The organism is Sphingobacterium sp. Lzh-3 (assembly GCF_046764375.1).
GTDB lineage: Bacteria > Bacteroidota > Bacteroidia > Sphingobacteriales > Sphingobacteriaceae > Sphingobacterium.
In genome coordinates, this window is the sequence record NZ_CP177226.1 from 2,938,444 (window position 1) to 3,169,129 (window position 230,686).

Below are 230,686 nucleotides of genomic sequence, written 5' to 3' on the forward strand. Positions count from 1 at the left end.
GGACAATGCCCTCGATCGTCTTTCTATGCTCCGTGGCAGTAATGATGAAAGTGGAATGCCTTGGTATGCCGTATTGTTTGGCTATCCGATTTTGGGTATCTGGTATTGGTGTGCCGATCAGACGATTGTTCAGCGTGTTTTAGGAGCCAAGGACGAAAACCATGGACGTGTGGGCGCCCTTTTTTGTGGTTTTCTGAAAATTTTGCCTGTTTTCATTTTTGTGCTTCCGGGGCTATTTGCGTATACCCTGTTTAAAACAGGTCAATTGGATTTAAGCAGTCTTGGCGTAGACGAGCAAGGGCAGGTCAATTCAAAAGGTATTTATACACTCATGATTACGCAACTTTTGCCTTCGGGATTGATCGGTGTGTTGGTAGCGGCGCTCTTATCGGGTTTAATGAGTCAGATTTCGGGGGCGCTAAATTCGATATCAACCATGGTGAGTTACGATATTTTTAAACAGCGGCGTCCTGCTGCTTCCGATGGGCAGCTGATTCGTATCGGGAAAATTGCCGCAGTTATTGCCATGGGATTTTCCCTGGCGCTTTTACCGCTGTTGGATCGCTATGAGAGTATTTTTTATGGCATAAATGATGTGATAGCCCATATTGCACCACCAATAACCTGCGTGTTTCTTTTAGGTGTGTTTTGGAAAGGAGCATCAGCAACAGCTGCAAAACTTACCCTGTGGATAGGTTCTGTTTTTGGGGTTGCCGTATTTTTGCTGAATAAACTGCTACCTGACTCGTGGGTAGGGCAGACACCATTTATGATGATGGCTTTCTATTTGTTTTTGATCTGTATGTTACTTCAGGTTTTGTTATCGTATAAGTATCCCGTGCAGCATACTGCACAAAGTCGGGATTTGTACTGGAAGAACCCCATGGATCCACTTCGGGGAAAAACCTGGTCGGGTATCGGCAATTACCGTATTTTGTCGGCTTTGCTGCTAGCTATTGTCGTGATTTTATATGTAATTTTCAACTAATTTTTAATTTGTTCCAGTTTTTTGGAACTTGATGCTGAATTCAAGAATAATAAAACGTGAAAACTTTAGAAGATAAAATAATATTGATTACCGGAGGAACTGCTGGTATCGGTTTGGAATGTGTAAAAGCCTATGTCAAAGCAGGGGCAAAGGTGGCCTTTATTGGTCTTGATCAGGCATCGGTGGATGCAATAGTTGAATTGATCGGTGCACCGCATATCGGCATCTGTGCGGACGTTACGCGAGCGCGCGAAGTTAATTTGGCCATCCAAAAAACTGTTGCTGTTTTTGGGGGGCTGGATGCAATCCACAACAATGCTGGTCTGGCAAGCCCAGCAAAGCCTTTGCATGAAACTACGGACGATGAATGGGCAAGGTTGCTGGAAACCAACATGAAAAGTGTCCTTCTGACTACACGGTATGGCTATCCTCATTTAAAGGAATCTGCTGGTTGTATTCTAAATACAAGCAGTTTAGTAGGGGATATTGGCCAGGAGAACCATGCGGCATATGCTGCCACAAAGGGAGCTATCAACGCGTTGACAAAATCTATGGCGATAGATTATGCACCTGTCGGTATACGTGTCAATTCGGTTATGCCTGCAGCTGTTATGACACCCATGCTCAATAAATGGACACTGGAGCAACCGCATCCGACACAGGTTTTTGACTTTTTGAAGGATATTCATTTGCTGGGCTACTGTCCCGAAGGTGACGTCATTGCTGATGCCTGTGTGTTTCTACTATCAAACCAAGCGCGTTTTATCACAGGGGTAAATCTACCTGTAAGTGGTGGTGCTGAATTGGGGTATCGCAGAAATGTATGACAGATTTTTTTATATTAACTACAATTAGCTTGCATTTGAAATGCAATTTTTCTAAGTTTGGCGCGCAGTCATAGGCTGTTTATAAATAATACATCAATCATGAGCCAGAAATTTATATATAATACCCGTTATCCTTCTGTTGAAGATCTAAAGATTAAAGCGAAGAAAAGGATTCCCCGATTTGCATTTGATTATCTGACCGGAGGTGCAAATGAAGAATTGAACCTTGCCAGAAATGAGAATGATTTTGATAATATTCTGTTGAAGCCGCAATATCTGCTTGCGAGTGAAGAAATAGACTTATCTGTAGAATTATTCGGTCGTCGTTACAGTGCACCTTTTGGTGTTTCGCCTATTGGACTTCAGGGATTGATGTGGCCGAATGCGCCGGAAATTCTTGCGAAAGCGGCAGCAAAAAATGATATTCCCTATATTTTGAGTACAGTATCAACAAGTAGTATTGAACGTATTGCCGAGGTATCTGATGGGAAAGCCTGGTTTCAGCTCTATCATCCTACGGAAAACAGGTTGCGTGATGATATTATTAAACGTCTGGAGGCTGTTGAATGTCCCGTATTGGTGGTTCTGGTGGATGTACCTGCTTTTGGACTTCGTTATCGTGAAATAAAAAGCGGATTGTCTATGCCGCCTAAAATGAGTATCGCCAATATCTTGCAGACTTTTGCCTGTCCGACTTGGGGAATAGAAACATTAAGGCATGGAATTCCTTCTTTTGCAACATTGAAGCCTTACATGGAAAAGGGACTTGATTTAGCGCAGCTGGGACAGTTTATGAACAGAACATTTACGGGTAAAGTTGATGTTGAGAAAATTAAAGCTATTCGGGATCTTTGGAAAGGGCCCTTGGTGCTTAAAGGGATTGCTACCGATGAAGATATGCAGGCTGCTATCGCATTGGGTGTTGATGGAGTCATTGTGTCAAATCATGGTGGACGACAGCTCGATGCAAGTGAATCTTCGATCAATTCATTGATCCACTTGGCGAGCAACCCAGAATATAAAAAGAAGATAAAAATCATGTTAGATGGTGGTATTCGATCGGGGGTTGACCTTGCGCGGGCACATGCAGTTGGATCAGATTTCAATTTTATGGGAAGACCATTTATGTATGGCGTTGGCGCATTGGGCAATGAAGGTGGGGAACATACAATCAATATGTTTAAGACGCATTTGTATCAGGTTATGAAGCAATTGAGTCTTTCAAAGATTGAAGATTTTCCAGAACGTCTGCAGGCTATCCTGTAACGATTGTGGTAGGTCGAGTTGTCGACCCAGCATTGGGCAGGCCTGCTATAAAAAGAAGAAAGTGTCTCTTATGTTTGTATTAAGCAAATGTAGGAGACATTTTTTTGCTTTATAGGTTCGCTTGAAAGGTGGTCGGCTCTGATGTGGTCAGTTAATTTTTAGACGCAGCAAAAGAAGTTCAGCTGGTAACCAAATTCGTTCTTTTAACAGTGATTGTACAGTGCTCGTTCAGTGATTGTTCAGTGCTCGTTCAGTGATTGCTCAGTGTAGACTGAATAAACAATGACTAATTACTGTCTAAATGTTGATTGAAAACTGTTTTTTGTTATAATTTGGTATACGTATTTTTCCGAATTAATATTTATCTTTATTATCTATAACATAATCAAGTAATTATGGCGATAATCAAAAACGGTATCAATGGAACTGTTTCCGGGAAAGCAGGTCCTGTTGTATTTGTGTCGACGAAGACAGGAAATTATGTACGGTCTCTCCCTCGCGTTAAAAAACGGGAGCCTACTCCTGAGCAACTGCTGAGTAGGAAACGCTTCAAAATTGTGAGGTCACATATTAGCCAGTTAAAGCCGATCATCAATGTGGGGTATAAAGCGCACAGCTATCCTAAGCGGGCATACGATGTTGCAATGTCATATAATTTGAATGAAGCACTTATTCGGGAAGAAGATGGTTTTGTGGTCGATTGGCCGAAATTTATGATTGCTAAAGGAAGCCCCAATCCCATTACTTCCCACACAATGGATTTCGATCAAGAAAACCAGGTGCTTCAGGTCACCTGGGAATTTGATGCCTATCTGGAGGAAAAGTTTGACACGGGATCTTACGATTCGTTCTTAATCCTATATAATACAGCAGATAACGGAGGTGAATATCCACTTGTGACAAACGGGTTGAAAAGCAGCTTAATGTCTGGCAAACAAAATGTTGAAATTCCAAAACATAGAAAGGAAGCGACCTATGAGGTGTATATCTTTTTTATCGAGAGTTATGGTGGAGGGAATACAGACAGTCTGCACCTGGGTACGCTAAAGGTTTGAGTATAAATATGGATGACACGATCTTCTATTATAAAATTGCATAAAAAGGGCAATCCACTTTGGATTGCCCCTTCCTTTTGTCTACTGTTGGAAATAGTCTACCAGTCGATATTTCTATTATCTGTTGATCCTACTTCCCATTGTTCGCTGACTTTACCGCTGTTGGCATCTTCTGGTCTAGCGTAGGCCGAACCAGCTGCAATACCTTGTTCAAGTTCGATTGTCGTTGTATTAATTTTGGGGGCGATGTATGCTAATTTCTTTTCCATAATATCTATTTTTATCTTGCTGTTTCTTTATGTTACACGCAGCAAGTTTTAGTTTTTCTGATTACTGATCTATTTATTGATTATTGGCAAGGGATTTTTTTCTTTCCAGCACCTACACCCTTGATAATAGTACGTCCATCAACAAGTTGGGTTACTTTCACGACATTACTTTGAGTTGCACTCCAAGGGAATGTGTTGAAGCTGTTGCCATTCACGAGTTTAAGTTCGTATAAAGGACCGCCGGATGTTTTGCTACCAAACATGGTAACTTGGCCAGTTCTGCTAATCACGACCTTAACCAGCGGGTTTGTACTGGTACCTTTCATGTTGTACACTTCGTCAATTCTTTTGCCCGTTTCGATATTGTTACCTGCATATTTGCTCCCGTCGAAAAATTGGATATTTTGCGTAGAGGCAACCGCATTTGATTGAAATTGAATTTCCTGTTTTGCTAATTTGACACCATTTACTTCCAGATTGAATGCATTGTCCAGTTCGGTGATGTCGAAAACAAAACCATAGTCTGCTGCTGGAGCGGTAAAGCTTCTGTCAATGGCAGTTCCATTGGCATAGAACTTACCGTCTTTCATAATACCGGTTTTGCCACCCGATGTTGTTGCTGGATAGCTCCAGTCCAAACCATTGCTGGTTACATCTTGTGTACAGGTTCTGAAGTTAAGTTTCAGATCGTATTTTTGTCCGGGATTGATCTTAACATTTGGAATGGTGATGTTTGTTTTGGTCTCACCATCAAGGGTTAGACTGCCGAGCATCAATGTTCCGTTGCTGGTTGTGGGGTGGATCAATAGCGCTGGGTTACTAATTACAGTACGTAAGCCATTTCCTAAAGCCGGGAATTGCGTAGTCACACCGGCGTTGTTCAAGCCATTGTATATTAGTGTTTGGTCTGAAAATTTCAAATTTGCACTACTGTGACTAGGTTTTAATACTGCAGTCCCGATTTGAGTGATGGCTCCGGTCATACTTGGATCCATGGTCAATGTTGTGGTGATTTGGCTAAATCTGTGTTTTAATACAACATTTAAATTGTTTACACCATTTTTTAACGTTAATGTGCCTGTGTAATACATTAAGTCGTCACTTATGTTGTTTAAGCTGGCTTCGGACAGTGTATTTCGATTGTTAATACCCGGTAATACTGTTGTGCTATTGATCGAATAAGCAATGAACGTATATGATTTTCCAGCGTCAAGAGCGATGCCTGCGGCAGTAGCTTCCTCACCGTAGCTATAATCCTTTTCTGTTACATAAGCTCCTTGGTTGTCATAGACAACAACTTTATACTTGACGTTTTTGTCCAATGGCTTCTCTTGTGTTTGGACAGCCGCTAGTTTGGGGGTGGATGAAGCAACGAGGCTTTTTGTAACCGCTGAATTGTTTGTTAGGACAACGTCAACCGAGCCTCCGTTTTCTAACGGTACAGTCATTTCCTGTACATCAGGTGCATTGCTTGATGAATGCGAAGCGTTTGCAGATGCTTGCTTTTGAACAGCATTGTTGTCTGTTTCATTGTAAGCTTCTACGCCCGATAGATTGATTTTAACGACAGTTTCTCCTGTTAATGTGGTGTTTTCTCCACTTTTGTTACATGAGTAGAGGCTAAGTGCAAAAGCACTGCAGCCTAGCATGAACAGGTTTGTCAGTCGGCGATGGGGGATTAGATTCATGTTAATTGACATTTTGTTTTGTTATTGATTTTTGATTATTTGATTTCGTTGTTGATTTGTACCGCAAAAACTCTTGCAGTTGTATGCCGATTTGTATTTAAAATATGGTATACCATTGCTTTTTTTGTTGCTTTTGTTTTTTATCGATGCAATTATATAAATAGCATTTTACTTAATATCCTGTATTTATGTTATCTTATATTTCTTGTAGAGAAATATCTACAATAGTGTTGTTTTGTGGGTAAAATGCTGTTTGAACATGTTTTTGTCGTTTTTCTGTTAATTATAATTCGTTTTATTTGAATAATAATTTACTTATAATTAATGCGTATGTCAGGTAGTAGTGCTGTGTAGGATTGTGCGGTTTTGTGAGACCTAGGGAACAAAAAAAACGCTCGGTTGAGAGCGCCTGTCTCTTTATTCTATAGTAGGCACTGGAGCTGATGCGAACCCATAGATTTCCGGGGCTAGGAAATTTTAATTTATTTTTTTTTACATTTGTGTATTCATGAGGTTAATTGTTTTCATATTGATAGCCTATATTATGGGACTTTCTTTTGTTCCCTGCAGTGATTCTAGCAATCGCTGTGAGCAGACTGCTATGGAAACACTATTAAACCAAACGCATAACCATAGTGATGATGCATCTGATGCCTGTTCTATTTTCTGCTATTGCAATTGTTGCAGTGGAAATATAACGGCTTATGCCTATCAATTTCCGCAAATAGATGGTGTCCCGGTATCAATTTATTTTGATAATCGTAATCCTATCCGCAATACAGCGATTGTTTCCAGTTATTTTGGAAGCATCTGGCAGCCGCCAAAAGTTAATGCTTAATTTTTCGTAAAAATTCTAAAAACAAATCTGATGGAGCGTGCTATGCTGTTCTTTATTCAGCTTTGTGCTCGGAATCCGCTTGTTGTATTTTATTACGAGAAGCGATGAAGCTATTCTAACGAGCTATTATTTAAGCATTAATCACGTATATTGTGTTAGATCATATTATAAAATTTAGCATTAAGAACAAGATCGTTATCGGTTTAATGACCTTGTTGCTTATCATTTGGGGGGCATGGAGTGCGACGAAACTACCCATAGATGCCGTTCCCGATATTACCAATAATCAAGTCCAGATCTTTACCTCTTGTCCAACTCTTGCCGGACAGGAAGTCGAGCAATTGGTGACTTTTCCAATTGAGCAAAGTATTGCAACTGTACCCAAAATTGAGGAGATCAGGAGTATTTCACGCTTCGGGCTTTCTGTCATTACCGTTGTTTTTGACGATGACGTAGATATCTATTTTGCCCGTCAGCTGATCGGTGAGCGTTTAAAAGAAGCGGTGGATCAGATTCCACAGGGTATTGGTAAACCTGAGCTGGCTCCAGTAAGTACCGGATTGGGAGAAGTGTATCAATATATTATCCATCCCAAAAAGGGAAGCGAAAAGAAATACAACGCAAAAGATTTGCGAACCATGCAAGATTGGATTGTTGCTCGTCAACTTTACGGAACTCCTGGAATTGCCGAGGTCAATAGTTTCGGTGGTGAGCTTAAACAATATGAAGTAGCTGTTGATCCGAATAGACTTAAGGCTATGAATATCACGATCCCAGAGCTATTTACCGCCTTAGAGAAAAACAATCAAAATACAGGTGGTGCCTATATTGATAAAAAACCGAATGCATACTTTATCCGGGGGATTGGACTGGCGACCTCTTTGGAAGATGTCAGAAATATCGCTATCCGAAAATCAGGGTCTATACCGATTTATGTAAAAGATGTTGCAGATGTACGGTTTGGTCATGCTGTGCGTTATGGAGCCTTGACATACAATGGTGAGGTAGATGCTGTGGGTGGTGTCGTCATGATGCTAAAGGGTGAAAACAGCAATGAGGTGGTCAATCGTGTGAAAGAAAAACTACCGACTATCCAAAAGTCTTTGCCTGATGATGTGGTTATAGAGCCCTATTTGGACCGGACAGACCTTGTTGGACGTGCGATCAGTACCGTTGAAAAAAATCTGATTGAAGGTGCCCTGATTGTAATTTTTGTCCTGGTATTATTTCTTGGGAACTTGCGGGCAGGTCTTATCGTTGCTTCGGCAATTCCACTGGCGCTGCTGTTTGCACTTGGATTGATGAACGTCTTCGGCGTAAGCGCCAATTTAATGAGTTTGGGTGCGATAGATTTCGGTTTGATTGTGGACGGGGCCGTCATTGTGGTGGAAGCTACGCTACACCATTTAGGCTTACGAAAGTCAACCGGGAAATTGACCCAGGCCGAAATGGACCATGAGGTATTTGAATCCGCTTCAAAGATCCGTACCAGTGCTGCCTTTGGTGAGATTATTATTCTTATTGTCTATATTCCAATTTTAACATTAGTGGGTGTTGAAGGGAAAATGTTTCGTCCAATGGCACAAACAGTTGGGTTTGCCATTTTCGGCGCATTGATTCTCTCGTTAACCTATATCCCCATGATGTGTGCTCTGTTCCTGCCGAAAAAACACAGCGACAAGAAAACGTTGAGTGACCGGATGATTGCGGGACTGCAACGTATTTATGCGCCTTTATTACAGAAAGCCATTCGGTTTAAATACCTAATCGTGAGTTTAACTGTTGCCATTTTTGCTTTGTCGGCCTTCTTTTTCAAGAACATGGGTGGCGAGTTTATTCCACAATTGCAGGAAGGCGATTATGCATTCCATTGTATACTTCCTCAGGGAAGCTCGCTTTCGCAAAGTATTGAAACCTCTATGCAGGCTTCCCGGATTATCAAAGAGTTTGATGAAGTGAAGATGGTTGTCGGTAAAACAGGAGCTGCGGAGGTGCCAACGGACCCTATGCCACCGGAAGCCACAGATATTATGGTGGTATTGAAGCCTCAAAAAGAGTGGAAGTCGGGCCGTTCTTATGAAGAACTGGGGAGCGCTATTCTGGAGAAGCTAGCAGTAATTCCGGGTGTCTTCTTCGAAAAAAATCAACCTATTCAAATGCGTTTCAATGAGTTAATGACGGGTATCCGTCAGGATGTTGCTGTAAAGATCTTCGGTGAAAACATTGATTCACTAGCCGCTTACGCCAATGTGGTTGCTGCTCAGATTCAATCTGTTCAAGGGGTAACTTCTCCACAGGTGGAGCGTGTATCCGGTCTCCCGCAAATCAATATCGTTTATGACCGCACCCGTATCGCAAATTATGGATTGACAATTCAGGACGTCAATGATGTGGTGAGTACGGCCTTTGCCGGTCGGAGTACGGGACAGATCTATGAAAATGAACGTCGCTTTGATCTGGTCGTCAGGTTAGATACAACGCACCGAAACAGTATTGATGACGTTCGTAATCTGATGATTCCTACAGATACGGGTACGCAGATCCCGCTTTCTCAGGTTGCTGCCATTGATTATAAATTGGGGCCGGCCCAAATCAGTCGCGAAGCTGGTAAACGAAGAATTGTGATTGGATTTAATGTGGCAGGACGTGATGTTCAAACCGTAGTAAAGGATATCCAGCAGCAATTGGCTACAAATGTAAAACTTCCCGCGGGTTATTATTTCACCTACGGAGGTCAGTTCGAGAATTTGCAAAAAGCGAGTTCGCGCCTGCTGATTGCTGTGCCAGTTTCCTTATTGCTTATTTTTATGCTGTTGTATTTCACGTTCCATTCCTTTAAGCAAGCCACGCTAATTTTTACTGCCATTCCTATGAGTGCTATTGGCGGCGTATTTGCATTGATGTTGCGCGGCATGCCTTTCAGTATTAGTGCCGGTATCGGTTTTATCGCCTTGTTTGGTGTGGCCGTACTCAACGGTATCGTTTTAATTGGGACATTCAATCAGTTGAAAAAAGAGGGTGTCGATGATATTTTTCGACGTGTTAAAGAGGGTACTTTGACCCGTTTACGTCCTGTACTAATGACAGCGACAGTGGCCTCCCTGGGCTTTTTACCGATGGCAATAAGTACAAGTGCTGGTGCTGAGGTTCAGAAACCTTTGGCAACGGTTGTTATTGGCGGATTGATAACGGCAACTTTCCTGACGTTGTTTGTGCTGCCCTTATTGTATATAATCTTTAATTCTAAATTGAATATGAAACGAAGTAGGGGTGTTAAGACCTTTGTTACAGTACTTGCTTTCTTATTTATGGCCTTGGCATCTCAGGTGTTTGGCCAAGAGCGCATTTCTGTTACAGAAGCTGTGGAAACTGCGCTGAAGAGCAATCGTCAGTTTCAGATCAACCAGGCTGAAATCGTAGGCGCTGGTTTCAATGTTAAAACGGCGACCGAAATTCCCAAGACCGGTATTTTTTCAGAAAATGAAGATTACCGTCCTACGGATAAGGCCGGCTTATTGAAAATTGGTATAACACAAAGTATTGCCTGGCCCGGGCTCTATGCCGCGCGTAAAGAGTATTTTAAACAGCAACTAAAATATGCGAATTTAAATACGGATGTATTAAAAACTGCAATTACCAAAGACGTAAGGACAGCCTATTTTCAACTTTGGTATCTCCAGGATCGCCAAAAGCTGTATATAGAGCTGGATAGCATCTATACAGCCATGTTCAAAGCAACTGAACTTCGCTTTAGAACGGGTGACGTGGCTGCGCTGGACAAGATCGCAGCGGAGGCAAAACTGAAGGAACTGCAGGCGCAGCTTTTTCAAAACAAAAAGGACATTGTTATTCAGCAACAACAACTTATGCTCTTGTTGGACCGTAACGAGTGGATGCTCCCTTTGGATCAGCCCTTGGAGAAGATCGTCGTGAACGCCAGTCCAGCTACGGAAACAGCCCATCCTTTACTTGTTTTGCAGCAGCAAAATGTAAATATCGCTTCATCAAATATCAGTGTTCAGAAAAATACAAATAAGCCTGAGTTCTCGGGTCGTTTTTTCTCCCAACGTGTTTGGGGAGCCAAGGATCCCTTATCGGGATTTTCGGTCTCCGCAACTTTTCCGGTCTTTAGCCTAGGCGCGTATAAAAGTAAAGTGAAGGCTGCCAACGCTGAAATGGAAGTTCAACAGCGTAAGTTGGAATATGAGACGCAGGTATTCCAGACAAATAAAGGGAATGCACTTGCTGAAATTGACAAGAATAGTGCGTTACTACAATTTTACGAGTCTTCGGGTTTAAAACAAGCTGATGCCATCATTAAGGCGGCTAGTTTGGGTTATAGGACAGGGGAGATCAATTTTGCTGAATTAAGTCAATTTTTAAGTCAGGCCATTGGGATTCGCCAGAATTATTTGGAAGTCCTCAATCAGTATAATCAATCAGCAATTCAATATAATTACTTCAATAACAAATAAGTCAGCAATGAAAGTTTTCATAAAGATATTTATCGTATGTATAGCCGTTACTGTTTTTTACGGTTGCGGTTCTAATGAGTCGGAGCCTAAAGGTCAACCGGAGGGAAAGGAAGCGCCTAAATCCGAAGCGGGGCATGAGGAAGGTCCGGTTACTGTAGCGGCACTGAGTGCTGCGCAAATAAAAGCTGTGGGCATCGTTTTTGGAGGTATTGAAGAGAAGGAACTAACGGCTACAATCAAGGCCAATGGACTTTTAAGTGTCCCCAATAACAATAAAGCGAATGCAACGGCGCTTTACGGTGGTGTTGTAAAGACATTAAACGTGCAGCTGGGTGACCAGGTGCGCAAGGGGCAGGTGATCGCTACGATCACCAACCCCCAGTTTGTACAGTTGCAGGAGGAATATGTATCCCTTGCAAGTAAGATTACCTTAGCTGAACAAGAAATGGCAAGGCAACAGGAACTCAATGAAGGTAATGCGGGTGCACGGAAAAATCTGCAGGCAGCAACAGCAGACTTCAACAGTTTACGGGCTCGAAAGGCCTCCTTGCAACAACAGATCCAATTGATGGGCATTAATCCCAATAGCGTGAATCTTTCTAATATGCGGACCTCATTAGCCGTAACAAGCCCAATCAATGGAACAGTAAGTAATGTTTTTGCGAAAATTGGGAGTTATGTAGATGTCTCTTCGCCAGTGATCGAGATTGTCGACAATAGTCTGTTGCATTTAGATCTGCAGGTGTTTGAAAAGGATCTACCTTTGGTTAAAGTCGGACAGCTCATCAACTTTCAACTGACCAACAACCCGGATAAGACCTATACCGCAAAAGTTTTTACAATTGGATCTTCCTTTGAAAATGATAGCAAGACCATTGCTGTGCACAGTACGGTTGTAGGCAGCAAAGTGGGCTTGATTGATGGGATGAACATCACGGGTATTATCGGTGTCAATAATGTACGGACTCCGGCTGTTCCGAATGACGCAATCGTGGAGGCTGACGGCAAGTATTATATTTTTGTGGAGACAGACAAGAAACCTGAGGAGCATGAAGAAGGGCACGACGATCACGGGCATGCGCACGATGAAGGTGAAGCAAAACATGCGCATAAAAATGAGCAAGAAGCTGGGCTGCATGGCGAAGAACAGGCTAAAAACATCAATTTTGAAAAAATAGAGATTCAAAAAGGCGTGTCTGCTTTGGGATATACGGCGATTACCCCGGTTACCGAAGTTCCTGCCGGAACGAAAATTGTTATAAAGGGTGCCTTTTTTATCAATGCTAAAATGAGCAATACAGGTGGGCACGAACATTAATTGACAGTATTTGTTAAGATAATCAAAGCAAGTTATGGAACATCAACATAGTTATGATGCACAAGGCAGACAGCTTTGTTGTACACAGACAGAAAAAATATATAGTCAGGCGGGAGCTGAAGACCTTATTGGGAAAGCTCCGGCTTCCAGTCATAGTCATGATCATAGCCATGATGAGGACGGTCACGATCACTCAACGGCAGGGGCTAGTCAGATGCAGTTATTTCTACCCGCGCTAATTTCTTTTATTTTGCTCATTGCGGCAATAGCGATGGATAATTGGATTGCACAAACATGGTTTAAGGATTGGGTTCGTTCGGGCTGGTATATCGTATCTTATCTACCTGTTGGGTATCCTGTAATCAGAGATGCCCTAAAGAGTATTGCTAAAGGGGAAGTCTTTTCGGAGTTTCTTTTAATGAGTATCGCTACGATAGGAGCTTTTGCGATCAAAGAATACCCAGAAGCTGTAGCGGTGATGTTATTTTACGCCGTAGGCGAGGTATTTCAGACCTTGGCGGTGAGTAGAGCTAAAAGTAATATTAAGGCACTACTGGATCAGCGTCCGGATGAAGTGACCATTTTGGAGAATGGAAAGAGCAAAGTAATCAAAGCCGCAGACGCAGGTATCGGAGCGATTGTTCAGCTGAAACCTGGCGAAAAGCTCGGGCTCGATGGTGAATTGCTTTCTGAACAAGGCGCATTTAATACTGCTGCGCTGACTGGCGAGAGCAAGCCAGACACAAAAATGAAAGGTGATGTTGTGCTGGCAGGAATGATTAATATGAACACGGTGAGCCTAATTCGGGTGACAACAGCTTATCAAGATAGCAAACTGAGTAAAATCCTTGAGCTTGTACAGAACGCAACAGCTCAAAAAGCACCTACGGAACTGTTTATCCGCAAATTTGCTAAGATATATACCCCAATTGTTGTGTTTTTGGCTATTGGAATTTGCTTCCTGCCTTACTTGTTTGTCGATCAATATGTATTTAGCGACTGGTTGTATAGAGCACTCGTATTTTTAGTGATTTCCTGTCCCTGTGCACTCGTGATCTCAATCCCTTTGGGGTATTTTGGTGGAATCGGTGCCGCGAGTAGAAATGGTATACTTTTTAAAGGCAGTAATTTTTTGGATGCGATGGCAGATATCCGGCATGTGGTGATGGATAAAACCGGAACAATGACTGCCGGCGTTTTTAAGGTGCAGGAAATTAAGCTACAGGCTGGTTACGACGAGGTAAGAATTTTAAAGCTCGTCAATAAAATAGAGAGCCACAGTAGCCATCCAGTTGCAACAGCGATTAGGGAATATGCAGGTGCGATCGACGAGTCTATTAATCTCCATAATATAGAAGAAATCGCCGGACATGGATTAAAAGGAATTACTGAAAGCAAAGAGTTGCTGGTGGGTAACTTTAAATTGCTGGACAAATTTAATGTAGCCTATGATATCGATCCGAATAGTATCGTATATACGACCATTGCCATCGCGTTGGACGGTAAATTTATAGGATTCATGACCATCGCTGATAGCATTAAAGCAGATGCCGCGCTTACAATTCAGCTACTGCATAAACTCGGTGTAAAAGCAACGATGTTGAGCGGGGATAAGACGACGGTAGTCGCCTATGTTGCCAAGGAACTTGGAATAGATCGGGCCTATGGCGACCTGCTTCCGGAAGATAAAGTGAATAAGGTCAAGGGAATAAAGGGGGTAAACGAATCTGTTGCTTTTGTTGGTGACGGTGTTAACGATGCTCCGGTTGTTGCACTGAGTGATGTTGGAATAGCGATGGGTGGACTGGGCAGTGATGCGACGATCGAGACAGCAGATGTCGTGATACAGGATGACAAACCTTCGAAGATTCCAATGGCCATTCGCATTGGGAAACAAACGAAAAAAGTTGTTTATCAGAATATTGGCCTTGCTTTTATAGTCAAAGGAATCGTGTTGATTCTTGGAGCTGGAGGTTTGGCAACAATGTGGGAGGCTGTATTTGCCGATGTTGGCGTATCGTTAATTGCGATATTGAATGCCATTAGAATTCAAAAAATGAAATTTTAACAACTGGCGCTAACTTACACCCGCCCTTTTCATTGGACGAAATGAAGGGCGGGTGTATTCCTATTTTTATTCGCTATTATTTAAAATACTAAAAATATTAGTATATTTGAGCGTGTAGGTCCACGAAGTGAATAGCCTATTTTTTAAATTACCTTTGTAAGGTATTACCTGGAGTTAAAGTGATGACGAAAGAGCAAATTGCCGAATTGCTTGAAGGAGTACCCTCTGCAGTCGGCGTATATTATATTTATGATAAGCATGACGCGCTAATTTATGTCGGCAAGAGTATCGATATTAGAAATAGGTTATTGCAGCATTTTAGAAGCACAGATTTTAAGGAACGCAAAATCCAAGGAGCAGCCTGCAGAGTTGGATTTGAACTGACAGGTCATGAATTACTAGCGCTATTGCATGAATCTGACCTGATCAAAAAATATCAACCCTATTATAATCGGGCGCAGCGTCGAACCTACTACGGATTTGGCCTTTATCTAGCAGTGAACCCATCGGGCTATCAAGTTCTTCAAGTTGAGGCGCTTGATCCCGAGCGAGAAGAGCTGATGACCTTTTCGAGTTACCAGGAGGGGCGCGAGCAATTATTCAATATTGTGGAAGCTTATCAGCTCTGCCAAAAAATAAACAAATTACAGACGTATACGAAACATTGTTTTCAATATATGTTGAAGACCTGCAGAGGGGCATGTATTGCGCAGGAGCTTCCAGAAGACTATAATCGAAGAGTGCAGGAATTTGTAGCCTCTTCGGAGCTTCCGATGGGCGAGATATTTTTGGAGCTCTTAGGACGTAATCCCAAAGAAAAGGGACTTGTTTACTTGTTGGATGGTCGGTATAAAGGATTTGGCTACTGCAATAAGCGTGTATATAGCGAAAAGAAAAAGCGAGAAGCCATCATCTTCAAAGCGGAAAACAGAGACGTTAGACGTATCTTGAGACGTTACTTCAAACTCAACCCTGTTTCGGTTTTTAACAACAATAATTTAGTGGTGTACTAAGCCAGTAAATTATTATTTTACCGTCGGTAAGAACTTTTTGTCGTTCTCATCGGAATCTTTATAGTAGGCTCGGGCTTCGTCCAGTTTATGATGCATTTCTTCACGTATCTTTTGGTATGCTTGTACATTGTATACATTCTGCATTTCCTGTGGATCGTTCTCTAGATCGTATAATTCCCACTCATCTTTGTCATAATAGAAATGGATCAGTTTGTACCTTTCGGTACGAATTCCATAGTGTCGTTTTACCATATGAATGGATGGGTACTCATAATAGGTGTAATATACGGCATCGCGCCATTGTGTTTCTTTTCCATTGAGTAGACCACGAAAAGATTTTCCCTGCATATCTTTCGGGATTGCAAGTCCTGCATAATCTAGGATTGTGGGGGCAAAATCAAGATTCTGAACAAGTGCTTTTGAGGATTGGCCAGCTTTAATTTCTGCTGGATAGCGGATCAATAAGGGGGTTCGGAGTGATTCTTCATACATAAAACGCTTGTCAAACCAACCATGTTCACCCAGATAGAACCCTTGGTCTGAGGTGTAAATGACAATTGTATTTTCGTCGAGTCCATTGTCTTTCAAAAATTCCAATAGACGTCCGACACCTTCGTCCACCGCAGCAACGGTACCCAGATAATCCTGCATATAGCGTTGATATCGCCAGCGCATCAGGTCTTCTTTGGACATGTTGCGATATTTCATCTTAAATTCTGCCATGATTGGGTTGTAGATGGAATCCCATGTTGCGCGCTGCGCTGCAGTCATTCTTCCTAGGTTTCCATTGAAGGCAGCTTTATCCCAGGATAGATATTCTTTTAGTCCCAATTCATCCATCAGTGCAGGAGGTATCTTGTTGTCACCAGCCCAGTTCATGTGTTTAAGGATATTCATTTCAGCGGTTTTAGCAGCAGTTCCTCTTCCTTCGTAGGTGTCGAATAGATTATTCGGTTCTTTGTAGGTTTTTGACGTATATTGTTGAAGATGTCGCAAAGCCGGTAGCCACTCTCGGTGTGGCGCTTTTTGATGATAGAGCACACAGAAAGGTTTGCTGGTATCTCTTTTAGCGATCCAATCTAGGGTCATATCGGTGGTAAGATCCGATACATAGCCTTGTATTTGTTGTTTTACACCATTGATAATAAAGTTTGGATTATAATATTCGCCTTGGTCAATAAGTACCGCTGAGTGGTTAAATCCCTGGGGTAGGCCATCCATATGGATTTTACCGATTAATGCCGTTTGATACCCGTTTTTTTGGAGAATCTTGGCAAAGTTGTCCTGATTCCAATTGAATTTTGCCTCGTTATCAATTTTCCCATTCATATAACTGTGCTTCCCGGTTAGGAGTACAGCCCGACTGGGTGCACATAATGAATTTGTCACGGTCGCACGTGTGAAAATGGCACCTTCTTTTGCTAATCTGTCAATATTGGGCGTTTCGTTCAGTCCGTAACCATAAGCGCTTATCGCTTGATAACCATGATCATCACTCATGATATATACAATATTTGGATGCTTTTTTGCATGGCCTTTTTGTGCCAATGCCCAAAAAGGTACAAGTGTGTACAGGGTGAAAGTAAGTATATAATGATGCAGTTTCATGGTTAAGGTTTGAATGTGTTATGCTGAACGACTTTACCTCAGGCTAATATAGGTGTTTTCATTGAGACAAAGACGGTGCTATTAGTTTAATGATAGGTTGTACGATTTAAATGATTTGTTTATTAAATTATTCTGATAGAAATTTGAATTATTAATAATTTCACTTATATATGAAGAAGAGTTTATTAGCACTTGCACTGGGGGGATTAGGGATAGGAATTACCGAATTTAGTATGATGGGGATGCTACCGGACGTTGCCGAAAGTTTGCAAGTTTCAATTCCGGAAGCTGGTTATCTCATTACAGCTTATGCCTTAGGTGTAGTTATCGGTGCCCCACTGTTGGTGGTTGTTATGAATCGATTCTCACCACTTAAGACTTTGATTATCCTCATGGGATTGTTTACCCTATTTAATGGACTGTCTGTGGTTGCTCCAAACTATGGTCTTTTATTAGTCTCGCGTTTTATTTCGGGATTGCCACATGGCGCTTTCTTCGGAGTAGGGTCTGTTATTGCCAGTCGATTGGCCGATCCTGGTAAAGAAGCGCAGGCTGTAGCGACGATGTTTTCCGGATTGACAGTTGCCAATTTATTTGGGGTTCCATTGGGGACCTATATTGGACATCATTTTTCATGGCGTTATACTTTTCTATTGATTGTTATCGTCGGTATTTTGACCATGTTAGCCTTAAAGTTGTGGATGCCTAAGATGAAAGCAGCACCTAAAAATAATCCTTGGAAGGACTTTGGCATTTTTCGGAATGTGAATGTCTGGTTTATGGTTTTGTTATTTTCAGTAGCTCCAGGAGCGTTGTTTGCCTGGATAAGTTATATAGCTCCGCTGATGACTGAAGTGTCTGGTATTGCTGATAAATACCTGCCTTATATTATGGTCCTGGCTGGATTAGGTATGTTTGTTGGGAATTTGATCGGAGGGAAGTTGACGGACGCTTTTTCTTCAACAAAGGTGGTTGTAGCCGTACTGGTGGTTCAGATTTTATGTATGTTGGTTATTTACGGGCTGTCTGACAACGTTTGGGTATCCTTGGTGATGACTTTTTTAACCGGAGTCACAACTTTTGCACTCGTACCTTCGTTAACCTTATTATTGCTTAACTCGGTAAAAAGTGATGCTGAAATGTTGGTTGCTTCTTTAGGACCTGCTTGTTTTAATATTGCAAATGCATTGGGTGCCTTTTTAGGTGGTGTACCCATTCATCAAGGCTATGGTTATACCTCTCCGGCCTTGGTTGGTGCAGTTATGGCGGCTTTAGGAATCGTAATTTCCCTATGTTATATCCAACGAAGCAAAAAGCAGCTGGTTGTGGCTGCCAAAGAGGTTCATGAGGATACCGTTGGTCAGCTTTCGTAATCCTTCATTTTTTCTTGAATTTACTATCGGACTTTGAAAAAAAGCAAATAGAATTGGTGTTAACCTAGATTTCCACCAATTCTATTGAAGATAAACTGAAATTGAACATCAATATTTTCACCCAGGTACATGCGCTTGGCCTGGCGTTTTATTGGATATCCTTGGTTCAATAGAAAGGAAACGGCAGTTGTATTTTCTTTTGGTAGCACAACTTTGGAATTTTGCATTAAATACATTTTTAACAATGCCATTCCCGCAGCTTGTTCATTGGCAACAATAAGGCCTTCTCCCAAAGAAGGAAGATAATAACCGCGGAGCGTTTGGTTCTATTTTATTGCTGCTTTATTGTATTTGTTTTTATATTCAAGGGGAAAGAGTCCTGTAAACCGACGGAATATCTCGCGGAAAGCCTTTATGTCCGTATATCCAATAGCGTACATCACTTCATTTACCGTTTTCCTCGAGCTTTCCAACTCTTTTTTTGCCGATTCTACTTTTATCCGTTGAAGATATTCCACGGGCGTATTGCCTGTCGCTTTAATAAATCTACGGTCGAAATTCCGACGTCCGACAGTGAATTTTTCAGATAACTTCTCCATGGAAATTTTTTCTGAAAAGTTATTCTCGAGATAGTCCTGGGCACGCATGACCATTTCGTCTCCATGTGACTTTTGACCATTAAAGATCATAAAATCGGACTGTGTTTGTCTGGCAATATCAATTTGAAATATTTTGGAGCAATAAATAGCCGTGTCTGTCTGTCGTAGAACTTTTCGACCAGATAAAGGAGGAGATTAAGGAAGGAATAACCGCCACCATTGGTATAGATTCCTTGCTCATCAGTAATAATTTGTTCTGTTTTTAAGTTGACCTTTGGAAAGAGCTTATGAAAATTGGCCGCTGATTTCCAGTGGATAGAGCAGTTTTTGTTATCCAAAAGCCCCGTAGACGCGAGCAGATATGCGCCGGTACACATGCTTGCAACATTTGCTCCCTTGGTATAATGGTCTAATATCCATGCTGAGAGCATGCTATTCCCAGCTTCTATTGCACTAAAATTGGAAATGACAGCGGGTACAATAATGAGGTCGGTTTTTTGAATTGTAGCGATATCTTTCTGCGTCATGACTGTTAATAATCCATTGACAAAGTTACTCTCCCTAGAAACTCCTGCCAATTCTATATTAAATATAGGTTCCCTGTTCAGTTGATCGTAATAGCGGTTCGCTTCTGTGAATACGTGGTATGTTCCAACAATGCACGATATGGTGTTAGGGCCTGTCTGACTGTCTGGAACTAAGATCGTTAGGTGTTTCATGTCGAAAGTTTATAAGATTGGATAAACGATGGTACGCTTATTTGATACTATTCAAATATACCGAAACGACTTGTCTAAATCAACCGCTGAGAATGTCTATTTTACACCCCTTTTTGTGTTTTGAAGTCCGCTATATTTGATCTATAAATTTAAATTAATACGACAAGATGGTACGAATGATCGCAATATATAAGACTCCTACGGATAGGGAGGTTTTTGACAAACACTATTTTGAGATACATATTCCCTTGGCAAAAACGCTTCCCGGACTTATTCGTTATGAGGTGGCCAACGGTGGAATCATGTCGACGACTGGACACGACGATGTGTATTGTATTGGAACCTTATATTTTGAAAGTTTAGCAGCGATTAAAATAGCATTTGCGTCTGAACAAGGAAAGGCTTGTGCAGTTGACCGGAGAATCTTAGCACCTTATGATCATGATGTTCAGATTTACATATTTGATTCGATTGAGGTATAGGAAGATAAGAAGTATGAGTTAACGGTTAAAAATACGATGAATGATGAAAAAAGACGATTTTAAAATTAGCATTACCGTTGAAGCAGGTGCTCAACGCGTATTTGAAGCAATCAATAATGTCCGCGGATGGTGGTCTCAAAATATAGAAGGGCCAACTGCTGCTTTGCATGGTGAGTTTATATATCATTATCAGGATGTACATCGTTGTCGAATACGGATAGAAAAGATGGAAACAGAGCGTAAAATAGTCTGGCGGGTCCTCGAAAACTATTTTAAATTCACCCAGGATGAACGGGAATGGACTAATAGTTCCATTATCTTCGATATTGTGGAAGATGCGGGTACAACTACATTACATTTCACTCATCGTGGGCTTAATTCCCAGATGGAATGTTATCAGGTATGTCATGATGCCTGGACGTATTATATAATGGACAGCCTAAGACAATTGATTTTAACGGGGCTGGGACAGCCTACTCCAAAGGCGGAAATAGCGCTGGGGGTTATGGAAGAGAATCGCTTACCACATGATCCTGGGACAAAAAGTATCTACCATAGACTGTTGATTGAAACTCCTGTAGAGACTGTTTACAAGGCGCTTACAACCGCGGAAGGACTAGCAGGCTGGTGGACACCAGATACGAAGGCAAAGTCGGAGATTGGTGCGATCCTGCGGTTTGGATTTGGTCCCAGCTATTTTAAAAATATGGAAGTTATTTCGCTAAAGCCTTATTCCAGGGTCGAGTGGCGCTGTGTTAAGGCATTTGAGGAATGGATTGGAACAACACTGACCTTTGAACTTGAACCTCAGCAAAAGGGATGTATGCTGCTGTTTCACCATGATGGCTGGGCAAATTATAGTGCGGAATTTGCTTCCTGCAGTTTTGATTGGGCGCTATTTTTCCGGAGTTTAAAATTTTTCTGTGAAAAAGGAAAGGGTTTTCCTTATCCCGTATTTAATGTATAAAATTCCTGAAGGGGCATAGTGTATTTTGTGTATAAAATGAGACTATCGCAATAGCTCGGCAATCGCATGCAGATAGTCTTTATTTTTAGAAAAATCATTATGTCCTTCCTTTGCCAAACGTATCAATTTATCCTGTTTTTTAAAAAAGTTACTCAGTTTAATGGAAGAATCAAAATAGACGGCATTATCCTGGTCTCCGTGGAAGATGACCGTTCTACATTTTACTTTTTGCAATGCCGCAGCATTGTCGAAATAAAAGGGAATCCCGCTTGTATCGAGTTCAGGAGCGACATGTTGTGTCCAATCTTGAAAACTATAGTAAGGTGCCTGAAGAATAAGCATTTTTGGAGAATTATGCGAAGCAATAGTTGAAGCAAGTGCCGTGCCCATAGATTGACCGATTATGATAATGTGATCTTCCGGATACTGTTGTGTCAGCTTATCATAGACCGTTTGCAGATCACGATAAAGTAGTTCTTCATTGGTTACTTTACCTTCACTTTTTCCGTAACCTCGGTAGTCCAACATAAAAATATCATATCCGTTATCAGTATAGATATTGGCAATTTTACCCCAGGTATCTACAGCCCCATTACTGCCATGCAAATAGAAAATTAGTCCTTTGCTCTTGTCTGCCTTAAACAAGATTCCGTGGAGTTTAACATGATCTGCTGTTGTGATAAATTGTTCTTCAAATTTGCCCTGAAAGCGGAACGTGGAATCTTGGAGCTTTTTACCTGGAAACAGTTGTTCTTCAAGTATTTCATTCCAGTTTGGTTTCACTTTAGATTTACTGTTGGATTGCGCATGTACTGCGGGGTATAAAAAGATGAATAGCAAGAGTAATAGTATTGGACGTAACCAAAGGTGACGGTAAAATTTTGTTAATGTGACGGTATTGTTTGAGTGCATAAAGATACTTGGTCTATGATTTTTATTGAAGTTACACATTTCTATGGCATCCAGAAAATGTGGGATTCCTAGTTTTAGCAGTATCTTTTCTTATAAACTTAATCTAGGTTAAGTTTATGCCTTAATCCAGGTTGTTGGAAGCAGGCTTCTTCTTGTCGTACCTTTGAGATAGCAATTTAAAATGAAGTGAATCAATTTGGGCTTCAACTTAAATTCATCAAGAACGCTAAAAAAGGAGATCATAACATGAAAAAATCAATTGAAAGAATTTTCCAACGTCCAGCTCAACCGGGTATGGTAGGAGATGGATTTCGAGTATTTAATATGATACCAGGGAATGGGATTTCCCAAAAGAGGATGAGTCCATTTCTTTTACTGGATTTCAACGCAGCATTTGATTTTGGACCTTCGGATCATATCAGAGGCGTGGATGTACATCCGCATAAGGGGTTTGAAACTGTTACTATCGCCTACAAAGGTAGTGTAGCCCATCACGACAGTTCGGGAAACAGCGGAGTCATTCGTCCAGGTGATGTACAATGGATGACTGCCGGTGCGGGTATATTACATAAAGAATACCATGAAGAGGAATTTTCAAAAAAAGGTGGATTGTTTGAAATGGTTCAGCTCTGGGTTAATTTACCAGCGAAAGATAAATCAACGGAGGCACATTACCAGGCGATTACATCCAATCAGATGGGGAAGGTACTATTGCCTGACGCAGCAGGGGTAGTTAATGTCATCGCGGGGAAATTTCAGGATACAGTAGGGCCAGCGAACACCTATACGCCTGTCAATCTATTTGATATCAAATTGGCAGAGCAACATGAAACGAATTTTTTAGTTCCACAAAATCATAATACTGCGATGCTGGTTGTGAATGGGGTGGTCGAGGTCAACGGTGAACTTGCGAAGGAACATAGTTTTGTTTTATTCGGTCATGATGGTGAAGAGATCTCGATAAAGGCCCATAAAAATGCGGTTTTACTTGTGTTAAGCGGTGAGCCCATCGATGAACCTATCGTGAGCTATGGCCCATTTGTAATGAATACACAGGCAGAGATTTACCAAGCCTTTGAAGATTTTCAAGCTGGCAAGTTTGGCGTACTTGAATAAATGAAATAAGTTTCCATCCATGGCCTACATGTATAACATGTAGGCCATTAATGGATATCATCATATAGAAGATTTTCTGTTAATTAGCTTTTCTTTAGATTATGGTGTTCAACGACTAAGAAAAGTTTTTTGGCCGTCTGTCGTAGCAGATATGGATGATGAAAACCAGTAGTGTACAACAAAAGCCTGTCAATACCACGCCATTCCATTGAAAGTATTTCCAAGCGAGCGAGGCCAGGTAACTACCCAATGATCCACCCGCAAAGTAACTAAACATATAGACTGTATTTAGTCGGTTGGTTGCCCCTAGATTTAAGGCAAAGAAAGCAGATTGATTGCTGATATGCATTGATTGTAAACCTAGGTCAATTAAGATTACACCAGCTATTAATCCGATATAGCTATTCCCCCCGATGTAGAATACAATCCAGCTCAATAGCAGGATAAATATGGAACCAAGAATAACGGTATACGTAGAAACATGCGTTGAAATCCGGCCGACCAATGCTGCTGCTAGAGCGCCAACAGCCCCTATTAATCCGAAGGATCCGGCTACAGCGGACCCCGCGTGGAAAGGAGCTTCCTGTAAATGAAATACTAATGTAATCCAAAAAGCACTGAATCCAGCAAAACCTAGGGCACCTCTGAGTGCAGATAGCCGTAATACCGGTTGAGTTTTTGTCAGATGGATCAATGAGTGCATTAATTGTAGATAACTTCCTTGAAATGTTGGATTCACATCGGGGAGTGCGAAAGCTAATAATAACATGAATAGAACCATTAACGCTATCGCTATATAATAGATCGCTTGCCATCCCCAGATATCACCAATGAATCCTGCTGCGACGCGGGAGAGCAGAATACCTAATAGTAAGCCACTCATGACCATTCCGATTGAAGAATTGCGTTTTTCGGGAGTAGCAAGTTCGGCTGTAAGGGGGACGAGCATTTGGGGAACGACCGAGCTAAATCCAACCATAAAGCTTGCGATATAGAGCAACTCGAGGCAGGGAGCGAAGACCATTGCCAATAAGGAGACTATGATGAGTAGAAAAATTGATAATATTAATTTCTTTCTTTTTATCATATCGCCCAAAGGAACGATAAAGAGTAGCCCTGTTGCAAAACCGACCTGGGTGAGCATAGCAATCATACTAATTGCAGCTTCACTAACGTGAAAGTCTTTCGCCATCAATCCCAAAAGCGGTTGATTATAATAGTTGTTGCCGACGACTACTCCGGTTGTCAAGGTAATAAGCCATAAAATAGGCTTCGTCAGTACAGGTGTATCCCGCTTTGAGTTTACGTGAAGTTCTATGTTTTGGTTTGTTATTTCTGTTGTATGTATCATTTTGAATTTTATCTCCTTGCCTGCAAATTTACAGCGATCAGTAATGTAGGAATTGAAGAATTCGATCCATGAATTGAAGAATTGAAGTTTGATTAACCTCAATTGATCCAGAAGTGAGATAATTGTGTACTGGACTAGTTATCTACTTGGAAATTGCCTATGTAACAAATACAAAGCGTCTGATGTCATTTTTAATGCAAGATGCCCTTGAAAAATATCGTTTATTGTTGGATGAAAATCCAATGGTTGTCAGAAGGCTATCCAATAGAATAGTTGCTTCCTATCTGAATATTTCACAGGAGACCTTGAGCCGTTTAAAGTCAAAGCTCTAAACCTCAACTGGCCTATGCAGTTCTTCGATGCATAGGCCAGTTGAGGTTTAAAGATTTATTTGTTGATTTCGCTTTTTCCTAGACGCAGTATATACAATGATCACACTAATCGTCATCAGGATAAATGCTAGGAAAAACGGAGCACCCGAAAATTTAAATGGCGCCTTGTCATGGGTGAAATAATAAAATAGGTTTGTCATCATCGGTGGGCCAATAATCGATGTTGCACTCATTAAGCTCGTTAGTGCACCTTGAAGTTCACCCTGTTCATTTGAAGGGACATTTTTGGTAATAACAGACTGAAGAGCTGGTCCACAAATACCCCCCAAGCAATAGGGAATAAGGAAGACGAACATCATCCATCCTTCGCTCGCAAATGAGAATAACAGGAGTCCAATAGCATATAGGGTCAATCCATAAAAAATGCTTTTTTGTTCGCCAAGCTTGGGTGTTGTCCATCGAATTAAAACACCTTGAACCAATCCAATCAATAATCCAATAACACCTAACGAGATACCCACCATTCTTTCTGTCCAGTCGAATTTATACATGGTGAAGAAGTTCCAGTTACTTTGAACCGCATGACCTGCGATATAGATTAAAATTAAGGCAACGATGAGGCCGGATATTTCCGGATGTTTTCCAAGAAACTTAAAAGACCCAATTGGATTTGCACGTTTCCAGTTAAAGGCTCTGCGTTTTTCTTTGTCTAAGCTCTCAGGTAAGATAAAATAGCCATATAAGAAGTTCAGCATACACAATCCTGCGGCCGCATAAAAGGGAACCCTGGCACCATAGTGACCGAGTAGACCTCCGATAACAGGACCTATGATGAAGCCCAGACCAAATGCAGCACCTATCAAGCCAAAGTTCTTTGCCCGGTCTTCATCCGTAGATATATCGGCGATATAAGCACTTGCCGTTGTAAAACTGGCTCCTGTCAATCCCGCTATGACACGACCCAAAAATAGCCACCCTATACTTGGTGCGAGGGCAAGAAAGATATAGTCCACAGCGAATCCAAAAAGTGAGATCAATATAATTGGCCTTCTACCATATTTATCACTCAGGTTACCGACTACGGGAGAAAATATAAATTGTGTGAAAGCATAGGCAAAGCCAAGCCAGCCGCCATATTTTGCAGCTTCACTGATATCGCTATGAATCAATTCCTCGATAAGTTTTGGGACGACGGGAATAATGATTCCCCAACCTGTAATATCGATAAGTAATGTGATAAATATGAATCCGATTGCTGCTTTTTTCTTGGAATTTTCCATCATGTTTCAAAAGTAATGAAATCCTTAAAAACTTGTCTGTTATTTAATTACTAATTTGTGGTGAGTGTTGCATTTTCGGTAGCGTTAACAAATCGAAAATAGGGGGCTTTTTTCTTTCAATAAGTGCTATGCTAATCCCATTTTTGTTGAGAAGCATTCAATACGTGTTTGTACGTTATGCTGCTATAGTAGAGGATACTGGTTTTTTTCGTGTGTTTGCATGATTGATGGGCAATCCCACATTGTAAACGTGCCGGCTTTTTTTTGATTAGATGGCTTTACATTTGGGACGGTGTTGTATATCGAAATTACATGAATTCGCAATAAAGCACAGCTTATATGCTTGGGCATGTAGGGATAAAGCAAGCTCTATCTGGAATTCATTTGTGATGAGAACCTCGGGGTGTAATGTAACTTCTGTAAAACGACCACTGCCATCTCCATACGTTTCAAGGGTAGCGACAGCATTGTCCGTATAGGATAAAACCTCGATGCTATTTTGCGAGCAGACGTATAAATAGGACATCATGTGACAAGAAACTAGGCTGCTAAGTAGCAAATCTTCCGGATTGTACAATGCGGGGTCACCCTTGAATGTTTTCGCTGCCGAAACGTGTAGATCTGTTTTCCCTTCGATCGCAATGTGATGGCTCTTCGTATAAATTTTTTTACCCAGAACGCTAGGCTGTTCAGGATGATTCCAAGTTAGGGACGCTTTAAAGGTATGTTTGTAACTCATTTTTGTTTCAAATTTAAGGTGTCTTCCATTATGATAGAACGTCTAGTCTGCCAATTGCAAGATGTGCAGGATGGATCGAATTGGCTAGATGAAAATTTTAATAGAACTGCTTGAAAATTAGGCTTTCTGAATGCAATACTGTTATGTGCGAACAAAAGTGATATAATCTGTATTGATAGGTTCAATGCCATTTTTTCGCATTTCGCTTGCTATTTGTGCCCTGTGATAGGTACCATGATTAAAGACGTGTAACAGAATGTCGTTGGCTTTATTATGAAAAGCCTGATGCTGTGTGTTGGTATAATTGACAATTTCATCGTCCGTTTCATTTCTGTCATGAATCTGCTGACCAAATCCTTCTGAAGCTAAATCGTGATACCTTTGGCAATCGACGATACTGTGCTCATCCCAAACACCAACAGGTGGTTTTTCACCCGTTAATCGACTTAGCCAAATGATCTGTGCATTAACAATATGGCTAAAGAGCCGTATGCAAGAAGGAGGTACTTTTTCGCCTTCACTTTTCAGTTTATCCAGTAGTGCTGTATTTGCCCAGTTATTATATAACCACAGCTGCATAAATGTAGTTGACATCTAATTGTTGTTTTATGTGGGTTCTGTAAAATTAAATATACGGAAGATAGAAATAAATTTTTTGTAAACCCTTTCAAATGTTCATTTGTGAACAATTTCTGTTCGTAAATGAACATTTTACTGTTGGTGTTTTGTTTTAATATATTGATTTACAGTTATGTATTTATTTTGGCCGGGTGCTTGTGACTTTTCTCTTTACAATATCCAATCAATAGTAGACAGCTAATGATCAAGAATAATATCAAAATTGCTTTTCGCAATCTAACACGGAATAAGGGGTTTATGACCATCAATATCCTTGGCCTGGCCATTGGTATGACGGCAAGTATATTGATTATATTATGGGTAAATTCTCAGCTCTATTATGATAGGATGTATCCCAAAACAGATAGAATTGGGATTGTGGGGTCAGTTGGACGAAACGACAAAGGAGTTTCCGTTTATTTCGTCACTCCCGAACCTTTGGCGGAGGTGATGAAGCTTGAAGTTCCAGAAATTAAGCAGACTTGTCGATTAAGTAAGCTTAGCGGATTTCTGTTTACGGCTGGTGATCAAAAGCTCATCGCTGGTCGCGGGGCTTTTGTCGATGCCACTTTCTTTTCAATTTTTCAACTTCCCGTTTTGGCGGGGAATCCAGCGGATGCGCTTGCAGACCCTTCGGCTATTGTGCTGACAAAAGATTTGGCTATTTCTTTATTTGGTTCAACGGATGTCGTTGGAAAAAATATCAAGATCGATAGCAACGAAATAGTACATGTGTCGGCAGTTTTGAAGGAGGTCCCCAGCAATAGCCAATTTGCGGAATTGCAGTATCTTTTTCCTTGGGCATTTGCTGCTAAAATAGGCTATACGGATAATAATTGGTATAACAGTTCGATTTCAACTTTTGTTGAACTGTATCCCAACGCAACATTCACGTCAGTACAGCAAAAGCTAAAAGATATCTCGAAAAGGCATGCTGATGTCAAGAGTGAAAATTTTTTGAAGCCGATGAAGGAGAGTTATCTTTATAATGAATATAAAAACGGAACAGTTGCAGGTGGAAGGATTGAGATGGTACGTGTTTTTATCCTTATTGCTGGTTTTATAGTATTGATTGCATGTATCAATTTCATGAATTTAAGTACGGCACAAAGTGAGCGCAGGGCAAAGGAGGTGGGGGTGCGAAAAGTGATCGGCGCACAGAAAAGTAGTCTGATCTGGCAATTTTTATCAGAATCAATGCTATTATCATTGATTTCTGGAATAGTCGCACTTATTTTAGTGGCTCTGATAATACCTTCCTTTGGCGATCTTATCGGAAGAAAACTAGCTCTTCCGGTAGGTGAGGGTTATTTTTGGGCCGGATTTTTGGGCTTCATTCTTCTGACAGGCATACTTGCTGGTAGTTACCCTGCTTTTTTTCTTTCTTCGTTTAGACCGATTAATGTGTTAAAAAATAGATTTTTCCTTTTTAAACAGAGAATAAATCCTCGAAAGGCTCTTGTTGTAACTCAATTTGCAATTGCGGTATTAATGATTGTTAGTACCCTTGTGATCCGAAAACAAATACTACACGCTCAGCATAGGGATGCCGGTTTTAACACGGATAATCTGATCTATGTCATAGAAAACGGAGATGCTACGAAAAATATTGCAATGATCCGACACGATTTGATTAATAAGGGAATCGCCACTGCTGTAACTCGTACCATGTCCCCGATGACTGAACGTTGGAGTGGGTGGGGAGGTGCATCATGGGAGGGTAAGGACCCCAATCGAGCGATTGTTTTTAACAGGCAGTCTGCCGATGACAAGCTGATTGAAACGACAGGGTTAACACTTTTAAAGGGGCGAGACTTTGACTTAGCGAACTTTCCTACCGATTCGATGTCAGCTATTATCAATGAATCTGCAGCGGAGATTATGGCGATGAAGGACCCAATCGGAAATTATATTATGGACGGTGAAGATAAGTTTACGATTATAGGTGTGGTTAAAGATTTTATTCAGGAATCACCGTTTAAAACAGTGACTCCAACAGTCATTGAGGGGGCGAGTAGAACGTTAGGGACCGTGCACATTAAGTTGAATCCTAAACTTAACATAAGCGATGCTTTAAAGAAAACCGAAGCTGTTTTTAAAACTTATAATCCAAACTATCCTTTTGATTATCATTTTTTAAATCAAGAATATAGTAGAAAGTTTCAAGATGCACAGCGGACAGGTCGCCTGGTAAGTATTTTTGCGGGCTTGACGATATTTATTTCCTGCCTTGGTTTATTTGGCTTGGCCGCATACATGACCGAAAGCAGAACAAAAGAAATAGGCGTTCGAAAAATCCTCGGGGCATCTTTATTTACCTTAACAAAGATGCTTTCCAAAGAGTTTATTGTGTTGGTAGGGATTTCATGTCTGATTGCATTCCCCATTGCCTATTGGGCTATGGATGGCTACATCAGTCAATATAGCTATCGAATATCAATTGGATGGGGGGTATTTGCAGTAACAGCGTGCTTAACTCATTTGATTGTACTATTAACTGTGAGCACACAATCTATTAAGGCGGCTTTGGCTAATCCGGTTAAGAGCTTACGCGACGAATAGCGAGCTCAGTCTAAACTGAAGTTTATTGTTTACTGCCTGTGCTATTTTGCGTAATTGCTGAAGCGTTCAAATGACTCGAAAAATATCACGCATGCAGCAGGTTTCCTGAACAAAAATTTTTTTATTGGCGATAGTTATCCCTATGAAAGTGATTTTCATTTAAGAGCTACTTTCAGCTATATTTTAGTTGTGTTTGGATTACTTTTAGCTTTTCTTTTTGTTAATATTGTAATTAATTATATATTTAGCTTGCTATATCTATCTATTGTTGTGGTTTGTCTCAAAATTGTCTTTTTGCACCATTGTTTGACAATTGAGCCGAGCACAAATTAAATGATATATTTATATTAGCCACATATTATTGAGAAGTATGCTATCTATGACGGGACTTTTCCAAAATTACAATACTGGAAAACGTGTTTTTTTTCATTTATGTTTTTGGTTTGTGGTTTTGGGTATGCAATTCATAGCATATCAGCGAATAGATATTACGAGTTCATGGTTGCTATTTTTAAAGGATGTATTTTCTTTATTAACGATTTTTTACGCAACAGCATATATTGTCATACCACAATGGTTTATTCGAGGTAAGTTTGTTCTCTGTATTTTATGGTTGCTCGTAATTTATACTTGGTGGTCTTTTTTAAGTTATTATGCTGCAATATTAACGTTAAGGTATTTGGCACCAGATGTACGATTGTCAACTTATCTCGAAATAGTCGAACGGCAAGGTATTCTGGGTGCTTTCCGGCTATCCTCAATCAGTGATTATTTATTGGATTTTATTTTTTTGGTCGCTTTACCGTTGACCGTAAAGATAGTACAGGCATTTATGTTTGTTAGAAATTCAAAAATGAAACTCGAGCTAAAAAATGCTGAACTTGAACTAAACAACGTTCAATTGGAGCTTGCTTTCCTAAAATACCAGATTAATCCACATTTCTTACTTAATACACTCTATAGTATTTATGTTTTGGTATCCGATCATGATGAAAGAGGTGGTGAAAGTATGATGCGACTGAGTGGTATTATGGTGTATTTATTGCACGAAAGTAATCAGCCAAAGGTCGAAATTAGTCGCGAATTTCAACTGCTTAAGGATTATATTGAGTTGGAAAAGTTGCGCTATAGTGAGACAGTACAAGTCAAAGTAAACTTAGCGACTGATGATGAAAGCTGTATGGTGGTACCCCTGATTTTTTTTCCGTTTGTGGAAAATGCATTTAAGCATGGACCCCGCTTAAGTTCTTCAGCTGGATGGATATCCATAGACATTTCTGTGAAGGATGACAAGGTAAACATGTATATCGCCAATGCCTATAGAGAACTTTCCAAACCCGAAAATTATGTTGGGGGATTAGGAATAGATAACGTAAGAAAAAGACTGGAGCTTCATTACCCTGACAGGCACATTTTGGAAATTAAATCAGATGGGGGTGTATTTAGTGTTAATCTTGTTGTAACTTTACAGGCTGAAGAAAAGCCGTAGCACCAACGCTGAGGATCGCTAAGTACTTATGAACAGAATTAAAACTATTCTTATTGAAGATGAGCCGATTGCAAGAGGTCGATTGGAAAAATTAGTTTCCAAATTAGGCCTGATCGAAATATTGGGTGTATTCGAAAATCCGTTACAAGCTATAGATGTTTTAAGAAAGAGTGAGGTCGATCTCATCTTGTCGGATATAGATATGCCCGAAATGGATGGGATTACTTTTCTTAAAGGACTTGCCCATCCACCATTTGTTGTCTTTATAACTGGTCATTATGAGTATGCCGTGGATGGATTTGAGCTGGATGTAATCGACTATATTTTAAAACCGCTGTTGACGGAAGAACGATTGATAAAGGCAATTGAAAAAGTTCAAAAAGCAATTTTATTTTCTAGAAGGGGGCCACAAGGTGAAAGAAAGGCGATTAAGATAAAGGATAGGAACAAGACTATCTTTATAGATCCTGCGGATATTCTCTATCTAAAAGCTTGGGGAGACTACATCCAAATTTATTCGGTAGATGGTATGCAAACTTTGCTCTCGACGATGAAAGATATGGAAGCAGAACTTCCCTGGGATATGTTTGCGCGTATGCACAGATCTTATATCGTTAATATCAAACAAGTCAAGGGTGTTGAAGCAAGTAAAGTAATTCTAAAAAATGGAGTCGAACTTGGCATTGGTTTACAATATCGCAATCAGCTTTTTGCAAAGATGGGACTTATCTAAATGTTTAACTTATTGTTGTTAGATTCTTTTTCTGTTTTCCTACTTGCATTTTGTAATAGCCGACCATAAAATGGTAGATAGCGAGTTCATGTAGTCGTTGGTCCGACATGAATAGTCTATTAATAAACATATGAATATAACTTGACAGCAAGGAGAATTGCGCTGCCCGAAATTCATCTTTACTGGTATTGGCCCTCAGAATTGAAAAGATGTTGCATTGGATTGTATCTAGTTTCGATTTGAAATCTGTTAAGTTATTTAATGGATTATCGAACCAGTCTTTTTTATCTTTGAACTTGTTGTTGAGATGAATCCAAAGATTTTTATTATTGCCGAATTCTTGTTGATAAAGCGTGTTCATCCGAATGCAGAAATCCTTTTTTTCAGGCAACGTAAATTTTGCAGCGCCTAACAGGGACTCCATATATTCGAAAGCCAATCGCCACCGATCGTTGATTGAAGTGCTTTGCTGCATTGTCGTCAATATAGCTTCGCTCTGTTGATAAAATAACTCTTCACTAAGCTCCATACAAAACGGGGTATATCGTTCAATTTCCCGCGAGTAAGTGTCAAATGATATCGTTGAAATCTGCCCACTTTCGACAAATTGTTCCAAAAAGCTGTTCATGGTGGATATCACGGAAATAGACTGACTTGAATCTGAAAGTTCTATCCGCAATCGAATATGCGGAGACGGATCATTGTAACGTACGAAAAACCACTTTCTCATACTTCCCTGCTGATTAATTACGTTCATGATTAATGGAAATGTTTCCATTAACAGAATATCCGCAAAATGTACTCCGCAATAGATTTTGGCATAGATCCATTCACTTCCCAAAGAGAAGCATCTCTTTAGGTTGCTTTCTTGAGGGGCGGAGTCGTTGGTGTAATGTTGAGTGTGTGCTTCTATTGGGATAATGATCTCATTGGCAAAAATATTCTCATCTTTATCGCCTACTACAGCGGAATAGTCACCTAGAAGATATTCAGTTAATGTCGTGTCTCTTTTGCATAGTTGATCCAATAGCATTTCGACACAAAAAGGGTTTTCTAAATTTATCAGTAATTCATTATCGCCGTTGGAGATAACGACCATTGTTGGTATTTCCAATGCTGTCTGTAAATTTTTTACAAAAGTGGTTGGATCATTTGGGTATTTTGCTAGTTTTTGAATACGCCACTGTGCTCTTGATAAAATGATATTTTTGTAGCTTATTCTTGGAAGCCTTGGCTGCTCTTTCATAATTCCCCAATTCCATGAAAGATCTAGTCTATTATTTTGGAATTGAAAGTCTGCAAGAAATTTATAGAGATTCATGCCATGTTCAAAATTATGGGCCGTCGTCAGACGTGGTATGACCATTTTATTGAACTTTTTAGACCATAAGATAAGGCGCTGGTCTTTAAGGAAAAGATATAAGTCATTGACATCAATTTGTTGCTGTTCTTGATCAATTGTTGGGGTTAGACAAATTGATGTCTTTCTGAGAGCAGGTCTATGAATGATATTTCCCGCGTTGTTATCTGGATAATAAGAAATTTCAGCCAATATTGCATTGGTATACTGTTGTTGCTCCCTTTCCGCAGAATCTTTTATCCACTTGTCCAATTTTTCGTCCAAATGTGCAAATCTTGACATGAGATTTCCCGAAGAGGAACCTCCGATGGTTCCGAGGTTGAAGAATAATCGCTCTTGTGTCGGACTCTTCAGGAGATTGCCAATAGCATAGAAAGAACAAGGCATGGAATCGATTGTTTGTTTACGCTGTTTGGAGATATTATCGAGGTCTGTGCTGGTAAGCTGAATCTCTGCATATCGATTTTTTACGCTTTCCACAAATTTTTCAATGACCAGATTTTCGTAGTGATGAATATGACCTGTTGTTTGGCTGGGGGAAGTTATATTTTTAACATCTCCTAGTATTTCATCCGTTATATTGTAAACACCTTCTCGACTACCATAACCGATACCAATATCTGGGTCCAACGCTGTTGTCAGACGAACCATTCTTTCTTCATATTTATGAGCGAACTCAGATTTAAATCGGTCAAGATCTGCTAAAACGCTTCTATTGCAAAGTGGCAATAGCTCCTGAAATTGATCCCTTATATGATTTAATGCGGTCTTCGATAGGTTATTTTCCGCCATACCAATCAGAAGGTCTCCTTGTATCACATTGGTTAGGTCGTGATCTGGCACGATCGGCTGTAACAACTTAACTACCGCTTTCTGAATCTTGATGATTGATTGAGCGCTGTTAAGTAGTGTTTTGATCGTCGATAATGGTTGTAAATAGACTTTTTGTTTGTCCACTCTTTCTAGTGTCTTTATCAGACTTTCAAGGTAACTCCGACCGATTACATTGGGGTGCAGTTCGGAGCATATAATCCCAAGGCTGATTAGTTTATCGACAAATAGAACCGAATGCGTTGCTGATGCTCCAAGATTTTGCAATAGGTCTGTCAATGACTGATAATGGACGGCTTTCACATTGCTCTCGAAATAGTGAACAATACGGTCTAAAATAGGGGTAAACCGTACTCGTTTTAATATATTTTGGCTCTTTTTTCCCTTTGTTACTTTTTGATAGTATTTGTAGTCCTTTCCATCTAGGTACAGCGTGGGGTTGATACGGTACTGAAGTTGGTTATAGATTCTTTTGTCTTTTGATATCTCTTCGATAATTCCGACTAATATGGTCGCATCTAGTTTTAACACGCCTTTATTAACATGATTCCTTACTAATGACAGGTTCTTTTCCGCGGCAATAAAGTTTCCTACCGATACTCCGGCAAATAAACCAAAAGGGGTGGCTCTAGTGCTCATTCGAATGGTGTATTTGAGTAGCGAGATGATCATTTTTGGATTGCTATCTTTTTTGTAATCAAGCCATTTCTCTACCTCCGCAAAGAAAGAAGGGCTTGCTAGAAGTAAGGCTTCTTTCAGTCGTTCATCTTGAAGTAAATAGCGAAGTCGGTCTTCAAGATCTTTCAGATTTGTTAGCCTGAAAAGGTCAGTTGCAAGCGCATTAGAAAGTATTGGCGTGCGTAGAAGAAAGTAATTGGAAAACTTGAATAGAGACATGGAATAGTCAGCTTTAATGTTGCATTACCTGTTTTATGCATGACAGGAACATTTCCGGAGAAATAGGCTTTTGCAATGCAAAGTGCTTCCTTTTTTTTATAAATTCAGGGTATTGCCATCGTGATACAGCAGATGTAACGATGAGTATTGGAATATCAGCTATCATTTCGGCAAGTGTACTGATATTCCCACCACTGACAATGAGGTCCAAAAATAGAATGTCGGCAGATTTTAGTTCGTGACTAAATAAAGCTGGGTTTTCAATGTCTTCAACCATTTTTATTAATTGAAGATCTGGTAACATATGAATGTACTCAACGATTTTTTTTGTAGCTAGAGGCTCATCCTCGATAAGAATACATTTTAGTTTGGGTGTTATCATCTGTGCTATTCTATTGTTTTGAAATATGGGGGTATAAAAGACGATTGCCGCAAAGGCGCCTACCAGAACGCCTTTACGACATAATCCTCTTTTATATCACTTTTGAAGACGTAACCGTCTTGATTGTCACAAGCTCCATATCGTCAAAATCAAAAAATGAAATCGGTTCGACTGCGCAGACAGTTTGTACATCCAGTGCAAAATCTTCTGCTAAAAAATTTTCAATGTTTTCCATAGTTTATGTTGTTGAATTGTACACAAATGTGCTTTCTAAGCAAAAGAAGGACGAATAATATCGACAGAATTGAAAATGAATCAGACGAACTAAAGATTCTATTCGATGAAAAAAATAGGATATGCTGTTGTTTCCGTTTGATTGAACAACGTTTGTGTGACCCTTCACTGTTAGGTTATCGTTGACATGGAAAGAAGCACCATGACCTGAACGGAATAAATTCGATGAAATAGCATTTGGGTACGATGAAATAAGGCGGGTGTCATTGTCGGTTTCTATTGGGTTTACTAATTTAGTTCTATCTATTTTTAGTTCTATTGATCTGTTTTTCTTCCTGATTACTAGTGTTTTTTGGGGGGGGATAGGTGAATAGGCTATTGAAAAGATTAGGTTTTGAACCTAAATAAAAAACATCTGCCAAATAAATAGGTGAGTAGTGTGGGCGCATAAAACAATAAGAATATGAATTTATCTAATGAAATGCACAGTTTTTTGAAAAGAGAAGGTTTACGGTTATTTAGAAAAAAAGTGAGCTGGCAAACTTCCGCAGAACATCAGATTTATACGGATGAAAACACAAAAATCGGTGTAGCATTTGACAGAATTCAAGATTTTATACATAAACCAATCCATGAATTTGACCAGAATGAAATAAAAACGATCAAGCTTGAAGAGCGGGGGGACTATATAATTTACGGTTTTGTTCAGGAATCTAAGCGATAATTGAGCTTTCTTTCATAACTCAAGAAGTTGACTGATGATTTTTTTGTAAATCTTACAAATCAATTCCTTAATCATGTAACGGATCACTTATGATTTGTAGCCAAATTTGTATTGTAAAATAAAACAATCAATTTATGGCGACAGATATTTATAAAGACACAATTTACATCCCTTTAGCGAATGTTGAAAGCGAACATTGTGCCTCAATTGTCGAAAAGGGACTTGCTGACGTGAAGGGGTTGGCAAGTTATCATGTGGAATTGAACAATCATAGAGCAGCTATTATACCTCAAGATAGTGATGCTGTTGTTAACAGTATAAAGGCGATCAAAGATCTTGGCTATGGTGTTTCAACATTGACCAAAACATTTCCGGTTCTTGGGATGACTTGTGCTTCATGCGCCAGTAGTGCTGAAAGTATGGTGAAATATGAACTAGGAGTTGTCCATGCATCTGTGAATTTTGCGACAGGAAACCTTACCGTTGAGTATTTACCTAACGTCACTGATCAAATAAAAATACAAAAAGCAGTTCAAGCTGGTGGATATGATTTGTTAATTGAGGATGAATCTACACAGCGGGAAACTTTAGAGACAATTCACGCCGAGAAATTTCGTAAGCTTCAGACGAAAACTCGGTGGGCGGTATTACTATCGCTCCCCGTAGTGATCATTGGCATGTTCTTCATGCATATCCCTTATGCAAATCCTATCATGTGGCTTTTTTCAACTCCAGTAGTCCTATGGTTCGGTAAGGACTTTTTTGTCAATTCATGGAAGCAAGCCAAACACCGTTCTGCCAACATGGATACTCTTGTGGCATTAAGTACAGGAATAGCCTATATTTTTAGTCTTTTCAATATGCTCTTTGCTGAATTTTGGCATACGCGTGGGCTACATGCACATGTATATTTTGAGGCGGCCTCAGTCGTCATTGCATTTATTCTGTTGGGTAAATTACTGGAAGAAAAGGCTAAAGGAAACACTTCATCGGCTATAAAAAAGCTTATGGGCCTGCAGCCTAAGACGGTAATAGTGGTAGAGCCGGATGGGCGTACATCTAAAGTACCAATAGAGGCTGTGCATACAGGAGACACAATCCTGGTGAAACCCGGCGAAAAGATTGCCGTCGATGGTGTTGTCAGCAGTGGAAACTCTTATGTTGATGAAAGTATGTTAAGTGGGGAACCGGTACCGGTTTTGAAACTGGAACATGAAAAGGTGTTTGCCGGAACTATCAACCAGAAAGGCAGCTTCCAATTCAAAGCAACAAAAATCGGAAAGGAAACAATGCTTGCACAGATTATAAAAATGGTGCAGGATGCGCAGGGCAGTAAGGCTCCTGTGCAAAAACTCGTGGATCGCATTGCAGGTATATTCGTTCCTATTGTAATTGGTGTCGCTATATTAACTTTTCTACTGTGGCTTACTTTAGGCGGAGAAAACCATCTGGTTCAAGGGGTATTGGCAGCGGTAACAGTTTTGGTTATTGCCTGTCCTTGTGCGCTGGGATTGGCTACTCCGACGGCTATTATGGTCGGCGTCGGCAAAGGGGCCGAACAGGGTATTTTAATTAAGGATGCGGAGAGTCTGGAGTTGGCTAAAAAGGTGAATGCAGTTGTTTTGGATAAAACCGGTACCATTACCGAGGGAAGACCGGTTGTTACCGACGTGCAGTGGAGCGATGACAGTGATCATTTGAAAGGCATCCTATTAAGTATGGAAAAGCAATCTGAACACCCGCTGGCCGATGCAGTTGTCGGATATCTCAATAAGGTAAATGATGCAAAAATATCTTCCATTGAAAGTATTACTGGTAAAGGTGTAAAAGCAAGGGAAGGGTCAGAAACCTATTTCGTTGGTAATTGGAGGTTATTGGACGAAAATGACATTGAGATCAAGGCCGAGTTGAGGGCATATGCCACCCAATGGGAAAAGCAATCAAAAACAGTGATCTGGTTTGCCAATCATCATACTGCATTAGCAGTAATTGCCATCGCAGATCGAATCAAAGAGAGTTCTGTGCGCGCCATCAAGGAGATGCAGGCAATGGGAATCGAATTGTACATGCTGACCGGTGATAACGAATCTACCGCCAATGCTATCGCGGCACAGACAGGTCTTAAACATTATAAAGCCGAAGTATTACCACAGCATAAAGCAGATTTTGTCAGAGAATTACAGAAAAAAGGGAAAATTGTGGCTATGGTTGGAGACGGTATTAATGACAGCACCGCTTTAGCAACCGCGGATGTTAGTATTGCTATGGGAAAAGGAAGTGATATTGCAATGGATGTAGCGAAAATGACAATTATTTCTTCGGATTTGACAAAAATTCCACAGGCTATTCGCTTGTCTAAGCAAACAGTAGCGACGATCAAACAAAACTTGTTTTGGGCCTTTATCTATAACTTAATAGGTATTCCTTTGGCCGCTGGTATACTCTATCCAATTAACGGTTTCCTGTTGAATCCAATGATTGCCGGAGCCGCAATGGCCCTAAGCAGTGTAAGTGTGGTTAGTAATAGCTTGCGCCTTAAATGGAAAAAATAACCACCGGATATCAACCTGGGAATGCATTCTGCTTCCGGTAAATAGTGCAAAACAAAATAGGAAAACTGTAAACATAACGGTTAAATAAACGTGAAATTTGTATAGGTAAAGAGATAAATAATAGATTGATAACATTAAAATAAAAATAACATGGAAAGCAAAGAACTTCAATTTAAAACAAACCTTAATTGCAGCGGATGTGTGTCAAAGGTAAGTGCTGATCTGGACAATTTGGATGGTATCTGCGAATGGAGTGTTGATACCTCAGTAGCAGATAAGATTCTGACGGTAAAATCTGAAGGAATTTCCGAAGAAGAAATTATCGGCATTATCAAAAGGAAGGGCTTTAATGCAGCATCCTACTCCGCTTAATTTTTTCAATAAATCAACAGAAGCCCCATGATATGGGGCGTTTTTGTTTTTGGTTATGAGTTAGCTATCAATCAAACCTAATATACATACGACTAAAATTAATGATCATCTTAGAAAACTGATGTATGATATCCTGCCCGATGTTTCCATAAACAGTTTCATCTTTAATTTTAGATTTTAAAACGCTTATATTTTCAAGGAAGATCGATTTATGACCAATTATGAAGGTATGATCTATTATAAAGCCTTCATGCTCGATTCTTCCACCGGCTCCGCCCATTGCAATTGTTTTTGGATTATATTTTCTTTCGATCTCTCGCTTATAGGTTTTGTAAAATGATTCATATAAGATCGTTTTCTCCGCTCCGGTATCAAATGCATAATGTTTCCCTTCAATGGAAAGTAAAGGTGATAATCCATCAATTGCAAGATTTGAGTTTTGTGAAGAAGCTGTCTCTTTTTGCGGTACAATGAAAAGATCATCCTGGGTCAGCTGTATTTCGTGAAGCGCTTCAATGACTGGGAAACCTATTATCCCGTTGATTTGATAGTTGATTTGTGGAATACGGAGTGCACTGTCGGGAAAGACAAGGAATACTGCGTCAGAAACAGTGATATGACCAAATTTCAAGGCCTTGCAAACAGCTAGATCCGCTTTGATTGATATACCAGTGATCGCATCCACATCAATGCTTGCGGGGATAATAGCCATATTGAGACGTTTGGCCGTAGATTCCGAAACTGTCGATAGATTGGCCCCTGTATCAAATATAAACTGTGCGGTATGGCCGTTCACGGTTATCTTTAGATTTTTTAGACCTGCAGCATCCTTTGTCATTTTAAGTCGGCTGTCGCCAGTGATTGATACAACCTGAGCTGGAACATGCGCGAGGGCGGACCATATTTTAAGGTTGTTTCTTAGATCTTCCTTTTCGTCAGCAGTTAGCAATCGATCAAATCGAAGGAGCACGTTTTCGGCAGTCCTTTTCGCTCCGGCGTAATCTTTCAGTTTGACAAAATTGTCCTCCTGGATACGAAGAACCTTTAACAGTAGTGTATCTGGTAGTTCGTTTTTGTTCATTTTGAGGGAAGCTATCTCTTTGTTTGAATCCCGGGGTTTATTGAAGGCGTTGGCTAGGACCGCAGCGATGATCTTTTTTTGGTATGTTTCTTTAAAAGCTGTTTTGTTGGTGGCATACCTATCACGGGCTGTAAAGAAATCCTTTTGGATTATCAACTGATAAATTGTGTTGAAGCTGGAGTCGACATTTTGAGCAGCGCTAAGTTGCACACATAGCAGCAATACTGAGGTCGTAAGGTAAAATTTAAAACAAGTGTTTAAATGATTCATAATGCGTAAAATAAAATGCGCTAACGAGAAAAACGAAGAAGTCGCTTGTACTCTCGGATAATTAAGGTTAATTTAGCTAAAATAGTTTGTAGATTTTTCCAAATATCAATACGGTCAAGAGGTTTATCTAAGTCTACATGTTTGGATGGATCTGCAAATTTTATTATTTTAATGAAACAAGAAACGATGAATTTAAAGTTTAATAGCCGTTCCATGCTGTTTGGTTTGACAGTACTATCTGCAAGCCTTTTATTCGCTTGCCAAAACAGCAGAACCAAGAGCGAAGCTAAGGTTGAAAAATTGCAGGATACAACTGAAGCCGCTGTTCCTACGACAGCAACAGATGTGTCATTTAAAGATAAATCCGGTAATGTTGTTCAATTGAATGATTTAAAAGGTAAAGTGGTGTTTATCAATTTTTGGGCGACATGGTGTCCTCCATGTATACACGAATTACCTTCTATCGATCAGCTTAGGCAGTCGCTTAAAGACAATAAGGATATTGTTTTTCTGATGGTTGATGTTGATGGAGACATCGATAAGTCTTCTGCTTTCATGGCGGAGAACAAATATGATCTACCTTTATATGTTCCGGCAGGTGATATTCCTCCAACTTTCCTTGGGCAGTCAATTCCGACAACCGTAATTTTGGATAAAAGTGGCAAGATTGTCGAACGCTTGGAAGGGAGTCGCGATTACGGGACACCGGAAATTAAAAAAGCATTGCAGGATCTTGCCAGTGGCAGCTAATGATTGTTGCATGAGCGCTAGAATTTGATAAGAAAAAGAGTAATCCCACGTTGTTAAGGAAATTATCGCTATGTCGGAACATCAAGAACAGACTGCTGTCAGAACAACTTATTTTAGTATTGTAGGCAACGCATTGTTGGCTTTGTTGAAATGGTTAGCTGGTTTTTTTGGGAATTCTTATGCATTGATTGCTGACGCAATTGAGTCAACAGCCGATATTTTTTCTTCCTTTCTCGTGTTACTTGGTCTAAAATATGCGCAACGACCTGCCGACGATAACCATCCTTATGGTCACGGCAGGGTGGAACCCCTGATTACCTTTATTGTGGTTGGTTTTTTGATAGTATCAGCGACCATAATAGCTTATGAAAGTGTTGAGAATATCGGAACGCCGCACGACTTACCAAAGCCATGGACGCTGTTTGTTTTGGGCGGCATCATTATTTGGAAAGAGATTTCTTACCGGATCGTGATGAAGAAAAGTAGAGAAACAAATAGTTCTTCATTACGGGCAGATGCCTGGCATCACCGTAGCGATGCTATCACATCTGTGGCGGCTTTTATTGGAATCTCCATTGCGCTATTGATGGGAAAGGGCTACGAAAATGCAGATGATTATGCTGCACTGTTCGCCGCAGGTTTTATACTCTACAACTGTTATCATATTTTCAGGCCGGCGCTAGGCGAAATCATGGATGAGAATGTGTATGAAGAAGTGATCGATAACATTCGTGAGCTTGCTTTACAGGTAGATGGAATCAAAGCTACTGAAAAATGTTATGTCCGCAAGTCGGGCGCAAAGTATCATGTTGACTTACATGCCATCGTCGATAGTGAAATCACCGTACGGGCGGGGCACGACTTGGCTCATAAGCTCAAAGATCATTTGATCAGGAATATACCTGATCTTGGTCATGTCATGATTCATATCGAACCCAATGAATGTCTTTGGAGTGTAACCTAAAATGGAGCACATCTTAGCAATAACAAGATGTGCTCCATTTTTTTAGACTGAAGTGTCTACAGCTTCCAGCATTTCAATTTGCCATTTAATCTGATCTGCTTTTATAGGGTAATCGCCTTGATTTCTTAGGCTTTCATAAATATCTTCAAACAGCTGATTGTAGTTTCCTTTGTGCGCTGTTATATCTGATTCCTTTCTCTGGTTAGAAGCATCGATAGTGACGAGTTTTCCTTTAGCACTAGCAGGTTCGATTCCATAAGATGGATTGTTGGGCAGCATGCCATCGATCAGTTGCTGCTCTTGCACATCGGTCATGTGCTTGATAAAACTCCCCTGTGTTCCATGCAGGACAAAGGCTGCCTGTGGGGATGCAACAAGCAGACTGCCTGTTAAGTAAACATTAAGGCCTTCGGGATAATATAAATGGTAATGAAAATAGTCTGCAACTTTTGAATCTGGTCTATTAATCGACGTTGTTTTGGCAAACTTGATAGGTTTTCCGAAGAGCGATATGGCCTGATCGATCAAGTGCGAACCAAGATCGTAGGTAATACCATTGGAAATATACTGTGCATCTTCCTTAAAATATTTTTGACCTAATTCCATTTTATATCGGTCAAATCTAAAATGCACTTCAATGAGCTTTCCTAATTCCTTACTGTCGATTACTTGTTTGATATCAAGGAAGTGACTGTCATATCTTCTATTTTGATAAAAAAATAGTTTCTTATTCTGTGCGCTACTGATGTCAAGCAGTTCGTCGAATTGTTTTGAATCATCAACTGCGGGCTTTTCAAGCAATACGTGCTTTCCGGCCTCCAAAGCCTCTTTGGCAAATTGGAAATGGGTATAATTTGGTGTGTTTACAATAACCAGCTCGATACTTTCATCCGCTAATAGTTCGCTGATGCTATCATAGCTCTTTACCGTCGGATAAAGTTTATGAGCTGTTTTGGTTGATCGTTCTACCACAGCGACAAGGTTGAAATGTGGATTTGTATGTATAAATGGTGCGTGAAAGACGCGACCTGACATGCCAAAACTGAGTATTCCGGTGTTAATTTGAGTGTTTTGCATATTGATTTGAAGTGTTTTGTAATTTTTATTAAATAATTTACACGATTTTAAGGGGAGTGCTCGAATTCATTTTTTTCTACTGCCCACTTAGTCAACTCGTTTTGAATGTAAATGTTTTATTTCATTATCAGTTGCCATGAGGCATTCAGAACACAACTGATAAAAGAGGGAATGTTCCAAAACTCCTGGGATTTGTTTAATATCCCTGTTCAAATGTTCAAGATCAGGTAGTGTATTGAAATAAATATCAGCTAGGAAATTGCCCCTGTCTGATGTAAGTGGACCAGATTTTTGTTTGGAATGGCGCAATACAATTTCGGATAGTTGCGGACCAAAGCTGGATTTTATTTTATTACATACAGAAAGCCAAGCTTCGGGTAGTATTTCTATACATAACGGATATGTTGTACTAAGCTCTTTGACCATCTTTGTCGCATCAACTAAGAGGATAAATTGATCTGCCATAGCTGCCATGATTTTTTCACTGCAATGTACCCCGCCACCACTTTTGAGCGCATTTAAATTTTGATCTACTTGGTCACAACTGTCAAAATAGTAGTCAAGCGCAGATACTGTATTACAATCAATGCAAATGAGTCCATGTGCATGAAGCAATATTTTGGTTTCCAAAGAAGGTGAAATAAATTTTAAATCGGATTTAAATTCGATTTCAGTAGCAATCAAATCGACGAAATGAGCTATTGTTGATCCAACACCCAGACCGATTACCTGATGCGGCTCCAACAAGTGAAGTGCGGCTCTAGCAACTTCTTGTTTTAGATTTCTCATAGCTTAGCATTTATAAAATCGTAATATTTGTTTTATGATAGGCCGTTAAAAGCATTTCTGAAGGATCTCTTTCCGTGATTAAATAATTGACATCCGTTGTAGGACAAATAACGAAAGGTTCTGTTGTTTCAAGTTTATTGCTTGTTGTGGCAGCTACGATGTTGCTGGCGTTTTTACATAGTGCCTTTTTGATGTATGTTTCTTCCAGCGTTCTAGCCGTAAGTCCATGTTGCAGATCCAGGCTACAGATACCAAGAAAGCAAATATCAGCATAAATTTCTTCAAATAGGGAGATAGCAGCCTTACCTTGCATGGTAAAAGAAGATTTACAGAAAATACCGCCTGCGAAGATCAGCTGAATATTTGGATGGTTAGAAAGTATATTTGCAATGGGAAGACTATGGGTAACCACAGTAAGTGCTAGTTCATCGGGTATATTTCCGGCAATAGCCTGTGTTGTTGTACCGCCATCAAAAAAAACCACCTGATTATCTCGCAACAATGTAATCGATTTTTCAGCTATCAGCTGCTTTTCCAAAATGTCGAGCTTGTTACGGTTATATATGTCGAAAGGTATGTTTGATCGAACAGTGGCTCCACCTCGGATTGCGCGTAGCAGACCAGCATCATCGAGTTCTTTCAGATCCCGTCGCACGGTGTGCTCAGAGACCTTGAGTTCTGTTGCCAAGTCGATCATTGCGAGCTTTCGTTCCTTTTTAATCTTCGATAATATAAAATCGTGACGTTCTTCCTTTGAAATCATGCTATCTTTTTTGTAAATTATGTTACAAACATAGGGTATTTTTGATATATGTTGTAATAAATAATTCATAATACCTGTATTTTATGCAAAATATTGCAACATTTTGTACGAGTGTATATTTTAAATACTAAATATTTTAAAAGTTAAATAAATTCAGTCTGACTGGTCTTTTAGTTGATCTTATATGAATTTGATGCGATGCGAGATACTTTGCTAGCCCTGTATTATTAGCTCCATTGCGACGTTGGGATACCCCATTTTTATTAATTGCGTGATATTACTAGCTTTAAATTGAATGATATCGTCTTTTTTAATAAAGGAAGATGCTGAATTCTGTGAAATATATACAAGAATCAAAATCGAACTACCAGTCTTAATAATGTACACATTGCTGATCGTAAAGTGTCGAATAGGGGTGTTTGTTACTATATCCTTTATTTCTTTCCATTCGCTGTCGGATTGTAATTGGCCGCCGGCCAATTCCACGAAATTGTTTTTAATAATATGAATGGGCTCCTTGATCATTACAGCTTCAAAAATTAATACAACCAATGCATCTCCAATAAACTGCAGGAAACGCAGTGATGGTATGATTTTTCCTAAGTAAAGCATCAATAGTAAAGATCCGCCCCCAAAGAAAAAGAGATACCCATCTATCATGGCCGCTTTCGTATCAGTAGCTAGCATAGTGCTGGTATTTTCGATTTTCTTGTTTGAGCTTTTGTAGTATATTGCTAATCCAAAGCTTAACACAACTGAAATAACGATCATAGGCAAAATTGGATCGGTGTTTACCACAAGTGTTTTTCCTTTAAGAAAGTAAGCATATATTTTCATGCTATTTTCCCAGAGTGCAGCGATTAGTATTCCAAGAATTAAAATACCTTTTACTAATGCATATAATGATTCATAAATAAATTGTCCCCATGGAAATGTCGCTGTTTTCTTACTGCGTATTTTTACAACATAGAAACCAATAAAACTGGCAAAGGAATTCACCATATTGTAATTTGCATCCAACAGCATTGCTTCTGAGTTGGACGAATAATAGGTATACCAGCCTGACAATCCCAGAACTAAATAAATAAATGCACCAACTAATAGAGCTTTACGTTCAATATTTCCCTGTCTATTCATATATGTCTTTAGCTAAATAAAGATGACTGCTGGCCTTCCTTCCGAATTTAGACCGGTTAAATCTAAATAACCTCACCTAACAGCTACTAAGGTAGATCAAAGTATCATGAATTCAGTTTTAAAGATTATTAAGAAAGTTTTTGATATTATTAAATTTTGATCAATGAGGGAACAACGTTGCTATAATCAGCTGATTGACTCTGTTTGCAGCCCTTTACTTCGATGAATTTCTGGGTTTGTCAGTAAAAAATCGGAGAGTTTTTAAGATAGTTATTAATACGAAAAGCAATTGAATAATTAAGAAAACAAAAATCTGATTTTTTAAATTTAATTTTGTTATATCATTATTACGGTAGCAATCTTAACTGTTTGATCTAACTTATCCAGTCCCGGTTTCCAAGAATCCGTCAAGTTCCTCCGGGGCTGGTAAGTTTCTTAAAAAAAGAAGCCAATTCATTCTGCCGCGACAAAGGTGCGCTATTTACTGCTCTTACAGCCCGTCATCGTATTGGGCCGTCTTTACTTTATATGTTCCAATGTCAAGGATATTGCTAATAAAAGGTTTAAAAGGAGGTGTCATTGTTATGAATCAACCCAAGCTAAACTTACTTTCTGATCTATTAATAGAAGTGCTGCGAAAAGTTATAGGAGGAAAATTAGTATCAATCTTGCTAAAATTAAAAAAGGCAGATCATTTGATCTGCCTTTTTGGGTAAGTAATCGGGCTCGAACCGACGACCCCTAGAACCACAATCTAGTGCTCTAACCAACTGAGCTATACCTACCGTGATTTTGATGATACAAAAGTACGATTAAACCCTATTCCCTCCAAATATTTCACTCAAAAAAAAGGGGCTTTAAGGTCAACTAGGTGAAGATTAGTTTATTAAATTTTAATAAAAAACCTGAACCGTGCATCAAATTCAGTATTCAAAGTCGTTTAGGTGGTACAAATGCTATTCTAGGTTGTCAATAGCAAACAAAAAAGGCGGTTTCTTTTTAAAAAAACCGCCTTTTTTCGTTAAGGAGATAATATTAGATCATCTCTACACTTCTCTTTACAAAAGATGTCAAATCTGCTCCCGATAATAATCCTCTGGATAGAAGTGCCAAGTCAAATGCTTGTTTAGCCAGTTTTGATCCTTCTTCTTCTGAAGATGATAAAATCCGTTTGATCAGTGGGTGATTTCCATTAACGGTAACTTTGTAATTGTCCGGCAATGAGCCATAAAAGTTCATACCACCGCCCGTTTTCGCCATATCTTTCATACGACGCATAAATTCGTCAATTGTTACGGATACGGGTAAATCAGCTTCCTGGAGCGCATCAACTTCAACCTTCATGTCCTGACGGGAAATTGCTTTTTCAAAAACTGCCAAAGCTTTTTTAGATTCTTCCTCAGAAAGAGAGAGCGCTACCTTTTCATCCTTTTGAATCAATTTATCAATTACGTCTGCATCTACACGCTTCAATTGTACTTTTTCGCCGCCTTTTTGTTCTAGATAAGCAGCAAAGTGAGTATCAAGAGGCCCATCAAGCATCAATACATCATAACCTTTATTTAAAGCCGTCTGTATAAAGCCATCTTGTTGGGCTGCATCATGGGTGTATAAGTAGACAACGTTTCCATCTTTATCTGCTTGAATATCTTTAACTTTCTCGTAGTATTCTTTGATGGTGAAGCTTTCGTTATTTGTGTTTTTTACCAAACAAAAATCGTTTGCTTTTTCCGCAAATTTCTCATCGCTCAGCATGCCATATTTGATAAATAAACCGATATCGTTCCATTTTTCTTCAAAGCCTTTGCGGTCAGTTTTGAAGATTTCGTTCAGTTTGTCGGCAACTTTCTTCGTGATATAGCTGTTGATTTTCTTGACGTTACTATCTGCTTGCAAGAATGAACGTGATACATTCAATGGGATATCCGGTGAATCAATGACGCCATGGAGGAGCATTAAGAATTCTGGAACAATATCTTTGACTTCGTCTGTGATAAATACTTGTCTCGAATATAACTTGATTTTATTACGTTGGATCTCAAGTTCGTTTTTAACCTTAGGGAAGTAAAGGATACCTGTCAGATTGAATGGGTAATCTACATTGAGGTGAATCCAAAACAAGGGTTCATCCATTGAATAGGGATAAAGCTCACGATAGAATGCCAGGTAATCTTCGTCTTTTAATTCAGACGGTGATTTTGTCCAGGCAGGATTCGTATTATTGATAATATTATCAACCTCTACGGACTTGTATTTTGGTTTTCCTTCTTCGTCTTCACCATCAGGTTCCGAGTTGGTTTTTGTCCCAAAACGAATGGATACAGGCAGGAATTTTGCATATTTATCTAAGATGTCCTGTAAACGAGCCTGACTCAAGAATTCAGTTGATTCTTCGTTAATATGTAGGATTACATCTGTACCACGTGTTGTTCTTGTACCCGTTGAGATTTCGTATGAGGTACTACCGTCACAGGTCCAATGCGCAGGCTCTGCACCATCCTGGTAAGATAGTGACTGAATTTCTACGGTATCTGCTACCATAAAGGCAGAATAGAAGCCTAATCCAAAACGGCCGATGATTTCATTTGCATCATTTGCCTCTTTGAATTTCTCCATGAACTCTGTTGCTCCAGAGAATGCGATTTGGTTGATGTATTTTTTTATCTCGTCGGCTGTCATACCAATACCATTATCGGAAATCGTAATGGTCTTAGCAGCTTCATCGAATTTTACGTCTACAATCAATTCGCCTATTTCTCCATTGTATTGTCCTAATGAAGCTAAGCGTTTGATTTTCTGAGAAGCATCAACTGCATTAGATACCAGTTCGCGCAAGAAAATTTCATTATCAGAGTATAAGAATTTTTTGATTACGGGAAATATGTTCTCCGTGTGGATTGAGATACTACCTTTTTCTGGATTCATAATTTTTATGTCGATATTTTTAATTTTATGATTTGTTAAAAATACACAATCGGTGTTCCAAACCGCTGTTGTAGGACAGGATGGCAGAAATACGTCTATTTTGTCATTGACTTGTAATGTGGGTTTAGTCCCCCCGGATCAAATCTGTCAGCGTAATGCAGAATAGTTTGCGTTAGTTTAATCCTGGGCTCTGTGGAAAATTGGCAACATGCGCATATTTTGGGCCAAGACCGATAATGGCATCTTTCCATAATAGTTCGCCATTTCCTTCAAAAATCAGCTGATGGTGGTATTTATTCTGAACCGCCCAGCTATTTTCTTTAATTTCGCCGTCTAGCTGACCTGGGGACCAACCGGAATAACCGATAAAAAATTTCAATTCATCCTGTTTAATGCGATCTGATTGAATGGCGTCAATCAGTTTCTCCTCATCGCCGCCAAAGTAGATGCCTGGTGCAACCTCTTCACCACTTAACAGAAGGTCAAATCGGCTATGGACAAAGAAAAGACTTTCCTGTGCTACAGGCCCTCCGAGATAGATCGGAAAGTTACAATGAGGGATAGATTCCAGCAGTTGACCGATACGTACATTAGTTTGATTGTTCAGGACAAAACCCAAAGCTCCCTCCGTATTGTAATCACATAATAATATGACGGATCTCAAAAATCTAGGATCAAGCATAAAAGGTTCGGAAATCAGCAAACTTCCTTTCTGTGGGTCTAGTTCGGTAAACATATAGCGCGAATTTTAATTATTTATTGAATTTAATCTTTTTTATTTAATCTATGCGAGATTTGTGCCAAAATTGGCATTTTATCAATTTCTACTAACTTTATAGAGAAAAAGCAATGATTTTAGTAAGTTTGTAGGATATAAAAGTAGGTTTCTATGTCCATTCAACATAAAGATATTGCAGCAATCAGACAGGATTATGTATTGGGTAGTCTATCTGAATCAGATGTGGATCACGATCCAATCGAGCAGTTTAAAAATTGGTTTGATGCGGCTGTCCACAGCGAAGTGAATGAGCCCAACGCTATGGTGCTTTCCACCGTATCTTCTCATCATTTACCTTCTTCAAGAATTGTTTTATTGAAAGATATTGCGGAAGAGGGACTTGTATTTTTTACAAACTACCTTAGTCGTAAAGGGGAAGAGATGAAAGCAAATCCACATGCGGCATTATTATTTTTCTGGCCTGAATTACAGCGGCAGGTACGGATAGAAGGTGTCGTAGAGTTTGTTAACGCAGCCGATTCCGACGAATATTTCCAGTCGCGTCCCAAAGCGAGCCGTATTGGTGCACTGGCATCCCCACAAAGTCATGAAATTCCAAACCGAAGTTTCTTGGAGAGGAGGGTTGAAGCATTAGAGCGTCAATATGAGGGAGACGAGTTTGTCCCTAGGCCGGACCATTGGGGCGGTTATATTTTGAAACCTATCTACTTTGAATTTTGGCAAGGACGTGCAAGTCGATTGCATGATCGCATGGTCTATAAAAAGGTGTCAGATTCTTGGAAAATCACGCGTATAGCTCCTTAATATGACATTTGACGAAATAAAATCCACCCTTGTTTCCATATTTGGAGACCAAGTTATCCGCAAAGAAGATCATACGGGCTTACAACCAGCCCTTTTTATCGATAAAGCGGATATTGTAGCAGTCTGTTTATTCCTAAGGGATACAGAAGGTTTGTATTTTGATTTTCTAAGTAACCTTACAGCAGTAGATTATGAGGAGCATTTTACCATTGTATATCATTTAAATTCATTGCCCTACCAACAGACGATTGTGCTAAAAGTTGAACTTTCGGGTAACCGTGCTTTAGATGAGTTGCCTGAGATTCCTTCAGTAGCCTCTGTGTGGCGGACTGCAGACTGGCATGAAAGGGAAGCTTTCGATTTGATGGGGATCTTTTTTGAGGGGCATCCCGATCTTAGACGAATTTTACTGCCTGACGATTGGGACGGTTATCCTTTGCGGAAAGATTATCAGGAGGCTGAAAAATATCATGGTATTACGATTAATTGATAGAAATGGCGAATCCAAAATATAAAGAGGCTTTGGTGCGTTACGAGAAACACCTGACGGAAATATCGAGTCAGGAAATGGTGTTGAATATGGGGCCTCAACATCCTTCAACCCATGGTGTTCTTCGGTTGCAATTAATTACTGATGGAGAGATCGTTAAAGAGGTTGTTCCTCATTTAGGGTATCTCCATCGCTGTTTTGACAAGCATGCTGAATCATTGAATTATGCCAAGACAATCCCTTTCACCGATCGGCTGGACTATTTGGCGTCGATGAACAACAGTCATGCCTTCGTTATGGGGGTTGAACGCATGCTCGGTCTTGATCGTAAAATTCCCAAAAGAGTAGAGTATATTCGTGTTTTAGTCTGTGAACTCAATCGTATTGCCTCACATCTAATCGCTATTGGGACATATGGCATTGATATTGGTGCGACAACACCTTTTCTTTGGTGTTTTCGGGACCGTGAACACATTATGAATATGCTGGAATGGGCTTCCGGCTCTAGGATGTTGTACAATTACATTTGGGTAGGAGGTTTGTTTTATGACCTTCCTGTTGGGTTTGAGGCCCGTTGTGCGGAGTTTATTAGCTATTTTAAGCCCAAATTGGTGGAACTGGATGAGATCCTGACCCAAAATCAGATATTTATTTCCCGAACAGCAAATATAGGCGTGTTGCCTGCAGATGTCGCCATCAATTATGGGGTATCGGGCCCTATGTTGCGCGCTTCGGGTATAAAATGGGATTTGCGACGAATTGATGGTTACTCTGTTTACCCCGAAATCGATTTTGAAATACCCGTTGGAAAAGGAGAGATGGGGGCACTCGGTGATTGCTGGGACAGGTTTAAAGTAAGGGTAGATGAGGTCAAAGAATCCGTACACATTGTAGAACAATGTCTTGAACGATTGCAGAAAGATTTTCAGCGCAGTCCAGAATTTGATCCCCGGGCATTAGTTCCGAAGAAAGTGAATTTGAAGGCACAGGATTATTATGTACGTGCAGAAAACCCGAAGGGCGAATTAGGGTTTTACTTTGTCACTAAAGAGAAGTCGGATATTCCATTGCGCGTGAAGTCCCGTGGACCAAGTTTTAACAATCTCTCGGTAATTTCTGAACTCGGCAAAGGTGTCTTAATTGCCGATCTCATTGCGATCCTTGGGTCTATTGATATTGTTTTGGGAGAGGTTGATCGCTAAATTGCGGTAGTCTGCGTGTTTTATAAACGATTTAGCAAAATAAAATAGATACTGTATTGAAAATGTTGCAAAAAAACGCAGATAAATTTGTAATTGCAAGCAATTTTCTCCATATTTGCAGTCTCATAATTTAAGTTTATAATTGGTTAATGAAAGCTCGTTACTCCCAAAGTAACGGGCTTTTCTTTTTTGATGTACAATCAAATAATTGTCTGTCTGTTGATGTGAGCTTGAAGGAGTTACTGTTTTTTTACTTTGGTATTGCTGTTTTACCTGTAGATTTCACGGATTTCCTGTATTAGAATTTAACGTAAATGATTACCTTTACAGGTCTTAAATATAAAAAAGTGACGGATAGTTTAGTTATCATTCCAACATATAATGAAAAGGAAAATATAGAAAAAATCATTCGCAAAGTTTTTTCCTTATCACACGCATTCGATATTTTAATCGTCGACGATGGCTCGCCGGATGGGACAGCCACCATTATCAAGAGTTTACAATCCAATGAGTTTACCGGTCGTTTGTTTATTGAAGAGCGTAGTGGAAAACTAGGCTTAGGTACGGCTTATATCCACGGGTTTGAATGGGCCCTTGCCCGGGAGCATTACCACTATATTTTCGAAATGGATGCAGACTTTAGCCACAATCCGGAAGATTTACTTCGCTTGCGACAAGCCTGTTTGGACGGTGCGGACATGAGTATTGGTTCACGTTATATCAAAGGTGTCAATGTGGTTAATTGGCCGATGAGCAGGGTTTTGATGTCCTATTTTGCTTCGGTATATGTTCGGTTTATCACAGGGATAAATATTCAGGATGCGACCGCAGGATTTGTTTGTTTCACGAGAGAAGTATTGAAGACAATTCCGTTGGATAAAATTAAGTTTGTCGGATATGCTTTCCAGATAGAGATGAAATTTACAGCCATAAAATATGGTTTTAATGTAGTTGAAGTACCGATTATATTTACAGATCGGACAGAAGGTACTTCCAAAATGAGTACAAGTATTTTTAAGGAAGCTTTTTTTGGGGTTATTCAACTGAAGTTGGGAAGTATCGGAAAAAGCTATAAAAGAAATTAAAGGTAGTGATCATGAACGAGAATTTAGATCCAAATCCAGAGCGCCTGAGCAATACAGATCGTGATATCGAACGTGCATTGCGACCTCAGGCTTTTGAAGACTTTACAGGACAATCCAAAATATTGGAGAACCTAAATATTTTTGTCAAAGCGGCGAGGCTAAGAGGTGAGGCTTTAGATCACGTTTTACTCCACGGCCCTCCTGGTCTGGGAAAGACAACCTTATCACATATTATTGCCAATGAAATGGGAGTTGGCATAAAAATTACTTCGGGCCCGGTTTTGGATAAACCAGGTGACTTAGCGGGCTTATTGACAAATCTGGAAGAAGGCGATGTGTTGTTTATTGACGAGATTCATCGTTTGAGCCCCCTAGTGGAAGAGTATCTTTATTCAGCGATGGAAGATTTCAAGATTGACATCATGCTGGAGACAGGGCCGAATGCACGCTCTGTTCAGATCTCCTTAAATCCCTTCACACTGATCGGCGCTACCACTCGTTCGGGGCTCTTAACTGCACCTTTGCGCGCGCGCTTTGGCATTAATTCGCGCTTGCAGTACTATGATGCCAAATTGTTAACGACGATTGTACTGCGTTCCGCCCATATCTTAAATACCCCCATATCTGATGAAGGTGCTTATGAAATAGCGCGAAGAAGCAGGGGAACTCCCCGTATTGCAAATGCTCTGCTACGTCGTACCCGCGATTTTGCACAGATAAAAGGTAATGGAAGTATCGATCAGGAGATTGCAAAGTATGCTTTGCATGCACTTAATGTAGATGAAAATGGTTTGGATGAGATGGATAATAAAATCTTGACCACAATTATTGACAAATTCAAAGGTGGGCCAGTTGGACTAAAAACCGTGGCAACGGCTGTTGGCGAAGATGAAGGTACTATTGAGGAAGTCTATGAGCCATTTCTGATTCAGGAGGGATATCTTATGCGTACCTCGAGAGGACGTGAGTGTACAGAAGCTGCTTACAAGCACTTGGGACGGGTAAACCAATCCAAGGGAAACACATTGTTTTAAGCGCCGTAACCGCGCTTATTGATAATTTTATTGGTCCGGCTCATCAATGCTGGGCTAGGTTTTGTTCGTTGAAAATGTGTAATTTGTGCCTGCAGCTCTTCGTTTATCCAGACGTGTTTTTTACTTAGGTTATTCAATATATCCAGGCAATTAACCAGCACTGCGACAGGGCATTGCTCATTGATCATCCATTGAAATACATGTTCAATAATATCTTCCTCAGTTTGATGTTCGATCCTGTATTCCTTATTTTTTTGGGAAGTTAAAAATAGCAGTATTTTGCTGTAACTCCTAAGACAGCTCCAGTTGTTTTGAATTTTTATATTGTCAAAAAATTGTTGGAGTACATTTTTGAGTAAACTCGTGTCTTTTAAAACGATCGTTTCGAATACCCATGCCGCACGAAAGGAAATTTTTTTATCTTTCTCTAAGGAAATATTCAATAGATCTGCAAGGGTAATATCTTGAAGATTTTCCAAAGAAAAATCCGTTACCTCGAGTGATCTCAAGGTAACGGATAAAAATGCTAATTTATCTTTATAGGTCATTTAGCCCTTATTTTTGCGGTTTTTCTCTATTCATTTCGGTCATGTCAACTTCATTCATTTTGGAGTCGCCCAATAAATATTGACTAAAATAATCGCCCATTTTCCAGAAGAAATATTCTGTCATATCACCAAAGCCATGTCTCTGACCTGGTAATAATAAGAAATCAAATCTTTTGTTGGCTTTAATCAAGGCGTCTACCATTCGAATGGAATTCGCTGGATGCACATTATTGTCGATGTCACCGGTGGCAATCAATAATCTTCCTTTCAGGTTTTTGGCAAGTTCTGTGTTTTTGTTGATCTGGTACGAGAATGTCGTGTCGCCTTTTGCAGAAACTTTTTCCGTCACGCCATGGTGACGCTCACTCCACCAGCGGTTGTAGATTTGATTTTCATGGTTTCCAGCACCAGATACGGCGACTTTAAAGAAGTCGGGATAAACCAGCATCGCGGCTGTGGACATAAAACCGCCGCCGGAGTGTCCAGTAATTCCTACCCGGTTAATGTCAATAAATTTATAGCGATCTGCAAGTTGTTCTGCTGCTACCTTTTTATCCTCCAATCCATAATCGCGCAGGTTGCCGTAGCCAAAGGTGTGATACCATTGGGACCGCGATGGATGGCCGCCACGATTTCCAACAGTAATAACGACAAAGCCGAATTGCGCCAGTCTATCAATTCTGTCCATACTTCTTCCAAAGGATTTATTAACAGCTTCGGTCTGAGGTCCAGGATACACATATTCAACAATAGGATAGGTTTTGGTACTGTCAAAGTCAAAAGGTTTGTACATAACACCATAAAGATCTGTGGTGCCATCACCAGCTTTTACTTTAAATGGTTCTGGGAATTTATATCCCGCAGCGAACAATAAGGAAAGGTCTGCTTTCTCCAATGTCATTACCTTCTGTCCTTTGCTGCTATATAATACAGATTCTGGAGTGGTATTTACCCGGGAGGAATTGTTTACAAAATAGTTGGAGGATTCGCTCATTTCTACCTGATGATCGAAGTTTCCAGCATTTAACAGTTTGATTCCCGTACCGTTTGTATTGACACTGTACTGATGTAAATAGTATGGATCTTCATTTTTCTCCCGGCCTGAGGCTGTAAAAAATAGCGTACCAGTTGCTGTATCGAAGCCGTTGATTTCCTCGCCGTGAAAACTTCCTTTTGTAATCTGATTGATCAGCTTGCCATTTGTGTCGTATAGGTAATAGTGTCCCCAGCCATCTCTCTCGGACCAGTGGACCAGCTGTTTCTTGTTTTCAATCAACAAAGGTTTTTGTGCATCCAGATACACATTGGAGCGTTCTTGAATGATGCTGTTAACTGTGCCTTTTACATTGATTTTTAAGAGGTCTATCCGTTTCAGGTCGCGGCTGGAGCGTGAAATATAGAACTCCTCGTTGTTCCCTAGCCAGTAATTGATAAAGTAATCTCCTTTATAGGAATTTTTGTCCGGAGTTTTGGTCCAAGTTGACAAGCTCTGGTTTTTAAATGCGGCGACATCAATTCGGCGCGGTGTTTTTGCATTTGCATCAAAGATATACAATTCAGTTTCTGTTGAATCAACCTCACCCGGCATCTGATATTTATAGGTTTCAAGTGTTGGACGTGATGAGCCGACGTTATTGATAACCCATAAGGGTTTTAGAGATCTATTGTCTTTTCTTGTTAGTGTAAAGTAACGTCCATCTGGAGACCAGCTTACCCATATGCGTTTACGCTTGGTTTCATTTTCTTCATCTTTTTCGTCACCGCCGGTTGTCGTACTATATTCGTCTCCACCCCAAGCATAGTATTGTACGCCGTCTTTGGTAATCTCATGTTCGACGATTGTGCTGTCCTTCTCATTTTTTACAGCTTTTAGATAATTCGCCCTGTCCATCCAATACAAATTGTAATTTTTTGCAAAATAGACGGTACTAGTGTCCGGTGAGAAGCTGGCCCAGCTTAGTGGGGCTTTTACTTTTGTAGAATCACTGATTTCAAGGACTGATTTTGTTGCGAGATCGTATTCGAGATAGAATAGTTTCTTTTTAGTTGTATCTGATTTATTCTTGAGCTTCTGTATCTCATCCTTAGACTTGACGGTGTCTCGGGTGCTTTGTACCTGGAACCTTACTTTTTTCTCATCCTTGGTGAACCGAAGTCCCTGGAGTTCCAAATGTTGTGCATCGACAGGGTTTTTGACGATTTTTGTAATCTGGGCGGCAACATCATCATTGTTGAAAAGAAGCTCCTTTTTCTTTAACGATGGGGTGACGATATACCAATTTCTTCCTTGGGGGCTCGCATAGTCATACCAAAAACGATCTGAAAAATTGATCCAGTTTGGTTTGATGCTGGTTGAAAAAATCATTTTCTTCAATTTTTCCGGGGAGAATTTGGAAGCCAATTGATAATTTGGCCTTACAGGTGTTTCTTTAGCCTGTTGTGCGGAGCCTATAATGGGTAATAAGCTGGCTGCAAAGATAAAGTAGTACTTACGCATTAAATAAATAAAGATTATTTTTGTATAATAATGGTTTTGGATGTAAAAATATCGATAATTAGGATGTCTTGTGAATGATTCGTGTAATAATCCTATGATGGATAGAAATTTTCATTAAAATTTACTAAAAAAAGTTCTTTTGTGGCACGGGTGACGCCTGTATACAGCCATCTTAGAAATTCTAGATCGAGCATATCGTCGTTTATATACCCTTGATCTACAAATACGATTGGCCATTGACCGCCCTGTGCCTTATGGCAGGTAATTGCAAAAGCAAATTTAATTTGCAGCGCATTATAATAGGGATCTTTCTTAATAGCTTCCAAACGATCTTTTTTATCAAGAATATCTGCATAATCCAATGCAATTTCTTCATAAAGTGCCTTTTGTGTCTCGTAGGGTAAATTGGGGCTGTCGGTATATAGACTATCCAGGATGACACGACAGGTGATGGGTTCTATTTCGTCAATATCAACAAATTCGAGTGTGACATCTGCAAATCGATAGCCGTGTTGGTCATGGATGTTGCTTACCTTCCGGACTTTGGCCATATCCCCATTAGCAATGAAGCCATCCCCCATATTGTTTTCCTGGAGCCAAAAATAGTTGTTCTTTACCACCATGATATAATCTCCGCCAGTTAGCTCCTCGTCCCGAAATAAAATACGATTCCTTATATTTTGATTATACAGGTTTGCAGAGCGATTTGAGCGGCATATAATCATCGTATTTTCGAGTCCATATTTGTCGTATGCATAGTTTATCCCTTCAATTAGCCGTTCACCTGTCATCCGGTAAAGATCTTTAAATCCTTTAGTTATGAATTTAGGAAAAGGAAAATTGTCTTGATCTTCCCCAGCGGACGTGATTTCTTCCCGTATCGTTGTGGCATTGTATAAGATACCCGAATCTTGGGACTGGCGTACAACAGAGGTGAGCTCAAAAGGGTATACGCAAAGATGATATTCGGTCTCTAGATAGCTTGGGTTTAATGCTGGACTGTCGAGAAGCCCTACTGGCGGTAACTGGGCAGTGTCACCGACAAATAGCAAGGTACAGTTCTTTCCAGATTGGACATAACGGATCAGGTCGTCCAATAAGCTCCCGGAGAGAGCATTCACCGACGTATTGGATATCATGGAAGCTTCATCGACAATAAACAAGGTGTCTTCATGAAGATTTTCAGCAAGCGTAAAATCAAGCTGGAAAGAAACTGCCGATTTTTTTCGATAGATCTTCTTATGAATTGTAAGGGCTTTACGTCCGGAATAATACGTAATCACTTTTGCGGCCCTGCCTGTCGGAGCTAGTAGAACCGCTCGTTTCCGTAGGGAAGGGAGCACTTTGACCAGCGTCGATATCAAGGTTGTTTTACCGGTACCTGCGTATCCCCTGAGCACGAAGCAAGATTGCTTGTCGAAAGCGAGTAAAAACTCTTCCAATAATTCGAAGGCTTGCAACTGCTCTGTGGTGGCCTGCCATGGAAATTGCTGTATTAACAGATTTTTGATGAACACCCTCAAAGTTATTTAAAAGGTTTGTCTTATCCTCTAGAAAAAGCTATTTTTGCTCTAAGAAGTTTAAATTTTACAATTCAGCGAATGAATTATATATCGAATCAATTTAATATTCATTATTTACCGGAGTACAATCTTTTGGTCAAAGCTGGCTTTCAGAAAGATGTATTGGCTGTGGTCGATAAGAAATCGGTCGCTCCGATTTTAATCGAATATCCTTCGGAGGAGCCCATTTTGGATGCCACACGAATCATGAGCCTTCCTTTTCGATTTGTGCGGGTGGTAATTCCACATCAAACCTTTACGTTTGTTCCGAAGGAGTTTTTTCAGCGTGACAAGATCGAACAATATGTACAGTTTTTAGGTACATCAGATGTCGAAAATACCTTTGTATATATTTTAGATAATCTTAACTTAGTGGCTATATATCAGTTTGATGGATTGCTTTTGAATAGATGGAAAAGATTGTTTCCAGATGCCGTCATACTTCCTGAATTTGCGGTGGTACTAGACCGTGCGCAGGAGCGGGTGTCCATTCGCGGAAATGTTTTAGGACTTCATTTTGGCTCGGAGAATACGGTGGATTTTTACTTGTTTAAAAATGGAGTTTTTCAGATTTACAATAGTTTTGAAATTCACAATCTTGATGATATCAGCTATTACCTTTTGAATATGCTGGCCCAGTTCAATTTGGGAGATACTATCCACAAGGCTCTTCTTTCTGGAGAAATCCCTAATACATCTTATTATAGCCGTATCTCAGCTTATGCTGGAGATATAGAGGTATTGGACCTGAAGACAAAAGTAGTATTGGCTGATCGGGAGATAGAATCGAATCTGGCACCATACAATGTACTATTTGATTCAATATTATGCGAATAATAGGTGGACGTTTAGGTGGTTTAAGGCTCAACCCACCGACCAATTTACCTGTGCGGCCAACCACGGATATTGCAAAGGAAGCTTTGTTTAATATTTTACAGAATCGGCTGGATTTTGATGTGCTTTATTGTCTTGATCTTTTTGCCGGCACTGGCAATATCAGCTTTGAACTAGCGTCTCGGGATGTGAAACATGTAGATGCTGTTGACCTCCATTTTAAGTGTGTACAGTATATCAATGATACTGCAGTCAAGATGAAATTGGAACAGATCAAAGCGAGGAAAGCAGATGTGTTTAAGTTCATTGGCAGTTGCAAAGACCGCTACGATTTTATTTTTGCTGATCCTCCTTATGATATCCCTAAATTGCCACAATTGCCCAAACTAATTTTCGAACAGGGTTTGTTGGCAGATAAGGGACTCCTTGTTGTGGAGCATCCATCGACAAGACAGATGGAGGAGCATCCAAATTTTATAGAGACCAGAAAATACGGTTATTCTTCTTTTTCTTTCTACGCAAATACGATCTAATATGAAAATTGCTGTTTTTCCGGGTTCTTTTGACCCTTTTACTTTAGCTCATCAAGACCTGGTTGAAAGAGCAATACCACTGTTTGATAAAGTTATTATTGCAGTTGGGTATAATGCCAATAAAAAAGGAATGCTCGATCACGACGAACGTGTAGGTACCATTACTGAGGTCTTTCAGGGGGTAAAGGAGATAGAAGTAGTGAAGTATGAGGGGCTTACGGTAGATTTCTGTCAAAAAATAGGTGCACGTTTTATTTTACGAGGGCTTCGAAATACTAATGATTTTGAATTTGAAAATGCGATTGCTCAAAATAATCTATTGCTTAATAGTGAGGTAGAAAGCTATTTTTTGATGAGCAGATCTGGAAAAGCTCATATCTCATCTTCTATCGTACGAGATGTTTGGTTTAACGGTGGGGATGTAGCTGCCATGGTGCCTGAAGCTGTCTTATTGTTGTTGGATAAAAAAATAAAGTAAATAACGACCTAAGTTCTATAGAATTTTAATCGTCGTTGACAAAGATTAAAATTTGGGTAAGGCGCAAAATAATATTTTGCGCCCTTTTTTTCAATACTGAAATACAGGTATTTATCGGTCTTATATGGATTATTTGTTTAATTATTTACACCCTAATTAAGCATGACTTATAATTTTAAGCCAAATATTATTTTGTTTTGGGGTATAAATATGGGTAATTTCCTTATTTTCATCTTGTTGGCGATATTTTTTTGTTTCTTGTATTTAGTATGAGCTCGCTTTATCCAATAGAAAACACTCTTCCGGAGTTAGTTTAATTTCCACAGCCTTGGCAAGTTCTTCCAGCTGCTGGACGTTTGTGGCGCTCACAATCGGTGCAGTAATAGAAGGTCTATGTAAAATCCAGGCTAAGGCAACGGCAGACATTGTCTTCTGCTGGCTGTGGGCTATTTCAGCCAATGTATCTAAAATATGTAGGCCACGATCATTGAACCGGTGTTTTAAAGCCTCCTTTCGTTTCGCTTCCTTAATATCCTCAATGGAACGGTATTTGCCAGAAAGGAAACCGCTGGCAAGTGAATAATAGCTTATCACACCTAAATGATTATCAAGTGCAAGTTGTTCATATTGTCTTTCGTATTTAGCCCTGTCATAGAGGTTGTATTCGGGTTGTACAGCAATGTAGGCTGGTAAGCTATGTTTTTCGGCGATATTTAGCGATTCTCTGATACGCTCAGGGCTTAAATTTGAGGCGCCTATCCATTTTATTTTCCCTGTTTGAATTAAGTGCTGGTAGGCTTCCAACGTTTCGTCTATATCTGTAGTAAGGTCATCATGATGGGATTGGTATAGATCGATCGTGTCGACTTGCAATCTTTTTAGCGAATCTTCAACTGACTTAATGATATACTTTTTCTTTAAATTGGGTTTGCTATTGTCAATTCGGCGACCGCCAACTTTCGTTGCAATTTGGATTTTATCACGGACATCTCTCTTGCATATCCAATTGCCGATGATCATTTCGGATTCTGAACCACTGTGGCCCGGCACCCAATGGGAATAGTTATTGGACGTATCGATCAGACTGAATCCCATATCTACAAAAGCATCCAATAAGGTTAAGGACTGTTTCTCATCGATTGTCCAGCCAAACACATTTCCGCCAAATACAATAGGTTTGAACTGGATTTCGCTATTGCCGAGTTTTACTTTTTCCATAATCACTTTATTATTTCTACTTAAAATTACTTAAAAAAGTACGTTTTTGAAGAATTGGTTGGCCTATGGAAATTTTTATAAAAATTTTCTCATTCATTTTCAGTGAGTTTGAATAATAGGTGTTGTGACAATTTGCAATAATAAAAACTTTGTTTACTTTTGCATCATCCCAAACGGATATGCCCGGATGGCGGAATTGGTAGACGCGCTGGTCTCAAACACCAGTGGGAAACCGTGCCGGTTCGACTCCGGCTCCGGGTACAAAAAGCTTCTCGATTGAGAGGCTTTTTTTTTACTCCATTTTCTTCGGAACTAAGTGCTGTACCATTTAATAGATCGTTATAGTTGTTTTCGAATTATTTTGCAGTTTACTTCCATCTCTATAGATCGTTGTTGAGTGCATATAGTCCGACGGGCAAAAACGAAAAACACCATAATACAGGGTACTATGGTGTTACATGAATATGTGGTTTGATTAGTTTTTCGCTAAGACCATTTCCGGTTCTTCTTTTCCTCCATGACAGGTTTTGCAGGAAATTGCTTTGGCTGGTGTATTATCCCAGCTACGATTAAAATATTTTTTGTTGATCTTCTGGGTCATTTTGATCATAGCCCGACCAATTTCCTTTTTGTGATTCTCATCGCTTGCAAAATCCATCTTTTTAGGATCTTCTTTAGATGGGGCATGACAAAAACCGCATTTTACACCCAAAGCAACATTGAACTCCTTCATTGTGGAAATCAACTCATCATGGGAAATGTTTTTCGGAAGAACTTTTAAATTGGTTGGTTTAGGTTCTTCCTTGGGTTTTTCTTGCTGAAAGCTGAATGCGCTCAATGCAAGGGTAATCGCAAACACGGATGCAATTGCAGCTAATTTATTGAATTGTTTCATTTCTCTTTTCCTTTTATGCTTAACTAAATATAAGGATAAGGAGATAATTTACAAACAAAAAATGAAGTTATTATGACAATTTAGATTGATTATTATTTACGCACTGCATCCACCACATTCCAGCTCTGACTATTGAGCTGATAGTTTATCGTTAATAGCTTTCCTTTAATTGTTACCACTTTTAAGCTTGTGGAGTCAGAAGAAGACCAGGTGCTATCATTCGTTTGACTGAGTCTGAGCGATGTAATGCTGGGAACTCCTGTGAAAAATTCGATTTTATAGGAATCTGTGCTTTCTTTCAGTACACGTATCAGCCGATTATCCCGATCTACTTCCAGAGAATTGTCCTGATATTGGACACGACCAATAAAGCTGCCACTAGCATCGGCAGCAGCACCACCCGTATCTTCATTTTTTGCACATGAGGCGATTAGGATTATGAATAAACTGAGCGCAACTAAGGGGGTAATCAACTTCATGTGTGTAATTTTTTGCACTAAAATAAGGTTTTTTGGTTAAAAACTCAATTGATTAAGCCCGAAATAATGTTAATTGTCAATGCTACGACAAATGTATTTAAGGCAAAGGAGAGGAGTCCATGAAATAGTGCGACCCGTCGTATCTTTTTGGAAGAGATACCAACATCGGATACCTGGAATGTGCATCCCATAACAAATGAAAAATAGGCAAAATCGATGTAATCGGGTTTGTCATCTCCTGGAAACTCTAAGCCATCTCCATTTGACTTATTTTCGTAATATAGGCGTGCATAATGAAAGGTGTAGATGGTATGAACCAATACCCAGGAGGCCAGCATGGCTAGCATGCAGATGATAATGATATAAGCATCGTTCAGCTCTCTGTCCTTACTGGATACAATAATCATGAGGACCGAAACAAAACATCCGAGTGTCACTAGGATGATAAATAGGGAGACGAAGAGGCGACTGCCATCTTCTTGCTGTGCCTTTTTTGCGATAGTGGCAATAGGCATTGTATAAAAAGTAAACCAAGATATAACAATGTAGGAGACACAAAAACCAAACCAGCATAACATTAGGTTCAACAGGGGAAGGGATCGAATGGGCGATATAAGATAGATCAGGAGAAACATGCAAACTGAAAGCAAAGCGCGGTCAATGGATTTCATCCGATGTAAGTAGAGGTTAATTCTCGCCATTTTACTTGTTATTTAGCAATCAAACTGTACATCAGCTTCAAAGGTAAGTGCATTACCATGATTAGACAGAAATAAAAACATCGCTTCTTCCTCATAGTTGTTTGGGTTAGAAAAAATAAAATCTAAGGCGCCATCCCGATCGATATCACCAACGAAAAGTGTAGACATAAATACATCATCATATTGATCAACCTGAAAGAGTGTTTTTTCTTTATTCTCCTTATTCAGTATATAGTTTAATTTATAATTAGTCACCTCATGAAACAACTTCTCGTGACCTTTTTCATCGGTTTGTATCTCTGTGGATTTTATTGTTCCCAATGCTTTGAGCGTGACTTTTTGATTTTTAAAAGAATATTCAACGGACTCTTTTGGCCATATTTCGGAGTGGGTCACTTTTACATTTTCTATGGAACCGGCCTGGAGTCCTTTCAATTTTAGAAAGAGCACAGAGTTTCTACGCGATTCAACATTTTTGGTTGGCACTTGGGCGCAATCGTCAAAACCATCCTTGATTTCATAGTCTACTTTTTCGAGATAATATTTGCCATTTTCCTCGTAAAGGTCAAACCAGTCTTTATCTAAGACGGTTGTAGGATCCTCTTTTTCCCATATTCGGTAGCTGCGAACGAGAAAAATCTGTCCTTTGGAGGAATCAGCAGCAACATTGCTGCCTACAGTCACTTGGGGTAACGTGTCCGATGTCTTGATCGTATCAGATAGACCTCTACTTTGTTGTGAAGAGGGATTTATACATGCTTGAATGGAAAACAAGCCCAATAGCAAAGCAAAGGCATTATAAATATTCATATACGGTGAATTTAATTTAAATATATAAAATTCACCGTATATAAAACGAGCGTTTTTTAGGCGAGCGCATCTTTTAGCAATGAAAATGAATTGCAGCATTTGTCATCGTCAAAAATGTAAGAAGTAGCCATAATCTCATCTACTTTATGATCTTTTACAAATTTCTCTATTTCTGGACGTATTTTAGCTCCGTCACCAATGAAAGCACATGAAGCCATGCTTTTTACAGCTTGCTCTATTGCTGGGATACCTTTGTAAATTACTTCTTGTGTGGGTTCTGACAGCGGTCTTCTTGTATTTGTTACAATGCCGGCAAATAGATTATAGAAACTTGTTGCTAAAAATTCCGCTTCGTCAGTACTGTCTGCCGCTATAACATTGACACAGGAGATGAAGTAAGGTTTTTCCAACACGTCAGATGGCACGAAATTCTGATGATAGATCATACTCGCCGAAGCAAATTGCGCGGGTGCAAAATGTGTCGCAAAGGCATAAGGAAGGCCTAGGCTAGCTGCCAAATAGGCGCTATCAGTGCTCGAGCCCAAAATGTAAAGTGGAATATCCAAACCTTCGCCAGGAAAGGCGCGAACTTTTGCGTCAAAGTTTTCGGCACTGAAATATCGTTGCAAGTCTTTCACTTCTTGAGGAAATTGAAATGCGGTATTCAGGTTATTTCTGCGCAATGCCATTGCCGTCAATTGGTCTGTGCCGGGAGCGCGGCCCAAACCCAGGTCAATACGTCCCGGAAATAATGTCTCCAATGTACCAAACTGTTCTGCAATAACTAGAGGAGCATGATTGGGTAGCATAATTCCTCCCGATCCTACGCGGATATGGTTGGTATTTGATGCAATATGCTGTATAAGGAGGGATGTTGCGGAGCTGGCAATATATTCCATGTTATGATGTTCAGCAACCCAAATCCTTTTAAAATCCAGTTTTTCTATATGTTGTGCGATTTTAACGGTACGTGCTAGGGCACTCGCAGTATTTTCTCCTTTTTTGATAGGAGCCAAATCCAATGCTGATAATGCTATTTTATCCATACATTAAAATTACAGAGAAGATTTTCGACAATTGTAATGAAAATGTCTATTCTAACATTCGCTGTGTATGTATGACACTAAATTGATCATTTAGGGTTGTTGTAAAAAATACAAATGAGTCTCCAGCATCCCTAATTTTAAATTTCTTTTTGATCTCTTCTGTTTTGAGCGGGAAATTTTTGGCAATGATTCCTGATTGTAAGGATTTCTTATTTTTCTTAAAATCAGTAAAGGATTCTATCTGTGTTACCAGGAATGTTTTACCGGGAAAATTTTCAATCTTTTGATCGGAAGTGTAGAGATGTGTGTTTTTATGTAATTTTTTAACATTAAAAACTTGGCCAACAGTTTTAAAGGCACCCGCTTTGGAAAGAGCAACATCTGGTTCATATAAGTAGGATAGTGGTTCACTATATTCATTAACGATAGCGCGCTCACTTTCATAGGTAAAGGAGATAACCTGTTGCTGTCCTTGAAATAATCTGACAGCATGAACGGTTGCATTACCTTCATAATTTTTTTCTTGTACGAAAATAAGCTCCTTGCAATCATTTTGGGCCGATACGACATAAACATCTTTCACATGTCGCAGATGTTGTATTGCAGAAGATATATCCAATAGTGGCGCAAGTTTGCTGATAATGGTATTGCTGTGCTGAAAAAAATTATCCTGTAATTGAACTAAATTAGGTTCACATTCATCCAATAAAAAGACCTTTTTGTTTTGCACTCTTCTGGAAGGATCTAAATAGATGTAATCAAATTGTTTAGCTGGATCGTTGAGTACGTAGTCTACGCCGTTAACTGAAATGATCTCAAGGTTGTCCGCTTGTAAAACAGTGGCATTATGTTTTGTAATCGTCGCTAATTCAGGGTTTAGCTCACAGGATGTAACCTTTGCTGCCTGTTTTGAGAAGTAAAAGCTATCTACGCCAAAACCGCCGGTGGCATCAACTAAATGTGTTCCTTTTTTGATCAGTGAACTTTTGAATATTCCTGTTGCCTCCGAAGAACATTGTTCCAAGTTGAGTTTGGCGGGAAAATATATTCCCGGTGTTTTTGCCCATAAAGGGATTTTTGTACTTGTCCGTTGCTTCCCATCGACTTGTGTTGCAAGTTCGGAAGATGAAATTCCTTCAAAAGGAGATTTTTTTAATGCAATTTTAGTAGGAGACTCCTGTGCGTTTCTAGCTAAAAACTGTTGAATCTCCTCTTGAAGAATTAATGTATTCATTTATATTTTCTTTACGAGAAGCTGACAGGTATAGGTGTCCTTTAGTTCGCTAATGACTTGCTTATCAACTAAAACGCGGTCAATCGTTTCTTGATTGTAATAGCGGATTGTAATAAGCTCGAGTCCAGATTCATATTTGACTTTAAATCGTTGTTCTAGCTCGTTGATTAAGTCTACCAAGTTTTTTCCGGTATCATCTACTGCAACGGTAAAATTGATAGCTGTATTGTGCATCATATTGATTTTGATACGATGCTCATAGAATAGATTGAAGATGTCTCTTAAATTATCTTCCACAATAAAAGAGAAGTCCCTTGGAGAGATTGAAATGAAAATTTGGTTTACCTTGAATATGAAAGAAGGTACAGGCAAAGTCTGATTCGTACTTTTTATCATAGTTCCTGGAGAATCGGGATCGACAAAAGAACGGACGTTCAATGCGATTTTCTTATTCTGTAATGGTTTAATGGTTTTAGGATGAATGACTGTGGCACCGTAATAGGTGAGTTCAATGGCGTCCGTATAGGATAACTCGGGAATCAGTTCGGTTTTCTCAAACCATTTTGGGTCGGCATTCAGGACTCCGGGGACATCTTTCCAGATTGTTACATTTTCGGCATTCAGGCAAGATGCAAAGATCGCGGCCGAATAATCAGAACCTTCGCGCCCTAAGGTTGTCGTGAAATTTTCAGACGTAGAGCCTAAAAAGCCCTGGGTGATTACGATATAATCATCAAGTATTGCAGGCAGTTCGGTACGAATTCTTTCCTCAGTTTTATTCCAGTCTACAACTGCTTCGCGATAGGTATTGTCGGTGAATATATAGTCGCGCGCATCTAGCCACTTTACCTTTTCACCAATAAAAGCAACATATGCCGCCACAATTTTGGTCGAGATAAGTTCTCCCATCGATACGATTTGATCGAAAAGATAGTCATATGAATCTTGAGGTTCTTCTTCCAGGATCCACTCGATCTCCACAAAACAGTTAGAAATCTCATCAAATATAGGGTTTTCAGCCTCCGGGAATAATTCTTGAAGGATATGAAAGTGAAATTCTTTGGCTTCCTCCAACGTCTGAAATTGATTTCCAGTATTGTTAAAATATTCTTTGGTCAATTTTTCAAGAAGGTTTGTTGTCTTTCCCATTGCGGATATAACAACCAACAGGGCTTCGCCCTTGTATTTTGAAATGATCCGCGCCGAATTTCTGACACTTTCCGCATCCTTTACTGATGCACCCCCAAATTTAAAAACCTGCATTTATTTATTAGTTTAGTTGATTGCTAATTGATACTATTGATATAACGTAATCCTTTGTCCGAAATCAAATGTTTGAATGTCGTGTAGGGGATACGTAGTTCTGTATTTCCTTCCGCATAGGATTTGATCTCATATACGTTGTAATAAAATAGGATATCGTCCTTTTCAAACGTAAAATTATCTGCGAGCGAAAATTTACCGTCTTCAAAAAAATACTTTCCGTTGAAAGAGTCATCATCACTTAATCCTTCTTGTTTGCGAAAATATTGCTCAGCGATTTTGACAAATTTATCTTTGTTCTCTTTCTGAATGACATCATCAATCGAGATTGGTTTGTTTGACTGTCTATCAAAGTTTGAATAAAGGGTAAAGTGATCTCCATGGGCACCACCGGTGTATTCTTCTTGTTTTGTTCTTAGTCCCAGAAAAACAGCGGTATTGGCGATCACATCGATCTGTAAATCCCGATTCCAGGTTGCAGTGGATTTACCACTATTATCCTCCACATATTCGTTATAAGAATTGATAAAGCGATTGGCAGCATTTTGCATACTCGTGTCGCCTTCGAGATGAACAATATTTGCGATAAGCTTATTGATCTTATCTTCTTGAAATACTGGGTATTTTGCGCGAAAATATGTTGTATCCAATCGATTGTCATCCTTTAGAAAATAATTACTATGCTCGTCTATAATTTTTCTATTATAGACGAGTGTATCTGCATTTCGACCGGCAATAGGTGGTGTATTTTGGCCATTGCAGGCATTCAACAACATGCTGATAACTAGAATTTTTAAGGAAAAATAAAACCGCATTGAATTGATTATCTCTGTTATTTAATAAGTAATTGATACATTGATCCATCCCGCATCAAAGTCCGCTTTATATTTTTCATAAAACTTAATGGCCGGTTCATTCCAGTCTAATACCTGCCATACCATGCCATGATAACCGCATTGTCTGCCATAGGCCAGAGTCTTGTCAAAAAGTAGTTTTCCAATTCCTAATCCGCGCATATTTTCTGTCACGATTAGATCTTCCAAATAGAGTCTTCGACCTTTCCAGGTTGAATATCTTGTATAATATAATGAAACTCCGACAATTTCACCCTTCAGCTCAGCGAGAAATGCACCCCAAACGGGACTTTTTCCAAATCCCGCATCTTCAAATTCCGAAAGGGAGACTGTTACCTCATGGGGTGCTTTTTCGAAGATTGCCAGCTCATTAATCAATTCGAGCATTCGTGGGCAGTCAGATTTAATTGCTTCTCTTATAATCGGTTTAGTCATTGTTTTTAAAGTGTTTAATTATTCTTTTTCCAAAGATTGTACTTCCTATACGTACCATCGTCGAACCTTCTTCGATAGCCAATTTATAGTCGGAGGACATGCCCATAGAAAGAATGCTGAAATGCTCGTCTTTTCTGTAGAAACTTGCTTTGATCCCATTAAACAACATTTTAAGTTCATAGAATTCAGCTTTTACTACTTTTTGGCTATCCGTATTGGAGGCAATCCCCATCAAACCGCATACACGGACATTTTTCAACTCAAGAAATTCATCATCTCGGAGAAGTTCGATTAACTCGGCATGATCAAAACCGAACTTTGTCTCTTCTTCGGCGATATAAACTTGTAAAAGGCAATCTATTGTTCGTTTTGATTTTTGGGCGTGTTTGTTAATTTCCTTCAGTAATTTTAATGAATCAACAGATTCAATTAGGCTAATGAATGGAGAGATATATTTCACCTTATTTGTCTGAAGATGACCAATCATATGCCATTGAATATCTTTGGGTAGAAGTTCTGCCTTTTCAACCAACTCTTGAACATGATTTTCACCAAAAATACGTTGTCCTGCCTCATAGGCTTCCATGATGTCTGAATTGGATTTTGTCTTTGAAACGGCGACAAGTTGTACACCAACTGCCTCAGTTTCCAATCTTAACGCTTCTAAATTACTAGCAATGCTCATTTCCGATATAGTTTTGATGATGTAAAAAGTGCCAAATGTCGGTGCTTTTTGTAAATTTGTACAAAACTACGAAATGCTACGATTAATACTCAATCTACTTGCAGTGATTTTTTTATTTGGTTCTTGTGTAGGTTCCGGTGGGAAAGATATTATCTCCCAAAGTAAGTTTGTGGATGTACTCACAGAAATCCAATTGACAGATTCTTACCTCAACATTTTGCCCATCGATAGTGCGCGCAAAGTGATGTTACCTTTGTATCAGGTCACATTCGATAAATATGGTCTAGATTCGGTTTCTTTTAAGAAAAATCTGGACTATTATGGGAAAGATGCTGAAGTCATGTCTGCTATCTATAAGAAAGTGGAGGAAAATCTGACGAAAGAGAATAAGTTTTATGCCGACATTGAACGGAAGAAACAAGATTCCATCCGTACCCGAGATTCGATTGTGAATGTCCGTATTCAGGATAGCACGAATCGTGTTATGCGTGCGCAGCAGGCTTATCAGGAACGGATCGCAGCGCTTATCCATCATGTTCCTAGCAAGGAAAAATTGAGTTACAAAGAAGCGGCATCGTTTTTTAATCGAGGTTTCCAGATGAAGACTGGTATCAGTACGGATAGTTACCTTATGAACCAGCTGTCTGTCGGCAATTCAACTTTACCAATTGATGCGCCTCCGCCTACAACGGGTAAGTCTTCCCAGCTGACAAAACCTGGTATGTCAAGTAGGGATACTATGGTGACACCAAAGCAGGCGCTACCTCAGCAATTACCAACAACTGAACTGGAAAGAAGACCAGTTCTCAGTCCGCCGCAGCAAATAAAACCGCCGGCGAAACTTTAATCATTAAAGAATATGATTTCTATGTTATATCCAATAAATGCAATAGATAAGCTCGGTTTTTCCGAGATAAAAGATAGAATAAAACAAAAATGCTTAAGTGAGTCGGGACGTGAGTTGGTTGATAAAATTCAACCGCAGACCCGTTTTGACCAAATTGATAGATTTTTAAGACAGACGAATGAGTTTAAAGATCTCTTGGTGAATGATGGCGCATTTCCCGTTGAAAATTTTTTCCCATTGAGATCAATCATTGAGAAAGCTCGTGTGGAAGGTGCGTTTTTACTTGAAGAGGAATTCTTTCGGGTACTATTATCTCTTAAGACAGTTTACGCCATTATTCGTTATTTCAATGAGCGCGAAGGACTTTATCCCAATCTTGAGGTACTCTTTGAACATTTGCCGATCGAGAAAGGAATTATTCGCGATATTGAAATGGTGATTGACGAGCGTGGAAAGCTTAAAAATAACGCATCACGTTTGCTATTGGAAATAACACAACAGATTCAAAAGACGGAGCAGGAGGCACTCAAACGTATCAATAGTATCTTTAAAAGTGCACAAGATAGTGGTTGGACTGCCGATGGTAACCTTACCGTACGGGATGGAAGGCTTTGTATTCCTATTTTAGCAGAAAATAAGAGAAAGCTTAAAGGTTTGATTCATGACGAATCCGCTACAGGTCAAACTGCTTATATAGAGCCGGAAGAAGTATTTCAGTTAAATAATAAGATTAGGGATTTAGAGTTTGAACGTCGTCGTGAGGTTATTCGTATTTTAGTGGAATTAACGGATAAGGTTCGTCCACATATTCCTTTGCTACTTTCGTATCATGGACTATTGACCAAAGTGGATTTTGTACGAGCAAAAGCACTTTTTGCCTTGGATATTGAGGCAGAAATGCCTGAATTATCGAAAGAAGCCGAGATTAATTTGGTCAATGGCCGACATCCACTTTTGTTGTTAAATCAACATCATACGGTTGTTCCTCTAAATATACAAATTGATAGTACCCAACGTATTATTGTTGTTTCGGGGCCGAATGCAGGTGGTAAATCTGTCTGCATGAAAACAGTAGGGCTATTGCAGATTATGGTGCAGTCGGGATTATTAATACCGGCCGAACCAACAACAAAAGTAGGTGTTTTTAAACAGGTATTTGCGGATATTGGTGATGATCAATCGATAGAAAGTGATTTGAGTACCTATAGCGCACACCTGTCTAAGATGAAGTATTTTACTGAATTTGCAAACGGACGCACGCTGGTTTTGATTGATGAGTTTGGAACCGGGACGGATCCTTTATTTGGTGGGCCTATCGCTGAGGCAGTATTAGAATCACTTAATAAGAAGCAAATTAGGGGAGTTGTAACGACACACTATTCAAATCTGAAAGTATTTGCCAGCAATTCAACCGGCTTGGAGAATGCCTCCATGCTATTTGACAATCGAGAAATGAAACCGATGTATATTCTTCAGATTGGTAAACCGGGAAGTTCCTATGCATTTGAAATTGCTCAAAAAATAGGGTTAGGCAGGGATATCCTAGAGTCTGCCAAAAGTAAAATTGGTGTGCAGCAAAAGAAGGTAGATACGCTTTTAATCGATCTTGAGAGAGAGAAAAAAGAAGTATTTGACACAAAGGTTGCCATTAATAAGCGGGAGAAAGAACTGGAGTCGATTAAATCGGAATATCTGGAATTACAAATGTATTTGGAAGAGAATAAACGAGGAATTCTGAAGAAGGCTAAAGAGGAAGCGCAGCAGATTATTAAGAATTCAAATAAGCTCATTGAGAATACTGTTGCCCAGATTAAATCGGCTAAAGCAGATAAAGAGAAGACCCGGGAGTTGCGTAACAATCTAGATCAGGCTCTTCAGGCTGTTTTACCTAAAGAACAGCAGGTTATAAAGCAAGTTACTAAAGAGAAGACCCCAGAATCTAGTGAATTAGCGATTGGAGATTGGGTGCAGATTTTAGACAATGGTGCTGAGGCACAGGTAGTAGAAATTGCAAAAAACAACCTTATTCTGGCTATGGGTGAATTACGTACTGTACAAAAACGAAAAAACGTAATTAAGTTGGAGGGGCGTGAAGGGAAAAAAAACGCAAAAAGTTTATCGAAGTCCATTTCTGCAGGTTCTGTGGCAGATTTTAAACCCGAACTTGATTTGAGAGGTATGCGTACCGAGGATGCACTCAATGAACTGGAGCGGGTTCTGGATCGGGCAGTAATGATCGGTTATCCGTCGTTAAAGATTGTTCACGGAAAAGGTGATGGTATTTTACGCAAGTTTGTACGCGATTATCTGCGTAAATATAGTCATGTAAGTCGATTTGAAGACGAGCATCAGGATCGTGGTGGTGATGGTATAACTTATGCTTATCTATAGACAAAATTAAATGGGGTTCGAATGAAAACTATCGCGGGCTCCATTCTTTAACCTTTCGGTAAAATTTATCATGGAGATTATTCTTGATTTCTTGAGTAGTGAGCCTTTATTAAATGCTATTACTTCAATTCTATGTGGTAGTTTAATTGGTTTTGAACGGGAGTACAGAAACAAATCTGCTGGATTCCGAACGGTGGTTTTGATCTGTTTTGGTTCAGCTATGTTTACTATTGTTTCGTGCCTGTTTGTTGGCAACAGTACAGACCGTGTTGCTGCAAATATTGTTACCGGGATCGGTTTTATTGGCGCCGGTGTCATCTTTAAAGGAAAGCTATCGGTCAGTGGCCTTACAACGGCAGCGGTAATTTGGGCAACAGCTGGAATTGGAATGTTTGCCGGATTAGGACAGTTGATGTACGCTATTTCCTTTGCTGTATTTATGGTTGTTATCCTTGCTTTGTTTCAGCGAATTGAAATTCTTCTGGCACGTTACTATCTGGTCCGTTCCCTTCATGTTAAATTTAGTTCTAATGAGTTTTACCATTTACATGAGTTCGAACAGCTCGCAACGGAGTTTAAAATTAAAGCCACAAGGCGAGTAATTGAAAAGATTAGCGGTAAATTGGAGGTTATGTATGATATTTCAGGTAAAATGAATGATTTAGACCGGTTCAATCAGCAATTGGCAGGATCAATTGTTATAGATGAGTTCTATTATAATAAATAAAACTCATCTTTATACTGTTCGAAATTTGAGATTAGGTAGTTTCTTTGCCGCCAAAAGTTATCAGGACCATACCAGAAATAATAACAAACATGCCGAGAACTTGCTGCCAGGTCAACGGGCTTTTAAAATATAGCGACATGGCCAATTGCACGGTTAAAAATGTACCACCCGAGCATAATGCTATTACAATAGGCTGAGACACATTTTTAAACAGTTGCACAAGAAACCAGCTCGCAGATAAGAGGATAATATTTCCCACAATTAAAGTCACCCATTTATATTTTGGATGAATTCCGCCGAGTTTAAATAGGATGGAGGAGATAATCTGACATGTCCAAAATGCTGCAAAATATATGTAATTCAACATAAGTTTGTTGTTATTCGTATCTACTATAAGCATTGTTAAAAGATTGACGCATCAATGCGAACTGATCAATCACAGTTTTTAGAAATTCCTCGTCAAGCAAATCAAAAACACCATTTACACCACCAATGATATCCATTTCTGCAATTTTATAGGATTGTTCTAAATTACCCTGCTCAAACTTAATAATGAATTTCTGGTTCATTCCAAAAATTGAAATCTTGCAATCAGGATGGGGGAGTTCAGCTATTAGTCTCATGTAAATCTCTTGTTTTTAAATTTGGTATAAAAATATAAAAAAACGCCCAAATGCAATGCATCTGAGCGCTCAGGATTATGATATGATTAGAAAAAGGCTTGTTATACGATACCTTGTGCTTTCATGGCATTAGCGACTTTTATAAAACCACCAATATTGGCGCCTTTTAGATAGTTTACAAATTCACTTTCTTTACCATATTTTAAACAGGTCTCGTGGATACTCTCCATAATTGATTTTAGGCGATTGTCAACTTCCTCAGTACACCATTGTGTGCGGATAGAATTTTGAGACATTTCCAGACCACTGACAGCAACACCACCGGCATTCGCTGCTTTACCGGGCGCAAAACTGATTTTTGCATCTAGGAAAACTTTGATAGCTTCAGCAGTTGAAGGCATATTGGCACCTTCGGCGACACATATACACCCGTTTGAAATAAGTGTCTTGGCGTCGGACTCATCTAGTTCATTTTGTGTTGCGCAAGGTAATGCAATATCGCATTTGAATTGCCAAGGTTTTTGACCTGGGAAGAACTGAGCATTTGGATATTTGGATGGATATTGATCTAAACTTCTTCCTAATGTAGCACCAAAAGCCATTTTTTCTGCGTTAAATCCATCAGGATCATAAAGTGTTCCCAAACTGTTTGATACGGTAATTACTTTAGCACCAAGCTGCAATGCTTTTTCTACAGCGTAAAAAGCTACATTCCCAGCACCAGAAACTGTCGCTACTTTACCTTGTAATGATTTTCCTTGATGTTTGAAAATACAGTCAACAAAATACAATAAACCATAACCAGTAGCTTCGGGACGAATATATGAACCGCCCCATAATTCACCTTTACCTGTAAGGACTCCTGTAAAATTATTTTGAAGACGTTTAAATTGACCAAATAAAAAGCCTATTTCACGTCCACCAACTCCGATATCACCAGCAGGTACGTCGGTATCAGCACCAATATGACGGTAAAGTTCAGTCATGAAACTTTGACAAAAACGCATGATTTCATTGTCCGACTTTCCTTTGGGATCGAAATCAGACCCACCTTTACCGCCACCAATCGGCAATCCTGTCAGACTATTTTTGAATACTTGCTCAAAAGCAAGGAATTTAAGGATGCTTTGGTTAACAGAAGGAGCAAAGCGAAGCCCACCTTTATATGGGCCAATTGAACTGTTCATTTGAACACGGTATCCGCGATTTACCTGTACTTGATGGTTGTCATCCAACCAAGTTACGCGGAAAGATATAATACGCTCTGGTTCAGTAAGTCTTTCAAGAATTTTTTGGTCGAAAAATTCAGGATGGTTTTCGGTGATATAAGGAAATAAATCCTCGGTAACTTCTTTTACAGCTTGTAAGAACTCTGGTTCATTTGGATTACGTTTCTCAACGATTGAGATGAACTCGTTAAAATTTTTTGACATGTTTTAATTAGTAAAATTTCCCTTTGGCTGGCACTAATTTATATATTTTTTAATGAAAAACCAATATTTGTTAATTATTTACAAATATTAATCTGTTTTAATGAAATTTCATATTTTATGTTTGTCGTTTAAAATCGACTATTTATTGGTGAAATGTGTGTGTGGTGATGTATTATCTGTATTTTGTTCGATTTCTATTGGAAAAAAGCGAAAATGATTCTGTTTTGATAAAAATCACCAAAATATCACTTATTATTATAAAATATCTAATGTCTTTTTCTGATTATTTGTTAAATATTTCAGCTTAGCTTCAAGGTGAAAACCTATATCTTTTTTATTTATTGTTTTGTTTATAATTTATATTATGTTAAATAGTAATTTCTAACACACTCCTTTTAGATGGAGTTATTGCTTATTCTTGAAAGATCTTGATGATTACGTAGATTTTAGACGAGCAAAAATATAAAAGGAACCCAGACATTGACTGGGTTCCTTGAAAAAATATTTAGGTTGAATATTTACAATTAATCGTTGTCGTGTTAGTCGACTGCCTGAATCATCAATGCGCCGACTGTTAGATTTGTTCTTGGATCAATAACAATGGCTTGGGAATTTTCAGAATTTTCTTCTTGCAAATCAAATACAAGATTCTCAGCGGATTTAATCGCGATTCGGCCAATGTCATTTAGCTTAATAATATCATTATACACTTTTTCTTGTGTATTGATATCAAATTTGTATAGTACATCTACTATCTTTATTTTGGTTAATTTGCTATGGCTTTGTACTAGATATATTTGATCTGTGTCCAATGGTTTGCTGTCGAACCAACATAAATTCGCCTGAATGTTGCGCTCGAACTTTGGTGGATTTTCTATACTTGCGATAGTATCGCCACGACTAATATCAACGTCATCACGAAGGTGAATGATCACCGACTGGCCACTTTCAGCCCGTTGAAGCTGTTGTCCATTCAGTTCGATCGCATCAATCGTGCTATATGTTTCTGCCGGATAAACAATAACTTGGTCACCAACAGTTAACCCCTCTCCTAATACCCGACCTGCATAACCCCTATAGTCGTGTAAATCATCAGTTTGTGGTCTTACAACCCATTGAACGGGGAATCTCCAATTTGCGGCTTCACGTTCATGTATTTCAACGTGTTCCAGATAATCCAACAAGGATTCACCTGTATACCAAAGCATCCGCTCGGATTTATACACAATATTGTCACCTTTCAATGCTGAAACGGGTATGAAATCAACATCCTTAAGTTTAAGGTTGGCTGCCAATGCCAAATAGTCATTTTTGATCTGTTCGTATACTGAAGCACTGTAATCGACCATATCCATTTTATTGACGCAGACTAGTACTTGTTTCATCGCTAACAATTTAGCGATGAAGGAATGGCGTTTTGTCTGCTCAATTACCCCCTTTCTGGCATCAACCAAGATGATGATCAGATCCGAATTGGATGCACCTGTTACCATGTTTCTCGTATATTGTATATGCCCTGGAGCATCAGCTATGATATACTTTCTGCGATCTGTCTGAAAGTATTTATAAGCAACATCGATGGTTATTCCCTGCTCACGTTCGGCTTTAAGTCCATCGGTTAATATGGCCAAGTCTACCGTTCCATCATCATTTTTACGGTTTGCACGTTGTATAGCTTCCAGCTGGTCGTCCAGGATGGAATTTGTGTCATATAGTAATCGGCCGATTAGGGTACTTTTACCATCATCTACAGAGCCGGCAGTTATAAATTTCAATATATTCATTGTTGTCAATATCAGGTGTTTAATTTGAAATGTGATTTAAAAGTATCCCTGTTTTTTGCGCTCTTCCATAGCGGCTTCAGATACCTTGTCGTCCATCCGTGCTCCTCGTTCGCTTACAGTTGATGCTTTGATTTCTGCGATGATATCATCAAGTTCTGTTGCTGTTGAGTCCACTGCTGCAGTACATGTCATGTCGCCAACCGTTCTGAAGCGTACAGATTTACGTTGAATAACATCTTCTGCGTCAATATTCAAAAATGGAGCTGCTGCCATCAATTGACCATTGCGTGTAATCACATCTCGTTCGTGACTAAAATAGATGGACGGTAGTGCGATCCCCTCACGTTTGATATAGTTCCACACATCTAATTCTGTCCAGTTAGAAATTGGAAATACGCGTACATTTTCACCTTTGTTTATCTTACCATTGAAAATACTCCATAGTTCAGGTCGTTGTCTTTTAGGATCCCATTGACCAAACTCGTCCCGGACAGAGAAAATTCGTTCCTTAGCACGCGCTTTCTCCTCATCTCTACGCGCACCTCCGATACAAGCGTCAAAACCATGCTTCGAAATTGTATCCAATAATGTTACTGTTTGCAAGGCATTGCGGCTTGCATTTTTTCCTTTTTGCTCTACCACTTTCCCTTGGTCTATGCTATCCTGAACATAACCTACAATAAGCTTCTCTCCGATTTCTTCTATCAATGAATCCCTGAAAGCAATTGTTTCTGGAAAATTGTGTCCAGTGTCGATATGGACCAATGGAAATGGAAATTTACCTGGTCTGAAAGCCTTTTTCGCTAAGTGAACAAGTGTAATAGAGTCCTTTCCCCCCGAAAATAAGAGTGCAGGTTTTTCAAATTGTCCAGCTACTTCTCTTAATATATATATAGCTTCCGCTTCTAAATGATCTAAATAGTCCATTCTTTAAAATAATAAAATATGATTTAATGAATTTAGGTCTAGCAGTTATTATCCTAAGATTTAACAGCGTGCAAACCGCATTCTTTTTTACTCTGATCTTCCCACCACCATCGACCAGCACGGAAATCTTCACCTTCTTGTATAGCTCGGGTACAGGGTTGGCAGCCAATACTTGGAAAACCTTTGTCATGTAATACATTATAAGGAATATAGTGTTCCTTGCAATATTTTTTTACTTCTTCAAAAGTCCAGTCAAATAGAGGATGTATTTTGATGATTTGATTTAGCTCGTCATACTCGATAAAGTCCATATCATGTCGATTGGTGGACTGGTCGGAGCGGATGCCTGTTACCCAAATTTTCTTTCCTTTGATTGCACGTTGTAGTGGCTCGATTTTTCTTATTCTACAACATTCTTTTCGGTTTTCCACCGATTCATAGAATGAATTGGGGCCTTTTCTGCTGACAAAATCCTCCAACAAAGCTGTATCTGGACTGTAAGTTTTAATCTGCAATTGGTAGCGTTCCAATGTACGACTCCATAACGAGTAGGTTTCTTTAAACAGTCGGCCGGTATCCAGCGTGAAGAGTTGGATATCAATCTGATTTTTACCGATCCATTCCGTGATAATCTGATCCTCAATACCGAACGAGGTAGAGAAGATGACTTCATTGGGAAACAGTGAAGCTATAGTCTGCAAGAGTTCTACTCCTTTTTTATCAGTAATAATTTCTTTAAGTTCCTTAACGCTCATGACGTAATATATTTTTTGTATGCTCGTTCAACTTCTTTACTTTAAATTCGAAATCTCCTTTGAGTCGATCCCTATAGGTACTCAACAATGACAATGTCTCATCTATTTCTTCGGGTAAGAGGTCGTTTAAGAACTCTTTAACCCGTTTAGCCATTGTTGGAGACTTACCATTCGTGGAAATGGCAATTTTAAGATTTCCTTTTTTTACAATGGATCCTAGATAGAAATCGCACAAGTCTGGTTTGTCTGCTGCATTAAACAATATATGCTCTTTGGATGTTAAACTACGCAGTTGATCATTGAGCTCGATATTGTTGGTTGCTGCGATGACGAGTTGTTTGTTTGTAAGGTCATTGGGTGCAAATGGACGGATGTGGAGCTGAATCTGTGGATAATTTTGTAATAGGTCCTCAAAACCTGGAGTGATTTCCCTAGCCACAATGGTCAGGTTTAATGTCTCGTCATTAGAAACCAAAGCCTGAAATTTCTCTAACGCAACTTTCCCGCCCCCAACAAGCAAGATGTGGATCTGATTAAGTTTGACAAATATTGGAAAGAGTTGGTTCATGGCTACAATGCTAACGCTTTTTCTTTAATTTCATGAAATGAACGGTGTTTGGCGACCACCTCCCCAATTACAATAATGGCAGGTACCCCCACTCTTTTTTCCACAGATTCGTCTAGGATATTATCAATGGTGCCAAGTACGACTTTTTCATTCGGTAATGAACCGTTTTGAATGAGTGCAATAGGTAAATTATGTAAATTTCTCTCCCGATAGATTGCTACAATCTCGGCGAGTTTTCCATAGCCCATTAACACAACTACCGTTGCCTTAGACGCTGCTGCCAAATAAAGGTCCGTCGATAATGAGCCATCTGACTTTGAGCCTGTAATGACCCAGAAACTATCGCTAATCCCACGATATGTTAGTGGTAGTTGCTGCAATCCCGTCAGTCCAATAGCTGAAGAAATACCAGGAACAACAGCTGTTTCAATACCGAATTGCTGAACATAATCAATTTCTTCTCCGCCACGACCAAAAACAAACGGATCACCACCTTTTAAACGGACAACATGTCCATAATTTAGCGCATAATCCACCAAGAGACGATTTATTTCATCCTGTGAGGTAGAAAGTTGTTCCGCACGTTTTCCAACATAGATTTTAATACATGCAGTTTGAGCATAATCAAGTAATTCTTCATTTACAAGTGCATCATACAAGATGACGTCAGCATTTTCTATGGCTTTGATTCCCTTAAGGCTTATCAGATCCGGGTCGCCCGGTCCGGCTCCGACTAAAGTTACTTTTGCTTTTATTGACATTCCATTCCCTCCTATACCAATACTGGTGTTAAATTTTTACGTTGATAAACCTCAGTGATAAATTTTGTTGCATCCTGAAGATAGTCCGTTGCAAAATGTTCGCTTGGCTCATTTTTACTGATTTGTAAAACCAATTCCGGAAATGTTTGGCCAAAACTATACTCACCTGTCTCCACAAAATGAGTTTGGAATTCGTTGATGACCGTATTTTGTGTGCTTGCACTGATTCCCTTATCCAATAATAAAGCTTTTGCAGCTTGCACAAAAGCATTATAGGCGTGGTAGATCGCATCTGAAAATTTTGATTCTTTAAAGGTTTCATTTGCCCATTGCAACTTTTCTTCCGCCTCATAAATTAAGGTAGCGACTAAATCAATGACAACTCCGGCACATTCTCCTACACCGATAGCTGTCTGGAATGTTCCTTCATGCCCCCAGTCAACAAATTCATCTGCGGCAAGATTGGTTAGATCCGATAGTGGTTTAAGGAGATTGTAGAAATAATTCTTGCCTTGTCGGTCATAATAAGCATGGAAGTTTTCATCTGCCACTGCATTTTTCTTGTAATCATTTAAGACCCATTCAACGACATGCAATACTCGTTTTGTCGGTACTTTGATAATTCGCTCGGCAACCCGGCCCTCACCATTGCCAACAGTTCCACCGCCAAGCATTACCTGTGCCGCGGGAACAACCTTGCCCTCAGCCTTGACAGAACTACCATGAAAACCGATATGCGCCAGGCCATGCTGTCCACAAGAATTCATGCAGCCTGAAATCTTTATTTTTAGATCCCGATTAAAGACAAAATCTTGGTGAAATTCAGCGATATAGGATTCGATCACACGAGCCATTTCTGTACTATTTGAGATTCCGAGATTACAGGTATCTGTACCTGGGCAGGTTGTTACATCTGCTGTGCTGTCGAAACCTACTTGTGCGAGATCCAACGACTGAAGTAATTTATAAATATGAGGCAGGGATTTTTCCGTCGCATATTTTAGCAATAGGCTTTGGTTTTGTGTGATTCGGATATCATCTGCAATCAGATCTTTTACACCTGCGACGAATGTGCGAGCTTTTTCCGTACCAATATCACCGGTGGAAACGCGGACGTATACACCATAATATCCTTTCTGTTTTTGTTCGAATGTGTTGGTGTTTTTCCAAATCTGATAATTTAAATCGCTGTCCAGATCAATGAATGAAAGTTGTTTGTCATCTGGTGGCGTTGGTTGTTCGATTTTGGTTCGGTCGATCGGATAGCTTTTTACCTTCGTTGCGACTTTTTCATTTTCAATCAAACTTAGTACTTCTTCTAAACCTAGTTTCTGAATAAGGTATTTGAATCGAGCTTTATTTCGGTTATTTCTTTCACCATAACGATCAAAGACGCGGAGTGTAGCTTCTATATAAGGAATAAGTTCGTCCTCCGGTAGAAACTCGCTCGTCACCGATGCCAAGAAAGGCTGAGATCCTAGTCCTCCACCCAATAGCACTTTGAAGCCACGCATTTCAACCCCATCAACAACTTTTAGTTTTGGAATAAAGCCAAGGTCATGAATATAGGAAAACGCGGTGTCTTCATCACTTGCAGAAAATGACATTTTAAATTTTCGGCCCATTTCTGCACATACCGGATTGCGTAAAAAATATTCAAAAGTTGCCTGAGCATATGGTGAAACATCAAAAGGCTCTTTTGGATCGATACCCGAACTTGGGGAAGCGGTGACATTGCGTACGGTATTTCCACAAGCTTCGCGTAATGTAATGTCATCTTCAGCTAATTTGGACCAAAGTTCCGGTGTGCGGTCTAGGCTCACATAATGGATTTGTATATCTTGACGTGTTGTAAGGTGCAAATTGCTGCTTGCATATTCATCTGATATCGCTGCAATTTTAAGCAATTGCTTGAACGTGACCTTTCCAAATGGAAGTTTTATACGAACCATTTGAACTCCAGGTTGTCTTTGTCCATATACCCCCCTAGCTAAGCGCAACGATCTAAATTTCTCGTCGGCGATCTTGCCTTCGTGGAATAATCGAATCTTTTTTTCGAGTTCGATAATTTCCCTTTCCACGACTGGGTTTTCTAATTCTGTGCGGAAGCTTTGCATAAAACTAATAAAATCTATTGATTTAGTATTCTTTTCTCGATGTCAAATGTAAAAATATTTTTTTAATATTCTATAATATCTACCAAATTAATATATATTTGCCCTATAAAATTTAATATACAAAACCTGTAGACTATTAGGTGTAATGATGAGAAAGTGTTTCATAGTTCTGATTTTAAGCTTTGTAATTGTATTTAAACTGACTTCCTGTGCGCCTAAAGTAAAGAATGGATATAGTAAGGAACATGGTTTTGAAGGTAATATTTCACTGTCTGGAGCTTTTGCGCTTTACCCTTTGGCGGTTGTGTGGAGCGAAGATTTTAAAAAAATTCATCCAAATGTTCGGTTTAATATTTCTGCTGGTGGTGCAGGAAAAGGAATTGCTGATGTGCTTACTGGGATGGTTGATATTGGAATGGTATCGAGAGACCTGCATGAGCAGGAAATAAAAAAAGGAGCGATTCCAATTATTGTAGCCAAGGATGCTGTCATATGTACAATCAATCCTGACAATCCTAATTATTCTGCTATTTTGAAGCGTGGTTTGAGCCGTGAAGAATTACTGGATATTTTTGTGAATCGAAAGTTTAAGACCTGGCGGGAAATTGACCCACAGTTCACGGCAGATCCCATTAATGTATATGTTCGTTCTGATGCTGCAGGGGCAGCGGAAACCTGGGCCAAGTTTTTCGGACATAAACAAGAGGACTTACAAGGAATCGGAATTTTTGGAGACCCTGGAATTGCACAGGCTATTAAAGATGATATATATGGAATCGGGTTCAATAATATTAACTATGTCTACAATCTAAAAACCAATAAGGTTTTTGACCGTATTGCTGTTGTTCCTTTGGATCTGAATAAAAATAGACATGTTGAGGACAATGAGCAATTTTATGGTACGCTGTCTGAATTGACAGATGCTGTTGCGACAGGGAGATACCCTGCGCCGCCTTCTAGGGAGTTAACCTTTGTGACGCGCAATAAGACCGAATCCCTTCTTTTGAAGGAGTTTATTTCTTTTGTTCTTCAGAAACAGGCGCAATCACAGCTTCTTGAAAATGGATATGTCCCACTAAATGAAACACTGATAAAAGAAGAACTTAATAAGTTATAGCATGCTAAATACTCGTCTCGTTAAAGATATACTGGTCAAGCGATCTACTTTGCTCCTCTTGCTGATTTCACTTTCAGTTGTCGTCATCATTGCGGTTGGTTTAACCATAAAATCGATTCCCTTATTTGAATACAGCAATATTTTGCAGCTGTTAACAGGTAAGATTTGGTCACCAATGAAAGGATCTTTCGGCTTTCTACCTTTTATTGCTGGCACGCTTGCGGTAACTCTGATTTCTCTTGTTATTGCGATTCCGCTTTGTATATTAACAGCTGTTTACTTGACCGAATATGCTTCGGATGCTTTAAAGAATATGATGCTTCCTTTGGTCAATATCTTGGCCGCAATACCACCTGTGCTTTATGGAGTCTGGGGGGTGTTGTTTATTGTACCTTTGATTCAGTTGTATATAGCGCCAGTTTTTGGTGTTGTAACCTCCGGATATTCTGTGCTGGCTGGTGGTATCGTGTTAGCTGTGATGATCTTTCCCATTATGATTTCTATCATGGTTGAGGTACTTCAGACCATTCCCTATGATTTGAAGGCGGCGTCGCTGTCTTTGGGTGCAACAAAATGGGATACGATCAAACACGTTATTCTGAAAAAAGCTAGACCAGGTATTGTCGCAGCCATTGTTTTGTCGACATCTAGGGCTTTTGGTGAAACCATTGCGGTATTGATGGTCTGTGGCAATGTTGCAAAAGTACCAACTTCTATATTTGATGCCGGATACCCTATTCCTGCATTAATTGCAAATAATTTTGGGGAAATGATGTCAATACCTTTGTATGAGTCAGCTCTGATGTTCTCTGCATTACTGCTGTTTGTAATCATATTTATTTTTAATTTAATTTCTCGTCTGATATTGAGACGCTTGGAAGGAGGTCAGCATGGATAATACCAGAAGACGGTTGTTGAGCGAAAAGGTGGCAAAAGGCTTTATGCATCTTTCGGGTATAACCGTAACAGCTTCTCTGTTTTTTATTGTAGGTACAATATTGTATAAGGGACTTCCCTATCTCAATTGGGAAATGGTAAGTCAGTTGCCTAAAGGTGGATTTTATATCGGAAAAGAAGGTGGGATTTTGAATGCGATATTGGGTTCGCTCTATTTGGCTGGGGTTTCAACAGCTCTTTCAGCTTTGATAGGCATTCCGATCTCGTTATATCTAAATGTTTATCTGGGTACAAAATCTAAAGTCACGCAGTTTTCGAAATTGTTATTCGATGTGTTGTATGGCGTTCCTTCGATCGTTTATGGTGCTGTAGGCTTTGGAATCATGGTGTATTTGGGTATTCGTGCATCGTTATTAGGTGGTATTATTACCGTAACGCTGCTGACTATTCCAATTGTCGTACGCACTGTGGACGAATTGATCAAAACCATTCCTGAAGACCTAAAGAATGTCACCCTTTCACTCGGTACCACACGCTGGGAATTGGCCAAAGTAATGCTTAGAAGTATTCGTACCGGCTTACTTACAGCTATTCTACTTGCTTTTGGCCGCGCCATTGGCGATGTGGCGGGAGTCTTATTGACTACAGGTTTTAGTGACAATCTTCCTAAATATATCGATGAGCCGGCGGCGACATTGCCTTTATCTATATTTTTCCAGTTAAGTAGTCCTATTCCCGAAGTTCAAGGTCGAGCTTATGCGTCGGCTTTAGTTTTAACAATCATTATCTTAATTATTGTAGTATGCACTCATATCCTTCAATCGAAACAAAAGAATCGTCGATAATAAATCCGTTGGCAGATCCACATATTGAAATAAAGGATCTTAATGTTCATATTGACGGGCGACATATACTCAAGAATATCAACCTTGCGCTGCCAAACAATAGTGTCACATCCATTATTGGCCCGTCAGGATGCGGGAAAACAACGCTTTTAAAGACGCTTAATAGGCTGGTCGATGATACCAAAGGGGTTGAAATAACCGGTTCGGTTCTTGTTAATGGTGAAGATATCTATGGTAGGAATGCAGAAGTGACGCATATTCGAAAGAAAATGGGGCTTCTTTCCCAGAAACCTTATCCACTACCAATGTCTATTTATGACAATGTGGCCTATGGCCCCCGCATACACGGTACGCGAAGTAAGAAAGAGCTCGATAAGATTGTTGAAACGCAATTGCGTAATGTTGCTTTATGGGACGAGGTAAAGGATCGTTTAGGTCACTCCGCTAGTGGATTGTCTATTGGTCAGCAGCAAAGGCTCTGTTTAGCGAGAGGATTAGCTGTGGAACCTGAGATTATCCTTGGGGATGAATCAACATCGGCATTGGACCCATTATCGACTGCCAAAATTGAGGAGTTGTTGATTGAACTGAAGAAAGATTATACCATCGTATTGGTGACGCATATATTGCGACAAGCGCGACGGGTATCTGATTATATCTTGTTTGTTTATGGCGGAGAAATTCTTGAATTTGGACCAACGGAACAGGTTTTATTGAATCCGCAAAATGAAATCACAAAACAGTACGTAAAAGGATTTATTTCCTGAGTGTAGCAAATGTCTTGGCATGGTCGTTCTAATTAGGATTTAAATAACTTAATTATGAAAAGTAGCTATTTTATTGCCATGCTTTTGGTCCTGTCAGGTTTTTTTAGTTCCTGTAGTAAAGATTTTGCATATTCTTCTGAATTTGATAAAAGTTATGAAGCTTATCAAAAATATAAAAAGGAGAATGCTAATTCCTACCAGTATACTGTTACCAGCTCTTCCTGGACAGGAACTCACAGCGCAACCACAATAACGGTATTTAACGGTCAGGTCGAGTATAGATCATATGAAGCTAAAACACGTTCCGCAGATGGTAAAGAGCAGACTGATACTAAATGGACAGAAAACAAGGATGAATTAAACTCGCACGACGAAGGTTATGAAGCGTCGACGCTAGATCAAGTTTATGAGAAAGCAAAGAAGGATTGGCTGATAAAAAGAAAAGATTCGAAGGTCTATTTTGAAGCCAAAAACAATGGTCTGATTTCTTCTGCAGGCTATGTTTCCGATAATTGTCAGGATGATTGCTTCAATGGTATTCACATTAGCGAAATTAAATTCCCGATCAGTTTGAATAAGAATTAAATTCGATCACTTGTCCAAAACTAAAAAGTGGAATTATTTTTTAGCGGAATAATTCCACTTTTTAGTTTTTCTATAGTGCCTGATATATTCTATTCGCTACTTCAGGTGAAATAAATCGTCTATACCGAGTATTTTTTTTGAAGTAAATCCTTCGGCATATTTCACTTGTATATATCGTCCAAATTCTCGGGCTCTAGCCGCGGTTGACTCCATGAAATCCGGATTAGAAATATAAGTTTGCGGTTCGTCAGGGTTTATATTTTCTCCGGTATAAAACTGAGTTTTGTAAGCTAGTACGGATTTTTCTTTAATATGATAATAATCCGTTATATCAATAACAACATCAGGTTTGATATAAAAGTCCTGTACAAATTGCAGTACTAATCGGGGGCGGTAGGCCTCCTGGGAAATATTGTTCTGATCAAAAGTTTCCACTCTTCTTAAGCCAGCAAGAAAGCAGGCATCGCTGACCATCTGTCCAGCTCTACCATGATCTGGGTGACGATCAGTAACGGCGTTTGTAATGACAATTTCTGGTTGATATTCACGGATAGCCCTTATTACAGCCATTTTTTCTTTTTCAGCATTTTCAAAGAAACCATCTCTTAGGCCAAGATTCTCTCTTACGGCCAGCCCTAATATTTCGGCAGCATCCTTTGCTTCCTGTGCTCTGGTTTCTGCTGTGCCACGTGTGCCGAGCTCACCTTGGGTTAAATCAACAATTCCTACCTTTTTTCCTTCAGCAACATATTTTGCCATCACTCCTCCTGCGCCGAGTTCAGCGTCATCCGGATGTACAGCAATAATAAGTAGATCTAATTTTAACATATAATATTTCTCTCTTTAAATTTGCTTCCCTTTTTATGATAAACCATTTCAGTTAACCGCTGAATAGTTTTGGCTGCAAGCCTTTACTAATCCCAGGCGATTATTGATTCTAAGTCGATATTCGACTAGACCTGTGTTGGCGGGAGTGTGGCAAATGTAAGTAGTTTATGGGTTACTCTTGTAAAAGACGCTCAATATTGCGGCAAATTTTACTTGATAATGGCGAAGTAGTCGGATAATAGAAATCAATAACCTCTCCTTTTTTGTTTACCAGATATTTGTGGAAATTCCAGGAGGGTTTACTATTGATATGTCCGTTTTGATCTTTGCTCGAGAGAAAACTGTATAAGGGTGTTCTATATTCGCCTATAACATGGCTACGTTTAAATATAGGGAAACTTACCTGTTGATTGATCCGGCAGAATGTCTCTAGGGTACTACCGGTTAACGGTTCTTGGTTCCGGAAATTATTTGCAGGAAAAGCCAGGATTTCGAAACCTTGGTCTTTATATTTTTGATAGAGTTTTTCGAGCGATTTAAATTGTCTGGTAAATAGACATTGGCTGGCAGTATTGACGATGAGTAAAACTTTACCTTTAAAATCAGCGAGGGATTTTTTTTTGCCGTTAAACTGAAGGGCGTCAAAGTCGTATACTGTTTTCATCTGGTTTTGGTTTAATTGCTCACATGACAGGTTGAGGTCTCGACTTTTCGAATTCTCTAATGATATTTTCAATGGCAAAGTCTTCTTTTGGATCGTAAGTTGACTTTAGGTTGTGACCGAATATTTTAGCAACTCCCTGATAGAAAAAAGCAGAAATTCCACCTTTCATTTCCTTTACCATTTCATAACTTGTATGTCCGGTATAGCGATCGATCAATTTTATGAGTATTTTACCTTGTGAAATAGTCATATTTTTGATTTCTCGATCAAACATCTGTTTTACGTCGCTTTCGCATTTTTCAACCAATGCCTTATGTTCCTTTTTGTCCGAAGTCAGCGCGAGTTCTCTGTCAAGTTGATCATATCTTTTTTGCGCATATATAGCATAAGGAAGAACCTTTAGGACGTTTCTTCTAAAGCGAAGGTATTCTCTTCGCGCTTCTTCACTTGACCAAGTCCTTTTGGCAACAACGATAACCTCCGGTATCGGAAACCAGGGTAACACCTCTCCGTTTGCCAAGGTTGTTGTCATATAACTGTTTACGGTCTCCTGCGCACCTTCTCCGTATAAAGGAAGAGTGAGTGATTGAGACTGTGCCCATACGGACAAAGTCCCTGTGAGGAAAAGCAAACAAAATAATATTGTCTTCATTTGGGCAATTATATAACGCTTTTTAATTTGTCAATGCTATAATATTTTGGTAGATTTATTACAAAATAAGTTAGCTTGAAAATAGTATTCAAGAATACATTAACTAAATTACACAAATTTACTCAAAAAACATCATTTACCTGCAACGTTTATGAAAGATTATGTGATTGATATTGAAGCAGAAAACAAAGAGATAAGGAAACGTTACCGTGCATTGTTGCGCGCTTGTAAGCCAACTTTACAACGCGGAGACAAGCAGGAGATCCGAAAGGCATTTGATTTAGCATTGGATAGTCATAAAGAGATGCGACGCAAATCAGGAGAGCCTTATATCTATCACCCTATTGCTGTTGCCCAAATTGCTGCTGAAGAGATTGGCTTAGGAACAACATCTATTGTATGCGCTTTGCTCCATGATGTAGTTGAAGATACCAATGTTACATTGGATGAAATTGAAGAAATGTTTGGTAAGAAAGTTCGCCGAATTATCGATGGGCTTACCAAAATTTCAGGAATTTTTGATCCAAACAGTTCCATGCAGGCGGAGAATTTTAGGAAAATGTTGCTCACACTGGCTGACGATGTTCGTGTAATTCTCATTAAATTGGCAGATCGGCTGCACAATATGCGCACCATGGAATTTATGGCCAGGGATAAGCAGCTGAAGATTGCTTCAGAGACAAGTTACCTTTATGCACCATTAGCACATCGTCTTGGGCTGTATGCGATAAAATCTGAATTGGAAGATCTCTCGATGAAATTTACCGATCCGGATACCTATAAATTTATCGCTCGAAAACTGAATGAGAAAAAAGCCGAGCGCGAAAAATTTATAGGCGATTTTATTGGTCCAATCAAAGAGATATTGGAGGAACAGGGTATTAAGGCGTCCGTATTTGGGCGGCCTAAATCCATCCATTCTATTTGGAATAAGATGCGAAAAAAATCGATTCCTTTTGAGGAGGTTTATGATTTGTTTGCCATACGTATTGTAATAGATGCTGTGGATGAAAAAGAAAAGACCGAATGTTGGAAAGTCTATTCTATTGTCACAGATTTATATCGCCCTAACCCCGACCGCCTGCGGGATTGGATTTCCTCGCCGAAAGGAAATGGTTATGAGTCCTTGCATACAACGGTAATGGGTCCTAAAGGGCAATGGGTCGAAGTGCAGATTCGAACCAAACGGATGAATGAAATCGCCGAAAAAGGATTTGCGGCGCATTGGAAATATAAGGAATCAAATTCAGATTCTGGCTTGGATCAATGGATCAAAAAGGTACGCGATGTCTTAAGTAGTCCGGATCAGAATGCGATGGATTTTGTGGATGATTTTAAGATGAATCTTTTCTCCGATGAGATTTTTATATTCACCCCAAAAGGGACACTGATTCAACTACCCAACAATGCTACGGCTTTAGATTTTGCCTTTGAGATCCACTCTGATATTGGAGCGAGTTGTATTGGCGCCAAAGTAAATCACAAACTTGTTCCTTTGAGTCATATTTTGCAAAATGGGGATCAGGTAGAGATTATTACCTCAAGCAAGCAGTCACCTAAGGAAGATTGGTTGAATTTTGTAGTGACTGCAAAAGCCAAATCCAAAATCAGATCTTCTCTAAAAGAGGAAAAGAGAAGAGTTGCGGAGGATGGGAAAGAGATTTTGGAACGTAAGTTGAAATCGTTAAAAGTTACCTATAATACGGATAATATTAACAAAATTGCCAACTTTTTAAAATATCCCAGCTCGCAGGATCTTTTTTACAATGTTGCTAAGGGAATTGTTGACATTAGACAGCTGAGAGAATATGTTGCGCATGAAAAAGCAGTTGAAATTAATGTAAGTTCTTCATCTGGAAATCAATTTAACACGCATATTGGTGGATTAGTTGAAAAGATAAATAAGAAGGAATTCGATACGATCTTGATCGGTGACGATATGCAGAAAGTTGATTATACATTAGCACCCTGTTGTAACCCGATCCCTGGTGACGATGTCTTTGGCTTTCTGACCGTAAATGATGGTATAAAAATTCATCGTACAAGTTGCCCAAATGCATCCAAGCTGATGGCAAATTATGGTTATAGAATTCTAAAAGCACGGTGGGCTTCTACAAAAGATTCTGCATTTTTGACAGGTTTACATATCGTTGGCATAGATGATGTTGGATTAGTAAATAAGCTTACAACTGTTATTTCGCAAGAATTTGCTGTTAATATTCGATCCTTGTCAATTTCAAGTAACGAAGGTATTTTTGATGGTAATATTATGGTCTATGTGAATGATACTGCTCAGCTTGAAAGTTTGATGAGAAATTTAAAGCAAGTCAGAGGGATAACAGGTGTCAATCGCTATGAATCGGAAAATTAATAACCAAGTGTTGGATTGAAAATTTCGCTAAGGAGACTACTATTAAGCGCTATTTTTAATAGAGGAAATATCAATCTAAATTGGTAAATTTGTACAAGAATATTTTTACTATGAATCAAGCTGAAAATTTTGCAACTGTAAAAAAAATCTTTGAAGCCTACTTAGAAAATAAAAATCTAAGAAAAACACCAGAGCGCTATGCGATTTTGGAAGAGATTTATTCACGTACTGACCACTTTGATGTAGAGTCTTTGTATATCCATATGAAGAACAAGAAATATCGTGTCAGTCGTGCTACAGTTTATAATACCCTAGAACTTTTAGTTTCTTGTGATTTGGTTACAAAACACCAGTTTGGAAGGAACATGGCTCAATTTGAGAAGTCTTATGGGTTCAAACAACACGATCACGTGATCTGTATTGAATGTAATAAGGTTGTTGAATTCTGTGATCCACGTATCAATCAAATTCAGAGTCTCATGGGAGATCTTTTAAAATTTGACATTAAGCACCACTCACTCAATTTGTACGGTGTATGTCAAGACTGTCAACTTAAGAACAAAAAAGAAGAAACCGTCGCTCACGAAGCTATTTCAAATTAATCTTATATTTTTCTTAAATATAATAGTACATTTGTTCAGGAATGTTCAGGGGGAAAATTCCTGAACATTTTATTTTTAAATAGAGTCTATTTTTATTAATAACATTTTAATTACTATACTTTAAAAGCTATGCAAGTTGATGTGCTTTTGGGCTTACAATGGGGTGACGAGGGTAAAGGTAAAATCGTAGACGTATTTTGTCCAAAATACGATTTAATCGCTCGTTTCCAAGGCGGCCCTAACGCCGGACACACGTTGGAATTCGATAACAAAAAATTCGTACTCAACACAATTCCATCTGGTATCTTCAATGAAGGTACACTAAATCTTATTGGTAATGGCGTCGTTATCGATCCGATTATCTTAAAAAGAGAGTTAGACAACCTGAAGACAGCTGGTTTTGATCCGGTGGGTAAAGGCAATTTGGTTTTAGCGCGTAAGGCACACCTTATTCTGCCGACACACCAATTATTGGATGCTGCCTCAGAATCAAAAATGGGTGCAGGAAAAATTGGATCCACGCTGAAAGGTATCGGTCCAACTTACATGGATAAAACCGGTAGAAATGGTTTACGTGTAGGTGATACGACACTTCCCGATTTTCAAGAGCGTTACCAAAAGTTGAAAGAAAAACATCTAAGTATTCTTTCGCACTATGGTGAAATACCTGATTTCAGTGAAAAAGAGAAAGCATTTTTAGATGCGATCGAATTCATTAAATCCATCCCACATGTGGATTCAGAGCATTTGGTGAATCAATATCTGAAAGAAGGCAAACGTGTGTTAGCTGAGGGTGCTCAAGGTACGCTTTTGGATGTTGATTTTGGTTCTTATCCATTTGTTACTTCATCTAATACGACAACAGCCGGAGCTTGTACAGGTCTGGGTATTGCACCAAATAAAATCGGTAAGGTATATGGTATCTTTAAAGCATATGCTACTCGCGTAGGTGGTGGTCCCTTCCCTACTGAACTTCACGATGAAACTGGCGAAAAATTACGTCAGTTAGGTCATGAATTTGGCGCAACTACAGGTCGTGCTCGTCGTACAGGATGGATCGATATTCCAGCTTTGAAATATGCCATTATGCTGAATGGCGTGACAGATTTGATTATGATGAAGGCTGACGTTTTGGACACCTTCGACAAAATCTACGCATGTACACATTATAAATATAATGGTGAAGTGATAGATTATATGCCTTATGAAATCATCACGCATCAAGCAGAACCTATCTTAGAAGAAATTGATGGGTGGAAACAAGATTTGACCGGTATAACGTCAGAACAAGAAATACCTGAAGCATTAAAAAATTATATTGCTTATTTAGAGAAAGCTCTTGAAGTACCTATCACGATCCTATCGGTAGGTCCTGATCGTAAACAAACATTAGCTTTATCAAAATAAACTATGCGGATCGAAAGTTTTGATCTTCTCGATTCTAAAGATAAATTTCATCAAAAAGCCCTGCACTGGTCGGGGCAATTTGATGAAATTTCTTTCTTTAATAGTAATGGGATGTCCGATCAATGGGGCAAATTTGAACAGATATTGGCTGTCAAGGCATTATTTTCTTTCCGTGCAAATGAAAATGTATTTGACCAGCTTGATGCTTTTTTGAAATTACATCAATCTCAGTTTATTCCCGGATTTCTATCTTACGACCTTAAGAATGAGATAGAAGAATTACAGACAACAGGTACGGACCAGCTCGAATTTCCAGAAGCCTACTTCTTTGTCCCCGCAATTACGCTCCGATGGACGGCGGATCAAGTGCTTATAGAAGCCGAGGATCCTGTTAAAATCTATCAGGCCATTTCGGATACTCAGATTCCTGTGATAACCCCAATTTCTGTACAGGTAAAGTCGCGTTGGACAAAGAGTGAATATGCCAAAGCTTTTGAAAATGTACAGGCACATATTCACCGTGGAGACATCTATGAAGTGAACCTTTGTCAGGAGTTTTTTGCTGAAAACGCTGATATCTCCCCTGTCGAAGTTTATCATCGATTAAATGCCATATCCCCCACTCCTTTTAGTTCATTTTTCAAGGTAGAACATCATTTTATCATGAGTGCTTCTCCAGAGCGATTTTTAGCGAAAAGGCATGGAAAGTTGATTTCTCAGCCGATTAAGGGAACGGCCAAAAGGGGGACAAATCCAACGGAGGATCAACAGATTATAGCTGATATGTTGAGGTCAAAAAAAGAGATCGCCGAAAATGTGATGATCGTTGATTTGGTTCGTAATGATTTGACACGAAGTGCACTTCCCGGAACGGTTGAGGCTACTCGCCTTTTTGAGATTCAATCCTTCGAACAAGTGCATCAAATGATTTCAACTATTACCTGCATGCAAAACCCAAAAGTCGCCAATGTGGATGTATTTAGAAATACCTTTCCTGCAGGTTCGATGACAGGTGCTCCCAAAATTGCAGCTATGCAAATTTGCGATCAGCTTGAAGCTCGAAAGAGAGGTATCTATGCAGGATCTATCGGTTACTTTGACACCATACACGATGAATTCGATTTTAACGTCGTTATCCGTTCATTGCTTTACAATAAGCAAAAAAGATACCTTTCCTTTCATACAGGTGGAGCAGTTACCAATCAGGCGTCCGCCGATCAGGAGTATCAAGAATGCCTTTTGAAGGCATCCGCGATCCTTGAAGCCTTAAATGCCACTCTAGCACAATAAAACTATACTAATTTTGTAGAGAATATTTTTTGCTTCAAGTATTTTTTCGACCTTTGTCTCGTTGAAAGCACAGATTCCCTATATCGATCTACATACGCACCGGAATTATCCGGTCGATGCGCACGCAATCCTTTCTATTAAGAATGTTGCGTTGAATCATTCGGAGACAATCACAGAAGCGGATTGTTCAGTAGGTTTGCACCCGTGGTATATCAATGAGAATACTGAACATGATTTGGGACTCATGGTGGATGCATTAGCGCTGAGTCAGGTTTTAGCTATAGGTGAATGTGGTATGGACAAAAATATAGCCACTCCCATTGCCGATCAAGAGCCTGTATTTGATCAACAGATTCGCCTGGCTCAAAGATACCAGAAACCTCTAATTATTCATTGTGTGCGTGCTTTTCAGGAGATTGTCGGTTGTTTGAAAAAAGCAAATTTTAGCGGAGCAGTTGTTTTTCATGGATATCGTAAGAACTGGACCTTGGCTCAACAGTTAATAGATCGAGGTTATTATCTTTCCATAGGAAAACATTGTTTAAACGGAAGTCAAGACGAACTTTTACAACATATATCACTCGAGTATTTATTTCTAGAGACAGATACAGATGCGACTGCAGACATCGCTACGCTATATCGCTACGTGGCCCAGCTCAGATCGATCGAACTGGAAGAGTTGAAACAGACTTTATACCAAAATTATAAGAATGTATTTCGTAAATGAGCCTGCCATAATTTGGTTATTTACGTTGAATGGCAGATATGAAGGTTTCAGGATAATATAAAAACAAAATTGAATAAATGAAAGATTTAAGTTGGCTGTCACGTACCGAAGCATTGATCGGTAGAGCGGCGGTTGAAAAATTAGCAAATTCGCATGTAATGATTTTGGGATTAGGTGGTGTCGGTTCATTTGCGGCGGAATTTATATGCCGAGCAGGTGTTGGAAAAATGACAATTATCGATGGAGACACTGTAGATCCGTCCAACCGCAATAGACAACTTCCTGCCCTGGCAACCAATCATGGTGAAGCAAAAGCTGAGATCATGCGAGAGAGATTAATGGCGATTAATCCCGAGTTGGATTTAACAGTCATACAAGATTTTATCATTCCGGAGAAAATACCAGCATTGCTAGATTTAGCGCCAGATTATTGTGTCGAAGCTATTGATAGTATTACACCGAAACTATTTTTTATTCGGAGAGCATTAGAAGCCAAAATACCATTTGTCAGCTCAATGGGCGCCGGTGGCAAAGTGGATCCTACGAAAATAAAAATTGCTGATATCGGTAAATCTTATAATTGTAAGTTGGCCCAGCATATCCGTAAGAAATTGCGTAAACATGGTATACGTGATGGAGTAAAAGTGGCATTTTCAACTGAACTTCCAAACAAGGATTCATTATTGTATACTGACGGGAGTAACTTTAAAAAGTCTGCTTATGGTACCATGTCCTATCTACCAGCAGCCTTTGGTGGGGCAATAGCTTCTGTTGCTATACGAGATCTAATAGAAAATGCTTAACTTAGGTATTAAATAAACATATGAACAAATGAAAGAAGCTACCCGTCAATCGATGGATAGCTTCTTTTCTTTGTTTAGCGACTGGTGACACCTTTCATATCAATGCCTTTGGGCTTGATATGCTCTAATCTTTTCTTTAGTGTATCGATTTTTGATTTTTCAAGATTACCTGTCGCAATTATAATTCCTTCCTTCACCTGCGCCGTAATGGTTGGAAAATCTTCCAGAACAAGATTGACATCTCTTGTTAAGGTAGAATCTATCGCGCCGCCCATAATTTCATGATATTTTTCACGGGCATCTTCTGGTTCGGGAAGATTTACAATGATATTGTTGTGAATGGATTTGATACCCTCTCCCCCCGCTAATTTTGTTCTGTTTTCTATATCCTGCTTGAGCGAATCCGAACCTATCTGTCCATCCAACGTTACATTCCCTTCCTCGACATCCACTTCGATGCCTGCAGTAGTTTGCAACGCTGCCTCGATTTTTGATCTTAGTTTTTCGTCCGATTCGGGCGATCTACAAGAGTGAATAAACAGTAAAGCACCAAGTAAGAAGATTAAAAGTAAATTATTCAATTTCATGTCATTCTTCGTTTCTGTACTTAATAAGAACAGATACATTGGCATATTGTTTATTTTTTCGGTATTTTCATCACCTAGTAGATTGCAATAACTTTCTGATTAACATTGTTAAAAATAAAACTATCACCATTTTTTCTCCCAATGAGTAATTGCCCTATTGGAGATGCGGGCGAAATGACGAAAATATTATTGGCCCCTATTTTTACAACTCCGATACTTGTCGCAACTAAATATAGACCTACATTAGTTTGAACAAGCGTTCCTAATCTAGCGACATCTGTTACATCCTGTATTACAGATTCAATATTGATCAATTGTTGTAGATCTTTATTCGCCTCCAGGAGTTGCTTCTGATAGCGATTGATATCTTGTTGAATCATTTCACGTGAAGTTTCATACTTGTCTCCAGCACTACTTTTAGTATCATCATTACTTGAATCTCTTGCTGTTTCCAAAGCAGATTCTATCATTGTGATACGTTCTTGTGTACGTTGTAGTCCTATGTTGAGTACCTCTCTTTTTATGTCGAAAAAATTATTTGTCATTCCGAAAAATAAGGAATAAGTTTTATTCATTAAAAAATAAAAACAATACGCTTAGTCTCAATAGAATATAACAAATCCGATGGTAAATAACACGAATAAGGTTGCAATAAATTAAAAAATTGCTACATTTGTGCACTGAAACACGGAAAGGTGTCAGAGTGGTCGAATGAGCAGTCCTGGAAAGACTGTATACGGGATGACTGTATCGAGGGTTCGAATCCCTCCCTTTCCGCCAAATGATACAGTTGCCACGAATAATCGCTATTCGTGGCATTTTTGTTTTTAGCACTATGCGTATTATCAGCCATAAACAAATTAGGTCCTTTGGAATACAAAAAAATAGGAACCTCAGGCGAATAATAGCTATTATGTATTACGCTAGGGGCCTTTCAGAAACACCTTTTTGACTCCTTAAGCGCCCGTTAAGTAATAAACATTTATACACAAAATGTGCTCAGGAAGTTCACTATTTTAAAGCGACTCGTAAAGCGCACCTGCAACTGCCTGAAGTAACTTAGGACTGATCCGTTCCTTAAAGTTTGGTTCAATATATTCAAATTTTATTTTGCCTGTCTTGTCGAGGATAAATACCGACGGAACGGGAAGTAACATATCCGTGTTTTTTCCACCACTGGTTTCTGGCAAAAATTTATGATAAGCTGTTGGTGCCCTGAATACAATACCTATTTTCTTTCCCAACGATAAATCGGCATCTGAAAGTAATGTATATGATAAATGTCCTTTATCAATACTTGTTTGGAGATTCTCAGGTTTGTCGGTACTTACCGCTACAACCTGATAACCCAATTCGAGCAGTTCTTTTTCGATTTCCTGCAGACCCGAGAGCTGGAGGTTGCAATACGGACACCATCCCCCCCGATAAAACACCAATATGGTGGGTTTTTGGGAAATTATCGTCCCCATGTTAACGATCTGCCCATTGACGTCTTTTAAATCCTGGAAAGGGAATAATTCGCCGATCAGCAGTGGACTGATATCTACTGCCATTTCCGGAATATCTTGTGATAGAGCTATATCTTGTTGTGCATGGCCCACATTAATCATAAAACAGAATGCAGCGAGCACTAAGCTGATTATTTTTCTCATCGCTATTGATATTTTTAATGTTTATTTCTAAAAGCAGAAATTGTATTTCGTGAATGTAACTTAAAAAAACGGCTGAAATGTGCCGGACTGGTAAACCCCAGATGATAAGCAATTTCTTTGGCTGATTTATCCGTATAATTGAGGTAACGTTTGGCTTCCAGCATAATCCTTTTTTGTATCAGACTGGAGGGTGATGGAAATTTCAATAAAGAAAAGACATTGGCAAGCGTCTTAGGTGATTTATTGAGTTCTCCTGCATAAAAACGGACTTCATGTTCAGTTTTGAAATTACACTCCAAAAGCAGGTTGAATTTGCGTATAAGATCCAATTTTTCATCGGTGAGTAATACATTGTCGGAGGTCTGTTTCCTAGCCAGACGGGTGACACTAATGATAATTCGCTTGAGCAAAGTACGCAGCATCTCGTTCTGCATCCTATCCTTTACCAGCATATCCGTTTCGCAGAATTGCACCGTTAATTGTACATCATCAATATCTTGTTGGGAGAGGTCGATAAACATGGGATTGCAGATGCCGTAAAATAGAAAGCCGACACATCCTACCTCAGCATCGTGGTCAACGATACAATAAAATTCCCGGTTGAACTGCCAGGCGATCAATTGTTCAGGATGTTCAAACCTGAAATTCTGGTTGGCCATCAACGGGAGCACCGTGTTTCTTGGAAAGGTATATTGTACTTCATCGATAAATGCGAGCTGGTCTTCCTGAAAATTAAATACAATGGAGTTTATTGTGCTGTCACGTAAAATTCCGGCATGGGTAAGTATAGATTTATCATTACCAACGACGAATGTTCCATTGGTCTTTTCGTTTTTATATTCTAATTTCATCCTTTTTCTTTTGAAAGTATCCAGTACTATAAATTTAGCAAAGAATTAAACAGGTTTAAGCAACAAATGAGCAGGTTAACCCACCAAGAAGAAACCTGCCCCTTTAGTATCTTAGTTGAGTGTAACTTTTACAATCTGTGGCAAAGTCGAAAATACGTTTGGATTAGGCACCTCCTGGATAGGCTCACTCTCCCCAAGGGGCATGCCCGAAAGATCGATCCGTATATTCGCGCCAGGATATTGGTCCTTTTTTGTTCCATTGTCATACAGCGACAATTCATCCGACACATCGCCCTTTCTTGTGGCATCGATTCCATTACCTTTCGTAGCATAGAACCAGTCATTACTCAACCCATACATGGTAGCAATCGCAATTCTATCCCCCTTTTCAATATCCAGTTGCTGCATGACCTTCCCTCCTTCAGCATTGCCAATTCTGGGAAGTAGAACAGTACTTGTTGATTGTTTCAGTACATAAACTTTTTTAACACCAGGTTTGGTCGCTAGCTTTGACGCCAGTATATCCGCATTGCCCGTCTGTGCCAGATTACTGAGGCCCTCGCTGCGGTCTTTCTCTCCTGTCTTATAGAAAGGGTTTTCATCACCCTTGTAAACAACGACAAGCACCGGCGAAAGTGGCGTAAAAATTCCGGTCATTCCATGGAGGTACCTGTCCATCACCGTATTGTCGCCCATCTCGGCAATATTCGTAAGCCCATTTGCTGCATGCTGGCCTTTGGTATAAATCGGCATTTTGTCAAGTATATCTCCCCCTGGGGCATAAGAAACGGTCCACACTCCCGGACTGAAGGGAGTTTCATTGGGAGTACCCCCACTCTTATTTTCAATTGTGAGCTTAAACCGGGAATCGCCCTGATAAGCAAGCGTTGCCTTCATCAACTGAGATGCAGGTAGGTAACTATTTCCTTGGGCATCTTTTCCGTTTATTTCCGATATATTATTGGGAGCAAGCTCAGCGGCTCCGGGATGCGTCACCTGCATGCCCGGTGATTGGTTTATCCGTGTTCCGTTATCCCATAATTTGATCTGGGTAGACACATCTCCCGTTAGCGGAGTTCCATCTGAGCTATATAGGTTTATGCCCGGATTTTCGGGAGCGAAAAAAAGGTCGTTGCTCCATCCATACATTGTCGCGAAAGAAAGCGCCTGCCCTGCTGCAGCATAAAACTCTATGCTAATGGACTGCCCTGGAAAGATTACTGGCGGTGTGCCTTTTCCCATAAAAGTACCCGATTCTACTAATGGTTTTGCATCCAATACATTTTCAATAGTAATTGTATTGGTCCTCGTTTCTGCGATCATATCATCATTGTTGCAGGAAGCAAGCAGCGCAATGCTCCCCGCACACAAAAATGCGTATGATGCTGTCTTTCGTATTTTTTTGATTGTGCTCATAATTTTTTTATTTAAGATTCAAAACAAAATTAGCTTTAACAGTAGCTTCGGGAAATATCGTCATTTCCCGAAGGCTTGTCCAGATTTCCCGAATCACTGCGAATTATTCCTGTAACGACCAAATGGATACTTGAATGAGGTAATGACGAAGGATGTCAACTTTTAACATTCATTATTGCAATTTCTGCCACGCCAAATTGAACTGGTATTTTAGTTCCGACATAGCGAAAAAGCTGATACCGGAGTTTTAGGAAGAGTAAACAAGGCGGGGTGAAACGATTTTCGATATACAGATACGATGAAAGGTCGTTTACATTCCTGTAAATCGTTATTATGATTTAGCGTCGTGGAAGATGATACTTAATCTTGCGCTCTTGAATGAGTTTATTTTTCATATTTATAGCAAGATTCGGATTGAAAAACACGAATTGTCAATGTAACTTTGATACATAAAAGAATATGGAATATGAAAAATAGAACAATCAATTCTGCTCAATCTTTCGTCCAGACGAGTATGTTTCCAGAAAGTAATAAAATGAATGTCCGGGATAAAAAACAAATGCGTCATTTACTGAAAAGTACCCAACTAACTAAAGCAGGCCATATTAAATTCGAGCCCTGGATTCTTGACGATGAGAATGAAACCATTGTCTACGAACGAGCTGATTCTCTATTTGGCGAAATAATGCTCGCAAGTACCTCAAAAGGAATTTGTTACTTGGGTTTTGATTTTAGTAGTCGCATTTCAGCACTTGATGACCTTAAGCGGAGGTTACCCCAAAATCCGCTAATAGAAGGTGGCTCTCGGTTTCATGGAGCTGCAATACAATTGATGAGTAGTCCTCATCTGGAGTTACCCCTTCAATTACATGTAAAGGGAACCAAATTTCAACTCGAAATCTGGGAAAGACTGAGCCATATTCCGCTTGGAGGGTTTACAAGCTACGGACAAATTGGCGGATCAAATAAGAATGCCCAAGCTACAGGCACAGCTGTTGGAAGCAATCCTATTAGTTATCTGTTGCCCTGCCATAGGGTAATTCATACCGATGGTGGTTTCAAAGGGTACTTTTGGGGTACAGAAGTGAAAGAAAGAATACTGAGATGGGAAATTGAAGAAAACCCTGTTGTGAAAATATAATTTATTGCTATTTATTATGTTACAAAACCGAATCTCTCCGGAGGGTTCTTTCATCAAAACCACAGCACGTGGTAGCTGGCTTGGCAATCGCGGTGTGGTACATAATGAACAAAAAGAAATAGTAAAGCCCTACAATATTAAAGCATGGATTATCTGTATGCTTGAATTTAAAGGTAGGCATAGGGAAATTATGCAGCCTGACCGTTGGACCGAGCTTTTCTTTCTTGATGAAGCAACGGCATTTTCTGCTGGACATAGACCTTGTTTTCAATGCAGATACAGAGACCATATGCGGTTTAAGGAGTATTGGATAAAAGGTAACCCGCAATTTGGGTTTGATATGAAAACGCCAATCAAGGAAATTGATGCTATTATTCACGCTGAACGCATTAGTCCCAAAGGCCTGAAAGTAACTTACCCTGAACAGATCAAAAGTCTCCCTGATGGCTTATTTATAAATAGTAATGATGGCTTTTATCTTCTTTGGAAAGGAAGACTTTATCATTGGACACCATATGGTTATGATCATTCCATTCTAGCTATCCCTGATCAAACCGTTGAAATATTGACACCTCGCTCCATTGTAGAAACAGTTCGAGCAGGATATCAATTGCATATTGACAAAAGTGTCGAGAAGTGAAAATATACAATAGCAGAAGAAGAAGTAACTACACCCAACCTATTTAGTCAGTATGTTTTTGGTATTTTAAATACTTACTTTGATAATGATAGCTGTGAAATTGGTCTAGCGTCTCCTTCTAATGATGAAGCTGAATTAATGCGGGAGTTTTCTTGGCGTACCAACTTTTGAATAGCCACTATGTGTTAATGACATGGTATCCTAAACGGTTAACTAAGGCCATCATGAAATATAATACCGAGGCTATGTCTGTTTCCACCATGAAGTGGGCTGACACCATGTTTCATGTTTACCCTATAGTAGCCTTTTACTCCTTTTACCGGACGAAAGTTTGTGGTAAAGATAATCATGTCACCACGATTCGGTTTTAATACGTTTGCTTTGGATTGTGCCCGTGGCATCTGTTCCGTTATTACAAATTCGCCACCTGTATAATCTTTATCAGCCTGACCAAGCACGAGGACCACCTGCATCGGAAAAAACACCTCGCCATATAAATCCTGATGCAGCGTATTAAAGCCACCTTCTGTATATTTTAGGATAAGTACTGTCGGTTTTTCCTGTCCATGTTCCTTGCAAAGTTTTTTCATTGCCTTATGTGTTGCAGGAAACTTCTTGTCGATGTTCAGCTCCTGCATCCACCGGTTGGCAACAGGAACTATTTCAGCGTATACCTTTTCCCGCATAGTTGTAATCAATTCGGGCAATGGATATTGGAAGTATTTATATTCACCCTGACCAAAACGATAACGCTCCATGTTGATTGTTTTACGGTAGGTGCCGTTTGCATTATATTCAGCAATAAGCGCATTACATTCCTTTTCATTCAGTACATCCCGAACAGTAACAAACCCCTTAGCGTGTAATTCCTTTGTGATAGACGGCCAATCTTTAGCCGTTAACCGTGTTTCCATATTGTCCATAATAATGATTTCTAGAATGGCAAAATTAGTGTTAGAAGCTGGGCTATAAAATCCGAAATTTGCTATTTTATCAGTAGGCCTTCAATTGATGTATTGTATTGTATTGTATTGTATTGTATTGTATTGTATTGTATTGTATTGTATTGTATTGTTGGTGCGGAGACAACAGATGATCAGGCTTATAAAAAGAACAGGTTCTGTCTCCAGGAATATTTATTCATTTTATAATGAATAAATTATCTATATTGCAGAAACAACGAAACACAAGAGTTATTTAAAATCTAGACGGATTAATTTTAGACTTCAAGATGATCTAGTAGTTTTCATAATTTTAATGAAATCCCTTTACAAAAAAACTTAAATTCCATCGCTAGAAACATATATCATTCATGTCTTGCGACAAAACACAATGTCTTCCTGAGACAGATTATAGTTTTGCTGTAGTAATTAAGAATTAGACATCAAATAAGGTTAACTTACTAGCTATCAACGATGATGCATTGAGGATTTTTTTATCAATGGTAAGTGTCCCAGTTCCGCTTTCTACCAAGAGGAAACGATGATAGCTAAGTCTTGTGAAAGAGGTATCCGGAATACATTTTTCAGAACGCTCTATCGAAAATGAATTTACTATTCAGGTTCGGTAACGATCGCTCTCATGATAATTATGCTATTAAGTTCTCTCATGATAATTATCCTATTAAGTTATTGTAAAAGTAAGACATGTATAAAGAAATCAGTCAAGGCTATTTATACATGCACATAACACACATCAATAATAGAGTAAATGTATGCTATAACGCATGTGAAAAATAACTGAATGCATGTCAAATTTTAAAGATTGTATACTATCTATTAACAACTGAATTATCCATCAGGTTTAGTACAAATTGCATACCTAGTTAAAAAAGTGGAATAGTAATATTTAAGAAATTGCAGGAGTCATATTTTGAGTATATTTACTTTTACGTCAGGTAAAACAACGACTCATGTACGATACTTTAATCAACTATATCAATTCGCGGGTATCCAGACCCTTAGCTTCAGATGAAATTGGGATCCTGAAAAATAATTTTGTTCCCCGTAAGATCAAGAAGCGTCAGGCATTTTTGCAGGAAGGTGACGTAAGTAATTACATGGGCTTTCTTGTCAAAGGTGCCATGAAGAAATACAGTATAGACGTTAAAGGCGCCGAGCACATCATGAGCCTTTATATTGAAGGTTGGTGGGTAGGTGATCGGGAGAGTTTTGCTAAACTCAAACCCTCAGCCTTCAATATTGAAGCTTGTCAAGATACTGATTTGCTTATCTTGACAAAGAAAGCTGCAGAAGAGGTATTTTCCCTTCCAATCATGAATGAACTTACACGTCAATTGGATGAAAATTATTCTTATGCAAGCCAAAAAAGAATCAATGCTGCTCTTAGTATGACCGCTGAAGAACGCTATAATATGCTTATTGATAGCTACCCTGAATTTACACAACGATTTCCACAGCACCTCATTGCGTCATACTTGGGTATTACCCAGGAAACACTGAGCAGAATCAGGTCCCGGGCAATCAAAAAATAATCAGGATTGATTGACAAGCGGAATTACTTTTGTCCCTATTAATTCAATCGCTCTGAATATATCCTCTTTGCTCAACCCTGGATTATCCATCTGAAATGTAAATCTCGATATACCACCCAATGCTTCACTATGGCGCACTATCTTTTCTGCAACTTCTTCGGGGTTGCCAATAACATATGCGCCAGTCGGCTCTGCCTGGGCTTCAAACATTTCCCGTGTCGGCGTAGACCAGCCTCTCTCCTTCCCGATTTTTCCCATCATTTCCTGATAACCCGGAAAATAAAGATTCTTAGCTTTAGCTGTTGTGTCTGCCACAAAACCGAGTGAATGTAGCCCAACTTTAAGCTTCTCCCGTGGATGTCCGGCTTTTTCTCCGGCCTCATAATATAAATCTATCAATGGACGAAAGCGATGGGTTTCACCACCGATAACAGCGACCATCAGTGGGAGCCCCAGTATTCCGGCACGTATAAAAGACTGTGGCGTTCCTCCTACACCTATCCATACAGGTAGCTGCTCTTGCACCGGACGCGGATATATCGCCTGTTGTTTCAACTCTGCCCGGAATTTCCCTTTCCAGCTTACAGTTTCATTATCTCGTATTTCAAGAAGCAATTTGATTTTTTCTTCGAAAAGTGCACCGTAGTCCTGCGTATTGAATCCAAATAAAGGAAAAGCATCAATAAATGATCCTCTTCCGGCTACAATCTCCGCCCGCCCTTTCGAAATGATATCCAATGTTGCATATTCCTGAAATACCCTTACCGGATCTGCGGCACTCAGTACAGTAACCGCACTCGTCAGACGAATCTGTTGAGTTCTGGCTGCCGCTGCTGCCAATATTACTGCCGGAGATTCATCTAGAAATTCTTTCCTATGATGTTCTCCTAGCCCGAAGACATGCAGTCCGGCCTGATCTGCAAATGCTATCTTTGACAGCAGGGCTTCCATGGCTGTCATATTCTCTTCTGAACTCAATCCGCCATTATATGCACCGGTAGCTATAAAGCTATCTATTCCTATTTCCATAATTACTGATTTAATCTGATAGACTTCCCATTATTGAAAAGCTAATCAAATTTCCATTTTTCTGAAGCGTGAAACGATGATCTAAATCAAGAAAGACGACCTTCTGCATTAGCCCATTTTTATGGTGAAGCAAGATTTAATGGTCCTTTCCAGGTCCAGATCCGCCACTTTAAGTTTTTTTTGAAATTGCTTCCATCAAACTCTCACTTTTCGGCATTTGATTCGCACCAAACTTGAAAAGATTCTTCTTGCCTTTTCCTTTGGGTAGTTTTTTAAAAATCAGATGCCTCACCTATTGAATTCGCAAACGATGATTTTGCAAGCATCGTTTTTTTTACATCACTGGGTCCAGTCTTCATAATGGATTGATAGGAAGATGTAAATGCCGAAAGGCTCTTATAACCGACCTTATAGGCAATTTCGGTCAGTGTATACTTTTTCTGTTCAATCATTTCGATACTTTTTAGTATTCGTATAAGTTGATGATATTTTTGAACAGTAATGCCCGTCTCCGCTTTAAAAATACGTTGAAGACTTCTGGCAGACATAAGTGCTTTTCGTGCCAAATTTTCAATATCTATTGCGTATTTAAAGTTATTATTGATTTCCTCACAGATGGGGATCAACTTTTCATTTGATGGGACAGGTATCTGAAGATTATGATTTTCGGAACAAAAATTTGGTAAACTGTTTAAAATAGCCTGCAAAAAATAAAACTGCTCCCTATTTTCTTCAAGGTTCTGACTCCACTTGGAGGCATACCATAGCATTTCCCTTAATACTGAAGGGACCGCAAAGACATGTATGGATTTGAAAAATTCCAATTCAGGCACATCCTTATATAGCACCACCATGAGGTCAATGTTTTCGGCTTCGGAATGCGATCTATGCCTAATATTTGAGGGAATCCAGATGACATGATTTTGGGGGACCAAGTATATCCTGTTCTCGATATAAAAATATTGATAGCCTTCAGCTACAAAACTAAGCTGACCGCGCTGGTGCACATGTTCATAATCATCATGCCTCCAATTTTTCTCATACCACACATAGGCACCCGAATGACTGGAATCTGCGTACTCTCCCCGCTTACTTTCGGTCAGGCCACATTTAATCTTGTCGTTTTGCATGTATTTATTGGCAAACTTAATAAAAAAACAATGGATAATTTTGTGAAATCATCAATAACACGGTATACAAGAAAAATACTTTGGTAAAGTAACGATGGCTTTGCGTGGTCCTTTTAGGACAAGAGCTATCAAAGGACCTGGGGTGGAAACAAACGATATCGCCCAGCTGTTAAAAGAAAAACAGATATCCTTGCCCGGAGTACCAGCACCTGCAGGAAATTATCAGCCGTTTGTAAGAAGTGGCAACTTAGTTTTTATCAATCAATATGCGCTAAAAGAGGGTAAATTGATTAATCCAGGAAAAATTGGTGTAGATGTAACGGAAGAACAGGTAAAGGAAGCAACAAGGATAACCATCAGGCAATATTTGAAGTAGAATAAACAAAAACAGATTTATTATGAATAGAGTTTTAATTGCAGGAGCCACCGGATGGGTCGGTAAAGAATTAAGCAAAGCGATACTATCTAGTGCGGATTATACCTTGGTAGGTGGGCTATCCCGATCCAATGCAGGCGCTGATTTAGCATCTATTTTAGGAATTGATCATTCGGCGATTCCATTATTTGATACTATTGGAAAGGCGCTCGAAACTGTCGAGTTCGATACCTTAATTGATTTCACATCGCCAAAAATTGCATTGCACAATATTTTAGCGGCTATTAATAAGGGAAAGAATATCGTTGTCGGTACGTCCGGACTTTCCGACAAGGAGTATGAAAAGATAGCTTCATTGGCAGACGAAAAAAATGTGTCGGTACTAGCAGCAGGCAATTTTTCCATTACTGCAGTGTTATTGCAAAGGTTCTCGGAAACCGCAGCAAAATATATCAACCATTTTGAGATTATTGATTATGCGTCAGAAAAGAAAGTTGATGCACCCAGTGGAACTGTTGCAGAGCTAGCTTATCGCCTTTCAAAAATCCAAAAGCCGATTTTGGATGTTCCCATTGAGGAAACCATTGGCGTTAAAGAGGCCAGAGGTGGGTCAATAAATGGAATACAGGTACATGCTGTTCGTCTTCCGGGCCATGTTCTCGGCGTAGAAACAATTTTTGGTATGGAAGATGAAAGACTAACAATAAAACATGAGGCGGGAAGTGGTGCCGCCCCCTATTTAAAAGGAATTTTTATCGCCCTGGAAAAAATAAACACGTTTAAAGGTCTCAAGCGAGGACTGGATACAGTGATGAATTTTTAAATTCTTCATTCTTGAGTACTAGGTGTTCTGTCGTTAACTAAGCGCACTGCATTTCGCCACAAATTGCTCAAACTTCCGATCACTATTGCGCATAACGGGACCGTGGCCGAAGCAGATAATAGCAGGATTCAGCTTTGCTAGCTTTTGGAGCGACTCGATATTGCGCTGTCGATCGGAGGTAAATATATTTGGGGGAAGTCGTAGACCTGTTGCTGTTGTGAGTAGGCTCATATTTATCGCCGCATCGCCGGCAATAAGTATTCCATCATGTTCACGGAATAGGGAAATATGGCCAGCTGAGTGTCCGGGTGTCTCAATGACACGAAAGTTTCCCACAAAGTCATTTTCAACGACGGTTTGATCGACCCGGTGCCCCTGCCCTGCCCAGTACTTTTGTTGGAGCTTGGCAATCCAATGTTGCGGTGATGGATAGTCCTTTGTCACCATGCCTGTTTCGGTCCGGCAAACTTCATCGGGATGGCAAAGCAAGGGTATCGAGAACGCTTCGCATATCTGATCGCTGCAGCCCTGGTGATCGGCATGCGCATGCGTAAGGACATGTTGATAAACAGGTATTTCTTCGAGTGCTTTTCGTACAGTGTTATATGAACTCCGTATTCCGGCGTCTACCAATACACCTTCGATGATGTAGCAATTAATACTATTTCGTGGCATCAGCGAAATCTGAACCACCTCTGGAGCAATGTGATGTAGCATATTTTTTTATACAAATCTACATTGCCAGTCAGGAACGAATAAGGACATTTGTCCTATAATGTGCTGGGCCGATAGATTTGTCCTTTAGCTCGCGTAAGCGACCGCTGGGTGATACCCAGATACGATGCCAGATCTTGTGTCGCTACTCGTCCAACCAAACTCGGTTCATTCGACAGTACCTGACGATATTTACCGATAGCCGATCTGTTGTTGTAGTTCAGCAAATAGCTCTCCTTTTGCTTATACTCCTGTTCCATCAGCACCCTTATGACTCCGTTCCAGGCAGTCACCTGATCGAGGAGATAGTGATAGTCTGGATAGTTTATCTGATAGATCACGCTGTCTTCGATCGTTCTGATATTCCTTCTGGATTTTTCCTGTGCCACAAATTCAGAGAAGGAGGTGGCAAATTCATTTTCAAATTTAAAACAAGTTATATTTTCGTTTCCTTCTTCGTCCGTCGCGTATGCTTTTACCCCACCATGTACAATAAACCCAATATGGCGGCAAGTATCACCTTCACGAAGAAAAAAATCACCTTTTTTTAAGTTGATCGGTTTAAAAAATGCCAGGGAAAAGTTTATTTCGTCTACCGCCAATAATCCCGTTGCAGCAAAATGATTTAATAATGATTCAGTCATATCGCGTTTTTAATTTCAGTTTGTTGTCTTACTTGAGCTCTTCTGCTATCCACTACCAATTTATTTAAACAGTCCTTTCCCTTTGGTCATGTTAGGGCAAGATGATTTAGAACTTAATTGATGGGATCCTAGGTATAAACCAATCCTTAACAGCCAACGGATAACGATTGGTTTATTTACATTTAAGCATGCGCCAGTTTTGACATAGCTTCTCCAATAGCATTTGCATAAATCTTCGAATCACCTACTGGGATATCGAATAGATTATTCTCCAAACCAACGAGTAGTTCATCGGCCACTTCGCTTGGAGGGATGCCAGCTGCTCCACCTATTTCAGCTGAAAATTCAGTATTTACCAATGGTGGATACACTTCATAGATCTGTAGATTTTTCTTTCCTTCATAGGTTTGTCTCAACGCTGTTGTATAGCTATGCAATGCGGCCTTCGTAGCACCATAGGTAGGTAAAAATCGATGACTTCCATATACGGCGATCGAGGAAACATTGACCACCGCTGCATTCTCTTTCGTCAATAAATGGGGAAGCATCAATTCCGTAAAATGAATAATTGCAAAATAATTAGTATTCATTTCGATCAATGCTTTTTCGTGCGCATTAGTGGTTTCGCTCAGTAAGTAACCGAAGGCGGCGCCCGCATTGTTGATAATCAGATTAACATCCGCATAGTTCGATTTCAATTCTTCTGCGATACGGATGCGATCTGCTTCTACAGACAGATCACCCTGAATCGCAACAGCATCTTTAAGCGCTATTAAAGCTTTTTGAAGGCGCTCTTCATTGCGACCATTAATTATAATTCTATTTCCAGCCGCGTTTAATTTTTTAGCAATAGCCAATCCGATTCCGGCGCTTCCTCCGCTAATAAATATTGTATTTCCTGTTGTTTTCATTTTGAATGATTTATATGCTATTTTTTTAAGGTTATTCTTTATAAAATATACTTTTTAGTCTATTTTACTTTAAAAAAAATTACAGTGTATAGTGTTCCAAGTCTTTTTTAAGATCCTGAATAAGTTGGAGCATCAGTTTAGTTGAACCTATTGTCCGACTAAGAACGAGAGCCCCTTCAACAGCAGACAATATTTTAAAAGCAAAAACATCCACATTGAGTTGATTCGAAAATTCCCCATCAGCAATACCTTTTTTCAATATAGTTGAAATCCCGCCTAAAGATGCATTTACAACTGCAGCGACCTTCTGTTTAATGGCGGGGAAATTATCATCTGCTTCTACGGCGGTATTAAAAATAGGACAGCCTCCAGCAATAGGAGTGTCAATCGGATTACTGTAAAAGTCCAGATATAAAAATACTTTCTCCTTTGCAGTTTTACCCTTCGAAACGACACCCGCTACTTTCTCGGTCATTTTGTTTATTGAATATTCAACGACCTGTTCTGATAAATCTTCCTTCCCACTAAAATGTCCATATATACAGCCCTTGGTCAATTTAGTCGCTTCCAAAACATCATCAATACTTACACCTGAAATTCCCTTTTCATTATAAAGCGGACTCGCTGTTTCTAAGATAAATTGTTTTGTTTTTTCCGCTTTTGTTAGCATCGCTTTCTAATTTATATCACAAATATACTAAATAGTATATTTTAAAAACAAATAAAATATACTATTTAGTATATTTGTATGTAAGAGGCTGATTATAAGCTTTTTTTTATTTCATGATATGTCAAAAAAAATGGGTACACATTTGTTGAAATCCATCCCGTTTCTTCTCCCCTCAGTCCAATTTGTTCGGACTTTAAATCATCGTACTTCAAAAGGACGTTAACTAATATTTTACGACTGGATGTAATACTTTGCTCGCCATAAATGTCTTCAAGAGAAATCGATCTTATAAAATCATAAAATAAATTTTCTCAAGATCAGGCATAGATACAAATGACCAATAACGAGATTACATATTTCAATAAAATTAGGATTTACTTTAATTAAAAACCTCCAATGAAACCACTATTTAGCCTTCTTCTGTTTATATTGCTGGTTGCCAGTTCATCGGCACAGACGGCTTCGACAACATGGAATAAATTTCTTTCAGACTTTAAAAAATTAGAACAGGAGTATAAGATCTATTATCCGGCGAAAGATTATCAAAAAGCAGCAGCAACACTAACTGCCATTGCGACCAAAATGGACAGCTTACAGCTAACAGAAAAGGAAAGGCAAGAGTTCCAGTCAACGATCCACGAGATTAACGCCAATGTATACTACTATCTTGCTTGCTTACAATCAATGCTTCATCAAAAAAAAGACGCTATTGCGAGTTTTGACAAGGCAATTTTATGGGGATATACCGACTATCGTACTGCTTTAAATAATACGGAACTGGATCACATCCGTAAGGATAATGAATTTATGAAAGCATTGGCTCAATTGAAACAATATGATAAATTGACCTTATTACAGCAGTCGGGAGGATACATGTCAGAAAATAGTGCTTCCTTGCCTATATTTGACTACCAGGCGGCAAGTAATCGCAATTTAGTGGCTGTGAAGGATTTTTTCAACCTGGACTCCATCGCCGGTCATGGCGACGAGATTTCTAAACTATGTAATATCATGTTGTTTGTTGCCAATACTATTAAATACGATGGCAGCAATTGGGCATTATGTGAATTTGATGCAATTGATTTCTATAATTACCATAAGGCCAGCGGAAAAGGAATCAACTGTCGGCATAAAGCCATGACCTTAAATGAAATGTATCTTGCCATGGGATTTAAATCCCGATACGTTACCTGTATGCCAAAGGATGACAAAGATACAGACTGCCATGTAATCAATAGTGTCTATTCTGAAACATTAAAGAAATGGTTGTGGATGGATCCCTCCCATGGTACATTTGTTATGGACGACAAAAACAATTTACTGAGCATAGAAGAAGTCCGAGAGCACTTAAGAAATAACCAGCCACTCAAGCTGAACTCCGCGTCTAAAGTAAGTAAAATTTGGTATTTGGATTCCTATATGGCAAAGAATTTATATTGGATTCAGTGTACAAATAGAAGCCAGTTTAACACAGAGAGTAGATATCGACCTGCCGACCCTGCTCTGCAGTATATCTCTTTAATACCAAGCGGATGGGATACAAGCAACAATAAATATTTAAAAAACAATGTTGTTACCCACGACCCTGCCTATTTCTGGAGATCCCCCGAAAGAAATGCTACACCATAAAAGCATGAATTTCTAGCTCTTGCATTGGAGCACAGGATCGGAATCAGGCAGCCCCTAGCCCTATCGCAACTCGATGGTCTCCTTCTGTTTCACCGTGGTATGGATGGTTATCAGCAGCTTGTCCATCTCTGCTTTTGCTACTGCAGCAAAGGTAGAGGTATTGCTTCTAATTAGAGAGTTCTCTATATCGTATTCGAGCATGCCTGTACCCTGATCGACCTCAGTTAGCTTAAAACTAGGGTTTGTAGAATCTATTCCCTTCAGTCGAAGGGAATGCTCTTTTTTAAAATAACCTATTCCGTTTTTAATTTCGCGCAAAGTATACTTTGTGCTTAGTTCAAAATAGGCCACTCCTAAATTCCCAAAGACAATTTCTTCCTCTTTAGTAACCGCAAAAGAATCACCAATATCAATGGGTTTCTCTGGATAAGGAGCGGTATATTGCTCGAAAACTGATTTTGTAAAATTTCTTTTGTTGTCATCGATATCCGATCCTTGAATGGAATCAACCTTAGTCCTATAACCAGTGGCTGTATTTGTAAAATAACCATAGACGATACTTTGATCTGATGGTCCGCTGCTTTCATTTCTCTCACCGTTGATCTGCTGTACCCATCCTTGGATCCGGTTTTTTGTCACAAAGGGAATTCTATGGGCAATCTGCTCCTTTGTTTGGGTCGTCAGCATTATATTCGATTGCAGTACCGTAGTGCCGACAAAGACGAGGTTGGTCATATTGCCCGATTTTCCCCTACCTTCAATTTTCTCGGAATAATGCATTGAGCTTACTGTAGTGCTGTCCATCGTTTCATAGATCTGACTGGGCCGATAATTGAGTTTTATTGACAGGCTCGACTGGGCATTCGCTTTGCAGGCTATAAGTAGCAATAGAATAATTAGGGCTTTACGCATAGATCCAAAAAATAGAAATGGTACCCAAAGATACCATTTTTGCAGCGTCTTGGTTGCAAATTTCCGTTTTTGCTACAACTTGCGGGGAAATTGATCTGTAGATTGTTCAGGTAATCAATATTTATTGTCCAAGGGGATTCGTGAAAGCAATTTATGATGCTGCATATGGTCATTGGGCACTACAATTTGTTGACCGTCCGCAATGCTTTTTTAATGATGTAGCTTGTTTCCCTGGTATCACTTTCCTTTTTCCAGCGTTCACAGAGTTGCAGCACAAACGATGCTTTTGTTTTGCTTGCATCATTCAACCAGTTCCCCACACTATCCTGCACATATTTTGTGTTGTCTGATCTTAGCCTTTCCACGATGGGCAGCCCCAGTTCGGGGTTTTGTTTCAGTGACTCAATATGTTCGCACCAGACCCCTCGAGGTCGTGTTGCTTCGCTCGCAAATCTTCTTATATTTTCGTCTCGGTTGGCTGTCCATCGCGCAAGTATTTCAATGCTCTGCAACAGGTTTGCTGCAATTTTTGGTCTTACAGCCATCCAGCAGATTTCCCTGACCCCAAAATGTGTATCTGCCGCGAAGGGCTCAATTTGGTCTAGCATTTCCGATATGTGGAGATTTTCATTCTTTCCGATGGTATAGGTGGCCCAGCAGCGTACAAGGTCGGCCGGATGATTTGCCATAATAACTAAAAATTCCCGATCGTTATTTTCCATGGCCTGTTCAAAAAGTCCAATTCCTATCGCCTGGTTTAGGTTTGTTACGGTCTGTTTTTTTAGCTGATCAATTTTTGTAAGTACAGGTGCTAGATAGATGCTTCGTTGTTGCTGTACCAGCAAGTTGCCCAATAAGACTTTCTGGTCCACAGCCAGCCATTCGACGAGATTGGCTGTTTCAATTTCCCCGCGATTTAACTGATCCAAAATCTCCCTTGGGATATCTTTTGTACTTCTTGCTCCTTTTCTTTTTATTTCTTCCATAATTGTTCAAATATGTTTTAACAGCTAATCAATTCAATAGTTGGTATCCGAAATCATCAGATAGCGCTAATCTACAGCTTTCAATTATTCATATCTTATTTTCTATTTTTGCAAAGTTTTGAAAGTAAATTCAGAACCACAATACCGCATATTATTGTCCCTATGGGATAAAAAAGTCACTTTTGTGCAAATCGTGCGTTAGTTCGTCATATTCGTGCAGCTTGACGATGTATAAATTAATAATTGATGAAAATAGAAGGAAGAGTAATCGAGGAAAAAGTCTGTCCTTTGGAATTTGCCGTTAATGCAATCAGCGGAAAATGGAAGATACCGATCGTATGGCGTATCAATGAAGGTGAAAAAAGACCCAGCGAAATGCTCCGGGGTATCGTCAAAGTCGATCGACGGGTTTTAAACCAGCAATTAAAAGAACTGGAACGGGACGGAATTTTAAGCAAAAAAAGCTTTCCCGAACTACCACCACGTGTGGAATATTCACTTACCCCACTTGGCGAAAAATTAGTGGAAGTGCTTTGGAAACTGAACGACTGGGGAAATCTTCTACTTACTCAAGGCTCTGATAGCCAGTCCGACAGCCAGTCCGCTGAGGACATGCCGGGCAGCAATCTTCAAAGCCTCAGTTAACGACATAAAACGTTTCTTTACTTACGGTGCATATACCAAAAGACAGCCAAATTTGACTGTCTTTTGCTTGACTATTTTATCGCGTGGTATATCCGCCATTTGCGAAAATTGTCTGCCCGGTGATCCACCAGCCATCTGTGACCAGAAACTCGATCAGTGGGGCAATGTCCTGAATATCGGTAAGTCCGCCCAGCGCGGACGCAGACTTGTGATAGGCAACAGCATCGTCAGATTCCTGTCCATAGAAGAAAGGTGTATCCATTGGACCGGGTGCCACTGCCGTAACGGAGATTCCACGCGGTCCGAATTCCTTCGATGCAGCTCTTGTAAAATGCTCTACAGGAGCCTTCATTCCCGCATAAGTTGAATAAAGGCCTGTGTAAGCCGCCAATAAAGAAGTTACGACAGTACAGATCTTTCCATTGTCATTGATGCGCTTGCCTGCTTCGCGTATAAAAAAGTAGGCGACCTTCGAGTTAATGTCACTCATACTGTCGTACTCGGCCTCTGAAGTCTCCACAAATGGTTTTTTCAGTACCTTACCTACAGTATTGATTGCGATATCCACCTTTCCGAACCTTTCCTCAGCGCTGTCAAACAGTGCTTTTATTGTCGAAATTTGCGTAAGGTCGCTCTGAACAATCAGTCCCTCGGCACCCATAGCCTGTACATCCGACAATGTTTTCTCCGCTTGGGCCCTTGTTCCCTCACTATTGTAGTGAATAACAAGCTTCGCCCCTTTTGCCGCAAAATCCCGGCTCAAAAGCCCGCCGAGGTTTTTCGCGCCACCTGCGATCAAAACCACTTTTCCTCTTACTTCATGATTTGCCATAAATTTGAAAATTTGATCCATCGCCCATTGAATTGTCATGGACGTGCTGGATTACAGGTTTAAACTCTTTCAGCGCTTATTCTGGCCTCTCAAAGCCATTTTACTCCGCTGGAATCTCTCAAACCAAATATCAATAATTGAGCTGCCAATCAAAAAAAACAGGGTTTCACAATGCTATCACACTTATCAAAATAGCAGGTAGTCCCGTGGTTATCAATCCATATGCTTCAACGGTTGGGCGACTGTACTTTATTTATTGATGTGGAAAGATTAATTGCGCGCGGGATACATTGGTGCGGGATAATCCCGGTCGACATGCATCTGATTGATCAAAATCTCCTTGATCAGGTGATTCATTAGCTTATCATTGACGTCCATTTTTACGATTTTGTGGCTGTAATAGGTGTCGCTTTCAAACTCATTTTCGATTTTCTCGGCAAATGCAGGTGATAGCGATTTGTAGTTAAGCACAACTTCGGTTTCCTTTTCGGCTATTTTTTTTAACATCAAAGTCCAGATTACCCCATACTCTGGAGAGAAAAAGACTTTTCTTGGCGGCGGTACTTTCAATTTTTTATTCTTTAACGAGTAGGTATACAGCATATGAATACTTGGTTTGGAAACATCTTTTGCCGCAGCCGTGACCAATTTATGGTACTCTTTTTCGTTATCCACAACCGTTTCAATGCTTATCCCCTGCTCCTCGATTTCAAATCGGGCAGTCGAGTCTGTACTTCCTAGGGCTATAATTTTAATTTTGCTGTCGACAAACTGGCCGGACATATCGGGGACGGCCTCTTTTACGCGGTCAAAACTTGCAGCTAAACGCATCGGGACCAATTTAGTCGTCAGCGTTTGCCCATGTAGGCTACCCGCTGCAACAATAAAAAAGAGCATTACACCAACATATTTTCTCATCATGACTGTTTTAATTTAGCAATTTCAAAACGATTAAACTCTGGTCTTGAGACCTAATATTAATGTAAATTACATTTCTTGTCCGTTGTTTTCTGCTACTGTTCGAAATCTGGCTAATCACATTTACAATCCGCTAGATATTAATTCATATTCGCAACAGTTGGCTAATCAGTGCAAGGCAATAGCGCTACGGCACAGCAGCTCACTACCGTTGAACCCTAGTCGCGTAAAGCCCAGTTGAACCGTAGCTGCGTAGCGCCTAGTTGAACCATCCCCGCATAGAGCCCGGTGAACCATAGTCGTCCGTGGGGAGCCCAGTTGAAACCTAGCCGTGTAGCGTACAGTACCGAAAAAGGGTGTGATCAAAGCCCGAGCTATAAAAAACTTAGCGTTTTTCCATCGCTTTCATGGCCAGTCCGGCTGCAATACCACCGATGACATACCAGGCAACAGTCATTAACTTCGTACGGCTGGTCTTTTTTATGGGTTTGGCATCGAGTCCGGCCTGTTCCGGAATAGTCAATGTTGCGAGCCCGACCACAGTACCGAGCAAGGCTCCTTTCAGCAGCTTATTTTTCTGACCCCCATAGCCGATAAGCGTATATAACATGGCATTTGAGGCCACATCGGCGCCGAACGTGGCCGCCACCAGCGCATTACCTTTGGGTGGTTTAAACCCGGCGAAGCGTACCGTTTTTTTCATCGCCTCCTCACCCACTTTATCTACTGCGGGCGCCTGGGAATCAAATCTTTTTGCAGCGCTGTGCACTACATTAAGCACGAGTGCACCGATCAATCCGCCCAGCATATTTTTATTCAATCCGTTCATAGGTGTCTTTTTACTTTTTCAATCTTGCTTGTTAAGTTCTCAATCTTGCCGAGCCCATTGATCGGCGGGTTATTTTAGAACGAAAAGACCAGAAACCTCAAAGAAGCACCGGTTTTTTCTAACTATTTATCCATCAAATGGATTAATAGAAAGACAAGAGTCAGCTAGAAATCGTTTAAAAAAGCTTCAGTTATCTTTAACAGAAAATAGTCCTTTTATCTCCACATGTCTCTTTTCGATCAGAAGAACCGTATGATCGTATTCATCCTGAACCTTCCCTCTCCAATCTAGATCTCTTTGATCCGCTATAATTGCCCCCCCCTTCCAGTTTCCAGTTTTAACACGTTTATTGCCACTATTCACATACTTTCACACGCTTTATCTCCCTACTTTTGGATAACAACTTTTTTGCGGGTTGTTATTTAAGATAATATTAATGGACACTGGAGCGAAGGGATTCGTTCCAGTTTTTTTATACGAATCCGCATAAAAAACAGGTGCTAATGCATATAAATCCCGCTGGCCTTTCGTATTCTTTCACGGTACTGCAGCGGATTGGAACCCGAATGTTTTTTGATAAAATGCCGAAAATTGGATTCATCTGAAAATCCCATTTCATAGGAAATCTGGGAAATAGAAAGATCCGTATGTTCAATATAGCGCAGCGCTTCTTTCAAAACGATGTCGATAATGGCATTCTTAGCCGTTTTATTCCAGACTTCTGTACATAGATTCGTTAGCTTTCTCGGTGTAATATGTAGTTTGTCTGCATAGAATTTGACGTTACAATTTTCTTTATAATGCTTGTGGACGAGTATGGAAAAACGGTTGGCCATTCCCTGCACCGTACTGTCCGTACCCCTGCTGAGTTCCTTATCGAAATCTGTTTCCCATATCCCTTGTAAAAGGACAGACTCGATGAAGTTGTGCACGATCAGCGAAGTCATCGCGGCGTTTCTTGATTGATAACCTTGGATATTTCCCATAATCTGCATCTCCATCTCTTCCTGTTTTATCCGGCTTTTAACGACCTTGAGTAATCTTTCACTGTCAAAAAATAGTCCCGAATTGATCAATGTCCTATCCAGAGCCGACCTTTCGTAAAACCGTGAAGTAAAGCGGATCAGATACCCGTTCGGAGTGCCCGATCCCCTGAGGGTAAAATCTTTCGTCGGACCAATAAAAATCAATGTATTGCCTTCCATGCAAAAAGAATCATTCGCCAGGCGGATCTCAATGTCGTCAAATGGCACCAGGATAGTGAAAAGATCCTGACCATGATACCAGTGGGGAAACCGCTGCTGCTGCCATTCCTTTAAAGGTATAATTTCAAATTCAGCCGCTTTACTGTCCATAAATGAGCTACGCTATGTATCTATCCTTTGCTTAATGGCGATCGGATGTCATCATCAAGCCAATATTTAATTTCGTCCAATGTCATTCTCAGATTGGTTTTACTGAAAATGAAAAGTGCACCGTTGGCCTTAAACCGTTCAAGTTCGGTGGCATTATCTGTGGTCGTATACCCAAATACTTTAATCGATGGAAACCGATCGCGGATATGAAGAGCGGCCTCATGTCCATCCATTACAGGCATATTAAGATCTGCAAGGCATACGTCTGGCAATTCAGTGGTACTTTCGAGTTTTTTCAGGAGCTCCAGTCCGTTGCTGCAATTAAAACGCAGGTCAAATGTTTCATTGTTGACAAGCACTATTTTCATGAGCGTCCGCTGAAAGAGACTATCGTCCACAAATGCTATTTTTATTTTTCTTACAGTCTCAGTTGCCATCTTCTCCCTTCTGCAAAATATCCAATGGCAAATAGTCCTGTTCAGTTGGCGCTACGAAAGTAACCTGTATAGCCCCGAAAGCATTTTCCATCTCCACGCTGATTGCATGAATTGCAGGCGGTATGTATTCTTGTTTGGCCTTTAATTGATCCTTCATTTCCGATACTGTTTAAGTTTGAAATATATGCGTTAGTTACATAGCACTGTAGTCCAATTCAGACTACAACTTTTTTTTAATTAACTGATTCATAAAGGATAAAAAAATGAAATTATCTATCTAAATAGGATTTGTCATGAAATGAATAGCGATTAAGGTGTAGTTTTTAATAATATTTATTAGATTATTTTTTGTAAGGTAAAATAGTTACATTTGATTATTGGAACTGTAGTCTGAATTGGACTTCTCTGGAAAACTCATATATTTATTTTCAGAAAATTAGATTCAAGTCCAATGATAAACTTCAAATTTACGCTGCTATATTCCTCCCCTTTTTCAACAATATCCCTTACGATCCTTGATGATTCTCAGACGGAACATGTGATCAATACTCCCCTTAAAATTTGCTCGGATTTATGGGATTTTGAAAAACAGCGCCCCCGCAATATTTACCTCAAAAAAAATAAAAATTTAAATGCCAAGCTTGATAGGCTAAAAATCGGAATCGCCGAATACCTGAGCAATGTCGCGGCAAAAAACAGCAAAATTTCGCACATCAAACTCCGCAAGATCATAACAGAAAATTGTGATGGCACAAAGAATTTTCGCCCTGCCAACAGCCTACTAGATTATGTGGAAGCCTATATCCGGAGCCGCGCCCATCTTATTTCCGAACCGACTTCCAAGCGTTACCGGGTATTCCTCCATTTGCTTGAGCGATTTGAAGGCCATCGCAAAAAACACCTTTTACTGCACGAAGTCAATGCATCCTTTGTTAAAGAGTTCCTTGAATTTGGCGAGCTGGAAGAATACAATAAAAGTACGATTGGCCGCACCATACATTTTGTCCGGACGGTGCTCAATTTTCTGGAAAAAAGAGGGGTCAGAACCTATGTATATGAACTTGAACTTCCCAAGGAAAAGAAAGTCAATCTATTTGTCACCCTTAGTGAAGATGAGCTAGTAAAACTCAAGGAAACGGATGTCCCGCCAAGCCTACAGGCAGCCCGGGACTGGCTAATCATCAGCTGCTACACCGGCCAGCGCATTTCTGATTTCATGAATTTTGATATCCAGAACCTCGAGATAATCAAGGGAAAACCCTGTATCTCATTTGTCCAGCAGAAAACGCAAAAAGAAATTCTGCTGCCTTTACATCCGGTACCATTGACCATATTGTCAGGCAATTTAAACGTATTTCCCGAGAAGCTTACTGCGCAAAAGTATAATCTGCAGATCAAGGAAGTCGCGGAACTTGCCGGTATCAATAGCCTGGTCAAAGTCCGCAAAAGAAAGGGCTTCCGGGCGGTAGAAATGTTTGTCCAAAAATGGGAAGCGATCACGAGCCACATCGGAAGAAGAAGCTTTGCCTCAAATTTTTACGGTAAAATCCCTACTCCACTACTGATGGAAGCTACAGGTCACAGTACCGAGCAGATGTTCCATCGGTACATCAGTACCATTGATATCGAGCGGACAAGAACGTTGGGACAGTACCTGGAAGATGCTTATAACGATAAATTTAGGGTAGCCTAATTAGCGATTAGATCCGTAATTCGGTTACAAGTTTCCGTAATTGGGGTAAACATGCTGCAGGCTGTGCTTCGTAATTTTGGGTAACAAAAATAAGAAGCAGATGAAAACAAGAAAATTAGGCACGCAGGGACTTGAAATTCCAATGATCGGCTTAGGTTGTATGGGGATGAGCAGTTTTGCGTCCACTGGCGATATCTACGGCAAGGCCGACGAAAAAGAATCCATAGCTACCATTCACCGGTCCTTGGAACTGGGTGGCAACTTTTTGGATACGGCCGATCTGTATGGACCCTTTGAAAACGAAAGGTTGATCTCCAGGGCCATATGCGGCAAGCGAAACGACTATATCCTCGCCAGCAAGTTCGGCTTTGAGATTGATGATAACGACCAGGTGACCTGGCGTATAAACGGTCGGCCAGAATATATCCGGAAGTCTATCGAGCGCTCGCTGAAAAACCTCGATACCGATGTGATTGACCTCTATTATATGCACCGCCCCGACCCCAATGTACCCATCGAGGAAACCATAGGTGCCATGGGCGAGCTGGTCACAGCGGGCAAGGTCAGGTACCTGGGCATTTCGGAAGTCAGTGCCGAGCAGATCAGCAAGGCACACGCGACCTTCCCGATCACGGCTGTGCAGAATGAAATCTCCTTATTCGGACGCGAAGTAGAGACCAATGGCGTATACGATCTGACCCAGGAACTGGGTATAGGCCTGGTCGCCTACTCCCCTTTGGGCCGTGGATTTATCACTGGTGGAATCAAGTCGCCGGACGATATTCCCGAAGATGATTTCCGCAGGCTTATCCCGAGGTTTCAGGGCGAGCAGTTTTATAAAAACCTCGATCTGGTGCGTGAACTCGAACAGATTGGAAAAGAAAAAGACGTTACCTCGTCGCAGCTGGCCCTTGCCTGGCTGATCCAAAAAGGAATCGTGCCGATACCGGGGACAAAAAGAGTGCGCTATGTGGAGCAGAATATCGCCGCAACAGACATCCTATTGACCGCCGAAGAGCTGCAACGCATTGAGGCTATTCTGCCGGTCGGACTGGATACCGGGTCCCGCGATGTAAGTATTCCGCTGCAATCATAAAAAATATAAATGCCATGCCAGCAGAAAGCGCATGGCATTTTACTTAAATTAGGCTATTATTTAACAGGCAAAAAGAGCATGTCAAAGAAAGACCTCCTACTGATCAGGATCAATAGTATCGCTGACTATCATGAAGCGCTGCAGCTCCCCAAACCGCAGCATCCGCTTTTTAGCATCACGGATTTTTCCAAAAACAAGCATATACATCCAACGGTCGAGACCACCTTTCAGCTCAACCTGTACTGCATTTCCATCAAAGAAGATGCGCAATGCGTATTGGGGTATGGCCCACATCAGTACGACTTCCGGGAAGGTCTGATGACCTTCTTTAAACCCGGACAGACGATCAGTGTTGATCCCGATACTGCCCACGCCGAAGTAGGCTATTCCCTTGTTTTCCATCCCGATTTTATCCGCACCTATGACCTGGCACACAAAATCGGCAGTTACAGTTTTTTCGATTACGAAGTCAACGAAGCACTTTTTCTGTCCGACCGGGAGAAAGAGCAGATCCGAAATATCGGAAAAGGGATCTTAAGCGAATATGACAGTCCGATCGACAGCTATAGCCAGGATGCCATTGTCAGTTTCATCGAACTGCTGCTGGTGTATTCGCAGCGGTTTTATAACCGGCAATTTATTACACGTAAGGTACACAATGTGCCCTTGGTGAGCCGGTTTGAACAATTGTTGGATCAATATTTTGAAGCCGAAACCGAACGCAAGGGTTTACCGCAGGTGGGTTATTTTGCTGAGCGGCTGAATATGTCGAAAAACTATTTAAGCGATTTATTACGGTTGCAGACCGGTGAAAGTGCGCAGAACCATATCCAACATAAGCTCATTGAAAAAGCGAAAGATCTGCTTTCCAGGTCGGAGCTTTCTGTTGCCGAAATTGCCTATCAGCTCGGTTTTGAACAGCCACAGTCACTCAATCGTCTATTCAAAAAGAAAACGGAGCTCTCACCGCTGGAGTTCAGACGGAAGATGGCCTAAAGCTAAAATAGCATCCTTAAAATCTGCTGTATATTGAACTGCGGGCCACCATACAGCAGACCTTTGGTCTTAGAGGCGATATCGAAGCGATAAATTACGCCAGATTTCTGTCGCAAAATGCTGATCGGAATGCCTGTTTTCAAAAAACCAGTGGTCGCCTTTTTTTACGAGTTTTTGATCAATTCCATCAAGCGAAATTGGCAATTCCGTATCGAGCTTTGATAAAGACTTTTTCAACAACACCAGCTGATAATCCTGTCCTTTGTAAGTTAAACGGAACACCTGTGAACGATGTGGTTCCCCGCTTATCCCGTCAATTGTGCCTTGCATAAATATAGATCTACTAAAATTTTTAAAATACAGCAATTACGCCAATACGAATACGATAAAAAGTATAAAATCGAGCAAAAATCAGCTTAACATTGCATTATTTTTATAACGAATATCAACAAATAATCGTGCCAAAGTCGATGAATTTTCCGCTCCATTGACGATGATTTTTTTTACATATTTTGATTTCGTCATTTTGGCTACAATCAAGCTCAATTTGGAAACAGGTACCCGATCCCTTATTTAGACATTTGTGGTATGGAATCAAACAATAACAGCATGCAAAAGACAATTTTCATTACAGGAGCTTCTTCCGGTTTGGGAAAAGCAACTGCCAAACTTTTTCAACAGGCGGGTTGGAATGTGATCGCAACCATGCGAAATCCCGAAAATGAAACCGAACTTGCCGGGATCGAAAACATCAGGCTATTAAAATTAGATGTCACCGATCCGGCCCAGATCAAAGAAACTGTAGCAAAAGCCATCGGTATAAGTAACATTGATGTCGTTTTCAATAATGCAGGTTATGGGTTAATGGGTGCCTTTGAAACGTTGAGCGACGAAAAAATACTTCGCCAAATCGACACGAATCTATTGGGCGTATTGCGGGTTACACAAGCCTTTATTCCCCATTTTAGAGCACAGAAAAGTGGTTTATTTATCTCGACCACATCGATTGGTGGTTTTATGGGATTCCCGCTAAATTCCATGTATCATGCAACAAAATTCGCCTTGGAGGGCTGGAGCGAAAGCATGTCCTTTGAACTGAAAAAATTTGGAATAGCCATCAAAACAGTTGCTCCGGGAGGAATAGCGACAGATTTTGCAGGCCGTTCTTTGGATCTAAACCGAACTTCCGACTATCAGGACATCGAAGACAAACTGTTCGAACAAATGGGTCTGATGCTGCAAAATGCATCCACGGCCGAGCAAATTGCCCAAGTGGTGTATGAAGCCGCCACGGACAATAAAGATCAGGTACGTTATCTGGCAGGTGAAGATGCACATGCACTCTATGAAAGACGATTGCAAATCGGAAAAGAAGCCTTCAGGCAAGAAATCGCAAAACAATTTGAGGCCTAATTTTTTAAATCAGCAACTGCCTTGCAAGGCAGTTGTTTTTTGTAAATTTGTATAACAAAAACAGCATGCATCGTATCAATTCCATATCCGAATTTCATCGGCAATTGTCCTTGCCGGCCCCATTACATCCGCTCGTCAGTGTAATTGATGTAGCTGGCATAAAGCCCGATGAAAGTGACATCTGGGAGCAGTTCTACGTGAATTTCTATAGTATTTCGCTGAAAAAAGACGTCACTGCAAAAATAAAATATGGCCAACAGTATTACGATTTCGACAAAGGAACAATGAATTTTATTGCGCCCAAGCAGATTCAATCGTTGACGATGGCCGAAATCAGCAAGATGAATGTCGAATGCGGAAAAGGTTACATGCTGCTATTCCACCCTGATTTTTTGTATACCCACCCCCTAGCCACCAAAATAAAAAACTACAATTTCTTTTCGTATGCGCTTAACGAAGCATTACATCTCTCCGAACGCGAAGAAAAAGACATTATAGAAATTTTTCTTAAAATCGAACAAGAATATGAGCATATCGACAAGCACACCCAAGATATTATTTTGTCGCAAATTGATATGCTCTTGCAATACAGCAACCGTTTCTATGAGCGTCAATTCGTTACTCGAAAGGCGGTTAACCATGCGCTGCTGACCCAATTGGAAAAATTGCTGGACGATTATTTCGACAGCGAAGAAACCTTAAAACAGGGGCTTCCAACCGTAGAGTATTTAGCCGAAAGCCTCCATGTATCAGCACGATATTTAAGCGATTTACTACGTTCCGTTACCGGTAAAAACACACAGCAGCACATTCACGACAAGTTAATTGAAGAAGCCAAGGAACAACTTACGGCGACAAGCCTTTCCGTTGCCGAAATTGCCTATAAGCTCGGTTTTGAACATCCGCAATCGTTCAACAAACTGTTTAAGAAAAAAACCAATGTTTCACCTTTAGCGTTCAGGCAATCGTTTAACTGACAAAATAGTGAAAATAAAGTTTAGTGTTAATCCTGCTCACCTTCGCTCCGGCAAATTGATATGGAATAGTTATTAGGAAGCAGGATACGTCGGCGCGCGATAAACACCGGAGACTTCAAAAATTCAAAAGGTTTATCTTCCCGGCCATGGGAAATCAAGACGGCAAAATAACCTTTAACAATCTTTAACTTTACTACCGGGATCTTTTAAATTTTATAATGTATATTTACATTGTTCTATCGCTCAAGATCGAACGTTATAAAAATTAAGCATATTTCTCGAGTAAAACCCCAAATGTCCCAGTCTATAAAATTCAGCAATGTAAATACATTGTTCTCTAAAACGTTAAAACAAAAAATCAACAACTATTTTCAAAATTCACTTCAGCCAAGAACCGGGAATCGTAAGATCTATCTGAAAGCGGCTATACTCCTGATGAGCTTTGCGGTATTGTACCTCCTTCTGGTATTTGCACCTTTGCATTGGAGTATTGCAATAGCATTATGTATCATTTTCGGAGCTAACCTCGCTGCGATTGGTTTTAACATTATGCACGATGCTGGGCACAATTCTTTTTCAGACAATAAAAACCTGAACACTGTGCTCTCCTACTCGCTCAATCTACTGGGCGGCAATATCTACTTTTGGAAGCTCAAACATAATATTGCACACCATACCTATACAAATATCGATGGCGAAGATCACGATATCGAAGTAAAGTTTATGCGTATACACCACGATCAGAAACTTCGGAAACACCATCGCTATCAGCGTTTTTATTTTCCGCTGCTCTATGGAATCTCCTATTTAGCGTGGATCTTTTATCAGGATTATGAGAAATATTTCCGTGGGCGCATGGGATATAAAACGAAGCAATTTCATTTTCCGGTCAAAGAGCGTATTATTTTTTGGGTCAGTAAGCTAATTCACTTCAGCTTATTTGTCATTATTCCGATCATTTTCGTCGGGTGGCTGCCCACACTTATCGGTTTGCTGATTGCTGGTACAGTGTGTGGTATGAGTCTGGCCACAGTATTCCAGCTGGCCCATGTGGTGGAAGAAACCGAATTCAAAACCATTGACCAGTCAAAGGTCGAAGAAGAATGGATGATTCATCAGATTCAGTCCACCGCAAATTTTGCTACGGGCAGCAAGGTACTTACCTGGTTGCTTGGCGGTCTCAATTTTCAGGTTGAACATCACCTTTTTCCAAAGATCAGCCATGTGCATTATCCTGCGCTCAATAGGATTGTGAAGCAGACCTGCAAGGAATATAAAATACAATACAACGAGTTTCGGAGCTTCTGGACAGCATTTAGATCGCATTTAAAAGTGTTGGAGGCTTTGTCAAAATAACCTAGTTATTAGCGCGTCGCTTCATTTCTTTGTCCCTTCCCTATGGCCATTATGTGCCATCGAAGTTGGCAGCTTCCAGCAAAAAAGAAAAGACCAGAAATCGCTAAGAAGCCCGGTCTTTTCTAACTAAGTTATCCATCAAATGGATTATTATAAGGACAAGATTGAGCTGAACATCGTTTGAAAAAATTTCAATTTTCGGCATGTTGTACAGAGCCTCTATCTTTTCTGTCAATTTATCAGGTAAAATTTGACAGTTTTGCTGCAAAAATTTCAGTTTTTTAAGCTCGGTACCTTTTTTGTGAGATTTTTAATACAGTCGGCCGACTGATAGATTTAAATTATTGTTATACTTCATTAAAAGGAGGTTACTATGAAACTTGCAAAAAGAAACTGGAACAATTTTTCACTTTTTTCGCCCATGTTTGATAATTTTAACCGTGAGCTTTTAAACTGGGACAACAAGAATTACTCATCAACAAGTACTACCGTTCCTGCGGTCAACATCAAGGAAAACGCAGACAGCTTCGAAGTGGAGGTCGCCGCACCCGGCATGGCCAAAGGCGATTTCAAGGTGACCCTCGACGGCAATCTCTTAACCATATCCTCGGCTAAGGAGGAACAAAACGAAGAGCATAAAGACAACTACACCCGTCGGGAGTTCAGCTACCAATCTTTCCAACGCAGCTTCGAACTTCAAAAGGAGGTTGTCGATCAGGACAATATTCAGGCACACTATGAAAATGGCATGCTCCGATTGACAATACCGAAGAAAGAAGAAGCCAAACAGAAAGAACCGCGGATGATCGAAATATCCTAAAGATCCAGATAGCAAATTTTAATGGTTAGCCTCCCACGGAGGCTAACCTATTTTTTTCAATCTTTAAAACGAAGATTATGAAAACGTCGAATTACTATATTGAATTACAGATGTACAGCCACGGACATTATATCACTATCGCCAGTTTTGACCAAAAAAGCTGCGAAAAGATTATTCATGAATTGTTTGATGAACTGCGCGGTGAGCCTGAAGCCTCAGACAGCAGACGTCTTCGCATCAATCTTCTTCTGAACGACGCTACAATTCAGAGGACACAATTACGATCCATCCACTGTACACTGGATGAGTTGGCCGAGAACACCAAGATTATCATCAAGAAGACATTCCGCTCAGTAAACTTTGACTGACGGAAGTGCATTGCAGCATACAACACAAGCTATCAGCCTATAGACCATTTAAACACATTTTTTTTACACTATTTTTTTTATTTCAATCTTGATTTTTATCAAATTGATTTTTAATTTGGGTGCGGTTTTTCAAAAAGGTAGCTGATACCCAAACCGACATTTTTTAAAAGCTAATATTCTATTTAAATATAAATTTTAGTTATTGGATCATGTTAACAGAATTACTAATTACAAACACAGACCGACGTTTTTCTTTCAGGCCACTTCTTATCGCACTTATTGTGCTGGCTAACAGTTTCTATCTATCTGGGCAAGTCTTGAAGCCCCTCAAATCTGGTTTCGAAGCGAGGCTTGTCAATATTGAGGCCCCCAGCAACGAACCCTTTCGTTATACGACCACCTTGACCAACGGATCCGCTCAATTGGTTAACTACAACCTGAATGCCCAGCTACCCGATGGATGGCAGATTAGCTACCGCGTAGAAGGCTCGCAAGTGACTTCCCTTCAGATGCAGCCTAATAAGGCACAGGAAATCAGCATTGAAATCAGCTGTCCGATCACGGCCAAGCCCGATAAATATAAAATTCCGCTACGGGCTATATCCTCAACCGATACCTTAAAGCTTGAGCTCGAAGCAGTCGTCAAAGGCTCCTATGCCCTTGAGTTGACCACCCCCAGTGGGCGACTAAGTGACGAAGTCGTGTCTGGTAGCAGCAAGGAAATTCTACTTAAAGTCAAAAACACGGGCACCCTGCCACTCAATGCCTTGGAACTGACGTCCCAATTACCCAGCCGATGGGAGGCAAGCTTCGATCCGTCGAACATCAAACAGCTCGAAGCAGGTAAATCTATTGACGTCAAAGTCAACCTAAAAGTTCCCGACAAAACTATTGCCGGTGACTATGCTTCCAAATTTGAGGTCAAATCATCCAATAGTAGCGCCGACATTTCATTCCGTATGATTGTGAAAACTTCTTTGCTTTCTGGCTGGATCGGTATGCTTGTCATTGTATTGGCCATTGGTTTGGTGTATTTTCTCATCCGTAAATACGGCCGCAGATAAGGGCGCTACAAAAAGATTATCATGATGAAGGATCCTATCATTCAATTGACAGGCCTGACAAAAAGCTACGGCAAAGTAACCGCTGTAGATCAGTTGGACCTGCACATTTATCCCGGAGAGATCTTTGGCCTGCTCGGCCCCAATGGTGCCGGCAAGACAACCAGCATCCTCATGATGCTGGGCCTGACCGAACCTACCTCTGGCACAGCCTATGTCTGCGGGCACAATGCTACGCGCAATCCGATCGCCGTGAAACGAAAAGTCGGCTACCTGCCCGACAACGTAGGTTTCTACCCGGATATGACAGCGCTGGAAAACCTAAGTTTTATTGCCAGATTAAATGGTCTCACAGAATCCTATGCACAAGCTTCTGCAAAAGACATGTTACATGTAGTGGGGCTCGAACGGGAAATGCATAAAAAAACCGGTGCTTTTTCCCGCGGTATGAAACAACGTCTAGGCTTGGCCGAAGTGCTGATCAAGGCTCCCGAGGTTGCCATCCTTGATGAGCCTACGCTTGGCATTGATCCCAAGGGTGTTGACGAATTCCTTGAGCTCATCAAGCAGCTCAGCAGGGAGCATAACCTAACGGTACTGCTTTCTTCACACCACCTCCACCAGGTGCAGCGTGTATGCGATCGGGTGGGTATTTTTGTTGGCGGAAAATTACTGGTTGAAGGATCACTTGAAAGCCTTGCCCATAACCTGCAGCAGCAGAAAGGTATCAGTACCGTCATTACCCTTGACCATGCCCAGGGCGATACCAAACGGTTTGCAGAAGCATTAAAGGCCCTGCCCGGACTCCGTGATCTTAAGGTGAACGGATTTACGATCGAATTAAAAACAGACAGCGATACAACAGCAATGGCCGTACGCCTCCTGGTAAACAATGGCGCCGATATCGTTTCCGTGAACCGCAACGACTACCAGCTCGACGATATTTATAATACATATTTTGAGAACAGCATAACTACAGATAATGCCTATGAAAAATCCAAGGGTTTCTTCAAAAGATACCAATAAACGGCCATCCTTTCCGATGCAGGTGCTGGTCCGCAAAGAAATTGCGGCACATATCCGCAGCTGGCGTTTTATTATGCTGATCCTGCTCATCGTACTGACTTTCTGCGCATCCCTCTACGTTTCATCCATGGGGCTCAAGGACGCTGTCAGCAATATGCGCGATCCTGATCAGTCATTTCTTTATCTCAAGCTACTGACCACAACGGATAATTCCATTCCGCCATTTCATGTTTTTTTAAACTTTCTAGCGCCACTATTGGGCATAGCCCTCGGTTTTGACGCCGTCAATGCAGAATACAACAACGGTACACTCACTCGTTTGCTGGCGCAGCCAATTTACCGAGACAACCTGCTGTTCGCCAAATTTCTGGCGCCACTGGCCGTGGTGGGTACATTATTTGTTGCGCTGGTCATGCTGATGATCGGTGGCGGTCTCCTCGGTACAGGTGTCCGGATAGAACCCCAGGAGTTACTGCGTATCTTCGGTTTTACCTTGATCAGTGTGCTCTATGTTGCCTTCTGGCTGAGCCTTTCCATCCTGTTGTCGATCCGCTTTCGCCAGCCGGCCACCTCAGCACTTACCGCGATCGGCATCTGGTTGTTTTTTACGGTATTCTTTCCTATTCTGGTCAATCTGGCAATACGCCCTTTTTTACCTAACCCCAATTATATTTCGGAGCAGGAGTACATCGGCTATAATGAGCTCATCTTAAATCTGCTCCGCTTATCACCGAGTCAGCTCTATACCGATGCCACCACTACCCTATTGATGCCCTCGGTACGCAGCTTAGGTCCCATTTCCATGGAACAGATGGTCGGTGCCATCCCCGCACCACTTTCCTTTCGGGAAAGTTTTCTGATGGTGTGGCCACAGGTCAGTGGCCTCTGTGCAGCCATGATGATCTGTTTTGCCTGGTCCTATTACATTTTTATGCGAAGGGAAATCAGAAGTTAAGCGTTTCCACCAAAGCAGCTTGTCAGAACTGCTTTCATAAACTGTAAGGCGCACGCTTCCGTGCGCCTTTATTATTTCCTTTTCGCTCGCTCTTTTCGATCATTTAGCAAGCACCCTATTCACGTAGCCTATAGGTGGGGATGGTACAAGCACTCTCTTCAAAGGCTCAAATGCACTGGAGCTGACCGAAGCCAGGGCACAGCCAAAAACGCCGTACACATGATGTTGCAATTAAAGCGCTACCTATTGAAGAAGTAAAAGATCAACTGCGTGTACCTTGCTATATTAGAATAAAAACACACTAAATCAAAACAAATTAGGCTTAATTGTGGTATATTTGTATACAACAAAATTAACAACTGAACTTAACAAATCAGGCTATGAAAATTCTATTGACCGGAGTGACGGGGTATATTGGAAAACGTCTTTTGCCTGTGTTGTTAGAACAGGGACATGAAATTATTTGTTGTGTAAGAGATAAGAATCGTTTTGATACCTCGGCAATCCCGGGACATGTTCAAGTTGTTGAAGTCGATTTCCTGAATATTGAAAGTTTGAAAGAAATACCACTTGAAATTGATATTGCTTATTTCCTGATCCATTCCATGGCGACGCAGTCCGGTGATTTCCAGCAAATGGAAGCGCAATGTGCGACCAACTTCCGCAACTTTATGGAAAAAACCTGCGCACAACAGATCATTTATCTGAGCGGAATCATTAATTCAGATCACCTATCGAAGCATCTCGACTCGAGAAGAAACGTTGAAAACATCCTGGCCAGCGGGCGGATTCCGATCACCACCTTGCGAGCCGGTATCATCGTTGGCTCGGGAAGCGCATCTTTCGAGATCATTCGGGATCTTGTGGAAAAACTTCCGGTTATGATTACGCCCAAATGGTTGCAGACGAAATGTCAGCCTATCGCCATACGCAACGTGATCGAATTTATGATCGGTGTTATCGCCAACCCGCATACCTTTAACAAAAGCTATGATATCGGCGGTCCAGACATTCTTAGCTATAAAGAGATGCTGCTGCAATATGCTGCCGAACGAAAACTGAGGCGAAAGATCTTTGTTATCCCGCTCATGACGCCGCGGCTTTCCTCCTACTGGCTCTATTTTGTTACCTCGACGTCCTATAACCTGGCCAAAAACCTGGTCGATAGCATGAAAGTAGAAGTCATCTGTAAACCCAATAATCTAGCGGACGAACTCGGTATTACGTTGATCAATTACAGGCAATCCATCCAATTAGCATTTCAAAAAATTGAAAGCGACAATGTGGTTTCCAGCTGGAAAGACGCACAGACCAGTCACATTTTATCGGGTGGGCTCAGCAGGCTGCTGGAAGTGCCCAGTTATGGTTGCTTTAAAGATGTCCGCTCGGTTCCCCTCCACAACAGTGAAGCATCATTGACCAAAATATGGTCCATTGGAGGAAATTCTGGCTGGTATTATGGCAACTGGCTCTGGAAAATCCGTGGATTCATGGATCAATTGGTCGGCGGAGTGGGTATGCGAAGGGGACGAAAAAATAAAAGCGATCTGGCTGCAGGTGATGCACTTGATTTTTGGCGCGTGCTGATCGCCGATAAAAAGACAAAACGATTGCTGCTCTATGCCGAAATGAAACTCCCGGGAGAGGCATGGCTAGAATTTAAAATCGAAAATAATATCCTGCTGCAGACCGCGACCTTCAGGCCCCTGGGCCTTGCCGGAAGACTCTACTGGTATGCCGTATGGCCTTTTCATGGCTTCATATTTAGGGGCATGATTAATAGAATTGCTAACACGTAGAAAAGTATTTTTAAACGATGATTTATAATGAACAGGCCATTGCGGCATTTGAAAGAAGATACAGAGCAAATTTTATAAACTCGCTGGGCGGCTTTAAAAGCCTGGTATTGATCGGTACAAAAAACAGAGACGGGAGTGAAAACCTTGCCACGTTCAGCAGTTTGTTCCACCTGGGCGCAGATCCGGCTCTCTGTGGTATTATACTTCGGCCGGCGACAGATTTTAGCAGCACCCTGGATAATATCCTGGAGCAGAAATGGTATACGATTAATCATGTCTCACCCGAATTTGTACATGAGGCACACCAATGTAGTGCAAAATATCCTAAAGATGTTAGCGAATTTGAACAGGTTGGACTTAGCCCTGAATACCTGGAAAATATTCCGGCCCCTTTTGTTCAAGAAAGTAAAATAAAATTCGCCTGCAGCTTTGTTCAGAAAACAGCTATTGAGCTGAACGGTACAACATTGATCATCGGCCAAATAAAAACAGCTTTCGTGCCCGATAACTGTTTAAAAGAGGATGGTTATATCGATATCGAAGAAGCCGGGACAGTTACTTCTAGCGGTCTTGACAGCTATCATACCACAAGCCGGATTGAACGATTACCTTATGCGAAGCCTTAAGCAACTTTTCGCTAGGATTTTCATAAAGAAAGCACACAGTTCGGCTTTCTTCAAGACTTCACTTCCCAGAGCGGAAGATAATGTGTTACGCTATAGAATGTATTCTTTATCTTTGGTCTAATGGACATCAAGAAAAAATTTGGTAGTGCCTCATTTGGCGCAGACCTTATCTTACAGGCACTGAGTTGTTCTCCCGAGCCTACATCAATCTATACTGGAACAGAGATGACCATCCAGTTTGCCAATGAGGGCATGCTTTCCCTTTGGGGCAAAGACGCATCCGTTATTGGCAAAGCGCTGATCAGTGCTATTCCGGAACTGGAAGATCAGCCGTTCTTAGCTATTCTGCAAGAGGTTTGGCGTACGGGCAAATCCTATTCCGTGACCGAGGCACCAGCCAGACTCATTAAAAACGGTGTTCCCGTAACTGATTATTTCGATTATGAATATAGAGCCCTATTAGACGAAAACAATAAAACCTGGTGTATTTTAAACACTGCCCGCAACGTCACTTTAAGAAGGCAGCATCAGCAACAGATTCGGGAAAAAGAAAAAAAGGAACAAGGGCTGATGGAGGAAATGGCTGCAACGCTCGAAGAATTGACCGCTACAAATGATGAGCTCAACAGTTCCTTACAACTTCTGGCAGAAAGCCGTGAACAAGTGCGAACAATTATTGAGCAGGCACCTGTTGGCATAGCGATGCTGAAGGGTCCGGAACTTATTATTGACATAGCCAATCCGACAATATTAAAAATCTGGGGCCATCAGTTAGCCGATGTACAGGGCCGGCCCCACGAAATCGCAAGGCCTGAACTGCAAGGTCAGCCCATGAACGAGTGGCTCCGGGAAGCGTTCGAAAAAGGCGAACGTAAAACAAACAATGAACTTTCCATATTGCTGCGTCACAATGACGGGCTGCGGGAGGCTATTGTAAACTCGATCTATCAACCTATTTTTTCAACTGACAACAAAGTCACGGGAATTCTGATTATCCTGGAAGATATTACCGACCAAGTCCTTGAACGGCGGAAAAGTGAAAAAGATCAACACATGCTGTCCATGGCTATTGATGCCGGAGAGCTTGCGACGTTCTATTATGAGCCCAAAAATAATCTGTTCTCCGGAAATGCGCTGTTAAAATCATGGTTTGGTTTAGCCGATAAGGATCAATTGGATTTATCCGCCGCTATCTCTTCCATCATAGAAGAGGATCGGGAACGTGTAATGGCTGCCATAACTGAAGCACTTAGCGAAGAGTCGGACGGCAATTACTTTATTGAATACCGTATTTTCCATGCACAGGCCCCGAACGTTAGACTCGTGCAGGCACGTGGCAAAGTATTTTACGATGCCAAGGGAAAAGCAGTAAGTCTGAACGGTACTTTACGGGATATTACCGAACAAAAAGCTGAGGAACAGCGGAAAAATGATTTCATAAGCATCGTTAGCCACGAACTGAAGACACCCTTAACCTCTATAAACGCCTATCTTCAATTAATGCAGCGTCAGGCATTCCTTACAGCAAACACGAGTTATCAAGACATTACGATGAAATCCCTTCGGCAAGTGCAAAATATGAAGAACTTAATCAATGGATTCTTGAACATCTCGCGATTCGACTCCGGCAGAATGATGATCGAAAGAGAAGTGTTTGATCTGAAGGAATTATTTACTGAACTTGAAGATGAATTTAAATTGAGGATCAATTCTCATCAGATTGTCGCTGACCTGACGCAAAGTCTATCCATTGCTGCTGACCTGAATAAGATTTCGCAGGTAATCCAAAATCTTGTAGAAAATGCGGCCAAATATTCGCCGATAGGAACCCAGATTACATTTGGCTATTTGCCCACTGCAAATCAGGAAGTAGAGATTTTTGTCAGTGACGAGGGTATGGGTATTGCCGAAGAAGACCGGGATCAGATATTCGAGCGATTTTACAGGGCAGGAAAAGATAGAGTCGGAACAATCTCTGGATTCGGCATAGGCCTTTATCTCTGCCGTGAAATTGTAGAACTGCATAACGGACATATCGCTGTGGAGAGCAACTCGGCCGGAGGAACCACATTTAAGGTGCGGCTTCCCGCTCAGTAATGTAAAAATTGTTAATAGTATAAGTTCTTTTCTTCGGTTCTTAGCAAACACATACGCGGACATATTGGTCATTTAATTGCCTTTTTATGACTTTTCTTTTTTTAGATAGGCTTACTTTTGTCGCAAATGTTTCCCGTTCGGGATTTAAGAAGAGCAAGATGAAGAAAGAATCGCGCATCATATCGCTCATTGTAGGTGGCACTTTACTTATGGAGATGCTTGACACCACAGCGATATCGACGGCCTTACCCAAAATGGCACATGATTTTGAGAGTGATGTTGTACACCTCAGTGCAGGTATTACCTCTTACACCGTCATGTTAGCTGTATTTATTCCAATCAGCGGCTGGATTGCCGACCGCTACGGCGCAAAAAAAGTTTTCAATTTGGCGATTATCGGATTTATACTTTCTTCAATCGCATGTGGACTGAGTACCAACCTAACATCTTTCGTCATTGCACGTATCTGCCAGGGTACTGCGGGAGCCCTCATGGTACCGGTGGGACGTCTTATTGTGCTCAAGCACACCGAAAAGAAAGATCTGGTTGAAGCGATCGGTTATATTGCCTGGGCTGGGTTATTAGGCCCTATTATCGGCCCAGTGCTGGGCGGATTTTTTACAACCTATTTTAGCTGGCACTGGATTTTCTTTATCAATGTGCCCGTCGGTGTATTTGCGCTGTGGGCAGTGCATCAATTTATTCCAGCGATGGATTCCGAAAATAACCGTCCCCTTGATATTATCGGTTTTTTTATCAGCGGTATCGGTCTTGCCGGAATTATGCTGGGAACTGAAATGATCGGCGCAGCCAAAGGCGATTATACAAAACCAGTTGCGACAATTGTGGCGAGCTTTGCGCTGATGGCCGTTTCGATCTGGCACTCCAAACGGATCAAGTATCCGTTGATTGATTATAGTATTCTGAACGTAAAAACCTTCCGGATTACGGTATTTTCAGGCTCCATTACCCGTATGGTGATCAATGTTGCTCCTTTTATATTGCCCCTTATGTTACAGCTGGGTTTTGGACTGAGCCCCTTTCACGCCGGACTCCTCTATATGGCCAACATGTTTGGTAGTATGAGCATGAAACCTGTAGCCATGTGGATAACACGCAGATTTGACTTCCGCAAGGTCCTGATCGGCAACGGTATTATTTTAACACTAGTAACCGCCGGACTCTCCCTGCTTTCCATACAAACGCCGATCTGGCTGGTGGCAATTGTATTCTTTTTCTCGGGCCTTACACGCTCGCTCCAATTTACCAGCCTAAATACCCTGGCTTACGCAGACGTGCCCAATGAACAGATGAGCAATGCAAATACGCTATACAATACGGCACAACAAATGGCACTTGGTATGGGTATCGCCCTAGGCGCAGTGACACTACACCTGGCAAGCAGTTATTTTCAGGATACGGTTTATCAGATGCGGGATTTTAGCTTGGCCTTGCAGTTAATTGCTGGCTTATCACTCCTATCCTTAATCGAGTATTTCAAAATTAAACCAAGCGACGGAGCCAATTTAAGGGGTATATCCTTAAAGAAAGAAGTTCAGAATGCCGCTTAGTTTTTTAAATATTAGGTAGGCTTTTCGGTATTAGATAGGCTTTTGGGATTGTAGCCAAACTGCTTTTTAAACGCATGGGAAAAATGTGATAGATCTTCGAATCCCAGATCAACAAAGATGTCCGAAGCAGACCGCTTTTCTTCCTTTAGGAGATAATGTGCTTCATCCAGTCTTTTTTTAAGCATCCATTGGTGCGGCGAGGTTTGGAAAACCTTTTCAAAATCGCGCTTAAACGTGGCTAGGCTCCGACCGGTGAGACGGGCAAAACGCTCTAAATTGACGTTATACCTGTAGTTCTGATTCATAAAAGCTTCAAGGTCTATTTTATGCGGTTCAGAAAAATCAAACAGGATATTTTTCAGCGCTGGTTTCGTTTGCAGGAGGATCAGCAGAAGTTCCTTGATTTTCAGGTCGGTGAGTGATTTATTATTCAAATTGCTTTGGAGAAGGGCCTTCAGCGACACGATAAAATTTTCAAGAACCGCATTGACATCAATTTTAACCAGCGCTTCTGTTACGGTTGAATGTTCTGCTTTCAACTCATACTCATGCGCAAAGTTCTTTAGTGTTTCATCATTCAGGTAGATATTCAGACTTTCACAGGCGCCGTTTGGTGGCGGAATCTTTGCAAATTTCACCAGCTGGTTTTTTCTGATGAGATGAAAATCGCCCGGATGCGCAGTATGCTGGTCTCTATTGTCGGACAACATAAAACTTCCCGACAGCTGATATGAAATCGTATGCTGAGCCACAAAATTTTCCCCTTTTCTGCTCACTTGGTGGTAACAGGAATAGACAATATCGGAATTTTCCATCATAAAATTAGCGATCAAGACAAAGCGCCGCCCACACGACAACGCTTGTCAAATGTATAAAAATTTAGCTTAATACGGCTTTGATTTCAAGGTAAGGTTGCAAACCATATACGCCATATTCCCGTCCAATACCCGACTGCTTGAATCCGCCAAACGGAACCATGGGGTCGTGACTGAATCCATTGATACAAATCCGCCCGGCATCGATTTCTGCCGCCACGCGTTTGGCCCTTTCGCTATCCGCCGATGAGATGTAGGCAGCTAGTCCATAAGGCGTATCATTGGCAATTTCGATGGCTTCCGCTTCGGTTTGATAAGGAATAATACACAGAACGGGACCAAAAATTTCTTCCCGCGCAATGGTCATCGCATTGCTGACATTTGTAAAAATGGTGGCTTTCACAAAGTTGCCCTCTTCCAGACCTTCAGGTTTTCCCAATCCGCCGGTCAATAAGGTTGCCCCTTCCTCGATACCCGTTTTAATATACTGCTGTACGCGATCAAACTGCTTCACACTTACCATCGGTCCGATGTTGGTATCGGCATTTTGTGGCAGGCCGACAACCATACTTTCGGCAGTGGCCTTGGCTAAGGCATTTACCCGATCGAGCTTATGCTGCGGCACCAAGAGTCTTGTCGGCGCAATACAGGCCTGACCGCTGTTCATATAAGCGCCGTATACGGCCATCGGAATTGCTTTATCGAGGTCTGCATCATCCAGTATAATATTGGGCGATTTTCCACCCAGTTCGAGCGTAATACGTTTCATGGTATCTACCGCTCGTTTGGCGATGAATTTCCCTACGGCTGTAGAACCTGTAAACGAAATTTTGGCAATTCCGGAATTCTCGGTCAGTTCCGTGCCCACTACATTTCCGAGACCCGTTACCACATTGATTACACCTTTTGGTAAACCGGCTTCGTGAAAAGCTTCCATCAGCACATTCGTCTGCAAAGCACTCATTTCACTGGGTTTGACCACTACGGTACATCCTGCTGCGATTGCGGTAGCGACTTTACTGGCCACCGAACTGTTGCTGGCATTCCAGGGCGTAATAATAGCGACAACACCGACAGGCTGAAATCGCACTGAGGCGGCGTTAATTGTCCGTTCAAATTCAAAACTGCTGAGCACTTCGATCATGCTGTCAAACCAGGCTCCGGTATGTGCGTTGCTCATGCTGACAAATTGATGCGTTCCGCCGTATTCTTCGATCATCGTATCGATAAAATCCTGCTTTCTCCTTTCAATCGCAGTTTTCAGTTTTGTCAAATAACCGATACGTTCCGAAACGGTGGATTTTGAAAATGTCCGGAAGGCAGCTTTTGCCGCTGCAATGGCATTTTTTGTGTCGGTTACATCGGCTAAAGTGACTTGACCGATCTTTTGATTCGTAGACGGATTGATGAGCTCATAAATTTCCGTTCCGTGCGGGCTTACAAATTCCCCGTTGACATAAATCCTATTAACTGTTTTCATTTTGTTCCTATTTATAAAGCAAATTTAGCCGTACCATTTCAACCTAACTTGGCAAAAAAGCTCAATTATACTTTGCAAAAAAGCTCAGGTCGTAAAAAGGCGTATGGCTAGCCCTATTCAGTTCTGATTTTGGTAAACTATTGGATAAAATGTAAGCAATGAAAGGCCCCAAAGGACCTTTCATACTTTATGGAGATAATAGATGTTTACTTATTTTTCCAAAGGTAGCTTGACCCCCTCTTTGATTTCGTCATTGGCATGCAGCAAGATCTGATCACTCCTGTTTAGCTTTCCAAAAACTTCGGTAGAATCATGCGTGGATACCCCTTCTTTGATATCCACAAAATGTGTCTTACCATCTATGAGCTGGATCACATACAGCCTTTCTGTCGAACGTACAATACTATTGGAAGGTACCAATAACGAATTGGCTCCGGCAGACAATGGAATATCGACCTCACAGTATAAACCGGGTTTGAGCTTATTATCCGAGTTAGCCACATCGACCTCTATTGCTTCAGACTGCATGGCGCCCAAGGAATTCGCCGAACGGGCTATCATCCCTTCAAACACCTTATTCGGGGTATTATTAAAACGATATGCAACCTTTTTCGAGAGGTCTACTTTATCGACATAGGTCTCGGGGATCTGCACTTCCAACCGTAATTTATTGAGATCCTGCAGGATCAACAGAGGTTGATCATTGCCTTTCCCTGGTCCGACCAGTGCTCCTTCGGAGACATTACGCTGTACAATCACACCATTGAATGGCGCTTTGATGTTCAGGTAAGATTGCAACATTTCAACTTCTTCCACATTTGCTTTTTCCGACATGGCGACTGCTTCGTCGGCTTTCATCTTCGAGAGGGCATTGTCTAGATCAAGTGGGGATACTGCCCCTTCCTCCTTTGCGGCATTTTTGAGTCTTTTATATTTATCTTTACTCGCAGAAGCGGTCTCCTGTGCTTGTACAAAACGTGAATGTGCGGCCTGTACTGCAGCGAGCATTTCTGGCGCCTCCAGCTGCATCAGCAGCTGCCCCTTTTTAACAACTGCACCCCTGTCCACAAAGATATGCTTAACAAAGCTATTCATCTTGGCATAGATATTTACCTCATTAAAGGGTTTGAGCTTACCGGGTAAACGCACACTGCTGGACATGACTTTCTCTTGTATGACTGTTGTCTGATAGGTACTGGCCTTAGCCGGATTTTTTGGCGTCAGGTCAATCGGCTTTTCGGTTTGACCGCAAGCGGAAAGTAAGCCTGTCAGTAGTAGTAAATAGCCTATTTTTTTCATCCGTTTTATTTTCTTATTCATTACTCAATTGTGTCTTTAAGGCATCACTGCCATGGGCGATTTTATCTTTAAATACGATTCTCTTCCTGTTGCATAGCCACTTTCATCTTTATCGCCCTAGTTTATACTGCTGGGTTTCAATTCTGAAAGAACACTACATTTTTTTTAGTTTACACTATACTTGTCTTTTTCGACCAGTAACTTTTGATGATCGGGTTCGTCCTGCGGCAATAGTGATTCGGAATCGAACGTGGATTTTTCCTTCATCCACACAAACAGGGGCGGCAGGATAAATAGGGCAGCAAATGTGGAGGCAAATAGACCGCCGATCACGGCCCGGCCCAATGGTGCCGCCTGCTCACCCGTCTCCCCCATTCCCATGGCCATAGGAATCATTCCGGCAATCATTGCCATACTGGTCATCAGGATCGGACGTAGCCGCGTTGTCGCGCTGGCCAGCGCCGCCGTCCTGGCATTACGGAAATCCAATCGTAGTGCTTCCGCATTGGACACGATCAAAATAGCGTTGGCTACGGAGACACCAGTAGACATAATCATACCCATGTAGGATTGCAGATTGAGCGTCGACCCTGTGAGCAATAGCATCGCCAAGGATCCAAGGATCACCGCAGGAATAGTCACCAATGCGGTCAGCGAAAGCTTCACACTCTGATAATTCGCTGCCAGTAGTAGAAATATAACGACAACTGCACAGGCAAGCCCCAACTGCAAACTACCCATGGTATCAAGCAATAGTGTCGACATCCCTTTCATTTCCACCACAACACCACGCGGTGGAGCCGGGAGTTCACGAATAGCCTGTTGCACATCCGTTGTTGCCGTTCCCAGGTCTTTCTTATGGATATTTGCCATCACGGTCAAATACCGCCTAGGCCCCTGCCGGTCATACTCACCTGGTAGATACTGTGTATTAAAAGTGGCTATATCACCCAAGGTCGGTGTGAGCTGCCCTTTCACCAGCGGAATTTCGCGTAGCTCGTCCATTGTATTCATCACATATTCAGGCACCTGCACCTGTACTTGATAAGTATAGGTATTGTTTTCATCGAGCCACTGGATTTTCTGCGTAAACCGGCTCGAGGAAGTGCTGGCCGTTACCGATCGAGCAATATCATCCATCTGCAGACCAAGCTGGGATGCTTTGAGCCGGTCGATTGCAATGGAAATGGTTGGCAGTCGCAGCGGTTGTGCGATCTGCACATCACGCAGATAGTCGATGTGCCGCAATGCGCTGACAACCTGATCGGCATAGACCTTCAGTTCGTCCATTTTCTTTCCGGCTATGCGCACCTCGATCGGTGTTGCAGCCCCCTGGCTCATAATCTTTTCGGTCATATCGATAGGCTCAAAATTCAGGCGCAATTTGGGTAGTTTATAATGGATATTTCGTCGTAAAACATCTTTGAGTTCATCCATATTGACATGATAGTCTGCATTGAGGTTCACCTGGATCACGGCTTCATGCGTTCCGGTATTAAATACATAGAGGTTGCTGACTCCATAGCTGCTGGGCACCAGACCAACATAGGCCGAACTGATGGCGACCTGATGGTTCACCGTACTATCGATTACCTGCAGCACCTGTTTAACGGACTCTTCGGTACGCTCCAGCCGGGTTCCATCGGGCTCTTTGATCCTTAGCTGAAACTGCCCATTGTTGACTTTGGGCATCATGTCCTTGCCGATATACACAAATGCCGCAGCCGCAAGCACCAGCGTCAGCATCAGATAACCGATGATGACTTTGCCCTTATGGCGCATGGAGCGGTATAGATTGAAGCGATAACGCTTTTTGAACTTATCGAAAAAGCCCGGCGAGTCTGACTTAAAATGACCGATATGATGCTCTTTGAGCAGCCAGTTGGATAAAATAGGCACCAAGGTCTGCGCCATAAAGTACGAAGCGATCATCGTCAATCCAATGGATAAAGAAAGGGGCAGAAACATCGCCCGGGGAATTCCCGTCATCATAAAAGAAGGTGCAAATACGGCTAAAATACAGAACAGGATCAAAAGCAGCGGCACGGCAATCTCCTGACAGGCATTGTAGATCGCCTTACGTTTGTGCGTACCCTGTTCCTGATGCTGGTGTATGCTTTCGATGGTCACCGTGGCCTGATCCACGAGGATACCGATGGCCAGGGCCAAACCACTCAAGGTCATGATATTGATGGTCTGGCCAAACAATGTCAGTAGCAGGACGCCGATCAGAATGGACACCGGTATGGTTACGATTACGATCAGGCTGCTCCGCCAGTCGCGCAGAAACAAGAGAACCATGAGACCGGTGAGCAAAGCACCGAGCCCCCCTTCGTGCAAAAGGCTCTGTACCGAATTCATAACCGCTACTGATTGGTCAAATTCATAAGACACCTTCACATCCTCGGGCAGCAGATTCTGGATTTCCGGCAGCTTAGCCTTGAGGTTGCTGACCACTGCCCAGGTGGACGCATCCGATGTCTTAACGGCAGGGATATAAACAGAGCGCCGGCCATTGATCAGTGCATAACTTACCGTCACGTCCGAGGCGTCCGATACGCGTGCGACATCTTTGATATAAATCGGAATTCCATTTTTTGTCAGAATAGGGATATCAGCAAAATCTGCGACATTCTTGATCAGTGAATTGATGGTTGTCACATACATCGTGTTGTTGAGGTGCAGGTTACCGGATGGTGACATCACGTTAAATTTCGATAATGCCATCACCACCTCGTCGGCGGTCAGGTTGTAGCTCCGCAATTTATTGGGGTCAACATTGACCGTAATCGTCCTGGAGTTGGCGCCAAAAGGTGGCGGTGCAGAGAGACCCGGTACTGCATAAAACATGGGCCGCACCAGAGTACTCGCCATATCGTAAATCTCCTTGAGGCTTCTTGTCTTCGAAGATAGCACCAGTTGGCCCACCGGTAAGGAGGAAGCGTCAAAACGGACCACCTGTGGCGGCAGCGCCCCTGGCGGAAAAAACTTCATGGCGCGGTTTACCTGCAGTGCTACCTGCGCTGAGGCTTCGGCCATATCGGTATTTTCGTAAAAACTAAGTTTCAGGAGCGTAAGTCCCTGAATATTTTTGGCGGATATATTCTTGATTCCATTGACATAGAGAAACTGATCCTGCATCCGGGAGGAGAAAAAACCTTCCATCTGCTGGGGAGACATCCCGCCGTAAGATTCAATGACGTAAATGGTCGGTGAATTGAGCTGCGGAAAGATATCAATCGGTATTTTCAGTACAGCGAGTACCGAAAAGAGCAGTAGGCTCAGGGTGATGATCACTGTGGTAATCGGCCTTCGTAAAGCAGCTGTGACTAGTGACATAAGTAATTAGTTAAAAAGTTGAAGAAAGCCATCGACATTGTTCTGTGCCACCACCTGGTGGAACAATGCCAGATAATAATTATACTTGGCGGTGATGTAATCGCGCTCTGCCTGATTGAGCATGTTCTGTGCAACGTTGACCTCCACAATATCGATGAGACCATTTTTATATAGGGAAAACTTCTGGCGGTAGGCGGCATTGGCAGCTTTGGTCTGACGCGGAATTTCCTTCAAACGTCTTTCTGCAGTTGCCACTTCAGTGGTAGATTGTGCAATATTCATGGCGATGTTGGCCTGTTGTTCCTGTACCTTTTGCCCGGCCTCGTCCACCATAAGACGCTGCGTATTGAGTTTTACCTTTTTGCGGCGCAGATCAAACAGGTTGTAGTTGATTCCTAGACCAACAAGGTAGTTAGCGCGTTGCAGCCCAAAGCCATCGGCGAGCGAACCATAACTATTGTCGCTTTGCACACTGGATGCCCTGCCCCATACAGCCCCCGAGAGAAACAGCTTGGGACGGTAACTGTTGGCAACCAGCTTTTCTTCCATCTTCGTCTTGTCGAACAACGCATTATAATAGGCGATCATAGGGTGCTGACGGCCGCCATCCAGTTCAATCGGCGCGTTCTTTACCTGTTCGAAAAGAATCTTTTCCGCTGTGGTATCCGCTACAATCTGCGCTGGGGTCATACCCGCTAGCGTAGCCAGTTGAATTTGTAATTGCTGTTGCTGGTTATCCAGTTCAATGAGACCAAGTTGGCTACGCGATATTTCAGCATCGGCCATACTGGTATCCACGCCTGCCCGGATACCACTTTTGACCAGGGCAAAGATCGATTGCCGTATTTCCTGATTACGGGCTATACTGCGCGACTGGATACCGATGAGGTCATGCAATTTCAATAGCTGCAGATAACTATAAATCGTGAAGGACTGTAAGTCATACTTCGACTGTTCAAAACGACGGTTCTCCAAGGTCACCTCCGCCTGCGCAAGTTGGTCCTGCGCATTGAATTGACCAAAATTATAGACCTCCCACTGAAAAGCAGCAATGCCAAGATTGCTGCTCACAGCCTGATAGTTATTATTGGGACGTATACCACCATTATTGGTCGGTACCAAGCCAAAACCGAAGTAAGGCCCCGGCACATTATTATTTGATCCGACGTCTGCCTGATAAGAGAGCTGTAGGCTTGGCAGACGGTTGTTTTTGACTTCTACGGCGCGCGCCTGCTGCACCTGTGTACGGACGTAGTCGGTGCGTAGGGATGGCGCATGCTGCGTTACCGAAGACAACAGCGCATTGAGTTTGATAGGCACATGATTCTCCTGGCCATAGCAAAAAAAGCTACAGCAGAGCAGCACATGCCCCATAAGGACAAGTTTCTGAAACATATAAAAAGCTTATTTTAAAATAGATGAATGTTTGCAGCTCCATTGGAGCCACTTCATACGATTAAAATGGCTTTTTTATCATAAAGTCAGCTGAAGATGACGGAGGTATAGCCGTTGGAGCGGCAATAATGCCTTAGACAGGAAGTTTCCAACTGTAAAGGTGCCGGCATCTGGAAAGAAGGTGTTAAAAAAATGAGTAATAAAAAACGCCTTTACTTTGGCGGTAAAGTGACGAAGCGGCGAGAGCGTCAGACAGGCGCTATCATTTACATCAACCCAATCCAGGTACTCCTGTTTTCGTTTACTAAAGGCCTTGATAACGGTGATAAACTCATTCTCGCCCTGTGTCTTTGCCTGATGATACAATGAAAATCCGATCAAAGGCTTCACGATCAGCAGCATCGCGCTTACCAGTAAGAGAAATTGAAATATGACTCGTCTTAACATAGGTTGTATGATATCTAAAGCACAGCATTTTGATTTGCGTACATTACAAATATAGACAATGACGAAGTAGCCTAGTGTAACATTGACATAACGAAAGCTTTTGTAAACATCATGTTGCAATCACATTGCCTCTCACAAAAATCCAATAATACTAGCAATGTGAACCAGAATCTTGCTCCAGTTTTTCTTGTAGTCTGCTCGGTAGGTTTTATTTAATGGAAGATTTCCCTTCATTTATGCGGAAGGGTAAAAGCGATATCGGTGCCCGGCCCCTCTTTATCGAGCACATGGATCTGACCACCATGCCGCAATATAATATCGGCGCAGAGAAAGAGTCCGATACCGAAACCTTCAATATGACTGTGACCATTGGAGCGATAAAATTTCTCAAATACTTTTTTCCTATCCTCAGGTTTTATTCCCATCCCAAGGTCGCTTACCAGTACCGATACTGCATGCTGATCAGCTGTCATCGTGATGTGTATGGGTGATTTTTTATCGCTATATTTAATTGCATTATTGATCAGGTTGGCAATTACCTGTCCGATACGATAACCATCAGCTTCAAGAAATACACTATCATCGGGCAAATGCAAATGAATATCACTATCGGGAAATATGAGCGCAGCATTTTGGCATATTTCAAGGATAAGCTGCGTTAAATCTATCTTGGATTTATCGAGTTCGATTCCTTTGGCCATTACCATTACTGGAGCGACCATCTCATTAAGGAGACGATTAATACGGTCGGTGGCTTTGACTGCATTTTGAACCAGTTTGTTTGACAGGGCATTTTCTTGCCCTGCCAACTGCCTGTCCAGAATCTGCAAAGTTCCTTTGACAGATGATAATGGCGTCTTGATTTCATGCATGGCGATGCTCAACATCTCATCGCGCAAGATTTCAAGCTCCTTTTTCTCTGTAATATCTAGCGTCGTTCCTGAAATTACCTGCGGGCAGCCATTCTCGTCATAAGTAACCCATCCACGTGCCTCAATCCAATGGATGCTATCATCACCATGCCTTACACGATAATGTGCAGTATAGGGTACATGCCGTTCAATAGCCCTCGTAACACTTGCCTGCATTGCTTCCCGATCTTCGTTTACAATACAGTCCAACATATCACTATAGCTAAAATCCTTTGCCGTATCCCACCCAAAATTTCTTTTGCATTGATCGGTACAGGACATGTAATTTTTTTCCCGAAGGCTAACTTCCCAGAAGCCGATACGGGCCTGTGCGAGCGCCTGCGCAAGATGTTTTTGGGATACCGTAAAGGTAGAATCCGCACCGTGCAAGTTAATCATACAATTGTTAGGATTTAAAAGTGCTTTTCAATTACGTAAAGATACTTATTGTAAGAATATTAGCCTTATTATTTTACACCTTATATTAACCTATAAAATTCGGGAAAGTCTGTCGGCTAATTTAGTCAGCAAAACGGGCAAAAAAACTATTCCACGCCGACTTCAGCAGAGCATCGTACACAAAATTTGCACAGGAACGGTTTTTAACAACGCCGTTGATGAAATGGATGTGGGATAATTACCTGCCTGACTTAAAAGAACGCGACAACAAATACGCGTCCCCACTGAAAGCTTCTCTGGAAGAGCTGAAAGGTTTGCCTCCTGCACTTGTTCAGGTGGCCGAGAATGATATTCTGCATGACGAGGGTGTCGCCTATGGAAGAAAATTGGATGATGCCGGTGTTCCAACGACTCTTACAGAGTATAAAGGCTTTATCCACGATTACGGGATGCTGAATCCGCTGGCGCATATCCACGCTGTACAGGAATCTGTGCTAGATGCAGCGACTGTTTTGCGAAAAGCACTGTTTGCGAAGTAAAATACCCTGCATTTCCAAAGAATAACACCAAATGGTTTGACTGTTTGGTGTTTTTTAAGTTTATAATAGCGTCTTAAGCATGTATTTCCCCTAATGACCGGAATTTCTTACAAAATCTTTTCCAATTCATTTCTATGATCCTCACCCCATTGGGCCGTTACCGCAATGACTGGTATAAGGCTTTCCCCTAGCCCAGTCAGTTCATATTCTACTTTCAGCGGAAGCTGATCAAAGACGACTTTATTGATTAATCCATGTTCAATCAATTGACCAAGCTGCACATCAAGTACACGACGGGTTGCATTGGGGATTTTCCGCTGCAACTCACCCGGACGCTTGATACCTGAATGAATGGCCCAGAGCAGGTTTATTTTCCATTTGCCCTGAACCACCTGCAAAAACAGATGTAAACCGCAATCTAAATTAACCGGAAGTTTTTTTTCGTACATAGCTGATATATTTTACGAAGGCATAAAGTGGGTATAGATAAATTTATCCGTAATTGACACGGTTACTTGATGCCCTTAACTTAGCGGCAAAGTAAATATAAAAATATGAAATACAAGATATTTGGATCAAAAACAGGACTGCATGCCAGTGAAATAATCTTAGGAGCCGCCAACTTTGGAACAAGAAAAGGCTATGGAGCCGATCCCGAAGAGTCAAAAAAGATTTTAACAGCTTATGCAGATGCGGGTGGTAATTTTATCGATATATCGGATGTCTATCAATTTGGGGAGGCAGAAGAAATCGTTGGTAACTATTTAAAGGGACAGCGAAATAATTTTATTATCTGTTCAAAATATACTAGAAGTAGTGATCCCAACCCTGCAATCAGTAATTTTGGGAATAACCGTAAATCTATGCGACAGGCTGTTGAACAAAGTCTGAAAAGACTGAAGACGGACTATATCGATATTTATATGCCGCATTATGATGATGGTGTAACTCCATGGGAAGAAATAGCTTTGGGACTTCAGGATTTGGTCAGCGAAGGGAAAATAGTGTATGCGGGGCTCAGCAATTTCCCGGCATGGAAAGCATCGGCCATTGCATCAGCAACGAAATTAACGGCTTTACAAATTGAATATAATTTATTACAGCGTACCCCAGACCGTGAACTGATCCCGATGGCTAAGGAATTTGGTCTTGGTGTGATGATGTACTCGCCACTGGCTGGCGGACTGTTGACCGCAAAATATAGAAAAGGAGAAGCCGGGCGCATCAGTCATTCTTCTGGCGCTGAATATTCGGAGGACGAGAAAACCAAACTGATCATTGATGAACTGGTATTAATCGCGGAAAAATATGAAGCAACACCCGGTGAGATTGCATTTGCGTGGAATTTATCAAAAGAGGCATTTCCATTACTGGGAGCACGCAATAGCAATCAATTTGAGCAAATTATTAGCGCTACTGAAATTAATTTGACAGCTGATGAGCTGACCAAACTGGACGCTTTAAGCTCCATTAGCCTCGGGTATCCGCACGATCTGCTGAATACTGTACGAGGTTGAATTTGAAAGGTAGAATCTAATATAACTAAGAAAGAGATAACATAAAATGGAATCGATAGTAATTCTTAAAGTGTACGAGCTAAATTTGAACCTAAAACTGCGCCGTATATCCAAAAGTGATCCTATTTTAGTGAACAGCATGAATTATAGCAGCAGTATCGCAGTTGGAATATAAGGGAGCTAAAGAGATTCTTTAGTATATTTACTTTACTATTAAATGGGAGAATATTGGAGCGGGGTTTAACAGCTGTTAATCAAGAAAACATGTTTACAATAGAACAAATTGAAGCTGCTCATAGCAACGTAAAATCAGGCGCTGACTTTCCGGCCTATATCCGGGACATCAAAAAATTAGGTGTTACCGCTTACGACGTTTTTGTTGCGGATGGACACTCCGATTATTATGGAGATAATCACTATAAAACCAGTTCTCCTTCAGCTAATGAACCTTTGACTATTGCTGACCTTGTTGATGCCGAAAAATTCAAACAGGGGTTAAAAGAGCATCAACAGGGCAAAACAGATTACCCCACTTTTATGGCGATGTGTGCAACATGCGGTATCGAAAAATGGACTGTTGATTTAGACAAGATGAGCTGTGTATATTACGATAAGGCTGGAAACGAAATTCTAGCAGAACAAATACCACAGTAACACAATCCGCAATTGCGCAAATACACATCGAAGTTAAATTAAATACATAAAAGAAAATGGGTCAATACTTTTGGATTGCGATACCTGCCGAGCTGTTTTTTCAGTACTGCGGAGAAACGATGGAAAAACATCAGGCGCACGCCTATATGGAGAAGATAAACCGTCGTTCAGGCAAACGGAGTTATCTGAAATACAGCAAGGAAAATCCGTCGGCGTTTCTGGAAAGCTTTTCATCAGCGGATTATCAGGAATTTTTCCTGTCCACCTATCCTTTTCCAGATCAGGAAACCAGCGTAGATTCCGGTGTCTTCTATGATTCACCTGTCGCCGAATATACCATTGCAGGAAGCGGGGGCTATGAAACGGACCGGACAAGGGAAATTATCCACCTGCGTCAGATCATGAAGCAAGCGGACAAATCGGCAAAAGCATTTTTTGCTGCCTTGCAGCGCAACCTCAAAAAGATCCCCGATCTACGCGATACCCTGAGCAGTGGAAATAAAAACCATTTTTACCTGCCGACATCAAAAAGTATCATTCCCCAAAATGCCCATAGTCGGCTTATAACGATGCCCTGGGAAGAACATTGCCTAAGCAAAGACCTCATCTACCAACAGCAATGATTCAAATGAGCTGAGGCAGGCCATGTTGACGAAACCGAAGATCTTACGTGGCTGACGGTCTATTTTCCTGATGGTATTATCTATTTTTATTAAATCTGTCTTCCAGCGATTTGTCAAATTGGTAAATATCTGTGTAAAAAATAAGCTTTCCGTTTTTTATAAGGCAGGTCAGGTATGTAATTATAATAGGTACGGGCTCACTCAGCACAAAATCTCTCTTTTCGTAAGATCGTATTGCGTTTTCCAGCGCTGAAATTTTATACGCTGCACCATCGTATGCCAATAGCATGGCGGCCAGACGATCCGCATTTTCCACACGTACACAGCCATGGCTGAGTGCCCTTTTCTCGCGATCAAAAAATTGTTTCTGAGCGGTATCATGAAGGTATACGGCATACGGATTTTCAAATCTAAAGATAACGGCACCCAATGCGTTTTCCTGACCCGAGGATTGCGTTATACTATAGTTATTAGGATTATCATTGATCTGCCTTAATGTTGATGCATTCACGGTGACTTTATTGCCCGATCCGTCATAGATCGAGTAATTATGATCAGCTAGGTAGCTTTTATCTTTCATCATTTCGGGCAGCATTTCCTTACGGAAAATACTTTGTGGAACCCGCCAGTCTGGTGCCGTTGAAAAATAACTGATTTCACTTTCCAAAACAGGCGTTTTTGTTGTTGACTTTCCTACTACAACCTTAAAGCCGAACATCTCGCCGCCCTGATGTAGCTCCAATATATATGAAGGGATATTGACCATAATATAGTAGGCACTTTGCGTATTGATCCATCTCAGGCGTTCCATATTTATGATGATCTTCCCCATTTCGGTCGGAGAAACAATACGATCATTTGCCCTTTGTGCACGATCTAGATAAGTCTGAAGATCAGTATAGGCTTTTAAATTAGGCTGGGCCTTAAGTATTGCTCCCTGGAAATCTGCCTGCATTCGCGCTATCGCTAATATTTCATCTGCACAAAATCCATTGATCCTACTGGTATCAATCTGAGTTTTTTGGTATAAAGGATTATATTTTCCAAAGTGAAGGTCATTAATAAAGGTAATTAAGCCATCGGTGAGCAGTATATCAAAGCGCGTTCTTTCCTTCTTATTTTTTTCGGAGGGAAAGTCTCGCCATTGGTCTAATTTTTCCAAAGAAAGTGCTTCTAGATGGTAATCGGACAGTGAGAGGCCATAGTGATCTGCCTTCGTTAGCAGTAACAGCGCTATTTTCGATTGTTCTTGCCATTGCCGAGTATCTGTCCAATGATATCCTGAATAATTATCCGTATAGAACCTGAAAACCGATTTTGGATAATTCAGCTTGGAAAGATACGTACTGTTCTCTAGCGCTGCTTTAATTTCTGCACCTATATTGACATCCTGTGCGCAGATCGCAGTGCAGAAAATAGAGAAAAAAATAACTACAAAATACTTAACCGCTTTCATGATATCTAATTTTATGTTTAAAATTTCGACATCCACCCACCCCTATCTCCGAATTTGTGTTAGGATGGCTAAACCTTCAAAGTGATCGAATAGTATAAACAAAGTTCTGATTTATAATCCATTATAGGTTATATAATATCAATTATTTTTTATATAATTGGTCGTATTCAGAAGGCAGTAAAGTGAACATACTACAGTTATAACATAAACAAATGGCAAAATCTATTTTAACAATCACCCTGAATCCATCCGTAGACAAGAGTACCAGCGTACCACATATCGTTCCTGAAAAGAAATTGCGCTGTGAAAAACCTATATATCAGCCTGGTGGCGGAGGAATTAATGTATCTCGTGCCCTGAAAAGACTTGGTCTGGCTTCAACTGCTCTTTTTACATCCGGCGGAAAGACAGGCAGTTTGCTCGAAAGCTTATTGAAGCTGGAAGATATTGCTATAGATCCTATTCGGGTGAATGGCGAGACCCGCGAAAATTTTATTGTGGTTGACAGCGCAACCAATCAGCAATATCGGTTCGGGTTTCCAGGCGAAGAGTTTGAATCCAACGAGCTGGAAGGGATCAGTTCTTTAATCGAGGAACTAACCTATACTCCGGATTTTGTCGTTATCAGCGGTAGTATTCCGGCTGGGGTACCGTCCGAATTTATACGATCACTGATCAATACGTACAAAACGAAGGGCAGTAAAATAATCATTGATACATCGGGTGATGCACTTCGCCTTGCATTGGAGGAAGGTGTCTTTTTAATCAAACCGAATGCCGGAGAGCTTGCTGCACTTGTTGGAAAAGAGGAATTGGGGCATTCCGATCTGGATATGGCCGCCCAGCAGCTAATTTCGCAGGGGAAGGCTACGCTAATCGTGGTCTCTCTGGGTGCCCAAGGCGCTATATTGTATTCAGAAACAGAAAGAATCCAGCTGCCTTCCCCGCTGGTCAAGGTACGTAGTACGGTGGGCGCAGGTGACAGTATGGTTGCCGGAATGGTTTCTGTCTTAGCCCAACAAGGCGATCTGGAGCATGTCCTTCAGATGGGAATCGCCTGCGGTTCGGCGACGACGATGGCGCAGGGAACCGGACTGTTCGCTAAGAAAGATGTGGATCGGCTGTTTTCGGAAATAAAAAAAAGGTAAAAATTGAGGATGTTGCCTTACAAATGACGATGTTGCCTTACAAAAAGGCGCACAATCCTGTGCGCCTTTTTTGTTCTACTCATCTTTTGCTTTTACTCAGTTTCGCCAATAACCTACTTGTAGCGAAACTGACATGGCCCTCCTGTAGCTGTAATAATAGGCTAATTCCCCTCGCTTAAATTAAAATGAAACACTTTTCCGCTGAGAGGAAAAGACTCCAATTGTGCGGTTGTCAGTCCTTCCCTAGCCGTGCTGATAAACAATTCGGTCCCTGTAGGACCACCAAAACAACAGGAAGTTACATGCGGCGCATTCACCCTTATTTTATCCAACAGTTCACCTGTTTCAATATGCCACTTGCAAACGGCAAAACCGCCCCAATGTGCAACCCAGAGATGCCCATCGGGTCCCAGGCACATGCCGTCGGGCATGCCCAGCTCATGGGGTACGCGTACGATTGTACTGTAGGGCTTCGCTCCTGCCCTCACCGACTCACCTGTGTTATACGCTGCGTAACGACGGATTTCGCGGGTGTAGGTATCGATAAAGTAAAAATAAGGACTACCACTGGGCCATACAATACCATTGGGAATCGTCACTGCAGGAATAACAGTCTCCAAAATCCCGTTGGAGAAACGCATAAGTTTCCCCTCATCCGGCAAAGCTTGCATGTGCATCGTTCCGAACCAAAAATTACCCTCAGGATCTACTCCACCATCATTGGTACGGATTTGCCCAGCCCTAGCATCTAGCTCAGCTACGATCGTCAAATCTTGCGTTTCCCTTGTCCAAATAGCTAACCCTTGCTGCATGGCCACAAGAAATTTACCCGATCCATCTGGCCAAGGCACAATCTTGCTTACATAACCTGGCAATTCCCAGTAAGCCGACTTCTTGCTTTCCAACTGATAGGTATGAATACGCTTTTGCAAAATATCCACCCAATACAAACTGTTATCCTGCGGGCTCCATACCATGCCTTCCCCCAGCAGACATTCGGTATGCAAAAAGACTGCTGCTTCTTTTAAATTATTCTTCATCACCATTTTGCTATGCCCAACCTGATCGGCAATTTCTTCTTGAGGTTAATATTATTTTATTAAGTAGGCAAGTTCACGTTGGGGCTTAATCCTCTTGCATTAATGCACTTCTTCCTCCATCAACTAAATAGGTACTTCCACTTGCAAAGGAAGCGTAGGTACTAGCTAGAAAAACACACCAGCCACCGATCTCTTCAGTTGTACCTAATTTCTTGACTGGATGTCTATCGACTGTCTTTTGTCTTTCGGCATCGGCATCCGGAAAACTGTCAAACCAATTTTGATTGCCGGGCGTATCAATAAACCCAGGTGCAAGTCCAACCGTACGGATCGCTGGCCCCCATTCGATAGCCATGGCCCTAACGAGTGAAAGGAGTGCCCCTTTGCTTACGTTATAAGGAAAGCAACCGGGTATGGAGGCATAAGCATGGTTAGAAGCCATGACAATAATCACACCCGGTGAAGCTTGGGTCATCAGTGGTTTTAAGGCTCGTGCCAGCAACCAATGTGAAGCGAGGTTTAAATTATTATTGCGATTCCAATCTGCTAGCGTACACGCATCCAAGCCTTTGAATATATTCTGACCTGCATTCGAAAGCAGTATATCCAAACGGCCGTGCTCCTGTTGAAGGAGCACAGCCAATTCCTGAATAGCAGCCTCATTGGACACATCAGCCGCATAATAAAATGTTCGTTGCCGATAAGGTTCCATTGCTGCAAAAAATGAAGCCACTGCCGGGTCATCGACCGCTAATTCGGCACAGGCTATAACGGTTGCACCCGCCGCTGCAAATTGCAGACTTGCTCCCAGTCCAATGCCCGAGGTTCCGCCTGTGATCAGGACAACCTTGCCCGTTAAATCAATTGTAAATGCCATCTACGATTAAAATTACACATAAAAACCTGGCCTTGCCTCCAATATCCCTGGATGTTTGAGCATTTCCTCTTCGATCAAATCCACCCCCAATCCCGGTCTTTCGCTCAAGACCAAGTGGCCATTTTTCACCATATCCTTAATCGGATGGTCAATGACTTCATCGCGCCAGGGCACATCATTGAACATAAATTCCTGCCGAAAGAAATTAGGCACCGAAGCACAGACATGCGCACTGGCCAATGTGGAAAGTGGTCCATTGGGGTTGTGTGGTGCCAATAACACATTGTATGCTTCCATCATGGTGGCCATACGCTTCATTTCGGAAGGCCCACCACAACGCGTAATATCAGGCATCATAATATCACAGATATTTTTTTCCAATACCGGTCGAATGCCATGACGGGTATAATGTCTTTCGCCCACACAGATCGAGACATTGGACGGAATGCGCTCCCGCATGGCACGCAGGTTGTCTGCATTTTCTGGCCCTGCAGGCTCCTCGTACCAGGTAATATTCAGTTCAGAAAGACGTTGCGCCATCTGTACAGCGACACGATAATTGAGCATGGCATGTGTTTCGATCATGATATCAAAATTGGGTCCAACTCCATCACGAACCGCTTTACTCACCTCAAAGGCCAGGTCCTGCTGTTCGGCGGTCAAAGTCAGGTTTGCGGCCAGATCTTCCCCATAAAGATAGTTTGTATGCGCAAATGGGTCAAACTTTAAACCTGTAAACCCAGCTGCTTTGACTGCTTGCGCTTGTCGAGCATAATCTTCGGGATTATGTCCGCCACCGGTAAACCAATAATTGGCATACAACAGAATCTCTTTACGGAAAGCACCACCCAACAGTTCATAACAAGGTACGCCGAGCACCTTGCCTTTCAAATCCAATAGTGCCATGTCAATACCCGAAATAGCACACATGCTTGCACCATAAGGTCCAATCCAATTGAGATCGCGGTAGAGTTTGGTCCAGATAAAATCTGTTTTCATCGCGTCCAGACCAATGATGCGCTGCCCCACATGCTTAGCGGCCTCATATACAATGGGACTGCCGGGCCAGTTGGTCGCTTCGCCCACACCTGTATGACCAGTATCGGTATAAATTTTGATTAAAGTCCAATTATATTTTACGCCTTCAACCAGCCAGACTTTAACATCTATAATCTTCATTGTTCTACTATTTTAATTTATCTTAAGAATAATCTGTCCACTTAACTTATCGCCTTTTTTTAGCTTTTTGCGTCCATAGCTGTGCGGCGATCCATAAAAAGGTTCCGATCCGTTATTCGAATAATCGGCTATCAACCATTGTATCTGTTGATCCTGTTTCCAGGCCCTTGCATGCTGCTGGCCGTTCGACAACACCTTAACCGTTGCGGCAGGGCTACGCAAACTTGCCCAATAAATATTTCCTTTGGTCGACCTAAAGTCGTTCGAGCCCAATATATTGGCATCATCTTTCCAATCTTTTGCTTGTGGTTTACCATGCTCTTCTACTTCATACAATGGTGCGGCATGCAATACAGCCTCGCCCTCATTGCGTCCGATATGATTGGCAGGATAAGTGGAAAATGATCCATTTCGTGACCAGGCCAATCTATCGTAGGACAAAGGCAATCCGAGCATCAGACCGGCCTGATAAAGATCCATTTCTTGCCCCTGCTGATAGACCATTTCATACTCCACCTGCAAAAGACCATTGTTAAGGAAAACAAATTTTTGCTTTCCGGTGCCATTCTGATACCGCAGGTCCATGCGAACACTTATACTGTCGCCAGTCTGACTGGCTTCTGCGGCATCCGCAAATAAGGTATACTGCTCATACTGCTTCAATGGCACAATGTTATTTTGATAGGTCTCTCCTGCAACATTTGGCTTACCGCCATCTTCCGCATTTGCTTCGATGAGCGCTACGGTGGGGCCCTTCGTCAAAATCAGCTCACCATCTTTGCGAACAGCAAGCAATTTCCCATAGGTTCGGCTGAACGTATAATCCACATTTCCCTGCTTTACATAAATATACGCCGAATCTTGTTTGAGCTGTAGTTCCGTAGCCGAAAACTTTTCCTGATTTTTGGCACCTTTCTCAAAAAGCTCATTTTCAACCTCAATTTGCTGATTGTCCATAGCAATAATTCGCAATGAGCCATATTCAGCTTGGATCGGTAAAATGACCTCGCCGCTGGTCCGCGGTCCTATTGCCGCCTTAAAGGGAACTTCCTTACCATCTACTATGGCGACGAGTTTGAGCTGGTCAAGGGAAAGAAAATCATATCTGTTTTCAATCGTAACCACCACTTTACCTTTCTTCCATTGCGGTGTACCGATCCTGATCGGCGAATAAGCCTTTTTCATTCCAAAATACTCCGGTTTCGGTCTACGCCATCCATCAATTGGCCCCCAAGGTCCATACCCTACAATACGTCCATCGGGTAGATGAAAGGTATCATCGATACCGCTCCATATCGCGCCCCCCAAGTTGGCCGAATGCTTATAGATGGAATCTACAAAAGTCACTAAGGGTGCATTATAAGCCTCGCGGATACCAGGGTCGGTTAACAATTCACGCCTGTTATAAGTCGACAAATGGGCATATTCACCAAATAAAGTCGGTCTTTTCATGCTATCGGTGGCCGCCGGGCCATTGATACCCGGATAATGGTAATTGGCAATATCCGCTTTACTTCCGCCATTATTAAATCCACCCCAGGTCTGATCATGAAAACTGGTTGGACGCGTTGGATCCAAGGCCTTTACACGTGTATTGACCTCGGACCAAAGCGGGCTCCAATGCGATTCATTGCCCAGAGACCAGAATAAGATCGAAGGGTGATTGCGGTTGCTCAATACATTATCGATGTTTGCGCCCAGCATAACCGGCAAGAAACGCTTATCCCTGTAATCCCATTTCCGCCAGATTGGTGAAGCATGGTGCTGAATCCAGCTCAAAGCAGCCTCACTCTCGACATACATTCCCAACTCGTCTGCCGCATTCAAAAATTCTTCTGATGGCGGATAGTGCGAGGTACGGATATAATTGACATTGGCCTGTTTAAATAAAACAACGTCCTGCCGATCTATTGCCGGATCGGCAGCTCGGCCATTCAGCGGATGTACAGCATGCCTATTAACTCCTCTCAATTTGACAGGTTTACCGTTTAGCATCAGCTGATTTTTGACGACTTCAATTTCACGAAATCCAACCTTTTGTTTATTGGTCTGTATCGCCTTGCCATCCACAATCAATGCCGTTTCCAACACATAGAGGTAAGGAGTCTCGGCCGACCAGTGCATCGGTTTTTTTACCGCTAGTAGACTTTCGATCTGTTTATGGCTCCCTACGCCAAGCTGAATCTTGTCGGAGGATTTTTCAAGAACTGTCTTGCCATTGGCATCTCGGAGTACGTAGCGCAATTGAACCTGCTGCTGCCGGTCCGAGCTATTTTGCACCAGCCCCCCAAGTTTAAGCGTTGCATGGACATATTTTGAATCGAAATCTGTTGCAACCGCTGCATCCGAAATATGTACTTTAGGCACTGTAAACAACGTTGCTTTGCGCAAAATCCCACCCACGGTATGGACTGCATACTGAGACACACAAGATAATATATCGCTGATGGTATTTGCCTGAACTTCTACCGTCAGTTTATTTTTTCCTTTGTTGACTTTCCCTGTTAAGTCGACCTGAAATGCGACAAATCCACCTTCATGTTCACCGACTACCTGATCGTTTACTTTGACAAGCGCATGTGAACTGACACCGTCAAAGCGAATGTATGCTGGGTTGCCTTCCCAATCGTCGGGCATATCAAATGAGCGCTCATACACTGCCGTCTCACCCGCGGCGACATGCTGGCCTTGCATTTCCCACTCTCCCGGTACCTGAATGGTCACGGGCTTCGTATTCGCTACTTTGAAGTTCCACTGTCCATTCAACAGAATCCGACTGATTTTACTTGTGGCCAACTGATCGGGTAAGGGCGTCAAAAATGATGAAGCCTGTTGTGCCGACAGATTTCCAAAGGACGAACAGGCCAACAGCAGCGCCAACCAGCTGCCTTTGGACAGTTTGAATTTACATAATTCCATATTTTTCAAATGCTTCTTTGGCACCCATGCCTTCCATAACCTTGTTCAAAACGACTTTTTCAGCTCTGGCTTTTTCAAACGCTCGAGCAAAAACCTCCTGTTCGTGTTCGCGTGGTACCACGCAGACACCATCAATATCGCCGATCAGCATATCGCCATCCTTGATCAGGACATTTCCAAAACGGATTGGCACACGCCAGTCAATAACCTTTCCTCTCGGTGCCTGATCCTGCGCATAACAGCCCATCGAGAAACAAGGAAACTCGAGTGCCAAAATCCCCACGGTATCTCTTGAATAGCCATTGACAATTGCCCCATGTGCACCCAATGTTTTGGCCCGCGCACTCATAATCTCACCCCAAAGCGCGTAGTCGGGCGAAGAGCCGCTGCAAATATAAACCTCCCCCGGACGCAGATCATCCAGGGCTTCCAGCATAAATCCAAATGATTTAGCCAATACAGGATTCTTCGACTGCTGTTCAGCATTTCCGCAAACGTCGGCCTCCAATACCGTCATCGCCCTACCAATTAAAAACAAATCTGATTTTAACGGTCTTATATTCGGTGGCAGAAATTGATGAAGCAATCCCATTTTGTCCATCACATCCCCAATGACAGCTGTAAAAAGTTCCTTACGGATCAGCGCAAAGAGCTCTTCATCATTTGCCCATTCCACCAGATAGTTTTCTTTCATATTTATATCAATTAAATCATGTTACCATAAAAAGACATACAGGGCTACCAATACACCTAGGATGAATAAACTCACTAATTTGAAACCACTGGAGGTCACAAAAAGATTTCTATTCACGATTACTGTATCATTACGATAGTTTCGATTGCCCAGCAGGCTGACCAAAACCATTGTTGCCACCGTACATATAAACACCACAAGAATCCGATTCATAAAGGGGCTTTCATCTAACCAGAAATTTTTAAAGAGCAAAGAATAGGCAAATGTAGAAATGGCTCCGGCAAATGCGCCGTTTGGTGTTGTCCACGTTGTAAAGATACCCATCAGAAAAATCGCCAATACGCCTGGGGTGATAAAACCTGTAAATTCCTGAATAAACTGAAAGCCCTGATCCAGATGCTGCAATAGCGGAGCCAAAGACGCACCAATGACCAAGGCGATCAGTACAGTTACTTTGCCCAGCTTCACCAGAGCTGTATCGCTCAGGGCACCGCCTTTTATATTCTTATAAATATCCAAAGACACAATCGTTGCTATGCTATTGACCTTTCCGGCCAGTGAGGCCACGATAGCAGCCGTTAAAGCAGCAAAAGCCAATCCTTTGAAGCCCGTCGGTAAAATCGAGAGTAGCAGCGGATATGCTTTATCGGGCTTCACAGTAGCGCCTTCGAGCATCCCTTGTGCAAAACTGAGATTCGAACCTTCTTTATATAAATAGTAAGCAGCAATGCCGGGCAGCACCACAATCAAAGGCATAAACAGCTTCATAACGGCTGCAAACAACATCCCATTTTGGGCTGTTTTTAGATTTTTGGCCCCAAGTGCACGCTGGGTAATATATTGATTGCATCCCCAATACGATAGATTGATCACCCACATACCGCCCAATAGAACCGACCATCCGGGCAGATCCATATAAGCATCGGTACCATCGGGTTTTATGAGCTGTCCTTTTTCAATAAAAAGATGAAAATGCTGTGGCACCTCTGTTTTCAAGATAAGGAGTCCGTCCAGCCAATGTCCCATGCCCTTTGTATGTGCCACTAGATCGAGGGCGATATAAGTCGTTGTGAGCCCGCCTATAATCAACAAGACCACCTGAATCACGTCGGTGTAGCCAATCACTTTCATCCCGCCCAAGGCGATAATCAGGGCCAATGTCGCCAACAGCCAAACCGCTACGACCATAGGAATCCCTGCAATCGCCTGAATGGCCAAACCACCCAGATAAAGTATCGAAGTCAAATTGACAAACACATAGACCAAAACCCAGAATACCGCCATCACCATACTCACCCGCGGATCGAAACGCTTGCGCAGAAAGCCAGGCATGGTAAAAATCTTATTCTTCAGATAAATGGGTAAAAACAGCACCGCCACAATAATTAGTCCGATAGCAGCCATCCATTCATAGGATGCAATGGCCAGCCCCAGAGCAAATCCCGACCCCGACATCCCTATAAATTGCTCAGCAGAGATATTCGATGCAATAATAGAAGCCCCGATGGCCCACCAGCTTAAGGAACCTTCCGCCAGAAAATAATCGTGCGTTACCGAACCCGAACTGTGTTTGCGTCGATAAATGTAATAGCCATAGCCACCAACAACAATAAAATACAGCAGATAAATGATTTGATCAATCCAAGCCAACATAGCGATATCATTAGAATTTTAATGTGATAGATCCCTGACAAGGTGAAGCTTCCAAGGTCTTGCAATAATTGCCCCAGGCAATTTCAGGATAATCCCATTTATTGTTTATATACAAAACCAGTTGCTCATTTTCCAGGCGATCCATACGGCAGGCATTGTCTGCTTGGGGCGAAACCACCTGCATCAGGTTCTTTGCGCCACTACCCAAAGCGTAGTAGTATATATTCTCTTTCATTCCCTTCGCCCGCTGCGTTAATGGATGCTGGCTCCGCGCTCCTTTATCGGCCCAATAATAATAGTTGTGTGTGTCCATGTACCAGGGCTGTGTGGGCTCTTGACCGTACAGCGTCTTATCCATAGAAGACAAGCTTGCTGTTCCTTCATTTCCCGCAAATGATTCCTGGGGATAATCGTTCCAATAACCATTTCTGCTCCAGGTAATACGATCAAGTGCATTGCTGAGATAATACTTTAGCCCAATTTCACGTAGGTAGCCATTGGGTTCACCCTGGGTATGATACAACGTCTTCATTTCTCCTTTACCATCGATCGTCAGATCAAACTGAATGGATAAACTGCCATTTTTCCCCATAATCGATACCAGAGCCAAATTGTCTTTGATACGCACATCCAATTTGTTCAATTGCCAATTTTTATCGTCGAGCAGGTATTTGCTTGCACTTTTGCGTACTTCGGCGCCAGTCAGGTGGTTGAGGTTGATGTCCATGTTTAAAAAAGGACCTTTTTGGATCAGCACTTTACCATCAATCAGCGCATTTTCGATCAAGCCTGTTGTTTTTGAAATCGGAAAGGTGAAATTCCTTCCCCTGATCAGGTAACGATTAGACTCTTCAACAAGCTGTAGACCTCCATTTTGAGTCGATTCAGGCATTTTGACCTGATGTTCACCCAAGAAATAACGGTAACTATCCAGCAGCATCCCGTTGCTGTCCACAAAGTGTAAAGCCAGTTGCTCGCCCTGTTGCCAGGCTAAACCGGGTAGTTGAATATATCCTTTCTGATGCGGAGCGATATCGGGTAGTCCTAACGTATAGGTTTTCCCGGCATAGGTGTATTGCAGTTTAATTTCCTGGAGCGAAGTGTGGTCAAATCGATTGTATACGGGAATTGTCAGCGGCTGAAAGCTAGCAAAATCAGGGATAATTTTTCCTTTCAAGGTAACCAATACAGGAGACTGCGCTTTTTTTGTGGACCAAAATTCAGGTTTTTTGCGCCGCCAAACATCGACGATCCCCCATTCACCGTAGCCTACCGCCTGCCCCTGAAAATCTTCGGGTTTGGCGGTATGGGCAAATTCCTTCCAAAAGGCAGTTCCTTTCTTCAGCTGTTGTGGAATCATAAATACTTCGTCCACATAGCCCCATATTGCACCACCAAGGCCCCCTTGCTTCGGAAACAGGCCGCTCCACATCATGTCCATCGAGATACCCCAAAATTCACGGATATTCGGGTCGTCCTGCAGTGTTTTATAGGTATAACAAGCCGGATGAGCCCATTCATCGAATAAAGCCGGAATGCCATGCCCCTCAAAGTTACGCGTGGTCTTGCCATACTGTGTCAAGTTACCATACACGTCCTGATAGTGCATACTCAGGATTTCATAAATCTTCGGTTCGGTGGTTTGCGAGCCCGGATAGCTCCAAATAATGGGTCTTGTCGGATCCATTTGCTTCACCAAATCGTGGCTTCGCTTAAAGTTGTCGCCATAGATCGATTCATTGCCGATGGACCAGAAAAGGACAGCAGGATGGCTTTTAAACGTATTGACCATCTCAAGCGATTGACTCAGGTACTGATCTGTCTTTTTCGGATCATTTTGTGAGGCGCCGGGCGCATAATTTTTTTGCCTGTAAGTATCCACAAAACAGATTGCCGTTTCAACCTCCACATAGATACCGTATTTATTACAGTATTCGACAAAACGCTCCGTCGGTGGATAATGCGAAGTACGAATGAAATTGATATTTGCTTCTTTAAACAATTGAACATCTAGGCTATCGTAATAGGCCGAAGCACTGCGTCCTAAGGTCGGGTGCATGTCGTGCCGATTGGCTCCACGTAGCTTGACCGGTTTGCCGTTTACCATAAGCTGGTCTTTAACCACTTTCACTTCGCGAAACCCGACCGATTTATGAAAAGCATAGGTAGAGCTACCCTGCTCTTTCACTTCCACATCCAACCGATAAAGATTTGGATGTTCGGCATCCCATTTCAGCGGTGCAGCTACACGGAACACATGGCTGTTGGCCCCGGCTACAATTGGTTTTTCAGGATTATCCAAAACAATACTTTTACCGTTCGGATCAGTCAAGGTATACTTGATCGTAGCCCCTTTGGCCACAAAACCGCCAAAATCCAATTTTAGCTGCGCGTCCGTATACGACGCATCAAAGGCTGTTTCGAGGTTAAAGTCGGTCACAGGATGTGCCGCTGTTGCAAATAAGGTCACATCCCGCAAGATTCCACCTATCGGATGGTGTGCATAGCCCGATGCATACGAAATATCATCCAGCTGATCCTGTACCTCCAGCTCGATTTCATTCTGCTTTCCGAAAATCACAAAAGGTGTAATATCTACTTCCCAACGCGTAAATCCACCATGATGGCTCGTGACCGCTTTACCATTGATGCTAAGTTTGGCGAAACTATACACACCATCAAAGCGGATGATTGTCTTTTTACCTTTATACTGGCTAGGTACCAAAAATTTACGGCTATAAAAAAAAGAATTGTCGTGTTGAATGCCATAGCCCTGCATAACAGCTTCCCCCGGAACCTGAATATTCTCCCAGGCCGAACTGCGATCAAATTTGAAATTCCATTGACCATTTAAGGATTGAACAGGAGCTTTCAGACCAGTCACTTTGGCTGGCAACTGATAAGCTGCCGGCTGCGCCATTGCCAGACTCCCCATTATCCCCCACAACGCTAACAACAGCAGTTTTTTTAGTTTTTTCATATCATAATAGGTTGTAATTCCACCCTTCTAGAATGCAATACCACTTTGTTACATTCTTTGTCAAAGATAGGTCCTCTTACGTGGCAATACTACAACTGGTTATACATAAACTAAAACTATTTACACCCTAATAATGAGCAGTGGAATATTATTAAGTGAATATTGTTTGATATGACAGTAAATACTGTATTTTTGCGTTAACCAATTTAGCTATGTATGAACAAATTATCCAAACCTCAATTTATAGAGCTTACTCCACCTAGCGAAAAGACAATACATGTTAAATTGGTCGATCAGGAATTTTTGAGCAATCCGCTGCACTTTCACGAGCTCTGTGAGTTGGTGCTTATCGTGGAAAGTTTCGGTAAGCGCATTGTGGGCAACAATGTGGCGACCTTTACAGAAGGAGACCTGGTGTTGATGGGCCCCAATATTCCCCATATCTGGCGCAACGACGATTTATTTCTGCAGCAGGACAATGATTTGCGTGCCCGCGCCATCGTGATCTATTTTCCGGCCGATTTCTTACTTCGCCTAACCGACGAACATCAAACCATCCAGGCCATGCAGCAATTTATCCGCAAGGCTCAACGTGGACTTCGTTTTTATGGTGAAACACGCGATAAGGCACAGCACTTACTTGAAAAACTCAGCGATAAAGAAGGATTTCCAAAAATAATCGAATTCCTCAACCTAATTCACTTGCTACAGGAAACAGCTGAATTTGAAAGTTTGGCTTCCGAAGGTTATCGCCCGACTTTCAGTGAGCAGGAGACCCAGCGCATCAATAAGGTGTACCTCTATGTGATGAGCAATTTTAAGGAGGATGTAAATCTACAAGTTGCCAGCGACATGCTCAATATGACGCCCAACGCTTTCTGTCGTTTTTTTAAACGCCATACCCAAAAACCTTTTTCTCGCTTTGTCAATGAGATGCGCATTGGTCATGCCTGTAAACTGCTGATGGATCGGACGCTGAGCATATCGGAGATTTGCTACGAATGTGGTTATCAAAATCTGACCAACTTCAATAAGTTTTTTAAATCCATTATGAATAAAACACCGCGCGAGTTTCGTAAAGAGATGGATCTGTAAGATGTATTCGATAGCGCTGAAAAATTTAGGGGCCATTTCCCTATCAAAAAGAAAGGCTGTACAAAAGTACAGCCCAGTCCTACCAATTTACTGAAACTAACACCTATTTAAAAACCCTTGATTGTTTTCAACGTATAATCTTGAGCATCACCATTCGCTGCCGTCACCCGATACATTCTATCCTGTGAAAAATCGCCTGGTTTACCTAGTACTGGAGCTCCATTGAGCGGCGAAACCACCGAAACGTCCGACACAGTGATCGTAACCCAAAGATTAGCAAGTTGATCTTTTTCAATTCGTTTTTTAAACTCATCAAATAACATCTGCTTGGTGACGGATCCCGAAGGCCCAGCTTTCTTAACCGAGTTGATATCGTACGAAATCGTAGACGTATATCCCTTTTGTCCATTCGTATCAAAAGCTACCGCCGTATTCTTAAAAACGACCTCACACACCCGGTCAAACTCAATCTCCTGCATGGGAGTTCCTTTCTGTATGGTATCATTATATAGAAAGCGGTATGAATAACTTACTGCAGTCAGTTTGTTGTCTGGCGAGTTTGGCAGCTCCTCATAGCCCTTTTTTAAACAGCTTCCCATCGCAATGAGCGTCAGCGCGCCGAGCAGGATTCGCCCTATTTTGTGATTTATCTTATGCATAATCAATTTCATTATATCTGTACACCAAAGTTTTTATTCCCATCCCGGATTTTGCTTCACGCCTGACTTCAAGCGGAATGTTTCGTTGATTGGCATCAAGTACCTTTTGGCAGAGAATCGAGCTTCCCCAACAACGTTATTGTCTTCAAAAAAAGAATAGGATTTACCATCTCTCGAAATTCGAATACCCCGTAAGGCACCCTGCAGTTCAGGAATAACAAATCCCGATCCGACATAAGCTCCATCACGCAGACCACCCGATGCGCGCATGCCCCAGCGTAACAGCGACCAATACCGATCGTTATTCTCGTAGACCATCTCCACATTGCGTTCTCTTTTGTAGGCCTCAAAAAGTGAGCTCCCCCAATTGTTGCCCGAAAGCGTATTCAAATACTGGTTGACGCTACTTTCAGAAAAACCACCATGACGTACCATGGTCGGCAGCATGTATTTTTTTGCATTGGCAAAGTCTCCTTTCATGAGATAAGCTTCGGCCATATTGAGATAAGCCTCACCATAGCGGAGCACCGAAAACACATAGTCTAATTTTTGGTCAGATGGTGAAGGCAGGCTCACAATATTATCGTAAAAATACTTCACCATCGCATAACCTGTACTGGAATTATAATTTTCGGTATTTCCGGATTGGTATCCATATTCCTGTACCGAACCTTCATTAATCTTGCTATTGGCATTGCTCACATTTCCATCCCTTCTAAAAAACACACGTACCTGATTATTGAAATACATACAGCTATCATAGAGAATCGTTGCATAAAAACGTTGGTCTCTTTTCTTGGAGTTGGAGAAATACATTTTCTCGTCCACATTTTTACCTGTGGTGACATAACTGGCATTATTCCATGATTTCAACTGTCCATCTACATCCGAGACCAGATAGTCATCGACCAGGTCCTGCGTTGGCCACGAACCGCCATCCATACCCCAAAAGTTCATGGTGACATTGATTGGAAAGTTAGCTTTGGCATAAGCCGAAAACTTACCCGTGGACCAAAGCCCCTGATATTGCATAGGCACATCATAGAGGGAGGTATTTGTTTTGTTACGCTCACGAGTGAGGATAAACTCGGTGGCCGTAACTGCAGTCTCATAGGATCTAAACATGTTGTAGTAAGGACTTAGTTGCGTCCCACCATTATTGAGCCCCAATGCCTCACCCGACTGAATCACTTTGTCATAATACCCACTATTTGCAGCCCCTCCATCCACGTAGGCAGCAGCCTGCAAGCCTATGCGCATGATCATAGCGTTTGCAGCTTTGGCAGTAGCCCGTCCCCTTTCGGCAGTTGCCGGAAGCGCGGCTGCAGCTTTTTGAAGATCGGCCAGCATAAAATCGTACGTTTCCTTGGCTGAACTTCTTGGAATCTGAAGATCATCATCCAGTGTCAACACTTTATCAATCAATTGCAGTCCACCATAGAGTTTGGCATACACAAAGTAGTGCGCAGCTCTTAAAAAATACAACTCCCCTAAACTCCTGTTTTTAAATTCACTCGAAAAAGTCGTACTTGTTTCAATATTGGCAATTGCCGAATTGATACGCCATAAAAGTGAATAATTTAACCAGCCATAATTATCTGATTTTAGCATGAGCTCGGCCCTTTCTTTTGTCCAAAAGGCACCGTTCAGCGTACCCACCATCACATTTTTAGTGGTCCCTTCCGATCTTGCCGAATAAGGATGTGCATAGCCCGACATCCAGGCATCGGTACCTAATACATCAGCATATACCTGATAAATATAAGCTGTTGTCAAATTTTCACTATTCCAGGTCTGCTCACCAGTAATCTTATCGTATGGTGTCGTTTCCAAAAACTTTTTACAGGAAGAGAAGAACATCACCGACATGCCCAGCATCCCTATTATCAAACGTTTTTTCATAAATTTTCTTTGTTAATTAAAATCCCAATAAAAATCCCGCGGAGTAAGTTCGCATCATTGGATATGCGTAACCATCAAAAGTGTTGGATTCTGGATCACCATATTTGACTGAGGGACCAAATGCCAACAAGTTTACACCCGAGACAAAAAGGGTCAAGTTGTTCATCCATTGCTGTGACTTCATGATCGAATATTTAAAATCATACGATAGGGTTAAGGATTTCAATCGAACATAATAAGTATTGCGGGCCCAGAAGTCTGAGGACGAATAGTTATTGTTATTGTTCAAACTCGCGTTGCCGGGCCTTGGCATCGTCGCATTCGGATTAGATGGCGACCAATTGTCGTTCTGAAACTGAAAGTCCAGGCGCCGTTCGCCTTCGGAACCCATAGCCACATTGGAAAAGTAATTTTGTTTCATTCCTGTTCCCTGAATGGTAGATTGTACACTGAAGCCTTTGTAACTTGCGCCCAAGTCTACCCCATAAACAAATGTCGGGTTCGAATTATGCCCATAACGCACCTGATCCTGGCCATCAATCTTACCGTCACCGTTGACATCCTGATACCAGAGATCTCCAGGTCTGAGGTCAGTAGAGGTTTCGCGTTTGGGATTATTCAGGATATCCTGTGGGTTCGTATAGAACTGTGCCCCCACATAACCAGTACCCACATAACCATAGTAATTACCCTGCTGACGAATCCGCGGATTCGCCAAAGTAACACTGTCCTCGTTGGTTTTAAAGGCAAACGATTTATAATAGGTAAAGTTAAAACCGGCATTAAAATCGACGTTACCAATCTTTTCCTTGTATTTGATAAAACCATCAAGTCCCTCTTTCCGGTCTTCGGCATTGGTTACCACCAGCGGAAGCGTATACCCGATGGGTTCTGTATAGCGATAGGAATTATCGGCGGCGAGATAACCTTTGGTTTTTTCAAAGAAATAGTCCAACGCACCATCCACCTTATTTCCAAATAGTGCAAAATCGGCTCCTATATTGTATTTCGATCGGGTATACCAGGTCATATTGATACTTGGCTGAGCACCGGGGGTAACCGTGTTGACCAACTTCCCATCCACCACATAACCATTTGTATTGTAGTTGTAGGTTGCGAGATAAGCATATGCCCAGTGATCCGCATCATTGAGACCAATTTGCCCATAAGATCCCCTAAGTTTCAAATAAGTCAAGACATTTTTGGCCTTTATATCTTTGAAGAAGTTTTCCTCAGACAGCGCCCAACCAGCGGAGAATGAAGGGAAGAAGCCCCATCTCTTGGTTGATATAAAATTGTCTGAACCGTCATAACGTCCGGCAAAATCAAAAATATAACGCTGTTTATAATCGTAATGAAACTTGCCCACATACCCCATCCATGCCTGTTTGCCTTCGGTATTGCTCGCCGTGATCAACTCCGCATCACCTTTTTGGATCTGTTTGATCGCAGTGGTGTAGAACCCACGGGAACCCGCATTTAAGGAATTACTATAGTACTGACGCATGTTTTGAACCAGGGTTGCTTCCACATTGTGACCATCGCCAAATGTCCGCCGATAATCGGCTCTGAAATTGACATCAAAGTTTTGGGTCATATACGAAGATCGTCCAACACTAATGTTTGTAGGATCTTCTTTTGTTGCATTTCCCTGTTCATCGTAGTAGGTTGCCGTTTCTACCCAGTCTACACGGTCCTGAGATTCGATGTTAAAATTTCCATTAAAACCGAGGCTCAACCCTTCAACCCATGGCACGTTCCAGTTAAGTGCCCCTGATAGTTGGTTATATACGGTCTTTAACTTGATATAACCGGGGCTCAGCAATGCCAATGCCGGGTTATCAAACTGGTTGGATATTTGGCCGCTGGATGTAAAAGGTTTCTCAAATGGATTACGATCGCGCAGCCTACTATAGATCGTATAGGCACTTGCTGGTGGATAATCCTCATTTCGGATGTATCCATTGACATTAAAATCGAGTTTCAGTCCGATTTTATCGAAGGTGCTCGATACATTGCTCCGATAGGTATACCGATGATAATTCAGTGATTTGGCTTTATAAATGCCCTCCTGACTGAAGGCGTTGAGGCTACCAAAGAAACGTAGCTTTTCGCTACCGCCATTTAGTGAAAGCGTATGGTCCTGCTGTGGCACAAACCTACGGGTCAATTCTTTTTCCCAGTTGGTGTAGTTACTGGGATTGTTTTTGATATCCTCCATTTCTTCAGCGGTCTTGAATGAGTTGATTCCCATTCCCAAGGCCTGATTAAGGTTGTTTATCGCTGTAGCATATTGATAGGCATCCATGCGTTTGGTTTGGTATGAAGGCGTATTAAAGCCAAAGTTTGCCTGGTAGTTGACATTGAGTTTACCCGAATCACCTTGTTTGGTAGTAATCAGCACAACGCCATTTCCGGCGTTCATTCCATACACCGCAGTTGAAGCCGCATCCTTCAAGATCGTCATTGATTTGATATCCGCCTTATTGAGACTAAAAAATTGCTGTTGCGTAGAGATAAATCCATCAATTACATAAAGCGGTGTCCCATTGCCACGAATGGAAATGCTGGCGCCATTTTGCCCCGGCTCGGCCGAGCCCTGCTGCACAATCACTCCCGGAATTCTTCCCTGCAAAGCCGAGCCCATGTCTCCAAAGGGCAAGTTTTCAATTGTTTTCGCATCAAAAGAAGCTATAGCAGTAGAGTTTTTCTTAACACTGGTCGTACCAAAACCAACCACAACGACCTGATCCAATGCGATATCATTATCGTCCAACACAATTTCTACGTTCTTTTGCGTGCCGTGAACTGGGATTTCCTGATTTCTATAATTTACATGGCGAATAATCAAAGTCGAACGTTCAGCCACACGGATGGAAAAATGGCCCTCATCATCAGTTTTCGTTCCGATTTTACTATCCTCTTTAGACAATATCGTTACGCCAGTCAGTCGCTCACCTTTATTATTCCGCACGGTTCCTTCGATCAGGACCGGCTCCGCCTTTTGTGCTTTGCTGTTCAGTCCGCCTTTGTAAGACCATTGGATGGTAAACATCTTTTCACTTTCGGGCCGTCCCTTGGCAAATGAATCCTGTCCATGGCAAATAGACATAACAAGTACCCCTACGCCCATTCCAGCCTTCAACAGGACAAAATTGCCCATACGATCCCTAGGCTTTTTATTGGTCAACAGTTCTTTCATAAATAATAATTAGTTAGTTTATAATTCAGCATCGGTAAACGACGGCACCATGGATTCGCTTCAGTTTACAGCGCTACTATTAACCAAAATTATTACAGATCGAATGGAGAAACTAAAACTTGAAAATCAATTATTAAAACTATTTTACCCCAACAAAATCGGAGGATGGCCGGGCTAGTAACGCTACTTTTCCAACAAATTTTCATAATTATTTAACACCGGATAAATATAGTATAAATAAACATTGTTTAGTATTACACAACTTATGTATATTTATATCAAATGAAAAAGTCAGCAACCTATTATGTATTTAGTGGAGCGAACACCCCACTTTCCGAATTCACTAGTCCCATTCCCACACTAAAGGATGGTGAAATTTTGGTCAATATACTATATACTACTTTGTGTGGTAGCGATCTTCACACCTTCTGTGGTTTACGCAACGAACCTTGTCCAACTATCCTGGGTCATGAAATTGTTGGTATCATAGCGCAGATATCCCCTACCCATAGCGGGCAGGACGCACTGGGCAAGCAACTTCATGTAGGCGATCTGATCACTTGGACTGTTTTCTCCAGTGACCCCAATACAACAGATTATCAACCCGAAATACCACAAAAAAACGGCAACCTTTATAAGTATGGCCACCGGCAGATCACCGAACAAGATAATTTTCATGGTGGACTAGCGACACATATCATCCTTCGTCCAAATACGTGTATACGCATATTGCCCAAAGACATATCCCTCGCCGTAGCAGCAACAATCAATTGCGCTGTGGCTACTTCAGCAGGTGCCCTTCGACTTGCCGGCACAATAGCCGGAAAAAATGTACATGTAGCCGGTATTGGATTATTGGGTTTGGTAACTATCGCCATGTGTAAGGAATTAGGTGCCAAAAACATCATTGCATCTGATGTGAACCCGGCTCGATTAGAAATGGCAAAACATTTCGGTGCCAGCCATACCATCGATCTTCGCGAACGAGAAAACTGTGCGCTATTGGAGGCAACCACGATCGACAGATTTATCGACATGAGCGGTTCGCCCGATGCCATGGAACTGGGCATTGAGACCTTGGGACTTCATGGTCGGGCTATGCTGGTCGGTGCAGTTTTCCATCAACGCCCAACAAAAATAGATGCCGAACAAGTCATCCGAAAAATGCTCACGATAAAAGGGCTTCACAATTATAACTATACTGACTTCTCTTTTGCGGTGGACTTTATCATCAACAACTGGCAGAAATATCCATTTGAATCCTTGATCGAACGCGAATTTCCTTTAGACGAGGTCAATGCCGCGATCGATTACGCCCTTACGCATAAACCAATTCGTGCAGGCCTATACATGGACAGTTCAACGGCAAAACGATAATGGAAAAGAAATTCAGAAGAGATCAATGGAAAATGTTGTTTGTGACGATGTTTTGCTATTTATTCTTTTATACCGGTCGTCACAATTTTGGCTGGGCGGCCAGGGGTATTTCCAAAGAACTAGACATTAGCTTTCAACAAGTGGGCTGGATCAGCTTTGCCATGCTCATGGGCTATGCTATTGGTCAGTTGATCAACGGGAATCTCGCCGACCGTTTAAGTCCCAAATTGATGATCATCACAGGGGGCAGTTTCTCCATTCTTTGCAACCTGTCGATTAGCTTTGCCAACTCCTATACAGCAATCCTTGTGCTGTGGACGCTCAATGGTTATTTTCAGTCTATGGCCTGGGGCTCCGGAGGTAAGATGATTTCCAATTGGTGGAGCAGCGCTGAACGCGGTAAAGCTTTTGGCTTTTATACGATGGCGGCCGGAAGTTCTTCCGTTTTAACATTTTTCATGGCACTTGTATTGGTCCAACAGGAACAGAGCTGGCGAACATTATTTAGATATCCTATCCTATTTCTTGCCGCTGCACTCCTTGTCTTTTTGCTCGTTGCCTATAGTGATCCCAGAAGAAAAGGTTATATCGTCCCTGAAGAGAGAGACAGCCATTCTACACAGAAAGAAAACTGGAAAAAGTCCTACCAAAAGGTATTTCAAAACCGCAATTTTATGATTGCTTCTTTTGCCATCGGCTTTCAGAGTATGGCGCGTTATGGACTGATCTTTTGGGTACCGATTCACTTTTTAGGGAACAACTACAAAGCATCTTCCGGCAATATGTGGCTTACCTTATTGATACCTGTGGGCATGGCTCTGGGTGCAGTTTCATTTGGTTATATCTCTGACCTCATCTTTGATAAAAACAGAAGCAAATCAATCGCAACTGGCATGCTTATAAGTACTGTCATCGCCCTGCTTATTTACTTTGTGCCCATGCACAGCCATCTATTTATTGGCGCACTCATGTTCAGCTCGGGATTTTTCGTCTACGGCCCGCAAGCTAACTTTTGGACCTTGTGTCCTGATCTTCTGGGCACCAAACTCGTTGGCACCGGTATAGGTATCATGAACATGTTTGCCTATGTATTTGCAGCCATTGGTGAGCCAATATTTGGTAAACTCATTGATTATACAGGCAATACCGCTAATATATTTCTATTTGTTGCACTCATATGCGCGATCTGTGCAACTATTATCAGCTTTGTTAAAACGAATGATCCTATAATACATCAGCCTAAAAGCATGTCCTGAAACCTGTTTACTATCAATTATTTATAAAAAAAAACGAAAAGATGATGAAAATAAACCTCTTTATGTTGCTATTCTTGCTCACATGCACATCCCTAAATGCCCAGCGTATCGTCGTTATTGCCTTAGATGGCTTTAGTACCGAAGGCTTTAAAGGATCTAAACATCCTAATCTTGACCAGCTATTTGATAAAGGCTTGATCACGCTCAGCAGCAGGCCCGTGATTCCTTCGGTTACGCTCCCCAATTGGACGAGCCACCTCACTGGTCAGGGACCCGAAGAACATGGTATTACCGCCAATAACTGGACATTATCAAAACATCCCCTCAAAGCGATAGAAATTGATACAGATGGTTTTTCGCCGTCGATATTCAAACTATTGAAAGATAAAAAACCAAATGCAAAAACCGCTTTCTATTACAATTGGGCCGAACTTATCAATCCGATCAATAAGAAATACCTCGATGAAGTTTCTTTTGAAGAGGATGATAAATACAAGAACAATTATTCCAAAGCAGTAAAATTTATCGGCGAAAATAAAAACGATCCTACACTCGTGTTTTTATATAGCGTCCATGTGGATCATGCGGGGCATGGGTATGGTTGGATGTCTCCCGAATACATTGCTGCAATTGAAGAAGTCGATGTCGAAATCGGCAAATTTGTTCAAAAGCTAAAAGACCAGAATCTTGATGATGACACTTATTTTCTACTGCTCTCCGATCATGGTGGAATCGCCAAGGGACATGGTGGGGTAAGCATGAATGAGATGCAAATACCTTTTGGTATTACCGGAAAAAAAATCAAAAACCTGGGCATGACAGATGCATTCTTTAATAGCAACAGAAATACATCCTGGATATTAGCCAAAATATTCGGAATAAAAGATCTTCCCAAATCTTGGACCGGTATTGCTCCTACAGAAATGTTCAAATAAAGGTGCCTGTTATGGGTATCCCGAACGCAATCTGCTAAAAAGATACTCCTCTAAAAAAAGGTTGCCCTTCAGATCTGAAGGGCAACCTTTTTTTAGAATGTCAACTCATAGCTTTTCCCCACTTGTGTATGGAGGGTTTTCACTTGATTTTTATACTTGATTTTACAGGTACCGCCTTTACGGGAAAGCAGCTTTACCTCTTTTAACTGCCCTTTGTCCCAAGAATAGTTAAGGACAAAATTACCACGGGCAACAAAACCTTTGACCGCGCCAGTCTGCCATTCCTCGGGTAGTGCAGGCAGCAGTTCAATATAGCCCTGGTGACTTTGGAGCAACATCTCTGAAATGCCGGCCCCGCCGCCGAAGTTTCCGTCGATTTGGAAAGGCGGATGTGCACCAAATAAATTGGCATACACACCACCGCCGCCATATTTAATTGCCGCATCCTGTCCCACAAAGCGCATTAACTTTTTAACAGCATCGTATGCGCGTTCAGCATTCTGCATCCTTGCCCACAAATTTATTCTCCAGGTGATCGCCCAACCTGTTCCTTCGTTGGTCCTTAATTGAAGCGATTTACGTACCGCATCAGCCAGCTCAGGCGTTTCTGCGGTGGTGATGGTATAGCCTGGATAAGCGGCAAACAGATGAGACAGATGTCGATGATGGGGTTCTTTATCCGCCCAGTCGTGATACCACTCCTGGAAATTACCCTGCTTACCAATCTGATACGGGTAAATTTTTGCGAAAGTCTGCTTTACTTGTGCCTGTATTTCTTTATCGATATTGAGGGCGGCCGCAGCTTTTAAATAATCAACAAATAGTTCCTTAATCATCGCCAAATCTGCAGTACTGCCGTACAAGGTCTGCCCGACATAGCCATTGTCGGTGATGTACACGTTCTCTGGTGAGGTCGAAGGTGCAGTTACCAAATAACCTTTTTTATCCGCTGTCAAAAAGTCGAGGCAAAACTGCACCGCTCCTTTCATTACAGGATAAGCCTGATCGCGCAAGAAAGCCGCATCTTTGGTAAAAGCGTAATGTTCCCACAGATGTGTGCTCAACCAGACTCCGCCCATCGGCCAGTTGGCCCAACAGGGATCGCCTTCGCCGCTATCCCCAACGGGATTGGTCATTGCCCACATGTTGCTATTGTGGTGGCATACCCAGCCGCCGGCATGATAGAAGTTTTGGGCAGTAATATGCCCCGGTTTAACCAATCGGCCAATAAAATCAAATAAGGGGCGGTGCATTTCCGGTAGATCTGCGGTCTCTGCTCCCCAATAGTTCATTTCGGCATTGATGTTTGTGGTATAATTGCTGCTCCAGGGTGGGCGTACCGATTCGTTCCAGATTCCCTGCAGATTGGCCGGGAGACCTCCCTCCCGCGAAGAGCTGATCAATAAGTACCGGCTATACTGATAAAAAAGCGCGATCAGACTATTGTCCCTATGACCGGCAGCAAAGCGATTAAGTCTGTCTACGGTAGACAGGTTTTCGTTTTCAGTATCACCCAAGGTTAAGGATACCCGATTAAAATACTTTCCAAAGTCGGCATAATGTATCTTTTTTAAACTTTGATAATCGGTATTGGCGATTTTCGAAAGATAGCCAGCTGCGCGTTTATCTTCGGATTTACCTTCTGTGCCCGGATTTTTATCGATGCCATTGTAGCTGGTTGCCATAGACAAAGCCAGCACAACTTCCGTTGCCCCGCTCACACTTAAGGTCGAATCTTGCAACTTTTGCTTGCCATCCGTTTTCAGTACCTTAAGCATAGATACAAAGCGCATCGCATTTGTTGTGTCATTCACAACAGCATTCGCGATATTACCCCTATAATTCGGTTCGGTATGCGCCGGTGCCCAACCGTTCATTTGGAGCATCCCCTGCCTTACCGAACTTCGCGAAAGCAATTTGCTATCAAAATGACAGGAAAAATTGAGTTTATCTTTTCCTTGTGCGGTTAAGCGAAAGATGATTACCTGCTGCGGATGTGACACAAATGTCTCCCGTGTATACCTGGTCTCGCCAATCCGGTAACTCACTTTTGAAATCGCCTGCTGCATATCCAGTTCCCGACGGTAATCGCTCACATTCCCCTTGTTGGCAAAGTCGAAAAAGAGATTCCCCAGTGGCATAAAGGCCTCCGAGTAAGGTCCCTGCATAAAATGGGCTAAGGAATCTGCCTTTTTATAGTCTTCGTTAAATAGTGCCTCCCGGATGGGCTGCAAATAACGTTTTGCATCGGGATTGACCTTTGCGGCATCAATAGGACCACCCGACCATAAGGTGGCTTCATTTAAAGCTATACGTTCTCTGTCCACTCCGCCATATACCATTGCCCCCAGGCGGCCATTTCCCAGCGGCAAAGCTTCTTCAAACTGTGTTGCCGGTTTCGTATACCATAATTTTAGGGCATTGTTCTCCTGTGCTGTAGCAACAGCGTAAACACTTGCAAAAAGCGCAATAAAAAAAACTCTCATCATTCATTTAGTTATGCTGTAAATACCTGATTAAAAATCAGTACCTTCTTGGTTCATATCTGGTATTTCAAATGTAATATCCGATTTTAGATCGCTCTTCAACATGCCTTGAATCCGTAGTCGCGGCCTCGTCCCTTCAAATTTATTCCCCTCGATCCGTACCTCGGTACAATCGATGAGATGGAATGCCGGCTGTTCTTCTCTATCAGATGCATTCTTTATTTTTTCTATCCGGTTATTGGCAAATAGCAGTCCCTTGGTGCTCTTCGCGGACAAGAGCGGAGCTCTATCCAGATGAAACAAATTGTCCATTATACGGATGTTTTGGTGTACATAATAATTTTTCACCCGTTCGCTGTTTTCAGGGTTTATCTTAATCGCATAACTCCCGGGCGCACTGTTAAAACCACAGGCTATAAACTGGTTGTTTCTGATGGTGACATCCGCTACAGGACCAGACTCATACCAGCCCATCGCATCATTCTCGATGAGAATCGCATGCATACCTGTACGGTAGTACACGTTGTTTTCGATCAGGACTTTCCGTCGTGTCGTAACCAGCGTTCCCCTGGAAATTGTACGTTCAAACCTTGAATTGGTTAAGGTAAGTGCCGGTGTCCAAGTCATATTTTCCAGTGCATCCTCCAGTTGGAGCTGCTTTGGGACGGCTTTTTCCAGTTCGACAAGCATCTCCCGTTCGCTGACCAACGTAGCCGACTTAACCACCCCTTGACCGTAGATCTGCAATGCCTTTGCATGCAGAAATGCGATTGTATCACCTTTAGCAAAAGCCATAAAACCATAACTTTGATGATGCATAAACCGCAACTTCAGTTTCGTTGCTGAGATAATTTCTTTTACTTTCAGATGTGTTCCATGCACATTGATGGGATCGTCGTGTAAACCGCTAAACCGGCAGTTGTTGATCGTAATCTGCCCTCGACAGCCCGAAAAGTGCATACCATCGGCCGATGAAGCGATCACGCGACCGCTACCTTTGGCCGGCTCCACATAAATACGGTCATAGTTTAAATTTTCACAGAATTGGGATACAATACCCAAACCGTGCATACTATTCATATGCACATTGTGCAGGCTGATATTTTTGCTTCGATTTTGAAACACACCGACATAATCCCTTATGGCATCCCTGAGCGTAAGGACATCACCCGTATCGGCCTTAAACTTCGAAAAGTCACCCTTAAATCTAATGCCAGTGGATCCGATTCTTTCAGCGCTGCCCGCTTGAAAAGGCCCCCAGTTGCTGTAAAAAATTCGATCTTCATGTGGATTTACCCGAGCCAGAAAGAAACCTTTTGGATTCGGAATCCAGCCTTCACCGTACCACTGTACTTTTCCATCCATTATTGTGAATCTGCTGTCGGGATGGACAGCAACAGTTACTTCGGTAGGCGATACTGATCGGACGGTCATTTCGGACATGCCGGGTCGCTCATAATCTACTGTGTAATTGCGTAATGTTATATTTTCGCAACTATCTAATACCCAGCTGATCATTTTTCCATGAAATACAAAGGTAGAGCCGTTCCCTTCGAGGCGGATGTTTTTGAGGCCTTTAAAAAATAGACCCACGCGCTGCCTTTTTACTGGAAATTCACTTTCAGACGAGCTGTTCGAAATGTAATAATTGGTCTCGGTGGCATGATCTGGCCAAAAATCATATCTCCCTGTTGGAAAATTTAAGATCACATCCGATTGCCCTTTTGCCGCTTCAATCGCCTTCTTTACAGCAAGGGTCGCGTCGGCGAAACTATTGGGCTGGGCACCAAATTGCGTTACATCAATGGTTTGGCCATTCACCCGAAAAAAAATCAGTACCCATATACTTAAAATTATTAGCCTCATTATGCTATCAAAAATTTATAATTATCTTCACATTTAATAACACTATATCGTCTTTTCATAGTACGATATAGCTTTTTTCATTAGCCTGTACGGTTAGTTGACGCTATAGGTATAGTCCTTAACCACCTTGGCATCTTTAATTGCCGGGAATTGGCTTTTCATACGGTCAAGATTGTCTTCCAAGAAGATATCTTGCGTATCGGCCCCAAATCCAGTGATGCGCACAGTTAATTTATCATTCAGCAGTTCTTCCTTTTTACGGCTAACACCCAGTATCCAGGGCGTACCGTCGTTGTAGCTATCGGTAAATGGTTCTTCACCGATATAGGCCGTGGCCTTATCGCCAAAGTAGCTCAGTTCCAACCGGACCTCATCTTTGCTCCGCGTCAAATCAGGCAGAGTAAACGCAAAGAGGCCCAATCTCTCTTCGGCAGCATAATGCGCTGGCTTAGTTTTGTCGTTTCTGGTTTCCACAGGTTTATTGTCCGCATTTAACCAGGTATCGTCCGTATTCCATACCTTGCGCACGCCATTTTTGTATAGGATTTCTATGGACGCTATTACATTTGCCTCATTTTCTGCAGATTCAAAACGGATTTCATTATTTCCCGAAAGTACATAGGTTTTAACATTGGCCTTTGCATATTCCCCCACAGTTTTAGGAGACAACTCCCTGCCGTTCCAATATACCTTTACCGCTTTATCGGAACTAAACCGCAATGTCGCTTCTGTTACATCGGCTAATGAAGTCCCGTCAAAAGCTTTCTTCAATACAGTACCTGCTTTCGGATATATCCAGCTGGCCTGATCCATTGGTCCCAATTCTGTAGCTGTAGCTTGCAGCTGATCCGCTTTTTTTCCCTGATACACCTTATCTTCAAAAGACTTCAGCCCTTGGGACCTGTATAAACTGATCTTTTGCGTGGCATCTTCGGCGGTAATTAGTATCTTGCCCGCATCTACGGCCAGGCTCGAACCCGTCAGCACAACAAAATCCTTTTCTCCAAGCTTGCCTTTCCAAAGCTCATCGGATTGTTTTTCGGTAAGTGTTACGAGTTTGATCTGTTCGCCGTTTGTCTTGGTTAGGGTGATCACAGCTTCTTTTCCCGGCGTCACATTGGAAACAAAATATCGGTTCTTTTCTTTGGTCACTTTTGCGCCTTTGACCTGGATTGTTTTGAGTTGGCTTGCATCGATGAGGTATTCTGCCGGAATTGCATCATCTTCAAAGAAGAAATAACTTGTTACTTTACCCTCACGATGACTTGTGATGGGCTGTACTGTCCCATATTTCAGGTTGACGCCGTTCATATCTAAGTTAAACGGCCACAAGAAATAGGATTTATTCACTATAGCGACCGGTTTTCTCGGAAAAGCCAATTCTTCATCCTGGAGTTTCAGCTTAAACTGCACCTGATCGTATGTGGGTCTATCGTAGCGGTAAAGGTAATTGGATACAAAAAGGTATCCCGATTTACCATCCGACCTGACAGACCACTGTAGATTATCTTTGTTTTTATTGCTCAAAGGAAGGTAAGCCAGCATGGTTGCCAGTTCAGATCCAAAATCATTCATGAAATAATTGAGCTTTTTTGTTTCCGTCATCACTGTGCCAAGCGTTCCGAATTCACGGATCGGTGCCTGATAATCATAGCCAAAGTAAGGGCCATTGCCGTAGGTATTCTTTTCGCCCCGTGGGTTGGTACCACCGACATACATGTAGTAGCCCATAAGGTTAACACCGGTACCCAGGCGCAGGTTGATATTCTCGCCAGCCATTCCCCCGTCAACTACAGCCCTGCGGTGATAAAAAGTAGGTGCACCTACCCCCACTTCGCAGGTAAAAAACGGTGAGTCATTTTTTGAACCGTCGAAAGATTCCACATCCCCCTCAATCTTGATGATATCGGTACCAATATTATCCGAAAGCCTATTGTAGGTAAAATATTCAAAATTCGTTGGTGGCGTCATTTTACCATGGTTGGTCACCCAGGGCGTTTCAATATAGAAACCACCATAGGGGACGACTTCCCCTTTGGGATATTCACTGTCCATCCAGTGCGTCATGGTATACAAAGGCACATCAAAACCAGCCTCCCGGGCCATCTTCTTCAGATTCATTAAGTGAGAAATAACAAGTCCTTTTTTGACGAACTCATTTTCCAGCTGCAAAGCCATAATGGGGCCACCATCTTTGTACAACAATCCTTTTATCTGCTTAAAGACAGATTGATACCATTTTTTTGCGTAATTCAGGTATAGCGGATCATTGCTTCGGGTTACCAGTGCTTTATTGTTGACGATCCATTCGGGAAGCGCACCATGCTGCATTTCGGCATTGCAATAAGGGCCGGCGCGGAGATGTACTTTAAGACCGAGTTCGGCACACAATTGAATAAATCGGTGCAGGTCGTAATTTCCGGACCAATTTTGCTGCCCTTCGGTTTCTTCATGCAGACTCCACATGACGTAAGTAGCCACCATATTTACACCCGAGGCTTTCATTTTAAGCAGCGCGTCGCGCCAATAGCGATGATCCATACGGACATAGTGAAACTCGCCCATCACCGGAAGTACGGGCTTGCCGCCTTCTTCCATGTAAATATTATTGACGCGGATTTCTTTTCCTTTCGGACCGATAGGTTCTTTATTCAGGTAATTCAATGGAACTGTTCCGACATGCTGCAAATCCATTTGATATTGGGCACGCACCGCAGTCGAGCACAGTAAACAGGCAAGGGCTATATAACGATATTTCATTTTTCTCTTTAAAATTATTTCATTCCAGTATTTCCGCCGCCCTTCAAGGTCAGCTCCATTTTCGGATTGCTGGCCCAGGCCCCTCTTGTAAAATCAGGAATATCCACACTATCCGATCTCTTCTTAACGGAGCGCTCACTTAAGGGGGCGATCACACTCCACAGGGCAGCATCGTAGACGTCTTGATCCAGCGGCAGCCCGTTGCGAAGGCAATCAATCAGCCGCCAATCCATCATAAAGTCCATTCCACCGTGGCCACCCACCTTTTTGGCCATCTCGCCCACTTTGAGCACAATCTCGGGCGTGTATTGCTGTTCGAGCTTTTTCATCTCTTCGGCGGAGAGCCAGTCATGACCAAAGGCAACCCGTTCAGGTTCGGGCCATTTTTGGGCCATTCCCTTGGTGCCACTAACGAGGTGTATGCGTGAATAGGGTCTTGGACTAGATACATCGTGCTGCAACATGATGGTCCTGCCTTTGTGGGTACGGATCGTCGTGATGTTCATATTCCCACGAAAGCTCTTATGGGCATAGGGTTCATAGAACGGGTCTTTTGCGGCCAGCTCGAGGGCTTTGGGATGCATACTGAAATCGTTGGATGACATCGAAGTCAAATAGCTCATTTTATCCCCTCGGTTGATGTCCATCAGCTGGCAGATTGGCCCAAGGCCATGGGTGGGATATAAATTTCCATTGCGATGATTTTCTTTCAGCCGCCACATATCGTAATAACTATCCTTTGCAAAATTACTAGCGAGCAGATCGTGCAAATAAGCCCCTTCACCGTGCAGGATTTCGCCAAAAAGACCTTGGCGGGCCATGTTGAGGGTCATCAGTTCAAAAAAATCATAACAGCAGTTCTCCAGCATCATACAATGCTTTTTGGTGGCTTCGGAAGTTTCCACCAATTGCCAGCATTCTTCCACTGTCGTTGCAATGGGTACTTCGACCGCGACATGCTTTCCGGCCTTCATGGCATAGAGCGCCATGGGCGTATGTAAATGCCAGGGCGTGCAGATATAGACCAGATCGATATCGGGCCGGTCACATAATTTCTTCCATTCCTCTTCCTTATCGGCGTAAATGATGGGGGCTTCCCCTTTCACATATTTCGCCGCGCGTTCGGCGACCCCCCGACGGATATCGCTGATTGCTTTAACTTCCACGCCATCAATGTGCGCAATTCGGTACACCGCCGAAGCACCTCTATTGCCGACACCGATAAACCCGATGCGCACCTTGTCCATTCGGGGAGCGGCATAGCCACACATATTAAACTGTTGTTTAGGGGCCTCAAAACGATCTACAGCTTCGGGCGCTGCTATCGGTTGGGACTTTGCAAATATTCCACTGGACAACACACTCAAACTTGAAAGCCCAGCCAGCTTCAAAAAACTTCTTCTTTTTGGATTCATTTCGGTTATCTTATAATTATACACATGAAAATTTACCGCTTCAGCAGATTGCCCGCCATACGGCATGTTCGGTTCCATATGCCACGTTCGGTTCTTGGAAAGATCGGATTATGCCTGTTAAAAAATGATACAGACATAATCCAATAATTTTATAAAAGTTTAATTTTTAAAGGTTACGACCTTAATGACCCAATCTTTCTTACCGCCATTGGCAGCGGTTACCTGGTAATGAAGTTCCTTATTTAGGTCTGCCGGATCCCCCAGTTTTGGCGTATCTCCGATAGGAGAAATTTTGGCCGCCGTAGAAATATCGGTATAAACCCACAGGTAATTCTGGTTTACCTTCTTGCGAATTTCTTCGGTGAAAGAGCCTGATGCAGCGGGCACTTGAATGGTCAATTCAATACTATTGGCCGAGCTATTTATTTTTTTCTCCACATCCAGCCTTTTGTATTCGACGACTGGTTGGCCATTCATCATTTTACCACCTTCGTATCGATACTCCACATATACGTTATCAATGTTATTGAGATCCCAGTTTTCATATTCTGGAAGACCTTTCTTCAAACAGCTGTTCATCAATACCACAAACAGTGGCAGCAATGCAATAAGTAGTTTTCTTTTCATTTTAAATCGTTTCATAATCTTAATTACCATCCTGGGTTTTGCGGGCCAAATTTGCTATTTCGGTCAAGATAACTTTGCGCAATCGGAAATAGATATCTCCGTTTCGCGTCAAATTCCCTGATGTCGTTGGATGAGAAAAAGGCACCTTGTACAACCGAAAAGTGTTTTCTGTCTTTACTGATATCCATTACTTTAGGTAGCGTTGTCAACTCGGGGATAATTCCGCCCGATGCGTTTCCATGATTGGCTTCACCGCCATACCTGCCCCAGCGCAGCAAACTCCAGTAATAATCATTCTCGAGTACCAGGTCAACTCTCCGTTCGCGTTTATAATCGGTCCATGCTGTCGCAAGGTCGGCTGCTTGACTTGGTGGTAGCTGACCATGTACCACCCGGGTTCTGTTCATCATTTCCAGGGCCTTTGGCAGGTTTTTCTGCAAAAGATAAGCTTCAGCCATATTGAGGTATACTCTTCCCAGTCTGGCAATCACATAGTGATAGTCGGTTGGAACACCGACATAAATGCGTGGGTTTACATTATTGTAAACACTTTTGCGCCAATACATATTGGTCAGGGATGTATAATAGGCAAAACCATTCAATTTGAGCCAGCGTCCGGAGTTCCCTTTCACATCTGTGGTGAGGGTTTCGCCGTAGAAAACTGCCGAAGAATCACTTAATACACTTGCATTCCAGCGTGCATCGCGATTTTGGTTGGTCAAACTCCAGATTGTGGCATTACTACCCGACTTTATTGTGCCCCGATTGAGCTCTTTCTCTCCATTTGCTTTCGGGATAATGGTTGTAGCGATCGTTGCCTGTTCATCAACTGCTTTTTTAAACTGTGAGGCTTTGTCCCAGCGTACTGCAGTCTGTGGGTTTTCTGCATCAATGACAAGATAATCATCGGCCAGATCCTGAGAAGGCCCATGGTCGCCCCAGGCTTCAAATATCTTGATCGGCGATTTCAACAGTGGACTACCCCCAGACTGTTTTATATTATCATTGTTCAGGTTTGGAATCATCACCTGCATCGGTGTACCATCACAGGAAGTATTGATTGCTTTTCGGTAAATTCCATAGATGGTTTCTTTCGAATAGGGTTTTGCTTCGTTAAATATGCCTCCATAATCAGCTTCCAGCTGATAGCCTCCGGACTGGACCAGTTCACCGTATTCAAGTACTTTTTTCAACAGTGGATTGGATGGGTTTACCGTAATCGGGTTAGGATAGTTTTCGTAGGCCAGTGCCTGCAAGCAAACTTCGGTTAACATGGCGGCTGCCACATATTTATTGGTTCTACCACCTACTTTTTCGGTTGGCAGATCGGCCACGGCTTCTTCAAGATCTTTGATGATATATTGGTAAGATTCACTTGGCGTAGCTGTACTTGGCAGAAGAAGCTCATCATCGGGCGTCAGTACCTTATCAATCCAAACAATACGGCCAACTCTTCGCGCAATGTTGTAATAAGACATGCCACGCAGGAACTTGGCTTCCGCAATTAGTTCCTTTTTATCGGCTTCGGTAATCCCTGCAGAACTTGTTACTTTAGCAATAATGACATTGCATCGTCTTATTTCGGACCAGTTGTTGAATCCCATATCTGAAGTACGGTCAAGACGTTCCGTGAAAACGGCGTTTGCGCCATTGTAAGTTCCGTCCATACTGATTAGGTTCATGGTCCATGCGTCGGTAGCAGGCCCGCCGGCAAAACTGTTCATGATCCCATAGGTACTATAGATAAAGGTTTCGGCATTTGCACGACTGTTCCAGATAACATCTTCGCCGATTTTATCGTAAGGCTGTGTATCCAAAACATCTTTACACGCTGTAAATGTACCGGCCACTAACAGTCCAAGGGCTATATAAGAAAGTTTATTTAATTTTTTCATTTTGCTATCTAACTTAAAATCCAACATTTACACCCAGAGAAATCGTACGTTGGATGGGATAATTCTCATTATTCTGATCAGACTCGGGATCCACAAAATATTTCTTCGTATTCGAGAAAGTCAATAAGTTGGTACCACTGGCAAACACACGGAATTGCTTGAACTTGGTGTTTTTTAAAAGCTGCGCTTTTAAATCATAACCGAGCTGGAAATATTTGAGTCTGACAAATCGCGAAGGCAAAATCCAGAAATCGCTGGTAACGAAATTATTATTTCCGTTTACACCCGTAGCGGTTACCTGACGTGGGAAAAGTGCATCCGTATTGTCTACGCGCCAGTAATCTTGCTGAAACTCATAAATCAACTTATTTTCGCCACTTCCCTGTATAATGCTACCAAGGTAACGATCGCGGTTGCCCGAGCCCATAATCACCGCTGATAGGCTCCAGGCCTTATAGCCGAGGTCGATGGTTGTACCATAATTAATCCGTGGAAATGAATTGTTTCCAACGCGGATCTGATCTGCGCCATCTAACTTTCCATCGCCGTTAAAATCCGCATAACGCAGATCGCCCGCAATCACATTAATGGAGCTGATTCTGCGCGGACCAAATAACAGGTCTGCATTATTTTGATAAAAGCCTTGATTAATATATCCGCGCACTATACCCAGGTCAACATTACCCGTTTCCCGTGTATACGGATTTTTGACGGTAGCATCGTCTTCGGCTGGATTACGTTCCCATAGTTGATTGAAATAGGTAAAGTTTACGCCCAGTTTATACGTAAAATCCCCTTTTCTGTCATTCCATGTCAAGTTAAATTCTGCGCCATGCCGGCGGAAAGCCCCGGCGTCATAATTTATAGGCGGAAGGCCTATTCCCAAGGTTGCGGCATACCGCGTATCGGCAACAACATAGCCCGTGGTGCGCTTGTAGAAATAGTCGAAAGTTCCTGTTAAACGGTTATTGAGCGAAGCAAAATCTAACCCGAAGTTTCGTTCCCGAATACTATACCAGGAGAAATTGGTACTTGGCAGACTGCCCGGTTCCGAGGATCCCTGTACAGGTTTATCATCCACAATCCAGCTGTTGGCATCGATGCTGTAGCCGGGTACATACGAGAACGGTGAAATTCCTTCTGCACTACCAACTAAACCATACGATCCGCGGAGACGGAGGTAATTCAAGATATTACGTTCACGTAGCGGCTGGAAAAAAGATTCTTCCGAAATGGCGTAACCACCGGATAGCGCATAAAATGTACCCCATTGTCGTTGCTTGGGAAATAGATCCAGACCATCGTAACGAAGTGATCCGTCGAAAAAGTATTTGGATTTGTAGTTATAAGAAAGACGACCTACATAACCCGCGCGGCCACTTTCAGATTCCGAACCATTTGCCAATTGATTAACTGTTGGCCCGGCAATAAACTGATCGAATAAAATCTGGTATTGTTGTCGGGTCGCAGAAACGGACGTACTTAGGTTTTTTGCCTGTTCGTATACACCCGTAAAATCAAAGGAATGATCGCCGAATTTTTTATTATACAGTAAATATCCTTGCAATAATAATGTACTTCCTTCTCCACGTGTAGCCGTTAGATTAGGCGGATTACCCAAAATTGGCGTCGTGCTGCCATTGGCGTAAGAAGGCGCTGTTAAATTCCAGAGCTTGTTTTTGGAGTTCCACATATTATAATTTCCGTTGGCTTTTAAGGTCAAGCCCTCAAGAAATGGCGCATTGTATTCAAATGAAAGTATGCTATTAAATATGCGGGAATTGGACTTATTGTAACCAGAAGCATCCGACAGTTCTACGGCAGGATTATCGGTTGTGTTTGAAGAAGGGAGTCCAAATTCATTGTAAGCTAACTGCGAAGAACGCCTTTGCTGTATATGTTGATAAAATGCCGCATAGGAAGATGCCGTCGAAGAACTGGGAAGAATATTATCCTCGATATAGCCATCCAGTCCGGCGGTCACTTTTAAATTGACCTCTTTAAAGTTGCTGACCGTATTTAACCGATAGGTAATGCGTTTGTTATTATTGTTGTTGGTCCGCAGGTTACTATTCTGGTTGTAATAAGATCCGGAAGCATAATACGTCAACCGTTCCGTTCCAGAAGTGATCGCCAGATCATGTCTTTGTTCAGTAGCATAGTCTTTTAAGCCAACTTTTTGCCAATCTGTATTGGGGTATTCGTACGGTTTTTCCTGTGTCCTGTAATACTCCAGTATATTGTCTGGAGTTGGCTGCTGCAGGCCTTCAAACTGATACACCGCATTGATGGCTTTTAAGTTTTCATAAGAACTTAGTTTCTTTGGAAAAATAGTTGGCTGGGAGAACGTCTGATTGAATGTATAATTGATATCCATCGCGCCCTCCTTTCCTCTTTTCGTTGTCACGAGGATAACGCCGTTTCCGCCTTGCGCGCCATAAAGTGCTGTCGCGGCCGCATCTTTTAATACAGAATAGTTTTCAATATCGTTGGGATTGATATTTAAGAAATCATTCTGAGAACGGATGACATTGTCGATAACGTACAAGGGTGTTCCAGCTCCGCGAATGGAGACCGAACTTTTGGATCCGGGCGCACCCGAGCTACTCGTCACGATGACCCCCTGAATTCTACCGGCGATACCGTCGTTAATAGATTGCACCGGGATTTTAGCCACATTTCCCATATCCAATGTACTTACAGCACTATTGATATTACGCTTACTGCTTTGGCCGTAACCCACCACCACAACTTCATCAAGAGAAGCCACGTCTTTGGCTAAACGAATGTTTAGGGGGTCGCCATTGGAGATTACCTCCTGGGCGACATAGCCAATTATCTTGATGGATATAGTCGCTCCGGCCTTGCTGTCTCTTAAAATGAATTCGCCGGAGGCATCTGTTGTCGTTCCGTTTCGTGTTCCTTTCTCGACGATTGTAACCCCTGCCAGCGGGTTTCCATCCTCGTCCGTTACTTTACCTTTGACCATGCGCTGCTGTATCGGACTTTCCGCTTTAGGAAATAAGGTAATCATGCGCGCATTGATCTTGTAGTCGATTGGCAAACGACGGCTCAGGCTTTCCAGGGCCTTTTCGAGCTCCATGTTTTCCAAGGTAACATCTAGTTTGCCCAGTTTTTCGACAAAGTCGATATTGTAAAACAGGTCGTATTTTGACTGTTTGCCAATTTGGTCCAAAACCTCCTTTAGGGTGGCACTTTTCAGGTTGAGATTGATTTTTTGTGCATATACGGCAGCGTACGCATTCAACGTTCCCATCGCTGTCAATAAGACAATTAGTTTCATAAGCAGGATACCATAAATCAGGGGTCTACGCTTAATTTTTCGAAGCCGGTAGACAAGGCAATACAATCGCTTGTATTGAATGTTAAAATTCATACTTTTGTAATGTTAGGTTCTTAGAAAATTTGTTTTTTTACTCCTAGCAACGATCGGATGTGCTGGTACCACGTCCGATTTTGCTTTTTTCTCAGCTTGGTTTTTCTTTGTTTCTCATAAATTTATTATTGAATGGTTATTAGGTTATCCTTTTTGTATAATTTGATATTAGCCGTCTGATTGATGAGATCAATTATCTGGTCTAATGCAAAGTCCTGCGGAATTGTGCCCTGGAATCTCAGTTCCGGAATGCGCTCCCAATCGATACGGATGTCAAAATCATGTGCAAGATCCCGTAGCATCGTCTTTAACGCAACGCCGTCATAGTATCTACGCCCTGTGATCCAACCCCTGATTTCTTTGTCATTTTTTATTTCAGCTTTTTCGTTGTTGGGACTATCCTTCGCTAACAGTAACTTTTTGCCCGGTGTCAAGAAATCGGCTTTGCCATAAGCATCGCCGTGCCGCTTGCGCACAGATACCTTTCCCTCAAACAATGCTGTACTGACGATATTTTCATCCGGATATTCGCGGACATTAAATTTAGTACCGTATACCTGGACCAGCTGTGTGGGTGTCTTCACAAAAAAAGGTTTTTGTGGGTTGTGTGCTATTTCAAAATAACCTTCACCTAGCAGTTCTGTCTTCCGCTCCTGTGCGGCAAATTCCAGCGGGAATGTAAGGCGGGAGGTGGAGTTGAGTGTCACGGCACTGCTGTCTGCAAAATAGAGCTGCATCCGTTTACCCTTTGCTATTTTCAATTGTATCTGCTCAGTTGCAAGGAGGCCATCCCCCTTACCCACTATTTCCAATCGGCCACCAGTTTTTTGGATCAATTGCAGCGGACCCTTTTCAAATAATACTCTTGGCGATTCGATATTCGACGCCAGTGTGACCAGTTCGCCATTGGGCAATGTCAGTTCGGCCTGACGGTCTTTAGGAAGATATACCTGGGTGTCGGCAGAGCTGCCCAAATTTGCTTGTTGCCATTTTTGCCATCCAAAAAAGGTTGCACCAAACAGTAATACAGCCGCTGCAGCATAGGGCAGCCATTTCAAATAAGCAATTTTAGGCGATTTGGCGGGTTGAAAAATTTCTTTGGCGAGGAAATCATCCGTTTTCTCAAAAGAACGCTGCATCTGCTCCCTAAACTCTGCTGTCCAGCGTTCCTCGTCAATTTCATGTTGACGCATCAGATCAAACAAAAGCGGTTCATTTCTTTTGTCGCGGACGAACTGGAAAAAAGTCTCGAGTTCCTCTGCTGTGCAATTTCCCTTGATGTATTTTTTAAATAATTTGTTTAAATCTTCTTGATTCACTTGGCTTTTTTAATTGATTATTACAAGCACTACGAATCGTAACGGAAAACCAACTACTGAAAAATGAAAAAAAAGAGAAATAAATACAAAACATCTGATTTCCAGTTATTTTTAATTATGCTGGAAGCTTTTACGATATGGTTGTTTACTGTGGAAATCGATATATTGAGCAAGTTTGCCACCTCCTGGTAACTTCTTCCCTCCAATTTGCAGAGCACATAGACCTGCCTGCACTTTTCGGGTATGATGGCGAGAATGGTATCGAGGTGATCGCGGACTTCTTTAAACGCCAGCAGCTCTTCGATATTGTTTTCAGATGTGCTGGCATAAAACAATTTAAATGTCTCCAGTTTATTTCGGTCTGAAGCGACTTTTTTATAATAGTCGTAAACGAGATTTTGAGCAATGGTGTATAAGTAACTTCGAACAGACTGTTCTGGATCAATCTGTTCGCGCTGCTTCCAGAGGCGGATAAAAATATCCTGAAATATCTCCTGGCTAACTTCGTGGGAACGAACCAGTTTAAAGACATAGCCATAGAGCTGAGGACGATAGAAGCCGTATAATAATTCAAAAGCTTTTTTGTCCCCTTGAATCAGTGCTATCAGCCGCTCCTTTTCTTCCGCTACATTCATTCTAATAGATGCTTGACGGGAATCCTTACAGCAACGCTATACTGGATTTCCCTGATAATAGATTTATAATTGTAAAAATTTGCTGCAAAATATAAAAAGAAACTTATATAAGAATGTATAATAATCACAAAAGCATGTAAAATATCATGACACACTATTGTATTGTTACAGCTAAGGGATGGTGACAGTTTCCTTGATATCAAAAGAACAACCGCCATTGTTCAGGCCTACCTTTGCGATAACGGTATAAGTTCCGGCTTTACTGTAGGTATGGCTTGCCGTTAATCCGTTTAACGTTTGAATCGTTCCATCGCCGAAATCCCATTTTATGGCAGTATCCATTTTGTGGTCGCCGGAGTAGCTTACATTAAAGTCGATTTTTGACGCTGCATCGGCAGCTGCTTTGTGGTGAACGTCAACTAATATCGATTCTCCAAAACAGTCGACTATACTTTTTTCAGCTTTACCACAAGAAAACAAGGTGAGCAAACTAAGAAGACAAAAGATTTTAATAAATTTCATACGACTAAGATAGTTTATAAATTTCAGGCATTTAAATAAAAGCGTTGTATTAGTAAATGCAACGATAAAAAGGCGTATTCATACCATTCCATTACCCTTATCATTGGCAAATATAGTATATATAAACTTTGTTTAGTGTTAGATTTTTACTTTTTTATCCTCCGATCAGGTGTCAGTATGTTGCAATTTCGCTTGCTTAGACCAAGGCCTGCGGATACGGTGTTTTTCCTGCCGAAGCAATTCGCTTCAATGCCCCCAGGTTTTTAGCTCTGGGGGCATTGCAATTGCGACACGCAATTTTATTCCTTATCTTTTGCGTTTAGTCCATTTGGCCAGTAGCCTGCTTGTCGCGTAACTGACCAGGGTACCCAAGGCAGCCGTTAGGGCGGTTTGCAGCGCATCGCCCAGCGAGATGCTGGCCCAGATGGAACAGATGGTACCACCAATGGCCGAGATGCGGATATCATTCCATTTCATCCTTCGCGCTCCTTTCTACGGGATTTTCGGTTCCGTTCTTAACGGACTTATCTTCCCTCGCGCTCTCCGAAGGATCGTTATCCGTAGGCAATGCCGATGAAGACATCGTCTCACCCAATGCCGACTGATTGCTTTCGCCGTCGACGGGATTATCTTTTCCTTCCAGCGGTCCCTTGCCATCGTCCGCCGGTGACTTCGCTTCATCCAATACCGTTTCCACGATGCCAAGTCCCAAGGCGAGGTATTTTAATACATTCCCCACCTTACCCGGCAGCTTTACAGGTGCCGCCAATAGCAGCTGCAGCACCTGTCCTACTTTATTAAAAATCTTTTTCATGCTTATTTTTTTAAGGGTGATCAATGGCCAGACGGCGGGTACCGCTTATTCGACGAGCACGTCGACGAGCCCCTGGGCCATCAGTTCGGTAACAAGTAGATACAACTTTTTGTACGCTATACCCGAAGCCAGCAGGTGGTAATCGCCATCCTCAAGCACATACTGGCTACCGACCAATATGCAGCCCGCAGTCTGTCTGTAGCTATTCCCTTTGTGGAAGTAGACGCAGCTAAAATTCGGAATATCACGTATTTCCAACATCCCGCGGTGCATCTTTGGATAATCGTCGTAGTAACGGCCATTCATTGCCCCGTCGCGATTAAAGCCCAGCGGGTAAAGGCCTGCGGGAATAGCGGTTTCACCCCTTATCTTAACCGGGCGCGGAATATTCTCTAGGCCATAGCAGACGAACTGATTGTTCAGGTAGATTTCAGACAGGGTGCTATGCTTACCCTGTTTTGTGCGAAGTACTTTTATCGTTGATTTCATACATTCCATTTAACTTATAAAAGACCGAGGTATTGACTTCTTGAGTACAGCTTTTTATCACGATCGTGTAGGAACAGGTACAGATGTACGGGTCTGTCATACAGGATAGACGGCAGCTCGATGATCATGTGGGCATCCTTCCGCAGGACCAGCTGCTCATTGATGGCGGCCTGTCCGCCAACAACGTCGTAAGCACAGAGAACGACCTGATCGTCCCATTGACTATAATCCCTAATGGCTGGAGACCTATTCCAGGTTAACTCAATGCTATTCGCCGTACGCAGGCATGTATCGACCACAACTGGCGAGAGCATACCATTGCTGATTTTGGCCAGCGGTGCCGCTATCTTAAAATGCGGAAACTCCCCCTGTATCACATTGGTGAGGGTATGCGACATGGCCCGACCAAAAGCCGCGTGTACCGAACTATTGTGTTGGGCATAACCGCTGAGGATGAGTGGATATAGCGGATTTAAAAACCGTCGTGCCAGCCGAAAGCGCTCCTGTGCGGCCTGTTTCCGTGTCGGATCTTTAGCCTGCTTTTTGAACTCCGAAATTACCTGCATCGCTTTTATCGTTTTTGTTTACAAATCAGGAGGAGCACAAGGCCCCTCCCGTTCAATTCATACCCTAAAGGTTAAGCCAGGTCAAATTCGCCCAGGTAAGTACTTTTGGATACTTTTTCGGCTTTGCGGTCCGTAAAGAAGATCCAGACATGGGCCTTACCGCCCAGCAGATGCGAGGGAATCTGAATGTCTACCGTCCCGTTAGCACGCGTTGGCGGGGTCGGCGTCGTCATAAACTCGTCCTTTTCAGGCTGGTAGATCAAGATAATGACCTGATCGTCGGCCTTGGTGTTGTAAAGGGTACTTAGGGCGGTATCCCAGGAGAGCGAAACAATTCCGGCACCTACTGCCGCCTCCATTGAACCACCATTGAGGTAGGAACCCTTACTGATCTCGATTTTACTGTAATCCAAGCTAAAGTTTGGATAAGTACCGCTTATCGCCTGGGCGATATTCTGCTGCAGCGCCACATTATTTGGCGTCATCTTATCGCTTTTGGCGAGGCCAAATCCGACCTGCAGGATTGGCGTGATCGGCATCAGGAATTTGGAGATTTTTAGAAAACGCTCCTGTTGGATCAGCTGTTCTTCGGACATGCCTTTCGTCCGCTTTTTGGGCAAACCTTTGAGGTAGTTGATGGATTTCCAGGATGAGGCGATCACCGCGCCTACCTTACCACTAGCCTTTCCGATTACACCATTGTTGATTGTTGCCATGTTGTTTGTTATTTAAATTTAAAACCACATAAAGCATTCATTTATACCGGTATGTATTGCTTTACTTCGACAAACATACAACATCGAATAGCCCGGTGTCAAGAGCACAGAGCAGGTTGGCGGAGACCTGTCGGCGGTCCCCTCAGATTTGTCGGTGGCCTGTCGGAGACCATAGGATAGCCGTTACAAAATAACCCCTGTAATCGGACACATTCCAGGAGCGCGGTCGCCTGGCACTTCAAAAACTATCCACTCGAGCAGCGGTCTAAGGCCTTTGTTTCGGCCCAGCTTCGTACCAGCTTCGAAACGTGAACAGATACTGTACAGCTCCGCAACAGCTATTCACCAGTCTCCGAACAGAAAAATACTGGTGAAGGGCTGGTCAATAGTTGGTGCCCAATTGTTTCGCGCCGAAGGCTTTACGAAGCAGGTACGAACAAGCTACGGAGCTAAGGCATGCGACGGGGCCACTTCCTGTACTCGCCCACATAGAGCTGCACCACATCTTTTTTTAGAAATAGATCTGCATTGCCCTCCTTGTAGGCAGCCTTGAGCAGGCCTTTGGCGATGCGCCGTTCGATGGTGCGCACACTTTTGCTCAAAAAATAGGCGACTTCGTGGATGGTCATCGTGCCGCTAAGCTTTTGGAGCTCCGTATAGTGCTCTTCCTGCAGCAGGTCGATGATGCGGTCCAACTTGGCCTCTAACGGCGTATATTCGATGCTTGATTTTAGTTGAAAAGAATAGTTGATTTTTAGGTGAATAGCTGTCGCATTGGACACAAAACGGGGCGTAATCCCCTTTTGATCAGGAGATCCTTTAACAAAAAACATAAATTGGCATGGTTAGCTCGACTAACCGCCGAAATCCAGCGCTACGGCAGACCTGTTGTCTACTGCGCCCGGTCTATCTAAGTTTATACTTGTGGGATACTTTAGTCGAGCGGAATAAGGTAATCCCATCCCTTATGCTCCAGGTTATTCACGTTATCCAAAAATTTTGTTATTTTTTTGTTTTTCCGTATCCATTGCGTTGCCACCAACAGCTTTTGGATATCCATTTTGTTCATTGCCTGCTGCAGGTTGTCATATACCTCTTTGCGCAATTCAAGTTTACCGGCATTGTGCGCTACCGGATAGCGCACGAGCATCATATTGACGCGGCAGCTGCTGCTGATTCGGAAATACCATTTATCCAGTCCGATGGCCTCCAGTTCCTGCATAAAGCGATCGGCTTTCCGTCTTGTGCCGTCCACCAAAATAACTTCTTTCTCGCCTCGGGTCGAAAAGTAAAACGGTACATCAAACATGCGCACAGCTTTCTTTCTTGTATAGTCAGGTGCAAATTTAGCGTGGCCATAGAGAATATCATAAAGCGATCCGATAACGATCTTCTGATCCAACACGCTGGGATGAACCACCGGCACTACTTTTTCTACGATCTTTTCCAGCTCGACTACTCTTGCTGGAAGTTGCCTACCGAACAGGGAGATATCATGCTGCGGTGTGAAGCACCACAGATCACCTTTTTTAAAAACATAATATACATATAAATAGCAGCTTACGCTAAGTTCAGGTATGTAATGGTATAGGTAACTTTTAAATAACATAGCGCTGTTGCTACTTTGGTGCGCATAAGCGATCAGATAGATAAAACAAAGGTAAACAAGCAGCAGGGCGACTGTTATGGCAAAGACCACCAGTAATCTTTCTCCAGGTGGAATTTCCTTAAGCTGCAACTTGCCATCCTTAAACAGTTCCAGTTCGGGATATTTTTTTTGCCATTTTATCCAGGCTATTTTTAAACCGATGCGGATCAGCATTGCCGCAATGATAATGGCCAATGCAAAAGTTATCGTCCAGACGCTATAGGTGTACGTTCCGAACCGTTCGAGTTTAATTCCTTTATTTCCGATCAGATTAAATAGCATGGAAAAGCATAAGCTTCCCAGGCATAGCTTTAAAAACTGCTTCATACGAGTCCGTCAAGTGCCAATTGCTAGGTTATATTCACATGTTTGAACATGCAAATTAATCAAAATTCTCAAATGTTCGGAATTATTTCGCGTGCTATAAAAAGATTAACCTACTAAATGTGGTCGGTTATTTTGAAATACTGGTTTTAGTAAGTTGTAAATTCAACATTTGTCAAAAGTTTACATGTATGAGAGAAAATTTTGACAATGCAGGTGTGGCGCGGAAAGTGGCCACACTTCTCGCCTTACCGATGGCCGATCGGGCCATAGAACTGGCATCATTGGCCGGCAATTTTGCAGGCTGGATGAAAGACAATTTTAATCTGCAGGCGCATCAGCTTGCACAGCTCGCGGCGATGCCGGTCAATTTCCAGAACAAACTCGGCAGAGCGATCGCCAATTATACCATGTGGGGATTGGCTGTCCAATTTCAAAAGGACGAGAAGAAAGACGAAGATCCCGAATTTAAGGACCTTATCATTCAAGGCCATGAGCAGTGGCAAGATGAAGCGAGAATAGCGCTGCTAACGCCATTGTTTATACGGATTGCATACCGCTATTCGAGGCGGTAATCAAATCTGACGTTATCCAATACCATTCCCACTGATCATTCCGAAATCCTGGTCGGTGGGATGAAAAGAACTTAAACAATTATGAAAACAGCATTACATATCGACATTGCCCAACTTTTTGGCGAGCCGGTCAGTTTCCAAACTGGGGCTTTCCGCCCTCGGCTAAGCATGCCCAATGCGGATTTTCAACTGTATGAAAATCAACATGGGCAGGCCTGCCTGCAGCAGTTTGATGGACTGCTCGGCTTTATCAATCTTTTGGAGCTTCATATACCGAGCGATATTGTGATTTCCTTACAGGTAAAGCATCCAGATATCCACAGTTTCTATGTCATGGCTAACAATACGACAATTCAGCTCGAAGATCTCAGTCAGCAGGTCAGCTATCCTATTTCTTCCGGTCGGGGTCGTTATTTCTACTTATCCACAGGTGATTATCGACTTCATATTCCTGCCGGAAGGTATACAATTGTCAACTTTTATTTCCGCGGCAGTATTTTCCGTGACGGCAATGAGCGTCCTTTCCGGTTTCTCCAGCCATTGATAGCTGCTTACCGGCAGAAAGATCCAAATACATGCTGCAGTATCGATTTTCGTATAGGAACCATAACTATTTTTCTGATGAAGGCCATTATGGCCAAAATCAAAAAAGGTGACCTCGACACGGAGGTCAATATCCTCTGGGGGATCAAGAAGCTGATCAATCTATCGAAGGAAAAGATCTTTGAAGAATATGAAAAGATTTCGGAATCCCAGTTAAAAGCCAAAGAAGCCCATGCTATCATTAAGCAGACTGTGGCCGAAAATGGGCAGGATTTTAAACTAGATGATATTGCTTGGCAGCTCGGAATCAGTATGGACTATCTGCATCAACTTATCCATAGTTATTATGGGCTAAGCCCCCAAGAGCTGAAAATAGATTTTGTATTGGAGCTCGCCAAGCAGTATATCCTGGATGGTATGCATACCGATACCATAGCCTATGAACTGGGCTATGCTTCACCGAGCAGCTTTGCCCGCTTTTTTAAAAAGAAGACGGGCACGACGGCTACGGAGTTTTTTAGGCTTAATAGCCAAGACTATATTTAAACCAGTACATACTCGACTCCAGATTCGGCCAAGTCCAGCGCCTCTATAAGGCCGAACTTTGGAATAAGATGGTCGCTAAAAAGAGAAGCCTGAACGGGCAAGGAAATAGTCGCGGCAGATAAATCGTTAATAACATGAAAAGAGCTGAAATATACCATTGGACTTATCTACTATTAAGATGCGGAATGATCTTATTCTGGCTCTATGTTGGCATGGACAAGATCTGGATCCATGATGCATTTGAGCTCTCGCTGGTTCATCAACCGCTTATTGGCACCTTTGCACCTGTACTTTCCTGGTTGATGCCACTGTTGGAAATTTCTTTGGCTGTCTTACTTTTTATGCCGCTTAAGAAATTGGAATATCTAGGCTGGTCAGTATCCCTTCTTTTGATTCTTATTTTCAGTAGCTATATCGCATTGGGTGTATTCGGCGTACTAAAGGATGCGCCTTGCATGTGCAGCAGCTTTTTGACCAACGTCAATCGGATCACACACCTCTGGATAAACGCGTTGTTATTTATCCTATCCCTCGCAGGTTTTTTCATCAGTAGTAAACAGTCAAATAAGACAACTCAACGTATTCAAAATAAGCGCTATAAAAACAGAATAAATCTGTTCCTCCTATTTTTTATTGTTATCATCATTGGTCATATTCAAGCGCTGTTGAAAGGAAAATCGAAGAATGCTTTCGACTACCCTATGCAGGGCGCCCCCTTCCCGAGCAAGCTTGTAGAGGGGTTACAGTAATTCGGCTACAGCATAGGATAACCAGACCGTAGTTTCAGAAAAAAGCTATGGTAAATTATAAACACAAATTGTCGCAGACCAAAAAGTATTTAAAAAAGAGAAATAACAGCGGTCTGCTGTACAGAAAGGAGGATAGTCTTATGACTAGTATCTTCAATCGCAAAGGCTACATGATGTTAGCGATAGCCTTCGCAGTATGTTTCAATGGCGCAAAAGCTGTTGAAAAATTATCCGGCAAATCGTTTGCCAGCGTGATGCTTTATTTCCATGGTGATCCGACAAATAAATCGGAAGTGGAAGATGAATCCAATTGGACAACTTCGCCAAATGGTCAGAGCTGTAACGCAGAGCCGGAAGCAGCTTGTGCCCTTGAGGTAGATGCTTCTGATGTAAGTGGCGGTACGCTGGATGATTCCAAAGTTCAGATCGAGGCTATCCAAGCGGAAACCGGAGCTGGCTATCTACCCAGCGAAGCAGCCAGCTCTAACGCAACACAATTTGATCCTATAAATAGAGCTTTATAATTCGAGAATTGGTGCAATCGGTTTACTGATCGCAATTTAGGCGGCTTACTCCAGTAAGCCGCCTTTACTTTTAGCGTGGATTCTGTGGCATACCTGTGATTCTGATGATATCGTCGGGCAAGGCAATGGCATACCGGTTGTCATTTGGTTTGAGTTCCACTTGACCATCTTCTCCTTGCCGGATTAGATGGATTTCTCGACCTTCGAGATTGAGCCTTTTGATGTCCATCCAGCGCAGTCCTCTATAGACTAATTCTTTACGCCGTTCCAATAAGATTGTATCCAGTAGACTTGTAGCATTCATCATGGTGATTGGCATAAATGTTCCCGTTTTATAGCGTTTTTCCAGTAATAGATTAAGATCAGCCAGCGCTGCACCCAACTTCCCTTCTCTTGCCAGACATTCAGCTCTAGTGAGATAAATCTCGTCTGTCGCGATCCCTCCAAATAGTGCAAGCGCACCAGTATACTGCCCTTTAAAATTTATAATACCTTTAGTGATCTTAAAAAACAGCTGCTTACGTAAATCATTATTGTCATATGCACGATATAAGAGCGTATCGATACTAGAATAAGCTGCTGTCACCGTCGTCGATCGCAATTGGGTAAAAAAGGCAGTCTCCCTATTAAAAATCGTGAAGGGATAATTTGCCGAAGCTTTTACATCCCCTTGGTCATTGTAGTCCATTAATTCGTGCTTTATGTCGAGATACATATTGGCATATACGAGCGCCTGTTTATAATTGCGCATCGAAAGATAGGTTCTCGCCAATAAACCATATACGGCCAGTTTGCTGGGGCGCATCGCATGTGTTGCTTCTGTCGGCAGTAATGGTTCGGCAGCGTGCAGATCTGCGAGCACTTGGTTATACCCTTGTTCGACAGAGGAGCGCACCGATTTGACGTTAAAATCCGACCTCTCTCTTAACACAATGCCAAGGTCAGTTTTCGCGGTATTCGTATCGAAGGCTTTTGAATGAGTCCATAAAAGACTGAGGTATGCCGCCGAACGAAATAATAATGCAGACCCCTTGATACGGTCCCAATCGAGACCATTGCGGCTATCTCTTTGAATGTCCGCTATTTTCTCTAATACCAAATTGGCATTATAAACGGTTGTATACATGGCAGACCAGTCGTTGGCATAGTTATACACCGTTTCCTTCCATAGATACTGCTCCTTTGATTCAACTGCAAGGGTATTTAGATTCTCTAGGGGTATATAGACATTGTCAGAAGAGCGCTCACCAAGTCCACCATAATTTAGATTCATGTTTTTGGAGTTATCCAACAGCCCCTGTAAATCTTCAAGGCTGTTGGGTACGACCAATCTATTGTTGGACTGTATATCCAGATACTTGTTGCATGACAACAAGAGCAAAGGACATAACAATATGATTATAATTATCTTTTTCATCTTTTAAACATTAAAATAGGTAAACACAGCTGTTAATAATCTACCTGGATTCCGATCGAGAACACCTTAGGCGGGGATAGTCGATAAGGATATTCAGGGTCTATTTTCTGCCTGTTATTTCGCCATAATATGCCCAGATTGGCAAAGTTTCCATAGAGTCTTACATTCGTTTTATTGCCCTTTTGATCAAATGCCTTCTGCCAGGAGAAATTAACGTATTCGAGCCGTATATGATCCCCCTTCAAAACATGTATTTCCGATTGCGTATAAAATGCATCTGCAGACGAAACGAGCGGGTACGACATTTTTGGCGTATTGGTGCTCAGCTCATCCCCTTCCTTTTGCCACCTATCTTCAAAATCCGGATAAGCATTTCCGCTTTGGAACAGGTTAAAATAAGAAGTTGCAGGTTTTAAGAAATAATAGTCTGCCTTGAAACTTACATTGATGCCAAGGGAGAATTCATGCCATGAAAAACTGTTGATCAAATTTCCAAACACCTGTGGCTTGGCGGAGCCAAAGAAACGGATACTTCCATCGCTAGTGGATCCTTCAACAGAAGCTGACCGGATTTTGGAATAGTCGGTACTCTTTTCACCATTGACATAGCCCTGAGCTATCCCCTGTTCGTTCAGTCCTGCCCAACGGTAGGCGGCGATCGCATTCAGCGGCATGCCCACAAGAGGAGTTATTTTGTTACCGTTTCCTAGAAAACTCAATACCCCCTGATTCAAGGATTGATAGTAAGCCGTTGTCTTGTTGGAATTTGTACTGAGATTTAACCGCGTATCCCATTTTACACCTGTCAGTGTATTCTTTGAACTGATACTGATATCGAGTCCCTTACCTTTCATAGACGCTACATTCTTCGTGACCACATTACTTGCTCCCCAAGTCGTGTAATCATATTCTGTAGAACCATAAAGATCCTTACCCGATTTTACATAATAATCTACAACACCACTGATACGACCATTCAAGATGCTATAATCCAAACCAAAGTTTATCGTACCTACTTTTTCCCAGCGTAATGACGGGTCATTGAGTTTGGAAATATTGAGGATCCGATATTTCGTGTACGCATCCGTCTGCACATTGGCAACAGGCTGTGGTGTTTTTGAAACATCAACATTTCCACTGTAACCATAAGTTGCTCTCAGCTTTAGCATATCTATCCAGCTGCTCTTCATAAAATGCTCTTTACCCAATTCCCAGAAACCGCCAACCGACCACAAGGGCGACCACTTGTCGTTGGTCAAAGCACCGAATATATTTGCTCCATCCTGTCTGAGCGAAGCGGATAGAGCATATTTTTCCTTCCAAATAGTTGAAAAATTGGCAAAGGTAGATATGAATCTATTGATCGTCTTCGAGAAATCAGGTGCACCGAGTATATTCTGATACAGATCATCCGGATTAGTCTTGAATAAGGTCACATAATCTACTGGCGCATAAGCCAAAGGCAGGTCATTGTATCCATAGGCGGTAAATGAATTGCCTTTCTGTATGTTTTCCCTGATTTCCGCACCAAGGATTCCCACGATGTGGTATGTCCCAAAACGCTTATCAACATTTCCCTGTCCCCGGATCGTATAAGACTGTCCATCAGTCAGCGAATTTCTTAATAGACCCGATTGAGGCACAGGATAAGTCAGCTTTCCATTGGCATCCATCTGAATATATTTATTTATCGTTGATCTCGCATCATAGCTTTCCAACGTACTATTGGTTTCGCCCTTTATAGACTGCAATTGATATTGACCTGAAAGGTTGAGTTTTAAAAATGATTTTACCTGATAAGCCAAACCAAAGGTAGCGTATAGCTCCGTGAGCTTTGAAGCCGTATTGCTGTATTTATATTCCGACATTGGATAATAAGACCAGTCCAAAAATCCTGTACTGTATTTCTGGTCCACATAGAGTTGCCTGTAATCTCTCTCAAATGGGATTTCACGCCCCTTATCATTCACAAATTGCAGGTACGGAACCGATTTTCCATTGTAGGTCAGGCCGGTAAGATCAGGTCTTCCCGACTTGGATAAAGCATTGGTATAATTCATCCCGAAGTCAATCTGCAGTTTACTGATCGGTTTGAACGTATTCGAAAACAAGAGATTGATCTTCCTATTTCTATCATTCAACTGCGACCTGTCAGTGGTATAGCCTGTCGCAAAACCATAAGCATGTTTGGTACCGCCGCCGGAAATATTCAGATTGTATTGCTGTGTAAATGGACTTTGATAAAATGCATCAGCATAGTTTTTTAAGCCATCCTGCAACAATAGATTATTGATGAGTTTGGCAGAATCAAGCGAACTGATCAGCTCCTTTTTTCTTTTATCCAGGATATCGATTACAGGGGTCATAGCAGCATAGCCTACGCTGTTGAGGAAAACATTATAATATCCCTTGTCAAAGAGCATTTTTTCCACCCCAATAAAATCCTGATTTGAAAGCCGGTATAACTGTGTCAGGTCAGACTTTTGATTGAACAAAAAGGTGCTATTAAACGATATTCTCGACCGTTCATTAGTCCCTAATTTCCCTTTTTTGCTCGTAAGTACAATGACACCGTTGCCAGCCCGAGCACCCCAGATAGCCGCTGCTGCCGCATCTTTTAATATAGATACCGATTCAACGGAGTTCGGGTCGATGTTGGCGATATTACCCTCATAGATAAAACCATCCAACACGATCAAGGGGTCCATTTGTCCATTTATTGTACTCAAGCCACGGATAGATACATTCAACTTTTGAATGATCGGGTTTTGGATGGGCTGATTGTCAAACCGTACAGCTGGCACCATATTATTCAGGCGCTGCATGATATTGGTACCCGTCTGCTGCTTCAACATATCTTCGGTTATAATACCTACCGCGCCCGTTACCTCATTGGGCTTAAGGGTCTGATAGCCCGTATTCACTTCGACGACATCAAGATATTGGTCAGAATGCTTTATCGATAGCGGTTCCTTCTGAAAGAAATAATCTACCGAAACTGTGACGGTTGTGTAACCGACACCTGAGACGATTACCGAGTCTTTCCGATTCATTCGTGTCAGGCTAAATCTGCCTTCTTGGTCAGTTTTAGCTTTACTATTACCCATTTTAGAACGAACAGTAATACCGGCGATGGTATGCTGTGCCTCCTTATCCATAATGACACCCTGTACCACTATCCGTTGCTCCTGTTGGGCCTTGCCCAACAGGAAACACACACTGCAGAGCAGTGTCAACCAAAATGCTCTCATGATTATTTTGTGAGATAGATGTACGGAAATTCTTTAAGAGCCTTTGTCCTCGTCAGTATAATGCCTTTGTCTTTAAAAAAGTCGAGCTTTTCCTTCTCGGTTCGGTAGATAAAACCAGCGGGAATTGTTATGTCGACACGGGTCATCTCCGACTGATCTATTTCGATAGGTACTTCGAAAGCATAAGACAGATTTGACAGAATAGTATAAATTGGTATCTTTTGCGCATAAGATTCATTATCGGGCGAACTCGCTTTCGATATGACCATATTGTGTTTTGTCTTTAATTTTTCAAATGCAGGTGTATAAGATACTTTGTAGCACTCGACTGTATCTTTTCGCCTTTCTACGGCAATTTTAAAAAAGTGGACAAAATCTTTTCTATAGACATCCCGAATCTCCTTTTTGGTCACAGAATCCCGATTAAAATATTCGTACCAATACCGATTGCGGATCAGTTTGAGCTTAAAGTCTATTCCCAATTCGGGCGCATAGTATGCCTTTCTAACACTGTAGCCCTTCATCTCCAATGGGAACGCATAGGTTAGCATAAAACTCAAGGTTTGGTTTCCGATCCGCAAGTAAGTTGTGCCGTCCCTATAAACTGTATTTGGATAATCATCCAAAAAATTATCCCTTTGTTTAGCAAATGCTGAATAGTAATATGTGCTTGTTGTGTCAAATAATGATCCACCACCTCCTCTTCCTTCACCACCGGTGTTATAATAGATTCCTTTGTTTTTGATATTTCCCTTCGCCCCCTTAAGCCAGGCTTCAATATTACCATCTGTCAAGTTGTTTGCATTAGTCGTGGCGACAAACTCACCTTTGGAGTTGATCACAGCAGTTGTTGGCAAGGTATTGTGTTCAAAAAGTGTTGTAAATACGGTGTCGTCCAATATGGAACCTAGTTTAGGAACGTAATTAAAATCCTCCCTATATTTTTGGAAACGAGTCTTGATCCGCTGTGGGGTATCCTTATTGCGTTTACTATTGACCATCAGGATGACCATATCCTTTTTGAAGCGATCCTGTATCAATTCCATTTTAGGAATTCCCTCAATACAGGCTTTACAGCCCGTAGACCAGAAATCAAGGACAATCACTTTGCCTTTGAAATCAGCTAGCTTTACCGTCTTTTTCTTGCCGTCAAAATAATTAAGTTCCAAGGGCATCTTCCAGACAGCATCAGATATAGGCTCACCTGGATTGAGTGCGGTTAGTCCATTGAGCCCTTTCGCCCCGCTGTCCTTGCGGGGTGTCTGAGCCCATAAACTAAACATAAAAAACAATGCGAATAGCATTATAAGTACTACCTTATCCAATAAGGCAGTGAATGATTTTGATAATTTTATCATCTGCTTATGGATTAGGTATTATTCTGAAATTCGATTAAAGAAACTGTGGATCCTTTGCTTGGCTTCCAGATCGGCGATTATAACTTCTGCAGGCTCTGCAAAGGCAAATAGCACCGCATCGATTTCGATCTTGCGAAAGTGCACCAGGAAATAAGCGATCAGTAAACGGCACACTTTCATCAAAAAGGTATGCATCTGCTTTACATCAATAGCATCTTCCTGTACCGCATACTTTCTATAGTTTTCAAAGAGTGTCCATAGACTTTGCTGACAGTCGTTAATGGTATATTGGGACCAGAACTCTCGAATGGTATTTAATGGATCGTATCCATTGTCGTAAATTTCATAACATGCTAGCTCAAAGGGTAGCAGGTTGTTTGATTTTTGGTTCATAATTTAGTTTCATCAATTATGACAAGCCCTGAGGTGCTATAGAAAATTAGGCCATAGTATCCCCTATAGCGAAAATTTCGCATTCAAATGGCTTACCACTGCATAGCTCAAATGCGATCTATGCCAAATGGACAAATAAGATTAAAAGTCCGAAAAGCGCCTTGATACAATTTCAAGGCATAAATAGGGTTCATTATGGCGCTCCCTGCCGGAAAGAAGTAAAAACCGACCTACAGCAATATCGTCTTGCAATAAAAACTACAGGTAAAAAGTTTGGACTGAGTGAAAATTTGCTTAATTTTAAAGTGCGAATTTTAAATCAAGCTACAACATTGGCCAATATTACCTTTTAATCCAGTCATGTAAGTGTATAGGTCGGTGACAGGCATATTAAGAGGGAAATTAAACTGAACTGGGTTCAGCTGTCTTTTCATTTTAAGGAAAGTCAACACCTCCCCTTTTTATTGCTCTTTACTGCCTGTGTTTGATGGAGCGTAGCCTATTCGGGCGCGCGGAATATGTTCTTTAAAAGTAATTTGCGGGAATACCTAGTCAATCCAACTTGGATCGATTCCGGGTAAAGAGGGGTGATTTTTGTGTTCGTTCTCATAATCGTTTTGGTTTTATGTGAACGATGTTACTCTATTATTGCGGAGAATAAAAAAAGCAAGGGGTGACCGCACTTTAGATCTGAAGGTGACTAGCCTTTATTGTCTATGTCTACACGAGACACTTGACTCTACCCTCTAAAGTAAACGCGAATCACCCACATGCATTATAAAAGTATTACAAAAGTAACAAACTTTTTGAGCATGGGGCGATATCACGGTTCTCTCTGGGTAATTTAGTCGTTTACAGATAGAGAAAAACATCGTTAATCATGGCTAATTGCCGTGATCTCCATATCGCTAAAACAAAAATACAAATAACTGGAATATTATGCAAGTTTTTTTAGGTTAAAATATGTCGAAGAAAATCAATAATATAAAGAAAGCTATCAAAGATTCTCCACTCCAAGTAGTAGCATTAGCTCTATACCTTGACGTGGATGACACGACAATAAGCAAATGGAATTCAAATACTGCTCAACCAAGTTTAAAAAGATTGGACGAAGTAGGTGAAATTCTAGAAGTAGATAACGTTGAACTTATTGAATCCATTCCAAGAAATTCTACTGGATTAGCTCAAGCTCTACAGAATGAGTATAAAAGATTGCTCAAAAGCGGTATGTCTATCAAAATTCAATCTCCCGATGACAATGGAGATTTAAAAGAGATTAATAATCCTGAATTTGTAAGAGCTCTTCAAAAGTTTGTTGCTGATTTTAGGAAGGAGAAATGAAATTTAAAATTCATAATTGCTTAAACCACTATTAAAAAAATCAGAAAACTATTTAGAAATTAGATAAAGTTATACAACTATTTTAAAAATTTATGGATCAACAAATACCGAGACCTAAAATAGAATGTGAAATTGCTAAATTGGTTAGAGAAATAAGGAATGAAAAGAAAGTAAGTCAAGCAAAACTTGCTAAAATGCTTGGCGCCACTTCAATATGAATAGGCGAGATTGAAATGGAAAACTATACGAGTATGTACACATACGATCAGTTAAACAAACTGGCAACGAGATTAGCATGTAGCCTAAAGGATTTTATGCCGAAAAGACCAATAATAACCCTTAAAAAAATTGGAAAATATAATTCAATGATGAAAACTTATAATTGAAAAGCTTTCTTTTGGTTAATATAAGAATATAGGATGTTCGATGAAACATAGTTTAATAAAGGTCAAAGCTTTTTAAATGAATTCTAAATGATGAGCAACCCGTAGGTAATATACTTTAGTACCTAAGAAAAAAGTGATGCTACTTCAAACCTCATTTAGAATGAAATAATCCTATTTGAGATTGAGCAATTCATTAACCAAGTATTTTTTTTAGTTTTGAAAGTAATAGCATTATTATAAATAAAAAGAGTTAATAGAATATACAGTCCGATGTCTAAAGAAAAATTCACAAAATCACTCATAAAATCACTCGAAGAAAAAGAACTATACAGTGTAGCAAAAGCTTATCTAAAAGAGTTAGAGGATATCGATAATATTTTCACTTTGAATGGACCTTGGGATAGCGGGATAGATTTATCCACTGCTTCATTTGATATACAAGTTCAGGCAACAGTGGAAGAGAAAAATTTCGAAACTAAATTATTCTCAGACTTAAATAAGGCAAAACAGAATATTGATAAATTCAGCATTACCAATCGTGTAAAATATTTCTATTCATATAGCCTATCTAATACAACAAAATTGCAGTATAAAAGCCGAGCAAAAATTGATTATGGGATTATACTTGATATTATCGATTGTAATGTTTTAAGTGAAGCGTCGAAAGCGTACCCTGAACTAGGAAGACAAATATTTGACTATTCGGAGATAAGCAAATACTCTGAGGAAAGCACTTACTTTGACGATGTGCGAGTCAAGTCATATTACGATTTAATGTCATTTGGTAATTCTATAGATATTAAATTCAACATAATCAAATCATATACAATTAATATCCTATTTAATTGTGAATTTATCCAAAAAAATCTTCTTCTTTCCCAAGTAAATCAATATTTTACATCATCACTAGACTCCAATTATTTTGATACTGTTTTAGCCAGACTTTCGACTGATCATAAAATTAAATTGAAAGGTGGGGACATATCTTTACATGCAAAAGAAAGACAAAGAGTAGAAGATGCTTTGAATGAATTTCAGGAAGAGGAGGCCCTATTACTTTCGGATCTTACTACAGCCTTAAAAAAATATAATTTACAGGAACACCTTGACGATATCGTTATCAGGTTAAGTGAACTCTACGAAAGTACATATTCACTAAATGTTAGTGAGATTACACATAGAGATTCAAATATAAATGATATTCGTTCTGCAACAGAAAGGCTCCGTAACTATCTAGCATCAATTATTGCTAGCGATACAGCGCCAACCGATCTTGAGGATCTCCTGAAAACGCTAATTAAAGTTGGGGATAGTAGTGATATCTTACCTAAAATAGCAGCGGGGCATGTCTATTGTAAGATTTCAGACCCTGACCGTTTGGAAAGGTATGCAATGCAATATAGCAATAACAGGACAATATTTTTAGATACTAACGTAATGTTAAATTTATTGCTTATCGATTATGCCCCTAAGGTTGAATATGACAATTATTACCATAAAATTGCAAAACAATTTTATCATTTTTCGGCGGACAATGATCTATATTTAAAAACCATTTATCCTTATAGCTTAGAACTTGTAAACATTTTCGAGGATGCTCTTGGTTTAGTACCATTTACCAAACTTCCAGTTTTTAAAACTTTAGGAAATAGCTCGAACCCAATTTTTCAATACTATACATTTTTAAGTGATAATGATGAATTGGAAAATGAATTGACCTTTGAAGACTTTTTAAAAGAATTTAATTTTTATCAGAAAAGTAAAGTAGATCACAAAAGAAACATGAGCTACCTTCTAAATACTATTAATATAGAAATTCAAGAAGTAAAAAAATATGATCTTGAAGTAGTTATTGATCTTATTAAAGACGATTTACGCTTAAATGGAAAACTGAAGTCGAATTTTGCTGCAAATAACGATGCAATTATGTTCGAATTACTATCTGATACAGATCTAGAGGTAAATCCTAAAGATCCAATCCTATGTTCTTGGGACTTATCATTAAATAGAGTGCGAAAACAATATTTCGAGAGTAATCCTCGATCCACTAAATGGTTCCTATATACTCCAACAAGACTTATGGATCATATTTCTATGATAAATTTTCAGATTAGACCCGAGGTTGTATCAAATGAAATTCTATCAATACTAGATCAGGATAACACTTTCCAACAGATGACTCATACGCTTCTTGATGCCGTCGCAACGATAATTAATCCAGACAATGAGGTGGGAAGAAAATACACAAATCTTCTAGCAGAAATGCGGAAAAACGAAATACTGGAAGTGAATGCCAAGGTACCCGAGCTTCCTGCTGATCATAGTCCAGATGCTTTAACTATTGATATTATTTTCAAATCACTATTTACTAAATATTTTGTAAGTACAGATAACACTAGTCATGATTTTAAAGTATTATTTACGAAAGATGAATATTTTGAAGAAATATCTTCGATGCTAGTAGATGAAAAAAAATATGTATCAACTAACTATAAGGTCAGTGAATCGATGACAAAAAGACTAGATGAAATATTGAAAAATATCAATCACGAATTGGGTTCATAAAATAGTAAAAAAGCGAGAAACCGCCGTCGGCCAGAGATTGTAACCTGAACTGTGTCATAGGAATAATTCAATAAGATTATTTATATTCAATTATTCAAACGACACGGTCATGAAAGAAAAAGACCCATTCGACTTTAAACGCTTCAAGGCAGAAGCCATACAAGGTCTTTACGAAGGTAAAAGTTTGTCTCACAATGATGGCGTCCTAGCGCCGCTAATGAAGCATCTGTTGGAATCGATGATGGATGGTGAACTAGAGAATCATCTGAACGAAGAAAAAGCGTCAGGTAATAGCAACCGTCGAAATGGCAAGACAAAAAAGACTGTCCGATGTCTCAATACCGGAACATTTGAGCTAGAAACAGGCCGTGATATATTGTTCACCAAATCAGAACAAGTATGCGCTAGGTAACTATCGAGAAAGATAAAAAGCTTGTTATCGAGGATTTAAAGCCAGTCTATAAAGCCGTGAACGAAGAAATAGGTTATGAGAACCTCTTGTCTTTCGAAGAAAAATGGGGCAATAAATATCCTCTTGCTGCCAAATCCTGGATGGATAATTGGACCAATCTTTCCACTTTTTTTGAGTACGAGGATCAGGTTCGCAAGATTATATACACCACAAATCCGATTGAGGGAATGCACTGTCAGATACGAAAAATCATTAAGTCTTAGGGAGCCTTCAACTCCGAACAGGCACTAATGAAATTGATATATCTGATCATAAAGGATATCGCAAAAAATGGACGATGCCAATGCATAACTGGGGCTTGACCATATCCCAACTTTATATTGGATTTGGGGATAGACTCAAACTCGAAAGAGATTTTTAAGTTTTAATCCTATGAGACAGTTGGTGTTACACTCCCTATTAATATTTTTTAAGCCCAGAAATGAAAATATCGTTTTCATCATAATCACATACAATTGCAACGCTATATCTCGCCCTGGTCAAAGCCACATAGAATTTTGCCCGATCTAAAGAGTATTTTTCTTTGATTGAACCTGACCGATCTTTTACTTTTTTTGTAAGTAAGCCAGTCTTTAAAAAATCTCTAATTGGACCTGTAGGATAAATTAAAACCCTATCAAAACCTAAGCCTTTACAGTTTCCAAAATTCCATTCAGGCTCTACAGCTAATTGATACCTTAAAACGACAGGATTGAACTCTAAACAATATTTTTCAATATCCGTACTTTTAATAAGATAGACACCAGAATGATCATTTATTCCACTTCTACATTCGCAACATTCACAGGGTCTACTTTTTTCAAATTCTGGATATAAAAGAGAAGAAAAACCACAAATTTCAGCACTATTTCTATGAGAATAACGAAGAATTTGTTCGTCAACCATACAATATTTACTGCATTTATCTAAAATAAACTGTTTAATATTTCCATCTCTGTATTGACTATTTTTCCGTTCATTATGTGTCAGATAGGTGACTTGTCTTGGATCCCCTACTAAAATTGTTTTTATATTAGTTTTAAATATCAATTTTAGTAGCTCTAAATCATTACCAGCGAGATCCTGAACCTCATCGAAATAGATATTTTTGAAGATCTTGGCAAGTCTCTTAATCACTAAGCCACCCGACTTTTCATTGCAACGAATCACGAACTTCGAGAGCTTATCCGAATAGATCTTACCATTCTTAGAAAAGTAGTGCTTTTCAAATTCTTCTGCTTCCGAATATTGCACTTTTATGCCCGTTTTCGTTGTAAATTTGATCCCCGATGCCTCATTAACTAACAATAAACCGTTTATTTTTTCCGTGAATACTGATCCCTGGTATGGCTTTACACCATGTTGGATCAAGAATGAGAACCATGTTTGAATGGTCACATTTGCGGGAATGTGTCCATTTATTTCATAAAATTTTTTTCGTATTTCCTTTTCATTGGCTTCCGTAAAAGTTGTAATCAACAATGGATTCTTAATACGTAAAGCGCTACGAACAAGATAGGTTGTCTTACCAGATCCGGCAACAGATATCAATAACTTATTATTCAATAGCATCAGAAATATATTTGGGGAATTCTAGTTTTTCAGTAGTTTCAAATATTTTTAATGCACAGATTGTCTTGTTTGCTCTCATATATAAATGCAACTCATCCTCGCTTTTTTCTAGTCCTAATATTCTATTTACTTTCTTTTGCTTATTCACTTTCAAAAATTTAGGTTCTAATGTATTATAATTGAATGGTTTCTTTTTTTTCCCTACAACTAGATTCCCTGAGTCAATAATATTATCGTAACAAATTTTTATGAATGGATTAGCATTATCACCAAGATAGCTAGCATATTTTCTTTCCAAAGCATCTATATTTCCGTCAGTGTCAGTTACTACGCATACAGGCTTTTTTATTTTTTCAGCTATATGTAAGAATCTGTTAAAACTAGTCCCAACAGAAATCACGTCAACTTCATCCTCTATCGGTAACCTTCCTTTATTTTTGTCCATATAGGCACGTTGAACCAAAAGCTCATCGCAATCACCCTCCACAAGAATGGCCTTCTTACATAAAAGTAATCTGAGCGTATCATAACCAGGAAGCTTAGCAAAAAAGTCTTGTGTCTCCTCAGACAGACTATTTAGCCTTAATGGTATTTTATTCTCAATAAGTATTAGTTTTTCAAGTCCAAGTTTGTTAGCAACAAAACTGCTATGTGTGGAAATTAAAATTTGCTTTTCGGTACATTTATCCTGTACAGCCTTTATAAGCTGATTTAATTTAGAATGGGCTAAATGGTTTTCAGGTTCTTCAATCAGTATAATATTTGCTTCCTTTGATTTCTTATGCTCCAGTGCAAGTTTGGTTTTAATAACAGCTTGTTCTCCTTTTCCAATGTGTTGAAAAGGTATCTCTTCAACTGATGTCACAAAGCTGGATTCCCAAGCATCTTTGGACGACAGATCTACAGTTAGCTTCAGACGCTTCGCTGCTGAACCATCTATAGCTAAGGAACTAATTATCTCATTGACATTTTTAACCGATTCATCTTTGACAAATTGTGTCTGTAATCTTCGATGTGCTTGTGTTAGTCCATTTTTATCTTTGTCTTCAAGGTGGTTACGTACAATGTGCGAGATATAAACATCTGATCCATTTTTGTACCTAGCGGAACTTGAATCGATTAGCGCAGATTTTATTGGAATTTTTCGCGGAGTTATAGATTCTCGCGCACAGGTAGTCCAATTAACCTCATAAAACTCTATTGGAAGTGCTGAAATGTTTCCTTCAGCAATGTACTCGTTGTATTCTGCTCGATACTTTTCCGCCATTTGAATTTTAAAACAAATACCACACTCGTTTTTCTGAATACTATTTTCGTCACCTTCAAATAATGGAAGATCGTCACCACCGATAAACACTTCTATGCTAATTTCCGGTGGAGGCAAGGGTCTGCTGGAACTCAAACTTTTTAGATATTCTTGTACTGCTTCATAATTGAAATAATATTCTGAAAGATCATTTATAAAATATCTTCCGTTTGATAGTCCTGAAAGTGCCAAATGAATAGCTTCCAAAATCGTGGATTTTCCAGTTTCATTATTACCGACCAAAATGTTAAGACCTTTATCAAGCTCCAAGCAAAACGGATTACGATATGATTTAAAATTTGAAATAATGACTTTTTTTATATGCATAATTTAGTCTTAAGGTTATTGGTTGTTTTTTAGTGTGAAAAGCTGAAGCTACTTATTATAGACCAAGAATAGCCTTGTAAAATTTTTTAAAACTAGCATCTCTGTTCCGCAGATAATCGATATTAACACGATTAAGAAGATATTCTCTTATAACCCCAACAGAAGTTCTGTGATGCTTAGCATATCCAATCATATCGTTGCGATCATAGATTTTAAATTCCTGAAACCATACTTCAATTTCAGGATCAGGCAATACAATGGTCGGTTCAAGATTTTCATTAAGCATAGTGGTTAAGACTCTTTGAGTATCTTCTATTTCACCATCTGAATCAGCAACTAGCATGAAATCTTGAATTTCACCATCACTAAAATCATCAAAAGCATTGACCAAGGCTGCAATTGCCAACTTTCCTCCCGCGGTCCTTATTATTACTTCTCGTTCTATCTTATTTAATTCTAAAATTTTTCTGGCTAAAAAGGATATGATCTGTTGATCACCTTGTCCCCCCGTTACAATGACAAGTTTGGATAAGGATCCCGGATCGATTTCAATATTTTTAAATTCATCAGCAATTACTATTGAAGTTAACGGAAAAAAAGGTACTCCGGATTGTGCAGCAGCACGAAGCTTTTCCATCAAACCAATCGAAAACCCATTAACTCTATGCAAGCATTTCTCAAAATCGTTTTTATCAAATAGAATAATATTAAGGGACTTTCCATATATTAATGCGTCAACACATTCATTCGAATAGCCAGACATTGAAATAAAAACTCCAATTGTTCCAACCAATTTCCCGTCTACCTTACCTCTAAATTGATAAATACTTGAAGCTGATAAAGGTTTTGCTTCCCATTTTGCTTCTAGAAGATAAGTGTGTTGATTAAAAACAAATGATCCATCCATCTCTTCCCCTATTGGTCTAAAACTACCCTTAGGTTCCAGACCCTCAATTTCAAGCAAATTCGAAAGAAGAAGCTCAAATTCCTTCCCTCTTCTACGTTTCTCTGTGCCGATAGAATGTTGGGTTTCATCTGAAAGTTTGAAATATGTTTCAATAATTTCTTCTCTATTCATGGCTAGGTTCCATATTATCAAAATACTAAGCTGTAGCTACTTGAATTGCCTGACTCCAATTCGATATAGTTCTAACTGATAATATAATAGTGTTAATATACAAAAAATAAAATTTGGTCGCCAACATCTGTATATATCGCTAATACGAGAGTCTCCACCAAAACTAGACTGAATGCTAATGTTAGTAGTAATCTTTAAAATAAAATTAATTATCTCCGTAATACTTCATTTTTCTCTTATTAAAAGCGGGCATCGCTCCTTCTAATACTTTTACAATACAATCATTTATTACAGGATTTTCGATCGCTCCTGATTTAAAAGAAAATTTATAGTTGTTTTCCTTATCCAATTCCGTATAAATAATCTGTTCAGCATCTGCAACAACCGCTAAATTGGGGTTATGCGTGACTAAGATGATTTGTCTTTTAGACTTCGCCTTTTTAATGAATGGTACGAGTATGTTTGCGACGCTATGATTATCTAAATTATCTTCGGGTTGATCTATGATTAAAGGTATGTCATTATTGTCCAAAAGTAAATAAAAGATTAATAATAATGCTCCTTTCTCCCCTGGAGATAATTGATTTAGATTTTTTGAACCTTGTCTTAATTCATAATTGTAATCAAGGAAATCTAGCGAGAACAAATAATCATATAGGGCAACAACGTCATCAACTTGATCTTCAATGTAAGTAAATTTATTTTCACTTTTTAAATCCTTAAATAATGAATGCACTAATACATCTAATAAATCCGATACACCGTCAAAAATATCAAGATCAATATTATCTAATAATCTTTTTAGTTGTATTTCAGAATTTTCTTTTCCATAATAAGTACCTGACTTATTTAAAGAGATGAAATCTAAAAATCTTTTTTGAAAATTTTGGGTTAATGAGAACGCCGCTTCAATTTTTATAGGATACGCAGACAACAAATCTGCATTTTCATGAATTATTGAATCGATTTTTTGCTTTACAATTTTATAAGTATTTAAAACATTCTCTTTCAGTTCGAATATTTTCTCAGTTATTTTCAATCTATCATTCTTTTCATTCTCAATATCATTCGCAAGTTCGGTTTTAATATAATTAAGCTCACGTTTATAATACTCTAAACTGTCTGGAGTAGCAATATTTCCAATAATTTTTGATTTATTGTTTTCCCATTCCTTTTTATCTAAAAGATACTTTTGATATGTTTTGTCTGCTTCCCCTAAAGTTTTTTGAATTTGAGCTCTTTCAGATAAGAGTTCGTTTAATAAAAGCTTGTATGATTTAAAATTTACTTTCTCAGATGGTAACTCTCCTAAAAGTTCTTGGAATTCATGGTATTTAGAGGATTTTTCAGAAATTAGGGAAGTTAGACTTTCTAGATTTGAGTAAATACCTATTAATTTATCTGATTCAATTTCAGGATATCTAAGGAGATCAGATCTTAAGCTACTCTTAAAGTCTTCTATATCTTTAATTTTATTTTCAATACGTTGTTTTATTGATTTTAATTCATTTATTTCTAAGTGAATATTTTTTTTAAATTCCTCTGTTTCTTTTATTGTCTTTTCTTGTTTAATTATATCCGCATTTAATTTCGTTAGAGTCTCATTTACTTTCTCATTTTGTTCAGTATTACTAGAGTTATCATTTGGATTCTTAATTTCAATAGGCTCAATCAATGCATCTAATTCGGCCTCTTTTTGCTTAATGAGCTCTTCAATATTTTTGATAAATATAGGATTTAGCTTTTTTTGCTTTTTGAAAATAGATTCGTTTAAAAGATTTAGCTTCGATTTAATCTTTAAAATTTCTTCCTTACTTACACTGTTTTTATAATCAATTAGTTCTTTAAAATTTGTTTTACCTAATTTTTCCTCATCACTTAAATGCGTAAACACAACATTTTCAATTTCTTTATTAAAGTCGTCCAATGATTCATTTGTAATTCTTTCAAAATAGCCTTGAGGTAGATATTTGATTTTTGGATTAAATGAATGGTCTACCCTTTCGCTCAAATTTTTCGTATCTGAATTTCCGCTTAACCAATTTACCGTCGCTTCAAAATTTTTTGATATTTGACTGTTTTTATCACCGAATCGTTTTTTATTTAAAAACGAAAAATCGTCATGTTCTCCATCGTAGTTTCCACATAAACTGATTATATCTGCTAAAGCACTTTTACCATTACCTTTATTACCTATAATTGCTACTAATTCAGGGTTTATTGGTATTGTAACGTTACTAAACCAAATTCCGTGGTTTGTCGGATCATAGCCTGAAACTTGATTAATTTTTATAGATTCAATATACTTTGTACGATTAGCATTGATTTTACTGTGAATTTCAGGTTTCTCACCTACAAATAGTCTACTTTCGTTTTCAATAACTACTTGCCTTAGACCATCAAAAGATATATCTGACTTCAACCAATTAAGGCAATTACCAATTCTATCCTTCTCCTTACTATCGTAAGAAAATGAATGCGCGTCACTACAATCAAATAGAAAATCATTCACATTCTGAGACTTCAATTTTTGCTTAGCTGCAATAAATTTTTCAACATTCTCAGAAGCTGTAAAAACTATATTTGCATCATTGATTATTGATTTTTTTTGTGCGATCGAAGCATCGGTCCATTTTAAGTCATCCCATTCTGTTTTACCAATCGCTATTAGATATTTATTGTCAAAGCAATCCTTTTTTAAAGATTCAAAAATTTGGGTTTCTTTCAGATTTAAATTATTAAAACCTTCACTTAAATCGGATCCATAATGAATAAGTTGGTCCGCAGGAATACCCTCTTTAATTTTGCGACCTAATTCTTCAACACTTTCTTTTGTAATAGCCCTCGTCCAGGTTCTACCATCGGATTCTAGTGTATACGATTGTTCAAGTGTATTAAGAAATTGGCTTTTAATTGTCTCTATTGAGAGCTCAGGTGAAAAAATTACATGAAAATTTATCCTTTTGACATTTTTAAACTCTATACCAGCAAATTTTTCTATTCTAAATTCCAAAACAGGAAATAGCAGTAAATTTCTTAAACGTCCATTCTCCTTTTGTTCCTTTATTAGTCTTTCATAGCCATCAATAAAAAAGTAATCATTTACTCCTATTACTTTAAATTCATTTGGTAGACTTTCCAAATCTAGAAGATATTTTTCCCAAACGTCATCATCGTTTCCATATCTGTGGAAAATTGATGCAGGAGTATGAACATGTAAATCCCATATATTCCACTCAGATCCTTTACTAATCATATTTATATTAAATTAAAAAATTAATAACCCAAACTTTATATTAAGAAGAAATATACATTCAATATACTGGCTTATTGTCTTACTTTGCTTTCACTATATTGGTATATTGGAATTAAGTCATTCCGTAAAACACATGTACATTTCCTGCATCTTCTTCTCATACCCGGTAGAGCGACCGCCAAAGAAATCTACATAGCTTGCCCCTATATCGCTAAAGACAGTGGTGCCGATGACAACATTGGCAGCTATTGGATCATTATAGCGTGAAATCTCCCTCCCTTCGATGGAATTGGTCGTGGTTACTCTCATGGCATTATACTTTTCAATCGGGCAAGGTTAATACCCAAGCCTAATATACATTATTTATGCTGAATTAATATGTTTACAGATATTAACTTTCAAGATTATTACAAACTGTAAGGCTAAGGTATTGGTTTAAACGGAGGATTGGTTACGGGAAACCGTAGGTAATTTATTCGACAGTTTTTCACACAATCCTTTTATACTCCGACAGTTGTTGCATTAAAAAAATCTATGGTATGAGTTTTGTTAAATTTCATAAATTTAACAGCTTAATAATTTATTAAAATAGGTTCTTACTTCAGAAGACAATAAAGATGTAAGCATTTCAAATTTGTTATCTGTAATAATGATATTATAATGCTTTGTTCTACTGGTAGCAACATTAAAACGATTGTTGTCAAAAATAAATTGAGGATTCTTTCCTAATCTCAGTACTAAAATAACAACATCTACAGTCATTCCTTGAACTCTATCAATAGTCTCTATAATAACCTTATCTTTTCCTTTAATCAACACATCCGACAATCCCAATTGTAAGGCTATAACATCCTCTTTATAAGGTGTTAAAATAGCCGTCTCTATATTATTAGATTTAATAATGCTTAGTAACAAATCTTTTAATTTAGGCATGAAGTGTGTTAAATCTTCTATTTCAGAAAACTTGTTGACTCTCCACAAAGTAGTTGTGTTATAGCTATCAAAAAAATTCAAATAGCTATCATCAATATTTATGTTCAAAGCTTTTTTCGTATTTGATATCAATTTATTTTCATAAAAAGAGTTTGTTAACCAAGTATTGAATTCATTTAATCTATATGTCTCCTCTAACATGAAAAAGGAAGTGTCAGGTTTATACATCCACGTATCTAAGCCATTAATTAGTTTATCTATTTTTAGATGAATACTTAATCTCTTACTATTATTTAATACAATAGGTGTTAATTGATTAGGATCACCAATGATAATTATTTTATTAGCTAATAAAGTAAATGCTTTTAACGTCGTAAAAAACGCCTGTGAGGCTTCTTCTATAATTAATATGTCGAATACTGGCTTACGTAATTTTAAATTGACTATTTTTTCAGATAACTTATAGTATGTAGTCAATTGAATAAAAGATTCTATTACTATATTTTCATCAAAAGTTTTAAGAAATGATAATTCCTTTTTTTCATTAACGGATAAATTAGTCTTGTAAACTAACTTTTCAATTGAACTATCTTTCAATTTCTTAGCTAACTCCACCAATGCTCTATTAGTTAATGCAGTGACACAAATTCTCTTACCATCCGCAATATTCTTTAGAATATTAGCTACCAAAGAAGATTTTCCTGTCCCTGGTGGACCTTGGATGATTACTTCTGATGTCGTTTTTAGTTCATTAATAATACTCAATACTTTATCTTCACCAAAAAATTTTCTATTCAATACAGTATTAGGTTTAAAATCTAAAAAATTTACGTCTGCATAGTCTTCGGTAAATTTCTCTAATCGTTTTAAATATCGATATGGAGGCTCTGTCTTTCCTAATAAAATATTAACAGATAATTGCTGCTTTTTTGCGGATTTCAATTTTTCAAAAAATTCGATTGGAGCTCCTGAAAAAGCAATATTTAAATAGTCTTGTGACCGATCCAATATATAAATAGATTGTACACTATTTTCCCCTGTACTAATGACACCAACTGTTTGAACGAAAGATTTAAAACTAAGCTGTTCATCTGCTAAATTCTTATCAAAAAAGTAATACATAGTATACAAAGAATTAAGCCGTACTGCCATATTTACAGGAAATCGTACAATAATATTTCCTCTAACCTCATCTAAACCATGAAGTTCACCTAAAGCACACTCATGTTTATCAATGAGTTCTCGTAAATGAGAAATATAATAAACTTCCCATTCTCGACCAAGTTCAACTAATTGCCACTTATAAAATTCTATTTGCTTTGATATAGAAATCATAATTGTAATAATTAATAATCCATACCATCAAAAACAGAATTATATTCGGAATCCTTATTAAGTCTTAGTATCATAGTGGCTGATACAGCTTTATTATATTGATAATCATTAATATTCTTACCGCTAAAATAGCTATCAATAATTTCTTTGCGATGATCCGAATTATCAGCACTAATTTTGAAAATCACATTTTTGTCTTGATCAATCAAAGATTTAACATCTTCTACTATAACAGGTTCACCTTTTTTAGATAAACAATAAATAATAGTAGGTATTTGAACCATCACATTCCACAATTGTATAGAAACAAACAATAAGTTTTTACGTGCTGAACGAGGGTAGATTCTAGTTGATACCCCATTAATAGTAATCGTAAAATAGGTTTGTTTAATCACCTGTTCTAAATCTAATACAACAGAGGATAAATTATATCCTTTGTCTTCATAAAAACGTATAGCCTTAAATATGGCTAAAGCACTCCATATACCTCTGTCAGGTTTCGATAGATTATACCCAAATAATTTCGAAAACGCCTCTGCTTCTTCTTCGCTTAGATCATATTTAGTTTTGCTATCATCATTTTTCTTATCTGATGATTTTTTAAAAAAGTAACTTTGTTCGACTAACCCCTTCCAATCATCTGAGGGGATATTATTGAGATTAAAAGGTATCTCGCTAATCTCACTTCGGCAAACATAATAACAGCTGCCTACTTTATAGATTAAATGCTCAGAATAAAAGTTTTCGGTTAAGATCAAATCTTCAAATTTAGATCTAAAGGGTATAAATTCATGCTCACAAATATATATTGGATATCTATCCTTCTTTGACCATGCTTGATAATATTCTGCATTATAAAGTTGACTTGAAGCCTTCAATACATCTTCGTTAACGCTTTTCTCTATCTCAATAGACTTAACTCTGCTTAGAAATTTATTAGGTAGTTCCAATTTATCAGGAATAAAAACACTGCCTGTATCCCTAACATAGCTAATTATTTTATCATAATATTCTGCGCTAATAGCGTTGTTGTATTTATAAAATTTGGAAATTGACAAAAGATCTTTAAATACAAATCTATTATTAATAAGATCTAAAGTTGGATAATTAAAATTCGCGTTAGAAGTCAAATTAAAACTACTTAATTTATTGTAGTATTCAATAATTAGTAAAACACATGCTGTATTATCTAGGAACACCTTTTCAGCAAATGTTTTTATATAGTTTGTCGTATTATGTAATAAAGCTAAATGATTACTAATTGAAGAAATCAAGTCACAAACTTCTGCTATTTGCTGATTCTTTAAAGCTTGTCTAATTTTATAATGTATGTTATCCGTTCCAAAACAGCCTAAGGCAACCAAGAAATCAAGCCTAGCTGGATCACGATTGATCCAGTTTATCAACCAAGGTGATAATTGTTCTTCTGGTGCTAATATATCATTATCTATTACGGCAAACTTGTCCTTTTCTATAAATTTCACATCTTCACCATTCTCACGAATACTATATGATTGATGTGAAATACCAATTGAATAGATAGTATCCATTAGACGTACTTTATCTGCCTCCGTAAGTGAAATAGTAGAAGATTTTAAATCAATAATGTTTTTTTGTATAATCCAATTCCGAATCACCAAAAACAATACTTGATCATAATTTAAATTTCCTTTTAATTCAGTCCTTAAATAAAAATCAATTTTGCTAACCGGAAATTCCTTCAAATGAAATATCTCATTGCGGAGTGCTTCTACGATCTTATTTTCGGAGTGAGGTATAATCTTTAATAACTCTTCAAGCAAATTGTTCTTCGTTTGCAAATCTGTATGAATTTGCACTAATTTGAACAAGTGCGATTGCTCCTTCTGAACATTATCAACATATTTCAAAACAAGCTCATCTGCCCAAAGTTCACCATCAATAAAATACTCATTTATTTGAATTTTCTGTGCTAGTTTTTTATAAATATTAGCATCATCCTGAGCCAAATCAATAAATTTATTCAAAAAACGCAGTTCTATATCATCAGTAGTACTTAACGAACTACTCCTAAAATTTAATTTGTAGCTATCGTCATCCAACAAACTAACAAATGACTTTAACTCCTTTTGAAGTTCTCTACTGAGTAGTTTATATTCTGAATCTGAAATGAATAATGAATTATAATTTGATGAATATACAAATCCATCAGGATCATATAACTCTTGTAGACTTTTTAATTCACCCAAATTATTCTTAAACCATTGAAGTTTGGCCACATATTTTAAATCAATGCTATTAATTTTGCGCAATGCAGCTATGATAGATAGTCGATTAGTTATTGATAAATTAAATATTTTCGAACTAAATACGTTTACCACTTTAGTTGCATACTCAGCAGACACTGACAAATAGGTATTTTTCTGAATTACTGATAATAAATTAGGATAATCTGTATACGATAAATCCGAAACCAAGGCAGAATTATCTAACAAAGATTTCGGTATAGACGAAATAATTGCATCATCTATGAATAAGGTAGAATATTCTACGTTGATACTTAATAATGAATAATAACTGGTACCAAAACGTAAAAATTCCAACTTAGATAAAGTAGCATAATCAAAACTCGCCTGATTAAGCCATTCTAAGAATTTGACATATTTTTCACTACTCAAGGCTAAGATAGACTGATTCAAAATTTGTAGTGATTGTGGATTACTTAACTTTTCTAATACTAATTTTTTATTAGCGCATACTATATTCAGATATGGAATATTCAATTCTTGATCATCAAATCTCCAATTCACTAACTCTTTGTCTGTACGCAAAAACTGTTGAAATGCTTTTGGACCAATGATACTCGCTAATCCAGAACTGTCATATATAGATTCAGTACATTTCACTTTTTTTCTGTCATGAGACAATAGAAATGCGATCTCGGCTATTCCCTTTTTAAGCCCCCTATTAAATGAAGCATTAATATCATGTCTATCTACATTTGATTCATCTAATAAGATGCGTGGCAAAACCTTCAGCGCACTCGAGATGAAGCCTTTGTCAACTAAAGTATTAACCCATTTTACAAGCGAATAACCAATATGGAAAAATAAATAATGATTCCAAATATTCTCAGCCAATATGCCTTCACGGTCCGTTTTTGAGACAAAATCGGCATTTACTATAAACGGAAATTTATAATTATAATCTGATGTGGGGAGATAATTGTATAAGATTGACTCGGACTCACTCACCGGAGCTATTTTACCTTTTTCGATTTGCTTTACGGCAAATGACAACGTCGTTTCTTTGAGCTTTCCTAATTTTTCAGGTATATTTTCTAGGATTTTACCCTCTTTATTTCTGAAAACCCATTTTCCTTTCTCAATTTCGATATGCTGTAAATCAAATTTCCCTTGAGTAAAAGCGTCATTATTGATTAAAATATCGTCTTGATAAGATGAATAAACGGATTCTAACTTGTTGTTAGCAAATACCCGCGTTTCATTTTCAGTTTTTGCGACTTCAATAAAAGTATCGATATTATTCTGATCGGTATAAATAATCTTCTTAGTATGTCTTAAAAATAATAAAAACCTTGGGTCAGCTACCAATTCACGAATCATACTATCATACCGCTTTTCGTCAATTTTCGCCTGCCCCACACCTAGAGCTATATTTACGTTTTTACTAGTTTGTATACAGGGTGCCAAGTCTGTTGGATAATCTTTCAAGTCTATCCATATAGGCTTAATTTGCCAAGGAATATTATCTGTATTGGTATATTTTCCCTCCTGGTCTCGATAGTCTATAAAAAATTGATTCCGCGCTTCGGTCGTTAATTTAGACCAATATGGTTCATATAATTTCTTAAAATCTTTATAAATAGGTGCTGTTTTGTCAAATTTGAAACTATAGTCTCTTGAATAAATAAATACTTGTTCGCTATCTGAAAATACAGATTTAAAGCCTATTCCTTTATAACCGGTTTTAGTTTCATCATTTTTTTTGGTACTTTGAGCTGCATCAGAAATAGCTTTTACATTTTCTCTATCGAAATATAGTCCTGTATGCTGGAAAATAAAATAATCTTTCAGTAGTCGAATATTTATTTCTACATCTTTTCCCTTTACAGGCATGTCGTCCGCATTTTGAATCAACTCAAATACAAAACGTTTTGTTTGAGTATACAGTTCTAGCTGATTCAATTTCAATTGACTTGCTATTGATGCTGCATCACCAGGATTTTCTCCTTTCTTACCAAACCAAGTAGCTATAAAGTCTTTTGGACTTACTGAATTTAAATTCTGTTCTACATCAAAAAGCTCAGTAAGTTGCAATAAAAATGGATTATTTTGTTTGATGCGATCTTTTTCATCTGCAATTTGGGCTACCACTAAATAGCTTTTACCGTCTTGTAATTGTCGTGCATCTGGAATAAAAACAGAAACAGCCAACTTATTGTTATATCCATCTGTTAAAGGATATGACAAATTTCTATCATCTTTCTTAAGTTTGAAAAATCCAAAATTTTTAAAAGTACCATCTAAATTTTTGGCTTTTTCTAAAACAGCCAAAAATTGAAATTTATCTACTTTCCAATATCTTTTGAGCGTATCTACTGCTTCTTCCCTATTAATCATCTTAGTTTTCTTGGTACGTTATATAGTTTTAATTCCAAAATTTCCGCTAACAAGTTCTTAGAATAATCATTTGTTAGAAATTCATGAAACTTTGTGTTCGAAGGCTTTGCCTAGGATAACATTTGATAAGCTGTCAATTTAGCCGATTCTTTTGCCTAATCAATTTGCCATCCAATAGATTATCCTACTTCTCCATGAGAGCGCGAGCAACCTCTTTGAGATGTACTGGTGTATCCACGGCCATAATCATAAATAGCTGGCTCCCCTTTCCTGAGATTTCGTCGATATCTACACTAAGCCCTATAATAGCATAAGCACGAATTACCTGAGCATGCTGCTTGAGCATTTCGGTAACACGCGCGTACATTTCCTGCATCTTCTTCTCATAGAGTTGGTAGAGCGACCACCAAAGAAATCGGCATAGCTCGCTCCTATATCGTTAAAGATATTGGTGCCGATAACTACATTGGCTGCTATTGGATCATCATATCGTGAAATCTCCCTCCCTTCAATGGAATTGGTCGTGGTTACTATCATGGCATTATACTTTTCAATCGGGCAAGGTTAATACCCATGCCTAATATACATTATTTATTCTGAATTAATATGTTTACAGATATTAACTTTCAAGATTATTACAAACTTTAAGGCTAAGGTATTGGTTTGAAATTAGGAATGGTTACGGTAAACCGTAATTGATTTATTCGGCCGTTTTAATAAGACAATAAAATAAAAAAAGCCCCCCTTATAACCGTTAAGGGAGGCAATTTTGGCTAGATGTCCACTTGGGCTAGATGTTAACCGGCTTTGGGCATTCATCTACTGTAAAGATCGTAAGATTAGTTGAGATAATTGTTGTTCATTTCTTAGAAAATGTTGTTCAAAAGATAATGGCAACCGCCGTTTATCAAAAAGTTCTTCCATGATCATTCACACCTGATCCGTCAATTTAAAATATTTTTTGGTACTTAGATCATCTATAGTTAGAAATCCGGTGACAGAAAACTTATTGACAACTAGTACTCCGTGCTCAACAGCTAGAAATATTTTTTTTAAAAACCAAACAGGACTCGATATTGTATTAATAGTACTTTTCAAAATAGGTTGTAATTAGGAACCTTGAGATCCTCCCAGACTCAAGGTTTTTTTATTCTTTTTTATATTGTTTTTCATCGAATATCGTCCTTTATCCACTTTAATCCCCCGCCTTGGATCATGGCTATATGATGCATATTCGGTTGCTTTTGGAGGGCTATACCAGGCGTTTCAAAATAGTGTAAATAACCAGACCTGGAGCTCGATAGAGTCAAAATTAGGAAATAAATTACCATCTTTAAATGACAGGTCCAGAATTCTAGCTGATTATGAGACGGGGCATAAGGGGTCAAAATATCAATAAATATAGTGAATATGAGAAAGTTTATATTAGTTACCGCAATGTTGTTTTTTATCTCTCAGATCGTTTTCGGTCAGAAGAATGACGACTTTCCATCCTTTGAAAAGTTCTATTCCAGTATGACTCATACCATGAGATATCCTTCAATACTTCAAGAAAATTGTGCTTCAACGCTAACCCTCATGAAAGTTATTTTTAATAATAAGGGAGAGATTGATTCTTTAACATTTTCGGATAGCGCACATCCCAAATTTGTAGAATATATGAAGACAATAAAAGGACAGCTTGATTTCAAGAGTATTTACAAAGATCTAAAACAAAAAGGTTATGCTTCCAAGCCTATACTAATACCATTTTGTATTGATTTTGAAAAGATCGGTGAATGCAGATCAAAGATTACAGCTTCTGATCTCAAAAACATGTATCTTTTCTCAGGGAAGCAATTTTCAGGCGAATATTTTCTATATCCAAACATTTATTTCAGATATGTAGTAGGAAGAACTCACGAAGAACATTTTTAATCTCTTACATCTGTTTCTGATATTGATATGACTAGTCCTGAAAAATCGATACGGGTTTTCAGTGATTAAAAATAAATAATTTAAACAGTAGTAGCCGATAGGTTGCTACTGTTTTTTGTTTTATAAGTTCTGAAGTTCATGTTTGATTTCATGTGCATCTGATTTGGAATTAGCATATGATTAGACCAATGTGGTCTGTCATTATTATAGATATCGATTGCTTCAGCTACGATCTGCTTCATCAAATGTAGATCTAAATGATAGGTATCAATCATGAACTCTTGTTTGAGTATACCATTGATTCGTTCAGCGATGGCATTTTCATAAGGATCAGAGTTTTCTGTCATACTGCAACTGAGCTGGTACTTGCTTAGGTAATATTGGTATTCTTCTGCACAATATTGTACTCCTCTGTCGGAATGATGGATTAACGGCTCGTTTGTTTTTCTTTGTTTTTGTGCCATTTTTAGTGCTTTTACAACATGCGGTGTGCACATGGTCTGTGAGACCTCAAAGCCAACAATTTTCTTCGAATAGGCATCTGTAACCAAACTCAGGTAACAGGGGCTTTCTCGCTTTCCTATATAAGTGATATCACTTACCCAAACCTGATTGGGACGGCAAACAGCCACTTCTTTAATAATATTCGGATATTTTCTAAATCTATGATGTGACATAGTGGTCGTATGATAGCTTCTTTTACGTGTAATTAACAAATGGTTGGCGCGTAAAATATCAAAGAATTTGTCTCTACCCACCTTTAATGCCCGTAGCTCCCTTGCCAACATATGGTAAAGTTTCCGTGTACCTATTCTTGGCTGGGTAGTGCGTATTTCATGAACTAAGTCCACAATTTTCCCGGCTATACCCTGGCTCCTGGCTATACGTTTGATCCTTCGATAATACACCTGCCTGTCTAACCCGAACAATCCACAAGTAAAACTTAGGCTTTCTTGTTTTTCTTGCCGGAAACGATTGATTGCGCGGGTTTCAAGTTTTTTCTTACGTCGATTTTATATTCTTTTTCTGCAATATCGATCATCATGTCAAAGATGATCGCTTTGGAATCAGCGATGTGATTCTGATGCTCAAGTTGAGCCTTTTGCTTCTCCAGCAGTCTGACTTTGGCTTCCAGTTCTAAAATGCGCTGTTCTGGTGACTTTGCCATATTGGATGGTATTTGATTCTCCCAATCAAAGTTACCATATTTTTTTAACCAATTGCGAATAGTGCTATCTCCCTGGATGCCATACTGTTTTTGAGCTTGGGAGAGTGTCAATTTCCCCGATTCAATCTCTTTAACGACATTCAGCTTCAATGTTAAAGTGTAATCACGCTGAGTCCGCTTTACATAATTTGTTCCTTCTTCCATAACGATTTTTTTTGTGTATCGATATTTCAGGACGAGACAATATTAAGAGAAGAAGAAAGACGGAACAATGTTCCGCCTTTCTTCTTTATTTTATCTTTGCTTTTGCTACAGCAGCTTTGAATTTTGGTATTTTCCTTGCCTTTATTTTTATCGTGACGCCAGTTTATGGATTGCGACCATTTCGGGCCGCCACTTTTGGTGGTAAATCTATCATATATATATCTAGCGGTCATTGATATCGAAATATCCAAAGAAGAAGAAAAATCAGTTTTAGCTATTTAAAATATACGTTATATTTATTTGAACGTAATAGCATCATATAGCCCCGCTAAAACAAATGACAGAAACAGAAAAATATCTTGCTGACTTTAAAACAGCTGTTACAAGCGTATATCCCATTTCGGATAAGGCATTTGAT

General features: G+C 40.7%; 203 protein-coding genes, 3 tRNA genes and 1 pseudogene (2 of these 207 running past the window's edge). 87 read left to right on the forward strand and 120 right to left on the reverse strand.

The window, feature by feature from the left end; genetic code table 11:
• The 4 genes from ACLCDV_RS12165 to ACLCDV_RS12180 form a co-directional block, all read left to right on the forward strand.
• On the forward strand, positions 1–988 hold the 3' portion of the coding sequence (locus ACLCDV_RS12165) for a sodium:solute symporter (RefSeq protein ID WP_317666922.1). The gene continues 656 nt to the left of window position 1, outside the view; the window shows 988 of its 1,644 coding nt (coding positions 657–1,644); its start codon lies off the left edge, out of view; it ends in the stop codon at positions 986–988.
• Between the two features lie 56 nt (positions 989–1,044).
• Complete coding sequence (locus ACLCDV_RS12170) at positions 1,045–1,815, forward strand: SDR family oxidoreductase (RefSeq protein WP_317666921.1); 771 nt, start codon at positions 1,045–1,047, stop codon at positions 1,813–1,815.
• Positions 1,816–1,914: 99 nt separating this feature from the next.
• On the forward strand, positions 1,915–3,081 hold the full coding sequence (locus tag ACLCDV_RS12175) for an alpha-hydroxy acid oxidase (RefSeq protein ID WP_317666920.1): 1,167 nt from the start codon (positions 1,915–1,917) through the stop codon (positions 3,079–3,081).
• Positions 3,082–3,476: 395 nt separating this feature from the next.
• Positions 3,477–4,136 (forward strand): DUF6266 family protein, encoded by a 660-nt coding sequence (locus ACLCDV_RS12180; RefSeq protein WP_411973827.1) that lies wholly within the window; start codon positions 3,477–3,479, stop codon positions 4,134–4,136.
• A gap of 98 nt (positions 4,137–4,234) precedes the next feature.
• On the opposite strand, the gene ACLCDV_RS12185 is transcribed toward ACLCDV_RS12180, so the two are convergent.
• Complete coding sequence (locus ACLCDV_RS12185) at positions 4,235–4,405, reverse strand: hypothetical protein (RefSeq protein WP_333575044.1); 171 nt, start codon at positions 4,403–4,405, stop codon at positions 4,235–4,237.
• Positions 4,406–4,485: 80 nt separating this feature from the next.
• Positions 4,486–6,105: a hypothetical protein gene (locus ACLCDV_RS12190; protein WP_317666918.1), complete on the reverse strand. Its 1,620-nt coding sequence runs from the start codon at positions 6,103–6,105 to the stop codon at positions 4,486–4,488.
• Between the two features lie 496 nt (positions 6,106–6,601).
• Here ACLCDV_RS12190 and ACLCDV_RS12195 point away from each other — a divergent pair, with 496 nt between their 5' ends.
• The 5 genes from ACLCDV_RS12195 to ACLCDV_RS12215 all read left to right on the forward strand — a co-directional run bounded on the left by ACLCDV_RS12195 (position 6,602) and on the right by ACLCDV_RS12215 (position 15,805).
• Positions 6,602–6,931 (forward strand): DUF6660 family protein, encoded by a 330-nt coding sequence (locus tag ACLCDV_RS12195; RefSeq protein ID WP_411973828.1) that lies wholly within the window; start codon positions 6,602–6,604, stop codon positions 6,929–6,931.
• Positions 6,932–7,083: 152 nt separating this feature from the next.
• Positions 7,084–11,406 (forward strand): CusA/CzcA family heavy metal efflux RND transporter, encoded by a 4,323-nt coding sequence (locus tag ACLCDV_RS12200; RefSeq protein WP_411973829.1) that lies wholly within the window; start codon positions 7,084–7,086, stop codon positions 11,404–11,406.
• A gap of 7 nt (positions 11,407–11,413) precedes the next feature.
• The gene (locus tag ACLCDV_RS12205; protein WP_411973830.1) at positions 11,414–12,724 is read left to right on the forward strand and encodes an efflux RND transporter periplasmic adaptor subunit; all 1,311 of its coding nucleotides are present in this window, start codon (positions 11,414–11,416) and stop codon (positions 12,722–12,724) included.
• Between the two features lie 34 nt (positions 12,725–12,758).
• Entirely contained in the window at positions 12,759–14,792 is a 2,034-nt protein-coding gene (locus ACLCDV_RS12210) for a heavy metal translocating P-type ATPase (RefSeq protein WP_411973831.1), read from the forward strand.
• A 182-nt stretch (positions 14,793–14,974) separates the two neighbouring features.
• Entirely contained in the window at positions 14,975–15,805 is an 831-nt protein-coding gene (locus tag ACLCDV_RS12215; protein WP_411973832.1) for a GIY-YIG nuclease family protein, read from the forward strand.
• 12 nt (positions 15,806–15,817) lie between these two features.
• Here the strand turns inward: ACLCDV_RS12215 and ACLCDV_RS12220 are convergent, their stop codons facing one another.
• Positions 15,818–17,413 carry a sulfatase gene (locus ACLCDV_RS12220; protein WP_411973833.1) on the reverse strand — a complete coding sequence of 532 codons (1,596 nt, stop codon included), beginning with the start codon at positions 17,411–17,413 and terminating at the stop codon, positions 15,818–15,820.
• A gap of 170 nt (positions 17,414–17,583) precedes the next feature.
• Between ACLCDV_RS12220 and ACLCDV_RS12225 the strand changes: the two genes are divergently transcribed.
• Complete coding sequence (locus ACLCDV_RS12225; protein ID WP_411973834.1) at positions 17,584–18,786, forward strand: MFS transporter; 1,203 nt, start codon at positions 17,584–17,586, stop codon at positions 18,784–18,786.
• A 59-nt stretch (positions 18,787–18,845) separates the two neighbouring features.
• On the opposite strand, the gene ACLCDV_RS12230 is transcribed toward ACLCDV_RS12225, so the two are convergent.
• The 3 genes from ACLCDV_RS12230 to ACLCDV_RS12240 all read right to left on the reverse strand — a co-directional run bounded on the left by ACLCDV_RS12230 (position 18,846) and on the right by ACLCDV_RS12240 (position 20,104).
• The gene (locus tag ACLCDV_RS12230) at positions 18,846–19,013 is read right to left on the reverse strand and encodes a hypothetical protein (protein WP_411973835.1); all 168 of its coding nucleotides are present in this window, start codon (positions 19,011–19,013) and stop codon (positions 18,846–18,848) included.
• 99 nt (positions 19,014–19,112) lie between these two features.
• Positions 19,113–19,475, reverse strand: coding sequence for a helix-turn-helix domain-containing protein (locus tag ACLCDV_RS12235; protein WP_411973836.1), 363 nt, complete (start codon positions 19,473–19,475; stop codon positions 19,113–19,115).
• Positions 19,472–20,104 carry a DJ-1/PfpI family protein gene (locus ACLCDV_RS12240; RefSeq protein ID WP_411973837.1) on the reverse strand — a complete coding sequence of 211 codons (633 nt, stop codon included), beginning with the start codon at positions 20,102–20,104 and terminating at the stop codon, positions 19,472–19,474. Before ACLCDV_RS12240 ends, ACLCDV_RS12235 begins: the two co-directional genes overlap by 4 nt.
• 176 nt (positions 20,105–20,280) lie before the next feature.
• On the opposite strand from ACLCDV_RS12240, the gene ACLCDV_RS12245 reads away from it, so the two are divergent.
• Together ACLCDV_RS12245 and ACLCDV_RS12250 are read left to right on the forward strand one after the other, a co-directional pair.
• A complete protein-coding gene (locus ACLCDV_RS12245) occupies positions 20,281–20,586 on the forward strand; it encodes an EthD family reductase (RefSeq protein ID WP_411973838.1) in 306 nt (101 codons plus the stop codon).
• A gap of 40 nt (positions 20,587–20,626) precedes the next feature.
• On the forward strand, positions 20,627–21,553 hold the full coding sequence (locus tag ACLCDV_RS12250) for an SRPBCC domain-containing protein (protein ID WP_411973839.1): 927 nt from the start codon (positions 20,627–20,629) through the stop codon (positions 21,551–21,553).
• A gap of 42 nt (positions 21,554–21,595) precedes the next feature.
• On the opposite strand, the gene ACLCDV_RS12255 is transcribed toward ACLCDV_RS12250, so the two are convergent.
• A complete protein-coding gene (locus tag ACLCDV_RS12255; protein ID WP_411973840.1) occupies positions 21,596–22,465 on the reverse strand; it encodes an alpha/beta hydrolase in 870 nt (289 codons plus the stop codon).
• Positions 22,466–22,711: 246 nt separating this feature from the next.
• Here ACLCDV_RS12255 and ACLCDV_RS12260 point away from each other — a divergent pair, with 246 nt between their 5' ends.
• The gene (locus tag ACLCDV_RS12260) at positions 22,712–23,581 is read left to right on the forward strand and encodes a pirin family protein (RefSeq protein ID WP_411973841.1); all 870 of its coding nucleotides are present in this window, start codon (positions 22,712–22,714) and stop codon (positions 23,579–23,581) included.
• A gap of 115 nt (positions 23,582–23,696) precedes the next feature.
• On the opposite strand, the gene ACLCDV_RS12265 is transcribed toward ACLCDV_RS12260, so the two are convergent.
• A complete protein-coding gene (locus ACLCDV_RS12265; RefSeq protein WP_411973842.1) occupies positions 23,697–24,932 on the reverse strand; it encodes an MFS transporter in 1,236 nt (411 codons plus the stop codon).
• Between the two features lie 182 nt (positions 24,933–25,114).
• Between ACLCDV_RS12265 and ACLCDV_RS12270 the strand changes: the two genes are divergently transcribed.
• A complete protein-coding gene (locus ACLCDV_RS12270; protein WP_216640357.1) occupies positions 25,115–25,264 on the forward strand; it encodes a hypothetical protein in 150 nt (49 codons plus the stop codon).
• Between the two features lie 47 nt (positions 25,265–25,311).
• Here ACLCDV_RS12270 and ACLCDV_RS12275 read toward each other — a convergent pair whose 3' ends face one another.
• The 3 genes from ACLCDV_RS12275 to ACLCDV_RS12285 all read right to left on the reverse strand — a co-directional run bounded on the left by ACLCDV_RS12275 (position 25,312) and on the right by ACLCDV_RS12285 (position 27,877).
• The gene (locus ACLCDV_RS12275) at positions 25,312–26,547 is read right to left on the reverse strand and encodes a TCR/Tet family MFS transporter (RefSeq protein ID WP_411973843.1); all 1,236 of its coding nucleotides are present in this window, start codon (positions 26,545–26,547) and stop codon (positions 25,312–25,314) included.
• Positions 26,548–26,812: 265 nt separating this feature from the next.
• On the reverse strand, positions 26,813–27,283 hold the full coding sequence (locus tag ACLCDV_RS12280; protein WP_333575061.1) for an OsmC family protein: 471 nt from the start codon (positions 27,281–27,283) through the stop codon (positions 26,813–26,815).
• A gap of 141 nt (positions 27,284–27,424) precedes the next feature.
• Positions 27,425–27,877, reverse strand: coding sequence for a DinB family protein (locus ACLCDV_RS12285; RefSeq protein ID WP_317666900.1), 453 nt, complete (start codon positions 27,875–27,877; stop codon positions 27,425–27,427).
• Between the two features lie 225 nt (positions 27,878–28,102).
• Here ACLCDV_RS12285 and ACLCDV_RS12290 point away from each other — a divergent pair, with 225 nt between their 5' ends.
• The 3 genes from ACLCDV_RS12290 to ACLCDV_RS12300 all read left to right on the forward strand — a co-directional run bounded on the left by ACLCDV_RS12290 (position 28,103) and on the right by ACLCDV_RS12300 (position 32,685).
• Positions 28,103–30,463 (forward strand): ABC transporter permease, encoded by a 2,361-nt coding sequence (locus ACLCDV_RS12290; protein ID WP_411973844.1) that lies wholly within the window; start codon positions 28,103–28,105, stop codon positions 30,461–30,463.
• A gap of 679 nt (positions 30,464–31,142) precedes the next feature.
• Positions 31,143–31,952 (forward strand): sensor histidine kinase, encoded by an 810-nt coding sequence (locus tag ACLCDV_RS12295; RefSeq protein WP_333575063.1) that lies wholly within the window; start codon positions 31,143–31,145, stop codon positions 31,950–31,952.
• A gap of 28 nt (positions 31,953–31,980) precedes the next feature.
• Positions 31,981–32,685, forward strand: a complete 705-nt coding sequence (locus ACLCDV_RS12300; RefSeq protein ID WP_411973845.1) for a LytR/AlgR family response regulator transcription factor — start codon at positions 31,981–31,983, stop codon at positions 32,683–32,685.
• 4 nt (positions 32,686–32,689) lie between these two features.
• Here ACLCDV_RS12300 and ACLCDV_RS12305 read toward each other — a convergent pair whose 3' ends face one another.
• The 3 genes from ACLCDV_RS12305 to ACLCDV_RS12315 all read right to left on the reverse strand — a co-directional run bounded on the left by ACLCDV_RS12305 (position 32,690) and on the right by ACLCDV_RS12315 (position 36,390).
• Positions 32,690–35,773 (reverse strand): lantibiotic dehydratase, encoded by a 3,084-nt coding sequence (locus ACLCDV_RS12305; RefSeq protein ID WP_411973846.1) that lies wholly within the window; start codon positions 35,771–35,773, stop codon positions 32,690–32,692.
• Positions 35,774–35,786: 13 nt separating this feature from the next.
• On the reverse strand, positions 35,787–36,155 hold the full coding sequence (locus tag ACLCDV_RS12310) for a hypothetical protein (protein ID WP_333575067.1): 369 nt from the start codon (positions 36,153–36,155) through the stop codon (positions 35,787–35,789).
• A 91-nt stretch (positions 36,156–36,246) separates the two neighbouring features.
• Positions 36,247–36,390 carry a hypothetical protein gene (locus tag ACLCDV_RS12315; RefSeq protein ID WP_317666894.1) on the reverse strand — a complete coding sequence of 48 codons (144 nt, stop codon included), beginning with the start codon at positions 36,388–36,390 and terminating at the stop codon, positions 36,247–36,249.
• A gap of 462 nt (positions 36,391–36,852) precedes the next feature.
• Between ACLCDV_RS12315 and ACLCDV_RS12320 the strand changes: the two genes are divergently transcribed.
• The 3 genes from ACLCDV_RS12320 (at position 36,853) to ACLCDV_RS12330 (ending at position 40,037) form a co-directional block, all read left to right on the forward strand.
• A complete protein-coding gene (locus ACLCDV_RS12320; protein ID WP_317666893.1) occupies positions 36,853–37,113 on the forward strand; it encodes a hypothetical protein in 261 nt (86 codons plus the stop codon).
• Between the two features lie 134 nt (positions 37,114–37,247).
• Positions 37,248–39,665 carry a heavy metal translocating P-type ATPase gene (locus ACLCDV_RS12325; protein ID WP_411973847.1) on the forward strand — a complete coding sequence of 806 codons (2,418 nt, stop codon included), beginning with the start codon at positions 37,248–37,250 and terminating at the stop codon, positions 39,663–39,665.
• 150 nt (positions 39,666–39,815) lie between these two features.
• Positions 39,816–40,037, forward strand: a complete 222-nt coding sequence (locus ACLCDV_RS12330) for a cation transporter (protein WP_317666891.1) — start codon at positions 39,816–39,818, stop codon at positions 40,035–40,037.
• A gap of 67 nt (positions 40,038–40,104) precedes the next feature.
• On the opposite strand, the gene ACLCDV_RS12335 is transcribed toward ACLCDV_RS12330, so the two are convergent.
• Entirely contained in the window at positions 40,105–41,388 is a 1,284-nt protein-coding gene (locus tag ACLCDV_RS12335; RefSeq protein WP_411973848.1) for a retropepsin-like aspartic protease, read from the reverse strand.
• A gap of 186 nt (positions 41,389–41,574) precedes the next feature.
• Between ACLCDV_RS12335 and ACLCDV_RS12340 the strand changes: the two genes are divergently transcribed.
• Both ACLCDV_RS12340 and ACLCDV_RS12345 read left to right on the forward strand, forming a co-directional pair.
• Positions 41,575–42,138, forward strand: a complete 564-nt coding sequence (locus ACLCDV_RS12340) for a TlpA disulfide reductase family protein (protein ID WP_333575071.1) — start codon at positions 41,575–41,577, stop codon at positions 42,136–42,138.
• A 70-nt stretch (positions 42,139–42,208) separates the two neighbouring features.
• Complete coding sequence (locus tag ACLCDV_RS12345) at positions 42,209–43,102, forward strand: cation diffusion facilitator family transporter (protein WP_317666888.1); 894 nt, start codon at positions 42,209–42,211, stop codon at positions 43,100–43,102.
• A 42-nt stretch (positions 43,103–43,144) separates the two neighbouring features.
• On the opposite strand, the gene ACLCDV_RS12350 is transcribed toward ACLCDV_RS12345, so the two are convergent.
• The 7 genes from ACLCDV_RS12350 to ACLCDV_RS12380 form a co-directional block, all read right to left on the reverse strand.
• Entirely contained in the window at positions 43,145–44,179 is a 1,035-nt protein-coding gene (locus ACLCDV_RS12350) for a Gfo/Idh/MocA family oxidoreductase (protein ID WP_411973849.1), read from the reverse strand.
• 87 nt (positions 44,180–44,266) lie between these two features.
• Positions 44,267–44,968 carry a ribose 5-phosphate isomerase A gene (gene rpiA, locus ACLCDV_RS12355; RefSeq protein WP_333575075.1) on the reverse strand — a complete coding sequence of 234 codons (702 nt, stop codon included), beginning with the start codon at positions 44,966–44,968 and terminating at the stop codon, positions 44,267–44,269.
• 10 nt (positions 44,969–44,978) lie between these two features.
• Positions 44,979–45,731 (reverse strand): DeoR/GlpR family DNA-binding transcription regulator, encoded by a 753-nt coding sequence (locus ACLCDV_RS12360; protein ID WP_411973850.1) that lies wholly within the window; start codon positions 45,729–45,731, stop codon positions 44,979–44,981.
• Between the two features lie 213 nt (positions 45,732–45,944).
• Positions 45,945–46,868, reverse strand: coding sequence for a cation transporter (locus ACLCDV_RS12365; protein ID WP_411973851.1), 924 nt, complete (start codon positions 46,866–46,868; stop codon positions 45,945–45,947).
• Between the two features lie 711 nt (positions 46,869–47,579).
• Positions 47,580–47,653: transfer RNA gene (locus ACLCDV_RS12370), tRNA-His, on the reverse strand.
• A gap of 250 nt (positions 47,654–47,903) precedes the next feature.
• Positions 47,904–49,793: a molecular chaperone HtpG gene (gene htpG, locus ACLCDV_RS12375; RefSeq protein ID WP_411973852.1), complete on the reverse strand. Its 1,890-nt coding sequence runs from the start codon at positions 49,791–49,793 to the stop codon at positions 47,904–47,906.
• 172 nt (positions 49,794–49,965) lie between these two features.
• Positions 49,966–50,529, reverse strand: coding sequence for a YqgE/AlgH family protein (locus ACLCDV_RS12380; RefSeq protein WP_317666882.1), 564 nt, complete (start codon positions 50,527–50,529; stop codon positions 49,966–49,968).
• 153 nt (positions 50,530–50,682) lie between these two features.
• Between ACLCDV_RS12380 and pdxH the strand changes: the two genes are divergently transcribed.
• From pdxH to ruvB, 5 genes are all read left to right on the forward strand, one after another.
• A complete protein-coding gene (gene pdxH / locus ACLCDV_RS12385; protein WP_317666881.1) occupies positions 50,683–51,336 on the forward strand; it encodes a pyridoxamine 5'-phosphate oxidase in 654 nt (217 codons plus the stop codon).
• Between the two features lies 1 nt (position 51,337).
• Positions 51,338–51,826, forward strand: coding sequence for an NADH-quinone oxidoreductase subunit C (locus ACLCDV_RS12390; RefSeq protein WP_317666880.1), 489 nt, complete (start codon positions 51,338–51,340; stop codon positions 51,824–51,826).
• A gap of 5 nt (positions 51,827–51,831) precedes the next feature.
• Positions 51,832–53,028, forward strand: a complete 1,197-nt coding sequence (locus ACLCDV_RS12395) for an NADH-quinone oxidoreductase subunit D (protein WP_411567678.1) — start codon at positions 51,832–51,834, stop codon at positions 53,026–53,028.
• A gap of 347 nt (positions 53,029–53,375) precedes the next feature.
• Positions 53,376–54,113, forward strand: coding sequence for a polyprenol monophosphomannose synthase (locus ACLCDV_RS12400; protein ID WP_411973942.1), 738 nt, complete (start codon positions 53,376–53,378; stop codon positions 54,111–54,113).
• 11 nt (positions 54,114–54,124) lie between these two features.
• Entirely contained in the window at positions 54,125–55,147 is a 1,023-nt protein-coding gene (gene ruvB, locus ACLCDV_RS12405; RefSeq protein WP_317666879.1) for a Holliday junction branch migration DNA helicase RuvB, read from the forward strand.
• Here ruvB and ACLCDV_RS12410 read toward each other — a convergent pair.
• The 3 genes from ACLCDV_RS12410 to ACLCDV_RS12420 form a co-directional block, all read right to left on the reverse strand.
• On the reverse strand, positions 55,144–55,695 hold the full coding sequence (locus ACLCDV_RS12410; protein ID WP_411973853.1) for a hypothetical protein: 552 nt from the start codon (positions 55,693–55,695) through the stop codon (positions 55,144–55,146). The two genes, ruvB and ACLCDV_RS12410, sit on opposite strands and share 4 nt — an antisense overlap.
• A gap of 7 nt (positions 55,696–55,702) precedes the next feature.
• Entirely contained in the window at positions 55,703–58,192 is a 2,490-nt protein-coding gene (locus tag ACLCDV_RS12415; RefSeq protein WP_411973854.1) for a DPP IV N-terminal domain-containing protein, read from the reverse strand.
• A gap of 92 nt (positions 58,193–58,284) precedes the next feature.
• Entirely contained in the window at positions 58,285–59,709 is a 1,425-nt protein-coding gene (locus ACLCDV_RS12420; protein ID WP_411973855.1) for an ATP-dependent RecD-like DNA helicase, read from the reverse strand.
• Between the two features lie 84 nt (positions 59,710–59,793).
• On the opposite strand from ACLCDV_RS12420, the gene ACLCDV_RS12425 reads away from it, so the two are divergent.
• The 3 genes from ACLCDV_RS12425 to coaD are packed head-to-tail and all read left to right on the forward strand — an operon-like array spanning position 59,794 to position 61,599.
• The gene (locus ACLCDV_RS12425) at positions 59,794–60,591 is read left to right on the forward strand and encodes a DUF3822 family protein (protein WP_411973856.1); all 798 of its coding nucleotides are present in this window, start codon (positions 59,794–59,796) and stop codon (positions 60,589–60,591) included.
• Positions 60,582–61,121, forward strand: a complete 540-nt coding sequence (gene rsmD, locus ACLCDV_RS12430; RefSeq protein WP_411973857.1) for a 16S rRNA (guanine(966)-N(2))-methyltransferase RsmD — start codon at positions 60,582–60,584, stop codon at positions 61,119–61,121. Before ACLCDV_RS12425 ends, rsmD begins: the two co-directional genes overlap by 10 nt.
• A gap of 1 nt (position 61,122) precedes the next feature.
• Positions 61,123–61,599 (forward strand): pantetheine-phosphate adenylyltransferase, encoded by a 477-nt coding sequence (coaD, locus tag ACLCDV_RS12435; protein WP_411973858.1) that lies wholly within the window; start codon positions 61,123–61,125, stop codon positions 61,597–61,599.
• A 264-nt stretch (positions 61,600–61,863) separates the two neighbouring features.
• Here coaD and ACLCDV_RS12440 read toward each other — a convergent pair whose 3' ends face one another.
• Complete coding sequence (locus ACLCDV_RS12440) at positions 61,864–62,817, reverse strand: aldo/keto reductase (protein WP_411973859.1); 954 nt, start codon at positions 62,815–62,817, stop codon at positions 61,864–61,866.
• A 181-nt stretch (positions 62,818–62,998) separates the two neighbouring features.
• On the opposite strand from ACLCDV_RS12440, the gene ACLCDV_RS12445 reads away from it, so the two are divergent.
• Positions 62,999–63,078, forward strand: a tRNA-Leu gene (locus ACLCDV_RS12445).
• Between the two features lie 214 nt (positions 63,079–63,292).
• Here the strand turns inward: ACLCDV_RS12445 and ACLCDV_RS12450 are convergent.
• The 10 genes from ACLCDV_RS12450 to ACLCDV_RS12495 all read right to left on the reverse strand — a co-directional run bounded on the left by ACLCDV_RS12450 (position 63,293) and on the right by ACLCDV_RS12495 (position 71,219).
• Positions 63,293–63,712 (reverse strand): c-type cytochrome, encoded by a 420-nt coding sequence (locus ACLCDV_RS12450; RefSeq protein WP_317666826.1) that lies wholly within the window; start codon positions 63,710–63,712, stop codon positions 63,293–63,295.
• Positions 63,713–63,804: 92 nt separating this feature from the next.
• Positions 63,805–64,191, reverse strand: coding sequence for a hypothetical protein (locus ACLCDV_RS12455; protein WP_317666825.1), 387 nt, complete (start codon positions 64,189–64,191; stop codon positions 63,805–63,807).
• A gap of 44 nt (positions 64,192–64,235) precedes the next feature.
• Complete coding sequence (locus ACLCDV_RS12460) at positions 64,236–64,892, reverse strand: DUF1345 domain-containing protein (RefSeq protein ID WP_317666824.1); 657 nt, start codon at positions 64,890–64,892, stop codon at positions 64,236–64,238.
• A gap of 12 nt (positions 64,893–64,904) precedes the next feature.
• The gene (locus tag ACLCDV_RS12465; protein ID WP_333575091.1) at positions 64,905–65,702 is read right to left on the reverse strand and encodes a hypothetical protein; all 798 of its coding nucleotides are present in this window, start codon (positions 65,700–65,702) and stop codon (positions 64,905–64,907) included.
• 56 nt (positions 65,703–65,758) lie between these two features.
• On the reverse strand, positions 65,759–66,748 hold the full coding sequence (locus ACLCDV_RS12470) for an LLM class flavin-dependent oxidoreductase (protein WP_317666822.1): 990 nt from the start codon (positions 66,746–66,748) through the stop codon (positions 65,759–65,761).
• 46 nt (positions 66,749–66,794) lie between these two features.
• The gene (locus ACLCDV_RS12475; protein WP_411973860.1) at positions 66,795–67,982 is read right to left on the reverse strand and encodes a THUMP-like domain-containing protein; all 1,188 of its coding nucleotides are present in this window, start codon (positions 67,980–67,982) and stop codon (positions 66,795–66,797) included.
• The gene (locus ACLCDV_RS12480; protein WP_411973861.1) at positions 67,983–69,245 is read right to left on the reverse strand and encodes an aspartate kinase; all 1,263 of its coding nucleotides are present in this window, start codon (positions 69,243–69,245) and stop codon (positions 67,983–67,985) included.
• 23 nt (positions 69,246–69,268) lie between these two features.
• On the reverse strand, positions 69,269–70,021 hold the full coding sequence (locus tag ACLCDV_RS12485) for a DUF3298 domain-containing protein (protein ID WP_411973862.1): 753 nt from the start codon (positions 70,019–70,021) through the stop codon (positions 69,269–69,271).
• A 60-nt stretch (positions 70,022–70,081) separates the two neighbouring features.
• Positions 70,082–70,534 (reverse strand): N-acetyltransferase family protein, encoded by a 453-nt coding sequence (locus ACLCDV_RS12490; protein WP_411973863.1) that lies wholly within the window; start codon positions 70,532–70,534, stop codon positions 70,082–70,084.
• Complete coding sequence (locus tag ACLCDV_RS12495; RefSeq protein ID WP_411973864.1) at positions 70,527–71,219, reverse strand: YggS family pyridoxal phosphate-dependent enzyme; 693 nt, start codon at positions 71,217–71,219, stop codon at positions 70,527–70,529. The genes ACLCDV_RS12490 and ACLCDV_RS12495 overlap by 8 nt, the downstream gene beginning before the upstream one ends.
• Before the next feature lie 73 nt (positions 71,220–71,292).
• Here ACLCDV_RS12495 and ACLCDV_RS12500 point away from each other — a divergent pair, with 73 nt between their 5' ends.
• The 3 genes from ACLCDV_RS12500 (at position 71,293) to ACLCDV_RS12510 (ending at position 75,184) form a co-directional block, all read left to right on the forward strand.
• Entirely contained in the window at positions 71,293–72,066 is a 774-nt protein-coding gene (locus tag ACLCDV_RS12500) for a DUF4296 domain-containing protein (protein ID WP_317666816.1), read from the forward strand.
• Positions 72,067–72,087: 21 nt separating this feature from the next.
• Complete coding sequence (locus ACLCDV_RS12505) at positions 72,088–74,457, forward strand: endonuclease MutS2 (RefSeq protein ID WP_411973865.1); 2,370 nt, start codon at positions 72,088–72,090, stop codon at positions 74,455–74,457.
• A gap of 70 nt (positions 74,458–74,527) precedes the next feature.
• Positions 74,528–75,184 (forward strand): MgtC/SapB family protein, encoded by a 657-nt coding sequence (locus tag ACLCDV_RS12510; RefSeq protein WP_317666814.1) that lies wholly within the window; start codon positions 74,528–74,530, stop codon positions 75,182–75,184.
• A 31-nt stretch (positions 75,185–75,215) separates the two neighbouring features.
• On the opposite strand, the gene ACLCDV_RS12515 is transcribed toward ACLCDV_RS12510, so the two are convergent.
• From ACLCDV_RS12515 to ACLCDV_RS12555, 9 genes are all read right to left on the reverse strand, one after another.
• Complete coding sequence (locus ACLCDV_RS12515; RefSeq protein ID WP_317666813.1) at positions 75,216–75,551, reverse strand: hypothetical protein; 336 nt, start codon at positions 75,549–75,551, stop codon at positions 75,216–75,218.
• 10 nt (positions 75,552–75,561) lie between these two features.
• A complete protein-coding gene (locus ACLCDV_RS12520) occupies positions 75,562–75,807 on the reverse strand; it encodes a hypothetical protein (protein WP_307186420.1) in 246 nt (81 codons plus the stop codon).
• A 101-nt stretch (positions 75,808–75,908) separates the two neighbouring features.
• Positions 75,909–77,240 (reverse strand): NADP-specific glutamate dehydrogenase, encoded by a 1,332-nt coding sequence (gene gdhA, locus ACLCDV_RS12525; protein WP_411973866.1) that lies wholly within the window; start codon positions 77,238–77,240, stop codon positions 75,909–75,911.
• Between the two features lie 539 nt (positions 77,241–77,779).
• Positions 77,780–79,024 (reverse strand): sulfate adenylyltransferase subunit 1, encoded by a 1,245-nt coding sequence (locus ACLCDV_RS12530; protein ID WP_317666811.1) that lies wholly within the window; start codon positions 79,022–79,024, stop codon positions 77,780–77,782.
• Positions 79,025–79,060: 36 nt separating this feature from the next.
• Positions 79,061–79,951, reverse strand: a complete 891-nt coding sequence (cysD, locus tag ACLCDV_RS12535; RefSeq protein WP_317666810.1) for a sulfate adenylyltransferase subunit CysD — start codon at positions 79,949–79,951, stop codon at positions 79,061–79,063.
• A 53-nt stretch (positions 79,952–80,004) separates the two neighbouring features.
• Positions 80,005–80,706: a phosphoadenylyl-sulfate reductase gene (locus tag ACLCDV_RS12540; RefSeq protein WP_411973867.1), complete on the reverse strand. Its 702-nt coding sequence runs from the start codon at positions 80,704–80,706 to the stop codon at positions 80,005–80,007.
• Positions 80,696–81,274 carry a bifunctional precorrin-2 dehydrogenase/sirohydrochlorin ferrochelatase gene (locus ACLCDV_RS12545; protein ID WP_317666808.1) on the reverse strand — a complete coding sequence of 193 codons (579 nt, stop codon included), beginning with the start codon at positions 81,272–81,274 and terminating at the stop codon, positions 80,696–80,698. Before ACLCDV_RS12545 ends, ACLCDV_RS12540 begins: the two co-directional genes overlap by 11 nt.
• 2 nt (positions 81,275–81,276) lie before the next feature.
• Positions 81,277–82,035 (reverse strand): uroporphyrinogen-III C-methyltransferase, encoded by a 759-nt coding sequence (cobA, locus tag ACLCDV_RS12550; RefSeq protein WP_317666807.1) that lies wholly within the window; start codon positions 82,033–82,035, stop codon positions 81,277–81,279.
• Between the two features lie 11 nt (positions 82,036–82,046).
• The gene (locus ACLCDV_RS12555; protein WP_411973868.1) at positions 82,047–84,152 is read right to left on the reverse strand and encodes a HEPN domain-containing protein; all 2,106 of its coding nucleotides are present in this window, start codon (positions 84,150–84,152) and stop codon (positions 82,047–82,049) included.
• Between the two features lie 145 nt (positions 84,153–84,297).
• Here ACLCDV_RS12555 and ACLCDV_RS12560 point away from each other — a divergent pair, with 145 nt between their 5' ends.
• From ACLCDV_RS12560 to ACLCDV_RS12580, 5 genes are read left to right on the forward strand one after another with little or no spacing between them, the layout of a single operon-like run.
• The gene (locus ACLCDV_RS12560) at positions 84,298–85,269 is read left to right on the forward strand and encodes a PstS family phosphate ABC transporter substrate-binding protein (protein WP_411973869.1); all 972 of its coding nucleotides are present in this window, start codon (positions 84,298–84,300) and stop codon (positions 85,267–85,269) included.
• A 1-nt stretch (position 85,270) separates the two neighbouring features.
• Positions 85,271–86,167, forward strand: coding sequence for a phosphate ABC transporter permease subunit PstC (gene pstC, locus ACLCDV_RS12565; RefSeq protein WP_317666804.1), 897 nt, complete (start codon positions 85,271–85,273; stop codon positions 86,165–86,167).
• Positions 86,160–87,011: a PstA family ABC transporter permease gene (locus ACLCDV_RS12570; protein ID WP_317666803.1), complete on the forward strand. Its 852-nt coding sequence runs from the start codon at positions 86,160–86,162 to the stop codon at positions 87,009–87,011. The genes pstC and ACLCDV_RS12570 overlap by 8 nt, the downstream gene beginning before the upstream one ends.
• On the forward strand, positions 86,969–87,778 hold the full coding sequence (locus ACLCDV_RS12575) for a phosphate ABC transporter ATP-binding protein (RefSeq protein ID WP_317666802.1): 810 nt from the start codon (positions 86,969–86,971) through the stop codon (positions 87,776–87,778). The genes ACLCDV_RS12570 and ACLCDV_RS12575 overlap by 43 nt, the downstream gene beginning before the upstream one ends.
• Positions 87,779–87,832: 54 nt before the next feature.
• Positions 87,833–88,363, forward strand: coding sequence for a hypothetical protein (locus ACLCDV_RS12580; protein ID WP_317666801.1), 531 nt, complete (start codon positions 87,833–87,835; stop codon positions 88,361–88,363).
• 96 nt (positions 88,364–88,459) lie between these two features.
• On the opposite strand, the gene bshB1 is transcribed toward ACLCDV_RS12580, so the two are convergent.
• The 3 genes from bshB1 to ACLCDV_RS12595 form a co-directional block, all read right to left on the reverse strand.
• The gene (gene bshB1 / locus ACLCDV_RS12585; RefSeq protein WP_317666800.1) at positions 88,460–89,191 is read right to left on the reverse strand and encodes a bacillithiol biosynthesis deacetylase BshB1; all 732 of its coding nucleotides are present in this window, start codon (positions 89,189–89,191) and stop codon (positions 88,460–88,462) included.
• 172 nt (positions 89,192–89,363) lie between these two features.
• Positions 89,364–89,855 (reverse strand): glutathione peroxidase, encoded by a 492-nt coding sequence (locus tag ACLCDV_RS12590; RefSeq protein ID WP_317666799.1) that lies wholly within the window; start codon positions 89,853–89,855, stop codon positions 89,364–89,366.
• A gap of 19 nt (positions 89,856–89,874) precedes the next feature.
• Entirely contained in the window at positions 89,875–90,507 is a 633-nt protein-coding gene (locus tag ACLCDV_RS12595; RefSeq protein ID WP_411973870.1) for a DUF4294 domain-containing protein, read from the reverse strand.
• Between the two features lie 151 nt (positions 90,508–90,658).
• On the opposite strand from ACLCDV_RS12595, the gene ACLCDV_RS12600 reads away from it, so the two are divergent.
• From ACLCDV_RS12600 to ACLCDV_RS12625, 6 genes are all read left to right on the forward strand, one after another.
• A complete protein-coding gene (locus tag ACLCDV_RS12600; protein WP_070564136.1) occupies positions 90,659–92,878 on the forward strand; it encodes a RelA/SpoT family protein in 2,220 nt (739 codons plus the stop codon).
• Positions 92,879–92,988: 110 nt separating this feature from the next.
• Positions 92,989–93,480, forward strand: a complete 492-nt coding sequence (locus ACLCDV_RS12605) for a Fur family transcriptional regulator (protein WP_046673375.1) — start codon at positions 92,989–92,991, stop codon at positions 93,478–93,480.
• A gap of 129 nt (positions 93,481–93,609) precedes the next feature.
• Positions 93,610–94,887, forward strand: coding sequence for an adenylosuccinate synthase (locus ACLCDV_RS12610; RefSeq protein WP_317666797.1), 1,278 nt, complete (start codon positions 93,610–93,612; stop codon positions 94,885–94,887).
• A gap of 3 nt (positions 94,888–94,890) precedes the next feature.
• Complete coding sequence (locus ACLCDV_RS12615) at positions 94,891–96,177, forward strand: anthranilate synthase component I family protein (protein ID WP_411973871.1); 1,287 nt, start codon at positions 94,891–94,893, stop codon at positions 96,175–96,177.
• Positions 96,178–96,238: 61 nt separating this feature from the next.
• Positions 96,239–96,904 (forward strand): TatD family hydrolase, encoded by a 666-nt coding sequence (locus ACLCDV_RS12620; RefSeq protein WP_411973872.1) that lies wholly within the window; start codon positions 96,239–96,241, stop codon positions 96,902–96,904.
• 77 nt (positions 96,905–96,981) lie between these two features.
• The gene (locus tag ACLCDV_RS12625; RefSeq protein ID WP_333575099.1) at positions 96,982–97,707 is read left to right on the forward strand and encodes a tRNA threonylcarbamoyladenosine dehydratase; all 726 of its coding nucleotides are present in this window, start codon (positions 96,982–96,984) and stop codon (positions 97,705–97,707) included.
• A gap of 74 nt (positions 97,708–97,781) precedes the next feature.
• Here ACLCDV_RS12625 and ACLCDV_RS12630 read toward each other — a convergent pair whose 3' ends face one another.
• Positions 97,782–98,333 (reverse strand): BON domain-containing protein, encoded by a 552-nt coding sequence (locus tag ACLCDV_RS12630; RefSeq protein ID WP_411973873.1) that lies wholly within the window; start codon positions 98,331–98,333, stop codon positions 97,782–97,784.
• A gap of 35 nt (positions 98,334–98,368) precedes the next feature.
• The gene (locus ACLCDV_RS12635) at positions 98,369–98,764 is read right to left on the reverse strand and encodes a hypothetical protein (RefSeq protein ID WP_333624305.1); all 396 of its coding nucleotides are present in this window, start codon (positions 98,762–98,764) and stop codon (positions 98,369–98,371) included.
• Positions 98,765–98,983: 219 nt separating this feature from the next.
• On the opposite strand from ACLCDV_RS12635, the gene ACLCDV_RS12640 reads away from it, so the two are divergent.
• Positions 98,984–99,074 (forward strand) — tRNA-Ser (locus tag ACLCDV_RS12640).
• Positions 99,075–99,310: 236 nt separating this feature from the next.
• On the opposite strand, the gene ACLCDV_RS12645 is transcribed toward ACLCDV_RS12640, so the two are convergent.
• The 3 genes from ACLCDV_RS12645 to ACLCDV_RS12655 all read right to left on the reverse strand — a co-directional run bounded on the left by ACLCDV_RS12645 (position 99,311) and on the right by ACLCDV_RS12655 (position 102,213).
• Entirely contained in the window at positions 99,311–99,946 is a 636-nt protein-coding gene (locus ACLCDV_RS12645; RefSeq protein WP_411973874.1) for a peroxiredoxin-like family protein, read from the reverse strand.
• A gap of 14 nt (positions 99,947–99,960) precedes the next feature.
• A complete protein-coding gene (locus ACLCDV_RS12650; protein ID WP_411973875.1) occupies positions 99,961–100,797 on the reverse strand; it encodes a helix-turn-helix domain-containing protein in 837 nt (278 codons plus the stop codon).
• 111 nt (positions 100,798–100,908) lie between these two features.
• The gene (locus ACLCDV_RS12655) at positions 100,909–102,213 is read right to left on the reverse strand and encodes a spondin domain-containing protein (protein ID WP_411973876.1); all 1,305 of its coding nucleotides are present in this window, start codon (positions 102,211–102,213) and stop codon (positions 100,909–100,911) included.
• Positions 102,214–102,679: 466 nt separating this feature from the next.
• Between ACLCDV_RS12655 and ACLCDV_RS12660 the strand changes: the two genes are divergently transcribed.
• Both ACLCDV_RS12660 and ACLCDV_RS12665 read left to right on the forward strand, forming a co-directional pair.
• Positions 102,680–103,354: a methylated-DNA--[protein]-cysteine S-methyltransferase gene (locus tag ACLCDV_RS12660; RefSeq protein WP_411973877.1), complete on the forward strand. Its 675-nt coding sequence runs from the start codon at positions 102,680–102,682 to the stop codon at positions 103,352–103,354.
• A 16-nt stretch (positions 103,355–103,370) separates the two neighbouring features.
• On the forward strand, positions 103,371–103,994 hold the full coding sequence (locus ACLCDV_RS12665) for a hypothetical protein (RefSeq protein WP_411973878.1): 624 nt from the start codon (positions 103,371–103,373) through the stop codon (positions 103,992–103,994).
• 209 nt (positions 103,995–104,203) lie between these two features.
• Here the strand turns inward: ACLCDV_RS12665 and ACLCDV_RS12670 are convergent, their stop codons facing one another.
• Positions 104,204–104,917 carry a 2OG-Fe(II) oxygenase gene (locus ACLCDV_RS12670; RefSeq protein ID WP_317666705.1) on the reverse strand — a complete coding sequence of 238 codons (714 nt, stop codon included), beginning with the start codon at positions 104,915–104,917 and terminating at the stop codon, positions 104,204–104,206.
• A 989-nt stretch (positions 104,918–105,906) separates the two neighbouring features.
• On the opposite strand from ACLCDV_RS12670, the gene ACLCDV_RS12675 reads away from it, so the two are divergent.
• Positions 105,907–106,488 carry a Crp/Fnr family transcriptional regulator gene (locus ACLCDV_RS12675; protein WP_333575110.1) on the forward strand — a complete coding sequence of 194 codons (582 nt, stop codon included), beginning with the start codon at positions 105,907–105,909 and terminating at the stop codon, positions 106,486–106,488.
• On the opposite strand, the gene ACLCDV_RS12680 is transcribed toward ACLCDV_RS12675, so the two are convergent.
• Together ACLCDV_RS12680 and ACLCDV_RS12685 are read right to left on the reverse strand one after the other, a co-directional pair.
• Entirely contained in the window at positions 106,489–107,517 is a 1,029-nt protein-coding gene (locus ACLCDV_RS12680; RefSeq protein ID WP_411973879.1) for an Atu2307/SP_0267 family LLM class monooxygenase, read from the reverse strand.
• A 272-nt stretch (positions 107,518–107,789) separates the two neighbouring features.
• Positions 107,790–108,647: a helix-turn-helix domain-containing protein gene (locus tag ACLCDV_RS12685; protein WP_411973880.1), complete on the reverse strand. Its 858-nt coding sequence runs from the start codon at positions 108,645–108,647 to the stop codon at positions 107,790–107,792.
• Positions 108,648–108,741: 94 nt separating this feature from the next.
• Here ACLCDV_RS12685 and ACLCDV_RS12690 point away from each other — a divergent pair, with 94 nt between their 5' ends.
• Together ACLCDV_RS12690 and dapB are read left to right on the forward strand one after the other, a co-directional pair.
• Positions 108,742–109,023 (forward strand): hypothetical protein, encoded by a 282-nt coding sequence (locus ACLCDV_RS12690; protein WP_317666701.1) that lies wholly within the window; start codon positions 108,742–108,744, stop codon positions 109,021–109,023.
• A 22-nt stretch (positions 109,024–109,045) separates the two neighbouring features.
• A complete protein-coding gene (gene dapB, locus ACLCDV_RS12695) occupies positions 109,046–109,846 on the forward strand; it encodes a 4-hydroxy-tetrahydrodipicolinate reductase (RefSeq protein WP_333575113.1) in 801 nt (266 codons plus the stop codon).
• Positions 109,847–109,879: 33 nt separating this feature from the next.
• On the opposite strand, the gene ACLCDV_RS12700 is transcribed toward dapB, so the two are convergent.
• From ACLCDV_RS12700 to ACLCDV_RS12715, 4 genes are all read right to left on the reverse strand, one after another.
• The gene (locus tag ACLCDV_RS12700) at positions 109,880–110,563 is read right to left on the reverse strand and encodes an MBL fold metallo-hydrolase (RefSeq protein WP_411973881.1); all 684 of its coding nucleotides are present in this window, start codon (positions 110,561–110,563) and stop codon (positions 109,880–109,882) included.
• 53 nt (positions 110,564–110,616) lie between these two features.
• Positions 110,617–111,204: a Crp/Fnr family transcriptional regulator gene (locus tag ACLCDV_RS12705; RefSeq protein ID WP_411973882.1), complete on the reverse strand. Its 588-nt coding sequence runs from the start codon at positions 111,202–111,204 to the stop codon at positions 110,617–110,619.
• A gap of 182 nt (positions 111,205–111,386) precedes the next feature.
• A complete protein-coding gene (locus tag ACLCDV_RS12710) occupies positions 111,387–112,115 on the reverse strand; it encodes an SDR family NAD(P)-dependent oxidoreductase (protein ID WP_411973883.1) in 729 nt (242 codons plus the stop codon).
• A 79-nt stretch (positions 112,116–112,194) separates the two neighbouring features.
• Positions 112,195–112,785: a TetR/AcrR family transcriptional regulator gene (locus ACLCDV_RS12715; RefSeq protein ID WP_317666696.1), complete on the reverse strand. Its 591-nt coding sequence runs from the start codon at positions 112,783–112,785 to the stop codon at positions 112,195–112,197.
• A 396-nt stretch (positions 112,786–113,181) separates the two neighbouring features.
• On the opposite strand from ACLCDV_RS12715, the gene ACLCDV_RS12720 reads away from it, so the two are divergent.
• On the forward strand, positions 113,182–114,414 hold the full coding sequence (locus ACLCDV_RS12720; RefSeq protein ID WP_411973884.1) for a transglutaminase-like domain-containing protein: 1,233 nt from the start codon (positions 113,182–113,184) through the stop codon (positions 114,412–114,414).
• A gap of 60 nt (positions 114,415–114,474) precedes the next feature.
• Here the strand turns inward: ACLCDV_RS12720 and ACLCDV_RS12725 are convergent, their stop codons facing one another.
• Together ACLCDV_RS12725 and ACLCDV_RS12730 are read right to left on the reverse strand one after the other, a co-directional pair.
• The gene (locus ACLCDV_RS12725) at positions 114,475–115,326 is read right to left on the reverse strand and encodes a hypothetical protein (protein WP_411973885.1); all 852 of its coding nucleotides are present in this window, start codon (positions 115,324–115,326) and stop codon (positions 114,475–114,477) included.
• Between the two features lie 179 nt (positions 115,327–115,505).
• A complete protein-coding gene (locus ACLCDV_RS12730) occupies positions 115,506–116,312 on the reverse strand; it encodes a DNA alkylation repair protein (RefSeq protein WP_411973886.1) in 807 nt (268 codons plus the stop codon).
• A gap of 246 nt (positions 116,313–116,558) precedes the next feature.
• On the opposite strand from ACLCDV_RS12730, the gene ACLCDV_RS12735 reads away from it, so the two are divergent.
• On the forward strand, positions 116,559–116,957 hold the full coding sequence (locus tag ACLCDV_RS12735) for a winged helix-turn-helix transcriptional regulator (RefSeq protein ID WP_411973887.1): 399 nt from the start codon (positions 116,559–116,561) through the stop codon (positions 116,955–116,957).
• A gap of 76 nt (positions 116,958–117,033) precedes the next feature.
• On the opposite strand, the gene ACLCDV_RS12740 is transcribed toward ACLCDV_RS12735, so the two are convergent.
• From ACLCDV_RS12740 to ACLCDV_RS12770, 7 genes are all read right to left on the reverse strand, one after another.
• Positions 117,034–117,789: an SDR family oxidoreductase gene (locus ACLCDV_RS12740; RefSeq protein ID WP_411973888.1), complete on the reverse strand. Its 756-nt coding sequence runs from the start codon at positions 117,787–117,789 to the stop codon at positions 117,034–117,036.
• A gap of 270 nt (positions 117,790–118,059) precedes the next feature.
• A complete protein-coding gene (locus ACLCDV_RS12745; protein ID WP_411973889.1) occupies positions 118,060–118,710 on the reverse strand; it encodes a transcriptional regulator in 651 nt (216 codons plus the stop codon).
• 382 nt (positions 118,711–119,092) lie between these two features.
• Positions 119,093–119,536 carry a hypothetical protein gene (locus tag ACLCDV_RS12750; protein WP_411973890.1) on the reverse strand — a complete coding sequence of 148 codons (444 nt, stop codon included), beginning with the start codon at positions 119,534–119,536 and terminating at the stop codon, positions 119,093–119,095.
• Between the two features lie 186 nt (positions 119,537–119,722).
• Positions 119,723–119,899 (reverse strand): hypothetical protein, encoded by a 177-nt coding sequence (locus tag ACLCDV_RS12755; RefSeq protein WP_411973891.1) that lies wholly within the window; start codon positions 119,897–119,899, stop codon positions 119,723–119,725.
• A gap of 137 nt (positions 119,900–120,036) precedes the next feature.
• Positions 120,037–120,891 (reverse strand): helix-turn-helix domain-containing protein, encoded by an 855-nt coding sequence (locus tag ACLCDV_RS12760; RefSeq protein WP_411973892.1) that lies wholly within the window; start codon positions 120,889–120,891, stop codon positions 120,037–120,039.
• A gap of 20 nt (positions 120,892–120,911) precedes the next feature.
• Positions 120,912–121,328: a response regulator gene (locus ACLCDV_RS12765; protein WP_317666686.1), complete on the reverse strand. Its 417-nt coding sequence runs from the start codon at positions 121,326–121,328 to the stop codon at positions 120,912–120,914.
• Entirely contained in the window at positions 121,318–121,485 is a 168-nt protein-coding gene (locus tag ACLCDV_RS12770) for a hypothetical protein (protein WP_336835850.1), read from the reverse strand. Before ACLCDV_RS12770 ends, ACLCDV_RS12765 begins: the two co-directional genes overlap by 11 nt.
• 294 nt (positions 121,486–121,779) lie before the next feature.
• Between ACLCDV_RS12770 and ACLCDV_RS12775 the strand changes: the two genes are divergently transcribed.
• The 3 genes from ACLCDV_RS12775 to ACLCDV_RS12785 all read left to right on the forward strand — a co-directional run bounded on the left by ACLCDV_RS12775 (position 121,780) and on the right by ACLCDV_RS12785 (position 125,113).
• On the forward strand, positions 121,780–123,021 hold the full coding sequence (locus tag ACLCDV_RS12775; protein ID WP_411973893.1) for a phage integrase SAM-like domain-containing protein: 1,242 nt from the start codon (positions 121,780–121,782) through the stop codon (positions 123,019–123,021).
• Between the two features lie 100 nt (positions 123,022–123,121).
• Positions 123,122–124,117, forward strand: a complete 996-nt coding sequence (locus tag ACLCDV_RS12780; RefSeq protein ID WP_411973894.1) for an aldo/keto reductase — start codon at positions 123,122–123,124, stop codon at positions 124,115–124,117.
• A gap of 78 nt (positions 124,118–124,195) precedes the next feature.
• Entirely contained in the window at positions 124,196–125,113 is a 918-nt protein-coding gene (locus tag ACLCDV_RS12785; RefSeq protein WP_411973895.1) for a helix-turn-helix domain-containing protein, read from the forward strand.
• 69 nt (positions 125,114–125,182) lie between these two features.
• Here ACLCDV_RS12785 and ACLCDV_RS12790 read toward each other — a convergent pair whose 3' ends face one another.
• Positions 125,183–125,443, reverse strand: a complete 261-nt coding sequence (locus ACLCDV_RS12790; RefSeq protein WP_075992933.1) for a hypothetical protein — start codon at positions 125,441–125,443, stop codon at positions 125,183–125,185.
• Between the two features lie 279 nt (positions 125,444–125,722).
• Here ACLCDV_RS12790 and ACLCDV_RS12795 point away from each other — a divergent pair, with 279 nt between their 5' ends.
• The 12 genes from ACLCDV_RS12795 (at position 125,723) to ACLCDV_RS12850 (ending at position 139,182) form a co-directional block, all read left to right on the forward strand.
• Positions 125,723–126,526, forward strand: a complete 804-nt coding sequence (locus ACLCDV_RS12795) for an SDR family oxidoreductase (protein WP_411973896.1) — start codon at positions 125,723–125,725, stop codon at positions 126,524–126,526.
• Between the two features lie 65 nt (positions 126,527–126,591).
• Complete coding sequence (locus tag ACLCDV_RS12800; protein WP_411973897.1) at positions 126,592–127,503, forward strand: helix-turn-helix domain-containing protein; 912 nt, start codon at positions 126,592–126,594, stop codon at positions 127,501–127,503.
• 294 nt (positions 127,504–127,797) lie between these two features.
• Positions 127,798–128,859, forward strand: coding sequence for a fatty acid desaturase family protein (locus ACLCDV_RS12805; protein WP_411973898.1), 1,062 nt, complete (start codon positions 127,798–127,800; stop codon positions 128,857–128,859).
• Between the two features lie 373 nt (positions 128,860–129,232).
• Positions 129,233–129,679 (forward strand): Hsp20/alpha crystallin family protein, encoded by a 447-nt coding sequence (locus ACLCDV_RS12810; RefSeq protein WP_075992936.1) that lies wholly within the window; start codon positions 129,233–129,235, stop codon positions 129,677–129,679.
• Between the two features lie 77 nt (positions 129,680–129,756).
• Complete coding sequence (locus ACLCDV_RS12815) at positions 129,757–130,047, forward strand: hypothetical protein (protein ID WP_120334036.1); 291 nt, start codon at positions 129,757–129,759, stop codon at positions 130,045–130,047.
• 209 nt (positions 130,048–130,256) lie between these two features.
• Positions 130,257–131,111, forward strand: coding sequence for an NEW3 domain-containing protein (locus ACLCDV_RS12820; protein WP_411973899.1), 855 nt, complete (start codon positions 130,257–130,259; stop codon positions 131,109–131,111).
• 21 nt (positions 131,112–131,132) lie between these two features.
• On the forward strand, positions 131,133–132,134 hold the full coding sequence (locus ACLCDV_RS12825) for an ABC transporter ATP-binding protein (protein ID WP_411973900.1): 1,002 nt from the start codon (positions 131,133–131,135) through the stop codon (positions 132,132–132,134).
• Positions 132,097–133,089 carry an ABC transporter permease gene (locus ACLCDV_RS12830; RefSeq protein ID WP_411973901.1) on the forward strand — a complete coding sequence of 331 codons (993 nt, stop codon included), beginning with the start codon at positions 132,097–132,099 and terminating at the stop codon, positions 133,087–133,089. The genes ACLCDV_RS12825 and ACLCDV_RS12830 overlap by 38 nt, the downstream gene beginning before the upstream one ends.
• A 380-nt stretch (positions 133,090–133,469) precedes the next feature.
• A complete protein-coding gene (locus ACLCDV_RS12835; protein ID WP_343566666.1) occupies positions 133,470–134,888 on the forward strand; it encodes an SDR family oxidoreductase in 1,419 nt (472 codons plus the stop codon).
• Positions 134,889–134,905: 17 nt separating this feature from the next.
• Complete coding sequence (locus ACLCDV_RS12840) at positions 134,906–135,514, forward strand: flavin reductase family protein (protein ID WP_411973902.1); 609 nt, start codon at positions 134,906–134,908, stop codon at positions 135,512–135,514.
• 120 nt (positions 135,515–135,634) lie between these two features.
• A complete protein-coding gene (locus ACLCDV_RS12845) occupies positions 135,635–137,611 on the forward strand; it encodes an ATP-binding protein (protein ID WP_411973903.1) in 1,977 nt (658 codons plus the stop codon).
• A gap of 86 nt (positions 137,612–137,697) precedes the next feature.
• Entirely contained in the window at positions 137,698–139,182 is a 1,485-nt protein-coding gene (locus tag ACLCDV_RS12850) for a DHA2 family efflux MFS transporter permease subunit (protein ID WP_411973904.1), read from the forward strand.
• An 11-nt stretch (positions 139,183–139,193) separates the two neighbouring features.
• Here ACLCDV_RS12850 and ACLCDV_RS12855 read toward each other — a convergent pair whose 3' ends face one another.
• From ACLCDV_RS12855 to ACLCDV_RS12885, 7 genes are all read right to left on the reverse strand, one after another.
• Complete coding sequence (locus tag ACLCDV_RS12855; protein WP_411973905.1) at positions 139,194–140,000, reverse strand: helix-turn-helix domain-containing protein; 807 nt, start codon at positions 139,998–140,000, stop codon at positions 139,194–139,196.
• A 61-nt stretch (positions 140,001–140,061) separates the two neighbouring features.
• Positions 140,062–141,477: an aldehyde dehydrogenase family protein gene (locus tag ACLCDV_RS12860; protein WP_411973906.1), complete on the reverse strand. Its 1,416-nt coding sequence runs from the start codon at positions 141,475–141,477 to the stop codon at positions 140,062–140,064.
• A 210-nt stretch (positions 141,478–141,687) separates the two neighbouring features.
• On the reverse strand, positions 141,688–142,776 hold the full coding sequence (locus ACLCDV_RS12865) for an efflux RND transporter periplasmic adaptor subunit (protein ID WP_411973907.1): 1,089 nt from the start codon (positions 142,774–142,776) through the stop codon (positions 141,688–141,690).
• A 165-nt stretch (positions 142,777–142,941) separates the two neighbouring features.
• The gene (locus tag ACLCDV_RS12870; protein ID WP_411973908.1) at positions 142,942–146,115 is read right to left on the reverse strand and encodes an efflux RND transporter permease subunit; all 3,174 of its coding nucleotides are present in this window, start codon (positions 146,113–146,115) and stop codon (positions 142,942–142,944) included.
• Between the two features lie 6 nt (positions 146,116–146,121).
• Entirely contained in the window at positions 146,122–147,480 is a 1,359-nt protein-coding gene (locus ACLCDV_RS12875) for a TolC family protein (RefSeq protein WP_411973909.1), read from the reverse strand.
• Between the two features lie 108 nt (positions 147,481–147,588).
• Positions 147,589–147,957 (reverse strand): hypothetical protein, encoded by a 369-nt coding sequence (locus ACLCDV_RS12880; protein ID WP_411973910.1) that lies wholly within the window; start codon positions 147,955–147,957, stop codon positions 147,589–147,591.
• 230 nt (positions 147,958–148,187) lie between these two features.
• A complete protein-coding gene (locus tag ACLCDV_RS12885; protein ID WP_343566649.1) occupies positions 148,188–149,267 on the reverse strand; it encodes a PAS domain-containing sensor histidine kinase in 1,080 nt (359 codons plus the stop codon).
• Between the two features lie 176 nt (positions 149,268–149,443).
• Between ACLCDV_RS12885 and ACLCDV_RS12890 the strand changes: the two are divergent.
• Positions 149,444–149,806, forward strand: a pseudogene (locus tag ACLCDV_RS12890) (alpha/beta hydrolase fold domain-containing protein); the annotation flags it as partial.
• Positions 149,807–149,913: 107 nt separating this feature from the next.
• Here the strand turns inward: ACLCDV_RS12890 and ACLCDV_RS12895 are convergent.
• Positions 149,914–150,255, reverse strand: coding sequence for a winged helix-turn-helix transcriptional regulator (locus ACLCDV_RS12895; RefSeq protein ID WP_153848237.1), 342 nt, complete (start codon positions 150,253–150,255; stop codon positions 149,914–149,916).
• Between the two features lie 105 nt (positions 150,256–150,360).
• Here ACLCDV_RS12895 and ACLCDV_RS12900 point away from each other — a divergent pair, with 105 nt between their 5' ends.
• The 3 genes from ACLCDV_RS12900 (at position 150,361) to ACLCDV_RS12910 (ending at position 152,600) form a co-directional block, all read left to right on the forward strand.
• Entirely contained in the window at positions 150,361–151,323 is a 963-nt protein-coding gene (locus ACLCDV_RS12900) for an aldo/keto reductase (RefSeq protein ID WP_411973911.1), read from the forward strand.
• Between the two features lie 264 nt (positions 151,324–151,587).
• The gene (locus tag ACLCDV_RS12905; RefSeq protein ID WP_411973912.1) at positions 151,588–151,977 is read left to right on the forward strand and encodes a DUF1398 domain-containing protein; all 390 of its coding nucleotides are present in this window, start codon (positions 151,588–151,590) and stop codon (positions 151,975–151,977) included.
• Between the two features lie 56 nt (positions 151,978–152,033).
• Positions 152,034–152,600 carry a hypothetical protein gene (locus ACLCDV_RS12910; RefSeq protein ID WP_411973913.1) on the forward strand — a complete coding sequence of 189 codons (567 nt, stop codon included), beginning with the start codon at positions 152,034–152,036 and terminating at the stop codon, positions 152,598–152,600.
• Between the two features lie 76 nt (positions 152,601–152,676).
• Here the strand turns inward: ACLCDV_RS12910 and ACLCDV_RS12915 are convergent, their stop codons facing one another.
• The gene (locus ACLCDV_RS12915) at positions 152,677–154,056 is read right to left on the reverse strand and encodes a L,D-transpeptidase family protein (protein WP_411973914.1); all 1,380 of its coding nucleotides are present in this window, start codon (positions 154,054–154,056) and stop codon (positions 152,677–152,679) included.
• Between the two features lie 212 nt (positions 154,057–154,268).
• On the opposite strand from ACLCDV_RS12915, the gene ACLCDV_RS12920 reads away from it, so the two are divergent.
• On the forward strand, positions 154,269–155,204 hold the full coding sequence (locus ACLCDV_RS12920; RefSeq protein WP_411973915.1) for a 1-phosphofructokinase family hexose kinase: 936 nt from the start codon (positions 154,269–154,271) through the stop codon (positions 155,202–155,204).
• A gap of 161 nt (positions 155,205–155,365) precedes the next feature.
• Here the strand turns inward: ACLCDV_RS12920 and ACLCDV_RS12925 are convergent, their stop codons facing one another.
• The 7 genes from ACLCDV_RS12925 to ACLCDV_RS12955 form a co-directional block, all read right to left on the reverse strand.
• Positions 155,366–156,244 (reverse strand): SMP-30/gluconolactonase/LRE family protein, encoded by an 879-nt coding sequence (locus ACLCDV_RS12925; RefSeq protein ID WP_411973916.1) that lies wholly within the window; start codon positions 156,242–156,244, stop codon positions 155,366–155,368.
• 85 nt (positions 156,245–156,329) lie between these two features.
• Positions 156,330–157,121, reverse strand: a complete 792-nt coding sequence (locus ACLCDV_RS12930) for an SDR family NAD(P)-dependent oxidoreductase (protein ID WP_411973917.1) — start codon at positions 157,119–157,121, stop codon at positions 156,330–156,332.
• 12 nt (positions 157,122–157,133) lie between these two features.
• A complete protein-coding gene (locus ACLCDV_RS12935) occupies positions 157,134–158,300 on the reverse strand; it encodes a mandelate racemase/muconate lactonizing enzyme family protein (RefSeq protein ID WP_411973918.1) in 1,167 nt (388 codons plus the stop codon).
• A 12-nt stretch (positions 158,301–158,312) separates the two neighbouring features.
• Positions 158,313–161,219 (reverse strand): glycoside hydrolase family 2 TIM barrel-domain containing protein, encoded by a 2,907-nt coding sequence (locus ACLCDV_RS12940; RefSeq protein ID WP_411973919.1) that lies wholly within the window; start codon positions 161,217–161,219, stop codon positions 158,313–158,315.
• Positions 161,206–161,913 carry an RraA family protein gene (locus ACLCDV_RS12945; protein WP_411973920.1) on the reverse strand — a complete coding sequence of 236 codons (708 nt, stop codon included), beginning with the start codon at positions 161,911–161,913 and terminating at the stop codon, positions 161,206–161,208. Before ACLCDV_RS12945 ends, ACLCDV_RS12940 begins: the two co-directional genes overlap by 14 nt.
• A 21-nt stretch (positions 161,914–161,934) precedes the next feature.
• Entirely contained in the window at positions 161,935–163,566 is a 1,632-nt protein-coding gene (locus ACLCDV_RS12950) for a sodium:solute symporter family transporter (protein ID WP_411973921.1), read from the reverse strand.
• A 10-nt stretch (positions 163,567–163,576) separates the two neighbouring features.
• Positions 163,577–166,546: a glycoside hydrolase family 2 TIM barrel-domain containing protein gene (locus tag ACLCDV_RS12955; protein WP_411973922.1), complete on the reverse strand. Its 2,970-nt coding sequence runs from the start codon at positions 166,544–166,546 to the stop codon at positions 163,577–163,579.
• A 216-nt stretch (positions 166,547–166,762) separates the two neighbouring features.
• Between ACLCDV_RS12955 and ACLCDV_RS12960 the strand changes: the two genes are divergently transcribed.
• On the forward strand, positions 166,763–167,641 hold the full coding sequence (locus ACLCDV_RS12960; RefSeq protein ID WP_343566635.1) for an AraC family transcriptional regulator: 879 nt from the start codon (positions 166,763–166,765) through the stop codon (positions 167,639–167,641).
• A gap of 107 nt (positions 167,642–167,748) precedes the next feature.
• On the opposite strand, the gene ACLCDV_RS12965 is transcribed toward ACLCDV_RS12960, so the two are convergent.
• The 3 genes from ACLCDV_RS12965 to ACLCDV_RS12975 are packed head-to-tail and all read right to left on the reverse strand — an operon-like array spanning position 167,749 to position 173,404.
• A complete protein-coding gene (locus ACLCDV_RS12965) occupies positions 167,749–168,300 on the reverse strand; it encodes a DUF5018-related domain-containing protein (RefSeq protein WP_411971295.1) in 552 nt (183 codons plus the stop codon).
• A gap of 33 nt (positions 168,301–168,333) precedes the next feature.
• Complete coding sequence (locus ACLCDV_RS12970; RefSeq protein WP_411971296.1) at positions 168,334–170,202, reverse strand: RagB/SusD family nutrient uptake outer membrane protein; 1,869 nt, start codon at positions 170,200–170,202, stop codon at positions 168,334–168,336.
• Positions 170,203–170,218: 16 nt separating this feature from the next.
• The gene (locus ACLCDV_RS12975) at positions 170,219–173,404 is read right to left on the reverse strand and encodes a SusC/RagA family TonB-linked outer membrane protein (protein ID WP_411971297.1); all 3,186 of its coding nucleotides are present in this window, start codon (positions 173,402–173,404) and stop codon (positions 170,219–170,221) included.
• A gap of 282 nt (positions 173,405–173,686) precedes the next feature.
• Between ACLCDV_RS12975 and ACLCDV_RS12980 the strand changes: the two genes are divergently transcribed.
• The 3 genes from ACLCDV_RS12980 to ACLCDV_RS12990 are packed head-to-tail and all read left to right on the forward strand — an operon-like array spanning position 173,687 to position 176,972.
• Positions 173,687–174,781 (forward strand): zinc-binding dehydrogenase, encoded by a 1,095-nt coding sequence (locus ACLCDV_RS12980; RefSeq protein WP_411971298.1) that lies wholly within the window; start codon positions 173,687–173,689, stop codon positions 174,779–174,781.
• Complete coding sequence (locus tag ACLCDV_RS12985) at positions 174,781–176,037, forward strand: MFS transporter (protein ID WP_411971299.1); 1,257 nt, start codon at positions 174,781–174,783, stop codon at positions 176,035–176,037. Before ACLCDV_RS12980 ends, ACLCDV_RS12985 begins: the two co-directional genes overlap by 1 nt.
• Before the next feature lie 41 nt (positions 176,038–176,078).
• The gene (locus tag ACLCDV_RS12990) at positions 176,079–176,972 is read left to right on the forward strand and encodes an alkaline phosphatase family protein (RefSeq protein ID WP_411971300.1); all 894 of its coding nucleotides are present in this window, start codon (positions 176,079–176,081) and stop codon (positions 176,970–176,972) included.
• 92 nt (positions 176,973–177,064) lie between these two features.
• Here ACLCDV_RS12990 and ACLCDV_RS12995 read toward each other — a convergent pair whose 3' ends face one another.
• The 16 genes from ACLCDV_RS12995 to ACLCDV_RS13070 all read right to left on the reverse strand — a co-directional run bounded on the left by ACLCDV_RS12995 (position 177,065) and on the right by ACLCDV_RS13070 (position 198,454).
• Complete coding sequence (locus tag ACLCDV_RS12995; RefSeq protein WP_411971301.1) at positions 177,065–179,461, reverse strand: glycosyl hydrolase family 95 catalytic domain-containing protein; 2,397 nt, start codon at positions 179,459–179,461, stop codon at positions 177,065–177,067.
• A 27-nt stretch (positions 179,462–179,488) separates the two neighbouring features.
• A complete protein-coding gene (locus ACLCDV_RS13000; protein WP_411971302.1) occupies positions 179,489–181,324 on the reverse strand; it encodes a right-handed parallel beta-helix repeat-containing protein in 1,836 nt (611 codons plus the stop codon).
• 93 nt (positions 181,325–181,417) lie between these two features.
• A complete protein-coding gene (locus ACLCDV_RS13005) occupies positions 181,418–184,084 on the reverse strand; it encodes a beta-galactosidase (RefSeq protein WP_411971303.1) in 2,667 nt (888 codons plus the stop codon).
• A 14-nt stretch (positions 184,085–184,098) separates the two neighbouring features.
• Entirely contained in the window at positions 184,099–185,499 is a 1,401-nt protein-coding gene (locus tag ACLCDV_RS13010) for a Gfo/Idh/MocA family protein (RefSeq protein ID WP_411973943.1), read from the reverse strand.
• 159 nt (positions 185,500–185,658) lie between these two features.
• A complete protein-coding gene (locus ACLCDV_RS13015; protein WP_411971304.1) occupies positions 185,659–186,126 on the reverse strand; it encodes a DUF5018-related domain-containing protein in 468 nt (155 codons plus the stop codon).
• 23 nt (positions 186,127–186,149) lie between these two features.
• Positions 186,150–188,021, reverse strand: a complete 1,872-nt coding sequence (locus tag ACLCDV_RS13020) for a RagB/SusD family nutrient uptake outer membrane protein (protein WP_411971305.1) — start codon at positions 188,019–188,021, stop codon at positions 186,150–186,152.
• A 13-nt stretch (positions 188,022–188,034) separates the two neighbouring features.
• Positions 188,035–191,418 (reverse strand): SusC/RagA family TonB-linked outer membrane protein, encoded by a 3,384-nt coding sequence (locus ACLCDV_RS13025; protein WP_411971306.1) that lies wholly within the window; start codon positions 191,416–191,418, stop codon positions 188,035–188,037.
• A gap of 125 nt (positions 191,419–191,543) precedes the next feature.
• Positions 191,544–192,737 (reverse strand): FecR family protein, encoded by a 1,194-nt coding sequence (locus tag ACLCDV_RS13030; RefSeq protein WP_411971307.1) that lies wholly within the window; start codon positions 192,735–192,737, stop codon positions 191,544–191,546.
• A 53-nt stretch (positions 192,738–192,790) separates the two neighbouring features.
• Complete coding sequence (locus ACLCDV_RS13035; RefSeq protein ID WP_411971308.1) at positions 192,791–193,372, reverse strand: RNA polymerase sigma factor; 582 nt, start codon at positions 193,370–193,372, stop codon at positions 192,791–192,793.
• Positions 193,373–193,543: 171 nt separating this feature from the next.
• The gene (locus ACLCDV_RS13040; RefSeq protein WP_411971309.1) at positions 193,544–193,894 is read right to left on the reverse strand and encodes a PKD domain-containing protein; all 351 of its coding nucleotides are present in this window, start codon (positions 193,892–193,894) and stop codon (positions 193,544–193,546) included.
• A gap of 463 nt (positions 193,895–194,357) precedes the next feature.
• A complete protein-coding gene (locus tag ACLCDV_RS13045) occupies positions 194,358–194,708 on the reverse strand; it encodes a hypothetical protein (RefSeq protein ID WP_411971310.1) in 351 nt (116 codons plus the stop codon).
• A gap of 45 nt (positions 194,709–194,753) precedes the next feature.
• Positions 194,754–195,206 carry a DUF5675 family protein gene (locus ACLCDV_RS13050; protein ID WP_411971311.1) on the reverse strand — a complete coding sequence of 151 codons (453 nt, stop codon included), beginning with the start codon at positions 195,204–195,206 and terminating at the stop codon, positions 194,754–194,756.
• Between the two features lie 5 nt (positions 195,207–195,211).
• A complete protein-coding gene (locus ACLCDV_RS13055; RefSeq protein WP_411971312.1) occupies positions 195,212–195,763 on the reverse strand; it encodes a DUF6266 family protein in 552 nt (183 codons plus the stop codon).
• Between the two features lie 71 nt (positions 195,764–195,834).
• Positions 195,835–196,479, reverse strand: coding sequence for a DUF6266 family protein (locus ACLCDV_RS13060; protein WP_411971313.1), 645 nt, complete (start codon positions 196,477–196,479; stop codon positions 195,835–195,837).
• A gap of 449 nt (positions 196,480–196,928) precedes the next feature.
• Positions 196,929–197,312 carry a hypothetical protein gene (locus ACLCDV_RS13065; protein WP_411971314.1) on the reverse strand — a complete coding sequence of 128 codons (384 nt, stop codon included), beginning with the start codon at positions 197,310–197,312 and terminating at the stop codon, positions 196,929–196,931.
• Positions 197,313–197,413: 101 nt separating this feature from the next.
• The gene (locus ACLCDV_RS13070) at positions 197,414–198,454 is read right to left on the reverse strand and encodes a hypothetical protein (protein ID WP_411971315.1); all 1,041 of its coding nucleotides are present in this window, start codon (positions 198,452–198,454) and stop codon (positions 197,414–197,416) included.
• Positions 198,455–198,642: 188 nt separating this feature from the next.
• Between ACLCDV_RS13070 and ACLCDV_RS13075 the strand changes: the two genes are divergently transcribed.
• The 4 genes from ACLCDV_RS13075 to ACLCDV_RS13090 all read left to right on the forward strand — a co-directional run bounded on the left by ACLCDV_RS13075 (position 198,643) and on the right by ACLCDV_RS13090 (position 201,388).
• Entirely contained in the window at positions 198,643–199,026 is a 384-nt protein-coding gene (locus ACLCDV_RS13075) for a hypothetical protein (RefSeq protein ID WP_411971316.1), read from the forward strand.
• Between the two features lie 81 nt (positions 199,027–199,107).
• Entirely contained in the window at positions 199,108–200,115 is a 1,008-nt protein-coding gene (locus tag ACLCDV_RS13080; RefSeq protein WP_411971317.1) for a helix-turn-helix domain-containing protein, read from the forward strand.
• Positions 200,116–200,249: 134 nt separating this feature from the next.
• Complete coding sequence (locus ACLCDV_RS13085) at positions 200,250–200,864, forward strand: MauE/DoxX family redox-associated membrane protein (protein WP_411971318.1); 615 nt, start codon at positions 200,250–200,252, stop codon at positions 200,862–200,864.
• A gap of 47 nt (positions 200,865–200,911) precedes the next feature.
• Positions 200,912–201,388 (forward strand): hypothetical protein, encoded by a 477-nt coding sequence (locus ACLCDV_RS13090; RefSeq protein WP_411971319.1) that lies wholly within the window; start codon positions 200,912–200,914, stop codon positions 201,386–201,388.
• A gap of 70 nt (positions 201,389–201,458) precedes the next feature.
• Here ACLCDV_RS13090 and ACLCDV_RS13095 read toward each other — a convergent pair whose 3' ends face one another.
• From ACLCDV_RS13095 to ACLCDV_RS13110, 4 genes are read right to left on the reverse strand one after another with little or no spacing between them, the layout of a single operon-like run.
• Positions 201,459–202,805 carry a RagB/SusD family nutrient uptake outer membrane protein gene (locus ACLCDV_RS13095; protein ID WP_411971320.1) on the reverse strand — a complete coding sequence of 449 codons (1,347 nt, stop codon included), beginning with the start codon at positions 202,803–202,805 and terminating at the stop codon, positions 201,459–201,461.
• A 32-nt stretch (positions 202,806–202,837) separates the two neighbouring features.
• Positions 202,838–206,056, reverse strand: a complete 3,219-nt coding sequence (locus ACLCDV_RS13100) for a SusC/RagA family TonB-linked outer membrane protein (RefSeq protein ID WP_411971321.1) — start codon at positions 206,054–206,056, stop codon at positions 202,838–202,840.
• Between the two features lie 2 nt (positions 206,057–206,058).
• Positions 206,059–207,414 carry a TlpA family protein disulfide reductase gene (locus tag ACLCDV_RS13105; protein ID WP_411971322.1) on the reverse strand — a complete coding sequence of 452 codons (1,356 nt, stop codon included), beginning with the start codon at positions 207,412–207,414 and terminating at the stop codon, positions 206,059–206,061.
• A gap of 18 nt (positions 207,415–207,432) precedes the next feature.
• Positions 207,433–207,807 (reverse strand): hypothetical protein, encoded by a 375-nt coding sequence (locus ACLCDV_RS13110; RefSeq protein ID WP_411971323.1) that lies wholly within the window; start codon positions 207,805–207,807, stop codon positions 207,433–207,435.
• A gap of 963 nt (positions 207,808–208,770) precedes the next feature.
• Here ACLCDV_RS13110 and ACLCDV_RS13115 point away from each other — a divergent pair.
• The 4 genes from ACLCDV_RS13115 (at position 208,771) to ACLCDV_RS13130 (ending at position 212,774) form a co-directional block, all read left to right on the forward strand.
• Positions 208,771–209,148 carry a helix-turn-helix domain-containing protein gene (locus ACLCDV_RS13115; RefSeq protein ID WP_411971324.1) on the forward strand — a complete coding sequence of 126 codons (378 nt, stop codon included), beginning with the start codon at positions 208,771–208,773 and terminating at the stop codon, positions 209,146–209,148.
• A 656-nt stretch (positions 209,149–209,804) separates the two neighbouring features.
• Positions 209,805–212,099, forward strand: a complete 2,295-nt coding sequence (locus tag ACLCDV_RS13120) for a hypothetical protein (protein ID WP_411971325.1) — start codon at positions 209,805–209,807, stop codon at positions 212,097–212,099.
• 109 nt (positions 212,100–212,208) lie between these two features.
• A complete protein-coding gene (locus ACLCDV_RS13125; RefSeq protein WP_411971326.1) occupies positions 212,209–212,511 on the forward strand; it encodes a transposase in 303 nt (100 codons plus the stop codon).
• A gap of 56 nt (positions 212,512–212,567) precedes the next feature.
• Positions 212,568–212,774 (forward strand): transposase, encoded by a 207-nt coding sequence (locus ACLCDV_RS13130; protein WP_411971327.1) that lies wholly within the window; start codon positions 212,568–212,570, stop codon positions 212,772–212,774.
• A 196-nt stretch (positions 212,775–212,970) separates the two neighbouring features.
• Here ACLCDV_RS13130 and ACLCDV_RS13135 read toward each other — a convergent pair whose 3' ends face one another.
• The 9 genes from ACLCDV_RS13135 to ACLCDV_RS13175 form a co-directional block, all read right to left on the reverse strand.
• A complete protein-coding gene (locus tag ACLCDV_RS13135) occupies positions 212,971–214,122 on the reverse strand; it encodes a UvrD-helicase domain-containing protein (RefSeq protein ID WP_411971328.1) in 1,152 nt (383 codons plus the stop codon).
• Complete coding sequence (locus ACLCDV_RS13140; protein ID WP_411971329.1) at positions 214,109–215,755, reverse strand: ATP-dependent nuclease; 1,647 nt, start codon at positions 215,753–215,755, stop codon at positions 214,109–214,111. The genes ACLCDV_RS13135 and ACLCDV_RS13140 overlap by 14 nt, the downstream gene beginning before the upstream one ends.
• 55 nt (positions 215,756–215,810) lie before the next feature.
• Positions 215,811–216,833, reverse strand: coding sequence for a restriction endonuclease (locus tag ACLCDV_RS13145; RefSeq protein WP_411971330.1), 1,023 nt, complete (start codon positions 216,831–216,833; stop codon positions 215,811–215,813).
• Positions 216,834–217,038: 205 nt separating this feature from the next.
• Positions 217,039–220,089, reverse strand: coding sequence for a TrlF family AAA-like ATPase (locus ACLCDV_RS13150; protein ID WP_411971331.1), 3,051 nt, complete (start codon positions 220,087–220,089; stop codon positions 217,039–217,041).
• A 117-nt stretch (positions 220,090–220,206) separates the two neighbouring features.
• Positions 220,207–220,398 carry a heavy metal-binding domain-containing protein gene (locus tag ACLCDV_RS13155; protein WP_411971332.1) on the reverse strand — a complete coding sequence of 64 codons (192 nt, stop codon included), beginning with the start codon at positions 220,396–220,398 and terminating at the stop codon, positions 220,207–220,209.
• A gap of 255 nt (positions 220,399–220,653) precedes the next feature.
• A complete protein-coding gene (locus ACLCDV_RS13160; RefSeq protein WP_411971333.1) occupies positions 220,654–222,357 on the reverse strand; it encodes an AAA domain-containing protein in 1,704 nt (567 codons plus the stop codon).
• Positions 222,358–222,368: 11 nt separating this feature from the next.
• A complete protein-coding gene (locus ACLCDV_RS13165) occupies positions 222,369–226,979 on the reverse strand; it encodes a sacsin N-terminal ATP-binding-like domain-containing protein (protein ID WP_411971334.1) in 4,611 nt (1,536 codons plus the stop codon).
• Between the two features lie 184 nt (positions 226,980–227,163).
• The gene (locus ACLCDV_RS13170; RefSeq protein WP_411971335.1) at positions 227,164–227,355 is read right to left on the reverse strand and encodes a hypothetical protein; all 192 of its coding nucleotides are present in this window, start codon (positions 227,353–227,355) and stop codon (positions 227,164–227,166) included.
• On the reverse strand, positions 227,301–227,516 hold the full coding sequence (locus ACLCDV_RS13175; RefSeq protein ID WP_411971336.1) for a heavy metal-binding domain-containing protein: 216 nt from the start codon (positions 227,514–227,516) through the stop codon (positions 227,301–227,303). Before ACLCDV_RS13175 ends, ACLCDV_RS13170 begins: the two co-directional genes overlap by 55 nt.
• Before the next feature lie 873 nt (positions 227,517–228,389).
• Between ACLCDV_RS13175 and ACLCDV_RS13180 the strand changes: the two genes are divergently transcribed.
• A complete protein-coding gene (locus ACLCDV_RS13180) occupies positions 228,390–228,896 on the forward strand; it encodes a hypothetical protein (RefSeq protein WP_411971337.1) in 507 nt (168 codons plus the stop codon).
• Positions 228,897–228,976: 80 nt separating this feature from the next.
• Here the strand turns inward: ACLCDV_RS13180 and ACLCDV_RS13185 are convergent, their stop codons facing one another.
• Positions 228,977–229,825, reverse strand: coding sequence for an IS3 family transposase (locus tag ACLCDV_RS13185; protein ID WP_411971338.1), 849 nt, complete (start codon positions 229,823–229,825; stop codon positions 228,977–228,979).
• Positions 229,826–229,839: 14 nt separating this feature from the next.
• Positions 229,840–230,268 carry a helix-turn-helix domain-containing protein gene (locus tag ACLCDV_RS13190; RefSeq protein ID WP_289011629.1) on the reverse strand — a complete coding sequence of 143 codons (429 nt, stop codon included), beginning with the start codon at positions 230,266–230,268 and terminating at the stop codon, positions 229,840–229,842.
• 337 nt (positions 230,269–230,605) lie between these two features.
• Here ACLCDV_RS13190 and ACLCDV_RS13195 point away from each other — a divergent pair, with 337 nt between their 5' ends.
• Positions 230,606–230,686: the beginning of a Crp/Fnr family transcriptional regulator gene (locus ACLCDV_RS13195; RefSeq protein ID WP_411971339.1), read on the forward strand. It continues 516 nt past the right edge of the window; 81 of the gene's 597 nt are visible here — the first part of the coding sequence; it begins with the start codon at positions 230,606–230,608; the stop codon falls past the right edge of the window.

Bases quoted from the DNA above. Each gene is read 5' to 3' on its own strand.
- bshB1 (WP_317666800.1), bottom strand. From the start codon at position 89,191: ATGTTAAAATTAGATCTACTTATTATTGCTGTACATCCGGATGACGCT.
- ACLCDV_RS12190 (WP_317666918.1), bottom strand. From the start codon at position 6,105: ATGTCAATTAACATGAATCTAATCCCCCATCGCCGACTGACAAACCTG.
- ACLCDV_RS12805 (WP_411973898.1), top strand. From the start codon at position 127,798: ATGTCCCAGTCTATAAAATTCAGCAATGTAAATACATTGTTCTCTAAA.
- ACLCDV_RS12475 (WP_411973860.1), bottom strand. From the start codon at position 67,982: ATGAATACATTAATTCTTCAAGAGGAGATTCAACAGTTTTTAGCTAGA.
- ACLCDV_RS12880 (WP_411973910.1), bottom strand. From the start codon at position 147,957: ATGTTAAGACGAGTCATATTTCAATTTCTCTTACTGGTAAGCGCGATG.
- ACLCDV_RS12350 (WP_411973849.1), bottom strand. From the start codon at position 44,179: ATGCAAAACACTCAAATTAACACCGGAATACTCAGTTTTGGCATGTCA.
- ACLCDV_RS12230 (WP_411973835.1), bottom strand. From the start codon at position 19,013: ATGCAAAATTCCAAAGTTGTGCTACCAAAAGAAAATACAACTGCCGTT.
- ACLCDV_RS12560 (WP_411973869.1), top strand. From the start codon at position 84,298: ATGATGAGAAAGTGTTTCATAGTTCTGATTTTAAGCTTTGTAATTGTA.
- ACLCDV_RS12645 (WP_411973874.1), bottom strand. From the start codon at position 99,946: ATGAGAAAAATAATCAGCTTAGTGCTCGCTGCATTCTGTTTTATGATT.
- ACLCDV_RS12700 (WP_411973881.1), bottom strand. From the start codon at position 110,563: ATGCTACATCACATTGCTCCAGAGGTGGTTCAGATTTCGCTGATGCCA.
- ACLCDV_RS12415 (WP_411973854.1), bottom strand. From the start codon at position 58,192: ATGCGTAAGTACTACTTTATCTTTGCAGCCAGCTTATTACCCATTATA.
- ACLCDV_RS13145 (WP_411971330.1), bottom strand. From the start codon at position 216,833: ATGAATAGAGAAGAAATTATTGAAACATATTTCAAACTTTCAGATGAA.
- ACLCDV_RS12910 (WP_411973913.1), top strand. From the start codon at position 152,034: ATGGGTCAATACTTTTGGATTGCGATACCTGCCGAGCTGTTTTTTCAG.
- ACLCDV_RS13095 (WP_411971320.1), bottom strand. From the start codon at position 202,805: ATGAAAAAGATAATTATAATCATATTGTTATGTCCTTTGCTCTTGTTG.
- ACLCDV_RS12215 (WP_411973832.1), top strand. From the start codon at position 14,975: ATGACGAAAGAGCAAATTGCCGAATTGCTTGAAGGAGTACCCTCTGCA.
- ACLCDV_RS13140 (WP_411971329.1), bottom strand. From the start codon at position 215,755: ATGCATATAAAAAAAGTCATTATTTCAAATTTTAAATCATATCGTAAT.
- ACLCDV_RS12730 (WP_411973886.1), bottom strand. From the start codon at position 116,312: ATGGAAGAAATAAAAAGAAAAGGAGCAAGAAGTACAAAAGATATCCCA.
- ACLCDV_RS12470 (WP_317666822.1), bottom strand. From the start codon at position 66,748: ATGGATAAAATAGCATTATCAGCATTGGATTTGGCTCCTATCAAAAAA.
- ACLCDV_RS12675 (WP_333575110.1), top strand. From the start codon at position 105,907: ATGTACGATACTTTAATCAACTATATCAATTCGCGGGTATCCAGACCC.
- ACLCDV_RS13125 (WP_411971326.1), top strand. From the start codon at position 212,209: ATGAAAGAAAAAGACCCATTCGACTTTAAACGCTTCAAGGCAGAAGCC.
- ACLCDV_RS12260 (WP_411973841.1), top strand. From the start codon at position 22,712: ATGAAAAAATCAATTGAAAGAATTTTCCAACGTCCAGCTCAACCGGGT.
- ACLCDV_RS12955 (WP_411973922.1), bottom strand. From the start codon at position 166,546: ATGAAAAAACTAAAAAAACTGCTGTTGTTAGCGTTGTGGGGGATAATG.
- ACLCDV_RS12790 (WP_075992933.1), bottom strand. From the start codon at position 125,443: ATGCAAGGCACAATTGACGGGATAAGCGGGGAACCACATCGTTCACAG.
- ACLCDV_RS13035 (WP_411971308.1), bottom strand. From the start codon at position 193,372: ATGAATGTAGCGGAAGAAAAGGAGCGGCTGATAGCACTGATTCAAGGG.
- ACLCDV_RS12605 (WP_046673375.1), top strand. From the start codon at position 92,989: ATGAATCAAGCTGAAAATTTTGCAACTGTAAAAAAAATCTTTGAAGCC.
- ACLCDV_RS13110 (WP_411971323.1), bottom strand. From the start codon at position 207,807: ATGAACCAAAAATCAAACAACCTGCTACCCTTTGAGCTAGCATGTTAT.
- ACLCDV_RS12365 (WP_411973851.1), bottom strand. From the start codon at position 46,868: ATGAATAGACAGGGAAATATTGAACGTAAAGCTCTATTAGTTGGTGCA.
- ACLCDV_RS12410 (WP_411973853.1), bottom strand. From the start codon at position 55,695: ATGACCTATAAAGATAAATTAGCATTTTTATCCGTTACCTTGAGATCA.
- ACLCDV_RS13175 (WP_411971336.1), bottom strand. From the start codon at position 227,516: ATGATAGTAACCACGACCAATTCCATTGAAGGGAGGGAGATTTCACGA.
- ACLCDV_RS12920 (WP_411973915.1), top strand. From the start codon at position 154,269: ATGGCAAAATCTATTTTAACAATCACCCTGAATCCATCCGTAGACAAG.
- ACLCDV_RS12860 (WP_411973906.1), bottom strand. From the start codon at position 141,477: ATGAAAACAGTTAATAGGATTTATGTCAACGGGGAATTTGTAAGCCCG.
- ACLCDV_RS12845 (WP_411973903.1), top strand. From the start codon at position 135,635: ATGGACATCAAGAAAAAATTTGGTAGTGCCTCATTTGGCGCAGACCTT.
- ACLCDV_RS12240 (WP_411973837.1), bottom strand. From the start codon at position 20,104: ATGAAACACCTAACGATCTTAGTTCCAGACAGTCAGACAGGCCCTAAC.
- ACLCDV_RS12975 (WP_411971297.1), bottom strand. From the start codon at position 173,404: ATGAAAGAACTGTTGACCAATAAAAAGCCTAGGGATCGTATGGGCAAT.
- ACLCDV_RS13180 (WP_411971337.1), top strand. From the start codon at position 228,390: ATGAGAAAGTTTATATTAGTTACCGCAATGTTGTTTTTTATCTCTCAG.
- ACLCDV_RS12710 (WP_411973883.1), bottom strand. From the start codon at position 112,115: ATGAAAACAACAGGAAATACAATATTTATTAGCGGAGGAAGCGCCGGA.
- ruvB (WP_317666879.1), top strand. From the start codon at position 54,125: ATGAACGAGAATTTAGATCCAAATCCAGAGCGCCTGAGCAATACAGAT.
- ACLCDV_RS12305 (WP_411973846.1), bottom strand. From the start codon at position 35,773: ATGTCTCTATTCAAGTTTTCCAATTACTTTCTTCTACGCACGCCAATA.
- ACLCDV_RS12180 (WP_411973827.1), top strand. From the start codon at position 3,477: ATGGCGATAATCAAAAACGGTATCAATGGAACTGTTTCCGGGAAAGCA.
- ACLCDV_RS12840 (WP_411973902.1), top strand. From the start codon at position 134,906: ATGATTTATAATGAACAGGCCATTGCGGCATTTGAAAGAAGATACAGA.
- ACLCDV_RS13155 (WP_411971332.1), bottom strand. From the start codon at position 220,398: ATGAGAGTAACCACGACCAATTCCATCGAAGGGAGGGAGATTTCACGC.
- cobA (WP_317666807.1), bottom strand. From the start codon at position 82,035: ATGTCAATAAAAGCAAAAGTAACTTTAGTCGGAGCCGGACCGGGCGAC.
- ACLCDV_RS12465 (WP_333575091.1), bottom strand. From the start codon at position 65,702: ATGAATATTTATAATGCCTTTGCTTTGCTATTGGGCTTGTTTTCCATT.
- ACLCDV_RS12870 (WP_411973908.1), bottom strand. From the start codon at position 146,115: ATGTCACTAGTCACAGCTGCTTTACGAAGGCCGATTACCACAGTGATC.
- ACLCDV_RS12175 (WP_317666920.1), top strand. From the start codon at position 1,915: ATGAGCCAGAAATTTATATATAATACCCGTTATCCTTCTGTTGAAGAT.
- ACLCDV_RS13100 (WP_411971321.1), bottom strand. From the start codon at position 206,056: ATGAGAGCATTTTGGTTGACACTGCTCTGCAGTGTGTGTTTCCTGTTG.
- ACLCDV_RS12655 (WP_411973876.1), bottom strand. From the start codon at position 102,213: ATGAGCACAATCAAAAAAATACGAAAGACAGCATCATACGCATTTTTG.
- ACLCDV_RS12850 (WP_411973904.1), top strand. From the start codon at position 137,698: ATGACTTTTCTTTTTTTAGATAGGCTTACTTTTGTCGCAAATGTTTCC.
- gdhA (WP_411973866.1), bottom strand. From the start codon at position 77,240: ATGTCAAAAAATTTTAACGAGTTCATCTCAATCGTTGAGAAACGTAAT.
- ACLCDV_RS12925 (WP_411973916.1), bottom strand. From the start codon at position 156,244: ATGAAGAATAATTTAAAAGAAGCAGCAGTCTTTTTGCATACCGAATGT.
- ACLCDV_RS12440 (WP_411973859.1), bottom strand. From the start codon at position 62,817: ATGGAAAAAGTAAAACTCGGCAATAGCGAAATCCAGTTCAAACCTATT.
- pstC (WP_317666804.1), top strand. From the start codon at position 85,271: ATGCTAAATACTCGTCTCGTTAAAGATATACTGGTCAAGCGATCTACT.
- ACLCDV_RS13060 (WP_411971313.1), bottom strand. From the start codon at position 196,479: ATGGCAACAATCAACAATGGTGTAATCGGAAAGGCTAGTGGTAAGGTA.
- ACLCDV_RS13065 (WP_411971314.1), bottom strand. From the start codon at position 197,312: ATGTTTTTTGTTAAAGGATCTCCTGATCAAAAGGGGATTACGCCCCGT.
- ACLCDV_RS12205 (WP_411973830.1), top strand. From the start codon at position 11,414: ATGAAAGTTTTCATAAAGATATTTATCGTATGTATAGCCGTTACTGTT.
- ACLCDV_RS13070 (WP_411971315.1), bottom strand. From the start codon at position 198,454: ATGAAGCAGTTTTTAAAGCTATGCCTGGGAAGCTTATGCTTTTCCATG.
- ACLCDV_RS12625 (WP_333575099.1), top strand. From the start codon at position 96,982: ATGAAAGATTTAAGTTGGCTGTCACGTACCGAAGCATTGATCGGTAGA.
- ACLCDV_RS13080 (WP_411971317.1), top strand. From the start codon at position 199,108: ATGAAAACAGCATTACATATCGACATTGCCCAACTTTTTGGCGAGCCG.
- ACLCDV_RS12680 (WP_411973879.1), bottom strand. From the start codon at position 107,517: ATGGAAATAGGAATAGATAGCTTTATAGCTACCGGTGCATATAATGGC.
- ACLCDV_RS12935 (WP_411973918.1), bottom strand. From the start codon at position 158,300: ATGAAGATTATAGATGTTAAAGTCTGGCTGGTTGAAGGCGTAAAATAT.
- ACLCDV_RS12815 (WP_120334036.1), top strand. From the start codon at position 129,757: ATGAAAACGTCGAATTACTATATTGAATTACAGATGTACAGCCACGGA.
- ACLCDV_RS12665 (WP_411973878.1), top strand. From the start codon at position 103,371: ATGTTACAAAACCGAATCTCTCCGGAGGGTTCTTTCATCAAAACCACA.
- ACLCDV_RS13075 (WP_411971316.1), top strand. From the start codon at position 198,643: ATGAGAGAAAATTTTGACAATGCAGGTGTGGCGCGGAAAGTGGCCACA.
- ACLCDV_RS12425 (WP_411973856.1), top strand. From the start codon at position 59,794: ATGAATTATATATCGAATCAATTTAATATTCATTATTTACCGGAGTAC.
- ACLCDV_RS12290 (WP_411973844.1), top strand. From the start codon at position 28,103: ATGATCAAGAATAATATCAAAATTGCTTTTCGCAATCTAACACGGAAT.
- ACLCDV_RS12185 (WP_333575044.1), bottom strand. From the start codon at position 4,405: ATGGAAAAGAAATTAGCATACATCGCCCCCAAAATTAATACAACGACA.
- ACLCDV_RS12745 (WP_411973889.1), bottom strand. From the start codon at position 118,710: ATGATGAGAAAATATGTTGGTGTAATGCTCTTTTTTATTGTTGCAGCG.
- ACLCDV_RS12940 (WP_411973919.1), bottom strand. From the start codon at position 161,219: ATGGAATTATGTAAATTCAAACTGTCCAAAGGCAGCTGGTTGGCGCTG.
- ACLCDV_RS13115 (WP_411971324.1), top strand. From the start codon at position 208,771: ATGTCGAAGAAAATCAATAATATAAAGAAAGCTATCAAAGATTCTCCA.
- ACLCDV_RS12660 (WP_411973877.1), top strand. From the start codon at position 102,680: ATGAAAAATAGAACAATCAATTCTGCTCAATCTTTCGTCCAGACGAGT.
- ACLCDV_RS12245 (WP_411973838.1), top strand. From the start codon at position 20,281: ATGATCGCAATATATAAGACTCCTACGGATAGGGAGGTTTTTGACAAA.
- ACLCDV_RS12265 (WP_411973842.1), bottom strand. From the start codon at position 24,932: ATGATACATACAACAGAAATAACAAACCAAAACATAGAACTTCACGTA.
- ACLCDV_RS12590 (WP_317666799.1), bottom strand. From the start codon at position 89,855: ATGAAAACAGTATACGACTTTGACGCCCTTCAGTTTAACGGCAAAAAA.
- ACLCDV_RS12610 (WP_317666797.1), top strand. From the start codon at position 93,610: ATGCAAGTTGATGTGCTTTTGGGCTTACAATGGGGTGACGAGGGTAAA.
- ACLCDV_RS12725 (WP_411973885.1), bottom strand. From the start codon at position 115,326: ATGCGTAAAGCCCTAATTATTCTATTGCTACTTATAGCCTGCAAAGCG.
- ACLCDV_RS12390 (WP_317666880.1), top strand. From the start codon at position 51,338: ATGACATTTGACGAAATAAAATCCACCCTTGTTTCCATATTTGGAGAC.
- pdxH (WP_317666881.1), top strand. From the start codon at position 50,683: ATGTCCATTCAACATAAAGATATTGCAGCAATCAGACAGGATTATGTA.
- ACLCDV_RS13135 (WP_411971328.1), bottom strand. From the start codon at position 214,122: ATGCTATTGAATAATAAGTTATTGATATCTGTTGCCGGATCTGGTAAG.
- ACLCDV_RS12750 (WP_411973890.1), bottom strand. From the start codon at position 119,536: ATGAACGGATTGAATAAAAATATGCTGGGCGGATTGATCGGTGCACTC.
- ACLCDV_RS13105 (WP_411971322.1), bottom strand. From the start codon at position 207,414: ATGATAAAATTATCAAAATCATTCACTGCCTTATTGGATAAGGTAGTA.
- ACLCDV_RS12320 (WP_317666893.1), top strand. From the start codon at position 36,853: ATGAATTTATCTAATGAAATGCACAGTTTTTTGAAAAGAGAAGGTTTA.
- ACLCDV_RS13020 (WP_411971305.1), bottom strand. From the start codon at position 188,021: ATGAAAAAATTAAATAAACTTTCTTATATAGCCCTTGGACTGTTAGTG.
- ACLCDV_RS13045 (WP_411971310.1), bottom strand. From the start codon at position 194,708: ATGAAAAAGATTTTTAATAAAGTAGGACAGGTGCTGCAGCTGCTATTG.
- ACLCDV_RS13050 (WP_411971311.1), bottom strand. From the start codon at position 195,206: ATGGAATGTATGAAATCAACGATAAAAGTACTTCGCACAAAACAGGGT.
- ACLCDV_RS12570 (WP_317666803.1), top strand. From the start codon at position 86,160: ATGGATAATACCAGAAGACGGTTGTTGAGCGAAAAGGTGGCAAAAGGC.
- ACLCDV_RS12715 (WP_317666696.1), bottom strand. From the start codon at position 112,785: ATGCTAACAAAAGCGGAAAAAACAAAACAATTTATCTTAGAAACAGCG.
- ACLCDV_RS12945 (WP_411973920.1), bottom strand. From the start codon at position 161,913: ATGAAAGAAAACTATCTGGTGGAATGGGCAAATGATGAAGAGCTCTTT.
- ACLCDV_RS12900 (WP_411973911.1), top strand. From the start codon at position 150,361: ATGAAATACAAGATATTTGGATCAAAAACAGGACTGCATGCCAGTGAA.
- ACLCDV_RS12195 (WP_411973828.1), top strand. From the start codon at position 6,602: ATGAGGTTAATTGTTTTCATATTGATAGCCTATATTATGGGACTTTCT.
- ACLCDV_RS13120 (WP_411971325.1), top strand. From the start codon at position 209,805: ATGTCTAAAGAAAAATTCACAAAATCACTCATAAAATCACTCGAAGAA.
- ACLCDV_RS13005 (WP_411971303.1), bottom strand. From the start codon at position 184,084: ATGAAATATCGTTATATAGCCCTTGCCTGTTTACTGTGCTCGACTGCG.
- ACLCDV_RS13160 (WP_411971333.1), bottom strand. From the start codon at position 222,357: ATGATTTCTATATCAAAGCAAATAGAATTTTATAAGTGGCAATTAGTT.
- ACLCDV_RS12965 (WP_411971295.1), bottom strand. From the start codon at position 168,300: ATGCATAAGATAAATCACAAAATAGGGCGAATCCTGCTCGGCGCGCTG.
- htpG (WP_411973852.1), bottom strand. From the start codon at position 49,793: ATGAATCCAGAAAAAGGTAGTATCTCAATCCACACGGAGAACATATTT.
- ACLCDV_RS12310 (WP_333575067.1), bottom strand. From the start codon at position 36,155: ATGATAACACCCAAACTAAAATGTATTCTTATCGAGGATGAGCCTCTA.
- ACLCDV_RS13055 (WP_411971312.1), bottom strand. From the start codon at position 195,763: ATGCAGGTAATTTCGGAGTTCAAAAAGCAGGCTAAAGATCCGACACGG.
- ACLCDV_RS13015 (WP_411971304.1), bottom strand. From the start codon at position 186,126: ATGAAAAGAAAACTACTTATTGCATTGCTGCCACTGTTTGTGGTATTG.
- ACLCDV_RS12555 (WP_411973868.1), bottom strand. From the start codon at position 84,152: ATGCAAAGCTTCCGCACAGAATTAGAAAACCCAGTCGTGGAAAGGGAA.
- ACLCDV_RS13010 (WP_411973943.1), bottom strand. From the start codon at position 185,499: ATGAATCCAAAAAGAAGAAGTTTTTTGAAGCTGGCTGGGCTTTCAAGT.
- ACLCDV_RS12270 (WP_216640357.1), top strand. From the start codon at position 25,115: ATGTCATTTTTAATGCAAGATGCCCTTGAAAAATATCGTTTATTGTTG.
- ACLCDV_RS12885 (WP_343566649.1), bottom strand. From the start codon at position 149,267: ATGATTAACTTGCACGGTGCGGATTCTACCTTTACGGTATCCCAAAAA.
- ACLCDV_RS12220 (WP_411973833.1), bottom strand. From the start codon at position 17,413: ATGAAACTGCATCATTATATACTTACTTTCACCCTGTACACACTTGTA.
- ACLCDV_RS12460 (WP_317666824.1), bottom strand. From the start codon at position 64,892: ATGGCGAGAATTAACCTCTACTTACATCGGATGAAATCCATTGACCGC.
- ACLCDV_RS12315 (WP_317666894.1), bottom strand. From the start codon at position 36,390: ATGGAAAACATTGAAAATTTTTTAGCAGAAGATTTTGCACTGGATGTA.
- ACLCDV_RS12770 (WP_336835850.1), bottom strand. From the start codon at position 121,485: ATGAAGGATCAATTAAAGGCCAAACAAGAATACATACCGCCTGCAATT.
- ACLCDV_RS12515 (WP_317666813.1), bottom strand. From the start codon at position 75,551: ATGTTGAATTACATATATTTTGCAGCATTTTGGACATGTCAGATTATC.
- ACLCDV_RS12690 (WP_317666701.1), top strand. From the start codon at position 108,742: ATGGCTTTGCGTGGTCCTTTTAGGACAAGAGCTATCAAAGGACCTGGG.
- ACLCDV_RS13025 (WP_411971306.1), bottom strand. From the start codon at position 191,418: ATGAATTTTAACATTCAATACAAGCGATTGTATTGCCTTGTCTACCGG.
- ACLCDV_RS12450 (WP_317666826.1), bottom strand. From the start codon at position 63,712: ATGAAACAATTCAATAAATTAGCTGCAATTGCATCCGTGTTTGCGATT.
- ACLCDV_RS12285 (WP_317666900.1), bottom strand. From the start codon at position 27,877: ATGTCAACTACATTTATGCAGCTGTGGTTATATAATAACTGGGCAAAT.
- ACLCDV_RS12580 (WP_317666801.1), top strand. From the start codon at position 87,833: ATGAAAAGTAGCTATTTTATTGCCATGCTTTTGGTCCTGTCAGGTTTT.
- ACLCDV_RS12380 (WP_317666882.1), bottom strand. From the start codon at position 50,529: ATGTTTACCGAACTAGACCCACAGAAAGGAAGTTTGCTGATTTCCGAA.
- ACLCDV_RS12575 (WP_317666802.1), top strand. From the start codon at position 86,969: ATGCACTCATATCCTTCAATCGAAACAAAAGAATCGTCGATAATAAAT.
- ACLCDV_RS12970 (WP_411971296.1), bottom strand. From the start codon at position 170,202: ATGAAAAAACGTTTGATAATAGGGATGCTGGGCATGTCGGTGATGTTC.
- ACLCDV_RS12630 (WP_411973873.1), bottom strand. From the start codon at position 98,333: ATGTATCTGTTCTTATTAAGTACAGAAACGAAGAATGACATGAAATTG.
- ACLCDV_RS12960 (WP_343566635.1), top strand. From the start codon at position 166,763: ATGAACAAATTATCCAAACCTCAATTTATAGAGCTTACTCCACCTAGC.
- ACLCDV_RS12810 (WP_075992936.1), top strand. From the start codon at position 129,233: ATGAAACTTGCAAAAAGAAACTGGAACAATTTTTCACTTTTTTCGCCC.
- ACLCDV_RS12650 (WP_411973875.1), bottom strand. From the start codon at position 100,797: ATGAAATTAGAATATAAAAACGAAAAGACCAATGGAACATTCGTCGTT.
- ACLCDV_RS12595 (WP_411973870.1), bottom strand. From the start codon at position 90,507: ATGAAGACAATATTATTTTGTTTGCTTTTCCTCACAGGGACTTTGTCC.
- dapB (WP_333575113.1), top strand. From the start codon at position 109,046: ATGAATAGAGTTTTAATTGCAGGAGCCACCGGATGGGTCGGTAAAGAA.
- ACLCDV_RS12670 (WP_317666705.1), bottom strand. From the start codon at position 104,917: ATGGACAATATGGAAACACGGTTAACGGCTAAAGATTGGCCGTCTATC.
- ACLCDV_RS12895 (WP_153848237.1), bottom strand. From the start codon at position 150,255: ATGTACGAAAAAAAACTTCCGGTTAATTTAGATTGCGGTTTACATCTG.
- ACLCDV_RS12865 (WP_411973907.1), bottom strand. From the start codon at position 142,776: ATGAAAAAAATAGGCTATTTACTACTACTGACAGGCTTACTTTCCGCT.
- coaD (WP_411973858.1), top strand. From the start codon at position 61,123: ATGAAAATTGCTGTTTTTCCGGGTTCTTTTGACCCTTTTACTTTAGCT.
- ACLCDV_RS12280 (WP_333575061.1), bottom strand. From the start codon at position 27,283: ATGAGTTACAAACATACCTTTAAAGCGTCCCTAACTTGGAATCATCCT.
- ACLCDV_RS13000 (WP_411971302.1), bottom strand. From the start codon at position 181,324: ATGAGGCTAATAATTTTAAGTATATGGGTACTGATTTTTTTTCGGGTG.
- ACLCDV_RS12210 (WP_411973831.1), top strand. From the start codon at position 12,759: ATGGAACATCAACATAGTTATGATGCACAAGGCAGACAGCTTTGTTGT.
- rpiA (WP_333575075.1), bottom strand. From the start codon at position 44,968: ATGAGAAATCTAAAACAAGAAGTTGCTAGAGCCGCACTTCACTTGTTG.
- cysD (WP_317666810.1), bottom strand. From the start codon at position 79,951: ATGGACTATTTAGATCATTTAGAAGCGGAAGCTATATATATATTAAGA.
- ACLCDV_RS12545 (WP_317666808.1), bottom strand. From the start codon at position 81,274: ATGAACCAACTCTTTCCAATATTTGTCAAACTTAATCAGATCCACATC.
- ACLCDV_RS12635 (WP_333624305.1), bottom strand. From the start codon at position 98,764: ATGATAGAATCTGCTTTGGAAACAGCAAGAGATTCAAGTAATGATGAT.
- ACLCDV_RS12950 (WP_411973921.1), bottom strand. From the start codon at position 163,566: ATGTTGGCTTGGATTGATCAAATCATTTATCTGCTGTATTTTATTGTT.
- ACLCDV_RS12480 (WP_411973861.1), bottom strand. From the start codon at position 69,245: ATGCAGGTTTTTAAATTTGGGGGTGCATCAGTAAAGGATGCGGAAAGT.
- ACLCDV_RS12275 (WP_411973843.1), bottom strand. From the start codon at position 26,547: ATGATGGAAAATTCCAAGAAAAAAGCAGCAATCGGATTCATATTTATC.
- ACLCDV_RS12360 (WP_411973850.1), bottom strand. From the start codon at position 45,731: ATGATTTCAAAGGAAGAACGTCACGATTTTATATTATCGAAGATTAAA.
- ACLCDV_RS13190 (WP_289011629.1), bottom strand. From the start codon at position 230,268: ATGGAAGAAGGAACAAATTATGTAAAGCGGACTCAGCGTGATTACACT.
- ACLCDV_RS12780 (WP_411973894.1), top strand. From the start codon at position 123,122: ATGAAAACAAGAAAATTAGGCACGCAGGGACTTGAAATTCCAATGATC.
- ACLCDV_RS12395 (WP_411567678.1), top strand. From the start codon at position 51,832: ATGGCGAATCCAAAATATAAAGAGGCTTTGGTGCGTTACGAGAAACAC.
- rsmD (WP_411973857.1), top strand. From the start codon at position 60,582: ATGCGAATAATAGGTGGACGTTTAGGTGGTTTAAGGCTCAACCCACCG.
- ACLCDV_RS12765 (WP_317666686.1), bottom strand. From the start codon at position 121,328: ATGGCAACTGAGACTGTAAGAAAAATAAAAATAGCATTTGTGGACGAT.
- ACLCDV_RS12930 (WP_411973917.1), bottom strand. From the start codon at position 157,121: ATGGCATTTACAATTGATTTAACGGGCAAGGTTGTCCTGATCACAGGC.
- ACLCDV_RS13170 (WP_411971335.1), bottom strand. From the start codon at position 227,355: ATGCAGGAAATGTACGCGCGTGTTACCGAAATGCTCAAGCAGCATGCT.
- ACLCDV_RS12835 (WP_343566666.1), top strand. From the start codon at position 133,470: ATGAAAATTCTATTGACCGGAGTGACGGGGTATATTGGAAAACGTCTT.
- ACLCDV_RS12820 (WP_411973899.1), top strand. From the start codon at position 130,257: ATGTTAACAGAATTACTAATTACAAACACAGACCGACGTTTTTCTTTC.
- ACLCDV_RS12520 (WP_307186420.1), bottom strand. From the start codon at position 75,807: ATGAGACTAATAGCTGAACTCCCCCATCCTGATTGCAAGATTTCAATT.
- ACLCDV_RS12490 (WP_411973863.1), bottom strand. From the start codon at position 70,534: ATGACTAAACCGATTATAAGAGAAGCAATTAAATCTGACTGCCCACGA.
- ACLCDV_RS12775 (WP_411973893.1), top strand. From the start codon at position 121,780: ATGATAAACTTCAAATTTACGCTGCTATATTCCTCCCCTTTTTCAACA.
- ACLCDV_RS12345 (WP_317666888.1), top strand. From the start codon at position 42,209: ATGTCGGAACATCAAGAACAGACTGCTGTCAGAACAACTTATTTTAGT.
- ACLCDV_RS12250 (WP_411973839.1), top strand. From the start codon at position 20,627: ATGATGAAAAAAGACGATTTTAAAATTAGCATTACCGTTGAAGCAGGT.
- ACLCDV_RS12855 (WP_411973905.1), bottom strand. From the start codon at position 140,000: ATGATGGAAAATTCCGATATTGTCTATTCCTGTTACCACCAAGTGAGC.
- ACLCDV_RS13085 (WP_411971318.1), top strand. From the start codon at position 200,250: ATGAAAAGAGCTGAAATATACCATTGGACTTATCTACTATTAAGATGC.
- ACLCDV_RS12785 (WP_411973895.1), top strand. From the start codon at position 124,196: ATGTCAAAGAAAGACCTCCTACTGATCAGGATCAATAGTATCGCTGAC.
- ACLCDV_RS12455 (WP_317666825.1), bottom strand. From the start codon at position 64,191: ATGAAGTTGATTACCCCCTTAGTTGCGCTCAGTTTATTCATAATCCTA.
- ACLCDV_RS12495 (WP_411973864.1), bottom strand. From the start codon at position 71,219: ATGAGCATTGCTAGTAATTTAGAAGCGTTAAGATTGGAAACTGAGGCA.
- ACLCDV_RS12510 (WP_317666814.1), top strand. From the start codon at position 74,528: ATGGAGATTATTCTTGATTTCTTGAGTAGTGAGCCTTTATTAAATGCT.
- ACLCDV_RS12795 (WP_411973896.1), top strand. From the start codon at position 125,723: ATGCAAAAGACAATTTTCATTACAGGAGCTTCTTCCGGTTTGGGAAAA.
- ACLCDV_RS12330 (WP_317666891.1), top strand. From the start codon at position 39,816: ATGGAAAGCAAAGAACTTCAATTTAAAACAAACCTTAATTGCAGCGGA.
- ACLCDV_RS12915 (WP_411973914.1), bottom strand. From the start codon at position 154,056: ATGAAAGCGGTTAAGTATTTTGTAGTTATTTTTTTCTCTATTTTCTGC.
- ACLCDV_RS12905 (WP_411973912.1), top strand. From the start codon at position 151,588: ATGTTTACAATAGAACAAATTGAAGCTGCTCATAGCAACGTAAAATCA.
- ACLCDV_RS12760 (WP_411973892.1), bottom strand. From the start codon at position 120,891: ATGGACAGTAAAGCGGCTGAATTTGAAATTATACCTTTAAAGGAATGG.
- ACLCDV_RS12705 (WP_411973882.1), bottom strand. From the start codon at position 111,204: ATGACTGAATCATTATTAAATCATTTTGCTGCAACGGGATTATTGGCG.
- ACLCDV_RS12325 (WP_411973847.1), top strand. From the start codon at position 37,248: ATGGCGACAGATATTTATAAAGACACAATTTACATCCCTTTAGCGAAT.
- ACLCDV_RS12980 (WP_411971298.1), top strand. From the start codon at position 173,687: ATGAAAAAGTCAGCAACCTATTATGTATTTAGTGGAGCGAACACCCCA.
- ACLCDV_RS12540 (WP_411973867.1), bottom strand. From the start codon at position 80,706: ATGAGCGTTAAGGAACTTAAAGAAATTATTACTGATAAAAAAGGAGTA.
- ACLCDV_RS12995 (WP_411971301.1), bottom strand. From the start codon at position 179,461: ATGATGAGAGTTTTTTTTATTGCGCTTTTTGCAAGTGTTTACGCTGTT.
- ACLCDV_RS12225 (WP_411973834.1), top strand. From the start codon at position 17,584: ATGAAGAAGAGTTTATTAGCACTTGCACTGGGGGGATTAGGGATAGGA.
- ACLCDV_RS12335 (WP_411973848.1), bottom strand. From the start codon at position 41,388: ATGAATCATTTAAACACTTGTTTTAAATTTTACCTTACGACCTCAGTA.
- ACLCDV_RS12505 (WP_411973865.1), top strand. From the start codon at position 72,088: ATGTTATATCCAATAAATGCAATAGATAAGCTCGGTTTTTCCGAGATA.
- ACLCDV_RS12300 (WP_411973845.1), top strand. From the start codon at position 31,981: ATGAACAGAATTAAAACTATTCTTATTGAAGATGAGCCGATTGCAAGA.
- ACLCDV_RS13165 (WP_411971334.1), bottom strand. From the start codon at position 226,979: ATGATTAATAGGGAAGAAGCAGTAGATACGCTCAAAAGATATTGGAAA.
- ACLCDV_RS12600 (WP_070564136.1), top strand. From the start codon at position 90,659: ATGAAAGATTATGTGATTGATATTGAAGCAGAAAACAAAGAGATAAGG.
- ACLCDV_RS12615 (WP_411973871.1), top strand. From the start codon at position 94,891: ATGCGGATCGAAAGTTTTGATCTTCTCGATTCTAAAGATAAATTTCAT.
- ACLCDV_RS12235 (WP_411973836.1), bottom strand. From the start codon at position 19,475: ATGATCTTTAATGGTCAAAAGTCACATGGAGACGAAATGGTCATGCGT.
- ACLCDV_RS12985 (WP_411971299.1), top strand. From the start codon at position 174,781: ATGGAAAAGAAATTCAGAAGAGATCAATGGAAAATGTTGTTTGTGACG.
- ACLCDV_RS12500 (WP_317666816.1), top strand. From the start codon at position 71,293: ATGCTACGATTAATACTCAATCTACTTGCAGTGATTTTTTTATTTGGT.
- ACLCDV_RS13040 (WP_411971309.1), bottom strand. From the start codon at position 193,894: ATGAAATTTATTAAAATCTTTTGTCTTCTTAGTTTGCTCACCTTGTTT.
- ACLCDV_RS12990 (WP_411971300.1), top strand. From the start codon at position 176,079: ATGATGAAAATAAACCTCTTTATGTTGCTATTCTTGCTCACATGCACA.
- ACLCDV_RS12685 (WP_411973880.1), bottom strand. From the start codon at position 108,647: ATGCAAAACGACAAGATTAAATGTGGCCTGACCGAAAGTAAGCGGGGA.
- ACLCDV_RS12800 (WP_411973897.1), top strand. From the start codon at position 126,592: ATGCATCGTATCAATTCCATATCCGAATTTCATCGGCAATTGTCCTTG.
- ACLCDV_RS12255 (WP_411973840.1), bottom strand. From the start codon at position 22,465: ATGCACTCAAACAATACCGTCACATTAACAAAATTTTACCGTCACCTT.
- ACLCDV_RS12735 (WP_411973887.1), top strand. From the start codon at position 116,559: ATGAAAATAGAAGGAAGAGTAATCGAGGAAAAAGTCTGTCCTTTGGAA.
- ACLCDV_RS12530 (WP_317666811.1), bottom strand. From the start codon at position 79,024: ATGAATATATTGAAATTTATAACTGCCGGCTCTGTAGATGATGGTAAA.
- ACLCDV_RS12720 (WP_411973884.1), top strand. From the start codon at position 113,182: ATGAAACCACTATTTAGCCTTCTTCTGTTTATATTGCTGGTTGCCAGT.
- ACLCDV_RS12340 (WP_333575071.1), top strand. From the start codon at position 41,575: ATGAATTTAAAGTTTAATAGCCGTTCCATGCTGTTTGGTTTGACAGTA.
- ACLCDV_RS12830 (WP_411973901.1), top strand. From the start codon at position 132,097: ATGAAAAATCCAAGGGTTTCTTCAAAAGATACCAATAAACGGCCATCC.
- ACLCDV_RS12485 (WP_411973862.1), bottom strand. From the start codon at position 70,021: ATGTTGTTGAATGCCTGCAATGGCCAAAATACACCACCTATTGCCGGT.
- ACLCDV_RS12740 (WP_411973888.1), bottom strand. From the start codon at position 117,789: ATGGCAAATCATGAAGTAAGAGGAAAAGTGGTTTTGATCGCAGGTGGC.
- ACLCDV_RS12825 (WP_411973900.1), top strand. From the start codon at position 131,133: ATGATGAAGGATCCTATCATTCAATTGACAGGCCTGACAAAAAGCTAC.
- ACLCDV_RS13090 (WP_411971319.1), top strand. From the start codon at position 200,912: ATGGTAAATTATAAACACAAATTGTCGCAGACCAAAAAGTATTTAAAA.
- ACLCDV_RS13150 (WP_411971331.1), bottom strand. From the start codon at position 220,089: ATGATTAGTAAAGGATCTGAGTGGAATATATGGGATTTACATGTTCAT.